This window comes from Ensifer adhaerens, assembly GCF_002007205.1.
Taxonomy (GTDB): Bacteria; Pseudomonadota; Alphaproteobacteria; order Rhizobiales; family Rhizobiaceae; genus Ensifer; species Ensifer adhaerens_D.
In genome coordinates this window covers 1455881-1678104 of record NZ_LAZS01000005.1, presented here as the reverse complement: position 1 = coordinate 1678104, position 222224 = coordinate 1455881, and the positions used below count along the sequence as shown (strand labels likewise).

The 222224-nt window shown below is 62.2% G+C and carries 242 protein-coding genes, 4 tRNA genes, 3 pseudogenes and 1 riboswitch (2 of these 250 running past the window's edge); of the genes and pseudogenes, 147 read left to right on the top strand and 102 right to left on the bottom strand.

The annotated features are described in order from the left end of the window. Positions 1-480: the start of an ABC-F family ATP-binding cassette domain-containing protein gene (locus XB14_RS12085; RefSeq protein WP_077961760.1), read on the bottom strand. 1410 nt of this gene lie to the left of the window's left edge; only the first 480 of its 1890 coding nucleotides appear in the window; its start codon is at positions 478-480; the stop codon falls past the left edge of the window. A gap of 312 nt (positions 481-792) precedes the next feature. On the opposite strand from XB14_RS12085, the gene XB14_RS12080 reads away from it, so the two are divergent. The 3 genes from XB14_RS12080 (at position 793) to XB14_RS12070 (ending at position 2053) form a co-directional block, all read left to right on the top strand. After that, positions 793-1080 (top strand): hypothetical protein, encoded by a 288-nt coding sequence (locus XB14_RS12080; RefSeq protein ID WP_077961759.1) that lies wholly within the window; start codon positions 793-795, stop codon positions 1078-1080. Positions 1081-1235: 155 nt separating this feature from the next. Continuing rightward, a complete protein-coding gene (locus tag XB14_RS12075) occupies positions 1236-1511 on the top strand; it encodes a hypothetical protein (RefSeq protein ID WP_077961758.1) in 276 nt (91 codons plus the stop codon). A gap of 89 nt (positions 1512-1600) precedes the next feature. Further along, entirely contained in the window at positions 1601-2053 is a 453-nt protein-coding gene (locus tag XB14_RS12070; RefSeq protein ID WP_077961757.1) for a MarR family winged helix-turn-helix transcriptional regulator, read from the top strand. Between the two features lie 10 nt (positions 2054-2063). On the opposite strand, the gene XB14_RS12065 is transcribed toward XB14_RS12070, so the two are convergent. Next, entirely contained in the window at positions 2064-3137 is a 1074-nt protein-coding gene (locus tag XB14_RS12065) for a GGDEF domain-containing protein (protein WP_077961756.1), read from the bottom strand. A gap of 276 nt (positions 3138-3413) precedes the next feature. Here XB14_RS12065 and XB14_RS12060 point away from each other — a divergent pair, with 276 nt between their 5' ends. Next, a complete protein-coding gene (locus tag XB14_RS12060) occupies positions 3414-6014 on the top strand; it encodes an AMP-binding protein (RefSeq protein WP_077961755.1) in 2601 nt (866 codons plus the stop codon). Here XB14_RS12060 and XB14_RS12055 read toward each other — a convergent pair. Further along, complete coding sequence (locus XB14_RS12055; protein ID WP_077961754.1) at positions 6000-6509, bottom strand: DinB family protein; 510 nt, start codon at positions 6507-6509, stop codon at positions 6000-6002. The two genes, XB14_RS12060 and XB14_RS12055, sit on opposite strands and share 15 nt — an antisense overlap. Positions 6510-6658: 149 nt before the next feature. Between XB14_RS12055 and XB14_RS12050 the strand changes: the two genes are divergently transcribed. Next, complete coding sequence (locus XB14_RS12050) at positions 6659-7348, top strand: glutathione S-transferase family protein (RefSeq protein WP_077961753.1); 690 nt, start codon at positions 6659-6661, stop codon at positions 7346-7348. Between the two features lie 102 nt (positions 7349-7450). Next, positions 7451-7873 carry a nucleoside-diphosphate kinase gene (ndk, locus tag XB14_RS12045; RefSeq protein WP_034803877.1) on the top strand — a complete coding sequence of 141 codons (423 nt, stop codon included), beginning with the start codon at positions 7451-7453 and terminating at the stop codon, positions 7871-7873. Positions 7874-7949: 76 nt separating this feature from the next. On the opposite strand, the gene XB14_RS12040 is transcribed toward ndk, so the two are convergent. Next, entirely contained in the window at positions 7950-8450 is a 501-nt protein-coding gene (locus XB14_RS12040) for a hypothetical protein (RefSeq protein ID WP_419178585.1), read from the bottom strand. A gap of 5 nt (positions 8451-8455) precedes the next feature. Beyond that, positions 8456-9016, bottom strand: a complete 561-nt coding sequence (locus tag XB14_RS12035) for a CGNR zinc finger domain-containing protein (RefSeq protein ID WP_077961751.1) — start codon at positions 9014-9016, stop codon at positions 8456-8458. Between the two features lie 67 nt (positions 9017-9083). On the opposite strand from XB14_RS12035, the gene XB14_RS12030 reads away from it, so the two are divergent. Next, positions 9084-9980, top strand: a complete 897-nt coding sequence (locus tag XB14_RS12030; RefSeq protein ID WP_077961750.1) for a branched-chain amino acid ABC transporter permease — start codon at positions 9084-9086, stop codon at positions 9978-9980. Positions 9981-10021: 41 nt separating this feature from the next. Here XB14_RS12030 and XB14_RS12025 read toward each other — a convergent pair whose 3' ends face one another. The 5 genes from XB14_RS12025 to XB14_RS12005 all read right to left on the bottom strand — a co-directional run bounded on the left by XB14_RS12025 (position 10022) and on the right by XB14_RS12005 (position 14252). Next, complete coding sequence (locus XB14_RS12025) at positions 10022-10489, bottom strand: molybdenum cofactor biosynthesis protein MoaE (RefSeq protein WP_077961749.1); 468 nt, start codon at positions 10487-10489, stop codon at positions 10022-10024. 4 nt (positions 10490-10493) lie between these two features. Further along, entirely contained in the window at positions 10494-10754 is a 261-nt protein-coding gene (gene moaD, locus XB14_RS12020; protein ID WP_034803865.1) for a molybdopterin converting factor subunit 1, read from the bottom strand. Further along, positions 10751-11338 carry a CDP-diacylglycerol--glycerol-3-phosphate 3-phosphatidyltransferase gene (gene pgsA / locus XB14_RS12015; RefSeq protein ID WP_077961748.1) on the bottom strand — a complete coding sequence of 196 codons (588 nt, stop codon included), beginning with the start codon at positions 11336-11338 and terminating at the stop codon, positions 10751-10753. Before pgsA ends, moaD begins: the two co-directional genes overlap by 4 nt. 128 nt (positions 11339-11466) lie before the next feature. Continuing rightward, positions 11467-13491: an excinuclease ABC subunit UvrC gene (gene uvrC / locus XB14_RS12010; protein WP_077961747.1), complete on the bottom strand. Its 2025-nt coding sequence runs from the start codon at positions 13489-13491 to the stop codon at positions 11467-11469. Further along, positions 13488-14252 (bottom strand): SDR family oxidoreductase, encoded by a 765-nt coding sequence (locus XB14_RS12005; RefSeq protein WP_077961746.1) that lies wholly within the window; start codon positions 14250-14252, stop codon positions 13488-13490. Before XB14_RS12005 ends, uvrC begins: the two co-directional genes overlap by 4 nt. Positions 14253-14620: 368 nt before the next feature. On the opposite strand from XB14_RS12005, the gene XB14_RS12000 reads away from it, so the two are divergent. Further along, positions 14621-15259: an outer membrane protein gene (locus tag XB14_RS12000; RefSeq protein ID WP_077961745.1), complete on the top strand. Its 639-nt coding sequence runs from the start codon at positions 14621-14623 to the stop codon at positions 15257-15259. Positions 15260-15319: 60 nt separating this feature from the next. On the opposite strand, the gene XB14_RS11995 is transcribed toward XB14_RS12000, so the two are convergent. Genes XB14_RS11995 through XB14_RS11980 form a run of 4 tightly spaced genes read right to left on the bottom strand, consistent with a single transcriptional unit; the run spans position 15320 to position 18050 of the window. Continuing rightward, complete coding sequence (locus XB14_RS11995; protein ID WP_077961744.1) at positions 15320-15910, bottom strand: glutathione S-transferase; 591 nt, start codon at positions 15908-15910, stop codon at positions 15320-15322. A 59-nt stretch (positions 15911-15969) separates the two neighbouring features. Then, positions 15970-16686 (bottom strand): ribonuclease T2 family protein, encoded by a 717-nt coding sequence (locus tag XB14_RS11990; protein ID WP_077961743.1) that lies wholly within the window; start codon positions 16684-16686, stop codon positions 15970-15972. A 2-nt stretch (positions 16687-16688) separates the two neighbouring features. Next, positions 16689-17129, bottom strand: coding sequence for a hypothetical protein (locus tag XB14_RS11985; RefSeq protein ID WP_077961742.1), 441 nt, complete (start codon positions 17127-17129; stop codon positions 16689-16691). 51 nt (positions 17130-17180) lie between these two features. Continuing rightward, complete coding sequence (locus XB14_RS11980) at positions 17181-18050, bottom strand: 23S rRNA (adenine(2030)-N(6))-methyltransferase RlmJ (RefSeq protein ID WP_077961741.1); 870 nt, start codon at positions 18048-18050, stop codon at positions 17181-17183. A 69-nt stretch (positions 18051-18119) separates the two neighbouring features. Between XB14_RS11980 and XB14_RS11975 the strand changes: the two genes are divergently transcribed. The 5 genes from XB14_RS11975 to XB14_RS11955 all read left to right on the top strand — a co-directional run bounded on the left by XB14_RS11975 (position 18120) and on the right by XB14_RS11955 (position 25916). After that, positions 18120-20255 (top strand): molybdopterin-containing oxidoreductase family protein, encoded by a 2136-nt coding sequence (locus XB14_RS11975; RefSeq protein WP_077961740.1) that lies wholly within the window; start codon positions 18120-18122, stop codon positions 20253-20255. A 32-nt stretch (positions 20256-20287) separates the two neighbouring features. Then, the gene (locus XB14_RS11970; RefSeq protein WP_077961739.1) at positions 20288-21181 is read left to right on the top strand and encodes a cation diffusion facilitator family transporter; all 894 of its coding nucleotides are present in this window, start codon (positions 20288-20290) and stop codon (positions 21179-21181) included. A 43-nt stretch (positions 21182-21224) separates the two neighbouring features. Next, positions 21225-21821, top strand: coding sequence for an NUDIX domain-containing protein (locus XB14_RS11965; protein ID WP_077961738.1), 597 nt, complete (start codon positions 21225-21227; stop codon positions 21819-21821). Between the two features lie 103 nt (positions 21822-21924). Then, on the top strand, positions 21925-24534 hold the full coding sequence (mprF, locus tag XB14_RS11960; protein ID WP_077961737.1) for a bifunctional lysylphosphatidylglycerol flippase/synthetase MprF: 2610 nt from the start codon (positions 21925-21927) through the stop codon (positions 24532-24534). Further along, positions 24531-25916 (top strand): virulence factor family protein, encoded by a 1386-nt coding sequence (locus XB14_RS11955; RefSeq protein ID WP_077961736.1) that lies wholly within the window; start codon positions 24531-24533, stop codon positions 25914-25916. The genes mprF and XB14_RS11955 overlap by 4 nt, the downstream gene beginning before the upstream one ends. Before the next feature lie 292 nt (positions 25917-26208). Here XB14_RS11955 and purN read toward each other — a convergent pair whose 3' ends face one another. Both purN and purM read right to left on the bottom strand, forming a co-directional pair. Next, positions 26209-26877: a phosphoribosylglycinamide formyltransferase gene (gene purN / locus XB14_RS11950; RefSeq protein ID WP_077961735.1), complete on the bottom strand. Its 669-nt coding sequence runs from the start codon at positions 26875-26877 to the stop codon at positions 26209-26211. Beyond that, positions 26874-27944, bottom strand: a complete 1071-nt coding sequence (gene purM / locus XB14_RS11945; RefSeq protein WP_077961734.1) for a phosphoribosylformylglycinamidine cyclo-ligase — start codon at positions 27942-27944, stop codon at positions 26874-26876. Before purM ends, purN begins: the two co-directional genes overlap by 4 nt. Before the next feature lie 370 nt (positions 27945-28314). Here purM and XB14_RS11940 point away from each other — a divergent pair, with 370 nt between their 5' ends. From XB14_RS11940 to ppx, 4 genes are all read left to right on the top strand, one after another. Continuing rightward, positions 28315-29436: an AI-2E family transporter gene (locus XB14_RS11940; RefSeq protein WP_077961733.1), complete on the top strand. Its 1122-nt coding sequence runs from the start codon at positions 28315-28317 to the stop codon at positions 29434-29436. A 26-nt stretch (positions 29437-29462) separates the two neighbouring features. Then, a complete protein-coding gene (gene hdaA, locus XB14_RS11935) occupies positions 29463-30152 on the top strand; it encodes a DnaA regulatory inactivator HdaA (RefSeq protein ID WP_077961732.1) in 690 nt (229 codons plus the stop codon). Between the two features lie 64 nt (positions 30153-30216). Further along, positions 30217-32403: an RNA degradosome polyphosphate kinase gene (locus tag XB14_RS11930; RefSeq protein WP_077961731.1), complete on the top strand. Its 2187-nt coding sequence runs from the start codon at positions 30217-30219 to the stop codon at positions 32401-32403. 11 nt (positions 32404-32414) lie between these two features. Next, positions 32415-33938 carry an exopolyphosphatase gene (gene ppx / locus XB14_RS11925; RefSeq protein ID WP_077961730.1) on the top strand — a complete coding sequence of 508 codons (1524 nt, stop codon included), beginning with the start codon at positions 32415-32417 and terminating at the stop codon, positions 33936-33938. 63 nt (positions 33939-34001) lie between these two features. Here the strand turns inward: ppx and XB14_RS11920 are convergent, their stop codons facing one another. Both XB14_RS11920 and XB14_RS11915 read right to left on the bottom strand, forming a co-directional pair. Next, positions 34002-35360, bottom strand: coding sequence for an esterase-like activity of phytase family protein (locus XB14_RS11920; protein ID WP_077961975.1), 1359 nt, complete (start codon positions 35358-35360; stop codon positions 34002-34004). 104 nt (positions 35361-35464) lie between these two features. Beyond that, the gene (locus XB14_RS11915; protein ID WP_077961729.1) at positions 35465-36361 is read right to left on the bottom strand and encodes an AraC family transcriptional regulator; all 897 of its coding nucleotides are present in this window, start codon (positions 36359-36361) and stop codon (positions 35465-35467) included. Between XB14_RS11915 and XB14_RS11910 the strand changes: the two genes are divergently transcribed. After that, positions 36360-36767: a DUF2000 family protein gene (locus XB14_RS11910; protein WP_077961728.1), complete on the top strand. Its 408-nt coding sequence runs from the start codon at positions 36360-36362 to the stop codon at positions 36765-36767. The two genes, XB14_RS11915 and XB14_RS11910, sit on opposite strands and share 2 nt — an antisense overlap. 21 nt (positions 36768-36788) lie before the next feature. Here the strand turns inward: XB14_RS11910 and XB14_RS11905 are convergent, their stop codons facing one another. From XB14_RS11905 to XB14_RS11890, 4 genes are all read right to left on the bottom strand, one after another. After that, positions 36789-37838, bottom strand: a complete 1050-nt coding sequence (locus XB14_RS11905) for an adenylate/guanylate cyclase domain-containing protein (RefSeq protein ID WP_077961727.1) — start codon at positions 37836-37838, stop codon at positions 36789-36791. 182 nt (positions 37839-38020) lie between these two features. Then, positions 38021-39172 (bottom strand): ribonuclease D, encoded by a 1152-nt coding sequence (rnd, locus tag XB14_RS11900; protein ID WP_077961726.1) that lies wholly within the window; start codon positions 39170-39172, stop codon positions 38021-38023. 78 nt (positions 39173-39250) lie between these two features. Continuing rightward, positions 39251-40651, bottom strand: a complete 1401-nt coding sequence (locus XB14_RS11895; protein ID WP_077961725.1) for a multicopper oxidase family protein — start codon at positions 40649-40651, stop codon at positions 39251-39253. A gap of 94 nt (positions 40652-40745) precedes the next feature. Continuing rightward, the gene (locus XB14_RS11890) at positions 40746-41987 is read right to left on the bottom strand and encodes an MFS transporter (protein ID WP_077961724.1); all 1242 of its coding nucleotides are present in this window, start codon (positions 41985-41987) and stop codon (positions 40746-40748) included. Between the two features lie 326 nt (positions 41988-42313). Between XB14_RS11890 and aspS the strand changes: the two genes are divergently transcribed. Then, entirely contained in the window at positions 42314-44101 is a 1788-nt protein-coding gene (gene aspS, locus XB14_RS11885; RefSeq protein ID WP_077961723.1) for an aspartate--tRNA ligase, read from the top strand. Positions 44102-44175: 74 nt separating this feature from the next. On the opposite strand, the gene XB14_RS11880 is transcribed toward aspS, so the two are convergent. After that, on the bottom strand, positions 44176-45342 hold the full coding sequence (locus XB14_RS11880) for a serine hydrolase domain-containing protein (RefSeq protein WP_210190018.1): 1167 nt from the start codon (positions 45340-45342) through the stop codon (positions 44176-44178). Between the two features lie 102 nt (positions 45343-45444). Between XB14_RS11880 and XB14_RS11875 the strand changes: the two genes are divergently transcribed. Beyond that, complete coding sequence (locus XB14_RS11875) at positions 45445-46095, top strand: TetR/AcrR family transcriptional regulator (protein ID WP_210190011.1); 651 nt, start codon at positions 45445-45447, stop codon at positions 46093-46095. A gap of 22 nt (positions 46096-46117) precedes the next feature. Here the strand turns inward: XB14_RS11875 and groL are convergent, their stop codons facing one another. From groL to XB14_RS11850, 5 genes are all read right to left on the bottom strand, one after another. Beyond that, entirely contained in the window at positions 46118-47743 is a 1626-nt protein-coding gene (gene groL / locus XB14_RS11870) for a chaperonin GroEL (protein ID WP_077961720.1), read from the bottom strand. Positions 47744-47842: 99 nt separating this feature from the next. Continuing rightward, complete coding sequence (locus XB14_RS11865) at positions 47843-48076, bottom strand: hypothetical protein (protein WP_077961719.1); 234 nt, start codon at positions 48074-48076, stop codon at positions 47843-47845. A 129-nt stretch (positions 48077-48205) separates the two neighbouring features. Beyond that, positions 48206-49213: a lysophospholipid acyltransferase family protein gene (locus XB14_RS11860; RefSeq protein WP_077961718.1), complete on the bottom strand. Its 1008-nt coding sequence runs from the start codon at positions 49211-49213 to the stop codon at positions 48206-48208. A gap of 1 nt (position 49214) precedes the next feature. Further along, positions 49215-50630 (bottom strand): cytochrome P450, encoded by a 1416-nt coding sequence (locus XB14_RS11855; protein WP_077961717.1) that lies wholly within the window; start codon positions 50628-50630, stop codon positions 49215-49217. Between the two features lie 438 nt (positions 50631-51068). After that, a complete protein-coding gene (locus XB14_RS11850) occupies positions 51069-52268 on the bottom strand; it encodes a hypothetical protein (RefSeq protein ID WP_077961716.1) in 1200 nt (399 codons plus the stop codon). Positions 52269-52714: 446 nt separating this feature from the next. Here XB14_RS11850 and parC point away from each other — a divergent pair, with 446 nt between their 5' ends. After that, positions 52715-54991: a DNA topoisomerase IV subunit A gene (gene parC, locus XB14_RS11845; protein WP_077961715.1), complete on the top strand. Its 2277-nt coding sequence runs from the start codon at positions 52715-52717 to the stop codon at positions 54989-54991. A gap of 164 nt (positions 54992-55155) precedes the next feature. Further along, positions 55156-55458, top strand: a pseudogene (locus tag XB14_RS11840) (transcriptional regulator); the annotation flags it as partial. 126 nt (positions 55459-55584) lie between these two features. Here XB14_RS11840 and XB14_RS11835 read toward each other — a convergent pair. The 4 genes from XB14_RS11835 to hemB form a co-directional block, all read right to left on the bottom strand. After that, positions 55585-56481, bottom strand: a complete 897-nt coding sequence (locus XB14_RS11835; protein WP_077961713.1) for a DMT family transporter — start codon at positions 56479-56481, stop codon at positions 55585-55587. A gap of 3 nt (positions 56482-56484) precedes the next feature. Further along, positions 56485-57273 (bottom strand): arginyltransferase, encoded by a 789-nt coding sequence (locus XB14_RS11830; RefSeq protein WP_077961712.1) that lies wholly within the window; start codon positions 57271-57273, stop codon positions 56485-56487. A gap of 190 nt (positions 57274-57463) precedes the next feature. Then, positions 57464-57928, bottom strand: coding sequence for an RDD family protein (locus tag XB14_RS11825; RefSeq protein WP_077961711.1), 465 nt, complete (start codon positions 57926-57928; stop codon positions 57464-57466). 89 nt (positions 57929-58017) lie between these two features. Continuing rightward, positions 58018-59034 carry a porphobilinogen synthase gene (gene hemB, locus XB14_RS11820; protein ID WP_077961710.1) on the bottom strand — a complete coding sequence of 339 codons (1017 nt, stop codon included), beginning with the start codon at positions 59032-59034 and terminating at the stop codon, positions 58018-58020. 183 nt (positions 59035-59217) lie between these two features. Between hemB and XB14_RS11810 the strand changes: the two genes are divergently transcribed. The 7 genes from XB14_RS11810 (at position 59218) to XB14_RS11780 (ending at position 65830) form a co-directional block, all read left to right on the top strand. Then, complete coding sequence (locus XB14_RS11810) at positions 59218-59655, top strand: DUF6163 family protein (protein WP_077961708.1); 438 nt, start codon at positions 59218-59220, stop codon at positions 59653-59655. A 130-nt stretch (positions 59656-59785) separates the two neighbouring features. Continuing rightward, complete coding sequence (ldtR, locus tag XB14_RS11805) at positions 59786-60298, top strand: transcriptional regulator LdtR (protein ID WP_077961707.1); 513 nt, start codon at positions 59786-59788, stop codon at positions 60296-60298. Between the two features lie 493 nt (positions 60299-60791). Beyond that, entirely contained in the window at positions 60792-62117 is a 1326-nt protein-coding gene (locus tag XB14_RS11800; protein ID WP_077961706.1) for a L,D-transpeptidase family protein, read from the top strand. Positions 62118-62301: 184 nt separating this feature from the next. Then, positions 62302-63597: a serine hydroxymethyltransferase gene (gene glyA, locus XB14_RS11795; protein WP_077961705.1), complete on the top strand. Its 1296-nt coding sequence runs from the start codon at positions 62302-62304 to the stop codon at positions 63595-63597. Positions 63598-63607: 10 nt separating this feature from the next. After that, positions 63608-64081 carry a transcriptional regulator NrdR gene (nrdR, locus tag XB14_RS11790; RefSeq protein ID WP_077961704.1) on the top strand — a complete coding sequence of 158 codons (474 nt, stop codon included), beginning with the start codon at positions 63608-63610 and terminating at the stop codon, positions 64079-64081. A gap of 19 nt (positions 64082-64100) precedes the next feature. Further along, complete coding sequence (ribD, locus tag XB14_RS11785) at positions 64101-65210, top strand: bifunctional diaminohydroxyphosphoribosylaminopyrimidine deaminase/5-amino-6-(5-phosphoribosylamino)uracil reductase RibD (RefSeq protein ID WP_077961703.1); 1110 nt, start codon at positions 64101-64103, stop codon at positions 65208-65210. Beyond that, entirely contained in the window at positions 65210-65830 is a 621-nt protein-coding gene (locus XB14_RS11780; protein WP_077961702.1) for a riboflavin synthase, read from the top strand. Before ribD ends, XB14_RS11780 begins: the two co-directional genes overlap by 1 nt. 74 nt (positions 65831-65904) lie before the next feature. Here the strand turns inward: XB14_RS11780 and XB14_RS11775 are convergent, their stop codons facing one another. The 4 genes from XB14_RS11775 to XB14_RS11760 all read right to left on the bottom strand — a co-directional run bounded on the left by XB14_RS11775 (position 65905) and on the right by XB14_RS11760 (position 68523). Further along, on the bottom strand, positions 65905-66255 hold the full coding sequence (locus tag XB14_RS11775) for a hypothetical protein (RefSeq protein WP_077961701.1): 351 nt from the start codon (positions 66253-66255) through the stop codon (positions 65905-65907). A 282-nt stretch (positions 66256-66537) separates the two neighbouring features. Continuing rightward, complete coding sequence (locus XB14_RS11770; protein ID WP_077961700.1) at positions 66538-67113, bottom strand: GNAT family N-acetyltransferase; 576 nt, start codon at positions 67111-67113, stop codon at positions 66538-66540. A 25-nt stretch (positions 67114-67138) separates the two neighbouring features. Next, entirely contained in the window at positions 67139-67639 is a 501-nt protein-coding gene (locus XB14_RS11765; RefSeq protein WP_034803747.1) for a cupin domain-containing protein, read from the bottom strand. Between the two features lie 191 nt (positions 67640-67830). After that, a complete protein-coding gene (locus tag XB14_RS11760) occupies positions 67831-68523 on the bottom strand; it encodes an HAD family hydrolase (RefSeq protein WP_077961699.1) in 693 nt (230 codons plus the stop codon). 231 nt (positions 68524-68754) lie between these two features. On the opposite strand from XB14_RS11760, the gene ribH reads away from it, so the two are divergent. The 4 genes from ribH (at position 68755) to XB14_RS11740 (ending at position 73263) form a co-directional block, all read left to right on the top strand. Next, complete coding sequence (ribH, locus tag XB14_RS11755) at positions 68755-69216, top strand: 6,7-dimethyl-8-ribityllumazine synthase (protein ID WP_034803742.1); 462 nt, start codon at positions 68755-68757, stop codon at positions 69214-69216. Beyond that, positions 69213-69695, top strand: coding sequence for a transcription antitermination factor NusB (nusB, locus tag XB14_RS11750; RefSeq protein ID WP_077961698.1), 483 nt, complete (start codon positions 69213-69215; stop codon positions 69693-69695). Before ribH ends, nusB begins: the two co-directional genes overlap by 4 nt. A gap of 5 nt (positions 69696-69700) precedes the next feature. After that, positions 69701-70930 (top strand): MFS transporter, encoded by a 1230-nt coding sequence (locus XB14_RS11745; protein ID WP_077961974.1) that lies wholly within the window; start codon positions 69701-69703, stop codon positions 70928-70930. A 197-nt stretch (positions 70931-71127) separates the two neighbouring features. Then, positions 71128-73263 (top strand): sodium-translocating pyrophosphatase, encoded by a 2136-nt coding sequence (locus tag XB14_RS11740; protein WP_077961697.1) that lies wholly within the window; start codon positions 71128-71130, stop codon positions 73261-73263. A gap of 71 nt (positions 73264-73334) precedes the next feature. Here XB14_RS11740 and XB14_RS11735 read toward each other — a convergent pair whose 3' ends face one another. After that, positions 73335-73841: an outer membrane protein assembly factor BamE gene (locus XB14_RS11735; RefSeq protein ID WP_077961973.1), complete on the bottom strand. Its 507-nt coding sequence runs from the start codon at positions 73839-73841 to the stop codon at positions 73335-73337. Positions 73842-73979: 138 nt separating this feature from the next. Between XB14_RS11735 and XB14_RS11730 the strand changes: the two genes are divergently transcribed. From XB14_RS11730 to XB14_RS11705, 6 genes are all read left to right on the top strand, one after another. Continuing rightward, positions 73980-74519, top strand: a complete 540-nt coding sequence (locus XB14_RS11730; protein ID WP_077961696.1) for a ubiquinol-cytochrome C chaperone family protein — start codon at positions 73980-73982, stop codon at positions 74517-74519. Positions 74520-74608: 89 nt separating this feature from the next. Beyond that, complete coding sequence (locus tag XB14_RS11725; RefSeq protein WP_077961695.1) at positions 74609-75160, top strand: YceD family protein; 552 nt, start codon at positions 74609-74611, stop codon at positions 75158-75160. A 202-nt stretch (positions 75161-75362) separates the two neighbouring features. Further along, positions 75363-76421 carry a phosphate acyltransferase PlsX gene (gene plsX / locus XB14_RS11720; RefSeq protein WP_077961694.1) on the top strand — a complete coding sequence of 353 codons (1059 nt, stop codon included), beginning with the start codon at positions 75363-75365 and terminating at the stop codon, positions 76419-76421. Between the two features lie 4 nt (positions 76422-76425). After that, positions 76426-77397, top strand: coding sequence for a beta-ketoacyl-ACP synthase III (locus XB14_RS11715; RefSeq protein WP_077961693.1), 972 nt, complete (start codon positions 76426-76428; stop codon positions 77395-77397). Positions 77398-77489: 92 nt separating this feature from the next. After that, positions 77490-77828, top strand: a complete 339-nt coding sequence (locus tag XB14_RS11710; RefSeq protein WP_034803721.1) for an integration host factor subunit alpha — start codon at positions 77490-77492, stop codon at positions 77826-77828. Between the two features lie 139 nt (positions 77829-77967). Then, entirely contained in the window at positions 77968-78504 is a 537-nt protein-coding gene (locus XB14_RS11705) for a MerR family transcriptional regulator (protein ID WP_077961692.1), read from the top strand. A 211-nt stretch (positions 78505-78715) separates the two neighbouring features. Here XB14_RS11705 and XB14_RS33200 read toward each other — a convergent pair whose 3' ends face one another. Continuing rightward, positions 78716-78880, bottom strand: coding sequence for a hypothetical protein (locus XB14_RS33200; RefSeq protein WP_179119574.1), 165 nt, complete (start codon positions 78878-78880; stop codon positions 78716-78718). Positions 78881-79261: 381 nt separating this feature from the next. Here XB14_RS33200 and XB14_RS11700 point away from each other — a divergent pair. Both XB14_RS11700 and XB14_RS11695 read left to right on the top strand, forming a co-directional pair. Beyond that, a tRNA-Pro gene (locus tag XB14_RS11700) sits at positions 79262-79338 on the top strand. 251 nt (positions 79339-79589) lie between these two features. After that, entirely contained in the window at positions 79590-79787 is a 198-nt protein-coding gene (locus XB14_RS11695; RefSeq protein ID WP_077961691.1) for a hypothetical protein, read from the top strand. 36 nt (positions 79788-79823) lie between these two features. Here XB14_RS11695 and XB14_RS11690 read toward each other — a convergent pair whose 3' ends face one another. The 21 genes from XB14_RS11690 to XB14_RS11595 all read right to left on the bottom strand — a co-directional run bounded on the left by XB14_RS11690 (position 79824) and on the right by XB14_RS11595 (position 88653). Further along, complete coding sequence (locus tag XB14_RS11690) at positions 79824-80906, bottom strand: tyrosine-type recombinase/integrase (protein WP_419178584.1); 1083 nt, start codon at positions 80904-80906, stop codon at positions 79824-79826. Further along, positions 80843-81145, bottom strand: a complete 303-nt coding sequence (locus tag XB14_RS33925) for a helix-turn-helix domain-containing protein (RefSeq protein WP_419178583.1) — start codon at positions 81143-81145, stop codon at positions 80843-80845. The genes XB14_RS11690 and XB14_RS33925 overlap by 64 nt, the downstream gene beginning before the upstream one ends. A gap of 8 nt (positions 81146-81153) precedes the next feature. Beyond that, complete coding sequence (locus XB14_RS11680) at positions 81154-81573, bottom strand: hypothetical protein (RefSeq protein ID WP_143348333.1); 420 nt, start codon at positions 81571-81573, stop codon at positions 81154-81156. Next, positions 81549-81764: a hypothetical protein gene (locus XB14_RS11675; RefSeq protein WP_077961687.1), complete on the bottom strand. Its 216-nt coding sequence runs from the start codon at positions 81762-81764 to the stop codon at positions 81549-81551. Before XB14_RS11675 ends, XB14_RS11680 begins: the two co-directional genes overlap by 25 nt. Further along, complete coding sequence (locus XB14_RS11670; RefSeq protein ID WP_077961686.1) at positions 81761-82420, bottom strand: hypothetical protein; 660 nt, start codon at positions 82418-82420, stop codon at positions 81761-81763. The genes XB14_RS11675 and XB14_RS11670 overlap by 4 nt, the downstream gene beginning before the upstream one ends. A 20-nt stretch (positions 82421-82440) precedes the next feature. After that, entirely contained in the window at positions 82441-82683 is a 243-nt protein-coding gene (locus tag XB14_RS11665; protein WP_077961685.1) for a hypothetical protein, read from the bottom strand. Further along, the gene (locus XB14_RS11660; protein ID WP_077961684.1) at positions 82680-83531 is read right to left on the bottom strand and encodes a hypothetical protein; all 852 of its coding nucleotides are present in this window, start codon (positions 83529-83531) and stop codon (positions 82680-82682) included. Before XB14_RS11660 ends, XB14_RS11665 begins: the two co-directional genes overlap by 4 nt. A gap of 10 nt (positions 83532-83541) precedes the next feature. Next, positions 83542-83787 (bottom strand): hypothetical protein, encoded by a 246-nt coding sequence (locus XB14_RS11655; RefSeq protein ID WP_077961683.1) that lies wholly within the window; start codon positions 83785-83787, stop codon positions 83542-83544. Beyond that, positions 83787-84077, bottom strand: a complete 291-nt coding sequence (locus XB14_RS11650; RefSeq protein ID WP_077961682.1) for a hypothetical protein — start codon at positions 84075-84077, stop codon at positions 83787-83789. Before XB14_RS11650 ends, XB14_RS11655 begins: the two co-directional genes overlap by 1 nt. Continuing rightward, positions 84074-84499 carry a DUF968 domain-containing protein gene (locus XB14_RS11645; RefSeq protein WP_077961681.1) on the bottom strand — a complete coding sequence of 142 codons (426 nt, stop codon included), beginning with the start codon at positions 84497-84499 and terminating at the stop codon, positions 84074-84076. The genes XB14_RS11650 and XB14_RS11645 overlap by 4 nt, the downstream gene beginning before the upstream one ends. Continuing rightward, positions 84499-84720, bottom strand: coding sequence for a hypothetical protein (locus XB14_RS11640; RefSeq protein ID WP_077961680.1), 222 nt, complete (start codon positions 84718-84720; stop codon positions 84499-84501). Before XB14_RS11640 ends, XB14_RS11645 begins: the two co-directional genes overlap by 1 nt. Further along, positions 84717-84851 carry a hypothetical protein gene (locus XB14_RS33775; protein WP_268802277.1) on the bottom strand — a complete coding sequence of 45 codons (135 nt, stop codon included), beginning with the start codon at positions 84849-84851 and terminating at the stop codon, positions 84717-84719. Before XB14_RS33775 ends, XB14_RS11640 begins: the two co-directional genes overlap by 4 nt. Further along, positions 84848-85048, bottom strand: a complete 201-nt coding sequence (locus tag XB14_RS11635; protein ID WP_077961679.1) for a hypothetical protein — start codon at positions 85046-85048, stop codon at positions 84848-84850. The genes XB14_RS33775 and XB14_RS11635 overlap by 4 nt, the downstream gene beginning before the upstream one ends. Then, positions 85045-85380 carry a hypothetical protein gene (locus XB14_RS11630; RefSeq protein WP_077961678.1) on the bottom strand — a complete coding sequence of 112 codons (336 nt, stop codon included), beginning with the start codon at positions 85378-85380 and terminating at the stop codon, positions 85045-85047. Before XB14_RS11630 ends, XB14_RS11635 begins: the two co-directional genes overlap by 4 nt. Then, positions 85377-85898 carry a hypothetical protein gene (locus tag XB14_RS11625; protein ID WP_077961677.1) on the bottom strand — a complete coding sequence of 174 codons (522 nt, stop codon included), beginning with the start codon at positions 85896-85898 and terminating at the stop codon, positions 85377-85379. The genes XB14_RS11630 and XB14_RS11625 overlap by 4 nt, the downstream gene beginning before the upstream one ends. A 2-nt stretch (positions 85899-85900) precedes the next feature. Continuing rightward, complete coding sequence (locus XB14_RS11620; protein ID WP_077961676.1) at positions 85901-86566, bottom strand: lambda exonuclease family protein; 666 nt, start codon at positions 86564-86566, stop codon at positions 85901-85903. Further along, positions 86559-87380 carry an ERF family protein gene (locus XB14_RS11615; RefSeq protein WP_077961675.1) on the bottom strand — a complete coding sequence of 274 codons (822 nt, stop codon included), beginning with the start codon at positions 87378-87380 and terminating at the stop codon, positions 86559-86561. Before XB14_RS11615 ends, XB14_RS11620 begins: the two co-directional genes overlap by 8 nt. 1 nt (position 87381) lies before the next feature. Beyond that, positions 87382-87618, bottom strand: coding sequence for a hypothetical protein (locus XB14_RS11610; protein WP_077961674.1), 237 nt, complete (start codon positions 87616-87618; stop codon positions 87382-87384). Further along, positions 87615-87884: a hypothetical protein gene (locus XB14_RS11605; protein ID WP_077961673.1), complete on the bottom strand. Its 270-nt coding sequence runs from the start codon at positions 87882-87884 to the stop codon at positions 87615-87617. Before XB14_RS11605 ends, XB14_RS11610 begins: the two co-directional genes overlap by 4 nt. Beyond that, positions 87881-88108: a hypothetical protein gene (locus XB14_RS11600; RefSeq protein WP_077961672.1), complete on the bottom strand. Its 228-nt coding sequence runs from the start codon at positions 88106-88108 to the stop codon at positions 87881-87883. Before XB14_RS11600 ends, XB14_RS11605 begins: the two co-directional genes overlap by 4 nt. A 173-nt stretch (positions 88109-88281) precedes the next feature. Beyond that, positions 88282-88653 carry a hypothetical protein gene (locus XB14_RS11595; protein WP_143348332.1) on the bottom strand — a complete coding sequence of 124 codons (372 nt, stop codon included), beginning with the start codon at positions 88651-88653 and terminating at the stop codon, positions 88282-88284. A 142-nt stretch (positions 88654-88795) separates the two neighbouring features. Between XB14_RS11595 and XB14_RS33195 the strand changes: the two genes are divergently transcribed. After that, on the top strand, positions 88796-89065 hold the full coding sequence (locus XB14_RS33195; RefSeq protein WP_179119573.1) for a hypothetical protein: 270 nt from the start codon (positions 88796-88798) through the stop codon (positions 89063-89065). On the opposite strand, the gene XB14_RS11585 is transcribed toward XB14_RS33195, so the two are convergent. Continuing rightward, entirely contained in the window at positions 89050-89844 is a 795-nt protein-coding gene (locus XB14_RS11585) for a S24 family peptidase (protein WP_234804022.1), read from the bottom strand. The genes XB14_RS33195 and XB14_RS11585 overlap by 16 nt on opposite strands. A 35-nt stretch (positions 89845-89879) precedes the next feature. On the opposite strand from XB14_RS11585, the gene XB14_RS11580 reads away from it, so the two are divergent. The 15 genes and pseudogenes from XB14_RS11580 (at position 89880) to nusG (ending at position 97219) form a co-directional block, all read left to right on the top strand. Then, entirely contained in the window at positions 89880-90122 is a 243-nt protein-coding gene (locus tag XB14_RS11580) for a hypothetical protein (RefSeq protein WP_077961669.1), read from the top strand. Then, positions 90119-90667 carry a hypothetical protein gene (locus tag XB14_RS11575; RefSeq protein WP_077961668.1) on the top strand — a complete coding sequence of 183 codons (549 nt, stop codon included), beginning with the start codon at positions 90119-90121 and terminating at the stop codon, positions 90665-90667. The genes XB14_RS11580 and XB14_RS11575 overlap by 4 nt, the downstream gene beginning before the upstream one ends. 9 nt (positions 90668-90676) lie before the next feature. After that, a pseudogene (locus tag XB14_RS11570) lies at positions 90677-90919 on the top strand (DUF2312 domain-containing protein); the annotation flags it as partial. A gap of 836 nt (positions 90920-91755) precedes the next feature. After that, positions 91756-91932, top strand: coding sequence for a hypothetical protein (locus XB14_RS33190; protein WP_179119572.1), 177 nt, complete (start codon positions 91756-91758; stop codon positions 91930-91932). Then, entirely contained in the window at positions 91929-92117 is a 189-nt protein-coding gene (locus XB14_RS11565; RefSeq protein ID WP_077961667.1) for a hypothetical protein, read from the top strand. Before XB14_RS33190 ends, XB14_RS11565 begins: the two co-directional genes overlap by 4 nt. Positions 92118-92441: 324 nt before the next feature. Next, positions 92442-92846, top strand: coding sequence for a hypothetical protein (locus XB14_RS11555; RefSeq protein ID WP_192493450.1), 405 nt, complete (start codon positions 92442-92444; stop codon positions 92844-92846). Between the two features lie 51 nt (positions 92847-92897). Next, complete coding sequence (locus XB14_RS11550) at positions 92898-93635, top strand: hypothetical protein (RefSeq protein ID WP_077961665.1); 738 nt, start codon at positions 92898-92900, stop codon at positions 93633-93635. Beyond that, entirely contained in the window at positions 93632-93910 is a 279-nt protein-coding gene (locus XB14_RS11545) for a hypothetical protein (RefSeq protein ID WP_077961664.1), read from the top strand. Before XB14_RS11550 ends, XB14_RS11545 begins: the two co-directional genes overlap by 4 nt. Further along, entirely contained in the window at positions 93907-94572 is a 666-nt protein-coding gene (locus XB14_RS11540) for an HNH endonuclease signature motif containing protein (RefSeq protein WP_077961663.1), read from the top strand. Before XB14_RS11545 ends, XB14_RS11540 begins: the two co-directional genes overlap by 4 nt. Then, positions 94569-94754, top strand: coding sequence for a hypothetical protein (locus XB14_RS11535; protein WP_077961662.1), 186 nt, complete (start codon positions 94569-94571; stop codon positions 94752-94754). Before XB14_RS11540 ends, XB14_RS11535 begins: the two co-directional genes overlap by 4 nt. Beyond that, positions 94751-95104 (top strand): RusA family crossover junction endodeoxyribonuclease, encoded by a 354-nt coding sequence (locus XB14_RS11530; protein ID WP_077961661.1) that lies wholly within the window; start codon positions 94751-94753, stop codon positions 95102-95104. The genes XB14_RS11535 and XB14_RS11530 overlap by 4 nt, the downstream gene beginning before the upstream one ends. Continuing rightward, positions 95101-95763 carry a hypothetical protein gene (locus tag XB14_RS11525; protein ID WP_143348330.1) on the top strand — a complete coding sequence of 221 codons (663 nt, stop codon included), beginning with the start codon at positions 95101-95103 and terminating at the stop codon, positions 95761-95763. Before XB14_RS11530 ends, XB14_RS11525 begins: the two co-directional genes overlap by 4 nt. Next, complete coding sequence (locus XB14_RS11520; protein ID WP_143348329.1) at positions 95705-96328, top strand: hypothetical protein; 624 nt, start codon at positions 95705-95707, stop codon at positions 96326-96328. The genes XB14_RS11525 and XB14_RS11520 overlap by 59 nt, the downstream gene beginning before the upstream one ends. Next, positions 96318-96632, top strand: coding sequence for a helix-turn-helix domain-containing protein (locus XB14_RS11515; RefSeq protein ID WP_077961658.1), 315 nt, complete (start codon positions 96318-96320; stop codon positions 96630-96632). Before XB14_RS11520 ends, XB14_RS11515 begins: the two co-directional genes overlap by 11 nt. Continuing rightward, positions 96629-97219, top strand: coding sequence for a transcription termination/antitermination protein NusG (gene nusG, locus XB14_RS11510; protein WP_077961657.1), 591 nt, complete (start codon positions 96629-96631; stop codon positions 97217-97219). The genes XB14_RS11515 and nusG overlap by 4 nt, the downstream gene beginning before the upstream one ends. A 233-nt stretch (positions 97220-97452) precedes the next feature. On the opposite strand, the gene XB14_RS11505 is transcribed toward nusG, so the two are convergent. Next, on the bottom strand, positions 97453-98073 hold the full coding sequence (locus XB14_RS11505; RefSeq protein ID WP_077961656.1) for a hypothetical protein: 621 nt from the start codon (positions 98071-98073) through the stop codon (positions 97453-97455). A gap of 32 nt (positions 98074-98105) precedes the next feature. Next, a complete protein-coding gene (locus XB14_RS11500) occupies positions 98106-98720 on the bottom strand; it encodes a hypothetical protein (protein ID WP_077961655.1) in 615 nt (204 codons plus the stop codon). A gap of 124 nt (positions 98721-98844) precedes the next feature. Here XB14_RS11500 and XB14_RS11495 point away from each other — a divergent pair, with 124 nt between their 5' ends. From XB14_RS11495 to XB14_RS11440, 14 genes and pseudogenes are all read left to right on the top strand, one after another. Next, on the top strand, positions 98845-99411 hold the full coding sequence (locus XB14_RS11495; protein WP_234804021.1) for a putative metallopeptidase: 567 nt from the start codon (positions 98845-98847) through the stop codon (positions 99409-99411). Positions 99412-99435: 24 nt separating this feature from the next. Beyond that, positions 99436-99900 (top strand): DUF2280 domain-containing protein, encoded by a 465-nt coding sequence (locus XB14_RS11490; RefSeq protein ID WP_077961654.1) that lies wholly within the window; start codon positions 99436-99438, stop codon positions 99898-99900. Further along, positions 99887-101287, top strand: coding sequence for a phage terminase large subunit (gene terL, locus XB14_RS11485; protein WP_077961653.1), 1401 nt, complete (start codon positions 99887-99889; stop codon positions 101285-101287). The genes XB14_RS11490 and terL overlap by 14 nt, the downstream gene beginning before the upstream one ends. A gap of 8 nt (positions 101288-101295) precedes the next feature. Next, a pseudogene (locus tag XB14_RS11480) lies at positions 101296-102642 on the top strand (DUF1073 domain-containing protein); the annotation flags it as partial. Continuing rightward, positions 102634-103149 carry a hypothetical protein gene (locus XB14_RS33920; protein WP_419178582.1) on the top strand — a complete coding sequence of 172 codons (516 nt, stop codon included), beginning with the start codon at positions 102634-102636 and terminating at the stop codon, positions 103147-103149. The pseudogene XB14_RS11480 and the gene XB14_RS33920, both read left to right, overlap by 9 nt. A 4-nt stretch (positions 103150-103153) precedes the next feature. Beyond that, positions 103154-104302, top strand: a complete 1149-nt coding sequence (locus tag XB14_RS11475) for a DUF2213 domain-containing protein (protein ID WP_077961651.1) — start codon at positions 103154-103156, stop codon at positions 104300-104302. Further along, entirely contained in the window at positions 104302-104739 is a 438-nt protein-coding gene (locus XB14_RS11470; protein ID WP_077961650.1) for a structural cement protein Gp24, read from the top strand. Before XB14_RS11475 ends, XB14_RS11470 begins: the two co-directional genes overlap by 1 nt. Positions 104740-104754: 15 nt before the next feature. Next, entirely contained in the window at positions 104755-105708 is a 954-nt protein-coding gene (locus tag XB14_RS11465) for a DUF2184 domain-containing protein (RefSeq protein WP_077961649.1), read from the top strand. 12 nt (positions 105709-105720) lie between these two features. Then, a complete protein-coding gene (locus XB14_RS11460; protein WP_077961648.1) occupies positions 105721-106182 on the top strand; it encodes a hypothetical protein in 462 nt (153 codons plus the stop codon). Positions 106183-106211: 29 nt separating this feature from the next. Further along, positions 106212-106706, top strand: coding sequence for a DnaT-like ssDNA-binding protein (locus XB14_RS11455; protein ID WP_077961647.1), 495 nt, complete (start codon positions 106212-106214; stop codon positions 106704-106706). After that, positions 106706-107071, top strand: a complete 366-nt coding sequence (locus tag XB14_RS11450; protein ID WP_077961646.1) for a hypothetical protein — start codon at positions 106706-106708, stop codon at positions 107069-107071. Before XB14_RS11455 ends, XB14_RS11450 begins: the two co-directional genes overlap by 1 nt. Next, positions 107068-107241, top strand: coding sequence for a hypothetical protein (locus XB14_RS33185; RefSeq protein WP_179119571.1), 174 nt, complete (start codon positions 107068-107070; stop codon positions 107239-107241). Before XB14_RS11450 ends, XB14_RS33185 begins: the two co-directional genes overlap by 4 nt. Continuing rightward, a complete protein-coding gene (locus XB14_RS11445; protein ID WP_179119570.1) occupies positions 107241-108293 on the top strand; it encodes a head morphogenesis protein in 1053 nt (350 codons plus the stop codon). Before XB14_RS33185 ends, XB14_RS11445 begins: the two co-directional genes overlap by 1 nt. After that, entirely contained in the window at positions 108293-108775 is a 483-nt protein-coding gene (locus tag XB14_RS11440) for a hypothetical protein (protein ID WP_077961645.1), read from the top strand. The genes XB14_RS11445 and XB14_RS11440 overlap by 1 nt, the downstream gene beginning before the upstream one ends. Here XB14_RS11440 and XB14_RS11435 read toward each other — a convergent pair. Then, entirely contained in the window at positions 108714-108929 is a 216-nt protein-coding gene (locus XB14_RS11435) for a hypothetical protein (RefSeq protein WP_077961644.1), read from the bottom strand. The genes XB14_RS11440 and XB14_RS11435 overlap by 62 nt on opposite strands. 18 nt (positions 108930-108947) lie before the next feature. Here XB14_RS11435 and XB14_RS11430 point away from each other — a divergent pair, with 18 nt between their 5' ends. The 4 genes from XB14_RS11430 to XB14_RS11415 are packed head-to-tail and all read left to right on the top strand — an operon-like array spanning position 108948 to position 110961. Continuing rightward, positions 108948-109379, top strand: a complete 432-nt coding sequence (locus XB14_RS11430; protein WP_077961643.1) for a phage tail terminator-like protein — start codon at positions 108948-108950, stop codon at positions 109377-109379. 57 nt (positions 109380-109436) lie between these two features. Continuing rightward, positions 109437-110174, top strand: a complete 738-nt coding sequence (locus XB14_RS11425; RefSeq protein WP_077961642.1) for a hypothetical protein — start codon at positions 109437-109439, stop codon at positions 110172-110174. Then, complete coding sequence (locus tag XB14_RS11420) at positions 110174-110632, top strand: hypothetical protein (RefSeq protein ID WP_077961641.1); 459 nt, start codon at positions 110174-110176, stop codon at positions 110630-110632. The genes XB14_RS11425 and XB14_RS11420 overlap by 1 nt, the downstream gene beginning before the upstream one ends. Beyond that, positions 110629-110961 carry a phage tail assembly chaperone gene (locus XB14_RS11415; RefSeq protein WP_419178581.1) on the top strand — a complete coding sequence of 111 codons (333 nt, stop codon included), beginning with the start codon at positions 110629-110631 and terminating at the stop codon, positions 110959-110961. Before XB14_RS11420 ends, XB14_RS11415 begins: the two co-directional genes overlap by 4 nt. 2 nt (positions 110962-110963) lie before the next feature. On the opposite strand, the gene XB14_RS11410 is transcribed toward XB14_RS11415, so the two are convergent. Further along, the gene (locus XB14_RS11410; RefSeq protein WP_077961639.1) at positions 110964-111185 is read right to left on the bottom strand and encodes a hypothetical protein; all 222 of its coding nucleotides are present in this window, start codon (positions 111183-111185) and stop codon (positions 110964-110966) included. A 36-nt stretch (positions 111186-111221) separates the two neighbouring features. Here XB14_RS11410 and XB14_RS11405 point away from each other — a divergent pair, with 36 nt between their 5' ends. From XB14_RS11405 to XB14_RS11370, 8 genes are all read left to right on the top strand, one after another. Then, a complete protein-coding gene (locus tag XB14_RS11405) occupies positions 111222-114044 on the top strand; it encodes a phage tail length tape measure family protein (protein ID WP_077961638.1) in 2823 nt (940 codons plus the stop codon). A 2-nt stretch (positions 114045-114046) separates the two neighbouring features. Beyond that, entirely contained in the window at positions 114047-114811 is a 765-nt protein-coding gene (locus XB14_RS11400; RefSeq protein WP_077961637.1) for a hypothetical protein, read from the top strand. Then, entirely contained in the window at positions 114811-115413 is a 603-nt protein-coding gene (locus XB14_RS11395; protein WP_077961636.1) for a hypothetical protein, read from the top strand. Before XB14_RS11400 ends, XB14_RS11395 begins: the two co-directional genes overlap by 1 nt. Positions 115414-115439: 26 nt before the next feature. Next, complete coding sequence (locus tag XB14_RS11390) at positions 115440-115835, top strand: DUF6950 family protein (RefSeq protein WP_327326103.1); 396 nt, start codon at positions 115440-115442, stop codon at positions 115833-115835. Then, positions 115832-118045 carry a hypothetical protein gene (locus tag XB14_RS11385; RefSeq protein ID WP_077961634.1) on the top strand — a complete coding sequence of 738 codons (2214 nt, stop codon included), beginning with the start codon at positions 115832-115834 and terminating at the stop codon, positions 118043-118045. Before XB14_RS11390 ends, XB14_RS11385 begins: the two co-directional genes overlap by 4 nt. A 62-nt stretch (positions 118046-118107) precedes the next feature. Beyond that, on the top strand, positions 118108-120216 hold the full coding sequence (locus XB14_RS33180) for a hypothetical protein (protein ID WP_179119569.1): 2109 nt from the start codon (positions 118108-118110) through the stop codon (positions 120214-120216). A 63-nt stretch (positions 120217-120279) separates the two neighbouring features. Beyond that, positions 120280-120519 (top strand): hypothetical protein, encoded by a 240-nt coding sequence (locus XB14_RS11375; protein ID WP_143348328.1) that lies wholly within the window; start codon positions 120280-120282, stop codon positions 120517-120519. 77 nt (positions 120520-120596) lie between these two features. Beyond that, complete coding sequence (locus XB14_RS11370; protein ID WP_077961632.1) at positions 120597-122186, top strand: class I SAM-dependent methyltransferase; 1590 nt, start codon at positions 120597-120599, stop codon at positions 122184-122186. Between the two features lie 33 nt (positions 122187-122219). On the opposite strand, the gene XB14_RS11365 is transcribed toward XB14_RS11370, so the two are convergent. From XB14_RS11365 to XB14_RS11355, 3 genes are all read right to left on the bottom strand, one after another. Further along, on the bottom strand, positions 122220-123197 hold the full coding sequence (locus XB14_RS11365) for a hypothetical protein (protein WP_077961631.1): 978 nt from the start codon (positions 123195-123197) through the stop codon (positions 122220-122222). A gap of 87 nt (positions 123198-123284) precedes the next feature. After that, positions 123285-123686 carry a type II toxin-antitoxin system HicB family antitoxin gene (locus XB14_RS11360; protein ID WP_077961970.1) on the bottom strand — a complete coding sequence of 134 codons (402 nt, stop codon included), beginning with the start codon at positions 123684-123686 and terminating at the stop codon, positions 123285-123287. Between the two features lie 5 nt (positions 123687-123691). Then, entirely contained in the window at positions 123692-123880 is a 189-nt protein-coding gene (locus XB14_RS11355; protein WP_077961630.1) for a type II toxin-antitoxin system HicA family toxin, read from the bottom strand. A 157-nt stretch (positions 123881-124037) separates the two neighbouring features. On the opposite strand from XB14_RS11355, the gene XB14_RS11350 reads away from it, so the two are divergent. Genes XB14_RS11350 through XB14_RS11335 form a run of 4 tightly spaced genes read left to right on the top strand, consistent with a single transcriptional unit; the run spans position 124038 to position 125752 of the window. Further along, positions 124038-125012, top strand: a complete 975-nt coding sequence (locus tag XB14_RS11350) for a peptidoglycan-binding protein (protein WP_077961629.1) — start codon at positions 124038-124040, stop codon at positions 125010-125012. Beyond that, positions 125012-125257, top strand: coding sequence for a hypothetical protein (locus XB14_RS11345; protein WP_143348327.1), 246 nt, complete (start codon positions 125012-125014; stop codon positions 125255-125257). Before XB14_RS11350 ends, XB14_RS11345 begins: the two co-directional genes overlap by 1 nt. Then, positions 125148-125381, top strand: a complete 234-nt coding sequence (locus tag XB14_RS33545) for a hypothetical protein (RefSeq protein ID WP_143348326.1) — start codon at positions 125148-125150, stop codon at positions 125379-125381. The genes XB14_RS11345 and XB14_RS33545 overlap by 110 nt, the downstream gene beginning before the upstream one ends. After that, positions 125381-125752 carry a DUF1515 family protein gene (locus tag XB14_RS11335; protein WP_077961627.1) on the top strand — a complete coding sequence of 124 codons (372 nt, stop codon included), beginning with the start codon at positions 125381-125383 and terminating at the stop codon, positions 125750-125752. The genes XB14_RS33545 and XB14_RS11335 overlap by 1 nt, the downstream gene beginning before the upstream one ends. Before the next feature lie 4 nt (positions 125753-125756). Here the strand turns inward: XB14_RS11335 and XB14_RS11330 are convergent, their stop codons facing one another. The 3 genes from XB14_RS11330 to XB14_RS11315 all read right to left on the bottom strand — a co-directional run bounded on the left by XB14_RS11330 (position 125757) and on the right by XB14_RS11315 (position 128314). Further along, on the bottom strand, positions 125757-127235 hold the full coding sequence (locus XB14_RS11330) for a polysaccharide pyruvyl transferase family protein (protein ID WP_077961626.1): 1479 nt from the start codon (positions 127233-127235) through the stop codon (positions 125757-125759). A 447-nt stretch (positions 127236-127682) separates the two neighbouring features. After that, positions 127683-127865, bottom strand: a complete 183-nt coding sequence (locus tag XB14_RS11320; RefSeq protein ID WP_077961624.1) for a hypothetical protein — start codon at positions 127863-127865, stop codon at positions 127683-127685. Positions 127866-128131: 266 nt separating this feature from the next. Further along, positions 128132-128314: a hypothetical protein gene (locus XB14_RS11315; protein ID WP_077961623.1), complete on the bottom strand. Its 183-nt coding sequence runs from the start codon at positions 128312-128314 to the stop codon at positions 128132-128134. Between the two features lie 183 nt (positions 128315-128497). Between XB14_RS11315 and XB14_RS11310 the strand changes: the two genes are divergently transcribed. From XB14_RS11310 to XB14_RS11295, 4 genes are all read left to right on the top strand, one after another. After that, complete coding sequence (locus tag XB14_RS11310; protein ID WP_077961622.1) at positions 128498-128794, top strand: hypothetical protein; 297 nt, start codon at positions 128498-128500, stop codon at positions 128792-128794. A gap of 202 nt (positions 128795-128996) precedes the next feature. Continuing rightward, positions 128997-130004, top strand: a complete 1008-nt coding sequence (ligD, locus tag XB14_RS11305) for a non-homologous end-joining DNA ligase (RefSeq protein ID WP_077961621.1) — start codon at positions 128997-128999, stop codon at positions 130002-130004. A gap of 302 nt (positions 130005-130306) precedes the next feature. Further along, positions 130307-131170 (top strand): glycosyltransferase family 8 protein, encoded by an 864-nt coding sequence (locus tag XB14_RS11300; RefSeq protein WP_077961620.1) that lies wholly within the window; start codon positions 130307-130309, stop codon positions 131168-131170. Positions 131171-131422: 252 nt separating this feature from the next. Then, a complete protein-coding gene (locus XB14_RS11295; protein ID WP_077961619.1) occupies positions 131423-131716 on the top strand; it encodes a hypothetical protein in 294 nt (97 codons plus the stop codon). Positions 131717-131810: 94 nt separating this feature from the next. Here the strand turns inward: XB14_RS11295 and XB14_RS11290 are convergent, their stop codons facing one another. From XB14_RS11290 to XB14_RS11270, 5 genes are read right to left on the bottom strand one after another with little or no spacing between them, the layout of a single operon-like run. Next, complete coding sequence (locus XB14_RS11290) at positions 131811-133004, bottom strand: glycosyltransferase (RefSeq protein WP_077961618.1); 1194 nt, start codon at positions 133002-133004, stop codon at positions 131811-131813. Between the two features lie 2 nt (positions 133005-133006). Beyond that, the gene (locus tag XB14_RS11285) at positions 133007-134251 is read right to left on the bottom strand and encodes an O-antigen ligase family protein (RefSeq protein ID WP_077961616.1); all 1245 of its coding nucleotides are present in this window, start codon (positions 134249-134251) and stop codon (positions 133007-133009) included. Next, a complete protein-coding gene (locus tag XB14_RS11280) occupies positions 134248-135810 on the bottom strand; it encodes an undecaprenyl-phosphate glucose phosphotransferase (RefSeq protein ID WP_077961615.1) in 1563 nt (520 codons plus the stop codon). Before XB14_RS11280 ends, XB14_RS11285 begins: the two co-directional genes overlap by 4 nt. A 59-nt stretch (positions 135811-135869) precedes the next feature. Next, on the bottom strand, positions 135870-137042 hold the full coding sequence (locus XB14_RS11275; protein ID WP_077961613.1) for a glycosyltransferase family 4 protein: 1173 nt from the start codon (positions 137040-137042) through the stop codon (positions 135870-135872). A 5-nt stretch (positions 137043-137047) separates the two neighbouring features. Then, positions 137048-137623 (bottom strand): polysaccharide biosynthesis/export family protein, encoded by a 576-nt coding sequence (locus tag XB14_RS11270; RefSeq protein ID WP_077961610.1) that lies wholly within the window; start codon positions 137621-137623, stop codon positions 137048-137050. A gap of 203 nt (positions 137624-137826) precedes the next feature. Here XB14_RS11270 and XB14_RS11265 point away from each other — a divergent pair, with 203 nt between their 5' ends. Beyond that, positions 137827-140007: a GumC family protein gene (locus tag XB14_RS11265; RefSeq protein WP_077961609.1), complete on the top strand. Its 2181-nt coding sequence runs from the start codon at positions 137827-137829 to the stop codon at positions 140005-140007. A 51-nt stretch (positions 140008-140058) separates the two neighbouring features. Here the strand turns inward: XB14_RS11265 and XB14_RS11260 are convergent, their stop codons facing one another. From XB14_RS11260 to XB14_RS11250, 3 genes are all read right to left on the bottom strand, one after another. Beyond that, on the bottom strand, positions 140059-141303 hold the full coding sequence (locus XB14_RS11260; protein WP_077961608.1) for a GNAT family N-acetyltransferase: 1245 nt from the start codon (positions 141301-141303) through the stop codon (positions 140059-140061). Between the two features lie 152 nt (positions 141304-141455). Next, complete coding sequence (locus XB14_RS11255; protein ID WP_077961607.1) at positions 141456-142196, bottom strand: metallophosphoesterase family protein; 741 nt, start codon at positions 142194-142196, stop codon at positions 141456-141458. 33 nt (positions 142197-142229) lie between these two features. After that, on the bottom strand, positions 142230-142442 hold the full coding sequence (locus tag XB14_RS11250) for a DUF2842 domain-containing protein (RefSeq protein ID WP_043611500.1): 213 nt from the start codon (positions 142440-142442) through the stop codon (positions 142230-142232). A gap of 172 nt (positions 142443-142614) precedes the next feature. Between XB14_RS11250 and XB14_RS11245 the strand changes: the two genes are divergently transcribed. Continuing rightward, complete coding sequence (locus tag XB14_RS11245; protein ID WP_077961606.1) at positions 142615-143718, top strand: COX15/CtaA family protein; 1104 nt, start codon at positions 142615-142617, stop codon at positions 143716-143718. A 77-nt stretch (positions 143719-143795) separates the two neighbouring features. Here the strand turns inward: XB14_RS11245 and argC are convergent, their stop codons facing one another. The 3 genes from argC to XB14_RS11230 form a co-directional block, all read right to left on the bottom strand. Further along, a complete protein-coding gene (gene argC / locus XB14_RS11240) occupies positions 143796-144728 on the bottom strand; it encodes an N-acetyl-gamma-glutamyl-phosphate reductase (RefSeq protein WP_077961605.1) in 933 nt (310 codons plus the stop codon). Positions 144729-144879: 151 nt separating this feature from the next. Continuing rightward, on the bottom strand, positions 144880-145842 hold the full coding sequence (gene speB / locus XB14_RS11235; RefSeq protein WP_077961604.1) for an agmatinase: 963 nt from the start codon (positions 145840-145842) through the stop codon (positions 144880-144882). A gap of 127 nt (positions 145843-145969) precedes the next feature. After that, positions 145970-146761, bottom strand: coding sequence for a phenylalanine 4-monooxygenase (locus tag XB14_RS11230; RefSeq protein ID WP_077961601.1), 792 nt, complete (start codon positions 146759-146761; stop codon positions 145970-145972). A 113-nt stretch (positions 146762-146874) separates the two neighbouring features. Between XB14_RS11230 and XB14_RS11225 the strand changes: the two genes are divergently transcribed. After that, complete coding sequence (locus XB14_RS11225) at positions 146875-147348, top strand: Lrp/AsnC family transcriptional regulator (RefSeq protein WP_077961600.1); 474 nt, start codon at positions 146875-146877, stop codon at positions 147346-147348. A 17-nt stretch (positions 147349-147365) separates the two neighbouring features. Here XB14_RS11225 and XB14_RS11220 read toward each other — a convergent pair whose 3' ends face one another. The 4 genes from XB14_RS11220 to XB14_RS11205 all read right to left on the bottom strand — a co-directional run bounded on the left by XB14_RS11220 (position 147366) and on the right by XB14_RS11205 (position 149402). Further along, positions 147366-147704, bottom strand: coding sequence for an antibiotic biosynthesis monooxygenase family protein (locus tag XB14_RS11220; RefSeq protein ID WP_077961599.1), 339 nt, complete (start codon positions 147702-147704; stop codon positions 147366-147368). 107 nt (positions 147705-147811) lie between these two features. Continuing rightward, complete coding sequence (gene rpsI / locus XB14_RS11215; protein ID WP_077961598.1) at positions 147812-148279, bottom strand: 30S ribosomal protein S9; 468 nt, start codon at positions 148277-148279, stop codon at positions 147812-147814. Positions 148280-148281: 2 nt separating this feature from the next. Further along, positions 148282-148746, bottom strand: coding sequence for a 50S ribosomal protein L13 (gene rplM, locus XB14_RS11210; protein ID WP_077961597.1), 465 nt, complete (start codon positions 148744-148746; stop codon positions 148282-148284). Between the two features lie 224 nt (positions 148747-148970). After that, a complete protein-coding gene (locus tag XB14_RS11205; RefSeq protein ID WP_077961596.1) occupies positions 148971-149402 on the bottom strand; it encodes a PaaI family thioesterase in 432 nt (143 codons plus the stop codon). Between the two features lie 165 nt (positions 149403-149567). On the opposite strand from XB14_RS11205, the gene XB14_RS11200 reads away from it, so the two are divergent. Then, on the top strand, positions 149568-150389 hold the full coding sequence (locus tag XB14_RS11200; protein ID WP_077961595.1) for an enoyl-CoA hydratase: 822 nt from the start codon (positions 149568-149570) through the stop codon (positions 150387-150389). A gap of 3 nt (positions 150390-150392) precedes the next feature. Here XB14_RS11200 and XB14_RS11195 read toward each other — a convergent pair whose 3' ends face one another. Beyond that, positions 150393-151229 (bottom strand): DMT family transporter, encoded by an 837-nt coding sequence (locus XB14_RS11195; protein ID WP_077961969.1) that lies wholly within the window; start codon positions 151227-151229, stop codon positions 150393-150395. A 186-nt stretch (positions 151230-151415) separates the two neighbouring features. Here XB14_RS11195 and XB14_RS11190 point away from each other — a divergent pair, with 186 nt between their 5' ends. From XB14_RS11190 to XB14_RS11140, 11 genes are all read left to right on the top strand, one after another. Next, the gene (locus XB14_RS11190) at positions 151416-151844 is read left to right on the top strand and encodes a CoA-binding protein (RefSeq protein ID WP_034803659.1); all 429 of its coding nucleotides are present in this window, start codon (positions 151416-151418) and stop codon (positions 151842-151844) included. A 199-nt stretch (positions 151845-152043) separates the two neighbouring features. Further along, positions 152044-153327: an O-acetylhomoserine aminocarboxypropyltransferase gene (locus XB14_RS11185; RefSeq protein WP_077961594.1), complete on the top strand. Its 1284-nt coding sequence runs from the start codon at positions 152044-152046 to the stop codon at positions 153325-153327. A gap of 193 nt (positions 153328-153520) precedes the next feature. After that, positions 153521-153874: an ArsR/SmtB family transcription factor gene (locus XB14_RS11180; RefSeq protein ID WP_077961593.1), complete on the top strand. Its 354-nt coding sequence runs from the start codon at positions 153521-153523 to the stop codon at positions 153872-153874. After that, positions 153871-154311: an arsenic resistance N-acetyltransferase ArsN2 gene (gene arsN2, locus XB14_RS11175; RefSeq protein WP_077961592.1), complete on the top strand. Its 441-nt coding sequence runs from the start codon at positions 153871-153873 to the stop codon at positions 154309-154311. Before XB14_RS11180 ends, arsN2 begins: the two co-directional genes overlap by 4 nt. Positions 154312-154326: 15 nt before the next feature. Continuing rightward, positions 154327-154854: an arsenate reductase ArsC gene (locus XB14_RS11170; RefSeq protein ID WP_077961591.1), complete on the top strand. Its 528-nt coding sequence runs from the start codon at positions 154327-154329 to the stop codon at positions 154852-154854. Beyond that, positions 154854-155912 (top strand): ACR3 family arsenite efflux transporter, encoded by a 1059-nt coding sequence (arsB, locus tag XB14_RS11165; RefSeq protein WP_077961590.1) that lies wholly within the window; start codon positions 154854-154856, stop codon positions 155910-155912. Before XB14_RS11170 ends, arsB begins: the two co-directional genes overlap by 1 nt. Positions 155913-155914: 2 nt before the next feature. Further along, positions 155915-156337, top strand: a complete 423-nt coding sequence (gene arsC, locus XB14_RS11160; RefSeq protein ID WP_179119568.1) for an arsenate reductase (glutaredoxin) — start codon at positions 155915-155917, stop codon at positions 156335-156337. Beyond that, positions 156312-157040, top strand: a complete 729-nt coding sequence (arsH, locus tag XB14_RS11155; protein ID WP_077961968.1) for an arsenical resistance protein ArsH — start codon at positions 156312-156314, stop codon at positions 157038-157040. Before arsC ends, arsH begins: the two co-directional genes overlap by 26 nt. Before the next feature lie 236 nt (positions 157041-157276). Further along, on the top strand, positions 157277-157504 hold the full coding sequence (locus tag XB14_RS33540; protein WP_077961967.1) for a GDCCVxC domain-containing (seleno)protein: 228 nt from the start codon (positions 157277-157279) through the stop codon (positions 157502-157504). 107 nt (positions 157505-157611) lie between these two features. Then, a complete protein-coding gene (locus XB14_RS11145; RefSeq protein WP_077961588.1) occupies positions 157612-157803 on the top strand; it encodes a DUF6494 family protein in 192 nt (63 codons plus the stop codon). A gap of 220 nt (positions 157804-158023) precedes the next feature. Further along, a complete protein-coding gene (locus tag XB14_RS11140; RefSeq protein WP_077961587.1) occupies positions 158024-158794 on the top strand; it encodes an SDR family NAD(P)-dependent oxidoreductase in 771 nt (256 codons plus the stop codon). A gap of 57 nt (positions 158795-158851) precedes the next feature. On the opposite strand, the gene XB14_RS11135 is transcribed toward XB14_RS11140, so the two are convergent. Genes XB14_RS11135 through XB14_RS11125 form a run of 3 tightly spaced genes read right to left on the bottom strand, consistent with a single transcriptional unit; the run spans position 158852 to position 161271 of the window. Then, the gene (locus XB14_RS11135) at positions 158852-159658 is read right to left on the bottom strand and encodes a sulfite exporter TauE/SafE family protein (protein WP_077961586.1); all 807 of its coding nucleotides are present in this window, start codon (positions 159656-159658) and stop codon (positions 158852-158854) included. 52 nt (positions 159659-159710) lie between these two features. After that, positions 159711-160910, bottom strand: coding sequence for an arsenite efflux MFS transporter ArsK (gene arsK, locus XB14_RS11130; RefSeq protein ID WP_077961585.1), 1200 nt, complete (start codon positions 160908-160910; stop codon positions 159711-159713). A 19-nt stretch (positions 160911-160929) separates the two neighbouring features. Continuing rightward, complete coding sequence (locus tag XB14_RS11125) at positions 160930-161271, bottom strand: ArsR/SmtB family transcription factor (protein WP_060520391.1); 342 nt, start codon at positions 161269-161271, stop codon at positions 160930-160932. Positions 161272-161314: 43 nt separating this feature from the next. Between XB14_RS11125 and XB14_RS11120 the strand changes: the two genes are divergently transcribed. Together XB14_RS11120 and XB14_RS11115 are read left to right on the top strand one after the other, a co-directional pair. Then, positions 161315-161836: a DUF6428 family protein gene (locus tag XB14_RS11120; RefSeq protein WP_077961584.1), complete on the top strand. Its 522-nt coding sequence runs from the start codon at positions 161315-161317 to the stop codon at positions 161834-161836. 319 nt (positions 161837-162155) lie between these two features. Further along, a complete protein-coding gene (locus XB14_RS11115; protein ID WP_077961583.1) occupies positions 162156-162500 on the top strand; it encodes a cupin domain-containing protein in 345 nt (114 codons plus the stop codon). Between the two features lie 38 nt (positions 162501-162538). On the opposite strand, the gene XB14_RS11110 is transcribed toward XB14_RS11115, so the two are convergent. Beyond that, positions 162539-163777, bottom strand: coding sequence for a cytochrome P450 (locus XB14_RS11110; protein WP_077961582.1), 1239 nt, complete (start codon positions 163775-163777; stop codon positions 162539-162541). Positions 163778-163982: 205 nt separating this feature from the next. Between XB14_RS11110 and XB14_RS11105 the strand changes: the two genes are divergently transcribed. The 9 genes from XB14_RS11105 (at position 163983) to XB14_RS11065 (ending at position 176548) form a co-directional block, all read left to right on the top strand. Then, complete coding sequence (locus XB14_RS11105; protein ID WP_077961581.1) at positions 163983-164630, top strand: VOC family protein; 648 nt, start codon at positions 163983-163985, stop codon at positions 164628-164630. Positions 164631-164789: 159 nt separating this feature from the next. Continuing rightward, a complete protein-coding gene (locus XB14_RS11100) occupies positions 164790-165647 on the top strand; it encodes an endonuclease/exonuclease/phosphatase family protein (protein WP_077961580.1) in 858 nt (285 codons plus the stop codon). Between the two features lie 19 nt (positions 165648-165666). Beyond that, the gene (locus XB14_RS11095; RefSeq protein WP_077961966.1) at positions 165667-167226 is read left to right on the top strand and encodes a phospholipase D family protein; all 1560 of its coding nucleotides are present in this window, start codon (positions 165667-165669) and stop codon (positions 167224-167226) included. A gap of 287 nt (positions 167227-167513) precedes the next feature. Further along, positions 167514-168146 (top strand): ATP-dependent Clp protease proteolytic subunit, encoded by a 633-nt coding sequence (locus XB14_RS11090; RefSeq protein ID WP_077961579.1) that lies wholly within the window; start codon positions 167514-167516, stop codon positions 168144-168146. 286 nt (positions 168147-168432) lie between these two features. Further along, positions 168433-169710 (top strand): ATP-dependent Clp protease ATP-binding subunit ClpX, encoded by a 1278-nt coding sequence (clpX, locus tag XB14_RS11085; protein WP_077961578.1) that lies wholly within the window; start codon positions 168433-168435, stop codon positions 169708-169710. A gap of 373 nt (positions 169711-170083) precedes the next feature. After that, entirely contained in the window at positions 170084-172504 is a 2421-nt protein-coding gene (gene lon, locus XB14_RS11080) for an endopeptidase La (protein ID WP_077961577.1), read from the top strand. Between the two features lie 220 nt (positions 172505-172724). After that, positions 172725-173000, top strand: a complete 276-nt coding sequence (hupB, locus tag XB14_RS11075; RefSeq protein ID WP_034803616.1) for a DNA-binding protein HupB — start codon at positions 172725-172727, stop codon at positions 172998-173000. Between the two features lie 123 nt (positions 173001-173123). Continuing rightward, a riboswitch (FMN riboswitch) is annotated at positions 173124-173272 on the top strand. 86 nt (positions 173273-173358) lie between these two features. Next, entirely contained in the window at positions 173359-174264 is a 906-nt protein-coding gene (locus tag XB14_RS11070) for a DMT family transporter (RefSeq protein ID WP_077961576.1), read from the top strand. Between the two features lie 76 nt (positions 174265-174340). Further along, positions 174341-176548, top strand: coding sequence for an esterase-like activity of phytase family protein (locus tag XB14_RS11065; protein ID WP_179119567.1), 2208 nt, complete (start codon positions 174341-174343; stop codon positions 176546-176548). 95 nt (positions 176549-176643) lie between these two features. Here the strand turns inward: XB14_RS11065 and XB14_RS11060 are convergent, their stop codons facing one another. Then, positions 176644-177120, bottom strand: coding sequence for a MarR family winged helix-turn-helix transcriptional regulator (locus XB14_RS11060; protein ID WP_077961575.1), 477 nt, complete (start codon positions 177118-177120; stop codon positions 176644-176646). Positions 177121-177348: 228 nt separating this feature from the next. Beyond that, positions 177349-179187 (bottom strand): methyl-accepting chemotaxis protein, encoded by a 1839-nt coding sequence (locus XB14_RS11055; RefSeq protein ID WP_077961574.1) that lies wholly within the window; start codon positions 179185-179187, stop codon positions 177349-177351. Between the two features lie 379 nt (positions 179188-179566). On the opposite strand from XB14_RS11055, the gene XB14_RS11050 reads away from it, so the two are divergent. From XB14_RS11050 to XB14_RS11040, 3 genes are all read left to right on the top strand, one after another. Continuing rightward, the gene (locus tag XB14_RS11050; RefSeq protein WP_077961573.1) at positions 179567-180847 is read left to right on the top strand and encodes a metallophosphoesterase family protein; all 1281 of its coding nucleotides are present in this window, start codon (positions 179567-179569) and stop codon (positions 180845-180847) included. Beyond that, complete coding sequence (locus XB14_RS11045; protein WP_077961572.1) at positions 180847-184302, top strand: ATP-binding protein; 3456 nt, start codon at positions 180847-180849, stop codon at positions 184300-184302. The genes XB14_RS11050 and XB14_RS11045 overlap by 1 nt, the downstream gene beginning before the upstream one ends. Positions 184303-184389: 87 nt before the next feature. Continuing rightward, a complete protein-coding gene (locus tag XB14_RS11040) occupies positions 184390-184788 on the top strand; it encodes a cupin domain-containing protein (protein WP_077961571.1) in 399 nt (132 codons plus the stop codon). A gap of 231 nt (positions 184789-185019) precedes the next feature. On the opposite strand, the gene XB14_RS11035 is transcribed toward XB14_RS11040, so the two are convergent. Continuing rightward, positions 185020-185095: transfer RNA gene (locus tag XB14_RS11035), tRNA-Val, on the bottom strand. Positions 185096-185544: 449 nt separating this feature from the next. Here XB14_RS11035 and XB14_RS11030 point away from each other — a divergent pair. The 24 genes from XB14_RS11030 to XB14_RS10915 all read left to right on the top strand — a co-directional run bounded on the left by XB14_RS11030 (position 185545) and on the right by XB14_RS10915 (position 208858). Next, positions 185545-185621: transfer RNA gene (locus XB14_RS11030), tRNA-Asp, on the top strand. A 76-nt stretch (positions 185622-185697) separates the two neighbouring features. Then, positions 185698-185774: transfer RNA gene (locus XB14_RS11025), tRNA-Asp, on the top strand. Positions 185775-186072: 298 nt separating this feature from the next. After that, a complete protein-coding gene (locus tag XB14_RS11020; protein WP_077961570.1) occupies positions 186073-186438 on the top strand; it encodes an NADH-quinone oxidoreductase subunit A in 366 nt (121 codons plus the stop codon). Beyond that, positions 186429-187007 carry a NuoB/complex I 20 kDa subunit family protein gene (locus tag XB14_RS11015; RefSeq protein ID WP_034803591.1) on the top strand — a complete coding sequence of 193 codons (579 nt, stop codon included), beginning with the start codon at positions 186429-186431 and terminating at the stop codon, positions 187005-187007. The genes XB14_RS11020 and XB14_RS11015 overlap by 10 nt, the downstream gene beginning before the upstream one ends. Before the next feature lie 17 nt (positions 187008-187024). Next, positions 187025-187630, top strand: a complete 606-nt coding sequence (locus XB14_RS11010; protein ID WP_077961569.1) for an NADH-quinone oxidoreductase subunit C — start codon at positions 187025-187027, stop codon at positions 187628-187630. A gap of 57 nt (positions 187631-187687) precedes the next feature. Beyond that, positions 187688-188878: an NADH-quinone oxidoreductase subunit D gene (locus tag XB14_RS11005; RefSeq protein WP_077961568.1), complete on the top strand. Its 1191-nt coding sequence runs from the start codon at positions 187688-187690 to the stop codon at positions 188876-188878. Then, positions 188878-189135 (top strand): hypothetical protein, encoded by a 258-nt coding sequence (locus XB14_RS11000; protein WP_077961567.1) that lies wholly within the window; start codon positions 188878-188880, stop codon positions 189133-189135. The genes XB14_RS11005 and XB14_RS11000 overlap by 1 nt, the downstream gene beginning before the upstream one ends. A gap of 16 nt (positions 189136-189151) precedes the next feature. Then, entirely contained in the window at positions 189152-190279 is a 1128-nt protein-coding gene (locus XB14_RS10995) for an NADH-quinone oxidoreductase subunit E (RefSeq protein WP_077961566.1), read from the top strand. Between the two features lie 11 nt (positions 190280-190290). After that, on the top strand, positions 190291-191595 hold the full coding sequence (gene nuoF, locus XB14_RS10990; RefSeq protein ID WP_077961565.1) for an NADH-quinone oxidoreductase subunit NuoF: 1305 nt from the start codon (positions 190291-190293) through the stop codon (positions 191593-191595). Between the two features lie 6 nt (positions 191596-191601). Continuing rightward, positions 191602-192252: a hypothetical protein gene (locus XB14_RS10985; RefSeq protein ID WP_077961564.1), complete on the top strand. Its 651-nt coding sequence runs from the start codon at positions 191602-191604 to the stop codon at positions 192250-192252. Between the two features lie 110 nt (positions 192253-192362). Next, positions 192363-194444 carry an NADH-quinone oxidoreductase subunit NuoG gene (gene nuoG, locus XB14_RS10980; RefSeq protein ID WP_077961563.1) on the top strand — a complete coding sequence of 694 codons (2082 nt, stop codon included), beginning with the start codon at positions 192363-192365 and terminating at the stop codon, positions 194442-194444. A 20-nt stretch (positions 194445-194464) separates the two neighbouring features. After that, positions 194465-195508, top strand: a complete 1044-nt coding sequence (gene nuoH / locus XB14_RS10975; RefSeq protein WP_034803570.1) for an NADH-quinone oxidoreductase subunit NuoH — start codon at positions 194465-194467, stop codon at positions 195506-195508. A gap of 64 nt (positions 195509-195572) precedes the next feature. After that, the gene (nuoI, locus tag XB14_RS10970; RefSeq protein ID WP_025426590.1) at positions 195573-196064 is read left to right on the top strand and encodes an NADH-quinone oxidoreductase subunit NuoI; all 492 of its coding nucleotides are present in this window, start codon (positions 195573-195575) and stop codon (positions 196062-196064) included. Between the two features lie 138 nt (positions 196065-196202). Continuing rightward, entirely contained in the window at positions 196203-196817 is a 615-nt protein-coding gene (locus XB14_RS10965) for an NADH-quinone oxidoreductase subunit J (RefSeq protein ID WP_077961964.1), read from the top strand. A 28-nt stretch (positions 196818-196845) separates the two neighbouring features. Beyond that, a complete protein-coding gene (nuoK, locus tag XB14_RS10960; protein ID WP_034803568.1) occupies positions 196846-197154 on the top strand; it encodes an NADH-quinone oxidoreductase subunit NuoK in 309 nt (102 codons plus the stop codon). Positions 197155-197161: 7 nt separating this feature from the next. After that, complete coding sequence (gene nuoL, locus XB14_RS10955) at positions 197162-199156, top strand: NADH-quinone oxidoreductase subunit L (RefSeq protein ID WP_077961562.1); 1995 nt, start codon at positions 197162-197164, stop codon at positions 199154-199156. After that, positions 199156-200667, top strand: coding sequence for an NADH-quinone oxidoreductase subunit M (locus XB14_RS10950; RefSeq protein WP_077961561.1), 1512 nt, complete (start codon positions 199156-199158; stop codon positions 200665-200667). The genes nuoL and XB14_RS10950 overlap by 1 nt, the downstream gene beginning before the upstream one ends. Before the next feature lie 19 nt (positions 200668-200686). Next, on the top strand, positions 200687-202129 hold the full coding sequence (gene nuoN, locus XB14_RS10945; RefSeq protein WP_077961560.1) for an NADH-quinone oxidoreductase subunit NuoN: 1443 nt from the start codon (positions 200687-200689) through the stop codon (positions 202127-202129). Further along, positions 202129-202893 (top strand): biotin--[acetyl-CoA-carboxylase] ligase, encoded by a 765-nt coding sequence (locus XB14_RS10940; RefSeq protein ID WP_077961963.1) that lies wholly within the window; start codon positions 202129-202131, stop codon positions 202891-202893. The genes nuoN and XB14_RS10940 overlap by 1 nt, the downstream gene beginning before the upstream one ends. 26 nt (positions 202894-202919) lie before the next feature. Beyond that, a complete protein-coding gene (locus tag XB14_RS10935) occupies positions 202920-204587 on the top strand; it encodes a ribonuclease J (protein WP_077961559.1) in 1668 nt (555 codons plus the stop codon). 58 nt (positions 204588-204645) lie between these two features. Then, complete coding sequence (gene mce, locus XB14_RS10930; RefSeq protein WP_077961558.1) at positions 204646-205050, top strand: methylmalonyl-CoA epimerase; 405 nt, start codon at positions 204646-204648, stop codon at positions 205048-205050. A gap of 130 nt (positions 205051-205180) precedes the next feature. Further along, positions 205181-205450 (top strand): DUF1467 family protein, encoded by a 270-nt coding sequence (locus tag XB14_RS10925; RefSeq protein ID WP_077961557.1) that lies wholly within the window; start codon positions 205181-205183, stop codon positions 205448-205450. Between the two features lie 749 nt (positions 205451-206199). Then, positions 206200-207528: a proline--tRNA ligase gene (gene proS / locus XB14_RS10920; RefSeq protein ID WP_077961556.1), complete on the top strand. Its 1329-nt coding sequence runs from the start codon at positions 206200-206202 to the stop codon at positions 207526-207528. A gap of 19 nt (positions 207529-207547) precedes the next feature. Continuing rightward, on the top strand, positions 207548-208858 hold the full coding sequence (locus tag XB14_RS10915) for a lipoprotein-releasing ABC transporter permease subunit (RefSeq protein ID WP_077961555.1): 1311 nt from the start codon (positions 207548-207550) through the stop codon (positions 208856-208858). Positions 208859-209009: 151 nt separating this feature from the next. Here XB14_RS10915 and XB14_RS10910 read toward each other — a convergent pair whose 3' ends face one another. Together XB14_RS10910 and XB14_RS10905 are read right to left on the bottom strand one after the other, a co-directional pair. Then, positions 209010-209471, bottom strand: coding sequence for a DUF5680 domain-containing protein (locus XB14_RS10910; RefSeq protein WP_077961554.1), 462 nt, complete (start codon positions 209469-209471; stop codon positions 209010-209012). Between the two features lie 79 nt (positions 209472-209550). Beyond that, positions 209551-210123 carry a hypothetical protein gene (locus XB14_RS10905; RefSeq protein WP_077961553.1) on the bottom strand — a complete coding sequence of 191 codons (573 nt, stop codon included), beginning with the start codon at positions 210121-210123 and terminating at the stop codon, positions 209551-209553. Between the two features lie 415 nt (positions 210124-210538). On the opposite strand from XB14_RS10905, the gene dnaE reads away from it, so the two are divergent. Continuing rightward, complete coding sequence (gene dnaE, locus XB14_RS10900) at positions 210539-214036, top strand: DNA polymerase III subunit alpha (protein WP_077961552.1); 3498 nt, start codon at positions 210539-210541, stop codon at positions 214034-214036. Between the two features lie 102 nt (positions 214037-214138). On the opposite strand, the gene XB14_RS10895 is transcribed toward dnaE, so the two are convergent. The 4 genes from XB14_RS10895 to XB14_RS10880 form a co-directional block, all read right to left on the bottom strand. Continuing rightward, complete coding sequence (locus tag XB14_RS10895) at positions 214139-215368, bottom strand: L,D-transpeptidase family protein (RefSeq protein ID WP_077961551.1); 1230 nt, start codon at positions 215366-215368, stop codon at positions 214139-214141. A 139-nt stretch (positions 215369-215507) separates the two neighbouring features. Beyond that, positions 215508-216800, bottom strand: a complete 1293-nt coding sequence (locus XB14_RS10890) for a DNA polymerase IV (RefSeq protein ID WP_077961550.1) — start codon at positions 216798-216800, stop codon at positions 215508-215510. A gap of 168 nt (positions 216801-216968) precedes the next feature. Continuing rightward, a complete protein-coding gene (locus tag XB14_RS10885) occupies positions 216969-217610 on the bottom strand; it encodes a hypothetical protein (protein ID WP_077961549.1) in 642 nt (213 codons plus the stop codon). Between the two features lie 2 nt (positions 217611-217612). Next, the gene (locus tag XB14_RS10880; RefSeq protein WP_077961548.1) at positions 217613-217882 is read right to left on the bottom strand and encodes a DUF3572 domain-containing protein; all 270 of its coding nucleotides are present in this window, start codon (positions 217880-217882) and stop codon (positions 217613-217615) included. 156 nt (positions 217883-218038) lie between these two features. Between XB14_RS10880 and XB14_RS10875 the strand changes: the two genes are divergently transcribed. Together XB14_RS10875 and XB14_RS10870 are read left to right on the top strand one after the other, a co-directional pair. Beyond that, on the top strand, positions 218039-218410 hold the full coding sequence (locus XB14_RS10875; protein WP_003537642.1) for a response regulator: 372 nt from the start codon (positions 218039-218041) through the stop codon (positions 218408-218410). A 17-nt stretch (positions 218411-218427) separates the two neighbouring features. Continuing rightward, the gene (locus XB14_RS10870; protein WP_077961547.1) at positions 218428-219795 is read left to right on the top strand and encodes a PleD family two-component system response regulator; all 1368 of its coding nucleotides are present in this window, start codon (positions 218428-218430) and stop codon (positions 219793-219795) included. Positions 219796-220473: 678 nt separating this feature from the next. On the opposite strand, the gene rpmG is transcribed toward XB14_RS10870, so the two are convergent. The 3 genes from rpmG to XB14_RS10855 all read right to left on the bottom strand — a co-directional run. Further along, positions 220474-220641, bottom strand: coding sequence for a 50S ribosomal protein L33 (rpmG, locus tag XB14_RS10865; protein WP_034795357.1), 168 nt, complete (start codon positions 220639-220641; stop codon positions 220474-220476). Between the two features lie 93 nt (positions 220642-220734). Then, a complete protein-coding gene (locus tag XB14_RS10860) occupies positions 220735-221919 on the bottom strand; it encodes an MFS transporter (protein WP_077961546.1) in 1185 nt (394 codons plus the stop codon). Between the two features lie 13 nt (positions 221920-221932). Next, on the bottom strand, positions 221933-222224 hold the 3' end of the coding sequence (locus XB14_RS10855) for an NUDIX hydrolase (RefSeq protein ID WP_077961545.1). It continues 413 nt past the right edge of the window; only the last 292 of its 705 coding nucleotides appear in the window; its start codon lies beyond the right edge, outside the window; its stop codon occupies positions 221933-221935.

Here is a 222224-nt window from a genome sequence, read left to right as displayed (position 1 = left end):
CACGCCCGCAAGCGCCACGCGCATGCGCCAGCCACCGGAAAACGAGGAGGCGGGACGCAGCTGGGCTTCGTGGTCGAAGCCGAGGCCGGCGAGAATGCTTGCAGCACGCGCCTCTGCAGAGTGGGCACCGATGTCGGCAAGCCGTGTCTGGATCTCGGCGATCCTGTGCGGATCGGTCGCTGTTTCGGCTTCGGCGACCAGCGCAGTGCGCTCCTTGTCCGCCTTGAGCACGATCTCGATCAGCGGCTCCTCGGTGCTGGGCGCCTCCTGCGCGACCTGACCGATGCGCGCGTTCTTCGGTAGCGCGATCGTGCCTGCTTCCGACGCGAATTCGCCGGTGATGATGCGAAACAGCGTCGACTTTCCGGCACCGTTTCGGCCAACGAGCCCCGCCTTCGTGCCCGCCGGAAGCGTCACGGATGCATTTTCGATGAGGAGACGTCCCGCGATGCGGGCGGAAAGGCCGGAAATCTGGATCATTGCGGCCTTTTGCCCGGACTTGGCCGGGAAGGCAAGAGGCGCGGGCGTGCAGTTGCCACCGCTGTGACGGTCCGGGAATTCAAGAGGTCATTGTTATCGATTTTTGAACAAGGCGTTCCGACAATCGATACTACACATCCTCATCGTGAGGGACCATCTCAATAACGGAAGGGCGGGGAACGCTCTTCTGACCGCCTCGATCGACCGAACGCCATTGGCAAAGGCCCCGCGTTCCGACGGACGACCGATCCGGCCAAGGACATTTTAGATGAAACCTCGTTCAGCCGAACGAGCCTCCCAGGAGTGAAGACCATGAAAACTGCAATCCAGACCGCTCTTTCCGCCGCTCTCGTCGCAACCGCTATCCTCGGTGGCGCTTCCGCCGCCTTCGCCGGCGGCAGCTACTATGAAGGCGTCAGCCCGACGCCGCTCTATACCGAGCGCACGCCTGCCGTCACGGGCAAGTCGTCCTTCACCATCGGCAATTCCGAAGCCGGCTACGTCGATCGTACCAACACCGGCTCGATCGCAAACTACGGTGTTGCGCCGAAGAGCGTGATCGGCGGCGAAGGCGAATACTACCAGGGCATTTCGCGCTAATCGCGCTAAAGGCGATGAAAGAAGGGGCGCGGGTTTTGGCCCGCACCCCATTTCAAGGGATTTGATCGACCACCGTCGTGATCCTATGAGGCGACCCCAAGCGCCTGCTCGGCCCTAGTCCTCGACCTCCCACCTCTCCACCAAGGAACTGACCTATGAAGAAGTCCTTTGCCGCAATCCTCGTTGCGGCCGCCATGCTCGGCGGTGCGTCTGCCGCTGTCGCCGGCGGCAGCTACTACGAGGGTGTGAGCTCCACGCCGCTCTTTACCGGCCGCGCCGAGGCTTCCGCCGGCACCGGCGTGTCCGCGACCGCAAGCCGCGGTGACTACTATGCGGGCATTGAAGACAAGTCCGTCGACACGACGGCAACCGGCGCGATCGCCAATGGCGGCGCCAAGGCTTTCGGCCAGGCCGACGCAAACAAGCAGTAAGTCACGCCAGACGGTTGACCGAACAGCCCGGTCCCGCCACGCGGGGCCGGGTTGTTTCGTTTTGGCGTTGCCAAATGAGGTACATTGCCATGACAGAAAAAGTCGAAGTCGCCGAGCGGCTCTTCGATCTCTACCATTGCGTTCATCGCCTGGTGAACGCGTCGATGTCGGAGGAAGGCGTTTCGCTCGCGCGCAGCAAATTCCTGTTCTATCTGGACACGCTCGGCCCGTGCCGCTGCGCGGATATCGCTTCGGCGCTCGGCTTTGCGGCCAGAACCGTGACCGAAGCAATCGACGGCCTGGAGCGGGACGGCATGGTCCTGCGCGAACCGGATCCGGAAGACCGCCGCGCGAAGATCATCTCGATCACCGACCGCGGCCGGCTGGCGCTGGAGGCGGCACTGCAGCCACGCCATCGCACAATCGATGAGCTGTTCTCGGCGCTGGACGATTGCGAACGCACCGAACTCTTTCGCTTGCTTGGCTGTCTGCGCGAGAAGGCGTCGGAAATCGACGAAAACCGTCACCCGGTCGCCGCCTGATTCGCAAGCGTCAAGCGGCGCTCTGGCCGTAGCCCCTGCCGCGGCCGAGGGCCGCCGAGTAACAAAGGATGCCGGCGCCATCGCGTGCGCCGGCGAGGGCCTGTTCCGCCTGGCTCAACAGATCGACGCTCGTCGATGCCGGCTGTGCGATCGTGATGCCGGCCGCAAGCGAAAGCGTCTCGGCGGTGTGCGCCCGTCCGGGGAGGGTGACCGTCAGTTCCGTCACGGACTGCCGCAGGCGCCGGGCAATGGCCTCGGCGTTTTCGGCGCTGACGTCCCTGCACACGAAGGCAAAGTCCTGCTGGCCCACACGCGCGACGAAATCGTTCTTCTTGATCGACTTGCGAAACAGCGCCGACAGTTTGGCAAGCGCCTTGGCCGCAACCGTGCCGCCGTGATGCTCGGCCATCTCGCGAAGCCCTTCCACCGAGGCAAGGAGCAGGGCGACCGGCTGGTCGGTCCGCTCCGTTTCGAGAATCGAGTCGAGTTTCGCCGTCAGCGCCAGCCGGTTCGGCAGGCCCGTGGCGGGATCGCGGGTCAAGGATCGGCGGCTTTCGGAGAGATCGCCTTCGAGTTCGGCAAGACGTCGCGCGCTCGTTTCGATGGCATGCTGGAGAGCGCTCTCTTCATTCGTCAGTCGACCTGCCGCGTCCCGCAGGCGCGCAGCGTCGTCGGCGAATTCGGACAGGCCTGCGACGGGGTCCGCGGCCAGTCGGCCGGCGAAATGATCGAGCTCGTCCTTGAAGGCTTGCTTCTGCAGCAAGGCGAGCCTGAGCTTTCCGGCGATCTCGGCAAGGGTTTCCTGGCCTGCGGCTCTCGCCCGGTCCGCGGCAAGCGCCGCGTGCGAGACAAGGTGATGCTTGAGGCCCAGGGCATCCAGCGCATCCTGCTGCGGGTTGCTCCCGAGGGCGGCGAGCTCCCGGGAAAGCTGCGGCAGGCGGCCGGAGAGCGCCTCGTAGAATAGCTCGTAATTGCGGGGCAGGGCCGCGATCCCGTGCGACGCCATTGCATGCGTCACCTTCAGAATGATCGCCGCCTGCCGCGCCTGCGATCGGCTGGCATCCGCTGGAACTTGCCTGTTCATTCTGTCGTGGTCCCCGATGACGTCTGGATGGCTCGATACGAGGCCACTATGGGAAGGCTGCGTTTAAGGGAGTCTGAAGATATCGGGGCGCTGGCGAATCCCGCCCGGTATGGTTGCTGAATTCCATCCGTCCCCGGTTGATCGCAACCGCATGTCGCAGGGCAGCGGACGCCCGGCCGCGGCGGCCATCTTTTATACTTGACGCCATTAGTCACCAATTATATTCGGCGCTGCTAAATCGGGCGTGGGAGCCCGGGAAAACAGCGACGGTCAAGCATGTCCCTCTCGTTCATTGCGGATCTGGCGAAATGGCGCGACCGTCCGGCGCTGGTGTTTTGCGGGCAGCGGACCGTCACCTATCGCGAACTCGGCGAGCGCGTTGCCCGCCAGGCGCTCGCGTTTCGCGGTCCGCGCGGTTTGGTGACGATCGAGGCCGAGCTTTGCGAACACGCGATCATCGCCTATCTCGCGGCGCTCCAGGCCGGGCATGCCGTCGCCATGCAGGCCCCGAGGAACGGATCTGCCGGATCCTGGGTCGATGTCTTTGCTCCCGATCAGGCCTTTCGCCGGATCGATGGCCGCTGGCGCACGGAACATCTGCGGCAGGACGGCAGGGCGCCCCATGACGAACTCGCTGTCATGCTCTCGACCTCGGGCAGCACCGGTTGTGGCAAGGCCGTGCGCCTGTCGCGGGAGAACATTTCGGCAAACGCCGCCTCCATCGCCGGCTATCTCGGCCTGACGGCGGAAGACCGCGGCTGTCATATCCTGCCGCTGCATTACTCCTATGGCCTCTCAGTACTGAATTCCCACCTGGCAGTCGGCGCCAGCCTCTATATTCCCGGTGGATCGATCCTCGATCCCGGCTTTCTCGACGGCCTGGCCGAAAGCGGCAGCACGAACCTTGCGGGCGTTCCCTATTCCTACGAGTTGCTGGAGAAGGTGGGCTTCCGCGAGCGACGGTTCGCGAACCTGCGCTTCATGACCGTCGCCGGCGGCCGGCTGAGCCCGGAGGTCATCCGTCTCTACAGCGATCACCTTACCGCCCAGGGCGCCGACTTCTTCGCCATGTACGGCCAGACCGAAGCCACGGCACGCATCGCCTATGTGCCGCCGGCTCTGCTTGCCGGCAACGAGGACAGGATCGGCGTCGCGATCCCCGGCGGACGCCTTCTGATAGAAAACGAGAGCGGAGCGCCGATCGAAGGCGATGGTGTCCCCGGTGAACTCGTCTATCGCGGCCCGAACGTGATGATGGGTTATGCCACCTCGCGTGATGATCTCTGCCGCGGTGCAGAGCTCAAAGAACTGCGTACCGGCGACCTCGCCATGCGCCATGCCGACGGTCTGTTCCAGATCGTCGGCCGCATGAAGCGGATTTCCAAGATCGCCGGTCTCAGGATCGCACACGACGGGCTGGAAGCGGCGCTCGAGCGGCGCGGCATCGCTGCTGCGGTTGTCGGTGACGATGCCGGCCTTCACGCCTTTTTTGCGGGCGGCCGGGACGCCGAGGAAATCAGGCGGTTTCTGGCGCAGGCGAGCGGGCTGACGCTGGCCCATCTGAAGGCGACGCCCCTTGCCGAGATGCCACGGCTCGCGACCGGGAAGATCGATTACAACGCGCTCAACATGGCGGCCCGCCAGGCGGCGGCCAACGGCGACGACGGCAATGGCGGCATAGAAGACCTCTTTGCGCAGGTTTTCTATCCGAAAAGAGTGAAGCGCTCCGACAGTTTCCTGTCGCTGGGCGGTGATTCGCTGCGCTTCGTTCAGCTCTCGATCGGTCTGGAAAAGGCGCTGGGGCAGGTTCCTGATGCCTGGGAGACCTTGTCGATCACCGAGTTGTCGGCTCAGGAGCGCCGCGAAACTGGCACGCGGCGGATCGGGACGGACCTGCTGATCCGTGCCTTGGCCATTCTGCTCGTCGTCCTGCACCACGAGGTCCTGTGGCCGATCCCCGGCGGATCCGCGGCCATGGTCGTTCTTGCCGGCTTCAGCCTCGCCCGCTTCCAGATGGGACCGCTTCTTGCGGGGGATGCCCGGGCGATCCTGCGGCCGCTCGTGCAGATCCTCGTGCCCTACTACATGATCGTCGCGGCCTATGCGGCTGCCTGGGGTGAGGTGCCCTGGGCCTCGGTCTTTCTCGTCGGCAATTTCGGACTGGCGTTGCCGGAGACGCACGACATGGTCCCGTATCTCTATTGGTTCATCGAAGCCTATTGGCAGATGATGCTCGTCTTCGTCGGGCTTTTCGCCATCCCCCAGTTCCGGCGGTTCGTGTCGGCCAAACCCTTCGCCGCCGGCATGGCCTTGCTTGTGGCCGCGCTTGCCGCGCGGCTCGCCCTGCCGCTCGTCTGGCCGATCGGCAATCGCCAGATCTTTACCCTGCCATGGATTTTCTATCTCGCCGTCATCGGCTGGTGCGCCGCTGTCGCCGAAACCACCAGACAGCGGTTGCTTTTGATGCTCTCCGGGACGGGGGCCTTCCTGTTCTTCGGCCTCTACGAGGGCGTCTGGATCGGGACGAAGATCAAGTATCTGCTGCAGATCGCCGTGCTGGCAGCGTTGCTCTACCTCCCGCGCGTGAGCATGCCGCGCTGGGCGGCTCAATTCATCCTGCCCCTGTCTGCGGCGGGCTTCCACATCTACATCCTGCATCGTTTCGTGCCGGAACTGCTGATATTGCCGCTGCAGCCGATATTGCCACCGGCGGCCTTTTCGCTTCTGTCGATTTTCGGCGGCGTGGCAGTTGGCCTGGTCGCCTGGCTCGGCCAGCGTCAGCTCCTGAAGACGCTCGCCGCGTGGCGCGCGCGTGAGACCCGGCCACTGCGGTTGTTCGGCTCGGCGGTGCTGCGATCTCCGCTACGCCCACTGTGACCCTTGGGTCCTCAGAAAATGCGCCAGGTCCAGTATCAGGGACGGGCGCCCGAGCGCGGTGAGCGTCGCATGCGCCTGGCCGCGATGGTGGGTCTGGTGGTTGAAGAAGTGCCCGAGAGTCGGGGCCAGCTTCTGCGTGATATCAGTCTGGTTGGTGAGTGTCGTGTAGGTGAGGACGGCGCTGAGGCGTTCGTCACTCAGGCTGCCGATCCAGGCAATGATGCGCTCGTCTTCGGCAGTCCGGGCGGTGGCGAGAGCGGCAAGGTCGTCATGGAGGATCGCATCGAGTGAAGCCGGGGTGTCGCCCTGGCCTGTGAAGCGCTTCATCCAGATGCGATCGGCAACGAGGACATGGTTGAGGGTCGAAAGCAGCGAACCGAAGAACGCGCCACGGCTTTCCCACAATTCGCCATCGGTCAGATCCGCAGCGGCGGCATAGACGAGGCGGTTCGCCCAGCGGTTATAGTCGGCGAACATGCGAAAGTGATCGAGCATCGGTTACCTTCCTGATGGCTGCGGTTCGAGGCTGGCGACGCTAACCCGGAACTGCATTTCTGTGGCTGATATCACTCATGAAATTTACTGATTTGATGACGGCGCGGATATGTCGTTCAAGGGGATAACAATCGTCCCGGAGAGTTTGCATGACGAGAAAGCTCTATTCGCTGTGTGGGTCCGACAGGGCGCGTCCGTTCTCGCCGCATGTGTGGAAGACGGCGATGTCGCTCGCCCACAAGGGGCTCGACTTCGACACGGTTCCGACCGGCTTTACCGAGATTCCCGCGGTCGAGGACGGGGCGACGAAGCTGGTGCCGCTGCTCAGGGACGGCGAACGGCTGGTCAAGGACAGCTTCGAGATCGCCCAGTATCTCGAGCGGAACTATCCGGATCGCCCGACGCTCTTTGCCGGCGAGGGGGCAATGGCAATCGCCCGTTTCGTCGAGGGCTGGTCGCAGACGACCCTGCACCCGGCCATCACCCGGATCATCATCAGGGATATTCACGATCGCCTGGACCCCGTCGATCAGGCCTACTTCCGCGAGAGCCGCGAAAAGCGTTTCAGCACATCGCTGGAAGCGGTGGCAGAAAGCGGCGCGGCGTCGCTGGAGACGTTCGCCGAAAAGCTCGAGCCGCTGCGCCACATGCTGAAGTTTCAGGATTTCCTGGGCGGTGCGGCGCCGCTCTTTGCAGACTATATCGTCTTCGGCGCATTTCAGTGGGCGCGCATCGTCTCGCCGCAGCGCCTGCTTCAGCCCGGCGATCCGGTGGCCGGCTGGTTCGAACGTTGCCTCGATCTGCATGGCGGGCTCGGACGCAGTGTGACGGCCGCGTGAAACCCGCCTGGACCAAGCCGAAACATCGGTGAACCCCCTTGTTTTGCGCGGAATTGGCGGCTAATGAACCGCCACTTCTCAAGAAACAAGGGATTTGAGCCAATGGCTATTGAACGTACCTTCTCGATGATCAAGCCGGACGCGACCAAGCGCAACCTGACCGGCGCCATCACCAAGATGCTCGAAGATGCCGGCCTGCGCGTCGTCGCTTCCAAGCGCGTCTGGATGAGCCGTCGCGAAGCCGAAGGTTTCTACGCCGTTCACAAGGAACGTCCGTTCTTCGGCGAACTGGTCGAGTTCATGTCCTCCGGCCCGACCATCGTTCAGGTTCTCGAAGGCGAAAACGCCATCGCCAAGAACCGCGAAGTCATGGGCGCAACCAACCCGGCAAACGCTGACGAAGGCACGATCCGCAAGGTTCACGCCCTGTCGATCGGCGAAAACTCGGTTCACGGTTCGGATGCTCCGGAAACCGCTGCCGAAGAAATCGCCTACTGGTTCTCGGGCACCGAGATCGTCGGCTGATTCACGATCTCCATTTCGAGCTGTAATTGCTTGAAATGACTTGGACTTGAACCGGAGCGGAAACGCTCCGGTTTTTTCATATCGGGCACGTCGCCGTCTCAAAACGTTCGGGCGCCTTGCCGCCCCTGAAAACCTCGGGGTTCTTGTCGTAGGCCGGCCCTTCGACCAGCGGCTTCGCCGGCAGGATATCCTGGTCGATATCAGAGACTACCGTGGTCTCCAGTTTCTGCAGCGTTTCGCCGGCAGGCCCTTTCACCTCAATCGTCACCGCATAGGGTCTATCCTTTTTCACGCAGGTCAGATCGGGGCTTTCCAGCACCACTCGGTCGAGTTTTGGAAAGAGCTTGCGCGTTAGCGTGAACGGCTTGCCGCCCACCGGGTTCTCGAAGGTGGCGAGAACGACGCTGCCTTCGGGCACGGGCTCTGTTTTCTGAAGGGTGATCGTGTAGACCGCATAGGCGAGGCGGTAGTTGAAGACGAACATCTTGCCCGTCAGCTTCAACGGATCAGGGCCGGTCTCGCGCTGGCAGCCGGCGACGGCAAGTGCAATCGTCACTGCGGCCAATAGCCCAATCATCTTCGTCATCGCACCACATCCTCCTTGTTGCGATGGTAGTAGAGTCTCGCCTTGTTGCGGTTGCCGCAGACGGCCATGTCGCACCAGGTCCGGCTGCGATTGCGGCTGCGGTCGAGAAACAGCCAGCCGCAATTCGGGCAAATCTTCAGCCGGTCGGGCTCTGGGTTGGCGGCAAGCGTGAGTGCCGATTGCGCCGTCGCCGTGTCGAGCGGAAGCAGGCCGGCTCCGTGCTTCGGTCCGCGCAGGACGCCGGCGATCGCTTCGAGCAGGTCCGCCAGAAATTCAGGCCGTCCCGTGTCCGATATCTCGGCGCGAAAATGCCGGTCGGTTGCTTCGCGCAGCCGCAGCAGCCCCGCGCGGCGCTCCGGTGAAACAGGCGCCAGCGCGCCGAAGCGCGCACTTTCCGCACCGAAGCGGTTGGCCGCTTCCGCAAAAGTGTCGATCGCGGCACCGTCGGCAAAGCGGTCGATCCGGCGTTCGGGGTCGAAGCGCAGGATGATCGAATTGGCGACATCCAGCGCCAGGGCGCCGCCGGCAAATCGATGGGCTGTCCAGGTGAAGGTCATGCGAAAATCCTAACTGGCAAAATTGATTTTACCAGTTATATTGATCTTGTCACGCTCCGGATGCGCCATGCTCTATTTTCTGCAGCAGCTCGCCAACGCCGTTCCCGTCGCAGCGCTCTACGCGGCGCTCGCCTTTGGCTATGCCATCGCCTTTGCCGTGACGCGCCGCGCCGATCTTACCTATGGCGCACTCTTTGCGTTTGCCGGCCAGACCTTCGTGCTGTTTGCGGATTTCGGCTGGAACCGGCTGTGGCTGGTCATGCCGGCTGCCCTTGGCCTCGGCGCTGCCGCGGCCCTGAGCTTCGGCCTTGGCGCCGGGCTCGTGGCGGGACGATATGTCATGCGCCCGCTTGCCTTTTCCTCGGCCAATACCGTCGTCGTCGCCTCGCTCGGCTGCCTGCTGGTTCTGATGGAAACGGCGCGCCTGGCGTCGGAGACGCGCAGCCTTTGGCTGCCGCCTTTTCTCAATGCCAATGTCGTCTTCTGGGATGATCCGAGCTTCCCGGTGACCCTGACCGTGATCCAGCTCGGAAACACGGCGCTGATGGCGGCACTGGTTGCGGCCGGGCACTGGTTCCTGACGCATTCGCGGGCAGGGCGGTTCTGGCGGGCGGTGTCGGAAGACCGAGGCGCGGCGGCGCTCTGCGGGGTCGATGCCGCGACCGTCTACATCGTCGCCTATGGCGCTGCATCCTTGATCGCCGCCCTCTGCGGCATTCTCGCTGCGTCCTATTACGGCAATATGGATTTCGGCACGGGGCTGACCTTCGGCGTCAAGGTGCTCTTCATCGCCGCAATAGGCGGCCAGGCCTCGCCCCTCTACGCTGCCTTAGGCGCTGCCGGGATCGGCCTGCTCGAAACGCTGTGGAGCGCCTACGGGCCGATCCTCTGGCGCGATTTCGTGATCTTCGGCTTTCTGGTGATCGTGCTTGCGGTGACGCGCAAGGAGAAGGTCATTCCCTGACGAGGGGCAACGCGAATGTGAGCTTCCGCCCACAAGCCGCGCTACTTCGGCGACCAGCGGTCCCGTGCCGTATCGTCGGCATCCTTGGCACTGACCCAGCCACCGGTGGTGCCGTCGCCCAGGTGTTCCTTCTTCCAGAAGGGAGCGGACGTCTTCAGGAAATCCATGATGAAGTTGGCGCCGTCGAAGGCGGCCTGCCGGTGGCGCGACGCGGTGACGACGAGCACGATGTTTTCGCCCGGCATGATCTTGCCGTAACGATGAATGGCCGTTGCAGCCTGGAGCGAAAAGCGTTCGACCGCTTCGCGGCAGATGCGCTCGATCTCCGCCTCGGCCATGCCAGGATAATGCTCGAGTTCGAGCGCCGCCAATGTGCCCGCTTCGTCGCGGCAGAGCCCGGAAAAGGTGGCGACGGCGCCGATGTCGGCGCGTCCTGACGAAAGCTTCGCCACTTCGCTGTTGAGGTCGAAGTCTTCGCGCTGGACGCGCACGATGACCGGCGCGCTCATGGCCTCAGCCGCCCGTCATCGGCGGAAACAGGGCAATCTCCCGGGCGCCGGCGATCGGCTCCTTGTGGTCGACATGTTCCTGGTTGATGGCCGCCCGGATGACGTTTTCATGTTCGAGCGCCGCCTCGTATTCCTCACCGAGCGTCTTCAGGTGCTGAAGCAGATCGGCAATGGTGACGACGCCGGCGGGAAGGTCGAGCGTTTCCTCACCCTTGCCGATGCGTTCGCGCACCCAGGAGAAATAGACGAGGTTGACGGTGCTCATTCGTTGACCACGTGCTTGAGGCCGGCGCGGAAATAATCATAGCCCGTATAGAGCGTGATCGCGGCGGCGATCCAGAGCAGCACGATACCAGCCTCGGTCGTGTAGGGCAAAATCTTGTCGCCGGCGGGGCCGGCCAGCAGGAAGACGATCGCCACCATCTGGATCGTCGTCTTCCATTTGGCGATGCGGGTGACGGGCACGCTGACCTTCAGCGCCGCGAGGTATTCGCGGAGACCCGAGACCAGGATTTCGCGGCAGAGAATGATGATCGCCGCCCAGATCGACCAGCCGGCAATCGTGCCGTCGGCAGCGACCAGCAGCAGGATCGAGGCGACCAGCAGCTTGTCGGCGATCGGATCGAGCATCTTGCCGATGTTCGACGTCTGCTTCCAGATGCGCGCGAGGTAGCCGTCGAAGAAGTCGGTGATCGACGCGATGGCAAAGAGCGTGACCGCCGTCCAGCGCGCGAAGTCCGAACTGTGCAGCCGTCCTTCGACGAAGAAGCAAAGGACGATCAGCGGCACGATCAGGATTCGGAAGTAGGTGAGCAGGTTCGGGATGCTGTAGGCGACGGGCGTGGGCATGGATTCGTGTTCTCTGGTTCGTCAGGTACAGAATGACTTTGCTGGCCTGAGGTCAACAGGTCATCGTCGGCAACTGTCATATTTGCCCTATTGCATGTGAACGCCCGGTGAATTGTGACGCCCGGTTGTCATTTCGCTGCATCGTCGTGGAAATGTTCGTAGACCAGCCGCGCCACCGTTTCGGAAATGCCGGCGACGGCCATGAGGTCGTTGATGCCGGCGCGCGAGACGGCTTTCGCGGTGCCGAAATGCGTGAGCAGCGCCCGCTTGCGCGTCGGTCCGATGCCGGCGATCTCGTCGAGCGGGTTCTTGACCATCTCTTTCTTGCGGCGGGCCCGATGCGAGCCGATCGCGAAACGGTGCGCCTCGTCGCGCAGCCGTTGGATGAAGTAGAGCACCGGATCGCGCGGAGGCAGCGTGAAGCTGTCGCGGCCGAGCGCGAAGAAGCGCTCGCGCCCGGCATCGCGGTCGACGCCCTTGGCGACACCGATCGCGGTGACGCAGTCTTCCACGTCCAATTCCTTGAGAATGGCGCGCACCGCAGTCATCTGCCCCTGGCCGCCGTCGATCAGGATGACATCGGGCCAGGCGGGGAAGGCGGCATCTTCTGCCGCTTCGGCGCTCCGGTCTGGCTTGCCCTCTTCCTTCAGCAGTCGCGAGAACCGCCGCGTCATCACCTCCCGCATCATGCCGAAGTCGTCGCCGGGCGTGATGTCCGTCGATTTGATGTTGAACTTGCGGTACTGGCCTTTGACGAAACCTTCCGGCCCCGCCACCACCATGCCGCCGACGGCATTGGTCCCCATGATGTGGGAGTTGTCGTAGATCTCGATGCGGCGCGGCGTGCGCTCCAGCTTGAACGTTTCCGAGAAACCTTCGAGCAGACGCGACTGCGACGCGGTTTCCGCCAGCTTGCGGCCGTGGGCTTCGCGCGCATTGGCAAGCGCATGGTCGACGAGATCCTTCTTCTCGCCGCGCTGCGGCACCTGGATCGCGACCTTGTAGCCGGATTTTTCGCTCAGCGCCTGGCCGAGCAGTTCCTGCTCTTCCACCGCCTCGCAAAGCAGGATCTGCCGGGGACAGGGCTTGTCGTCATAGAACTGGGCGAGGAATTGCGAAAGCACTTCGGCTGTCGGCAGCGACGGATCGGCCTTCGGGAAATAGGCGCGGTTGCCCCAGTTCTGCCCGGTGCGGAAGAAGAACACCTGGATGCAGGAAATGCCACCCTCGTGATGGATCGCGAAGACATCCGCTTCCTCGACACCAGAGGGGTTGATGCCCTGGTGGCTCTGGACGTGGCTCAGCGCGGCCAGGCGGTCGCGGTAGAGCGCCGCCCTTTCGAAGTCGAGGTTCTCGGCTGCCTCGCCCATGGCGGCGGCGATCGTCGCTTTTACCGCCTGGCTCTTGCCTGAAAGGAAGTCCTTGGCCTCCTGTACCAGCTCCGCATAACCCTGATCGCTGATTTCGCCAGTGCACGGGGCGGAACAGCGCTTGATTTGGTAGAGCAGACAGGGCCGCGTGCGGGTCTCAAAGACGCTGTCGGTGCAGGTCCGGAGCAAAAAAGCGCGCTGCAGGGAATTGATCGTGCGGCCGACCGCGCCTGCCGACGCGAAGGGACCGAAAAAGTCGCCCTTGCGGCTGCGCGCGCCGCGATGCTTGTAGAGCGCCGGCGCCCGGCTGTCGCCCGTCACCAGGATGTAAGGAAACGACTTGTCGTCGCGTAGAAGCACGTTGAATCGCGGCCGAAGCCGTTTGATCAGGTTCGCTTCGAGCAGCAGCGCCTCGATCTCGGTGCGCGTCGTCACGAACTCCATGTTCGCCGTTTCGCGCACCATGCGCGCGATGCGGTTGGAGTGGCCGCGTCCCTGGGCATAGTTGCTCACGCGCTTCCTCAGGCTGCGCGCCTTGCCGACATAGAGGACGTCGCCGGCCTCGTTGAACATGCGGTAGACGCCGGGGCCGTTCGGCAGCAGCTTGACGAAAGCCTGGATCAACTCCGCGCCTTTCAGACCCTCTGTCTCCGAATGGTTCTCGTTCCATTCGACGGCGGGCGTCGCGCTTTCGCTTTCCGGCACCTCGATCAGGTCGTCATCGTCTTCCGCTTCGCTGCCGTCATACAGGATGCCGCCGTCGTTCGGCACGCGTCCATTCATTCCACTATCTCCCTGATGTCGGGCGTTTCCCAAGCGAGGTGCTGGCCCCCGTCGAGCGCGATCATCTGTCCGGTTATCGACGGCGTGTCGAACAGGAAGCGGATCGTCCGTCCGAATTCGTCGAGCGTCGGTCCGCGCTTCAAGATCAGCGCATCGACCTGCGCCTCAAAATCCTTGAGGTCCTGCCGTTCGTTCGGCAAGGTCGGTCCGGGGCCGATGCCGTTGACGCGGATCCGCGGGGCGAGCGCCTGTGCCATCGTCCGGGTTGCCGTCCAAAGCGCCGACTTGGACAACATATAGGAATAAAAGCGCGGATTGGGAGCCCAGACGCGCTGGTCGATCACATTGATGACGAGTCCGTTGGCGTCGGCCGGAAGCTGCGTGGCGAAATCGCGCGCGAGTAGGGACGGGGCCTTCACATGCAGGGCGAAATGCTGGTCCCAGATTTGTTCGTCGAAGGCATCGAGGCTGTCCTTCTTGAACAAGGATGCATTGTTGACGAGCAGGTCGATCGGTCCCAGCGCCGCGGTCGCGCGTCCGATCAGTGCCGATGTCGCGCCCGTATCCGTGAGGTCGGCGCGAATCGCGACGGCATTCTTGCCTGCTTTCACCAGAGCTTCGGCCAGGGCCTGTGCTTCGTCAAATGAGGCGTCGGCGTGAATGGCGACGGCAAAGCCATGGGCGGCGAGGTCCTCCACTATAGCTTTGCCGATCCGCTTGGCGCCCCCGGTTACGAGTGCCGCCTTCAGTGCTTTCTTCAACGTTTCATCCCGCTTTTTCGAATCTTCGCGTCAGAGGACGAAGATATAGGCAAGAAACGCGGGGCTGAAACACTCCCTGACGATTCCTTGCCCAAAAATTAATGGAATTGGCGTAAATTGTATTATTTTGCGTGCTTATAGTATAACTTTCGTTAATCTTGAATTATGGTTAACAATTCTCCTGTGGCGCCAAAGCAACATCAAACTTTGGGCGCGTTTGTGCCACCAAAATTTCACATTTTGGCTCTTGTGAATCCGCATTTGCTGGCCAATTTCAGCACAACCGGGCGGGTTAGTTAAAAGTTGCCCGATGTTTCACTGCGGGACCCCAAGCCCGCGGCACATCGGGACGATAAAGGAGAATGTTAATGCGTACGCTCACCACCACCCTCATGGCTTCGGCTATGACCCTCATCGCCTTCCAGGCCGCCCAGGCTGCAGACGCGATCGACGAAGTTCCGGCAGCTCCGCAGGCCGAATACACCGAGCCGGCAGCCAAGAACTGGTCGGGCGCCTACGTCGGTGGTACCGCCGATTGGAAGCATGGCCAGCACGATGCGACCGGCAGCAACACCGCAGCCGGCTTCGGCGGCGGCCTCTATGGCGGCTACAACGTTCAGGACGGCCAGATGGTATACGGCGGCGAAGCCGACATCGGCTACTCCGGCCAGGATTCGACCAAGGGCAACCTGCGCATGAAGCAGGGCGTCAACGGCTCGCTCCGCGGCCGCGTCGGTGTCGATCTGAACCCGGTCCTCGTCTACGGTACCGCAGGTCTCGCCGTCGGCCAGACCAAGGGCACCGTCGGCGGCGCTTCCGACAAGAACACCATGGTCGGCTGGACAGCAGGCGTCGGTGCTGAAACCTTCGTCACCGACAACATCACCGCACGCGTCGAGTACCGTTACACGGACTACGGCTCGAAGGACTTCCGCATGGGCAGCACCAAGGTCTCGTCCGGCTACGACGAGCACGCTGTCAAAGTCGGTATGGGCGTGAAGTTCTGATCGGCTTCTGCCGGATCAAAGAAAAGGCCGGGGAGACCCGGCCTTTTTTGTGTCTGCACGTTAGGCCTTGAACTTGGGGTAATCCGGGAAGTGTTTTTCGAACTTCGCCGGCCAGTTCTTCAGCTTGGCGCGGCCCTTCTGCCATTCGCCGGCAAACCGCAGTTCGATGTAGCGCAGCATCGCCGCCAGCGCGAAATGACCGGCGTGCAGCTTGGCCCCGGTCTTCGGGAGGTTGTCGTTCAAGTAGTCGAGGCTGCGCTCGACCTTTTCCCATTGCCGATCGATCCAGGGCTGATGCACCTTTTCCGGCGGATGCGAGCGCTTCTCGTAAACGATCGCCAGCAGGCTATCGCAGACACCGTCGCAGAGCGCTTCGAGCAGTTCGACATCGGTGCGCTTTTCGGCATTCCTCGGATAGAGCCTGCCCTTGGTTTCCCGGTCGATGAAATGCATGATCGTACGGCTGTCGTAGAGTGCCCGTCCGTCGCCAAGGATCAGCGTCGGGATCTTGCCGAGCGGGTTGTTGTCGATCAGTTCCGCAGGGTTGGCGTTGGTGTCGGTCAGCACGCTTTCAGCTTTGTAGTCCGCGTAATGCGCCGCCATGCGAACCTTGTTCGAATAGGGCGAGGCGGGCGAGTACAAGATCTTCATCGAACGTCTTCTTTCCAGGATTGTTTCTGAGCCAGCATATTCAGGTCCCTATCGGTCGGCTAGGGCGCCGGGGGCAACGACACGGTGTCCTTTCGGCACGCCTGGCGATCGACCGCCGGGCAGGCGCGGAAGTTCAGCGACTTGTCGAAACAGACCCGGATCTCTTCGAGCCGATTGCCTTCGCAGGTCACGGCGACCGCATCCTTCGTCATTCCAGGGTTTTGGGCGACGAGCGCATCTTCCATGGCGGCGACACGCAGACCTCTCTCCTGCCGGGATGGTGCGAGTTCCGCCGGCAGCGTGAGCCGCTCCCGGGCCGCACGTGTCACGGCGAAGTAATCCTCCTGGCTGAGGCCGGAACAGGTCCCGTGCTTGCGCCATTGATGGCCAATCAGGCCGATGGAGGGGATGAGATCGAGATATTGCTTGCCGAGCGACGACGGCACGCGATCGGATTGTCGCGTCGGGCAGAAGTCCGGGTAACCCTTTTCGTTCTGCGGCCAGAGGCCATGCACGATCAGACCGCGGTTGCCGCCGATTTCGCACTGGCTCGATTTTCCCTTGGGGTCATTGTCGCCGCACCAGGTCGGCGACCAGGAGAGCGAGAGCACGTAGAAATCGAAACCGCTGCCGACCGGCACCGTAACGGCCGCCTTCGTGGCTTGCGTTCCCGTCGCCGCCGGCGCCTTTTCAGTGTTCTGATCGCTGCAGCCAACGAGGGCTGCGGCAACGAAAAGCGCCGGCAGAAGCCGGCGCGTTTTCCGGAATGATCTCATGATTAACGGAGCGAGGCGCAGTAGGCGCCGTAGACATACCAGGGATCGAGGCCGCCGACGCAGAACTCGATGCTTCTGCCGACGCCGGCAAAGCCCCAGGGGCGTTCGATGAGGTAATAGAGTGCCCGCTGTTCGCCGTCGGTCATGACGGCGGTTGCGTAGCAGTATTCGCGCTCGACGAGATGCGTCTCGTCGCGGAACTCCTGCCGGCTCTGTCCCATGTTGCGGATTTCGGCGATCGAGAGATTGGCATGCAGGTAATTTGCATCCCGATACTCGAACCGGGAGGTGATGAAGCCGAGAACCGAAGCCTCGCCGCAGACCCCGGCATTGTAAGTTCGTGCCTGGCCATTGCCGATATAGTCGGCAGCAATGGCGCCCGGCGCGGTGGCGCCGGCGAGGGAAAGCGAAATGAGAAGCGTGGCGGCGAGCGTGCGAGTCATGGGCGTCTCCCTATGTCGTCACACGAGATTGCGGTGCGTCGCGCCCGTCCGTCAAGCCCCTCGGTCTGTCTGTTCTTCTCCGCGCAGCCAGAAGCAGCGGCTGGACGCGAAACGATCCTGGCCCAGCCGGGTTTTCAAGAACGGCAAGAGCGCGTCGAGCTCGCTCTTCAGCGTGAAGGGCGGATTGACGATGATGAGACCGGAGCCGGAAAGCCCGGTGGTTTCCCGGTCGCTTCGGACCGAGAGTTCGGCGCAGAGCATCTTCGGAATGGCGAGCGCCTTCAGCGCCTCATGGAAGGCCTTGATCGGCGCGCCCTGCTTCAAGGGATACCACAGGCAATAGACGCCACCGGCAAAGCGGCGATAGCCGCGCGCGAGACCATCGGCGAGGCGGTCGTATTCACCCTCCTTCTCGAAGGGCGGGTCGACGAGGATGAGTCCCCGCTTTTCCTTCGGCGGCAGATGCGCACCGAGCGCCAGCCAGCCGTCGAGCTCGGTGACCCGGCTCTGGAAATCGCCGTCGAAAAGCCGGTGCAGCGTTTCGTAGTCGTCCGGATGCAGCTCCATTGCCGAAAGCCGGTCCTGCGGACGGAAGAGCATGCGCGCGAGCTTAGGCGAGCCGGGATAGAGCGTCAGCTCGGAGCCGGCGTTCAGCGCGCGGATGGAGGAGAGGTAGGGGGCGAGGATCGCCGCGATCTCCGGCGGCAATTCGCTGTCGAGCAACCGGCCGACGCCGTCACGCCATTCGCCGGTCTTCTGCGCCTCTTCGCTGGAGAGGTCGTAGAGCCCGATGCCCGCATGGGTATCGAGAACGCGGAACGCCTTCTCCTTCTGCTGAAGATAGGTGACGAGCCGTGCCAGCACCGCGTGCTTCAGGACGTCGGCAAAATTGCCCGCGTGGTAGATGTGCCGATAGTTCATGAGCGCCGCCGATGGCTGTGATCAATAGTTGCGATGGGTGGGCGATTGGCTCTTTGAGCCGAATTGCCGATGCCATATAGAAAAGCCATGAACGTTGCGACCCCCATCAAGATAGAAAAAACGATCGGCCACTCGGTCTGTCCGCATGACTGTCCCTCGGCCTGCGCCCTGGAAGTGGACCTTACCGCCGAAGGGCGGATCGGTCGCGTGCGCGGCGCCTCCACCAATACCTACACCGCCGGCGTGATTTGCGCCAAGGTGGCGCGCTATTCCGAGCGCATCTACCATCCGGACCGGCTGATGGTGCCGAAGCGCCGCAAGGGCGCCAAGGGCGAGGGCGGCTGGCAGGAGGTGGGCTGGGAAGCGGCGCTCGACGAGATCGCCGACCAGTTCGTCCGCGCCGAGCAGAAATACGGCGCAGAGACCGTGTGGCCATACTTCTACGCGGGCACCATGGGCCAGGTTCAGCGCGATTCTATCGAGCGGCTGCGTCACGCCAAGCGCTATTCCGGCTTCTTCGGCTCGATCTGCACCAACATGGCCTGGACCGGCTTCACCATGGCGACCGGCGCGTTGCGCGGCCCGGACCCGCGCGAGATGGCCAAGTCCGATTGCGTGGTGATCTGGGGCACGAACGCGGTTGCGACCCAGGTCAACGTGATGACCCATGCGGTGAAAGCCCGCAAGGACCGCGGCGCCAAGATCGTCGTCATCGACATCTACGACAATCCGACGGTCAAACAGGCCGACATGGGGCTGGTGCTGAAGCCGGGCACCGATGCGGCGCTTGCCTGTGCCGTGATGCATATCGCCTTTCGCGACGGCTATGCCGACCGCGCCTATATGGCGGACTTCGCCGACGATCCGGTCGGGCTTGAAGCGCATCTGAAGTCACGCGGCCCGGAATGGGCGTCCGCCATTACAGGACTTTCGGTCGAGGAGATCGAAGCCTTCGCCAGGCTCGTCGGCACGACGCCGCGCACCTACTTTCGCCTCGGATACGGTTTTACCCGCCAGCGCAACGGCTCGGTCGCGATCCATGCTGCCGCTTCCGTCGCGACCGTGCTCGGCTCGTGGAAACACGAGGGCGGCGGCGCCTTTCATTCCAACAACGATATCTTCAAGCTCGACAAGCGCGAACTCATCGGCTCGGCCTTCCATGATCCGGATGTGCGTATGCTCGACCAATCGCAGATCGGCCGGGTGCTGACGGGCGACGCCGAGGCGCTGCGCCATCGCGGGCCGGTGACGGCGATGCTGATCCAGAACACCAATCCGGTGAACGTCGCGCCGGAGCAGCGCCTGGTGAAGCGTGGCTTCCTGCGTGACGACCTGTTCGTTGCCGTGCACGAGCAGTTCATGACGGACACGGCTGCGGTTGCCGACATCGTGCTGCCGGCCACCATGTTCCTCGAACATGACGATCTCTATCGCGGCGGCGGCCACCAGCACATCCTCATCGGTCCCAAGGTCGTGGAGCCGCCCTCGACCGTGCGCACCAATCTCTTCGTGATCGAGGAGCTCGCCAGGCGCCTGGGCGTTGCCGACCATGCCGGTTTCGGCCTGACGGAGCGTGAGCACATCGACCGACTGCTCGCCAACTACGGAATCGGCTACGAGGAGATGAAGGGCCAGAAGTGGCTCGACTGTCAGCCCGCCTTCGAGGAGGCGCACTATCTCAACGGTTTCGGCCATCCGGACGGCAAATTCCGCTTCAAACCGGACTGGACCGGCACGCCGGCAGCGAACCGGCCGCCGCGCTCTATGGGCATGCAAGGACCGTACGCAGCACTGCCGGAGTTTCCTGACCATGTCGACCTCATCGAGGTGGCGGACGCCAAGCATCCGTTCCGGCTCGCGACTTCCCCGGCTCGATCCTTCCTCAACTCGACCTTTGCCGAGACGCCATCCTCGATCCAGAAGGAAGTGCGCCCGGAAGTCATGGTTCATGCGGAGGATGCCGCAGCGCTTGGCATAGCTGACGGCGACATCGTCCAGCTCGGCAACGAACGCGGCGAAGTGCGTCTGCATGCGAAGATCGGCAGCGGCGCGCGGCGCGGCGTGGTCATTGCCGAGGGCCTGTGGCCAAATGGCGCCCATCTCGACGGGGAGGGCATCAACGTGCTCACCGGTGCCGATGCGGTTGCGCCCTATGGCGGCGCTGCCTTCCACGACAACAGGGTCTGGGTAAGGTTGGCGCGCTAAGTCAGGTTGTAGAACGGCAGACGGAACCTTCCATGAGCGGCGACCACCACCATGCAGATGTGAGCAGCACGCCGGTTTCGCGGCTCTGGGCCTCGCTTGGCCTGACCGGCGGTTTCATGCTGGCCGAGGTCATAGGCGGCATCCTGACCGGCAGCCTGGCGCTGATCTCCGATGCCATGCACATGCTGACCGATACGGCAGCCCTTGCGATCGCGCTCGTCGCCATTCATGTCGGGCGCCGCCCGTCGGACCTCTTGCGCACCTATGGCTACGCGCGCTTCGAGATCCTGGCCGCCGCCTTCAACGCGCTGCTCTTGCTCGGTGTCGCCTTCTACATCCTCTATGAGGCCTGGAAGCGGCTGTCCGAGCCGCAGGAGATCCAGTCCGGCGGCATGCTGGTGATCGCCGTCATCGGCCTGCTCGTCAACCTCGCCTCGATGCGGCTGCTCACCAGCCGCAAGGACGAGAGCCTCAACGTCAAGGGCGCCTATCTCGAAGTCTGGTCGGACATGCTGGGCTCGCTCGCCGTCATCGTCGGCGCGGTGGTCATCTGGCTGACCGGTTGGCAATGGGTGGATTCGCTGCTCGCCGTCGGCATCGGCTTCATGGTCTTTCCGCGCACCTGGGTGCTGCTCAAGGAATGCGTCAACATCCTGCTTGAAGGCGTGCCGCCGGGCATGCGTCTTGCCGATGTGCACGCGACGATTGCCGCCGTTCCCGGCGTCGCCTCCGTACACGACCTACACCTCTGGGCGATCACCCAGAGCCAGCCGTCCTTGACCGCCCATGCGGTGCTTGCCGATGGCGCCGATGCCGAAGCCGTGCGCCGGGCGATCGAAGAACGGTTGCGCGAGAGTTTCGACCTGCATCACACGACGCTGCAGATGGAGCGTGAAGACCGCGCGGCAACGGAACATATCCACTGATGGCTGAAATGGCGGGATCGCACTCGCCGGAGAAGGAAGCTGCATGAGCACCCACCATGACCCACGCGTCAGGATCGTCGGCCGCCGCACGCTGTGGAAGGGCTTCGCGCACCTGGAGGAGGTGACGTTCGAACAGCAGATGTCCGATGGCGCGACCGTGACGCTGAAGCGGGAGGTCCACGATCATGGCAATGCGGCGACCATCCTGCTCGTCGATGCCAGGCGGCAAAGCGTCATCCTGGTGCGGCAGTTCCGCCTTCCCGTGCTGCTTCAGGGCGACCCGGCCTATCTGATCGAGGCGGCCGCGGGGCTCCTCGACGGCGATACCCCGGAAGAAGCGATTTGCCGCGAGGCGCTGGAGGAAACCGGCTACCACGTCCAGGACGTCATCCACCTCTTCGATATCTATATGAGCCCGGGCGCGCTGACCGAGCGCACGAGCTTCTTTGCCGGCCATATCGACGCCACCGAGAAGCGCGGCGACGGCGGGGGGCTTGCGCATGAGGGCGAGGACATCGAAGTTCTGGAAATCCCCTTCGACGAAGCCGTTGCAATGATCGCGACCGGCGAGATCTGCGATGCCAAGACGGTCATGCTCTTGCAGTGGGCGCAGCTCAACCGGCAGCAACTGTTTGCCTAAGGGCTTGTTTTATAAGAGTATAATTTATTACCGATATTTCACTTTTTGATCCGTATCGGGTAAGCTAAAGCGCTGATGTCCTCATTACCGACATGGGCGCTTCATGACATCCTCCCTACCGGAACGTGCAACCGACGACGAGCAGCAGGTGGAGGGAGGCTGGTTCTCCTTCCTGCGTCGCAATCGCCGTTATCTATCGGCTGCCGGTACGCTCTTCGTAATCGCGCTTTTCGGCTTTGCGATCTTTCACCTGACGTCCGAAGTCCAGTACGACGAGGTCGTCCAGGCATTGGCGGATACCAGTTGGATCTCCGTCGCGGCGGCGGTGTTCTTCACTGCGTTGAGCTTCCTCGCGCTCACCTTCTATGACGTCAGCGCGCTTGATTACGTCAAGCGAAAGCTGCCCTATGCCGACGTGGCGCTGACGGCGGCCTCGGCCTATGCGGTCGGCAACACCGCGGGGTTCGGGGCGCTCAGTGGCGGCGCCATCCGCTACCGTTCCTATTCGCGCCTCGGCATCGAGCCTGAAAACATCGCCCGCATCATCGCTTTCGTGACGCTCGCCTTTGGGCTCGGGCTTTTGACGGTGACCTGCCTCAGCCTGCTTGCCGTCGGCGAGTATGTGGCGCCGATGACCGGGATGGATCCCCTGGTATTGCGCGTGATCGCGGCCGTGATCCTCGGCGGTCTGTTCACCATGTTCTTTCTTGCCCGTAACGGGCGCGAGGTCAGCATCGGGCGTCTGACGCTTCGGCTGCCGGATTCTCGCACCGTTTCGCGCCAGTTCCTGGTGACGGCGCTCGATCTCGCCGCCTCGGCGACGGTCCTCTATGTCCTTCTGCCCGCGGGCACGATCGGCTGGCCGGCCTTCCTAGCGGTCTATTCGTTGGCCGTCGGCGTCGGTGTCTTGAGCCACGTTCCGGCCGGCCTCGGCGTCTTCGAGACGATCATCATCGCGACGCTCGGCCACAACGCCGATGTCGACACGATTCTCGGCGCGCTGGTGCTCTACCGCGTGATCTATCACGTGCTGCCGCTGGTCATCGCGATCGCCGTCGTCATGGGTATCGAGCTCCGCCAGCTGTCGGGCCATCCGGTCGCATCGAGCGTACGCCGTATCGGCGGCCGCATGACGCCGCTGCTGCTGGCGACGCTCGGCATCGTGCTTGCGATCATGCTCGTCCTTTCGAGCGTTACCCCGACGCCCGACGAAAATCTTGCCTTCCTCGAAGGCCTGCTGCCGCTGCCCATCGTCGAAGGCGCACACTTCCTTGCCAGTCTGCTCGGCCTCGCGCTCGTCGTCGTCTCGCGCGGATTGGCGCTGAGACTCGACGGAGCCTGGTGGGCCTCGATCGTGATCGCGGTCGCCGCACTCCTGCTGTCGCTGATCAAGGCGATCGCCGTCGTGGAGGCGGGTATGCTCGCCTTCTTCCTCGTCGGGCTCCTCGTCAGCCGTCGCCTGTTCGTGCGCCCGGCCTCGCTCTTCGGGCAGGCGTTGACGGTGCCGTGGCTGACGGCGCTCGGGGTCATCTGCCTGGGCGCACTGGTCGTGCTGCTCTTCGTCTACCGCGATGTCGAATACAGCCACGAGCTCTGGTGGCAGTTCGAATTCTCCGCAGAGGCGCCCCGAGGCCTGCGTGCGCTTCTCGGCGTCACGATTGGGGCGAGCATGCTCGCGATCTGGAGCTTGATGCGCCCGGCAACAGGAACCGCCGAGCCCGCGTCCGAGGATGCGATGGAGCGGGCGCTTTCGATCGTCGAGGCACAGGACATGTCCGACGCCAACCTGGTGCGCATGGGCGACAAGAGCCTGCTGTTTTCCGCCGACGGCCGTGCCTTCATCATGTATGGCCAGCGGGCCCGTTCCTGGATCGCCCTTTTTGATCCTGTCGGCCCGATCGATGCCTGGCCGGAACTCATCTGGCACTTCATCGAGAAGGCGCGCGCGGCCGGCTGCCGGGCTGTCTTCTACCAGGTCTCGCCCCAAGGGCTTGCCTACTATGCCGATGCCGGGCTGCGGGCCTTCAGGCTCGGTGAACTCGCGCGCGTCGATCTTGCTCGCTTCGAAATGAAGGGGGGCAAATGGGCGAACCTGCGTCAGCAGGTGAGCCGCGCCCAGCGCGACGGGCTCGAATTCCGTGTCGTGCCGCCCGGAAATGTTTCCGACGTCATGGACGATCTGACGGCGGTGTCCGATGCTTGGCTCGCGCACCACAATGCTAAGGAGAAGGGTTTCTCGCTTGGTGCCTTCGATCCCGAATATCTTCGCGAGCAGCCGGTGGCGATCCTCACCTGGAACGGGCGCACGGTCGCCTTCGCCAACATTTTGGTGACGGCGACCAAGGAGGAGGGGACCGTCGATCTCATGCGCTTCTCGCCGGATGCGCCAAAGGGGGCCATGGATTTTCTCTTCGCCCAGGTGATGGAGTATCTGAAGGGGGAAGGGTACCGCGCTTTCAATCTCGGCATGGCGCCGCTGTCCGGCATGTCCACGCGCCAGATCGCGCCGGTGTGGGACCGGGCCGGCCGCACCTTCTTCGAACACGGCGAGCGCTTCTACAACTTCAAAGGTCTTCGCGCCTTCAAGTCGAAGTTTCATCCGCAATGGCAACCGCGCTACCTTGTCGCCAGCGGCGGCATCAATCCGATCCTCGCCCTGATGGATGCGACATTCCTGATCGGCGGCGGTCTCAAGGGAGTGGTGAAGAAATGATCCGTGTCGCGAACGTCTGGAAATACCTCGCCTCGGCGGTACTGCTGCTGTCAGCCTCCACGCACCCAGCGTCCGCAGAAGACGCGCCGAAGGCCTATGACACCGGGATGATCCCGTCGCCGCGCATCATGGCTCCGAAGGAGAAGGCGGCGGCACTCGTCGTGCTGCTGTCGGACGCCGCCGGCTGGACGAACAAGGAGCAGGCGATCGCCGATACGCTCACCGGTGACAGGACCGTCGTCATCGGCATCGACCTGAAGGCCTATCTGGCCTCGCTCGCCAAGGATGACGGCGACTGCATTTACATGGTCTCGGACATCGAATCGCTCAGCCAGCAGGTGCAGCGTGCGGTCGGCACGGACGCCTACCAGCTGCCGGTCGTCGCGGGCGTCGGTGCCGGGGGCGCACTGGCGCTGGCCATCGCCGCCCAGACGCCGCCGGCAACCATCGGCCAAACACTTGCGATTGATCCGGAGGAGGGGATCGCGCTTGAGAAACAGCTCTGCACCCCGGCCGAAAAGGGGAAAAAGAGCGGCCGCATGGTCTATGGCCTGACCGACGGGCCGTTGCCGGACCCGGTCTCCGTCGTCTTTTCGCCAGCCGCGTCTGCGGACGGGCGCGCCCATGTGGCGGCGCTCGTCGCCAAACATGCGGACATCGAGCAGGAGGACAGCGAAGACGACGCCTACTCGGCGCTGTCCGACCACCTCTCGGATATCATCGACAGCGAGCGCGACGCCGGCAATCCGTTCGGCCTGCCCTTGACCATCCTTGAGGCAAAACCAACCCGTGACACGATGGCGGTGATCTATTCCGGTGACGGTGGCTGGCGCGACATCGACAAGGAAGTCGGCGACGTGCTGCAGCGCGAGGGTGTCCCGGTCGTCGGCTTCGATTCCCTGCATTACTTCTGGTCGGAGCGCGATCCGCAGGTGACGGCGGACGACCTTGCCAAGGTGATGAGCTACTACCGCAAGCACTGGAACGTGCGAAACGTGCTCCTTATCGGCTATTCCTTCGGTGCCGATGTCCTGCCGCGAACCTTCAACCTGCTGCCCGCAGGCGAAAAGGCCCATGTTCGCCAGGTGACGCTGATGGCCCTGTCGCACATGGTCGACTACAAGGTCTCGGTGCTGGGCTGGCTGGGGGCTGCGGGCGACGGCAAGGGCGGCGATCCGCTCGACGACATCAAGCGCATCGATCCGGCGCTGGTGCAATGCATCTACGGCACCGACGAAGAGGACGATGCCTGCCCTGAACTGAAGGGCACCGGCGTCGACGTCATCGGGATCGACGGCGGCCACCACTTCGACGAGGATTATCCGGCGCTGACGCGGCGCGTGCTCGAGGCGCTCGACCGGCGGCTGGCGTCTGCGAAGTGAGTGTTCAGTGTGACGCCACCCCCCTCTGCCCTGCCGGGCATCTCCCCCACACGGGGGGAGATCGGCTGGGGCGCGGTCTTCGCCGATGAGCAATCGTTGAAGGTGAGCAATCGGTGGGGGGATCTGCCGGCCAGAGATGTGTCGGCTGCTCGCTGCGATTTTCGTGATATGCCGCTGAGGATCAGCGGGGCTGTGCCGGTGCCACTTGCCGATCTCCCCCCTTGTGGGGGAGATGCCCGGCAGGGCAGAGGGGGGTGACGAAACCCACCCCGAACATTGTCAGGCGGAAAAATCAGAAAGCTGGCGAAACCAGCGTACCCGTCGCTTCGCCCGCTCCGATGCTTACGGCGCGGCTGCCTTCCATGCGCACTTTGCCTTCCGCCATCAGGCGCAACGCCATCGGATAGGTCCGGTGCTCGACGGTGAGAACCCGTGCTGCAAGGCTGTCGGCCGTATCGCCTGGAACCACCGGAACGACCGCCTGGGCGACGATCGGACCTTCGTCCATGCCTTCGGTGACGAAATGCACCGTGCAGCCCGCGACCTTCATGCCGGCCTCGATCGCCCGCTGGTGGGTGTGGAGACCGGGGAAGAGCGGCAGCAGCGACGGATGGATGTTGAGGATACGTCCCTCGTGGCGCTGGATGAAGGTAGCTGACAGCAGCCGCATGTAACCGGCAAGGCAGATGATGTCCGGCGACAGCCGGTCGAGCTCGGCGAGGATCGCCGCCTCGTGGGCGTCCTTGCCGTCGAAGTCCTTGCGCAGGAAAGCGCGGGTGGGGATGCCGAGCGCTGCCGCTTTGGCGAGGCCGCCGGCATCCGCCTTGTCGGCGATAACGGCGACGATCTCGGCTGGGAAATCCGGCTCGGCCGCCGCTTTCGCCAAGGCCAGCATGTTGGAGCCGCCGCCCGAAATGAAGACGACGACCCGCTTCCTGCCCGTCGGAACGCCAGTCGTCATAGGGCGAGGTTGCCCTTGTAGATCGTGCCGGCAGCACCTTCGGCGCGGGCGACCATCCGGCCGAGCGTGAAGACGGTCTCGCCTTCGCCGGTGAGCACGGCGGAAACCTCTGCGGCCTTGTCGGCCGGAACGACGGCGATCATGCCGACGCCGCAGTTGAAGGTGCGCAGCATTTCGTTGGCGGCAACGCCGCCCGTCTGGGCGAGCCACGAGAACACCTTCGGCGCCTTGATCGCGTCGAGGTCGATCTCGGCGGCGAGGTGCTTCGGCAGCACGCGCGGAATGTTTTCGGGGAAGCCGCCGCCGGTGATGTGGGCGAGTGCCTTGATCGCGCCGGTCTGGCGGATCGCCTTCAGAAGCGGCTTCACATAGATGCGCGTCGGCGTCATCAGGAGGTCGGCGAGCGTGCCTTCACCGAACGGAGCAGGGGCATCCCAGGCAAGGCCCGAAAGCGCGACGATCTTGCGCACCAGCGAATAGCCGTTGGAGTGAACGCCTGACGAAGCAAGGCCGAGGATGACGTCGCCTTCGTTGAGATCACCGGCCGGCAGCAGTTGGCCACGCTCGGCCGCGCCGACGGCGAAGCCCGCGAGATCGTAGTCGCCGCCCGAATACATGCCGGGCATTTCGGCGGTCTCGCCGCCAATCAGCGCGCAGCCGGATTCGCGGCAGCCGGCCGCGATGCCGGCGACGATCGCAGCACCCTGATCCGGGTCGAGCTTGCCGGTCGCGAAATAGTCGAGGAAGAAGAGGGGCTCGGCGCCCTGGACGACGAGGTCGTTGACGCACATGGCGACGAGGTCGATGCCGACGGTGTCGTGCTTGTTGGCGTCGATGGCGATCTTCAGCTTGGTGCCGACGCCGTCATTGGCGGCAACCAGAACCGGGTCGGTGAAGCCCGCAGCCTTGAGATCGAAGAGACCGCCGAAACCGCCGATTTCGCCGTCGGCGCCGGGGCGCCGGGTCGAGCGCACATGCGGCTTGATCTTCTCGACCATGAGATTACCGGCGTCGATATCAACGCCCGCGTCGCTATAGGTGAGACCGTTCTTTCCCGACTGGCTCATGCTCGTTCTCCAAGGCTCGTCGTGCGACAGGTATTTTGCGGATGCGATTGGCACGGCAGGCAAGGGAGTGCAAGCCGAGAGCAGGCCTTGGCGGCGTTTTTTCACCATTTTGCCCATATCCCACGGTAGAAGCGGGAGAGCTTGGCTCCAAACCGTGCGGCCCCGCCCGGTTGGACTTGACCGGCGCCCGCGCCGCCCCCTATCTCCTCTAAAGAGTTGTGATACGCGATCGGCGCGAGCGGCGCGCTAGAGCGGGATGAGGAAAGTGTGCGGTTTCCGCCCGCATCCGGCTCTCGCTTGTAGGAAACGATCACGTTCCATGATCCCAGGTCGATCCGACCTGAGATCATCGTGATCCAAAGGGAGTGTCATGGATATCAAGGTCAGCGGTTCCGGATTGCAGCGCCAGGTCATCTTCTGGCTGCTGGTGCTTGCCGCCTTCATTGCCTTCCTCATGGTCTTCAGCTCGATCCTGCTGCCGTTCCTGGCCGGCATGGCGCTTGCCTACTTCCTCGATCCGGTCGCCGATCGCCTCGAGCGCCTCGGCCTCAGCCGGTTGATGGCGACCGTCGTCATCCTGGTCGGCTTCGTTGTCGTCTTCGTGCTGGCCCTCATGGTCATCATTCCTGTCGTCGTCAGCCAGGCGGCCGATTTCATCGCGAACATCCCCGGCTATGCCGCCAAGCTGCAGGTGCTCGTCAACGAAGCGCAGACGCGGCTGATCCCCGATTGGCTGGCGAGCCAGATGCCGTCGCTCAAGCAGAGCTCCGGCAAGCTGCTCGAACAGGGCGCCGCCTTCGTCGGCACGCTCTTCCAGCAGATCTGGAACTCCGGCGTGGCGTTGCTCGATGTCATCTCGCTGCTGGTCGTCACACCCGTCGTCGCCTTCTACATCCTGCTCGATTGGGATCGGATGGTCGAGAAGGTCGACAGCTGGGTGCCGCGCGACTACGTCTCGGACGTGCGCCAGATCGCCCGCGACATGAACGCGACGATCGCCGGCTTCGTGCGCGGGCAGGGCTCGCTCTGCCTCATCCTTGGTCTTTATTACGGCATCGGCCTGTCTCTGGTCGGTCTCAATTTCGGCCTGCTGATCGGCCTCTTCGCCGGCATGATCAGTTTCATTCCCTATGTCGGATCCCTGGTCGGTCTGGTGCTCGCCATCGGCGTGGCGCTGGTGCAGTTCTGGCCGGACTATCTCTGGATCGGCCTCGTGCTTGCCGTCTTCTTCAGCGGCCAGTTCATGGAGGGCAACATCCTCCAGCCCAAGCTGGTGGGCAAAAGCGTCGGCCTGCATCCGGTCTGGCTGATGTTCGCGCTCCTTGCCTTCGGCGCACTGTTCGGCTTCGTCGGCCTGCTGGTGGCGGTGCCGGCGGCGGCGGCCATCGGCGTGCTTGTCCGCTTCGGCATCCAGCGGTACCTTGATAGCGATCTCTATCACGGGCACGGCAAAGCCGTGGAAAAGAAGGCGAAGAGCGACAAGGCCGCCTGATTTCCGACGATTGTCCCGAGTACAGCATGACAAAACGCCCATTTGAACAAATCCCCCTGGCCTTCGGCCACGACCCGGCGACGGGTCGTGAAGATCTGCTCGTCTCCGACAGGCTGAGCGCGGCCATCGCCATCGTCGACCACTGGCCGGACTGGCCGGCGCCGGTTGTCATCATCGCCGGACCGGTCGGTTCGGGAAAATCGCACCTTGCCAGCATCTGGAAGGAGCGGGCGGGGGCGGAAGTGATCCACCCGCTCGCCGGCTCCGATGCAGCGGTGATCGCGGCCGAAAGACCCGTGCTGTTCGAGGATGCCGACCGCAGCGGCTTCGACGATACGACGCTGTTCCACGTCATCAACAACGTGCGCCAGCACGGCACCGGCCTGTTGATGACGACGCGGCTCTGGCCGATGTCCTGGCCGGTGACGTTGCCGGATCTGCGTTCGCGCCTGAAGGCGGCGACCGTCGTGGAAATCGGCGAGCCGGACGACGAACTCTTGACGCAGGTGCTGATCAAGCTCTTTGCCGATCGCCAGCTCTTCGTCGACGAGCGCCTGGTCGGCTACATCGTCCAGCGCATGGAGCGCTCGCTCGAAGCCGCTCAATCGATCGTCGAGCGCATCGACCATCTGGCGCTTGCCCGCGGCACGAAACTGACACGTGTACTCGCCTCCGAAGTTCTCGAAGAACTGGGAAATCAGCGCCGGTCCGATTGACTGTCACAGAACCGTCGTCAAACTGGGATAGCCGGTGCAGCCGGAGCAATGGGATCTGAAAAGCATGGATAACGCGCTATCTGCGGTGAACGAAAACCAGGCAGCAGTGGAGGGCGTCGACCTGCTGACCAGTCCGCAGCGCTTCATCAACCGCGAGTTTTCCTGGCTGCAGTTCAATCGCCGCGTGCTTGAGGAAACGCTGAACACGGCGCATCCGCTGTTGGAGCGTGTTCGCTTCCTGTCGATTTCGGCCGCCAACCTCGACGAGTTCTTCATGGTGCGCGTCGCCGGCCTCGAAGGCCAGGTGCGCCAGGGCCTCTCGATGCGCTCGCCCGACGGCAAGACGCCGGTCGAACAGCTCGAAGACATCCTGAAGGAAATCGACAACCTGCAGATGGAGCAGCAGGCCTCGCTTGCCGTGCTGCAGCAGTATCTCGCCAAGGAAGATATCCTGATCGTGCGCCCGGCGGCGCTGTCGGCGCAGGACAGGAGCTGGCTTGCCAACGAATTCGACCAGTCGATCTTCCCGGTGCTGACGCCGCTGTCGATCGATCCGGCCCACCCGTTCCCGTTCATTCCGAATCTCGGCTTCTCGATGGGGCTGCAGCTCGTCAGCAAGACCGGCCGCGAGCCGATGACGGCGCTTCTGCGCCTGCCGGTCGCACTCGATCGCTTCATCCGGCTGCCGGACGTCAAGAACGTTATCCGCTACATCACGCTCGAGGACATGGTCAGCCAGTTCATAGACCGGCTGTTCCCCGGCTACGAGGTCAAGGGTTCCGGTACCTTCCGCATCATCCGCGACAGCGATATCGAAGTGGAGGAAGAGGCCGAAGACCTGGTGCGCTTCTTCGAGACCGCGCTGAAGCGTCGCCGGCGCGGTTCGGTGATCCGCATCGAGACCGATTCGGAGATGCCCGCGTCGCTCCGCCAGTTCGTCGTGCAGGAACTGGGCGTCCCGGAAAACCGGATCGCCGTCCTGCCGGGGCTGCTTGCGCTCAACACTTTGTCCGAAATCACCAAGGCTCCGCGCGACGATCTGCGCTTCGAGCCGTACAATCCGCGTTTTCCCGAACGCGTGCGCGAGCACGCCGGCGACTGCCTGGCGGCGATCCGCGAGAAGGACATGGTGGTCCACCACCCCTATGAATCCTTCGATGTCGTCGTGCAGTTCCTGCTGCAGGCCGCGCGCGATCCCGAAGTCGTCGCCATCAAGCAGACGCTCTACCGCACCTCGAACGACAGCCCGATCGTGCGCGCGTTGATCGACGCGGCCGAGGCCGGCAAGTCGGTGACGGCGCTGGTCGAGCTCAAGGCCCGATTCGACGAGGAAGCCAATATCCGCTGGGCGCGCGACCTCGAACGCGCCGGCGTGCAGGTCGTCTTCGGCTTTATCGAACTGAAAACCCACGCCAAGATGTCGATGGTGGTGCGGCGCGAGGAGGGCAGGCTCAGGACCTATTGCCACCTCGGCACCGGCAACTATCACCCGGTGACGGCGAAGATCTACACCGACCTGTCGTTCTTCACCTGCAACCCCGTCATCGCCCACGACATGGCGAACATCTTCAACTTCATCACCGGCTACGGCGAGCCGGAAGCGGGCATGAAGCTGGCTGTCTCGCCGCACACGCTGCGCCCGCGCATCCTCAAGCATATCGAGGAGGAGATCGAGCACGCCAAGGCCGGGCGCCCGGCGGCGATCTGGATGAAGATGAACTCGCTTGTCGATCCGGAGATCATCGACGCACTCTATAAGGCGAGCCGCGCAGGCGCCGAGATCGACCTCGTGGTACGCGGCATCTGCTGCCTGCGCCCGCAGGTCCCGGGTCTTTCGGACAATATCCGTGTCAAGTCCATCGTCGGCCGTTTCCTTGAACATTCCCGCATATTCTGCTTCGGCAACGGCCACGGGCTTCCATCGGAGAATGCGCTTGTCTATATCGGCTCGGCGGATATGATGCCGCGCAATCTGGACCGGCGGGTCGAGACGCTCGTGCCTCTCATCAACCGGACTGTGCACGAACAGGTTCTGTCGCAGATCATGCTGGGCAATCTCATCGACAACCAGCAGAGCTACGAAATTCTTCCCGATGGCACCTCTCGCCGGATGGAAGTCGGCAAGGACGCCGAGCCTTTCAACGCACAGCACTATTTCATGACCAATCCCAGCCTCTCCGGCCGGGGCGAGGCCCTGAAGTCCAGCGCACCGAAGCTCATAGCCGGCTGGAAGAGCGGCTGGCACAAATAAACTGGAATTGCATGGTCGAATCTGAAGCGCAGGGGCGTTTGCCCGGCATCCGCCCGGTTTCCGTTATCGATATCGGTTCGAACTCCATCCGCCTTGTCGTCTACGAAGGCCTGAGCCGCTCACCGGCCATGCTGTTCAACGAAAAGGTGATGTGCGGTCTCGGCAAAGGCATCGACGCCACCGGACGCATGGATGAAGACAGCGTCGAGCGCGCGCTGAGGGCGCTGCATCGCTTTCACGCGCTCTCCAAGCAGGCGCGGGCGACGTCGATGTACGTGCTGGCCACGGCAGCGGCTCGCGAGGCGAGCAACGGCCCGGCCTTCATCGAGAAGGCCGAGGCGATCCTCGGTCACAAGGTCCGCATCCTCACCGGCGAGGAAGAAGCCTATTATTCGGCAATGGGCATTGTCAGCGGCTATCACGATCCCGACGGCGTCGTCGGCGACCTTGGCGGTGGCTCACTCGAACTCGTCGACGTCTCCGGCACGAAGATCGGCAGGGGCATCACCTTGCCGCTCGGCGGTATCCGCCTGTTCGAGCACAGCAACGGCTCGCTGACGAAGGCGCAGACCTGGGTGCGCAAGTTCATGAAGAACTCGGCCATCCTGAGGGCGGGGACCGGACGCACTTTCTACGCGGTCGGCGGCACCTGGCGTTCGATCGCCAAGCTGCACATGGAAATCCGAGACTATCCGCTGCACATGATGCAGGGCTACGAGATTTCCTACGATGAGGCGATGGCGTTGCTGCCGGAGGTGATAGAGCCGAAAAACATCAAGCCGTCGGCCTATGCGACGATCTCCAAGAGCCGCCGCAGCCTGCTGCCCTTCGGCGCGATCGCCATGCAGGAGGCGCTTTCGATCATGAGGCCGGAGCGGATTTCCTTCTCGGCGCTCGGCGTGCGTGAAGGCTATCTGTTCTCGCTCTTGAAGGACGAGGAGCGCGCCCAGGATCCGCTGCTGACGGCGGCGAACGAAATCGCCATCCTGCGTGCCCGCTCGCCGGAACACGCCCGCGAGCTTGCCGACTGGACGGGGCGCATGGTGCCGTTCTTCGGTATCGAGGAAACGGAAGAGGAAAGCCGCTACCGTCAGGCTGCCTGCCTGCTCGCCGACATCAGCTGGCGCGCGCATCCGGACTACCGCGGCCTGCAGGCGCTGAACATCATCGCCCACTCGACCTTCTCCGGCATTACCCATGCCGGCCGGGCCTATATCGCGCTCTCCAACTACTATCGCTTCGAGGGCTTGAACGACGACGGCGCCACGAACGCGCTTGCCGGCATCACCACGCCGCGCCTGCTGGAGCTTGCAAAGCTGCTCGGCGGCTTGCTGCGCGTCGCCTATCTCTTCTCGGCATCGATGCCGGGAATCGCGCGGAACCTGACGTTCCGCAAGTCGTCCCAGCCGGACGTGGATCTCGAGATCATCGTTCCGGCCGCCTATTCGGAGTTCGCCGGCGAGCGGCTGGATGGTCGCCTGCAGCAGCTCGGCAAGCTGACCGGCAAGAGGCTCGCATTCCACTTCGAAAGCTGAGCTCTGCGAAATCCGGGTTCAAGTCAAAAGGCGCGCGAACCTTGGTTCGCGCGCCCTTTTTGATTATTCGGCCTTCAGGAAGTCGCCGACTTCGAGCAGCACGAACTCGTTGTCGTCGGCCTTGTCGAGCGAGCGGCCGGCCGAGAACGGCAGGTTGTTGTCGTTGCCGACGATGATGTGGGTCTCATCGACGCGGTCGACGTTCTCGATGGTGACGAAGGGCATGTCGTAGAAGCCTTCGCCGCCGCCTTGGCGCTTCTTGTTCTCGGGATCGGCGATCTTCAGGAGATCGATGTAACCGATCTTGCGCGCGGCCTTGCCGACATTGCTGTCGTCGAAGGCGATCTTGTAGATCCGCTTGACCTTGGAACCGGTGGCGAAGCAGTCGGGCTTCGGGTCCTTCGGATCGGCGCAGGCCTTATCGACCGTGCCGGCGCCATTGTCGCGCTCGATCACCAGCGCTGTTCTGTCATCGAGCATGTTGAAGTCGCCGATCGCCTCGCCGCCTTCGGCCAGCGGGTAGAGCCAGTTGCGGCCAGTCCAAGCCTTGGTTGCGACATCGAGCTCGATGATGCGCAGCGCCGGGCGGCCTTCTGCCTGCTCGACCGTTTCGCTGTCGGTCCAGAGCGGGCCTTCGAGCAGGCCATAGAGCTTGCTGCCATCCTTGGAAAGCGCCATACCCTCGTAGCCGCCGGAGCGCTTCAGGTTGAAGGCGGGCGTCTTCTTCGACGGGTCGGCCTGCAGCGTCAGCGTCGGATTATCGGGCGAAAGCACCGGCTTGCCGTCGACCGTCGTCGCAATGACGTCGGCCAGCTTGCCGTCGAGATCGAACTTCAGAATGTAGGGGCCGAATTCCTCGCCAACCCAGAAGCCGTCGGCAACAGGCTGAATCGATTCGACGTCAAAGTCGGCGCCGGTGAGATAACGCTTGTCGGAACCTTCCATGACGATCGGGAAGGGGGCCTTCTTGTCCGGGTCGGTGAGGAACAGCGTCTTCAGCGCCTCGACCTTGCCGGCATCCCAGTCCATCTTCACATGGTGCAGCATCAGCATGGCGTCGGTCGAGTTCAGCTTGTTGCCGAAGCCGTTGTCCGAAAGGCTCCAGAAGGTACCGTCGTCCATCGCCTTGATGCCGGAGAAGCCCTGCATCGGCTGACCGTCGAAGGGCAGCGACAGGCCCGTCAGGCGAACGCCATCCTTGCCGGGCACGGTGCCGAGCGCGTCCGCGCGCTTGCGGTCCGGCGTGGTGAACTTGCCGGAGGTCTTCAGGTACTCGGGCGCGTCGGACGGGGCCGCAATGATCGTGTTTGCCGGCAGGATAGCGTGACCCTTCAGCGTCGCGTTGAAGGACTTTTCCTCGGCCGAGGCGGCCATCGTCATCAAAAGGGTGAGCGCCGCGGTGGCGAGAAGCGTTTTCGTCATGAAAGTCACCATGGGTTGGAGCTAAAGCCTGCAACCCGATAGGCGGCTATGATGACGGTTGGGTGATGCTTGCCTTACAGCCCGATGAAGCTTTGGTGACAGTGTTAGCTGGCGACAACGAGGCCCGCCCATCGTCCGGGCGTGATGCCATAGGCGCGCTTGAAATGACGGGTGAAATGCGCCTGATCGGCAAAGCCGGTTTCGAGCGCTGCACCGGCAAGGCTTTCGCCCCGGGCGATCATCTGGCGGGCGCGCTCCAGCCGGCGCATGAGGAGGTAGCGATGCGGGCTGGTGCCGAGGACCTTGCGGAACTGCCGCGCCAGCGTGAAGCGATCAAGCCCGCTCACCGCCTCGAGTTCCTGCGAGCCGACGGGCCGCTCGAGATTGGCGCGAAGGAAGTCGCTCGCCTGAAGAACGGCGTTTTTATCGGCCTTTCCGGGCTTGATGTCCTTGGCGCCGGCATGGCGGTACAGGCCCTCGGCTATGCGCACGAGAATGTCGTCCAGCGCCAGCTCGTCGATGCCGTTGTCGAGATCGACGAGGGCTTCCCCGACCGCCTGCCGCAGGGCCTCATCGCCCACGACAGGTGCTGCGACGAAGGGCAGGGAGGGGCCTGTTTCGTCGAGTGCCGCGAGCAACCGCTCCGGCTGCAGGTACATCATCCGGTAGCGCAGGCCGATTTCCGTTCCCGCGCCGCCGTCGTGGATCTCGTCCGGGTGGAGGATGATGATGCTTCCCGGATTGCTGAAACGACTTTCGCCCCGGTATTGGAAGGTCTGCACGCCGCCGAGCGTCACGCCGATCGCATAGGTGTCGTGGCGGTGCGGCTCGAAGAATTTTCCATGCAGCCGCGCTTCGATGCGCTCGATGCCGTCGACGGCAGGCGCGACCTGGATGCCGTCGCCGGGCACGCCGCACAATCGTTCAAGATCGATCGCGGCATCCTCCGATAATGCGTCTTCCGGCACGCCCTGTCGGGCTGAAATGGAGATGGCCGTCATGTTCGATACCAAATTTGCAATCGTCTTGCGCGAGGACCTGGCTACCTGGCAGAAGCTGAACGTCACCGCGTTCCTCGCCACCGGTATTGCCGCGCAGAAGCCCGACATCATTGGTGAAGACTATCGCGACGGCGCCGGCAACGTCTACAACGCCTTGAGTGTGCAGCCGATCATCGTGCTTGCCGCAGATGGGACGACGCTCGGCAACATTCAACGGCGCGCGATCGAAAGAGAGATTAAAGCTTCGATCTATGTCGACGGCATGTTTGCCACCGGTCACGACCACGCCAACCGTGCGGTTTTCGCCGAGACCAGCCCCGATGATGCCGCGGTCGCCGGCATCGCCATCCACGCGGACAAGAAGCTGGTCGACAAGATCACCAAGGGCGCGAAACTGCACGCGTGAGGCGATCGTCGTTCGACCCAACTACTCGGCCGGACTGGGGACGAGAGCCGGCGCCGCGCTGCCAGCGCGCAACGCCAGCACGCCGAGCTTCTGCCCGCGCCCCCTGATGGCGTGCTCGCCGAGATCTTCGACCCGGACATAATGCGGCAGGCGCATCTTGCGGGCGAGCTCGGTGGAGATCAGCACCTGGTGGCCAAGCGTCTTGCAGAAGCCTTCAAGCCGGGCGGTGGTGTTCACCGTGTCGCCGAAATAGGTGATCTTGTGCCGGTCGAGACCGATTTCGGCAGCGACGATGGTGCCGCCGTGAAGGGCCGCGCGCAGGCGTGGAACCTCGCCGAACTCCTTCTGCCAACGCTGCGCATCCGCATCGATCATTTCCAGAATGTCGAAGACGCAATGAATGCAGGCGGCATTGTTGGTCGCGCGATCGAAGGGCCAGGTAATGACGGCGGCATCGCCGATGTAGTCGTCGATGGAGCCGCGATAGCGCATGACCGGGTCGGCGATCGTCGCGAACAGTTTGCCGAGATACTCCTGCATCCTGAGATCGCCGTGTTTCTCGGCGTAGGAGGTCGAGCCGGCAAGATCGATGAAGAGGAAGACGCGCTCTTCCTCGATCGGCCTGCGGTAGCGCCCGGTGAGCAGGCTCAGGAAGACGTCACGTCCGAGCAGTTCGCGAACCCTGAGGATGAAGACGAGCGATCCCGAAACGCCGAGCGCAAAGATGAGGACCGTCTTTGACGGCATCATCGCGTCCATCCAGTGGTCCTCCATGACGCCACCCGACTGCATGATCAGGCCGGCGGCGGCATAGCCGATGTCGAGAAGCACGAAGTAGATGACCAGCGACGCGACGAAGAAGACGGGCGTTGAAAAGGCGTGGATCCGTCGATGGAGGCGCCGGAAAATGACGCGCCTCTCAAACGCGATGATCGGCAGGCACATGAAGAGCGCGTAGGTCGCGCCGATCAGGGCGCCTTTGCCGTAGAAGACCCATGCGTAGACTGCCCCGGCGCCGGCGATGACCAGCAGCAAGAGTAGTCCTTCGAAAGTCGAAAAGCGCCAACGCATGCAGAAAGCTCCGGTACCGGAAGAGGCGGCATCCGTGTCGGTCGGCGTTGCCCAACGCGCCGACTCACGTCACCTCGTTTGATACGATGGTGATTCTATTCCGCCCGGCCCTTCGCTAGAGCTGGATTCGGGCGGAAACTTGTCTCCGCCCGTTACCTTTTTCAAGCTGATGCGGACGTGATTTAGACGCCGATTTCCACCGCTTCGATCTTCTTGTCGACGAAGCGCAGGGCGACGTCGCCGTTGATCAGCTTCAGTGCCGTTTCGCCGAAGAGTTCGCGCCGCCAGCCCTTGAGCGCGGCGACGTCCGCCTTCTCGCCCTCGGCTGCTATTCTGTCGAGATCCTCGCTGTTGGCGATGATCTTCGCAGCGACGCCCTGCTTTTCGGCGATGAGCTTCAAGAGCACCTTCAGCATTTCGCCGGCGGCCGCAGCACCTTCTGGCGCATGGCTCTGGCGCGGAAGCTTCGGCAGATCGGTCTTCGGGATCGCCAGCGCTTCATTGACGGCCTCGACGACCGCTGTTCCGGCGCTGGAGCGTTCCCAGCCCTTGGGAATGGTCCTGAGTCGCGCAAGCGCCTCCGCATCCTTCGGCTGCTGCTGGGCGATTTCGTAGATGGCGTCGTCCTTGAGGATGCGGCCGCGCGGAACGTTGCGGGCGCGCGCCTCGCGCTCGCGCCAGGCGGCGACGGTCTTTAGTACGGCGAGCTCGATCGGCTTCTTCACCCGCATCTTCAGGCGCTGCCAGGCATCATCAGGATGCAGGTCGTAGGTGTCGCGGGCTTCGAGGATGGCCATCTCCTCGGTGAGCCAGAGCGAACGGCCCTCGCGCTCGAGCTCCGCGGCCAGGTACTTGTAGATGTCGCGCAGATGCGTGACGTCGGCCAGCGCATAGTCGAGCTGCTTTTCAGTCAGCGGACGGCGGCTCCAGTCGGTGAAGCGCGAGGACTTGTCGATCTGCGTGCCGGTGACGCGGTTGACCAGCTGGTCGTAGGAAACGCTGTCGCCGAAACCGCAAACCATCGCCGCGACCTGTGTGTCGAAGATCGGGTGCGGAATGAGCTCGCCGAGATGGAAGATGATCTCGATGTCCTGACGCGCGGCATGGAACACCTTGATGACTTCAGGGTTGGCCATGAGCGCGAAGAAGGGCGCAAGGTCGATCCCCTTGGCCATCGGGTCGACGATGACGGCAAGATCCGGGCTCGCCATCTGGATCAGGCAGAGCTCTGGCCAGAAGGTCGTTTCCCGCAGGAATTCAGTATCAATTGTAATATAATTTGAGCGGGCCAGCTGTTCGCAGGCGGCCTCAAGGTCTGCTGTTGTTTCAATCATCAGATTTAAATCACTGTGGCAAAAATGCGGCTTGGATTTTCGTGTAACTCTTCGCGGCATTTGTCACAATCGAAAATCTCAGACGATCTTGAAATAACCCGTCATCCCCGTCTTCTGGTGCTCGATGATGTGGCAATGGATGACCCAATCGCCCAAATTGTCCGCCACAAGCGCCACTTCCGCCTGTTCGTCGGGCAAAAGCAGGATCGTATCGGTCGGCGGCGGCAGGAAGGTCCGCTTGTTGGACGTAAGAATACGGAAGCTCAGGCCGTGCAGATGGATCGGGTGCGCATGCGGCGTCCGGTTGGCGACCTCGAGCACGTAGCTCTTGCCAAGTTTCATTTCCTCGATCGGCGCGATCGGGTCGGGCGTGTCGCCCGGCCACGGCACCTTGTTGATCGCCCAGAAGGTATAGCCGAGCGAACCGCAGATCGAAGGCGTCGCATTGTGCTCTGCCGTCGCCGTCAGTTCGATCGGCACGCGGACCGCCGTGGAGAGATCCGCCTCGGCAATCGGATTGGCGGGCAGGGGCGCGACATCCCTGAGGTCGCGTTTCAGCGAGGTGCCGGTCGCCTTGAACCGCGCGATGGTCCAGGGGTGCGACCCGCGGAAGTTTCCGAGCGCGACCGTCTGGCCCTCGCTTTCGGGCATGCGCACGACAAGATCGACGCGCTGGCCGGGGCCGAAATCGTAGCGGTCGAGTGCAAAGGGCTTGTCGACCGGGTTGCCGTCGAGCGCGACCACCATCGCCTCGGCGCCATCGAGGCCGATCGTATAGATGCGCGTGACGTCGGTTGCGGCGATCCGCACCCGAACCAGCCCGCCGGCCGGGGCATCATAGGTCGGCTCCTGCTGCCAGTTGGCGGTGCGCACCGTGCCGTAGGTGCCGCCGCGGGCCGCATCCCGCGGCTTGAATGCGTCGATGAAGGCGCCGCCGGTGCCGAGCCGCCAGTCGCGCAGGTTGAGCACGATCTCGGCGTCGAACGTCGGATCGTCAGGGTTTTCGACGACGATCACGCCGGTCAACCCGGCGCCCATCTGGGTCAGCGTGTTGCAGTGCGGATGGTACCAGAAGGTGCCGGCATCCGGTGGGGTGAACACGTAGTCGAACGGATCGCCCGGATAGACATAGGGTTGCGTCAGCTCGGGCACGCCGTCCATGGCGTTTGCGATGCGAAGACCGTGCCAGTGCACTGTCGTCGGTTCGTCGAGCCGGTTGAGGAGACGGGCCGCATAGGGCTCGCCCTTGCGCATGCGCAGGACGGGCGGCATGCCGCTGCTTGGAGCCTCACCCAAGCCGTAGGTCATGATCTTGGGCGTAAGCGCATCCTTGGCGATCCGTGCTTCGGTCAGTTGCGCCGTCAGGATCTGCGGATCGGGTGCAGCGCCGGCGCGGGCCGCCACGCCAGCGCCGAGCGCGAAGGCGCCTCCCAAAGCAGCGGAGCCTTGGAGGAAGGTGCGGCGGCTGATGATGGGCATTTCGGCAATCTCGGCAAATGGTTGAGGTGCTGCCGGTTCTAAACCTGATTATTGCGTTCAGCAATTATCCTGGTCGCGCGCATCTTGCCGCAGGTCAGCGGTCCTTGCGCTTGTGGTTGTTGCCGGCGGCGAGCTTGTTGAAGAAGGACGAGGTGCGCAGGAGATTGCGGAACGGCATGGCGCGCTCGCCGGCGGGCACCGGACCACGCGCCGTCATGCGTTGCAGCGTGTAGAGCATGAACAGGAAAAGGATCGCTGCCGTATAGATGAACAGCGCCTGCGGCCCGAAGATTTCGAGCAGGAAGGACGCAAACAGCGGGCCGATGATCGCGCCGAGCGACCAGAAGAAAAGCATGCCGGCGGAAACCAGCGCATGTTGTCCCTCGGCGGCGTGGTCGTTGGCATGGGCCGAACAGAGCGAATAGAGCGGCATGGCAAAGGCGCCGAAGAGGAAGATGCCGGCAAAGTTCAGCCACTCGTCGTTGCCGGCGCCGAAGGCGAGGAACAGGCCGGCGAGCAGCGAGCCGAAGGTGGCGATCAGGATGATCAGGCGGCGGTCGATACGGTCGGAATAGTGGCCGAGCGGATATTGCAGCACCACGCCGCCGATGATGCCGGCGCTCATGAAGGTGGCGATCGCCGTCACCGACAGGCCAATCCCCTGCGCATAGATCGGCCCGAGCGAGCGGAAGGCAGCGTTGGTGAGGCCGACGACGATGCAGCCGACGGTCGCAAGCGGCGAGATGTTCCAGAGTGCCTTCACGTCGAAGCGGATCGCTTCCGGGGCGACGGGGCTTGAGCGGTCGGCAAAGGAAATCGGCACCAGCGACAGCGTCAGCGCCATGGAGATGATGGCGAAGAGCTCGAAGCCCTCAAGGCCGATGCCGGGGATGACATATTGCGCCGCAGTCACCGAGCCGAGATCGACGAGGCGGTAGACAGACAGCGTGCGCGCCCTATTGGCATTGGTGACGCTGGCGTTCAGCCAGCTTTCGACCGTCGCAAACAGGCAGGCGAAACAGATCCCGGCCAGAAGCCGCATCAAAAACCACATCAGCGGGTTGATCACGAGCACCATGGAGATCGCCGCAGCCGAGGCGATTGCCGCCATCGCCGAGAAGGTGCGGATGTGGCCGATGGCACGCAGCATACGGGTGACATAGACGCAGCCGATCGCGAAACCGATATTGTATCCCGCACCGACGATACCGATCACCGATGTCGAGAAACCTTCTTCGAGTGCACGCAGCGAGATGAAGGTGCCCTGCAGCCCGTTACCGCCGATGAGGATGCCTGCGGTAACGAGGAGGGGAATAAGCGGGCGAATCTGAGACATGGGGCAGGCGACATCCGGGAAAGCGGCCGCGACTCGGGCGGGATCACTGTGGGCCATGCAATGTGTAGCCCCGCATTCTGCCGCCGGACAGCCCCGAATTGTGACGATTGCCGTCCTTTTCGCGGCATTTCGGCCCGCTCTTGTCACGAGCGCCCTTGGACTGGCCCTTTCCTTCGTTTACAACGCACCTCCATCGGGGGCGGACAGCGGCCGCGCGGCTTGACAAAGGCTGCGCGTCATGCGCTTTTCCGCCCGATTTTGACCATGTCGCCGCGCGCCGTGTCTTTCGAGCCTGCGCGGCTCTTTCGCAATTCCGGGATAAGACGATGCATCGTTACCGCAGCCACACCTGTGCCGCCCTCCGCAAGTCGGACGTCGGCTCCACCGTTCGCCTCTCCGGCTGGGTCCACCGCGTCCGCGACCATGGCGGCGTTCTCTTCATCGACCTGCGTGACCATTATGGCTTGACCCAGGTCGTCGCCGACCCGGACAGCCCGGCGTTCAAGGTTGCCGAAACCGTGCGCGGCGAATGGGTGATCCGCATCGACGGTCTCGTCAAGGCGCGCACCGACGATACCGTCAACAAGGGCATGCCGACCGGCGAGATCGAGCTTTACGCCCAGGAGATCGAGGTCCTCTCGGCCGCCAAGGAACTGCCGCTGCCGGTGTTCGGAGAGCCGGACTATCCGGAAGACGTGCGCCTCAAGTACCGCTTCCTCGACCTGCGCCGCGACACACTGCACAAGAACATCGTCAAGCGCACCCAGATCATCTCGTCGATGCGCCGCCACATGGGTGACGTCGGCTTTACCGAATACACGACGCCGATCCTGACGGCCTCGTCGCCGGAAGGCGCGCGCGACTTCCTCGTGCCGTCGCGTATCCACCCCGGCAATTTCTATGCCCTGCCGCAGGCGCCGCAGCAGTACAAGCAGCTCTTGATGGTGGCCGGCTTCGACCGCTACTTCCAGATCGCGCCGTGCTTCCGTGACGAAGACCCGCGCGCTGACCGCCTGCCGGGCGAGTTCTACCAGCTCGACCTGGAAATGAGCTTCGTCGAGCAGGAAGACGTCTGGTCGACCATGGAGCCGGTCATCCGCGACATCTTCGTCGAGTTTGCCGATGGCAAGCCGGTGACGGAGAAGTTCCCGCGCATTCCCTATGACACGGCGATCCGCAAATACGGCTCCGACAAGCCGGACCTGCGCAACCCGATCGAGATGCAGGCGGTCACCGAGCACTTCGCCGGCTCCGGCTTCAAGGTCTTCGCCAACATGATCGCGTCGAACCCGAAGGTCGAGGTCTGGGCGATCCCGGCCAGGACCGGCGGCTCGCGCGCCTTCTGCGATCGCATGAACGCCTGGGCCCAGAGCCAGGGTCAGCCGGGTCTCGGCTACATCTTCTGGCGCAAGGAAGGCGAAAAGCTCGAAGGTGCCGGTCCGCTCGCCAAGAACATCGGCGAGGAGCGCACCGATGCGATCCGCACGCAGCTCGGTCTCGATGACGGCGACGCCTGCTTCTTCGTCGCGGGCGACCCCTCGAAGTTCTACAAGTTTGCCGGCGAAGCCCGCACCCGCGCCGGCGAGGAGCTGAACCTCGTCGACCGCGACCGCTACGAATTCTGCTGGATCGTCGACTTCCCGTTCTACGAATGGCTGGAAGACGAAAAGAAGATCGATTTCGCCCACAACCCGTTCTCGATGCCGCAGGGCGGTCTGGAAGCCCTGAACGGCGAAGATCCGCTGTCGATCAAGGCCTACCAGTACGACATGGTCTGCAACGGCTTCGAAATCGCCTCGGGCTCGATCCGTAACCAGCTGCCGGAAGTCATGGTCAAGGCGTTCGAGCTGACCGGCAAGTCGCAGCAGGAGGTCGAAGATCAGTTCGGCGGCCTCTACCGCGCCTTCCAGTACGGCGCACCGCCGCATGGCGGCATGGCCTTCGGCATCGACCGCATCGTCATGCTGCTCGTCGGCGCCCGGAACCTGCGCGAGATCTCGATCTTCCCGATGAACCAGCAGGCCGTCGACCTGCTGATGGGCGCGCCGTCCGAAGCGACGCCGGCGCAGCTGCGTGAACTGGCGATCCGCCCGATCCCGCAGAAAAAGGACTAAGGTCGAACGGACCTGAAAAAAGAAAGGCCCGGCGGGTGACCGCCGGGCCTTTTCATTTTCAAAAGTCAGACGTCTCAGTGCCTGCCATAGACGGCGTCGCGAACATCGCGCGTGAACTGGCCCCACATGCCCTCGAAGGTCGTGTTCGTCATGGCGACGACGGTGAGCTTCTGGGCGGGGTCGACGAACCAGATGTGGCCGTAGGCGCCGCCCCATTGGATCGTGCCCTGCGATTGCGGCGTGGCGCCGGCCTTGGGATCGACGAGCACAGCCCAGCCATAACCGAAGCCCCAGCCTGGCCCCTGGGTTTGCGCCTCGGCTCCCGTCTGGTCCTGCATCATCGTCTTCACCGTCTCTTCCGACAGGATCGGGCCTCCGCCCTTGCGGATGGTTTCGAGGAAGGTCAGTACGTCCTTCGCCGTGCCCGCCATGCCGGCGCCGCCGGAGGGGAATTGCTTGGCATCGAGGATCCGGTCCGGCGAGAACGTCAGCTCGCCTTCGCCGATCGGCACCGCGACGCTTTTCTCCATGCGCTTGGGCTCTGGCGAACCGTCGAAATAGGCGGCCGTCAGCCTGTCCGATGGCTTTGTCGAGAAGCCTGCGTCAGCGAGGGACAAGGGGGAGATGACCAGTTCGTCGACCGCCCTGTCGAGCGACTTGCCGGTTGCCTTCTCGATGACACCGCCAAGCACGTCGATAGCCAGCGAATAGCGAAAGGTCTTGCCCGGTTCTGATACGAGCGGAACGCCGGCGATGCGCTTCAGGTTCTCGTCGAGCGTAATGTTCGTGAGATCGAGACCGTCGGAGATCCCGGCCTTGGCATAGGCGCCTCCGGGCGGTTGGAAGAAGCCGTATTCGAGCCCCGCCGTATGGTTCAGCAGGTGCCGCACCAGGATCGTCGCCGGCTTGCCGTCGAAGGTCGGCTTGAAGTCCGGAAGCCATTTGCTGACCGGATCGTCCAGCGTGATCCGCCCGTCTTCGACAAGGCGCATGGCCGCCGCCGTCACGAACGGTTTGGTGACGGACGCAAAGCGGAAGATGTCGTCCTGCTTCATCGCGCGACCGGCCTCCCGGTCGGCGAGCCCGGCGGCACGGGCATAGACGACTTCGCCGTCGCGGGCGACGAGGATCACCGTGCCGACGATGCGCTTGTCGGCGATCGCACGATCGATCACCGGGTCGAGCCGTGCGCTCAGTGGTGCGTTCTGGTTGTCGGCCAATGCAGGCGAGGCGAGCAGCATGGCAAGCAGTGCTGCACCTTTCAGGTGGAGACTCATCGGGCAAATCCCTCTATAATCACAATGACCATTCCTGAATACGTCAGGATCCGAGAGAATTCTAGAGTGACCATTGTGGAAAATAATGAGTCTTTAGTCTCGCCTTCGCGCCGCCGCGGGCGGCCGCGTGCTTTCGATCGCGAAGTGGCTCTGGCCGCCGCCGGAGAAACCTTCTGGCGGCTCGGCTACGAGGGCGCATCGATCGCCGATCTCACCGCCGCCATGGGCATCACGCCGCAAAGCCTCTACGCCGCGTTCGCCTCGAAGGCAGATCTCTACCGCGAGGCGCTCGAACAGTATCGCCGCGAGGAGGGGGCAGCGGCCGGCCGCAACCTTGCCGGTGAAGGCCACGTGGTCGAGGTGATCGGCAGGATGCTGCGCGCCTCCGCCCACGAGTTTACACGCCCCGGCCGACCGAAGGGCTGCATGATCTCGACTGCGGTCCTGACCTGCGCCGTCGAGAATCAGGCGATTGCAAGCCACGTATCCGCCCTGCGCAGCGAGACGCTGGCGTTGCTCGCGGATCGCTTCAGGCAGGCCATGGTCGACGGAGAGCTGCGCGGCGATACGGACGTGGCCGGGCTTGCGCGCTTTGTCGGCGCCATCCTTCAGGGCATGACGGTACAGGCGCAGGACGGCGCCAGCGAGGCGGAACTCCTGCCGATCGCCGAACTCGCCATCGCCGAGGTCGCGCGCCACCGGCAACCGTCTGCCTAGGCGAGCCGGTTGCCTGCGCCCGTCAGAAATCCATGCCTGGACCGGATTGCGGCGTGGGGCCGTCCTTCTTCTGCTTTTCGGCGACCATGGCTTCGGTCGTCACAAGCAGGCCGGCGACGGACGCTGCATCCTGCAGCGCTGCCCGCACGACTTTCGCCGGGTCGATGACGCCCATGCGGTAGAGATCGCCGTACTCACCGGTCTGCGCGTTCCAGCCGTGGGCGAAGTCGCTCATTTCCCGAAGTTTCCCGACGATGACCGAGCCTTCGGCGCCGGCATTTTCGGCGATCTGTCGTGCGGGCGCCTCCAGCGCCCGCCGCACGATCTCGACGCCGACGCGTTGATCGTCGTTGTCCGGCTTGAGCCCATCGAGCGCATGAACGATCCTCAGCAGCGCAACGCCGCCGCCGGGCAGGATGCCTTCCTCCACTGCGGCCCGCGTCGCATGCAGTGCATCGTCGACCCGGTCCTTCTTTTCCTTAACTTCCACTTCCGTCGAGCCGCCGACCCGGATCACCGCGACGCCGCCGGCAAGCTTGGCCAGCCGCTCCTGCAGCTTCTCGCGATCATAGTCGGAGGTCGTTTCCTCGATCTGCGCCCGGATCTGGCTGACGCGTCCGGCGATATCCGCCTTCGCGCCGGCGCCATCGACGATCGTCGTGTCTTCCTTTTCGACCATCACCCGCTTGGCGCGACCGAGCGAATCGAGCGTCACATTCTCAAGCTTGATGCCGAGGTCCTCGGAAATGACCGATCCGCCCGTCAGGATGGCGATGTCCTCAAGCATAGCCTTGCGCCGGTCGCCGAAGCCCGGCGCCTTGACGGCGGCGATCTTCAGCCCGCCACGCAGCTTGTTGACGACCAGCGTGGCGAGCGCTTCCCCCTCCACATCCTCGGCGATGATCAGCAACGGCCGGCTCGCCTGGATCACCGCTTCGAGTATCGGGATCATCGCCTGCAGGTTGGAAAGCTTTTTTTCGTGAATGAGGATATAGGGGTCCTCGAACTCGACCCGCATCTTCTCCTGGTCGGTGACGAAATAGGGGGAGAGGTAGCCGCGGTCGAACTGCATGCCCTCGACGATCTCCAGTTCGATCTCGGCGGTCTTGGCCTCCTCGACGGTGATGACGCCTTCGTTGCCGACACGCTCCATCGCCTTTGCCAGATAGTTCCCGATTTCCGCGTCGCCGTTCGCCGAGATCGTGCCGACCTGCGCGATCTCCTCGTTGTTGGAAATCTTGCGCGCATGGGTCTTCAGTTTCGCGACGATCGCCTCGACGGCGAGATCGATGCCGCGCTTCAGATCCATCGGGTTCATGCCCGAGGCGATCGCCTTGATGCCTTCCTTGACGATGGCCTGTGCAAGCACGGTGGCCGTCGTCGTACCGTCGCCTGCCACGTCGCTCGTGCGCGACGCGACCTCCCTCAGCATCTGCGCGCCCATGTTTTCGAACTTGTCGTCGAGTTCGATCTCCTTGGCGACCGATACGCCGTCCTTGGTGATGCGCGGCGCGCCGAAGGCGCGCTCAATGACGACGTTGCGTCCCTTAGGGCCGAGCGTGACCTTGACCGCATCGGCGAGAATGTCGACGCCGCGCAGCAACCGATCGCGGGCATCGCTACTGAACCTGACTTCCTTGGCAGCCATCATTGATCTCCCTCAACACGAACCTATGGCCTCACGCGCCTGCCGCCCGGCAGGCGGGCGGCTTGCAATCGGTCGTCCCCGGCAAGCAGCCGTCTTCGACTACAGTTCGAAGTTCCGCTCTTCTTCGTTGTCCGGGGTCAGGATGTCGATCAGCGCCGCAACGCGGCCGGCCGGCAGATGGCGGCCTTCTCCGATCAGCGCCTCATCGTTGTTGACCCAGGCGATCGCCTCTGCAAGCTCGCCGGCCGTCGCGCCGGTCGCAAGCAGTTCCGCCATCAGCGTCTCATCGACCGGGCCAAGAATGGCTGTAATGTCCGCGTGCTTCAGTCCCATGGGCTCCTCCTTCCCTTTTATCGGTCAGGAACAGGGATTTCGGTCCTAGCGGAGATAAATAGGCCAGACCCGGCCGGCATCAAGCGCAGATCGCAAACCGCATTTACGCGCGCAAATGCGCAAGCAAGCTCACTGCGGCCGAAGCGCATTGTCGAGGAAATACCATTGGTCGAGATGGGCGCGGACGATCGGCTCGATCGCGTCGTTCAGCAAAAGCATGTCGTCCAGCAGCCGGGCATTCGGACGCGCGTCCACAGGCAGTCTTATCGGTGGCAGGGCCATGCATTCGAAGCGGAAGCCGTCGGTGCGAAGGCCGTACCACGGGCAGATCGTGGCTCCGGTCATGCGCGCCAGGCGAACGGCGATCGCAATGTTGCCTTCCTGATGCGGCCTGCGGCCGAAGAACGGACCGCGGATCATGCCGCCAAAACCTTCGTCGCAGAAGATGCTGACGACGCCGCCGTTCTTGAGAACCTTCAGCGCCGGTCGGATCCCTTCCATGCCCGGAGGCAGAAACCGCAAGCCGGCCTTGCTGCGCACCCGCTCGGCGATCCACGCCTTGGCCCGGCCCTTGGGCGGCACGTAAAACGCATGTGGCTCAAGGCCGAGCTTGCGGAACGCGATCGTGCCCACTTCCCAGTTGCCGAGATGCAGGCCGACGAGAATGACCGGGCCATGGTTCGCGGCCTCGCGGATGGCCGCCAGCCCGTCGGTCTTCAGCCGCTCCGGCCGGCGCTGCAATCTGTTGACGACGGAGAATTCCGTCATCAGCCGTCCCTGCGCCCGACAATTTTCGAGAAACAGTGCTTCCCGCTGCGCGGCGTCGAGATTCGGTCGCAACTGTTCGATGGTTTCGCGCGCGCGCCGCGTCGCCACCTTGTGGAAGCGCGGGACCATGAACAGGCCAAGCGCTGCACCGAGCCGGGAGCAGGCGTCCATCGGCAGCAGTTTCATGCCGAAATGGGCGGCGATGTTGGCGATGTTTTGGATGTTGTCGGCGATCCAATAGCGCCGGAAGGCCCGTGCCCGCTCGCCGCCCGCCAGCGCATCGGCGAGCCGGGGGGCGCTATCTTCGGCAAAGATCCAGGCCCTGCGCTTGCCGATCGGTTGGGCCGAGCGCGGTTCGTCCGGCACCATGTCAGGCGGCCTCCCGCCTGTGCAGGGTGACCGGCAGCCCCCCTTTGGGCCTCAACGTCAGGCGGCAGATCGGCTCCACCGCATGGCTCTGGCGCAGGCGAACACGGTAGCGCTGGGCGATGATCGCCAGGCACAGGATCGCTTCGGTCAGGCCGAAATGCAGGCCGGGGCAAACGCGCGGCCCGCTGGCAAAGGGAATGAAGCTGTAGGGCGTCGGGCGCCGTCCCTCGGTAAACCGCTCCGGATGGAAATGGTGCGGATCTTCGAACAGGCTCGCGGTCCGGTGCAGGAGCCAGGGCACCATCAGCACGAGCGAGCCCGGCTCGGCGGCAACGTCGCCGATCATGTCCGCCTCGCGGGTCTGCCGCGCAAGGATCGGGACCGGCGGATAAAGGCGAAGCGTCTCCTCGATCACGGCCCGGCACCATTCCAGTTGCGGCACGTCGGCAATCGTCGGCGTCCGCTCGCCGCAGACCCTGGCGATCTCGTCGTGCACGGCCTTCTCGACCCAGCCAGCCTTCGAAAGCAGATACCAGGTCCAGGTCAGCGTCGCCGCCGTCGTCTCGTGACCGGCCATGAAGATGGTCGCGGCCTCGTTGCGCAGGGCGACGAGATCGAGCTTCAGTTCCGGGTTTCGTTGCTGACGGCGAATGAGCAGCTCGACCATCGAGTTGTGGTCGCCGCGCCCGGCAAGGTGATCCTCCACCACCTTGTCGATGGTTCGGTGGATGCGCTTGACCGAGCGGCGCAGGCTCGGGGTGCGAAACACCGGCAGTCCGTCGTCAAAGCCGAGGAAGTAGCCGATGTTGATGGAATCGACCAGCGACTGGTAGCTGGTGAACCCCTCAGTCACGGCCGCCGCGCTGTCGTCGCCGAGCTGGTTGCCGAAGACGCTGCGCGCGATGATCTCGGCGGTCAGCCCCGCCATTTCGTGCAGTGCGTTGACCTCCGCCCCGTCGGGCATGCGGTTCCAGCGCTCGACCAGTTCCCTGGTCGTGTTTTCCATGACGGGCCCGAAGGAGGGGACGCGCTTGGCGTGGACGATGTCTGCCACCAGCGGCCGGCGTTGCTTCCAGGTGTCGCCGTCGGAAATGAACAGCCCGTCGCCGAGCAGGAATTCGAGTGCCCGGCGCATCTGCGGGCTCTTGCGCTCGAAGTTCTCATGGCGCTTGACGACGACCTGCCGGATCATGTCGGGCGAGTTGACGACGATGATCTGCCGCCCGAGAATTCGGGTCTGCGAAACCTTTTCGGTATAGTCGCTGGACCGCCAGATCGACAGGAAATCCGTCCGCGCCTGGAGCAGCAGTCGCAGCGGCTTATCCGGGCCCGTATAATAGTCGGCTCGGACAGGAGCGAACTTCCCCTCCAGCAATTCTTCCCTGAAATTTACAGACTGCTGGAGCCAGGCGAGCATTTACGTCCGATCTGCCGTAACGTGAAGATTATATTCAGGCGGGTACTTAGGCGAAGCTCGAGACTTCCTCGCCGAGGCTTGGATAGACTCAAGGACGTTGGAAGTCGGATTCTGAGGCTGCGTGTGGCATGCACGATTTCGATGAAAAACGCCATCGCCTTACGGTGAAATTTCCGGGTGCAAGGAATAGCGGCCCGAATGTAAAAGCCTTTCAATCCATGCGTGCTTCGCCGAGAAGTACCGCGTAGCCGATCGCGCGGGCGCAAGCAAAACCATCATTCTTCTGTCAAGATCCGATGGGCGGGAAGCGCAGATTTGCCGGAGCGTTCGATGAGGCTTCCCGCGGGGCGCAGCCATAAAAATTGCGCGCCCGTTTGGCGCGCAAAGCATGCAGCATCGCTCCCGGGATTGGTCAAAACCGGGAGCAAGCCGCAAGGATCAGTCGTTGGCCGTGACCTTGACACCGAGCACCGACGGGATGGTGTTCGGCGCGCCCATGGCGGCACCCATGATCATCGGGAACGGAACCGGCTTTTCCGGTGCCGCGCTGATCGTCAGGCTCTTCGGGCCGTCGAGATAGGTGTTGACTGCGGCCGACACCTGGTTCTGCAGTTCCGGCACGTTGAGCTGCGCCAACATGATCGGCACCAGGCCCTTCAGCGACTGCGCCATCTGCTCGCCGGAGACACCCTGTTGCGAGCCGGCATAGTCGAGCGCTTTCTTGGTGATCGAGGCGTCGTCGAAGCGGATTTCGGCGCTGTTGAAGGTCAACTGCTGCATCAGGCCCATCATGGCGAGGCCCATGGCCTGGTTGGCCTCTTCCTTGTTCGGATTGGCTTCGGCCGCCTTCATTGCTTCCTGCATCGATTTGACGAAGGCGAGCGTGTAGCCGGAGATGTCGAGCGCGAAGTTCAGCCGGCCGACATTCTTGAAGTCGAGGGCATATTCTTCGAGTGCCACATTGCCGCTTTCGACTTCCCAGCTGCCCTTCATCGTCAGGGCGCCGTCGATCGTGGTTAGGCCGAGCTTTTCGATCGCTTCCTTGGTCTTGGCGTCCTCGACGCTCGACAGGTCCGCCTTGATGCCGGAAGCGGTCGCGTCGAAGTCGAAGCCGGCGTCATTCTCCTGGCGCGCGAGGTTGGCTTCGGTGCTTTCGAGCGAGAACACGTCCTTGCCCTTGGAGCTGACCGCGATCGGGCCGGTGCTGGCGCTTTCATAAAGAAGGATATCGTTGATCGTTCCGCCGGTCGCATTGGCAGGGATCGTCAGGCCGGAGAGCAGGATGTCCTTGACCGAAATGCTTCCCTCGTCCTGGCTGACATTGACGTCGGGGAAGGAAACGGTCTCGGCGTAGTAGCCGCCGCCTTCGGTCTCTTCGACGCCTTCGAAGGTCAGGTCCCCGATTTTCAGGTCCACAGCTTCGCCCGGCTGGCTTGCGACCTTGAGCTTGACGCCGGTCACCGTCACCTTGTCGCCGTCGACGTCGGCCTTGTCATAGGTGATCGAGGTGCCGTTCGCGTTCGTCGCTGCGTCGAGCTTCTTCATCAGATCGGCGCCATCGAGCGCGAAGGCCGGGCCGGTCAGCGTGAGGAGCGCGGCGCTCGCCATCATCAGGCGGATCTTGCGCGTGTGCTTCATTTCGAGTTCCTTCGTGAAAATCTCTGATTGTGTAGCTGTTTAAGAAGATAGGGCGTCGCTAATCTGGTTTTCCTTGGCAGTGGGCGTCAATTGGGCGCGTGGCAGAAACCGTCTTTGTCGGCGGCTCGCTGCCGCCATTTTCCGTCTGCCAATGCGCGTCCTGCGATCCCCCTTGCAAATCGTCCAAATCAACTCCAGCCGAAGCTATTACGAAACAGGGCGAAATTATATTCGCTTGGGCGAACCGCACATGTTCGTGCTCGGGCATGCTTTCCGGGACGTTACCTGTCGGTCGCCTCCGACGCATAGCGGCGCGACCGTTGCACGAACATTGCGCCGGGGCAAGCGGATCGGTGTGCGGGCCGGTTTTCGAGGCGAGGGGGTTCTCCACAAGCGCAGGCCCTGAAAACCTTGATGTTCCGGGTTTGTTGCGCTAGCAAGGGTCTATGGGACAAAGCCTCAATCCCCCGTCAGGCGGGGACGATCACATTCAGCCGGTTGACCTCAAGGCGGCGCTGGAAGAGCGCTATCTCGCCTATGCCTTGTCGACCATCATGCACCGCGCGTTGCCGGACGTTCGCGACGGACTGAAGCCCGTGCATCGGCGCATCGTGCACGCGATGAGCGAGATGGGGCTGAGGCCCACGTCGTCGTTCAAGAAATGCGCGCGTATCGTCGGCGACGTCATGGGTAAATTCCACCCGCACGGCGACGCCTCGATCTATGACGCGCTGGTGCGCCTGTCGCAGGAATTTGCGATCCGTTACCCGCTGGTCGACGGCCAGGGCAACTTCGGCAACATCGACGGCGATAACGCCGCGGCGATGCGCTACACCGAAGCGAAGATGACCGACGTCTGCTCGCTGCTTCTCGAAGGCATCGACCAGGACGCAGTGGACTTCCGTCCCACCTACAACGAGGAAGACCAGGAGCCGACCGTGCTTCCGGGCGCCTTCCCGAACCTGCTGGCAAACGGCGCGACCGGCATCGCCGTCGGCATGGCGACCTCGATTCCGCCGCACAACGCGCATGAACTCTGCGACGCGGCGCTGCATCTCATCCGTCATCCCGAGGCGACCGTCGAGGACCTGCTCTACGATCCGGCCAATCCGCAGAAGGGCGGGATCGAAGGACCCGACTTCCCGACCGGTGGCGTGATCGTCGAGAGCCGGGAAAGCATGGCCGAGTCCTACCGCACCGGCCGTGGCGGTTTCCGCGTCCGCGCCCGCTGGGCGCAGGAGGAACTTGGGCGCGGCGGTTACCAGATCGTCGTCACCGAAATCCCCTATCAGGTGCAGAAGTCGCGCCTGATCGAAAAGATCGCCGAGCTCCTGGTCGCCCGCAAGCTGCCTTTGCTCGAAGACATCCGCGACGAATCGGCTGAAGACATCCGCATCGTTCTCGTGCCGAAGAGCCGTTCGGTCGATGCCGGCATCCTGATGGAATCGCTGTTCAAGCTGACCGAGCTCGAAAGCCGCATCCCGCTCAACATGAACGTTCTGTCGCTCGGACGCGTGCCGCGGGTCATGGCGCTCAACGAGGTGCTGACGGAATGGCTGGCGCATCGCCGCGAGGTGCTGCAGCGTCGTTCGCGTCATCGCCTGGCAGCGATCGACCGGCGGCTCGAAATCCTCGGCGGCTATCTCGTCGCCTATCTCAACATCGACGAAGTCATTCGCATCATCCGCGAAGAGGACGAGCCGAAGACGGTGATGATGGAGCGCTTTTCGCTCACCGATCTTCAGGCCGAGTCGATCCTCAACATGCGCCTGCGCTCCTTGCGCAAGCTCGAGGAATTCGAGATCCGCACCGAGTTCGATGCGCTCTCGAAGGAAAAAGCCGAGATCGAGGCGTTGCTCGCCTCCGACGAGAAGCAATGGCAGACCGTCGCCTGGGAAATCGGCGAGGTCAAAAAGAAGTTTGCCAAGGTGACCGACATCGGCAAGCGCCGCAGCACCTTTGCCGATGCCCCGGAAGCCGACGTGGAAGCCATCCAGCAGGCGATGATCGAGAAGGAACCGATCACCGTCGTCATCTCGGAAAAGGGCTGGATCCGTGCGCTGAAGGGCCACATCTCCGATACGTCGTCGCTCCAGTTCAAGGAGGGTGATGCGCTGAAGGTGGCGTTCCCGGCGCAGACGACCGACAAGATCCTTGTCTTTACGACCGGCGGCAAGGTCTACACGCTCGGCGGCGACAAGCTGCCCGGCGGCCGCGGCCACGGCGAGCCGCTGCGCATCATCGTCGACATGGAGAACGACCAGGACGTCCTGACGGCGTTCGTCCATGATCCGGCGCGCAAGCTGATCGTCTCGTCGGCGGCCGGCAATGGTTTCGTCGTGACCGAAAGCGATATCGTCGCCAACACCCGCAAGGGCAAGCAGGTGATGAACGTTTCCATGCCGGACGAAACCAAGCTCGTCGTGCCGGTCAAGGGCGATCACGTGGCCGTCGTTGGCGAAAACCGCAAGATGGTTGTGTTCCCGCTCGTCCAGATCCCGGAGATGGCGCGCGGCAAGGGCGTGCGGCTGCAGCGCTACAAGGATGGCGGTATCTCCGACATTCGCTGCTTCACGCTCGCAGAAGGGCTCGTCTGGGAAGACAGCGCTGGCCGCGTCTTTACCAAGACCAAGGACGAACTGATCGAATGGCAGGGCGACCGCGCCTCTGCCGGCCGCGTCGTTCCGAAGGGTTTCCCGCGCAGCGGGAAGTTCAGCGGCTGATTGAAGAAAAGGGAGCCATTCGGCCTGCCGGCCGCATGGCTCCTGTTCCGTTTTAAGGCAGTCTGCCGCAACCTCTTAAGTCATTGGAAATCCAAACGAGACACAGGCGCAACTGGCGCTTGTACGCCGGGAGGCTATAGTGGATCACTGCGCATCCAACAGGGATGACAGCGATGCCGAATGCCAATGCCCTTGATGACGTCCTGCTGGCGCTTGCCCACCCGGTCCGCCGCCGCGTCTTCGAGATCCTTTTTGCCGGAGAAGCGCGCGTTGCCGACATTGCCGTGGCCGTCGCGGTACCCGGCGAGGAGCTGGAGACGCATATCGCGCTTCTGGAGGCTGCCGGCCTCGTCACCCGCCTCAGGCGGCGTGACGGCGACGCGTTGAGCGGCAATCCGGCGCCATTGAGCGTGGCTGCGACCTGGATCAACACCAACCGCGAACTCTGGGTCATGCGCGTGGAGATGCCCGGCGTCCGCCCGGCTTCGCTGGGTCAGCCGAAGGAACCGCTGCCGGTGCGCGATCGCAACATCGAGCAGAAACCGCGTCGTCCGCGGCCGAGCGGCCAGCGCGACGACAAATCGTGATGAGCGCTATTCGGCGCAGGCAACGGCCGCTCTCAGCGACCGACTGCGCATCTGCCAGAGCGAATGGCCGATGAGCGCGAAGACCAGGATCGAGCCGCCGATCAGCGTCTGCGTCGTCGGCGTCTCGGCAAAGACCATCCAGACCCAGATCGGCGCGAGGATCGTCTCGAGCAGATAGAACATGCCCACTTCCGGCGCTGAGAGATAGCGCGGCCCTGTTGCAAGGCAGAAGAAGGCGAGCGGGATCATCACGAGACCGTTGAACAGGATGTAGCCGGGGGCCGCGATCGTAAAGCCACCGACCGGCAGCATCAGAAGGGCAACGGCCGCCGGAAAGATCGCGGTCACCAGCGGCACCAGCGCCATGTCGCGCCTGCTCGCACGGCTGATCGTGATCGCGCTTGCGAGCAGAAAAGCGGAAGATGCCGCCATGGCGTCGCCAAAGAGGTGGCCGCTTTCCAGCCCGTCCTGGACGATCAGCCCGACGCCGAGCACCATTACCAGCATGGTCGCGAGCGTCGCGTTCGATGGTCGCTCCTTCAGGAAGATCCAGGAGAGGATGGCGGCAAACATCGAGGTGAAGGCGAGGATGAAGACCACGTTCGCCGTCGACGTATTGAAGACGGCGAGCAGGAAGGTGCAGGAATTGATCCCATAGAAAATGCCGACCAAAAGGCCGGTCTTGCCGGGCAGCAGCGAGATCTTCCGGCCAAGCACGCGGTTGAGCACGAACCATGCGCCAAGCGCGACGACGAAGGTCGACAGGCTGCGCACGGCGAGCAGCGACCACACGTCGCCGCCGGCGGACCGGATGAGCGGGATGTCGAAGGAAAGGGCAAGGCCGCCGAGGCCGGTGATGGCAAGGCCGCGCCGGTGCATCGCGGCATCGGAAGATGAACTCAAGATCTAACCCGTTTTCGTAGGAGCGGCTTCCAGGGTGGTGTCTCCGCCTTCATAGCGTTCCCAGCCACGGGCCATGAGGTGTTCTTGCGGCAGAAACTTTGTCTTGTACCCCATCTTGCGCGAGCCCTTGACCCAGTAGCCGAGATAGACGTGGGGAAGGCCGCGTTCCCGGGCGCGACGAATGTGATCGAGAATCATGAAGGTGCCGAGCGAGCGATCTTCCCGCGCAGGATCGAAGAAGGAGTAGACCATCGAGAGCCCGTCGCCCATGCGATCGGTCAACGCCGCGGCGATCAACGGCCCGCGCGCCTTCTCGCTGATGCCGTCACCTTCGACCCTGAGGCGATATTCGATGATCTTGGTGTGCACATGCGTGTCCTCGACCATCATCGCGTAATCGAGCACCGACATGTCCGACATGCCGCCTTTCTGGTGCCGTCGGTCGAGGTATCGGCGGAAGAGATTGTACTGCTCGCTTGACGGCTCGGCCGGATATTCCGCCGAGATCACATCGTCATTGGTTGCAAGCACCCGGCGCATGGAACGCGTGGGCTTGAACTCGTTGGCGAGGATGCGCACGGAGATGCAGGCGCGGCAGGTTTCGCAGGCCGGGCGGTAGGCGATGTTCTGCGAGCGGCGGAAGCCGCCCTGGGTCAGGAGATCGTTGAGCTCGGGCGCGCGCTCGCCCACCATGTGGGTGAAGACTTTCCGCTCCATCTCGTTCGGCAGATAAGGGCAGGCTGCCGGCGCAGTCAGGTAAAATTGCGGAGACGGTGCGGTCTGTGTGTTCATCGAGTGCGGAGGTCACGCTTCGCGCTGTGGTTCATGACATTAGCATGGCGGAAGAATGGAAAACGTCAACTCACTCGTTTGCCGCTTCCGCCCGCGCATGCCCGATATTTTAGTAGTGACCACAATAGGTGGCGCCGGTAAGGCGGAAAACACCGCCTCGCGCAAGTAAGCTTCGTTGGCTGCGCCGGTTTCAATACATGTCGCGGCGGACCGTGACGGTGCCGATCAGCAGATCGTGCAGCAGGCGGCTGCGGTCGGTGAAGAGACCGATCAGCAGGATCAGCGGTGTCAGAAGCGCGTTGGCGATCCAGAAGATCACGAGGTGAACCACTGCCGTCAGGAAGTCCATCGGACGTCCATCGGTACGGGCAATCGCCAGGCCCATCATGCGCATGCCGGGGGAGGCCTGTTCGCGGCCGCCGACCGTCAGGCCGAAATAGAGCATGGCGACGATCGCAAAGAGCGCCGGGTAGAGCATGAAGCCGAGGCCGAGCGTCAGGATGCCGAGGAAAAAAACGACGACCGCCGCGGGGATCCAGAGCAGCGCGATGATCGCGTAGTCGAGCAGAAAGGCGAAGATGCGCCGCGACAGCACGCCCTGATAGGCGCGCCAGTCATTGCTCGGCAGCCTCAGTTCTTCGTTGTGCATGCTCATCGGTCAAAAGCCTCGTTTGGTTGCAGGAAGGATATGGGATGGCATTCCCTGCAAAACAAGGATCGTCGCCGGCTTCAAGCGGTTGTGTCTCAGCGGCCCTTGGCGAGGATACGGGCCACTTCGACGGCGAAGTAGCTGAGGATGCCGTCGCAGCCGGCGCGCTTGAAGGCGAGCAGCGTTTCGAGCATCACCTTCTCGCCGTCGATCCAGCCATTGGCGGCAGCGGCCTTCACCTGCGAATACTCACCCGAAACCTGGTAGGCAAAGACCGGAAGGCCGAAGGCCTCTTTCATCCGCCAGCAGATATCGAGGTAGGGGAGGCCCGGTTTCACCATGAGCATGTCGGCGCCTTCCTCGACGTCGAGTGCGGCGTCGCGGATCGCCTCGGTGCCGTTGGCCGGGTCGATGTAATAGGTCTTCTTGTCGCCCTTGAGCAGGCCGCCGGTGCCGATCGCCTCGCGATAGGGGCCGTAGAAGCCGGAGGCGAACTTCGTTGCGTAGGACATGATGCCGACATTCTGGTGGCCGCTAGCGTCGAGCGCCTGGCGGATGGCGCCGATGCGGCCGTCCATCATGTCGGAGGGGGCGATGATGTCGGATCCGGCGTCGGCCTGGGCGACGGCTGCCTTTGCGATCGTCTCGACGGTTTCGTCGTTGACGATCTCGCCGTTGCGCAGGATGCCGTCATGGCCGTGGCTGGTGAAGGGATCGAGCGCGACGTCGGTGATGATACCGATTTCCGGCACGGCCTTCTTGAAGGCGCGAGTCGCCTGGTTGATCAGGTTGTCGGCAGCAAGGCTGTTGGAGCCGGTCTCGTCTCGCAGCGACAGGTCGATGTTGGGGAAGGTGGCAATGGCCGGGATGCCGAGATCGGCCGCTTCCCTGACTGCTTCGACCGCCTTGTCGATGCTCATGCGGTTGACGCCGGGCATCGCATCGATCGGCTGGACGATATTGTTGCCCGGCACGATGAAGATCGGCCAGATCAGATCGTCGACGGTCAGGCGGTTCTCCTGCACCAGCCGGCGCGTCCAGTCGGCCTTGCGGTTGCGGCGCATGCGGCGGTGGCCCGTAACCCTGTCCACAAGATTTGTCCTGTCGTTCATAGCGCCGCGCCTTTCCCGTGAAAATCGTCGATGGCCAAGCGCTTTATCATGGGGCGGCGGCCATTGGGAACCGCGTGCCCGGAAAAGGAGCTGCGGCATTTCTTCTCTTCAATAACGACGATGGGGGAGGGGAGGCCGTGATGCCGCTGGCGGATAGGAAAGACCCGCCCTATCTTGCCCGCCATGCTTCATGATTCTGCCCATGTGCCGAAACCGTCGCTGACCGAGATCCTGTTCGGTCTCTTCCTACGTCTGGTCTCCGCCTCATGCATCTGGTTCGCGCTGAACTACTGGGCCATGCTGATCGGCTTTTCCCATGGCGGCGCCGGGCGCTTCGATCTCCTGTCGCCTGAATGGCGGGCGGCCGCAACGGCACTGGCCGTCATCTATCCGGTTGCCGCCCTTGGCCTGTGGCTGCTCGTTTCCTGGGGGCCGGTCGTCTGGGTGGTTGCGGCAGCCATAGAGATCGCCATGTACGAGTTCTATCCGGCCAGCTTCGGCACCCGTCCGCTGCTGGTCGTGCTGCATGCCGCGGTCGCCGTCACCTTCGTTCTCTTCCGCGCGGCGATCTTCTATCAGCGCTGGCGGCTGGCCAGGCAGGTAAGGGTTGATTCACCCTGAGACAGGGTCGCCAAATGGCAAGCTCTTGTTAAGGCTGCGGTTTAAGTAGAATTTTAGACGTATTCGATAGGGTCTCACTCAAGGCGGGAAGACAAACAGACACCGCCAAACAAAACAGTGAGGCAGTCAAATGAACACCAAGATGAAGCCGCAGGTCGCTGCGTCCCGAGACCCCCAGGAAGAAACCATCCGCGGTCTCTATATGGAATCCCTCCACCTCGTCGAGCGTCTGCACCGCCGTCTGCTCGACGTCATCAAGGACGAGTTCGACCGCGAAGGTCGCAGCGACGTCAACGCCGTCCAGGCCCTGTTGCTCTTCAACATCGGCAACTCGGAACTGACCGCCGGCGAGCTTCGCTCCCGCGGCTACTACCTCGGCTCGAACGTTTCCTACAACGTCAAGAAGCTCGTCGACCTCGGTCTGATCAACCACCAGCGCTCCCGCGTCGACCGTCGCTCGGTCCGCATCAGCCTGACGGAAGACGGTCAGGAAATCGCCGAAACCGTCGCCAAGCTCTACGAGCGCCACATCGGCTCGATCCAGAAGGTCGGCGGCATCGGTTCGGACGAGTTCACCCAGATGAACAAGCTCCTGCAGCGCCTCGATCGCTTCTGGAACGACTCGATCATGTACCGCCTCTGATCAAGGCAAAACCTCCAGTTCAAGGGTCGGGCGCAATCCCTGCGTGTCCGACCTTTGCCATTTGCGACCTCTTGTTCTGTTGCCGAAAGGCTTCACTGCGGATGCGCGCCATTCCCGATCCAGCGCGATTTTCCAGACGAAAAATATTAGTAAATCAAAATGTTGGCCTTCGCGGGTCGCCTGCCGCCTCGTCGCCTGCGGCGAAAAGCAAAAGGCATGCCATCTTCCTGCGGGGCCTGGCCGAGACACGAATTGGCCATATTGCTGTGACAGCGACGACGACATGCGGTAGGTGCGGCCACGTGTGCTGTAAGGCGTGGATTCGTTTTTGTTTCGCCTGCCGAATGAGGGCCCTTGCTTCGCGATATCGTGAAATCATGTGAGGGCAGGGTGGCTCGTCGGTTGACCTTTGTTAACCACGATCGTGTTAGGGCTGCGGCAACGTACGTGTCAGCGCATAGGGCGCGTACCGACGCATTGGGATGGTAGGAATATGTCGAAAAAGAATGGAATTGATGCATTCTCGCGCCGCGCCTTTCTGCGCTCGGCCGCAACCTTCGGCGCCGTGGCAGTCGCCGGCGCAGCAAGTGCGCAGGACGCCCTGAACGAGATCATCAATTCGCCGCGTCGTGGCTCGTGGGACGATCAGTACGATGCGAAGGCCTCGCGCACCGCAACGGCCGTCGTCTCCAACACCCCGGTCTTCGGGACCGAGACGATTGCCCACGTGCAGCAGGCGATCTTCGACTACCAGAACATCGTTTCGCAGGGCGGCTGGCCGCTGGTTCAGACCAGCGCCAAGCTCGAACTCGGCGTCACCGATCCTTCGGTGCAGCAACTGCGCCAGCGCCTGATGGTTTCCGGCGACCTGCCGCGCTCCGCCGGCGTCTCCTCGTCGTTCGACAGCTACGTCGAAGGTGCGGTCAAGCGCTTCCAGGCGCGCCACGGCCTGCCGGCAGACGGCGTCATCGGCGAGTACACGCTGAAGGCGATCAATGTCGATGCCAACACCCGTCTCGGCCAGCTCCAGACCAACCTGGTTCGCCTGCAGTCGATGTCGGGCGACCTCGGCCGTCGCTACGTCATGGTCAACATTCCGGCCGCCTATATCGAGGCCGTCGAAAATGGCCGCGTCGCGCTGCGCCACACGGCGATCGTCGGCAAGATCGACCGCCAGTCGCCGATCCTCAACTCGAAGATCTACGAGGTCATCCTCAACCCCTACTGGACCGCGCCGCGCTCGATCATTCAGAAGGACATCATGCCGCTGATGCGCAAGGATCCGACCTATCTGGCGCGCAACTCGATCCGCCTGTTCGACGGCAGCGGCGGCGAAGTGTCGCCAGAAACGGTCGACTGGAACGCCGAGAAGGCGCCGAACCTGATGTTCCGCCAGGACCCGGGCAAGATCAACGCGATGTCCTCGACGAAGATCAACTTCCACAACGAGCATCAGGTCTACATGCACGATACGCCGCAGCAGGGCCTGTTCAACAAGCTGATGCGCTTCGAATCGTCCGGTTGCGTGCGCGTGCAGAACGTGCGTGACCTCTCGACCTGGCTCCTGAAGGAAACCCCCGGCTGGTCGCGCCAGCAGATCGAGGCGACGATCAAGACCGGTGTCAACACGCCGATCACGCTCGCCGAGGAAGTACCCGTGTACTTTACCTATATCTCCGCCTGGTCCGCCAAGGATGGCGTGGTGCAGTTCCGCGACGATATCTATCAGCGCGACGGTGCCACCGAACTGGCGCTTCAGACCCCCTATGGCGTCGAGCAGTCGCCCGGCTCGGTCGACCAGGACGCGTTGCCGCAATAAGCGAATTTGCGACACGGAATGCTTCGAGCCGCGTTTCCCTTGGGAGCGCGGCTTTTTCATGGGCTGAGCCCCGCGATATTTCGGCGCGGCAGATGGGGGAAATGACGCAAACCGCACAGCGGATATTGCTCTCGCCGTGCGAGGAAGCTAAAGAACTGCCACCCTTGAGAGGAGCCTCGCGCCAATGCCTGAACAGACCAATGACGCCTTCTTCACCCGCTCTCTGGCCGATAGCGATCCGGACATCTTTGGTGCGATCGAGAAGGAGCTGGGTCGTCAGCGCCACGAGATCGAGCTGATCGCCTCGGAAAACATCGTTTCGCGCGCCGTGCTCGAAGCCCAGGGCTCGATCATGACCAACAAATATGCCGAGGGCTACCCGGGCAAGCGCTACTACGGCGGCTGCCAGTTCGTCGACATCGCCGAGGAACTGGCGATCGAGCGCGCCAAGAAGCTCTTCGGCGTCAACTTCGCCAACGTTCAGCCGAACTCCGGTTCGCAGATGAACCAGGCGGTGTTCCTGGCGCTGCTGCAGCCGGGCGACACGTTCATGGGCCTCGACCTCAACTCGGGCGGTCACCTGACGCACGGTTCGCCGGTCAACATGTCCGGCAAGTGGTTCAACGTCGTTTCCTACGGAGTGCGTGAAGACGATCACCTGCTCGACATGGACAACGTCGCCGAGCAGGCGCGCAAGCACAAGCCGAAGCTCATCATCGCCGGCGGCACCGCTTACTCGCGCATCTGGGACTGGAAGCGCTTCCGCGAGATCGCTGACGAAGTCGGCGCCTGGCTGATGGTCGACATGGCCCACATCGCCGGCCTCGTTGCCGGTGGCCAGCATCCGTCGCCGTTCCCGCATTGCCACGTTGCCACGACCACGACGCACAAGTCGCTTCGCGGCCCGCGCGGCGGCATGGTTCTCACCAACGACGAAGATATCGCCAAGAAGATCAACTCGGCCGTCTTCCCGGGTCTCCAGGGCGGCCCGCTGATGCACGTCATCGCCGCCAAGGCGGTTGCACTTGGCGAAGCGCTGCACCCGTCCTTCAAGGACTATGCTGCCCAGATCGTCAAGAACGCCCGCACGCTCGCCGAGACGCTCAAGGCCAACGGCCTCGACATCGTCTCGGGCGGTACCGACAACCACCTGATGCTGGTCGACCTGCGCAAGAAGAACGCAACCGGCAAGCGCGCTGAAGCCGCCCTTGGCCGCGCCTTCATCACCTGCAACAAGAACGGCATTCCGTTCGATCCTGAAAAGCCCTTCGTCACCTCGGGCGTCCGCCTCGGCACCCCGGCCGGCACGACCCGCGGCTTCAAGGAAGCCGAGTTCAAGGAAATCGGCGAGCTGATCGTCGAGGTACTGGATGGTCTGAAGGTTGCCAACTCCGACGAGGGCAATGCCGCCGTCGAAGCGAGCGTTCGCGAAAAGGTCGTCAAGCTGACCGACCGCTTCCCGATGTACGGCTACATGTGATCGGTCGCCCATGCGCTGCCCCTATTGCGGTTCTGAAGACAGCCAGGTGAAGGACAGCCGTCCGGCAGAGGACGGGAATGCCATTCGCCGTCGCCGGATTTGTCCGGATTGCGGAGGTCGTTTCACGACCTTCGAACGGGTGCAGTTGCGTGAGCTTATGATCATCAAGAAGACCGGTCGGAAGGTTCCTTTCGACCGGGACAAGCTTTTGCGTTCGTTCGAGATCGCACTGAGAAAGCGCCCGGTCGATCGCGACCGCATCGAGCGGGCGGTTTCGGGCATCGTCCGGCGCCTGGAAAGCTCCGGCGAGACCGAGATCCCTTCGGAAGAGATCGGCCTGCAGGTGCTCGAAGCGCTGAAGGGCCTCGATGACGTGGCGTTCGTACGCTACGCCTCGGTCTATCGCGATTTCTCTCACGCCGAGGATTTCGAGAAGGTCATCACCGAGATCAGCGCGAAGATCGCGCGCGATCCGGGCGAATAGCCGGGGGCCAGACAGAGCCATGGCAGGACCCACCCGCGAGGACGAGAGGTTCATGGCCGCGGCGCTGAGGCTCGCCCGCCATCATCTCGGCCAGACATCCACCAACCCTTCCGTTGCCTGCCTGATCGTCAAGGATGGCGTGATCGTCGGCCGGGCCGTGACCGCGCGCAGCGGCCGCCCGCATGCAGAAACCCAGGCGCTCGCCGAGGCCGGCGAGAAGGCGAGGGGTGCCACCGCCTACGTGACGCTGGAACCCTGCTCGCATCACGGCAAGACTCCGCCTTGCGCCGACGCCCTTGTCGCGTCCGGCGTTGCCCGCGTGGTGATTTCGATCCTCGATCCGGACGAGCGCGTTGCCGGGCGTGGGGTTGTGCGCCTGCGGGACGCCGGCATCACCGTCGATATCGGCGTCCTCGCCGAAGAGGGACAGCACGCGCTCGAGGCCTACCTCATGCGCCAGGTCAGCAAGCGACCCTATGTGACTCTCAAGCTTGCCGTTTCGGTCGACGGCAAGATCGGCCGCAAGGGCGAAGGACAGGTGCGCATCACTGGCCCGATTTCGCGCGGCCAGGTGCAGATGCTGCGAGCAGACACCGATGCGATCCTGGTCGGGATCGGTACGGCGACCGCCGACGACCCGGAGCTGACGGTGCGGTTGCCGGGGCTTGAGCACCGCTCGCCGCTGCGCATCGTTCTCGACCGCCGGCTCGACTTGCCGCCTTCCTCCAAGCTGGTGTTAACGGCGCGGGAGGTCCCCGTTATCGTGGTCGCCAGCGACGGTTCCGGCGATGCGGATGCGGACGTCGATGACGGCCGAGCAGCACGCAAGGCGGCCCTGGAGGCCGCCGGTGTCGAGGTGCTCGAAGCCGGCTCGATCGCCGACCTTCTTGCGGCACTCGCTTCCCGCGGTATCTCCTCGCTGATGGTCGAAGGCGGTGCTGTGGCTGCACGGGCCTTTCTCGATGCTGATCTGGTCGACCGTATCCAGCTCTACACCGGACCGGGGACCATTGGCGAAAACGGCATTGCATCCCCATTTGACCGTAAATCCGTGCCGGCAGGCTTCCGGCGCGTCGCTGAGGCACGGTATGGCGACGATCTGTTCGAGGAATACGAAAGAGAGAACTGATGTTCACAGGCATTGTTACCGATATCGGCACCGTCGATGCCGTCACCCCGCTGAAAGAAGGCATCAAGCTGCGTGTCGCCACGAGCTACGACCCGAAGACGATCGACATGGGCGCCTCCATTGCCCATTCCGGCGTGTGCCTGACGGTGACGGCCCTGCCTGAAGCCGGCAGCAACGAGCGCTGGTTCGAGGTCGAAGCCTGGGAAGAGGCGTTGCGGCTGACGACGATCGCCGGTTGGGCGAAAGGCACGCGCATCAATCTCGAACGGTCCTTGAAGATCGGTGACGAGCTCGGCGGCCATCTGGTCTCCGGCCATGTCGACGACAAGGCAGAGATCATATCGGTGGAACCCGAAGGCGATGCCGTGCGCTTTCGCCTGCGGGCGCCCGAGCATCTGGCGAAGTTCGTGGCGCCGAAGGGATCCGTCGCACTGGACGGCACGTCGCTCACGGTCAACAAGGTGGACGGCGCCGAATTCGACGTGCTTTTGATCCGCCATTCGCTGGAGGTTACGACCTGGGGCGAGCGCAAGGCCGGCGATTTCGTCAACTTCGAGGTCGATACCATGGCCCGCTACGCGGCGCGCCTCGCAGAATTCCCGGCGCCGAAGCCGGCGTAAGCGTTCTTTTCCGATGCCCGAATGCAAACCGCCCCCGTTCGGGGGCGGCTCGTGTTTTAAGAGGTGCTGAACATTCAGCGCAGGTAGAAGGTCAGGCTGCCGTCAGCCGCCTGTTCGGCGCCGGCGATATTGTTCATTTCGACGTTCTGGGCCTTCAGCTTGGCCGCCAGCGGCTTGTTGGCGTTTACTGCAGCGTGCAGCGACGAAAGCTGTTGCGGCGTCGCTTCGTCGATCCACATGCGCGTCTGGCTCGATTCCTTGAGCGTATCCACATCAACGACCGTGAAGTGATCGCCCTTGAAGTCGCGAACGGTGTGGTCGATTTCGGCCGGCCAGTTCATGGCCGCGCTCGCAGCGTAGGAGACACCGCCGAAGGAGAGGGCGGAGAGAGCAGCGATGACGGAAAGCTTGGCTATGCGGTTCATGGTCATGCTCCTTTGTTTGCCTGCAAACGGGGCGCAAGCCGGCCGGTTACGCGACGCGGAACCTTGCGGGTTTCCGGACCGTTGAGATCGCCCCTTTGCGGCGGCCAGCAGGGTTCGTTTGCGGGCGTGCTCACCCGCAAGCAAAGGCGCTGGACTGTTTCGACTGATTGGTCGGCGTTTGCTCCCTTCTTGGGGAGGGCGCGTCGTGCCAACGACTAGGAAACTGGGCCGGAATGTGGCCCTTTCCAAGGCATTGGCATCGGGAAAACAATTAAAAATTGTTCATGTTTCGGCGTGCGCGCGCGGCCTTCGATCGCTCGTCGGGGCTGCCGCTTTCTGGTGGCGCTCGAACATGATCACGTGGTTGCCGTGATAGGTCGTTCGCCAGAATTCCTTGAAGCCCTGCTTCTCCGCGACCCGGATCGAAGCGCGGTTTCCGACGTCGATGATGCAGGTCTTGCGCAGCTTCGGAAACTGGTGATCGGCCCATTTGAGCGCCGCACTGACGGCTTCCGTCGCCAGCCCCTTGCCGTGCGCTTTCGGTGACAATGCCCATCCGGTTTCCATCGTCCCTTCGAGCGAAGGCGTGATGGCGCGGTGCACGTCGTGGAAGCCGGCCTCGCCGAGAAAGCCCCCGGTCTCCCGGTCCTGAATGGCAAAGAAGCCGAAGCCGAAATAGTGCCACATGCCGACCTGGCGCAGGAAACGCGTCCAGGACTGTTCGCGGGTAAACGGCACCCCGCCGACATAGCGGATCACCTCGGTATCGCCGAACAGCGCGGAATAGGCTGGGAAATCGTCACGGCGGTAGGGGCGCAGGATGAGGCGGTCGGTCTCGATAATGGGAACGCTATGCATATTCCGATCCTAAGCTGTGATGAAATCAGGCGCCGGGCTCGCCGTCCCAGTAGTCGACATCGCTTTCCGGACGGCCGGTGAAAAGGAAGCGTCTTTGGCCATCGGAACCGCGCGTCCTGGCAAGGAATTTGCCGGAGTCCGGATACTCGCAGATCTCCGTGGCCGCCTTGGTCGAGATGGAAAGGTACTTGAGCGGCACCGAGCCGGTGTTGATCAGGTGGTGGGCCGTTTCCGGTCCACCCGCAGGGGCGCCCAGGATGTCGCCGGGGCCGACCGGATATCGCTCGCTGCCGAAGCGGTATGTGCCTTCGCCTTCGATGATGATGAAAAGCTCTTCTTCGACGTGGTGATTGTGGAACGGGCAGCCGGACTTGCCCGGCGGTACTTCGCCGTAGCCGATGCCGAGATCCTTGAGGCCGAGTAGCGCGCCGAAGGCTGCGTCACGGGATTCGAAAAAGGTGCCTTGCGTCCAGTGGTCGAGTTCTAAATTTTTGGGATTAACGATCGGCTTTTTCGTATCGGTCACATGTTCCTCCCTCGCGTACCGTTGTCGCGGCAACGCTAATACGTTCTATCCGTGTCGCGCGTTCGTTCCGTCGTCAACCTGCGATCGCTAAAATTAGCGACGATGGTTACAGGAATACATCCTAGTGTTGCAATCCATTGGTGAAAGCATCTGGGCGCTATCGCGCGTTGGTTTAACGCCGAACTGCGCGCTCACGTCCGTATGTCGCTCAGCGCCGCGGCGACCTCGTGAAGACACCTGGCAATCCCTACGCAAAGGGTTTCCATTTCTTCTGTCGGTGGCAGGAGGTCGGGCACCATGACCGTCATCATGCCGGCAGACGAAGCCGAACGCACGCCGTTGTGGCTGTCTTCGAGAGCGAGGCAATACTGCGGCGCGATACCGAGCCGACTTGCAGCCGTCAGGAACGGGGCCGGGTGCGGCTTGCCGTTGTCGTAGTCGCCATAGGCAACGACCGTCGGGAAGCGGTCGCGCAATCCGTGCCCGTCGAGATTGCGCTGGACGTCGTGATGTTGTGACGAGGTGGCAATCGCAAACGGCAGGCCCACGCCGTCAAGCAGGTCGAGGAAATCGACGACGCCAGGCTTCAGCCGCAGCTCGGTCGTCGCCATTGTCGCAAATAGCGCCGAGGCACGCTCCCAGAACTGAGCGAGGTCGAAGGCATCGCCGAAGCGACCCCGAAGCAACATGCGTGTCGCCTCGGCCGAAAGCCCGATCGTATCGAGGTAAAGGGAGACAGGCATGTCATGACCGAGCGTTGCTGCTGTCTGGATCATCGCGTCGCGGTAGAGCGCTTCGGTGTCGAAGAGCAATCCGTCCATGTCGAAGACGACGCCAAGAGGTTTCACGGGCAGGACGATGTTGGTCGAACCGATTTCGGGCATACGAAAACTCCAGCTTGATCTCGACGGCTTCGAACTTGGAGCCAACAACGCGGCCGCACAAGAGCCACGGCACTGGCATTTTTGCGGCGGCAACATCAGCACGTTACGGCACTGTAAACGCGGCAAAAGGCCGTCTGCGGCGGAATTTGCTTGCCATTCGGCGCCGGGCGTGGTTTTACCGCCGCCTCAGCCGGTCGCATCCGGCGCGGAACTCTCAAAGACAGGTGATCCATGGCAGAGACCACGGCAGCCCACATCCTGATTGTGGAAGCGCGTTTCTATGACGATATGGCCGATGCATTGCTCGACGGCGCCAAGCATGCGCTGGACGCAGCCGGGGCCACCTATGATATCGTGACGGTTCCGGGAGCGCTCGAGATCCCGCCGGCGATCGCCATGGCGCTCGACGGCGCCGACGAGGGCGGCACCGAATATGATGGTTTCGTGGCCCTTGGCATGGTCATTCGCGGCGAAACCTACCATTTCGACATCGTCGCGAACGAGTCTTCGCGCGCGATCATGGACCTCGCCGTCAGCGAGAGCCTTGCGATCGGCAATGGTATCTTGACGGTAGAGAACGACGACCAGGCCTGGGCGCGCGCCCGCCGGTCGGAAGGCGACAAGGGTGGCTTTGCTGCGCGTGCGGCACTGACCATGATTGAACTTAAGAAGAAATTGGGCACGGAAAAGTGACGAAAACCCCCTCGGATCAACCGCTGAAGCAGGTCAACCAGCGCGGTGCAGCACGCCTCGCCGCGGTGCAGGCGCTCTATCAGATGGATATTGGTGGCACCGGTGTCCTGGAAGTGGTTGCTGAATACGAAGCGCATCGCCTCGGACAGGACGTCGATGGCGACACCTACCTGAAGGCTGACGCCTCCTGGTTCCGGTCGATTGTCGCCGGTGTCGTGCGCGACCAGCGCAAGCTTGATCCGCTGATCGGCTCGGCCCTCCAGGACGACTGGGCTCTGTCGCGCCTCGATTCCACCGTGCGTGCCATCCTGCGCGCGGGCACCTTCGAGATGCTCGAGCGCAAGGACGTGCCGGTTCCGGTGATCGTCACGGAATATGTCGAGATCGCCAAGGCTTTCTTCTCGGAGGATGAGCCCAAGCTGGTCAATGCCGTTCTCGACCGCATTGCCAGGCAGGTCCGCGGCGAACCGAGGAAATAAGATTGATGGTTGCGGCTGCTGCTGATGACATGGGGGCGACCCTTCGCGAGACGCGCCGCAACGTTTACCTCCTGACCGCCGCACAGGCCGTGCTCGGCGTCGTCGGCCCGATCTGTTTCTCGGTCGGCGGTGTCGCCGGCTACCAGATGCTGGCGGAGGACAAGTCGCTGGCCACTGCGCCGCTCACCGCGTTTAATGTCGGCATGGCGCTCGGCGTCGTGCTGGTTGCGGTGTTGTCGCGTGTGATCGGCCGGCGCTTCGCCTTCATGAGCGGGACTGCAATTGCGGCCGCCGGGGCAGCACTCGCCGCCGTCGCGCTCTTTCGCGAAAATTTCTGGCTCTTCGCCTTCGCTCTTGCGATGCTCGGCTCGTCGAACGGCTTTACGCAGAAACTGCGTTTCGCCGCCGCCGATGCTTCGCCGTCGTTCTACAAGCCCAAGGCGATCTCGCTGATCCTTGGCGGCGGTATCGTTTCGGCCGTTCTCGGTCCCCAGATCGTCATCTTCGCCGGCGACCTGTTTGCGCCCGTCGCCTTTGCTGGCGCCTTTGCCGTGCTCTTGCCCGTCTGCCTGCTCGCCGCGTTCTTCTTCGCGCCGCTGCGGCTGCCCGAGCCGGGGGCGATGGCGAGCGGCCACCACGACCAGACCGTCCGTCCCCTTGGCGCGATCGTCCGCAGCCAGCGTTTCGCCACCGGCATGATCTGCGGCATTTCCAGCTACGCGCTCATGACCTTCATGATGACCGGCGCGCCGGTTGCCATGGTGATCGGCTGCGGTTTTTCGACGGAACTCGCGACGCTTGGCATCCAGTGGCACGTGCTGGCGATGTTCGCGCCAAGCTTCGTCACGGGCATGCTTATAAGCCGCTTCGGCGCCGAGCGCATCGTCGGCTGCGGCCTGCTTCTCCTGATGGCCTGCGCGGCGGTTGCGCACATGGGCATCGAGCTGTGGAACTTCTGGGGCGCACTCGTGCTGCTCGGCCTTGGCTGGAACTTCGGCTTTATCGGCTCGACGGCGGTCGTCGCCAGCAGCTACCGTCCGCAGGAAGCCGACAAGGTTCAGGCCTTCCACGACATCATCCTCTTCACCACGGTGGCCCTGTCGTCGTTTGCGTCGGGCAAGGTCCTCACCGCCTATGGCTGGGATATGCTGAACGCGGTCGTGTGGCCGGTGACGATCGTCTGCCTGATCCTCCTGCTGCTCTTGAAGCGGGCGCCGCGCAAGGCCACTGCCTAACGCTTCATTCCTCTGAAAATCGAAGCGATCGGAACGCCTTTCACGGGGCGTTTTCCGGGGCTTGACGATCTCCCGTTGCAACCGCACTCTGGCCGCGCCGTGAGGGGTGCTGCTTGAGGAGGTGGTGCGTGATTCGCGGTTTTGAGGGGCCTGCGGCCGGGAGTGAGTCCGCGGGTTGTAACGGAGGGTAATGCGAAATGACCATATTGTTGGGCGTTATCGCATGCGGGTTGCTCGCGGTGGCTTACGCCATCTGGGCAACACAGTCGGTGCTGGCCGCCGACCAGGGGAACGCCCGCATGCAAGAAATCGCAGGCTACATTCGTGAAGGGGCGCAGGCCTATCTCACGCGTCAATACAAGACCATTGCCATCGTCGGCGTCGTCGTATTCATCGCCGCTTGGGTTCTTCTTTCCCCCGCCGCCGCTTTCGGCTTTCTCGTCGGTGCGATCCTTTCGGGTGCTGCGGGTTTCATCGGCATGCATGTTTCGGTTCGGGCCAACGTCCGCACTGCCCAGGCGGCGTCCGTGAGCCTCGCCTCCGGCCTCGACATTGCTTTCAAGTCCGGCGCGATCACCGGCCTTTTGGTGGCCGGCCTGGCGCTTCTTGGTGTCTCCGTCTACTACGTCGTCCTCACGGCCGGCCTCGGGCACGAGCCCGCCTCGCGCGAAGTCATCGATGCGCTGGTATCGCTCGGCTTCGGCGCCTCCCTGATTTCGATCTTTGCCCGTCTCGGCGGCGGTATCTTCACCAAGGGTGCCGACGTCGGCGGCGACCTCGTCGGCAAGGTTGAAGCCGGCATTCCCGAGGACGATCCCCGCAACCCGGCGACCATTGCCGACAACGTCGGCGACAATGTCGGCGATTGCGCCGGCATGGCGGCCGACCTGTTCGAGACCTACGCGGTGTCGGTCGTGGCAACCATGGTTCTGGCGGCGATCTTCTTTGCCGGCACGCCGGTACTTGCGACCGTCATGGTCTATCCGCTGGCGATCTGCGCGGCCTGCATCATCACCTCGATCATCGGCACCTTCTTCGTCAAGCTCGGGTCCAACAACTCGATCATGGGCGCGCTCTACAGGGGTCTGATCGTGACCGGTGTCCTGTCGATCTTCGGTCTCGGCGCCGCCACGTCCTTTACCATCGGCTGGGGTTCGATCGGCACTGTTGCCGGCAAGGACATCACCGGCTGGAACCTGTTCATCTGCGGCATTCTCGGTCTTGTGGTCACGGCCCTGATCGTGGTGATCACCGAGTATTATACCGGCACCAACAAGCGGCCGGTGAACTCGATCGCGCAGGCGTCGGTCACCGGCCACGGCACCAACGTCATCCAGGGACTAGCGGTCTCGCTGGAATCGACGGCTCTGCCTGCGATCGTCATCGTCGGCGGCATCATCTCCACCTACCAGCTCGCCGGCCTCTTCGGCACCGGCATTGCCGTCACCGCCATGCTCGGCCTTGCCGGCATGATCGTGGCGCTCGATGCCTTCGGGCCGGTCACCGACAATGCCGGCGGCATCGCGGAAATGTCGCATCTGCCGCCGGAAGTGCGTAAATCCACCGACGCGCTCGACGCCGTCGGCAACACCACCAAGGCCGTCACCAAGGGCTACGCGATCGGCTCGGCCGGTCTCGGCGCGCTGGTGCTCTTCGCCGCCTACTCGAACGACCTCAGCTACTTTGCCGCCAACGGCGACAAGTATCCGTACTTCGCCGATGTCGGGCAGATCTCCTTTGATCTCTCCAATCCTTACGTGGTTGCGGGTCTGATCTTCGGCGGCCTCATTCCCTACCTCTTCGGCGGCATTGCGATGACGGCCGTCGGCCGTGCGGCCGGCTCGATCGTGGAAGAGGTTCGCCGCCAGTTTCGCGAAAAGCCCGGCATCATGGCAGGCACGGAACGGCCGGACTATGGCCGCGCCGTCGACCTTCTGACGAAGGCGGCGATCCGCGAAATGGTCATTCCTTCGCTGCTCCCGGTGCTGGCGCCGATTGTCGTCTACTTTGGCGTGCTGCTGCTCTCGGGCTCGAAGGCTTCGGCTTTCGCGGCTCTCGGAGCATCTCTGCTCGGCGTCATCGTCAACGGCCTCTTCGTGGCGATCTCGATGACCTCAGGCGGCGGCGCCTGGGACAATGCCAAGAAGAGCTTTGAGGACGGCTTCGTCGACAAGAACGGCGAACGCCATCTGAAGGGCTCCGACGCCCACAAGGCGTCGGTAACAGGCGACACCGTCGGCGACCCCTATAAGGACACGGCCGGGCCGGCCGTGAACCCGGCGATCAAGATCACCAACATCGTGGCGCTCTTGCTTCTGGCCGTCCTCGCCTGATCGCATCGCTGAGCAAACAAAAAGGCCCGCGGGACATTGTTCCGCGGGCCTTTTCCTTGAAATGGGGAGGCTTAGTTGCCGAAGTCCTTGAACAGGCTTTTTGCGGCCGCCTGACCGGCGCCGGGACCCGTCAGCAGCTGGCCGAGGAAGCTCGTTTCCTTGCCGCCCGTCGGCGTCGTGCGTGTCAGCATGTCGAAGACCTTGCCGTCCTTCAGCGTATAGTGAGCCAGCTGGCTGACGGTGCCTTCCTTGTCGAAATAGACCGCCAGGATCGACTGGTCGATCAGCTTGGGCTTCATGAAGGCGACAGGGCGCTTGCGCGTCTGCGAAATGTAGTAGAACACTTCGTTGTCGAAGGTCGCGGTCGTCGACGGCGTGCCGAGCGAAAGCAGCACCTGCTCGCGGCTGGAGCCGACCGGAACGAGGTTTAGCGTTTCCTGGTCAACCACATAGCCCTGATGGAGAACTTCACCGACATTGGCAGACTGGCAGGCGGAAAGGGTAAAACCGGCGATGGTGGCTACGACCGCCACGCGGCCGAGGGTCTTAAAATTTTTTCTCAAATACCGCTTCGTCAACGACAGCTCCCCTTGGAGAAACGATGGCAGATCCGCCATTGCAATTCGTGCCTGCTTCGGTAAACCAGCTTCGGCCGTCATGCAACAACGGGATGGGCGCTTGCGCGCATTTCGAGAAAGCCAAGCCCGAGCTTTGTGATGATTTTTGGACTGTTTAAAAGAAAAAGCGGCAATACCGCGATTGTCGAGCGGCAATATGCATTGCTGACGGCCGCGGCGCGCCAGCCCTACCTTTACACCGACCTCGACGTGCCGGACACGGTCATGGGGCGGTTCGAGATGCTGTCGGCAACGCTGATCCTCTATTTCCGACGCACGCGCGGCTCGGCAAGACCCGGCCAGGAAATCGCCCAGGAGATCATCGACGCCTTCTTCGAGGACGTCGATCACTCGATCCGCGAACTCGGTGTCGGTGATGCCGGCGTGCCGAAGAAGATGAAGAAGCTGGCCAGCATGTATTATGGCCGCCTCGAATCCTATGCGGCGGCGCTGGAAGCGAAGGACGCCGAGGCCCTGGCGGTGGCGCTCCGGCGCAACTTCCACCCGGACGGCGGCGACGCCACACCTTCGATGGTGCCGCTCGCCGGTTATCTGCTGGCGGTCGAGGCACAGCTCGTCGATGTCGCGGAAGAGGCCGTCGAGACCGGGCAGTTGCACATTCCGCCGGCTGGGGCGTAATAGAGAACAAGAGCGTCGCCACCGGCAGCCGGTCGGCGGCTGCATTCGCGAGAGGCGCCTGGAAAGCCCGCGCGAGGAAGGATCCAATCATGAAAGACGAAAGTCAGTCGGCCTTCTCTTACCCGGTGAAGGTGGGACACATTTCGGCGAACGCGGTCAGCGTGCATCTCTCCGCCAACGAGCGCGAAAGGAAGGCGCTTGCCGAGCTGTGGAACATCAACGAGGTTCTGTCGCTCGAAGCTGACCTGCAGATCGCGCGCTGGAAGAAGGATGGCGTGAAGATCAAGGGCGACGTCAAGGCCCGCATCGTGCAGAGCTGTGTCGTGACGCTCGAGCCGGTCGAAGCCGATATCGACGAACTGGTCGAGGCGATCTTGGTGCCCGAGGGGTCGCGGCTTGCCCGCCAGGCGAGCAATGACGGCGGCGAGATGATTCTCGACCCTGACGGCCCGGATATTCCCGATACTTTTACCGGCGACACCATCGACGCCGGCGTCGTCGTCAGCGAGCAGGTGGCACTTGCGATCGACCCCTATCCACGTAAGTCCGGCGCTACGTTCGGCGAGCGCATCGAGAGCACATCTGCCGATGACAAGAAGCCGAACCCCTTTGCGGTCCTGAAGGATTGGAAAAAGGACTGAGGTCGCGAAAGCGTCATCTACAATTCGGTTGTCACGCAAAGGAAAAGCAGTATTTTGGCCCCAAACCGGCCAGAAGAGCCGCCAAAGCGATCTGCCGCGTGCTTGGCTCAAGCGTCAGAAGCAATATGTTTCGTCAATGCGTTTCCGTTGAGTGCGCCGCGGCGGCACGTGTTGTGTGGCAGAAATAAAGGATAAGACACGCGTGGTCAGAATTTCACTTGACGTGATGGGGGGCGACTATGGTCCTGAAGTCGTCATCCCCGGCGCCGCAAGAGCGCTTGAACGTCATCCGGACATCAAGTTCGTTTTGTTCGGCATCGAAGCGCAGTGCGCGGGCCTCCTTGAAAAATATCCGAAGCTGAAGGCCAACAGCACCTTTTACGACTGCGAGATTGCAGTCGCCATGGACGAGAAGCCAAGCCAGGCGCTTCGCCGCGGCCGTGGCAAATCGAGCATGTGGAAAGCGATCGACGCGATCAACGCCGGCGAGGCCGACGTCGTGGTTTCCGCCGGCAACACCGGCGCGCTGATGGCCATGTCGGTCTTCTGTCTGCGCACCATGCAGGGCATCCAGCGTCCGGCGATCGCTGCCATCTGGCCGACGCTGAAAGGCGAAAGCATCGTGCTCGACGTCGGCGCGACGATCGGCGCGGACGCGCAGCAGCTCATGGATTTTGCTCTGATGGGCGGCGCCATGGCGCGGGCGCTGTTCGAGATCGAGCGGCCGATGGTCGGGCTGCTGAATGTCGGCGTCGAGGAAATCAAGGGACAGGAAGAGGTCAAGGAAGCCGGCCGCCTGATCCGTGAAGCCAACATCGATGGCTTCGACTATTACGGCTTCGTCGAGGGTGACGACATCGGTCGCGGAACCGTCGACGTCGTCGTGACCGAAGGTTTTTCCGGCAACATTGCGCTGAAGGCTGCCGAAGGCACTGCGCGCCAGATCGCCGAATATCTGCGCGCAGCGATGTCGCGCACCCTGCTTGCCAAGATCGGCTATATCCTGGCCAAGGGCGCATTCGACCGCCTGCGCGAGAAGATGGATCCGCGCAAGGTCAATGGTGGCGTGTTCCTCGGCCTCAATGGCGTCGTGATCAAGAGCCATGGTGGTGCGGATGCCGAGGGCTTTGCAGCGGCGATCGATGTCGGCTACGACATGGTGAAGAATGGCCTGAAGTCGAAGATCGAGCTCGATCTGGCGAAGTACCACGGTGGCGAACCGCCGCAGGCCCTTTCCGCCGGCATGAATGATGAGGTTTGAATAGATGATCCGTTCCGTCGTTCGCGGCTTCGGCGCAGCTTTGCCGAAGCGCGTGGTCACCAATCAGGAGCTGGAATCCAAGGTCGATACGTCCGATGAGTGGATCGTGCAGCGCACCGGAATCCGGCAGCGATACATCGCCGGCGAGGGCGAAACCACTGCGTCGCTCGGCGAAGGTGCCGCGCGCGCAGCCCTTGCCAATGCCGGGCTAACCCCAGACGATCTCGACCTGATCATCCTGGCGACGTCGACCCCGGACAACACGTTCCCGGCGACGGCCGTCAACATCCAGGACCGGCTCGGCATGCGCCATGGCGCCGCCTTTGACATGCAGGCCGTCTGTTCCGGCTTCGTCTATGCGGTGACGACCGCCGACGCCTATATCCGCGGCGGTCTTGCCAAGCGCGTGCTGGTGATCGGCTCGGAGACGTTCTCCCGTATCCTCGACTGGAATGACCGGACGACCTGCGTGCTTTTCGGCGACGGCGCCGGCGCCATTATCCTGGAAGCCCAGGAAGGCGAGGGCACCAATGCCGATCGCGGCGTGCTGACGGCGAAGCTTCGCTCCGACGGTGCGCACCGCGACAAGCTCTATGTCGACGGCGGCCCCTCGACGACCGGTACGGTCGGTCATCTGAAGATGGAAGGCCGCGAAGTCTTCAAGCATGCCGTCGGCATGATCACCGACGTGATCGAGGCGGCGTTCGAGGCGACCGGGACGACGGCCGAGGAACTCGACTGGCTGGTGCCGCACCAGGCCAACCGTCGCATCATCGACGGCTCCGCCAAGAAGCTTGGCATCCCTCTCGACAAGGTTGTGGTCACGGTCGACCTTCATGGCAACACCTCCGCAGCCTCCATTCCGCTGGCGTTGAACGCGGCGGCGGGCGACGGCCGGATCAAGAAGGGCGACCTCGTCCTGCTCGAGGCCATGGGCGGTGGCTTCACCTGGGGCTCCGTGCTCCTCCGCTGGTAAAGAAATTGCTTAAGCAACAGACGCTTGACCGCAAAAGGCAAGGGCAATAGTCTTCGGACGCTGATCGGCGTACCAGACGTTGGTGGGGGAAGATGAGCGGAAAAACAGTAACACGGGCGGACTTGGCTGAATCGGTTTTTCGCAAGGTGGGTCTGTCGCGGACAGAGTCTGCCGAGCTGGTGGAAACCGTCATTGACGAAATATGCAACGCAATCGTGCGTGGCGAGAGCGTGAAGCTGTCCTCTTTCGCGACCTTCCAGGTGCGCGACAAGAACGAGCGCATCGGGCGAAACCCGAAGACCGGCGAGGAAGTGCCGATCTCGCCCCGGCGTGTCATGACCTTCAAGGCGTCGAATGTCTTGAAGCAGCGCGTCCTGAAGGCGCATCTGGGCCGAAGGGCCAAGCAGAAACCGGTGTCTCCCGTTTCGTGAACGCCTGACGACAGCCACAAATGTGGTTGAAAACCCATCCATAAGCCGTTGAAATGGAGCCGATTCGTGCCATCATTGGCGCGGTATCGGCTCGTTATGGCTTTCAAGCCTGAGTCGCACGGCATGGATTGGGAACGATATGGAAAAGAGCCCGGACGCTTTTCGCACCATCAGCGAGGTCGCTGACGATCTCGATCTGCCGCAGCATGTCCTGCGTTTCTGGGAAACCCGCTTTCAGCAGATCAAGCCGATGAAGCGCGGCGGCGGCCGGCGGTACTATCGGCCGGAGGATGTCGATCTTCTGAAAGGTATCCGGCATCTGCTCTACGATCACGGCTATACGATCAAGGGCGTACAGAAGCTCCTGAAGACCAACGGCAACAAGTTCGTCGCGGCCATTGCCAGCGGCGATCTCGCGACCGTCGAGGCCCTGGCCGCCTCCAGCAATGAGGAGCCGGCGCCGCCGAAGGCCGGTCTTTCCGAGGAGGACCAGATCGTCGGCCGCGCCAAGGCGCCGGCAAGTCGCCGCTTTTTCTCCTTCGGCGGCGGCGCCGACGACGTACCGGAAATCTCGCTCGGCAAATCCTCATCCGTGGGCAAGGAAGATCGCGCCCTGCTGCAGGAGGCGCTCTATGACCTCCTGGAATGCAAGCGACTGCTTGATCAGGTACGCTGAGGGCCGCTCAGGCGGCTGGACGTGGACAACTCCTGCACCGCTTTGCCCGCCGCGCGCGACCAATTGGTCTTTGCCTGAGCGCTAGGTGCGTCTTTTGCAGGATTGAACGGATGGTGTCGGCGTCGTGGCCCCGACGCCTGGGTGTGTACCGCGCATCCGTCATCGCTTGCAGGTCGCGGCGGAGCTATTTCCTCAATAGTGCTTGAGAGCGTCAGTAGGAAATTCTGAAGCCGCCGGGGCTTGCTGCGGAGACGTCAGGCTCCGGATAGGGGCCGGTCCATTGCGCATAGGTCGTGTTGGTCGAGCCGGACGTCGCGCAGCCGGAAAGCGTGAGAAGCGCAATCGCGGTGAGGGCCATAAGAGACTTAAGAGGCATGGTTTTCTCCTAGAAGGGGAGACGCTCCAGGCCTCAAGGGCCAGAATCAAACTGTCCCTCAAATCATCCATGATGGCAAGCTCACGTCGCGTTAGGCAGCAAGTTTCGAGCGACGGGATCTTGTTTTGGTGAAGGCTCCATTGCCGCAGGTAGAGGCGCAACGGCAACGCCTCGCAAGCCGCGTTGGAGGAGGGGCGTCGGAGGGGAAGGACCCCGTGTCATTCGTCTTCGCGGAGGAGGATCCGTCGCGGCATCTCGTAGGACTTCCGTGGGACTTTCGGTCCCACGCATGCTTTTCCACGCCGTTTGTTCCTTTTTCGATCCACGCCGCATTTTCCCGCTTGCGCTCTAAGCGTTGGTTATATAGGGATTTCCTCGGTTCGGAGCGTAGCGCAGCCCGGTAGCGCACTTGACTGGGGGTCAAGGGGTCGTGGGTTCGAATCCCGCCGCTCCGACCATTTTCTCCTTTATTTTCAATGATGTTGGCCCGCTACCGCCAATCGGCGAGAGGCGAGAACCGGAACATATCGCGCTCAAAACGCGGGTTCGGGAACGCGTAGTCCCGAAAAAGTCCCGAAGCGTTCTCTCGGATCGTTCTGTTTTCGTACCCATGAACGGCCGATTCGCGTCTGCTAAAATTCCTGTAGGATTCAACAACTGGCGGTCACCTTGGAGCTCGGCCTAGTCTGCGAGCCGAAAGGAGATCGACATGGATGATGATCTGAGCCTAACAGAGATGGATGACAAAGACCTCCGCGAGCTATGCGTCACCGCGGTTTTTTGGTGCGCCGAGGCCAGTTGGCTAGCAGGAAACAACAACGCGATCTGGTTTGAACTCGCCGAAGAAGTGCATCGCCGCGGGTGGACCGATACGCGCATATCGTTTGAGCAATACCCGCTCAACTGAGCACTGCACCGGGGCGATGCCGACTCGCTCGCCCGATCACTTCGCCTTTCTTTGCGCCTTCCTCTTCTTCGAAAGCGATTCGAGAGCGCCCGCGACTTCCTCGTCGAGCACGTGCGCATAGCGTGTCGTCGTCTTTATATCGCGGTGGCTGAGTGCCTTTTGCACCGTCTTCAGGTTCCCGGTCTCCCGCAAGAGCTTGGTCGCCAGGTCGTGCCGGAAGTCATGGAATCGGAAGTCTTCGACGCCGGCCTTGCCGCGGATCCGCTTCCACTGGGTCTTCAGTCCGCTATAGGTGATCGGATACCGGTCGCCCTTCTTCCTTCCTTCCCCATCTCCCTTGTATGAAGCCTCGCCAGTGCGCGTGCGCGCCGCCTGATACGTGAAGACGAATTCAGGATGGTGGCCGCGCAGCGGGAGCAGGATCTCCCGCACCTCGGACGTGATCGCGGTTCTCACCGGTCGATCGTTCTTCCCCAGCTTCGTGATCCATCCCGTCTGCCAGTCCACCTCCGACCATTTCAGAATGCACTCTTGCAGGCGCAGGCCTGTGGCGCGCACGAAATCGAAAACCGGCTGGTAGTCGTTCCGGGTCGCGAGGTAGAGCGACGAGCTTTCCGTCTGCTTCAGTTCGCGGACGCGCTCGACGGGCTCCTTAAGCCAATGGTCGCGCCAGTTCGGCTCGAGCGGGAAGTCGTAGCGCCAGGTGCGCTTCGCCCGGGTGAAAATCTTCTTGATGACGAGCGTTGTCGATCGGTTCACGGTCGCGGCCGACACGAGCCGCATCGGCTCGCCGTCCTTCGTTTCCGCCTTGCCCCATGCCGTCTGTGCTCGCCGCCACTGGACGAGCTTGGCGATATCGTCGTCGCCGATCGCCGACATGAGCTTCGCCGCGCCGAAATAGCCGACAAGGCGGTTGATGTCGGTCCATGTCGTTTCGCTGTTGGCGTGGTGCTGGCCGATCTCGGTCCAGTAGCGCGCCGCTGCGATGTCGATCGTGAGCGGACCACCCTTGGCATTCTTCGAGGCCTTAAGCTCTGCCTTGGCCTTTTCCTTCTCTACCTTTTCCCTTGCTTCTGCTTCTCGGCGGTTCGCTGTTTCTGTAGAGCCGTGAAACCTAATACCACCGACTTGGAAGTCGAAGTGGTAATACGGGGTGTTCTTTGGCTTGTAGACGGACACTCGCGGGTTCTCCGGCTCTTTATGAATTCGTTGATGTCGTCCATGGTGAAGCCGAGGCGCGGTTTCGACCTGCCGGCGCCGAGCGGCACGTAGGCTATATCGCCAGCCTTCACAAATTCGCGCAAGGTCCGGGTGGAAACGTTGAGGAGTTCGGCAGCTTGCTCGCTGTCGAGTAGCATGGGTGACGTCATGGTCGTGTCTCCTCGGCTTTGGCGCGGATCGCAGCTGCAATCGCTCTGCCGGCAACTATGCCGAGCCTGTAGTCGCGAACGGCGTCAGGACCGGTATCCCAAGGCTCGATGTCCCTTTTGCCGAAGGCTGACCAATCAGCGTCGAGTTCGGCGATGGCCGCCGCCTCTATAAAAGCGGCCTTCCGCGCTTCGTCGATGAGCGGCTGGCAAGCGATATCTCCGCGCAGGTAGTTGATGCGGATGGCAGCCGGGTCTTTGAGGAGTGCTGCCAAGTCCGCAATCTCCCGCCGCAGCCGCTCGATTTCCTCTGCGGCATCCAGCAAAAGATTGAACGGCTTTGGCATCGGCCGCTTGTCATTGGCTCGGTGTCGCAGGCGTTCGACAAGATCAGTCATGCGCCTTCCTCCATCCAGCAATCCAAGGCGCCGGTAAGACCTTCAAGAGCGGCGTTGTAGCCTTCTCGGTAGCCTGCCAGTTTCGTGTCGAAGAGGTTATCGTTTCGGGCTTCCAACTCGGTTACCGTCCACTCCTTCGCGCACCACTCGCAGAACTCCTGCAGCTTGGCGCGGAACAGTTCCGTCACATCTCGTTCGAGATTGATCGTCATGGCTTGCCTCCAATGGCAGGAGGAGCGGGAAGCGGCTGCCAATGCGACGGGCCGTGAAAGTTGATCTCGCTGATCGGGCCGCCGTGATAGTCGCCGTGGTCGGTATTCGCCCACCACCAATCGCCGTCTTCGTAATGCTCTGGATCGAAATACGCCTCGCCGACGATGTGGCCGTCATAGTCCTTCGTCGGAACGGCAATGATGATTGAGGTCGTGTCGCGTGGCGCCGTATCGATCGGCTGCCAGCCATCGGGCGCGGAAGGGGCGGCGGCAAGCATGGCCTCCCACGACGATGGTCCGTCGTAGCCGCCGGCGATGTTCATGCGGGCCAGCCTGCCGGCATCGATCATTTCCGGCGTCGGATCTACCGGCACGAGCTTCCAGCCTTCCGGCTCCCCCACTACCGCCGCGGAGAGGGCAGCGGCATTGCGAAGAACACGATCCATGGCAACATATTGGTTGTGGCTCCACTCGTCATCTTCGCCGTACCAATCGCGCAGAGCCCGGTAGATATCGTCAGGGGTAGGTTCTCTTGCCCCAACGTCTACTGCCAATCCGGCGTCAAGAGCGGCCTTCGCGATTTCACGGTGGATCATGTCGGCCGGCACGAGGTCGTAGGAGAGTTCATCGATGGCTCGCTCGGCCGCATCGATCATCTCGGGTGTCGGTGTTGGCTTCATTGGCGGGGCTCCTCGGCAGTGTAGGGAAGGCCCATGAGAGCCTTATCGATTTCGCTGTGCTCGGTCGGTCGCCAGAATTGCCACCACTTCTCGCGCAACATTGGCGGGGAATACTCGCCATCGCGGTAAGCACGCTGGTAGACATTCAAGCGTGCCGCGAATGGGGAAGACATGCCGGAGACGGAATAGGTCGCTGACCCGAAAGACTGCGTGCATCCGAAAGAGATATCCTTGCTCATCTTTCCCCCTCCCTGCTGGTGGACTGGGAAGAGGAGAGGGCGGCCCGGGGACGAGCGACCATGTCGGCAGCCTTATGCCGGTCCGATGCGAAATGGTGGATCGCGAGATAGTCCGACAGTTCCTTCACGATCTCGACCAGCGCCGTACTGGCGGGCTGGGTGTCGGTGGGTAGTGAGGCTAGCACAGCGTTGAGCCCCGCCTTGGTGGCGCGGGATGATATCTCTTTGTCAGAGACATTCAGTTGGTCGTTAAGCCATCGGTCGAAGACATCGCGAAATGCAGTCTTGTAGGCGGCCACCATCTCGTCAGTCGCTTCATGTCTCTCTGGACGGGCGTAGAGAAGCGATCCGGAGTGGATTGCGCTATCATTGAGCCATTCGACTTCATGCCCGTATTCCGAAACTCGGGTTACCTTTGCGACCGCCTCCACCTCCTGCCCGCCGTCCTTGCCGGGGGAGGAGATCAGAGCAGAGAGGATGCGGGTCTCGTAGTCAGACTGCGCGAATGTCTTTGCGGCTTCCATGCTCGGCGCTGAGACCGCGTAATCTTCGTAGTCGGCCTGGCCGGCAAACCAAACGAGGTAGATAGACCCTCCAGTGATCGTGTATGTGCCGAGGATGGTTTCGGCGATCTCATCGCCTTCTCTCATCACGACCCACTCAAGCTGTTTGACCTTCCCCTCTACTGCAATGGGGAGGGTGGATAGCCTGCGGTGAACGAAATACGCCTTGATGAAGTCGTCCGCCTTGGCGAAGGACAGATCGACTGTCATATCGCCGTTGTCATTGAAGACCGCATCGGCGAACGGCTGAAGGGCCTCGATTGCTTCTTTCGTGATCTGGGTCATGTCAGCGTCCTCAAAGCCATGTGCCGCGCTTGCGGAGTTGGCGGGCTCTGTCGATGAAAATTGCGTGGTCTCTCGGAATGTGCCGGTGTGCAGCCGCGTGGCGCAGAACGTTGGCAATCGCGGCTCTGGTGTGGACGTGGCCCTTCTCGTGGAGGCGAGTGAACCCGGTGCGTCCTTGTTCGTCTTTGCTGATGAGGAAGCCATCCAGCCGGAAACGGCGGTTGGCGCGCGCCCTTCTGTGCAAGTCGCCGGCCATCACTCCCCTCCTGCGTTCACGGGGCGGGAGGGGGACGCCTTGGCGATAGCAGCGCGAGCAACATCCCAGGCTTCCCCATCAAGAAGGTGCATGACGCCGTTGAGCGCTGCCAAGAGATCAGGTGCCGCGGCGATCAGACGTGCATTTGCTTCATGCTGCGCCGGCACGCTCTCGCATTTCGTGATAGCGAGCCACGGGCGCATTCCATCCTTGCCTTCGCCGAAGATCTGGTAGTTGTCGCGGCGATCGTCGTAGCGGGCCATCCAAGGACCCGGCGTGTGCTTGCTCATCGAATGACTTCTCCCGTTCTGCGGTCGCTCGGGGTGGTGCCGGCGATGACAAGTTTGCAGTAGCTTTCAGCCTCTTCGCCCATGTCCGAAAACAGGCCCCAGAAGACGAGAGCGAGAATGTGCGGGTTGATGCCGGTCGAGGCCCAATAGGCTCGCTCGTTGCCGGCGTGCTGCTTGGCGTGCTCGTCTGGATGCAGCGGGATAACCCACCGGTCCGATGCCTTCCGTCCCTTGGCGCGCCCCAGGTGCCCGTATTCGAGAGCCGCAAAAGAGAGGTGTGCCGCCTCAACCGGTGACTTGCCAGTCACGACGCAGGGCAGGGAGTGGATGAACGACAGGTAGTCCTTGCGCTTCTTCGGGGCCGAAGACTTGCTGACGATCGACGAGCGCACGGCTTGGGGTGCGATACGGAAACCGGCCATCACTCTTCACCGCCTTGCGGACGCTGGTTGTCGCACCCTCTGGCACGGCAAGCCTCGAGCTCTTCTTCCGAAAGCCAGCTTTCCTCGTGGGCCTCAAGCTCGGCGAGCCATTCGTCGTCGTCGAGATCCCACGGTCCATGATCCTCGCCGGTCATCTCACGGAGATATTCGCCGTCTGCTTCGAGAGCCTTTTGCATTTCCTTGTCGAAGATCGTGCTCACTTCTCTGCCCCTTTCGATCTCTGCAGCTTCCTGATCAGTGCCTTGAGGACTTCACCCGGCTTGTCCTCGGGGAGGATGCGGCGGGACTGCTCGTCGCAGATCTGGTCAAGGGTTTTCGGGGTGGTGGTCATGGGCGCTGGCCCTCGCGAAGCAGACGCAGCATGTCGTCGCGCTGGGCGTCCAGAAGCGGTTTCGTCTTCCGGTGCGCCTTGCGGGCTGCCGCGATCGCCTGGCGCCGCTTCTTCAGTTCCGGGTGGGCCCGGTCGAAACGGCGGTCGATGGTGCGAAGGAACCACCAAGTGCAGATTGCTCGGATAATTCGGGTCATGCTGCCAACTCCTTCGCGCTGTCGACGAAGTGCTCGCGGTACGTGCGGTCAAAGACAGCTTGGAATTGAGCGACAACCTCGTCTGCCCGGTCGCCGTCGACGAAGTATGCGGCGAAGCTCGCATGCATCTGCATCATGTATGCGGCCATGCCGATCAGGATGTCGTCAGCGCTTGCTGTCTGACGCTTGATCTCGGCATTCAGGAAATCAACCAGTGCCGTGTGTGCTTTGGAAACCGACAGGCGCGCGATCAGGGCGGTGATAGGATCATCGCATGTCAGCGCGTCCACTTCTGACATGCTGCCGGGCAATAGGCGTGCTTCGTTGCTCATGCGGCGCTCCCTGCGTTTCGGTGCGTGGTGCCGCGCTCAACCCCGATCAGGTCGTCGAGGAAGTCGAGAACGGCCACCTTGCTCTGTTGGAATTCCTGCTTGTCCATCGCCTTCATGGACTGGCTTTTCGCGACGTACCGGGTGACGGTCGCCTCTTTGACGTCGACGATGGAAAAGCCGTCGATCGGGCGGATGAATGCGGCCATACGCGATGCCTCGGCCTTGCTCGAGCAGACGATTGTATGCGCGTCGCAATAGCCGGTGCGGATCAGTGCGTAGGCGCGCAGATGCTCCGCGGATTCGGTGAAGGGCAGGCCGGAGAAATGCTCCGGCAGGTTCTTCCAGGCCTCGGCGACCGACGCGAAATAGTGCCGGTGCGTGTTCATGCTGCGATCGTTGTGCTCGGCGAGCGTATAGAACTCGCCGACCACAAAGCGCTTGTCGCACTGGCTGGCCCAATGCCGGTTCGCCGGCTGGAAGGCCTCGCCGTTCCATTGGAGAAGGACCGGGCCGCCCATGATCAACCAGCCATCAGCAGTCCGCCGGCGGCGTCGGGCTCCGGCTGCTCATAGAGCCGGCGAAGTTCGACCACCTTGCCGCGGACTTCGTTGAGGAAGGCGACAACCTCCACTTCCAGCCCGGCGATCATCGCATCGTCGCGGTGGACGCGCTGGCAGAAGAACCGCATGGATTCGGGCAGGCGCGGGTCATAGGAAACGAAGTCGCACCATCCCCGACCAGTGCAGGCCATCTGCCATTGCATCTGCGTGATGTACTTCGATGCCACCTCCTTGTTGAGGAGGGTTTCGATGTGGGTTGCCGTGTTCGGGCATTTGATCTCAACGAGGCCGTCTGGACCGACGAGACCGTCAGGGGACGCGCCAGCTTCGCCGATCGTCGGGTGACCAACGAACGGAACCTGGACGACATCTTCCGCGCGGAAGAACTCGTAAGCGGATCTCGCCTCGGGCTCCATCTCGGTGCCCCACTGCATCGCGGCGTTCGTGAAGCCTTCAGTCGGCAGACCGGTGAGGCGTTCGGTGATCAGCTGGGCGGCATAGTTGGCGCGCGAGGCGCCATAGCCTTTCTGCGTTCTGGCGATGACATCGGCTACTCGCGAAGCGGTGACCTTGCCCAGCCGGAGCTTGTGCCACTCGGCGGTGCCTTGGACGATTTCATCAAGCATTGGCCTTCTCCTCGATGGACTTGATGCGGGCGCGCAGCGAGCGAACGACGTCGTTGAATTTCGCGCCGGGAATGTCGGGGATGGCTTCGATCTTCCAGTGCATGCAGAACCGGTCGATTTCCAGTTCAGCCTTGCCTATCAACTCGCGGATGACCGATGCCTGCGCCTCGGTGATCGGCTCGCCATCGCCAACGGTTTCGTCTGCCGGAGGCGAGTTGCCGTCCCGGTCGTCGCCAGTGCTGATGTTGAACAGCATGCAGAGCAGATAGCGTCGGCCATAGGTGGTGGTGCTGCCGAAAGCCTGCGTGCCGGTCTTATTCACGCCACCCTTTGCGCCGGCGCCGTCGACCGGGATCGCGCCGATACCGTTGCGGACGTAGCCGCCGGAGTGCGAAATCTCCCACTTGATCAGCAGTTCGCCGATATCGTTGTAGCCGTCGGGCTGGAACGAGACGCCGAAACCGTGGTCGTAGATGATCGGCATGGCCTGTTCTTCGATCGCGGCCAGGTCGGCATAGTTCGACTTGGTGTGGGTGTTGCGGCGGTTCTTGGTGACGACCGGAAGCTCTTTCTGGCATGCGGACATCGCCGAGAAATAGGCGGTCTTCGCCTCATACTCGCGGTCCTCGCGCAGTTGGTCGCGGGCCCGGTCTTCCATCCGTTCCTTCATGGCGAGCATCTGTTCAAGCCGCTCGATCGGAATGGACGGGTCCATGGCGATACGCTCGATCATGGCGACCATAGGCGCGTCGTTGGCGGGGACGAGGCGTGCGTCCTGCTGAACTGCGATTTCCTGCTTTGCGATGGCGTTCATCTCAGACGGTCCTTGCTTTGATGATGTCGGTGTGGACCCGTTCCGTCTGCCAAGCGCCGATCGCGTAGAACGCGATGAGGCCAGCCAGCAGGATCAGGAGGGTGGAGAGGGCGAAGGTCGGACGGTTCAGCGTCACGAGATCGTCCAGGTCGATGTTGCGGGCCGGCGGCAGAGCGCAATGTCCGCACTCGCAGTAGCGGGCTGCCGGGTCGCACGCGTATTGGATAGGGCGGGTCATGACAGGGAGGATCCGACCGACGGCGCGAACTCGCGGGCAGCGAGTTGCTGGGTGGAGCGGAAGCCGAGGCGATCGTTGATCAGGTCGGCAAGCTTCTCGCGACGATCATCGGGCAGCTTGATGACGAACACGTCGAAGTCGTTGTTGAAACGCTTCCAGCGGTCATTGTCGCCTTCGTTGATGATGCCAGCCTCGACGAGTTCCGACATGTCGGTGTTGGCGAGGAAGTAGGCGAGACGCTTCAGAATGTTGGCGTCGAAGGTCATGCGGCGGCCCTCTCGTGGTTCGAGGTTGCAACGGTGAAATCGGAATGGGTGGCGACGCGCTGGTACGTCTCGACCGTGCAGCCACGGCATTCGGGGTTCGTGGCCAACTCTTCGATGGCCTCGTCTTCGTCCCGGAACTCGACGTCGTCGTAAGAGAAGAAGCCGTCGATCGTCAGGAACCGGCCAACCTCGTCTTGGATGCTGTATAGGGTGACCATCGCCATTTGCTTCGTCCTCTTCGTCAGCGCCTTGCTGATGAGGAGATATTCGCGACAATCGCAAAATAAGTCAACAGGGAATTTTGCGACAGACGCAAAATCGCGAAATGGCGAAATTGTGCGCAACAAAAAACCCGCCTGACGAGGGCGGGTTCTTCAAGCGGTCTTTGGCGGTCTGGTTAGGCGCAGGCCTTCACTCCGGCCCTGATTGAGTCGGTGATACTGGGCAGCATGGCCTGCCCCTTGTAGATCGAGATCGTCGACCCGGCACCAGCCGCCTTGACGTTGACGGTGTAGATGTAGTGACCGTTGACGAAGCCGTCGGTCGGAACGACGTCATATTCGCTGCCTGGTGCGATCGTCTGGGCAACGAAGCGCTGCTGAGAGATAGCCTTGTAGTGCTCGGCGAGGGAAGGGATCAAGCACGTCACCGCGGCGTCTGCCGACTTCGACGACTTGTAGCTCTCCATCGGTGGCTTACTTCTCACCGACGCGTCAGACTGGCAGCCGGCGACAATTGCCAGCAAGGCGAGGGCATAGCGAGCTTTCATTTTCACCTCACATCTAGCGCCGCCGACAGGTTGATTTGCTACCTGTTGTGGCAAGCGAATTATTTCTGAAAATCGACTCGACTCTCGGCTGCATTCCTGCTGTTTTGATGAGAACAAAAACGGAACATTGCAGGAGAGAAAAATGATGCGTAACGCTCCCGTGGATCACCCCGACGCCTTGCGGCTCGTCGTTGAACTAGCGAGCGTATACGTTGCCTGCGATGATTGCGGGCACTCGCGCATCCTTCGTCTCGATAACCTGACGAAGGTCGCGGAGCTTGGCGTTCACAACTACATGCAGCTCTGCCGGAAGATCCGCTGCAGTGAATGCCCGAAGAAGCCGCCGGCGTTCCGAAACCTGACCATTCGCCCGACTTGGCGGTGTGATGAGGTGCTTCAGAGCATCGCATGAAACACGACTTTGTGGACGCTGAAGACTTTGTCCGCGGGGAACTCGAGTTCGTGCTGCTCGCCTTCGCCGGGGTTGTACTGGTAAAGGCGCACGAGGTCGGCAGAGCGTGACTCGTAGCGCTTGAGGTAGCTGTAAACCTCGTCGTCTTCGACCACCTGCACAACCACATCGTCGCCTTGCCGCACCTTGAGATGCGGGTTCACCCAGGCCGTTTCACCGTGGAAGAAGCGGGGCTCGCCGGAGCGGCCATCCACCTGCACCGCATAGGCGCCTTCGACGCCTTCCAGTCCGGGCGGACAAAACACCTGGGCGATGTCCTGTCCGTTCATGATGAAGCGACCATTCTTGCCGGCCGAGATATGGCCTCGCAGCGGTATCGAGGTATCGCCGGGGAACGACTGCCAGCGCGGCGGGAAGCTCGCGTTCGGCTTCGGCATAGGCCGCGCAGCTGGCGCCATGGGCGAGGAGCCTTGAAGCCAGTTCGTCATCTGCTCGAAGCCAGGCGGTAGCTCGCCGAAGAACTTCGCCATTGCCTCGATCTCCTGCAGGGAGATCTGGCGGCGCTTCTTCGGGTCGTCGCTATGCAGTTCCTTCGATCGCGTGATCTTATCGTTGGACATGCCGGTAGCTTCGGCGAGCTTTGACGCTACGCCGCGAGCCGCGACTTTCTCCGCAAGCCATTGTTTCAGTTCATATTGTGGGTCACTCATGCGGCGATCCTCGCGGATTCCGCGAAAAACTCCATCGCGAATATCGCAAAATAATTGTCGCGACCCCATTGACAATTTGTCGCGACAATCGCAAATTTCGCGACATGAGCGAAAAACATCTCGACCCCGCAAAATCCATCATCGGAAAGATTGGCATCGAAAAGGTGGCCGAGGTCACCGGTAAGCACGTCTCCCGGGTGTACCGCTGGATGTACCCGAAAGAGAAGGGTGGCACCGGCGGACTGATCCCCCAGACCGACGCGCCCGCGATCCTGGCATACGCCAAGTCGAAGCGGATCCCGCTCAAGGAAAAAGACTTCTTCCCGGTGAGGGAGGGCGCCCAATGAGCGCCGAAGGTCAGACCATCCCCGACGACATCCGAGATATCGCCAAGGCAACTGCCGAGGCTCTGATCGGTCGCATGTGCACGACGATGGACCACTCTTTCGGTCTTCAGAATGAACAGCAGCAGCGTGGCCTCAAGACCTCGATGTCGCAGCTCGTCGAGCACGATATCGCACCGGCCATGGCGAAGGCCCTCCATGAGGAGAGGCAGCGCTGCGCTTCCGTCGCCAGAGACGCAACGATGATGACCGGCGCTCCCATCCAGGAGATGGGCGACGAGGTCGCGGCTGCGGTCCTGTCCCAGCCAAAAGCCGTCAAGTTTTGGATGGTCTACGGGCTCGGCCAGCGCGGATCGACCTATCAGCACCCATCCAAATCCTCGGCACGGAAAGAGGCGAAGCGCCTCGCCAGCCTTCACCCCGACATTCCGTTCGTCGTCCTGGCCGCTGTCGATGCCTACCGCACCGACGCGCCGGTCATGCAGCGCATCAAGATCACCAAGCCCGATCCCGCCGACACGTTCGGTGATGACGGCATTCCATTCTGAGGACCGACCATGTCTGACGCACACGGCGTAGCCCGCGACCAACTCCGCAGTTTTATCGAGCGCATCGAGCGGCTTGAAGCCGAAAAGCAGACTATCGCCGACGACATCAAGGACGTCTACGGCGAAGCCAAGTCCACCGGCTTCGATGCCAAGATCCTGCGCAAAGTCATTGCCATCCGCAAGCAGGATGCCGACGAGCGCGCCGAGCAGGAGGCAATCCTCGACAGCTATCTCCATGCCCTCGGCATGATCCAGATGGACATGTTCGAGGAGCCCGAGACGAGCCCCAAGCTCGTGGCCACGGTCGCGACCGCTATGCAGACGCAAGCGGGCAGGGCGGCGCTGCTGACCGCAGTCGACATCATGATTGAGCGCGAAGAGCGCATCGATCCAACGACCGGCGAAATCCTCGACGATCAAGCTTCGGACGGCACGGCTCCTGTCGCTGGAACCTCGCTGGCAGCGCGCGGGGCCGAGGAAAGCGCTGTACCCAATTCCGAAATCGCTTCGGCCTCTCAAGGTGAAGCCGAAGACCACAGCGACCAGTGCGAGACCGACCGCATTGAAGCGGCGGCAACTGGCGTCGGCGCCAACGAAGGAGGCGAAAATGTAGACAGCAGCGCGAAGCGCGCAGGTCTCGAAGGAGGCCCCGTCAACCTTGAACCCACTGGCCCGGTGGCTGAATGGGCAACCGATCTTGCAGACGACGGCATCCGCTATGAGGCGTCCCCGCCCAGGCCGATGAAGTCTCTGCCATATGCAGCCTGCTTCCCGGAACTGTCGCACGCTCACTATCAGCAGCTGAGCGACAGCATAGCCAACAACGGCGTTCGGGAGCCGATTGTCCGGATGGGCGACGTCATCGTCGATGGATGGTCCCGATACAACATCAGCCGATCGCTCGGCATCGAGTACCCGGTCGTTTCCTACCTCGGCAACGACGTGCTCCTCGACGTGATCGCATGGCAGCGCGAGGCGCGCCAGTTCACCCGATCCCAGGAACGGCAGATCGCTGCACGGCTGGCTAAGGAAGTGCCTCATCGGGCCTCCGAAATCATGCGCGCCTTCCAGATCGAGGAGGAGCTCGCATGAACCTCCACGCCGTCGAGCATCAGCACGACATCGAGACGAGCAGGGCAGAGGTCTACGCGGTCGAGATCGCGACAGGCGTCCCGCTTCCAGAAGAGCAGTTCGACCGAGCCGTGATGCTCGACGTCGAGCGCCGGCCACCCCGCGTGAATTTCACCAGAAGGAGAGACGCATGATCGCCGTTCAATTCCTGTTCGCCGCGACATTGGCCTTTGCCTTTCCGATGCTTGCTGGCGTCGCCTGGTTCGCTGAAGCGCAGTTCCGCCGGGAGACGGCACAGAAGAATTTCCACGCCATGACCGACGACGAAATAGCGACGGCGATCCTCTCCGATCACCGCCGCTCGGTCATCACGGATTGATCGCGGTTTTCCTCCTCCCTCTCGCGATCAACGAAGGTCCCGGTCTTCCTCCCGACTGGGACCTTCAACCCTCAACCGGATCCGCTTGTTCGCCAGTCTCATGACGACGGCTTGAACAGCAGATCCCAAAGGAATGGCCGGCGACGACAGGGGATCGCCGCCGGCAGCAAGACCATCGAGTGCGGCGGAGGTCTTGCGGAACTGAATGACCTGGGAGGGACCGGCTGCCGTTGGCGCGGCGCCGTCCTCTCCATCGGATGAAATGCCTGTGTGCATCTCGGTTCTCCATCAACGGGACCAGTGATCTCACAGGAGAACGACAAGGTGTTGGGAACCGACAACAAGGGCTTGGGGTCTCGCCCCAAGGAAAAAATTCTCAATGAAGGCGGCGACATGAGCGCGGACGTTTTAGAGGCACGAGACTTACTGAGAGGGGCTTTCCCCCTCGGCCGTTACGGCAAGCTGGACAACGTCTTTTTCGAAGCCAGCAAGTTCATCAATCGCTTTGTCCAGAAAGAGTTCACCCAGCGAAGGGCACGCTCGATCTGGGAGGGCACCGCACGGCGGATCGACGCCGAAGAAATGGATGCGCTGCGGGCAGCAGCAATCGAGGAGAGCAAGCGTGAACAAAGAGAACTGCGTGCCCGTCTGGCTGCGCTGGATGCGAAGCTTGCCCGCGTCAATGCGGCTCCGGCTCGCTCGTCGGTGGCAGCGGATCGCCGGCCGTAGGCTCGATTGGGCCGAGTACCTAGCACCAGAACTGAAGGACGAGGCGGACTGATGCAGCAGCTTTCCATGTTCGATCTGATGATGCCGCCAGCACCGCCGCCGGTCGTCGACGTCGTGCGCCAAGCGGTGCTGAACTCTGGGCTGGTGCCGAACGACTTCATTCTGGACCTCAATGGCGGCATCACGAACAACCGGTCTACCAGTCTTCCGTCACGGCTATTCCGGTTTCCGGTTTCAGTAGTGAAGGACCAGGGCGGACAGAGCCACGTCCTGCTGAGGCACCCCCGTCTCAGGGAGAGCGCTGACGTTGCAGGGTTCCTTGACGAGATCGAAGAGAAAGCGGGCATTCGTCCGGAGTGGCGGCAGGAGTTCGCCAACCAGCATTACATGACGATCGGCGCGTGGTGGCACGCCGTTGATCTGTGCACCAACAAACACTGGCAAGATCTGCTCGCTACCTCGCAGTTCACTGATCACGGCGCAATCCTCAAAGCGTCGCAGCTTCATGTCGAGTGGGGTTCCTTATCAATCAAGAACGCCCGGACGATCCTCAACGGATTCGGTTGTGTCGAGCCGGAAGACAGAAGCAGGGCCTCGCTCCTCGGGGACGGCATCTGGCCTGGTCGCACAAGCGGCGGGATAGCGCCCAACATCAAGTACCAGGCCGAGGCAGGCGTGTGGGTTGCAATCCACGGCATCGAAGACGGCTGGTTCAAGCGCAGGGGGCAACACCTCTCTGTCACCGAAGAAACGATGAAGCTACGCGACGAAGCGAGGAACGCAGCATGAAAAACCGTCTTATCGACCTCAACAACCACCTGTTTTCCCAGCTCGAGCGTTTGAGCGACGAAAGCATGACCGCCGAGCAGATCGAAAACGAGGTGAAGCGCACCGACGCAATCGTTGCAGTCAGCGAGCAGCTTATCCGCAACTCCGACCTGTCTCTCAAAGCCGCGACCTTGGTTGCGAACCACGGCGACCGCTTCAAGCCCATGCTCCCGACGATCTTCCGCCAGCCCGAAACCCTCGACGGCAAAGCCATCACGGACGGTACCGAGAAATGAAGGGCAAGTGGATCAGATACAGCGCCGCCGAGATGGAATGGCTTGAGGCAAACCGCACTCTGCCAATCGGCGACTATCACCGCGAGTTCTCGTCGACCTTCCAGCGCGATGACGTTTCCGCGGTAAACCTTCACGCGCTTCGCAAGCGCAAGGGCTGGAAGACAGGCCGCACCGGTTGCTTCGTGAAGGGCCAGGTGCCCGTCAACAAGGGCGTGCCGTGCGAACCTGGAAAGGGTGGCCGTCACCCGAACGCGCGACGAACCCAGTTCAAGGCCGGCGGTCTACCGCACAACACCAAATTCCTCGGCCATGAGCGCGTTAGCAAGGACGGTTACGTCGAGATCAGCATCGACGAGCAGAACCCGCACACCGGGTACGAGCGCCGCTATGTCCTGAAGCATGTCTACCTCTGGGAACAGGCCAACGGACCGATCCCGGACGGAATGTGCCTGAAGAGCGTTGACGGCAACCGGCTGAATACCGACCCGGCGAACTGGCTGCTGATTCCGCGTGGAGTCTTGCCGCGATTGAACGGCGGCCGCGCGACCCGCGTCATGGCCTACGACACCGCTCCGGATGAACTGAAGCCGGTGCTGATGACGCTCGCTCGCATCGATCAGAAGTCAGCCGAGCTCCGGCGTAATCGTCAGGAGCCAAAATGAGCGATGTCGACCTCCTCCGCGAAGAGATCAAAGAACTCGACGAGCAGATCTTCCGTATCAGGAACAGCATGAACCGGGGCGACAATGGCGTGAAACTTAAGAAGCTCGCGGTCATCACCCGTCTGCGCGATCGGTGCAATCGGTCTCTGTCTCGGCTGCAAGAGCAGGGAGGTGAGGCGTGATTAAACTCCACCTACCATACCCGCCGTCAGGCTGGGACCTTTACGACGGCTGGGGCGCGAAGCGCCGGCTGTCGCCGACCTACAAGAAATGGCGGACTGACGCCGGCTACTTCATCAAGGCGCCGTCGGCGCCGATCGACAAGCCGTTCGCGCTCTATGTAGCGCTGCGCCGTCAGAGCATGCGCCAGGACCTCGACAACCGGTCCAAGGCAATCCTCGACTGCCTTCAGCACTACGGCGTCATCAAGAACGACAATCTCTGCGAGCGCCTCACCATGTGCTGGGACAGCGAGCTTCCGGCTGAGTGCGTCGTCATCGTCCAGGTTTGCGAAGAGGGGATGGCAGCTTGATCCCGACTTCGGTGCTCATGAGGATGGCGGTACTTGGCCTCACTGCAGAGCAGGCGGCCGAGGTTGCCGACATGCTCGCGGCCGTTGAGACGGCAACGAAGGAAGAGGCAGGGGCGTCGATCGAGGCTCGGCGCAGGTCCGACCGTGAGCGCAAGCAGCGTCAACGTCACGGGATGTCACGTGACGTCGCGGGACAGGACGTGACCGAACGGGACAACCCCACCCCTGATAAAGAAAAGTCCCCCACACCCCCTAAAGAAATTAACCCCACCCCATCCTCGCTTCGCTCGGAAAACAAGCGCGGGACGCGTTTGCCGGCTGGCTGGGCTCTCCCGGCAGCATGGGGCCAGTGGGCTATCGATCAGGGCCACTCCGAAGCAACGATCCGTTTCGAGGCCGACAAGTTCCGCGATTTCTGGGTCGGCAAGAGCGGCAAGGACGCCGCAAAGCTCGATTGGGAGGCCACATGGCGCAACTGGATGCGCAACGTCGCCAAGCCACGGGCTCAAGCCCAGGCTCCGCCTCGGCCGATGAGCCCTCACATGCAGCGCCAACACGACATCCACCAGAAACTGAAACGAGACCTCTACGGTGAGCCAGATGACAAATTTGCCGACCAGACTGTCGACCTTGGAGCAGGGGATTTCCGCTCTCACTGAAAAGCTTTCGCCGTGCGGCGTCGACGAGGTCGGCAAGTGTATCGCCTCGCTGATGGACGCCGGGCTGATGATCCCGGGGTCAATCCAGTCCGAGGATCCGATCGAGGAATATCGGATCGCGCTCAAGGGCGTGCCGCTCCATGGCCTACGCACAGTTTTCGTCCGCCTGAAGCGTGGCGAATACGACTTGCCGAACCGGTCCTTCCTGCCGATCCCGTCCGAAATGGCGGCGATGGCCAACCTCGAATGCCGAAGCCTTCGCGAAGAGCGCATGCGCGCCTGGGAGATGATCAAGGCTGGCCGCGAAAACGCTGCGCTCGGCGGCCCTCGCATGTCGCGCTACGGGCTCAAGGACCTGCGGATCACCCAGGAGGAGAGGGCGCGCGAGCTCGCCGCTCAGGGCTTCGTCTTCGTCGCCGAATGCCAATCTCACGACGAGTTTGCCAACGGCTGCAAGAAGCGGCGGTGGCCCCTCGGCGCAACGCATCTTTGGGCGATCAATCAGGTGTGGGCGCCCGCCCTCGTTAAGCCGTCCGCGCCGGAGGTGCAGGCCGATGCTGCGTAAGCTCCGTCCCCGTCCAGACGCGAACGACCACGTCATCGCATTCCGCGTTCACCAGCTACGCACCCTCGGTCACCTGACGCCAACCGACTATGTCCGGCTTCGGAGCCTCGAACTGCGGATCCCGTCAAAGGTCATGCTCGGACTGTCTCAGCGCCGCGCCATCACCAGACACCGCCACCGGATCATGTGGGAGCTCCGCGAGCAGAGGCGGATGTCGCTGCACGCCATTGCCCGGGTTTTCTCACGGGACCACACGACCGTCGCTTACGCCTTGAACAAGATCGACATGGAGAATGCCCAATGAGCTGGTACGCGATCAAGACCCGTCCCGGAACCCAGCGCCCCGCAACGCCGCGGATCGGCGCACCCGAGGAACGCAAGGGCGAGTTCATCATCGAGCGGAATCTTCGTGACGCCGACATCGAAATCTACATGCCGTCGTTCCGGAAGGACATCAAACACCACCGGACCAAGGAGCTGATCGAGCGCCGCTTCGCTATGATCGTCGGCTATTCGTTCGTGTACCTGCCGACGTCCGATTTCTACCGGCTGTCGCGCGTCGACGGCGTCATCTCGATCCTCGGTGTGGCTGGCTATCCGACCCGGATCTCCAATTTCGACGTCGAGAGTATCCGGGACGCGGAGGCTATCGCCGGCGCCTCTCTGCAGCGCGAGCGCGACGCCCGCAAAAAGCGCACCCGCAAGCAGCTTCAGGAAGAATTCCCGAAGGACGTCACCGTCCGGATCGCGCCCGAACACCGCCTGGTCGGCGGCATGCTGGCCACGGTCCTCGATGTCACCGGCCGCAACACGGTGAAAGCTGTGGTCGAAATGCTCGGGGGGCTCGTCCACGTCGATCTTCCGCTTGAATTGATCGATAAAGTCGCTTAATGTCGCTGCAATCATTGGTGATTTGCAGGCTGTTCTGATCGCGGACCTCGATTAGAGGGAACACTCGCCGGGCCTTAGGGAGGACGTCACCGCCTCCCGCCTTTGACGCATATTGCCAAAATTCCGAATACCTGAGGGGAAGCCGCTGCGCCCCGACCTTTCACAGCGCTGGATATGCAACCAAGCGCCAGCGGCCAGCCGGGAGGGTAGCCCGGCAAGCAATACAGCATGCGTCAAAAGAGCTTTTGCCCGTCCTTGTAGCGCAATTGTTCGATCTCTTTCATGCGGATCTTTGACAGGCGCTCCAATCGTTCCGCGCGCTGTTTTAGCTTCCTGTACTGGAAAACGCGAGGTTTAAGCGTTGTGGACTTGTCAGCGAGAAAATCGTTCAGTTGCGATTGCGACTGCATAAATCTGCGGGCTTCGTCAGCGACATATTTGATGCAGTGGGCTTCGATGTAAGCAACCGTCTCCGGATCCATCGCCGTGAGATTATTTAGGATCATCAGGTGATCCTCCTCTGCTAGGCCTTGAATCTCGTCTAATTCAACTCCCTTGGCTGCGCGAAAGGCATCGTAAAGGCCGTAGAGCTCGGGTTCGAGTTGGCGGTAAATGTTCTCTTTGTGCTGCCTCTCCGATTGTCGAAGCTGATGCACCACACCGTAGAGAGTGAGAAGCGCGATGCCGCCGGCGATGAGCGTTTGGTAGCGGTTCAGCCAAAACTCAACGCGGCCAAATGGGGCAGATTGTTCAACCCCAACCGACCATACGGCTGCTCCATGAGTTATTCCCAGCACAAATGAAAAGAGCCCAAGGGCAATCATAAAGACAATGTTCGACCAGTCTATTCTCAATTTGGATTTCCTTGGGCATAGAGGTTGGAACATCAGCCCACAGGGACCGTCTTCACCAACGGCGCCGTGCCCTGCGGCGGAGTGTCAAGGAACGCCTCGTACGTCCACCATGCGCCCAAGCCGAAGCAAGCGAATGAGCCGATCCCGAATAGGATCACGAGAATGTTGACGGCGAAGCCTGCGGTCTCAACCTTTTTCGATCCGCCAGCATAAAGCCATTGCGATAGATAGGTACCGCCAGAGATGAGTCCCCCGAGCAGGGTTCCCGCGGCGAAAGGAAGCAAGCAAGCTGCATACACGGGGATGAAGGGGGAGCGGATTGCTGCCATATGCCCCAGGAAAGCAAGCATGGCCACCGAAGCGCCGCCGTTGATACCGACGATGGTTCGGATGGCGTTCTGTCCCGCTAAAATGACCGACTTAAACATCTCCAACTGGGTGTTGTAGTTGTGTTTCGTCGCTTCGATATGGGCAGTCAGATCTGCTTTGTAATGTTCGATCTCTGCTGCCGAGGGCTCGGCAGATGGCGAGTCTTCGACATTTGAAAGATAGGTGATCAAGTTTTCGACATCGATCGCAGGGACGCCCTGGTTCTTGATTGCCTCGATCTCCGTCCGCAACTGGGCGGCAAACTCCTTAGCGTTCATGCTAGCTCCCGGGCAGTTTCACTCATTGTGAGATGGGACCAGCGTAACGCAAATGGCAAGTGGTGAATTGATGCGACCGCAACCACCGTTGGGACTTTTCGAAGATTTCAGTGGATGCGCCTTCATGGCCGCGCCCGAACTCGAAGCCTGGGCCCGCGATACCTTCATCGACCCGGAGAGCGATATGTTCAACCCGGATCACGCTCACCTCATCCCGGCATCGATCGGCATGCTGTGGACCACAGTGAGCAGCTCGAAGAAGGGCCGCACCGTCATCGGTCAAGCCGAGATGGGACAGCCTGCCGGCATGATGGGCAAGTGGGCCAGAGCAAGGGCAGAGGCGCAGGTCCTCGGTTGGTTCGGTTCGGTCCCCGACTTCATCATCACGATCGATGCCAACTTCTGGGTATCGGCCAGTGATGCGCAAGCCTGCGCTCTGATCGAGCATGAGCTTTCACACTGCGCCCAGGAGCTCGACGACTTCGGCACCCCGAAGTTCCGCAAGAGCACAGGGCTCCCGGTCTACACGATGCGCTCCCATGATGTGGAAGCCTTCATCGGGGTAGCCGCTCGGTATGGTGCGATAGAGACGGGCGTAAAGGAATTGGTCGAGGCGCTGTCAAAGCCGCCGTTGATGACCGCAGACCTAATAGGCTGTGCATGCGGGACCTGCCAGGCTCGCGCCGCCTGATCTTGATGGTGTCCTGATAAAGCTATGGCCGAGCGAAAACTCACACACGAGCAGCAGACCTATGTCGTCCAGTCGCTGGCTTGCTTCGATAGCCCGTCGGTCGTCGCCGCTGCACTCAAGAAGGATTACGCGGTCACGCTGACGCCTCAGGCGATCGAGGCTTACGACCCGAACAAGAAGGCTGGCGCGCGTCTCGCCGCGAAATGGAAGATGCTCTTCGAGGAGACCCGCAAGACCTTCCTTGAGGACACCGCCACGATCGCGATCAGCCATCGCGCCGTTCGTCTCCGCGCTCTTCAGCGCATGGCAGACAAGGCAGAGACCCAGGGCAACATGGTGCTGGCATCATCGTTGCTGAAGCAGGCGGCGGAAGAAGTCGGCGGCGCCTATACGAACCGACGCGAGATCACGGGCAAGGACGGCAAGGATCTTCCGACGCCGGTCTCTCCGGTGACGATCTTCCAGTTGCCCGATAATGGCAGGGGTTGAGCAAGGGCAGGGCGCCCAGACAATCATCCGGCCACAGGCTGGCCCGCAGACACAGTTCCTTGGCTCGCCGGCGGACATCGCCATCTATGGCGGGTCGGCAGGGGGCGGCAAGACGTGGGCGCTCCTCATGGAGCCGCTGCGCCATGTTGCTAACCCGCAGTTCGGCGCCGTGTTCTTCCGGCGCACGCTGGTGCAGGTCCGAAACGAGGGTGGCCTCTGGGACGAGAGCGAAAAACTCTATCCCAGCCTGAACGCAAAGCCGAAGGTGGCGCCGGATCTGTCGTGGACGTTCCCATCTGGGGCGTCCGTCAGCTTCGCCCACCTTGAGCACGACAAGACGGTATCGAACTGGCAGGGCTCGCAGATCCCGCTGATCTGCTTCGACGAGCTCACGCACTTCAGTGCGAAGCAGTTCTGGTACCTGCTGTCTCGTAACCGATCGATGTGCGGCGTCAGACCGTATGTCAGGGCAACCTGCAACCCGGATGCGGACAGCTGGGTCGCCGAGTTCATTTCGTGGTGGATCAACCAGGATACTGGTCTGCCGATACCGGAACGGGCTGGCGTCCTTCGCTACTTCGTCCGCATCGGTGATTCCATCATCTGGGCCGATCATCCGTCGGAACTCGCCGAGTACACGGCGCCGGACGAGAACGGCAACCCGAAGCCGATCGAGCCGAAGTCTGTGACCTTCGTCCCGGCGAAGCTGACGGACAACAAGGCGCTGATGGCAGCCGACCCCGGCTATCTCGCCAACCTTATGGCTCTGCCGACGGTCGAGCGAGAACGCCTCCTCGGCGGTAACTGGAAAATTCGGCCGGCTGCCGGGCTCCTGTTCCAGCGGGGCTGGTGTGAGATCGTCGATGCGATCCCGGCCGGCGTCGTCAAATGGATGCGTGGTTGGGACATGGCGGCAACGCCGAAGACAGAGGGCACCGACCCGGACGCCACGGCAGGCACCAAGATCGGCAAGCTGTCAGACGGGCGCTACATCGTTGCGCACCACTGCAACGACTTCCTGTCACCGTCAGGCGTCGAGCGGTTGATCAGGAACACGGCGGAAGCCGACGGCAAGGACGTGCAGATATCGCTGCCGCAGGACCCAGGGCAGGCCGGCAAATCGCAGGTCACCAACCTGACGAAGCTGCTGGCAGGCTTCACAGTGCGGGCCACCCCCGAATCCGGTGACAAGGTTACTCGGTTCAGCCCGTTCTCTGCCCAGGCGGAAGCGGGCAACGTGCTGGTGCTTCGCGCGCCATGGAATGCAGCATGGTTTTCGTCGCTCGAAGGCTTTCCTGAAGCGACGCACGATGACGACGCCGACAGTACGAGCCGAGCATTCAACGCGCTTCTCAGCGCAAGCACGTACACGCTGGCGAACGTTTAGGAGCGGACATGGGAAACATTATCGCTTTCGTCCGCGACAGCCTGACGAACATGGTTGCGAACATCGGCACAAGCCGGGACAAGGCAGCCTCGACCTTCTACTCGATGCCGATGCTTTCGGACGAGGAGTTGCTCAACGCCTACCGTGGCGCATGGTTGCCGCGGAAGATCGTCGATATCCCGGCGTTTGATAGCGTGCGTGCCTGGCGCGACTGGCAGGCGAAGAAGCAGCAGATCGAGCTTATCGAGGCAGAAGAGAAGCGCCTGAACGTCAAGGGCAAGATCCTCGAAGCCAAGATCAAGGCTCGGCTCTGGGGCGGTGCCGCCGTTGTCATCGGTACCGGCGACCAGAACCTCACCGAGCCGCTCGACGTCGATCGCGTTGGCAAGGGTGGTCTGAAGTATCTGACGGTTATCTCTCGTCGCAACCTTACGGCAGGCGAGATCGATCGCGACCCGGCCTCCGAATGGTACGGCAAGCCGAAGGTCTACCAGATCAAGTCGACGGACGGCGTGCAGGTCGACATTCATCCGTCGCGCCTGGTCGTCTTCAACGGCGCCGCCCAGCCCGACGAGGAGATCGTCACCACGACCTATGCCGGCTGGGGCGACAGCGTTCTCCTGTCGGTCGTCGACGCGATTAAGCAGGCTGACGGAACCGCGGCGAACATTGCCAGCCTCGTCTTCGAGGCCAAGGTCAATGTCATCCGCATCCCCGACTTCATGCAGAATGTCGGCGATGAGCGGTATCGCGCCAAGATCCTGGAGCGTTACACGCTCGCGGCCACGGCCAAGGGCATCAACGGCGACCTTCTCCTCGACAAGGAAGAGGAGTTCGAACAGAAGACGGCGAGCTTCGCCACGCTGCCAGACGTGCTCATGTCGTTCATGCAGCTGGTATCCGGCGCGGCCGACATTCCGGCAACGCGTCTCCTCGGGCAGTCGCCGGCCGGCATGAACGCCACTGGCGAAAGCGACCTGCGCAACTACTACGACCGCCTGCAGGCCATGCAGTCGGTAGAGATGACGCCGGCCATGGGCCGCCTCGACGAGTGCATTATCCGCAGCGCCCTCGGTTCCCGCGATCCGGATATCTATTACGAGTGGGCGCCGCTCTGGGGCATGTCGGAGAAGGAAAAGGCTGACGTCTTCAAGACGAAGGCGGATGCAGCCCGGGCGCTCGCCGGCACGTCTACATCACCGCCGCTGGTGCCGATCGACGCCTTGTCGGATGCCTTGGTCAACACGTTCGTCGAAGACGGATCGTTGCCTGGCCTCGACGCTGCGATCGAGGAGCATGGCACGCTCAGCGAGCAGGAGCCGGACGAGGACGAACAGCGCGCCGCAGTGGGCGAGGAGGCGAAGGAAAGGGCCAAGCCGATTACCGGGGACGCTGCACCGCGCACGCTCTATGTCCGTCGCGACGTTCTGAACGCAGCAGAAATCACGGCATGGGCCCAGGCTCAGGGCTTCGAGACTGTCCAGGATGGTCTGCACGTCACCATCATCCACACCCGCACGCCGCTGGACTGGATCCAGGTCGGGCAGGCAGGCGAGTGGTCCTCTGATGAGGATGGCGAAATGACCATTGCGCCCGGCGGGCCGCGCCTCATGGAGCGCTTCGGAGAGGCCGTCGTGCTGCAGTTCGCCTCATCGCGCCTGACATGGCGTCATGAGGACATCAAGCGCCTCGGCGCCGAGACGGACTACCCGGACTATCAGCCCCACGTGACCATCACGTGGAAGCTGCCGGCGGGCATGGACCTGTCGAAGGTCGATCCGTACCGCGGCAAGATCCGGCTTGGTCCGGAGCAGTTCGAGGAAGTCAACGACGACTGGCGCGCCAGCATCCGCGAGGAATAGGCCCATGCAATTCATTGATGCCGCACCGATCGCGGGCACGCGACGGACCGCCGACGGCTACCTTGTTGCGGACGTAAAGACCGCCCGCACCGGCATCCAGCTTTACTCCGGCCGCGAGGTCGGCAAGCCGGAAATGCCGTCTGTGAAGGTCTATCGCTCCGCCGACCAGGTCTTCGACAAGGCCAGTCTCGGCAGCTACGCCCACAAGCCGGTGACGAACGATCACCCGACCGAAGCCGTCACCGCCGACACATGGAAGGCCGTATCGGTCGGCCAGATCGGCGATGAAGTGGCACGCGACGGCGAATTCGTCCGTATTCCGCTCGTCGTCATGGATGCAGCGGCAATCAAGGCGATCGACGAGGGCAAGCGCGAGCTTTCCGCCGGCTACACCTGCGATCTCGCGTGGGAGCCAGGCACCACGCCCGAGGGCGAGAAGTACGACGCCATCCAGAAAGATATCCGGATCAACCACGTTGCCATCGTCGAGCGTGGCCGCGCCGGATCAAAAGCTCGCATCGGCGACGGTGTGGGACAGTGGGGCGCTGCCCCGTTCACCAGTGATCAGAAACCGCAAGAGGAAAAGATCATGACCCTGAAGACGGTTACCGTCGATGGCATCCCGGTTGAAGTAACCGATCAGGGTGCCACGGTGATCGGCACGCTGCAGCAGCGCCTTGCCGACGCCATTTCCAAGCTCACCGCCACCGAAACGGCACATCAGACGGCTCTGGCTGCCAAGGATGCCGAACTGGCGAAGAAGGATGCCGAGATCGACGCGACGAAGGCCAAGGTGCTTTCCGACGCCGACCTCGACAAGCGCGTGCAGGCTCGCGCCGATCTGGTCGCCAAGGCCAAGGTCCTGGCGAAGGACGTCAAGACCGAAGGTCTGTCCGATGCCGCCATTCGCAAGGCTGTCGTCGTCGCCAAGATCGGCGATGCCGCCGTTGCCGACAAGTCGGACGCCTACATCGATGCCCGCTTCGACATGCTCGTCGAGGACGCAGGCAAGACCGTCGGCGGCGTCGATCCGTTCCGCGTGGCTGTTCAGAACGGTCTCTCCCAGACCAATGACGCCAACGCATCCGCAACCGCCCACAAGGCCATGGTTTCCGATCTCGAATCGGCCTGGCAGACGAAGGGAGCCAAGTGATGCCTGCAGTTCAGACCACTTACAGCGCCACCCACGCCCGCTGGGTCGAGGGCATGAACCTCAACATGGAGCCTTCCGTTGTCGTCACCCGCCTCGCGGAAGACGCTGAGGGCATCGGTTTCGGCAAGGTCGGCGTGCAGGGCACCGCCGACAACCAGGTCGTCGATTCCGAAGCGACCGTGAAGTTCGTGGGCATCGCTGTCCTCGACCCCACCCAGCCGACGGGCAAGTACGAGCAGTACTCCAACGTCGCGCTGATGAAGAAGGGCGTGATCGTGGTCCAGGCCTCGGTCGCCGTCGCCGTTGGCGATCCGGTCTATTACGTCCCGGCAACGGGCGTTCTGACCAACGTCTCGACCAGCAACACCCAGATCGTTGGCGCGCAGTGGGATACCAGCACCTCGGGTGCCGGTCTCGCCGCTCTCCGCCTCGGCTAACAGGAGCGTTCCGATATGAACATGCTTATCACCCAGGACGCTCAGCAGGTCGCGATGAGCTTCCTTATCCGTCAGGCCTCGTTGATCGAGCCGACGGTCTACGCGATCAAGTACCAGGAGATCCAGTATTCCCAACTGATCCCCGTCGACACCTCGGCGCCGGAATGGATTCAGTCGGTCACCTACTTCTCCATGGACTCGGTCGGCCAGGCCCAGTGGTTCAACGGCCTCGCGCACGACGTGCCGAAGGTCGAGCAGACCCGCGAGAAGTTCGAGACCGGCGTCTCCATGGCGGCGATCGGCTACGGCTACACGCTGGAGGAGCTTGGGACCGCCCAACTGCTCGGCATGAGCCTCACCGCGGACAAGGCAAGCTCGGCCCGTCGTGTCGCCGAAGAGAAGATCGACCAGGTGGCCTTCGTCGGTGATACCGGCAAGGGCTACTCCGGTTTGGTCAACTCCTCGACGCCCACTGCCACCACGGCCCCGGCCGATGGTACCGGCTCGGCGACGACCTTCGCCAGCAAGACGCCGGATCAGATCCTCCGCGATATCAACGGCCAGCTTACCGGCATCTTCACCGGCACGCTCGGCGCGGAGATCGCGGATACTCTGCTCCTGCCGTACTCGGTCCTGTTGGACCTCTCGACCCGTCGTATCGATGCCGTCAACCAGACGACCATCCTCGAATGGATCGAGCGGAACAACATCTACACCCGGACCACCGGCCAGCCGCTCACCATCCGTGGTGTCTTCGGCTACCTCGATACGGCAGGCGCCGGCGGTACCAAGCGCATGGTTGCCTACCGTCGCTCGCCGGAAGTGCTGAAAATGCACATTCCGATGCCGTTCCGGTTCCTGCCGGCATGGCAGACGGGCCCGATGAAGTTCGATGTCCCCGGCATCTTCCGTGTCGGCGGCGTCGACATTCGTCGGCCGAAGGCCATCCGCTACCTCGACGGCATTTAAGGGGAGGCGACAATGAAGGTCACCAACACCCAGAAGGGCCCCCGCGGCATCAACACCGTGAATGGCCCGGTTCTCATCGAGCCGGGCGAAACGGTCGAGGTCGATATCTTCGCCCGCGAGCAGGCTCATATCGAGGCTTCGGCGTGGTTCGAGATCGACGGCGACTATTCCGACGACCCGGTCGTTGTCGCAGGCGCACCGGCTCTCAAACAGGCAGCCGATAATACCGGCTCCGAACTTGAGCGCCTTCAGGCTCTGCTTGCAGACCGCGACGCCGAACTGGCGAAGCTCAAGGCACAGCAGGACGAGCCGCCGAAGACAGCCGCCGAAGTCCTGGAAATGGCCAAGGATCCGGCCGTGCAGTTCATGTCCTTCAAGGCAGCAGCAGCCAAGCTGCTCGGCGACAAGACGCCGGCCAAGAAGGACGAGATCATCGCGGCCCTCGAAGACCTGGCAACCAAGCCCGGCGCATAAGCGCCGGGTTCTACCCACCGGAGAATGACATGGCTGGATACGGCGATAACGACGGCTTCACGGCTTACGCGACGGCGGCCGGCTATGTCTTCCCCGATGGTACGACCGATGCCCAGAAGACCGCAGCGCGCCAGCGCGGTTCTCTGGTGATCGATCGGTACGAACCTCGGTTCAATGGCCGTCGCACCGGCGGCTATGCCCAGGAGCGGGCATGGCCGCGCACCGGTGCGTCGACCTATTACGGCGAGGCGATCCCATCGGGTGAGGTGCCAGCCCCCATCATCAACGCATCCTATGAGGCGGCTTTCCTCGAATTGACGAATCCGGGCAGCCTTTCGCCAGTCGTCACCGGCACCTCAACCGTCAAACGTGAGAAGGTCGGGCAGATTGAAGTCGAATACGCGACATCGTCGTCGACCGATATCGACGATGTGGTTGCGCTGGCAACGCCGGTCGTCACCGCAATCGAAGGGCTGCTCTGGCCGTTCCTGACGCCGATCTGGCCCGGGGCGCTGGTAGTCTGATGGTCAAGCCGCTTTACGCACGCCTGCAAGCCACGGCCCAGCGCCTCATTGCCAAGTTCGGCCAGGTCGGCGTCGTCACCCGCCTCACGCCACCCGACCCAGTCATCGGCGGGGAGCCGGTAGCCACGCCATACCCGGCAACGCTCGTCCCGATGGCCTACGAGGACCGCTACATCGACGGCACAACGATCAAAACCGGAGATATGCAGATCTACATCTCGTCCGTCGGGCTGGCGATCGAGCCGACCGTCGGCGACTTCGTCACCGCCAACGGTACCGACTACGCCATCGTGAATGGCGACCCGAACAAATACGACGGTGTGACCGCTGTCATCTTCATCGTCCAAGGAAGGATCGCAGCATGAAAATCCGCTTCGTGAAGGCCTACACGCATTTCGAGGTTGGTAAGGTCGTCGACGAGTTCGAAGTCGGCGGCGCCACCATGGCCAAGGGGCTGATCAATCTCGGGCTCGCCGAACCGATGCCCGAGGAGAAGCCGGCGAGGAAGAGCGAAAAGGCCGGCGCCGCCGACTGATGGCCAGCCTTCGCCAGCAACTCGAAGCGCTGATCGACGGGCTTTCCCCGAACATGGAGAAGGCATTCCGAGAGGCGATCGACGACATCAAGTCTGAGATCGTGCTCAAGGAAGTTGTCGAGCGCTTGGAGCGCCAGGACATCGAGGGCGCCATCGCCGCGCTCCACATCGACCCGGCAGCCTTCCGGCCTCTGTCGGAGGCGATCCGCGAGGCTTTCAGCGCCGGTGGCTTGCTGGTCACCCAGAACATGCCGCGCCTCTCCAACCCGGCCGGCGCCCGCGTCGTCGTCCGTTGGGACGTCAGCAACCAGCGCGCCGAGCAGATCATTCGAGAGCAGTCGTCGAAGCTGATCACGCACATCACGGAAGACACGAAGCAGATGGCCCGCGAGGCGATCCACGTCGGCTATGCTCAAGGGCAGGGGCCGCGCACGATCGCGCTTGACCTCGCCGGGCGCGTCAATCGGGTGACCGGTCGCCGTGAAGGTGGCTTGGTCGGCCTGACATCGCAACTGGCCCGCACCGTCGAGAATGCACGCGCTGCGCTGCTGTCGGGCGACATCGAAGGCATGAAGCACTACCTGACGCTGACGCGCCGGGATAAGCGGTTCGATCGGCAGGTTGCCAAGGCGATCCGCGAGGGCAAGCCGCTTCCGGCCGACGTCGTCGCGAAGATTACCGGGCGCCTGGCTGATCGCTACGTCCAGTTCCGTGGCGCGACCATCGCGCGGACGGAAACGCAGTCTTCGGTCCATGCTGCCAAGCACGAGGCCTATCAGCAGGGGCTCGACCGGTCGGGCAGGGATGCCACGCTGGTCACCCGCCGCTGGCGCTCTGTCGGCGATCGCCACGTTCGCCACACGCACCAGGTCCTGAATGCGCAGGAAGTGACCGGCATGGATGTGCCGTTTCAGTCGCCGTCGGGCGCCCTGATGCGCTTTCCGGGAGATACCAGCCTCGGCGCTGGCCCGGGCGAGATTATCTCCTGCCGCTGCCATGCCGAATACATCTTCGATTTCGCCGAAGAATACGCCCGCTCACGAGGTCGTTGATGGCCGCCGAGAACCTTTCATTTGCCGCTCAGGTCTCCGAATGGGTGAAGCAGGAGCAGGCCCGCGAGGCGGCAGTCTTGCGCACCGCCGCGCAGATGGTCGCCAATGACGTTCGGATCACAACTGCGCAAGGCGGCCGGATGCCGTTCGACACCGGCAACCTGAAGAACTCGCTGATGGCATCAACCACGGCCATGCCGACGGTCGACCAGGGCGAGAAGCAGTATCCGGACAACACCGGAACGATCGAGCTCATGATCGCCGACCTATCGATCGGCGAGACGCTGTACCTCGGATTTCAAGCCGCCTACGGCCCACGCATGGAGTACGGATTCGTCGGGGCTGACAGCCTCGGTCGCGTCTACAATCAACAGGGTTTCGGTTTCGTCGAGGCCGCCGCCCAGGACTGGCCGCAGACGGTCAAGCGGGCGGAGGAGCAGGTTCGCGGTCGTTTTGAAGCGGGTCTCGGCCCTCGGACATGATCAGCAGGGCCTTTTGCAGGATGTCTAGGTCGCGGATCGCGGCGCCGAGCACCTGCCGGCCGTTCTCAGTTCGCACCGTTTTGTTGAGCAGCAGCGATTGCGCCTCGTGCAGCAGGTCGTGAACCTCGATGTCGCTGAGCGCTTTTTCGGCCATGGGCCACAGAGGTAACAGATGGCCGACACGGTGGAAATGAAAATCTATCAAGCGCTCGCGCAGCGTGCGCAGGCGTTTGTCCCGCCTGCGGGCGTCACGGTCGTACTGCCGGGCGTCACTTTCGCCCCGACCGCGACAAGCAAGTTTGTAGTCTGCGAGTTCCATTTCAACCGCTCGATCGAGACCGACCTTTCCATGGTCATGGACCCAATTCGGCAAGGCTTCTTCCGAACCAACGTCATGTGGCCGAAGAGCCTAGCAATCGTGAACGGCTACGACCTCGCCGGCCAGCTTCGCGAGCACTTCCGCCGCGGCACAAAACTCTTCCGGACCGACACTCAGGTCCGCATCGACGAGGATCCGGAAATCGGCGTCCTTGTCACTGGTGACACCCACCACACCATCCCCGTCACCACCCGGTGGCGTTGCTACCCGCAAGTTCCGGCCTGATTGGCCCGCCGTCTCCCGCCCCTTCGGCAAGGGCCCCACTGAAAAGAGGAAACGACCATGGGTCAGCTCTATCCGGTCGCCGGCGCCAAAATCTATATGGGACCAGCCGTCACCACCGTGCCCGATGACGCAGACATCAACGAGGCTCTGTTTTCGTCCACCGTCTTCACCGAGATCAAAGGCTGGCAGACTATGGGCGCAATCGGTGACGCAGCCGCGCTCATTACCGAATCCATCATCTCTTCCGGTCGCGATTGGAAGGGCAAAGGCACCCGCAACGCCGGCTCGATGCAGAACAACTTCGTTATCTTGCCGGAAGACCTCGGCCAGATCGCGCTGATCGCCGCCGAAAAGACCGACTACAACTACCCCTTCAAACTCGCGTTCGATGACGCGCCGCCGGCGAAGACCGCCACCGTCACCATGACCATCGCGGCGCCGGGCGTCATCTCCTGGAATGCTCACGGCCTCGCTGCCGGCGTCGGCGTCAAGTTCACCACGACCGGTGCGCTACCGACGGGCCTTGTCGCTGGCACCACCTATTATGTGGTCAACCCGAGCGCCAACGACTTCCAGGTCGCAGCGACGAAGGGCGGCTCTGCCATCACCACGACCGGCACCCAGAACGGCGTTCACACCGCGACCTCTGTCCCGACCGGTACCTTCAAGTACTTCTATGCGATCGTCATGACCGCGCAGGAGAACGGCGGCGGCGCCAACACGGCACGCCTGCTTCAGGGCAATGTCGAGGTCAACAGCGCCGTTCTCACGGTCAATCCGGTTGGTGGTGCATAATGGCTGGTGCTGAGTTCGTAGACCTTTCCGGCCTCGAAGCCCTCCTTCAGTCTCAGGAGGAGGGGATCGATATTGATCTTCTCAATGAGAAAGATGAGCCAATTGGCCTCAGGGTCCGGATCGTTGGTCCGGATAGCGACCGGATGCAGAACGGCATGCGAGATGTCGCCGCCGATTTCGCTAAGGCTGCGGCCGAGCGCGAGATGGCAGCTACAGCCGCTGGGCTGCCGGTTTCGCATCCTGTCGACGAGGCTGATGCGCGCATGATAGCCATCCTCGCAAAGGCGACGATAAGCTGGTCGCCTAACCCCAAGGTCGGTGGCAGCGTCATCCCTTTCTCCGAAGAGAACGTCCGCAATCTCTATTCGAAATTCCGGCTCATTCGTGAGCAGGTCGAGGTGAGGGCGGTCCGGCGCCGGTCTTTTACCAAGAGCTCACAGGCCGCCTCTGCCGACTGATCGAGGATCAGCACAACGGCAAGAAGATCACCGTGCCGGCGGCCGGTGAGCAAGTTTGGCTTTGGTTCCGTGAGTTGGATAGCCAGCGCACCGGCAACGGCTACGGGCCCAATGCCCTCGGCTTTGTCGCAATCGCAGAATGGGCGAGGCTTCGCGGCCTCGTTCTGAAACAATGGCAACTCGACGCGATCCTCGCTCTCGACATCAAGCGCCGTGAGATCATGGCTGCGAAGACGGAAGAGCAGGCAGAGCCAGAGAAGCCGCAAGTCTCCGAGCGACCGCTCACGGCGCGTCTATTCGATGCGCTTTTCCCGAACATGCGGAAATAGACCTACTGGCCTGCCTTCTTGGCGCGCTCGTAGGCTCGCTCAATGTCGGTCGCGTTGATGTAGCCGTTGATGGCGCATTGCTGAAGGACCGGAGTGTCGTCGGCGCTCATCTGGGCGTTGGCGATGGTCTCAAGCCTCTCTTGGCAGTCACGCATCGTCACCGCCTCGGCGGCCTGGGCCTGGACACCTGCCAGCAGGGCCGCCGTCAAAATCGCATATCGCATGAATCGCCTCGCCATTTCTAATTTGGGTGCCAACGAATGACCGAAGCGACCCTTGGTTTCAAGATCGACAGCACGCCGGCATCTTCCGCCGCGGCTGATCTCGACAAGCTGACGGCGTCGGCGGCACGTACCACGCAGGCCGTCGACAAGCTCGAGGCGGAAGCCGCCGGCCTCGGTGCAGCACTTGGCAAGGCCGGCGACGACGCACGCAAGGCATTGCCGGCAGTCGATGGCCTCGGCCGCTCGTTCGGCTCGCAGGACGATCACGTCCGGGCCTTTCGGATGGAGGTCGAGCGTCTAACGCTCAAATTCCGCCCGCTTGCGCAGGCAACGCAGCAGTATGAGGCGACCGTCGGCGAGATCCAGCGGGCACACAAGCTCGGGGCGATCACCGCACAGGAGATGACGGTTGCTCTCGATCGAGAGCGCCAAGCATTCGAACGGTTGAAGACGTCGGCCACTGCCGCCGGCTCTGCCGTGAAGGCTGCCAACAGCAACCGTGGCGGCGCACAGAGCTTCAACTCGGCGAATGCCGCCTTCCAGTTCCAGGACATTGCCGTCACCGCGGCCATGGGCATGAACCCGCTCATGATCGGTCTACAGCAGGGCACGCAGCTTGCGTCGGTTGTCGGATCGATGGAGCGCCCTGTTTCTGGCTTGGCTGCTGCTTTCACGTCGCTCCTCAGCCCGGTATCGCTGATCACGATCGGCTTGACCGCCGGTACCGCCGCGCTGATCCAGTATTTCACGACCGCCGAGAGCGGGACCGAGAAGACGAGCAAGCTGTTCGAGGAACAGAACGACGTCATCCGCCGCGCCGCCACGCTATGGGGCGACGCGGTACCGCAGCTTCGCGCCTACGTCGACGAGCTCGATCGTGCCGATAAGATCACTCAGGGCAAGGAAGCGTCTGAGATCCTCGCCGGACGCGAGCTTGATGGCCTCGGCGAGAAGCTCCAGGGCATCAACCGTCAGTTCGCGGAAGCGGTTCGCGCGCTGCGTGGGGCCGACGCCGACCCGGCGTTTGTCCGCGACTTCTCGCAGGCGTTCGGTGACCTTCGTGAGCGGCTCGATGATGGCACGGCCTCGGTCGCCGACTACAACCGCGCCCAGATGGCGCTGTCCGAGGCTGTCGACCAGTACGGCGTGAAATCGGTTCTGGGATTCCGCGACGCCTTCGACCTTATCACGCAGTCGATACGGAAGAGCATTGAGGCCTCGCGCGAGGCGCGCCTCGCATGGATCGCCGGCATCGCAGGTGGGACCAACGTCCAGGACATCGTCGGCGGTTCCACCTTCACAGAAGGCGGCAAGACGTTCCGTTCTGCCGACTTCGTGCCGTTCAACGCTCCAACGCCGGGCCGTCGCCCGAACATCGAACTTAGCGGCGACCCGGATCCGGATCGCATCCTGAATTCCGATGGCCGCCTGACGGATATCCCGGTACCGGGCCGCCGGCCCAACTTCTTCGAGCTCGAAGAGCAGAAAGAGAAGATCGACGACGTCACCAAGGCCTATCGCCAGGCGCAGGACGCCAAGGCCGACTTCTGGCTCGACATGTCGTTTCAGGAGCGTCAGGGCGAACGCAGTGCGATGGACCGACAGGTCGCGAGCACCCTCAACCGCTACGGTTTCGACGAGAACCTGAACTCGCCTGAGGCCAATGCTATCCGTGGCCAGCTGCGGCGCGAGCAGAACAAGGAGATGATCGGTGGCTTCATCACCGACCTCCGCGACGGCCTGCTTTCGAGCGGCGGCGATATCGGGAAGGCATTGGGCGATGCGATCAAGAATGCGATCATCAACGCCCTCGCGAAGGCCAGCGACCAGGCGATCGAGCGCATGACGAATTCGCTTGTCAATGCACTGTTCGGCGGCACGTCCCTGTCTTCGTCGGCGGGGTTCGCCACTTCCGGCGTTTCCGGCGCCACGACCACGCTCGGGTCGCTTCTCGGCTACAGCGGCGCTGCGAACGACAATCGCTCTGCCGGCGGTATCTCCGCCTATGCGAAGGCGATCCAGTCGATCGAGAGCAGCGGCAACTATGGCGCTCTCGGTCCCATCACTCGCAACGGCGACCGTGCCTATGGCGCGTATCAGGTCATGGGCAACAACATCGGGCCGTGGTCGCAAGCGGCACTCGGCCGCACGATGTCCGCTTCGGAGTTCCTGACCGACAAAGGCGCGCAGGATGCGATCTTTGCGCACCGGTTCGGTGGCTATGTCGACAAGTACGGTGCCTCCGGAGCCGCGCAAGCCTGGTTCGGCGGACCGGGCTCGGTCGGCAAGGGTGGGATGGGTGCGGATGTTCTCGGCACGACCGGCAACGCGTACGTCAACAAGTTCAACGGCGCCCTTGAGAAGGCGAGCGGCAACCTCGGCCAGTTCGGCACCGGGCTGGGTCAGTTGGGCAGCACATTGGCGGCCGGCGCGTCCGGCGGCGGAGGCGGGCTGCTGTCGGCACTGTCTGGTATCGGTCGAAGCATTTTCGCATCGTCCGGCCAGTTCGCTAGCGCGTGGCTCGGCGGAGGCATCGGCCTCTACGCCAACGGCACGAACAACGCGCCCGGCGGTCTCTCGATCGTCGGCGAGCGCGGCCCTGAACTACTGAACCTGCCGCAAGGGTCTGGCGTCATGAGCAACCACAAGCTCATGCAGGCCATAAACGACAACAACGGCCAGCGGGCCAATGCCGGCACGCCTAACCTGAATGTCAACATCCAGGGAGCCAACGGCGACGATCACGTCCGCAAGCTGGTGCAGCAGGGCGTCGGCGAGGCGATGCGGGAATACAACGAGCAGCAGCGCCGCGGCGGCTTCGGCCAGACGCAGACCCGGTACACATCGCAGAAGGGCTGAGCATGGCGAGGTCATACATCAATCAGCCCGCCGTCCCGATCCAGTATCTCCGACCGACCCGGGCAAGTTTCGACGTCCCCGGGTCGGGCATCGATGGGGGCGTCAACGGCAACGGCGAATCCATCGCGATCGAGATGAGCGGCGGCGGCAGGGTGATTGCGACATACGAGCGTTGCGTCTTGCAGGGCGACGACATGGAGCGCCACGAGGTCGTGAACTGGCTCGGCGCGCGGGGAAACGGAAGTTTCCGGTTTTTCAACGTGCCGATCATCAACGACGGTATCGGGCCATTCCCGGTCATCAACGGCAAGCGCCGCCCGATCATCAGCGGTATTCCGCACTCGGACGGCGCGCTGTTTTCTGATCTGTCCGGTTACTCACAGGCGACCGTCTGGGGTAAACTGACGGCTCCGGCCACCGTCGGCGCCGGCCAGCTTTCGATGCGCGTCTACGAGGCGGCCAGGCCGCTGCGCTGGTCGGATTGGTTCTCGATCTACCACCCGACGAAAGGTTGGCGCGCCTACCGATATTGGGAGAGCCACAAGGCGGCTGAGGGCGTCGAAAACATCGGCGGCGTCAATCTCAGCTATGTCGACTACCAACTCGGCATTGCTCCGGCGCTTCGCGAGGCCGCGGTGATCGATACTCGCGTCGAGTTGGCGCGACCGACATGCGTCATGCAGTTCCCCAAGGGCTTCAGCTTGCCGTGGGACTATGAGGCTTTCTACTCGTCGCGCCCGACACTCTCGTTTGCCGAGGCGTTCTGATGGGGTGGGTTCCTGATGACGTCATCGAGGAGATGCGCGGCAGTCATCAGCTGGGCATCTTCTTGCGCATTGCCACCAACCCCGCGCTTCACATGTGGTTCGGCGTCCACGACATCCAGACCGGTTTCGACAGCATCGACCCGGAGGGCACCGTCTACCTCGGCGGCGGCGTGCTCCAGGGCGTCCCGACGCTCGAGGTGTTGGTCAATGGGACCGCCGACAGCGTCGAGTTTTCGGTTTCCGGCATCGACCCGGCCACAGGCGGCAAGATGCTCGACAGCCTGCCGCCCCTACGTGGCGCGGCGGTCCAGCTGGGGCTGACCACGCTGGATCAGTACTACCAGCCGATGAGCAAGATCATACCGATCTGGACGGGGACGTCATCACACGTTTCGGAATCGAGCCCGATGGTCCAAGCGGACGACAGCCCGAGCCTGACACTCGCCCTATCGGTCGTGTCTGGGGAAACGACGCGATCGAGAGCGTCTCGGTCGCTTTGGTCCGCGCCGCATCAGAAGGCGATATCGCCGACCGACCTGTTTTGTGATGGCACCGCGCGCCTGTCGCGCGGCGTCCAGCCGGTTTGGCCTCACTACACCTGAGGGTGCCCATGAACATTCATGAGTTCTTGAAGCTGCCGCATCGGTTCCGATGGGGCGGCCTCGGCGGTGACGATTGCATCATGTTCTGCGCCTCTTGGGTTGCGGAGCAGACCGGAACGGACCCGGCAGAGCAGGTGAGGGGCACGTATCGGGATGAGGACGGTGCTCTCGCTTTCGTCGCCCGAGCCGGCGGCCTGATCCCGATGATCGACAACGGTGTGAAGCCGCTCGGCTACTCGCGCACCGAGGCGCCGGTCACCGGCGACATCGGCATCATTTTGGCGCCATCCGACATTGATGGGGCCGTCAAGGAAATTGGCGCGATCCGCTTCGGTCCTCTCTGGGCGGTCCTCGCACCTGCCGGCGTCAGGGCGAAGCGATGCGATTTTATTGCGGCTTGGAGCCGGGGAGATAAGGCTTGAGCCTCAAGGTCCTTTATGAGAGCGCGCCGTCGGAAGAAATCATCCACCGCGTGCGGGTCGACTTGCGCGCGTGCTCCTCGCATTACAGCCGCGTCCTCTTCGATCCTATCTTCACGCCGATTTTCACTGCGCTGTTCACGCCGATCTTTGGCGCAGGTACTGCGCTGACGACGTTTGCTGTTGGCGCCGCGACTGCGATCGCGACCACGGCCTTGACCGTCGGCCTGCAATTGCTCCTCGCCCCCAGCGTCAGAACGCCGAAGCCGGAAGACGGCAAGGTACCGAAGACGCAATCGATCCCATATCGCTGGTGGGGCGTCGGGCGGACGCGTGTCGCTGGCGCCTATATGCTCTGGGAAGCGAAGGGCAAGCGCCTGTTCGCGGTTCAGGGACTCGTCGGGCACCGGATCAAAGCCATCAACCGCTACTTTCTGCACGACGACGAGGTCACGATCGGAAGCGGGAACATCGTGAACGGCCTCGCCGACGGCCGATATGGCAACGGCACTGTGCAGCTGTTCTCGCGCCTCGGGGACAACCCAGAAACGGCATATGCCGAGGTCGTCGCCGGCATCCCGGAATCCTGGACAAATGCCCATCGTGGCGACGGGCAGGCGTCTGTCGCGATGATCTGCAGCACGCCGAAGCAGAAGGATTTCAGCAAGCGCTTCCCGTACAACGCGCCATCGGTCTCCGTCGAGGCTGATCTCGCCTACTGCTGGGATTTCCGCGATCCTGCCCAGAACCCGGCAAACCCGGCCACCTGGGCGTGGACGCAAAACTGCGCTGTCATTCTCGCGTGGCACCTCTGCTTCAATGAGTTCGGGGAAAGGCTCGACTACACCAAGGCGATCTTGCCTGTGCTCGACATATGGATCGAGGAGGCGAACATCTGCGACGAGGACGTTCCTCTCGCCGGCGGCGGAACAGAGAAGCGCTACCAGTGCAACGGGTTCGACACGACCGAGAATGGGCCAAAGGCCGCCACGAACGCGATCCTCGCCGCCTGCGACGGGCACCTGGTCAGCCGCGGCGATGGTGCCCGCATCCTGACCGTCGGGAAGTTCAGGGAAAGCCGGTGCGGTGTTCTGACGGACGCCGACATCGTTGGACACAACATCCAGTACGACGTGCTCTTTGAAGACGAGATCAACCGCCTCATCCCGAAGTTCACCTATCCGGCGATCGACTATGCGACCGCCGATACCGACTATTTCGAAGACACGGCGGCCCAACTCGAAGCTGGGCGCGTCCTCGCTCAGGAGGCGGAATATACTTGGGTTCATCAATGGCGGCAGGCCCGCCGCCTCGCGAAACGCGAATGGCTGCGCATCCGTGAGAAGGTCCGAGGCTCGATCGATGTCCGGCTCTCCGGCATCAATGCGGTCTATTGCCGTTGGAACCGGCTGGAAACACCGAACCGGCTACCGCGCCTGAACAACAAGATCATCGAAAACCGTCGGGCGCTGCTCTCAATCACGCGCGGCGGCTTCTCGATGGACATCGTTCAGCACCCGGGCAACATCGACGCTTGGACCCCTGCGACGGACGAAGGGCAGCAGCCACCCGTGCCGCCGGCCCCGAACGCCGCGGGCTTGGCAACGCCGGTAATCAACCTGGTCCAAGCGAAACCCAGCAGCGGCAGCGTCTACATACGGGTGGTGGTTATTGATCCCAATGACGACAGCCTGACGCCTGTTGTGCGGTACCGTGTGGCGAATGCTGACGGACTTGGTAATCCCGGAGCTTGGATCGAACAGCGGTTCCCAGACGCTGCCCCGGCCGGAGGCTACGTCGATCTCGCAACGACCACTGTCCCGGCCAACAAACTGCTCGACATCCAAGCCGCGTTCATAGCGTCAAGCGGTCAATACTCCGACTGGTCAGTCACGGCGAACATCACTTCGACCATTGATTCGACCGCACCAGGCACGCCAACAAACCTGACAGCGCCGAACTCGGTCGCAACGGTTCCGGTCAGCGCAAAGGCCGCGAACGACAACACCCGCTTCCTCATCTTCAAGCGCGGGACGACCGGTCAGAGCTTCGCGGCTGCGACGACGATCGGCACCTACTCGGTCACCGCTAACCAGACGATCTCGTTCAACGATTCGCCTGGCGTCGGAACCTGGAAATACTGGTGCGGCGCCGAGAACATCTCGGGCGTGCCCTCGGCCACGCAGGCGTCGGTAACCACCATCGTCACCTAATCATAACCGATCCCCCTTCATTGCTCTGGCCGCGAGCCGGAGCCCTTTCTCATGAGGCAATCATGGTCGAACTAGCGACGACGATCTGGGCCGACGGCCCTTCTTCCAACCCTTATGAACCGAGCAAGGCGCAGATCCGCGAATGGGGGACCTGGGTTGAAGGGGTCATAGGTGCGTTCATCGCAAACGGTGGCCTCATCTACACCAGCAAGGCTTCACTCGACGCTGACCTAGCCCATGCCGCGCACTCCTCCGCTTGGGTTATCGGTGACGCTACCGCCGGCAACAACGGGGTCTACATGAAGGTAGGAGCTTCCGGTGCTGGCTCGTGGACCCGCGTCGCAGACCTCCCGTTCTCTTTCATCATCGCTGCCGATATCGGGACCGGTACCCCGAACGCGATCCAGGCGACGACGAGCATTCCGGTCTCCGGCTCGGCGCTCGTCTGGACGAACATCTTCGAGGCTAACACGGCGAGCCCCGTCACCATCAGCTTCAACGGCGGCGCGCCTCTGACGGTCAAAACGAATTCCGGCAACAATATCGCGGCCGGTGGTCTGGTCGCAGGCATGATCGTCATGGGCATTGCTTCCGGAACCACGTTCCGGCTGATCAGTGATCAGGCGTCCGCGGCGGTCGTAGCGGCGGCGGAAGCCGCGCTCGCTGAGTTCCAAAAATACTATCTCGGCGCGTATGCGGCGGACCCGACGACTGATCCGAACGGAAATCCGCTCGTTGCTGGCGCTTGGTACTTCAATACGACCAGCAACACGTCTCGGATCTACAACGGGTCGGTGTTCTCGCCCGTTCCCGGCATGGACCCCTACGCGAGCGACGCTGAAGCCACTGCTGCCACCGCAACGAACCGCATTATGTCGCCGGCGCGCGTGAAGAAGGCGATCGAGACCGTCAGCCTGACGCTTGATCTCATGAACAACGCTGAGGCTCTTGCCGCCATCATCAATCGCACTGGCCTCACGCCTCAGATGCTCGGAGCACAGGCGGGGGATACCAATCACCGATCTTTCATCCAGGCCGCCTACGACCGTCTCAAGGCAAATGGCGGCGGCACGCTCTGGCTTCCTTCGACCTTCACGTGGAAACTTGGCAGTGGGTTGACGTTCAACAACGGTGCCACCCTTGATCAGAAGATCAACGTGCGCGGGCTTGGCCCTTCGACGCGCGTTGAGTATTCGCCGACCACAGGCACCGCAATCGCGATCGGCGACGGAACGAACCCCGTTGGTTACCTGAGCGTCGAAGATCTCTACATCGTTTCGACCGGCACACGCACCGCCGGCTGGGATATCGAGATCAAGAAGGGCAGCAAGGTGCGGGTGCGCGGGATCCGCACGGATGGGTCATTTGCCGGCATCAACTGCGAATACGTCAATGCAATCGAGCTGGTGGACACGACCATCAATTCTCTTCTCAGTGGCGGCTCCGGCTACCGGTTCTACGCGAACCCGTCAGTTGGTCGCTGCGACGAGATGTATGTCGAGAACATCACCGTCCAAGGGCGCAATAAGGGCATTCAGGGCTTCGTCATCTATGGCGCCGTCAATGTCCTGAAGGGGGATCGCGTCTATCTGCTTGGGGTCGATCGTGGCCTCGACATGGATAGCGATGCCTCTGGGACCGTTCCGTTCAACATCCGTCTTCGGCAGTTTGAGGTCGATCGCGCGATCTCGAATGCCGTTGTGCTGACGAAGGGCAAGGATATCACCTTCGACGAGCCCGACATCGCGAACACGTCGGGGGCCGCCGCTGAACCTCCTGGAGCGGCGCAGGGCGGCAACGATGGCGACGTGTTTACCGCTGGTAATGGCGTGTCGATGCTGCGTGTGAAAAACGGTCGACTGGGCAACGGTCGCCAGCGTGGCATGAACATTGGTGCATCCGACGTGATGGTGGAGAACATGAAGTTCCACGATTTGTCGAAGCAAACGGGTGCGCCTGGGCCGCATCCGATGATCTACCTCGACGCGAACGCTCGCCGAGTCGACATCATTCGAAATCGCTTCTTCGGGTTTTCCCGCTCTACGTATTGTTTTCAGGGCGAGAGCGCTGCCGTCGGCACGGTTGATGGCAACTACTACACCGGCATGGTGAACGGGTTCTCCTCCTATGGAGGGTCATCCATCGTCTTCAACAACAACCGGAGTTTCTAAGCTAGACTTGCGTTCGCAGCCCACTCGGTATTATCACGGTGAGCGAACGCAAGGATCTATGCCATGAACCGCCGTCCAATGAAGATCAGCGCCGACCGGAACTCTCCATATTGGTTCCACGGTATCACGCAGTTCACGCCGTACCTTAACGGCGAGCGCCTGAATGATGTTCTCTTCGCGGATGAAGAGGAAGGCTTTGTGGACGTCCAGGTCCTGCGGAACGGGGAACTGGTTTCCGAACGGCGACACGGTCACGTTGAGATTCGGCCTGCTGCACGCCTGAATTTAGTACACAGCCGGTAGTTTTGCGGCTGGTGCTGCCTTGCAAAGTGATTGTCAGTTGGTCTAAGCCTCTGGCGTCGAATTTGCGAGGAGCCTGAATGCGCGAGCCTGCTGACTATGCGTTTCTTGGTAACGGTGTCGGTATTACGCGCACCCACCGCGGCCACCGATTTTTCGTTTCCACTGACGACCTAGGAATTACTCCCCACATCATCATGGATGGGGTTTGGGAGCAGGCAATCGAATCTTCAATCAGGTCGCTTCTCAGCGAGGGAGATACGGTTGTCGAGGTCGGCTGCAACATGGGTTACCACACCCTGGCCATGTGCGACAAAATCGGTCGCTCCGGTAAGCTGTATGGGTTCGAAGCGAACCCGAAGGTTTTCGATCTTTTGGCGTTGACGGTCGACTACAACAGCTTCAAGCCGATCACAGAGTTGCACAACATAGCCGTCACTGATCGTGAAGGTGAGGCTCGTTTCGGTTTTCGGCCAAAGCTCATTGGAACTGGCAGTCTCGTGCCAACAAAAAGCATGGAGACCGCACCTGAGTTCATTACCGTACCCACGCGTCGCTTGGACGACGTTCTCAGGGATCTGCCCAAGATCGACCTTTTGCGAATGGATGCAGAAGGATCTGAGCCCCTGATTATCCGTGGTGCCCGCGACTTGCTCGGGCGATCGCCCAATGTTCGCATTGTGCTCGAATGGTCACCAGGCATGATGTCCGCCGCGGTGAATGTCGCAGAGTTTGTTGGCGAACTCGAGGCGATGGGGCTTAAGGCTTGGCGTATCGACGGCGAAGCGGTGTTTACTCCGCTGCAGCTGTCAGAGCTTGAAAACCTAACCCACTGTGAACTGGCTTTTTGCCGCAATGATATTCTTCAGTCCCAGGGGAGGGTGGTTGACACCGCTGCCCCGGCTGCAATTGGAGCTCCACAGCATATGATGAATCTGCCCCCGCGCCGCGATGACATGAAGTGCAAGCTGTGTGGCTCGCATGCGACGTACAAGTTCGGGTTGCCGTACAACAAGCGCGCCAACCATCCGATCCCCGATGAACCGGACGATTGCTGGTACTACCAGTGCGACAACTGCAATTTCCTCTTCACGGATTGCATCGACCACAACAAAGACCATACCGAGATCTACGACGAGACCTATTGGCATAACCAGGACCCGGACTGGTACGGCCGTGTCACTGAGACATTCCGCCTCGTTGCCCTTGCGAACGAACTGCTAAAAACGCGGCTCGACCAAGCTGAGATTCTTGATTTCGGATCTGGCATCGGCGGCTTTATCGAGATGGGGCGCCGGTCGCTGAATCTCAACGTGTGGGGCACCGACATCATCCCTCCAAAGGTCGGCAAGGATTACTTCCTGCCGGATCTTGGCGACCGGAAGTTCGACATCATCACGGCCTGTGAGGTCATCGAGCATATCCCGAATCCGCGCGAAATTTTCGACTACATCCGTAAGCACCTTAAGTCGCCGGGCGTCTTCGCCTTCCAGACGGCTCAGTGGGATCCAGAGGCGCTTGATCGCAACTGGTGGTATCTCGGCCCGCACAATGGGCACATCTCGCTGTACAGCCGCGAAGGCTTTACGCATGTCTTCAAGGAAATGGGCGGCGTCGAACGGCGTCTCTGGAATGACTATCCGGGCGTTCAGGCCTGGCTCTTCAAGTAAGTTAAATCGAGGCGCCGTTATCGGCGCCTCTTTTTATGCCGGATCCAGGGTCACGCCGCGAAAAATTAGTTTCGTGTAGAGCGGTCTTCCGGTCGTCCAAACCCGGAACTCAACTGGTGCATCCTTCTTAACGTGGTCGAACTGCAACTGAGCGACGTTCATTCCCTGATCGCGCAATGTTGACACGCCAAACGTGGTCTGTTGGACCACGTCTCCATTTACCGTTACGTCAATTTTGACTTCCGGCCCCCACGTCGAGCCTTCCGCTTGGATCTGCAAGTGGAAGTAGGCGATGTAGCTGCCAGCACCGACCTTTTGATATGGGCCGAATATGATGCACATGTTCGTGTTGGAGAAGTCAGACGAGATGACGCCAACCCCACGAGTTTTGAGCGGTGTGTGGAAAGCCTCGGCAGGAATCTGCCACGCTTGATCGCTGAAAGTGGGCGGGGCGGAAGTGCTTGCGACTTCGGCCATTCGACCGGCGTAAACGCTGGCAATGTGTCCGACGCCAGCCTTCAGGTTCTCTCTAATCGCCTCGTGCAGATCTTTCTCGCCGCGGTCAGAGTCTCTATCAAGCCAAACTGTGGCGCCCGTCTCTTTGGGAAATGCCTCGACGATCTCTCGAACCATCGCATTGAGTGCGTCGCGCTGCGCCTCGTTGATCTTTTTGTCCGCGTAGAGATCATCAAGCTTGTCGTGCCAGCGCGAGGCAGCACGAAGTGCGCCCATCAGGTAGGCGTGCCTCCGGTCATCAGCTTCGAGCAGGATCTCTTTAGCTCCGATTAGGTTCGGAGGTACGAAGCCGACGAAAGGCAAATAGGATTTAGGCGACCCAGGCTCGGGCATCTCCATGAAGTCTGTAATCTTGATTGCGGCCACTCTTGGGGTTGCCGGCTCCGCCTCTTTTGGGCGGGGCAAGTCTTCGCGCACGTCAGCCTTTTCTGTCTTGCGCTTGAAAAAATCAAACAACGGACGCGCCTCATTCTCTGGTTTCTGGCTCTCCGCCAACCTCTACCGGCTATCCCTCCATTCAGCAATCTTGTGGCGCGCGCGCTAGGCAAAGAAAAACCCGAGGGAAGCCTCGGGTTTGTGATGTCACGCCGCCTCGAGTTCCATTTCTCGTTTAGCGGCCTTTGCCAGGAAACCCGATCGGGTCAGTCCGTGAGCCTCGGCAAAGGCGTCGATCTGCTGAAGGACATCTTCAGGCAAAGTGACGTTTACGCGGACCGATTTTTTCGCCTCAGTCTTGAGTGCTACTAGTATGGCAACGCCCTCTTTATTCTCAGGATCGGCCATCACGGCATCCAAAGATGAAGGTTCGGGAATTGCCTCACCATCAGCGACTAGGCCGTCGATATGCAGCGCCAAAGCTTCTTCAGCCATAGCGCGCGCATCGTCGAGGCTGGTGCCGGCGGTTACAACACCTGGAAAGTCAGGAAAGGACACACCGAAATCGCTGTCGGCGTCCTTATGGATCAGCCCGATATAATTGCGCATGGTCATTACCTCAGTTTCAGTCCGGATTGCTTTTCTATGCTCTTCAGCGTCCCGATTGGGATATCTCGCTTAGGGTGTGGGACGGTTACACGACCTGGCTTTGTAGGGTGTTTGAATTGGACATGGCTGCCTCTTCGATCAACCTCAAACCATCCATCGGCCATTAATTCGGAAATGATGTCGCCACTCTTCATGGGTGCTCTTATACACACTGGTGTGTATTGCAGTCAACAAAATGTTGAGTTTCGTTTGTACACGCATTGCATTCCATTAGCGTTTTTCCGGCGTTTCGCTTCGTATTAGCGCCGGTTGACGCGCATTAGAACCTCTCCCAACAATCAGGAGTAACCGATGAGCGCCATCACCGCTCAGCAGGTTCGCGATGCCTCGAAGGGCAAAGTGAACGAGAGCAACCTCGCGTCCGTGCTCATGGCGCTGGACAAATACGGCAGCAAGTTTGGCATGGATCGGCCGCACCGGCTCGCCCAGTACTTCGCCCAGCTGATGCATGAGAGCGGGGACTTCAAGTACGATCGCGAGATATGGGGCCCGACGTCGGCGCAGCAGCGCTACGACACCCGTACCGATCTCGGCAACACGCCGGAGAAGGACGGCGACGGCTACCTCTACCGCGGCCGTACCGGCATGCAGTTGACCGGCAAGGAAAACTATCGCCAGTTCCGGGATTGGTGCCGCGCCGCCGGCCTCGATTGCCCTGACTTCGTCAAGGATCCGGATGCGGTCAACACCGATCCTTGGGAAGGGCTCGTGCCCCTGTTCTATTGGGACACTCGTGGCCTCAATCGGTGGGCGGACGAGGGCGACGCCGAGACCATCACGAAGAAGATCAACGGCGGCAAGAACGGCTTGGCCGATCGCTTTGACCGCCTGGCGCGGGTCTCGCTCGTTCTCCTCGGATATCGGGCCGACAATGTCCGGCAGTTCCAAGCTGAACAACGCCTCGACGTGGACGGCGACGTCGGCCCGAAGACGCGTTCCGCCATGCATAAGGCTCTGGTCGCACTCACCCCGGGCGAGGCTGCCAGGCCTGAGGTCAAGGCGGCGCCGGTCACCGAGGAGAAGCCGGTACCGGTTCCAGTCCCGGTGACGCCGCCAAGCCTCGATGCGCCGTGGTGGAAGTCGAAAGAGGTCATCGTCCCGGCCGTCAGCGGCGGCGGCGCGTCGATCCTCACTGCGATCGGCGGCATACCATGGCAGAACCTGTTGATCCTACTCCTCGCGCTCGGCGCCATCGCCGGCTTCCTCTACTGGCGGAAGAACGCCGACCGGAAGGCCGTGGCGAAGCAGGTCGAGAGGATGGCGTGATGCTGATCCCCTGGTCGAAACTCATCGGCGGCGTGCTCGTGCTCGCCGCTATCACCTGGCTCGTCGTAGAGATCCGCCGGGATGCAACCGAAGACTACAAATCCTCGATCGAAAGGCAGAACAATGCGAGCGGTGATGCGGCGAGCGATGCTCGCAGTGACTTTGACCTATGCCTCGATCGGGGCGGCGTGTGGGACTACGGCGCCGGCAAGTGTCGACGGTCTGCGGCGGGTCGTCGGAACTGACCTCATCGGCGCGCGAGGGGCGACGCCGGAAGATCAGCGGAAAATTGACCGGACCGCCGTGGGCATCTGCGCTGCAGCGATCTGGACAAAGGCGGAATGCCAGAGGCATGGGGAACGGGGATAATGGCACCATCTGAAGATGCGGCAGTGCATCGCCAGCTCGGCGAGTTGGTGGCGGGAATGAGGAGCCTGCAAGAATCGATCCGGCGGCTAGAAGAAGGTTCGATGCGGGCAGAAGATAAGGCGGCGACGAGCCGTGCCGCCGTGCATCAACGCATGGATCAGCTCGTCGACCGTGTCGGGCACGTCGAGGCGTCAGTCGCCACGATCGGTGAGGATGTTTCGGAGATGAAGCCAGTCACCGACGACGTGAAACGGTGGAAGCTGATGGGCATCGGCGCACTTGGCGTCACCGGCATCGCCGCGATGGCGCTCGGCGTGAGCTTCGCCGAGGCCATCAGGCGGGTCGTGTTCGTGATTATTGGGAAGGGGTGAAAGTTTACAGAGCTCTCAGCCTCACCCCTGAAAAGGCAACGTTGAGTTGGCCAGAATGGCCGAAGCCCTCAATACGGAACTCGATGTCGTGCTTGTCGCGTTCGTGATCGAACTCTATCCGCACAATCCGGCGATTGGTCAGGAGGTCGCTGAGCCGAATGCGGTCCGCGGCGAGCACCTCCCCGGATACAGCAACATCAAACGTCATTTCCGAATCGAGAGAGCCGGCCCGTCCCCAATACTCAAGGTCGAATACCACCTCGTATCTTCCCCGCGGCAGGCGCTTGTAAGGCCCGAAAACCACATGCTTTCCGATGCCCTCAAGCGGAAAAACGATCCGCTCGTCCTTGTTGCTCCCCGCATTTGCCCTGAAATGTTCTGCGGTCAGAAAAATGACGTCACCGGCCGCCATCCTCGCGATATGGCCTGGGTTGACAATGACATTGCCAGGCGAAGGTTGTCTCTTCGCAATGCGCTTGAGCGATGTGGCCAGACGGTCCACCGTCGCGGACCTGAAACGATCAACGATCGGGCGTGGATCGATGTGCGTACCTTTTTCGACCAGCGCTTGCGCAGCGTCCAAAATCTCATCCTGCGAATGCCAGAACAGGTTCAACTTGGTCAGGCCGCACGTCATCAACGGCGTCAGAAGATCGGAGCGTCCGTCGATCGCAAGATGAAGGGTCGGCACGTTGCGCAAGACGGCGCACACCGTCGCGTGCACTCTTGTGGAGATCAGCGTCCCTACGCTTCCGCAAGCCTCGTAAAACTCAGAGACCGTTCGCGGCAATACGAGGTTGGTTATGCCCAAGGCTTTCGCCCATTCGACGTCGACGGGCTCCTGGCAGATCACCAGAGCATCTGGGTACTTGGCCAATAGAGATTGATAAAGCTCGCCGAGCTCGAACTGAAGGCGTGACTTTTGCGCCTGGTCGAATTTGGTTTCCGGGTGGGCGAGCGATACGCCAATTCGATACTTCTTGCTGGCGGGCGGAGCTACTGCGAAATGCGAGGGGCAAAGGCCCAGCGTTGCATCAAGGCCCAGGAGGTCAAGGAAGTGCCAGCTTAGCGGATCGCGCGTGACATAAGTTACGTCCGACTGCGCCGCGTAGTACCAGTTGTTGTAATACTCCGACGCCATGTTTGCCGCGACGGACAACCTATTCACATGCAACGCATAGCCTGTCCCGCACCCAACGTTGATGGCCCGAGTTGAGGGGAAGCGGTGTCTGAGCATTGCCCACGCCTGATCGTCCATCGAGGCGCGATCCGTTGCAGCAAACTGAGGCATGCCGGCATAGACCAGCAAATCCGCACGCTCACTGGGATCGGGCAAGCCGAACTGCTTTCTGTTGACGTAAGTGCGCGTGAACTGGCCCAGATGGTCAACAATCGTGTCAACGCCGGCGTGGATTAGGTGATCCCCGACATTCCAATTGTAGCCATCAAAAGGCTCTTCCCGCAGAACGAATGCTTTTTTCATGTGCCGGCGACTCCTTCGATCGGCGACACAATAGGTTTCAAAGGATGCGGGTCAAGCCTGACCACATCTCCGTTCACCGGTTCGCCCAGCTTTGGCGCCTACGATTTCAGCCACGTCTGCAGAGCCAGTTTGACGTCGAAAAAGGACGGTCCCCAGTATATAACGGCGAAAACGCAAAGGATTAAGAGCGGTATCCTTATCACGGCATATCGCGCGACCAGATTATATAAGTCACGCAGAATATTAAACGGCAGAATGACGGCTGTAAGAAGCGACATTGAGACAATAAATAAGGGATAGCTCAAATATCTTGCAATCATGAACCCTCGTCCAAAAGTTATTCGAATCAGCGTCCTTTTAGGTTCGCAAGATTGCGCAAATAAGACGAAATTTTGCACCGCAAGATATGTGGGGGTTTGGTCGTCCCTGCGGACCATGCTGGACAGTTCAATGCATTGCGACTGTATCCGTCTTCGTCCACCCGCGGCGGTAAGCCTCATCGGCAATCTCCGACCATAGCGGGTCCTCGTTCCGATCAATCCAGGAGATGCAGATGGCGACGGCTGCCAGGCAGAGCGTGCGCAGTTCTTCATCGGTCATTTTGGTGACATCTGGACGTCTGATTTCCATGACATGTCCTCCGTTGTAGATCGGAGGAGGCTATGACGAGACCCGCCGCGGCCGTAAGGGACAAAAGTGTTCACGCGAAAACCTAAAGGGTCCCGAAAAGGAATGGCCTCGTCCGGGGCTTGACGAGGCCATAAGCGCCTATCGAGAAGACTTCACTTCCGGAGGGATTGTGAAGGTGTCACCCTGATCGGGGGTTCAGGGTCTCCACAAAGCTAAAAACGCTCACGTCGTGTTTGGGTTCCGGGAATCAGCGTAAAAAAACGCTCCTACGTCGCCACCCCAGTTACGGGGTTCACCTCGGGTTTTTCGCTCGTGTCCTTGGCGCCAGGAGGCTGAACGGTTGGCGGGGCGATCGACTCCTCGTCGCGGTGCTTCTCGCGGCCGGCGGGTTGATGGATGTCTTTCGGCTTCGCCTGCTCAGGCGTTGCATTGGTGTCCTTGGTTGCCATTGCGACACTCCTTCCGCAAAGAAAAAAGATGGCCCCGAAAGGCGACTGACGAGGCCACAAGGTTCCGGTATCAAACATAGGTCCGGAGGGGATTGGCAACCAGACCCGGTCCATAAACCACCGCCGGCGAAATGGGTTCCTTGGACCGCTTGATTTTCTAGCGCGTCTTATCACACTGAGAATATGACCGAGCCCTACCAGCCCCGCTACCAGTGGCGGCGCACCGAACTGGACGCCAACGACCCGCCGACCGACTTTGACTGGCTCGGCTTCGACGGCATCGGTTACATAGGCCGCATCCGGAAAGAGGCCGGCGGCCCGACGGCTGGTCGCTGGAACTGGGCCGGGTCTGTCCCCCGGACCTTTAAAGGATCGCCACCCACGCCGAACCAGGGCTATTGCGACACCGCGCGCGAGGCGACGGAGATGGTCGAGACCTATTGGGATTGGTGCCTGGCAAGGATGTGTCCCCGGAAATGACCCTGCCATTCACGACAGGGCCATCCGAGCGCGCGTGCTATAAGCCATCGAGCCCCAGCTAAACCGCCAGAGCCCGCCCATAATCCTGCAGCCAGCAGGTTACAGGCCGGTTCAGAACCTACGCGTTCGGCAGATGTTCCGGAGCGCCTCAAATCTACGGCTGGCGATTGCAGCGTTTTGCGCGTTCGTGCGTTAATGCGTGATGGCTAAAACAGCGAAGAAAGCACGTCCACCAGCGCCGCCCGCCGATCCGATGCCGCGGCGGGTCGAGCCATGTGTCGCGACCCTCGTCGACAAGCCGCCGAAAGGCCCGGAGTGGGCCTTTGAGGTGAAGTGGGACGGGTATCGTTTGGCCCTCTACATACAGGGAGGAAACGTCCGCGCCATTACCCGCGGCGGGTATGACTGGACAAAGAAATTTCCGGCGATCGTCGCCGGCGCGCGGGAGCTCGCTGTCAAGTCGGCCATCATTGACGGGGAGGCTGTTGTACTCGACGACCAGGGCCGTTCGGACTTCGGTTTGTTGCAAAGGTCACTTGGGCGCAAGCCGACGACGGTCAACGGAGACGCGATAAGCTTCTACGCGTTCGATCTTCTGTATCTCAACGGCCAAGATCTCCGGCGACTTCTTCAAAGCGAGCGGCGCGGAATGCTTGAGGGGATCGTATCGGACGCTGGCGCAATATGGTTGTCGCAGGAGGTTGATGCAGACGGCGAAGATTTCTTCCGTGCCGCTTGCGAGCTCGGGCTCGAAGGCATCATCGCGAAGCGTCGGGACAAGCCCTATCACTCCGGACGCCGGCCGGAATGGCTCAAGATCAAATGCGCACGCCGCGACACCTTCGTGATCGTCGGCTATGAGCCATCGACGATGCCAGGCGCAATCGGCCGCCTTCTGCTGGCAGCGCGGAAGGGCGACGGACTCGTCTACGTCGGCGGGTGCGGAACGGGATGGAGCAACAAGGAATCGGCGCAGCTTCGTGAACTGCTCGACGCGATCCCGGCAAGCCGGCCGCCGGTGGCGCTGAAGCGGAAGGGCGCAATCTTCGCGCAGCCGCTACTCGTCGCCACCGTCGAGTATCGCGCGTGGACGCAAGATGGTAAGCTTCGGCATCCTTCGTTCAAGGGGATTCAGCAGCGAGACGACGGCAAGCTTCCGCTTTTTAGCATTGATGCGGATGCAAGCTCGGGACACAGAGTCCCGAAATAATTCCCGAAGTAAGCCTATTGACGAGGCACAAACGCCTGCGCTACATGCGGTTGCAGAGAGTAGACAACTCTCCTGGGGGTCAAGGGGTCGTGGGTTCGAATCCCGCCGCTCCGACCATTTTTCTTTTGGGGTTTTGAAGCCAACAGCCCCAAGGATCCAAGCCTATTGCCCCCAAGGATCCGTGGAATTTCGTTCTCCCTTCATCTTTTCGATTAGCGCCTGAGCGTTTTGGCGGCCTTCCCCTGAGGGATGGGCGGGTAGCGGGCCATCGTCTTGATAGCCTTGTGAGAGTGGGGGGCTTCATGCTTGCAGAAACTGACGTGCCGACTTTGTCTTTGAGCGAGTGTTTTGTCGTCACTTCCATCGACCGCAGGTTTGTCGAGTTTGCTGGAGTGATGTTGCATACCCTGGCCCTGAACGGCGACGTCGATGATGCCAACGTCGTCGTCTTCTGTGATGGATTGACCTCCAAGGATAAATCGCATCTGAGAATGTGCGGCGGGCAGCTCCGCTTGACGCTGTTCGAGTTGTCGGAAAAGACGCTTCGACAATTTGACGGGCTGAAGACCAACAGCAACTGGAGCCGGTCGATTTATACCCGGCTTATCTTGCCGGACCTCCTTGGCTGCAAGGAGGGGCGGCTAATCTATCTCGACGCCGATACGATCGTGGTCGACAGTCTGCGTCCGTTGATGACGCTGGAAATGGCCGGCATGCCGGTGGCTGCAGTGGGCGGCGTTTCCAAGCGGGACACTTCGCGTCTGAAGCTTCCGGACGGAACGAAAACTATGAATTCCGGCGTTCTGCTGATTAATGTCCGGGAATGGTTGAGCAGGGGTCTGTCGAAGCGCTGCCTTGAGATCGTTCGCTCACAGGCCGCAAGGCTGAAATTTTTTGATCAGGACGCATTGAACATCGCGCTCGTCGGGCAATTTGCTTCCCTCGATCGCCGCTGGAATGTGATTTTGCATTCGCACGCCGATGATCCCGCAATCATTCATTTCACGCACGACAAGCCCAACTCCGTTCGTTGCCAGCACCCCGCCCAGCCCCTGTATTTGCAGTACCGGCAAGCGACGCCTTGGGCGAAAAAGCCTCTCAAGTCGCGCTGGCACAAGAGGATCAGTCGATTGGCGAACTCTGTTCGAAGACTCTTCGGCCGCTGAAGCTGCGGATTAGAGTCCCGGAAAAATCCCGAACAGCCAGTTGATTGGTTTCCCTCGGCGTGCGCCTGCCTGCTTCGAGATTGATGCAGTCCACGCCTCGTTGCTTGCGCCGCGGAAAAAACATCGCTCATCGGAAATCGCTAAAATGCCTCGTTCCGGTGCGATGGTCCACGCGGCTGGGGCCATCGCCGTCCTCGCGAAAGTGATGGAATGGCCTGTGGCGGGCGTCTGCCTGCCAAAGGAGGAAATGCAATGAAGACGCTTTCGAAACTGTTTGCCGCGTCGTTGCTCGGTCTGACGGCCCTGACGACGATGCCGGTCATTTCGACGTCCGACAATGCCCGTGCGGACGATGCCGTTGTTCTCGTGCCGGGTCAGCCGACCGGCTCGTCGGGCGATACCGGCGCAGCAAGTTCCAACCCGGACACCGGCACTCCGAGCTCCAACCCCGATACCGGCACGCCTAATTCTAACGGTGATACCGGTGCGCCGAGTTCGAATCCCGACACCGGCGGCGGGGTGAATGAGGAGGGATCGACGCCTTAAGCGATCTTTCGGAGCAGCAAAAGAGGCCCTTCAGCAGGGCCTCTTTTTTGTCTCCGGCGCTTGCTGCGCGGCGATGGCGCGGTCTGCTTCCGCATTACCTGACTGGTTTGATCAGCTCGGCGGTCTGCCGCTTCGATGCCGCTTTCCGGTAGAGCGCCTCGGTGCGATCGAGCATGACGGCGAGCGTAAAGCGGTCCTTCAGGCTTTCGGCCGTGGCCGAGAGCACCTTGAGGGTCTCGGGCTCAGCCGCCCGGATCATGGTCTTGGCGAGTGCGGACGTGTCGTCGCTGTTGGGCAGGATGTAGCCGTTCCGCCCGTCCTCGATCACCGTGCGCGCGCCACCGATATCGGTGGCAATGATCGCCTTGCCGGCCGCCGCTCCTTCGAGCATCACATAGGACATGGCTTCGTAGCGGCTCGGCATCACCAGGAGGTCGAAGGCGGGAACGGCCTGCGGGCCGGTAAAGGCGGAAGTCAGGTGCATGCGGTTCTGCAGCCCGCTTTCGGCGATCGCCTTGCGCAGGCTGCCTTCGAGCTCACCGCTGCCAACCATCACGAGATGGCTGTTTCTGACCGACGCTGCGACGTTTCTGAACGCCGCGATCAGCCGTTCCGGTGCTTTCTGGGCGGAAAGTCGCCCAACGAAGCCGAAGACGAAAGCGTCCGGCGCGATTCCAAAACTGGCCCGCAGCGTCTGCGCCATTTCGCAAGAGGGCGGTGCCACGCCGTTGACGATCACCGACATGCGCTTCTCGGGCATATGCAGCGAGAGCGCATGGTGGAACTCGTCGTCGGAAACGCAGATCAGGTGATCGGTAAAGAAATGGGCCAGCGCCCATTCGATCGTGCCGTAGATCAACCGTCCACCACGGCCGAGCGTCGGGTCCAGTGTGCGAAAGGCGTGGGGCGTGTAGATCCGCGGAACATGAGAACCAGGCAGCCGCAGGCGTGTCAGCGCACCGGCCTTGGAACTGTGGCCATGGATGATGTCGAAACTGTTGGCCCGCATGATGCGGCGGAGTTCGAGAAAGCAGCCGACGTCAGACGGTCCGGGTGCGCGCTTCATGTTGACGGCGTGTACGGCAGGCAGGCCGATTGCCTTCAGTTCACGAACGAAACCTTCCTCCGCGCGCACCGGCGAATAGACGGCCTCGACGTGATGCCCGCGCTTGTGCATGCCGCGGCACAGATCGAGAAAGTGCCGGCCCGAGCCGCCGCCACTCGGCTCCAGCACCTGCAGGAGCTTGAGGGGAGGGGCCGGCGACCGGCGCGGAACCACATGTTCCATGGTCAGGAGCTCCGGCCGGCGCGCGCCTGCCGGCGATGGCGATATTCAAGGGCGGCGCATCCCCAGATGATTCCGATGAGCAGATAGAAGTGGCGCCAATGGTCCGTGTCGATGACATTGCCGACCCCGACGTGGCCGAGGACGGCGACCCAGGCAATCATCAGATAGGTCTGCCAAGGGCGGTTGAGCAGCAGAAAGCGAAAGCCGAGCGAGAGCGTCCAGACGATCAGCGTCACGTAACTGACAAAGCCGAGCCAGCCGTAGGACGTCAGCGACTTCAGCCAGACGTTGTGCTCATCCTCCGGGAAGATCGTGCTGAAGACCATCGGGCCGATGCCGAGCGGCTTTTCCATCGACATCAGGAAGCCGAGGCGATGGCGATCGAAGCGGCCGAGGTGGCCGCCGTCATAATCCTGCACCAGCTGCGAGCGGCTGGAAAAGAGTGTTGCGACCTGCTCGGACTGCAGCGCGACGAGGAGGGCGCCGACGATCATGATCCCGCCGACGAGAGCCAACACCAGAATCCGCAGGCGGAAGAGGCCGTTTCGCTCCTTGAGCAGCATGACGAAGACGAAGGCGACGACACAGAAGAGGTTGAGGGCCCAGGCTGCGCGGGAGAACGAAAGAAAGACGCCAAGCGCCAGCACCATCAGCGCGGCGATCTTCGGAGGGGCTTTCTGGATGGGCTGCGTGAGGATGCCGTGGATGAGGTACATGGCCGGCACCGAGAGGAACGGGCCAAAGACGTTCGGATCCTGGAACGCGCCCTTGGCGCGGCCATAGAGCGTGAAGCTTTCCGCGCCCGGCACGGCGCCGAAATAGCCGAGGATGCCGAGCAGGGCGGTGATGATGGCCGCCGCCGTCCAGGCATTGAAGATCAGCCGCAGCCGCTCATGGCGATCCTCGATGATGGCGGCAAAGAAGACCGACGACAGTGCAAGGAAGCCGGAGACTGCCATGTACATCGGGCCTTTGGTCAGGTCGACCATGACGGTCAGCGACAGGATGCCGCCGACCATGAACAGCGTCAGAAGGGTAAGCAGAGGGGCGACGCTGCGCGATATCTTAAGCCCGAACAGTGCCCAGAGGCCGATAAGCGCCACGAGGAACAGCTCGTAGGGCGCCGGCTCGAAGATGACGAAGCCGGAGAGAAACACGGCAAACGCCACCAGCCCGGAGGCAAACAGCGAAAGCGCCGCAAGCTGGGGACGAGCGATCAAGAGCCGGCCTGTGTCGACGGTGCTCAATAGGCGTTCTCGGTGTTGAGAAGCCGGAACGGCGTCAGGAACAGGATCTTGAGGTCGAAGAGCAGCGACCAGTTTTCGATATAGTGGAGGTCGAAGGCGGTGCGCAGGCGGATCTTGTCGTCATTGTCGATCTCGCCGCGCCAGCCGTTGATCTGCGCCCAGCCGGTGACGCCGGGCTTGACGCGGTGGCGGGCGAAATAGCCTTCGACGACGTCGGAGTAGGTCCGGTTCTGGGTCTGGGCGAGCACGGCGTGCGGCCGCGGCCCAACGAGCGACAGCTCGCCCTTCAGCACGTTGAAGATCTGCGGCAGTTCGTCGATCGAGGACTTGCGGATGAAACGGCCGACGGGGGTAACGCGCGGGTCGCGCTTGGTCACGGCGTTGCGGGCCGTCGGGTCGCTCATATGCGTATACATCGAGCGGAACTTGTAGACCTCGATGGTCTCGTTGTTGAAGCCGTGCCGCTTCTGCTTGAAGATGATCGGGCCCGGGGACGTCGCTTTGACGGCGATCGCCGCGCCGAGCATGATCGGCCACAGAAGCACGAGGGCGACCAGGCTGAAGAAGATGTCGAAGCCGCGCTTGGCGACCGAGTCCCAATCGGCGATCGGCTTGTCGAAGATGTCGAGCATGGGGACATCGCCGACATGGGAGTAGCTGCGCGGGCGGAACCGCAGGTTGTTGGCGTGGGCGGCGAGCCGGATGTCGACCGGCAGGATCCAGAGCTTCTTCAGAAGCTGGAGAATGCGCTTCTCCGCCGTCAGCGGCAGCGAGATGATCAGCATGTCGATGCGCGCCAAGCGGGCGAATTCCACCAGTTCGTCGACCGTCCCGAGCTTCGGGTAGCCAGCGATCACATTGGGCGAGCGGCGCTCGTCGCGGTCGTCGAAAATACCGCAGATGCGGATGTCGTTGTCGGGCTGGTCCTCGAGCGTGCGGATGAGGTCTTTGGCCGGCTGGCCGCCGCCGACGACGACGGCACGCCGCTCCATGGTGCCGTTGCGGGCCCAATGGCGGATGGAATAGGCGATGAAGGCGCGCTCGGCGATCAGGAAGATCGCGCCGCCGATGAACCAGCCGCCGAACCAGACACGCGAATACTGGTGACCGGATTTCAGAAAGAACAGCGCGACGGCGATGCCGCCGAAGGCGACTGCCCAGGAAGCGAGGATACGCGGCATGAACCGCAGCCAGGCGCGCAGTGCCGGGATCTGATAGGTGTCGGCGATCTGCATGGCGGCGACCGCAAGCGCCGATCCGCCGACGAGGATCGCTAGATAGAGCGGCAGTTGATCGAAGCCCGGCTGGACGTAGAGCGCGTTGATGGCATAGCCGATCGCAAAGAGTGCGCTGAACTCGAACAGGCGCATCAGCCCCATGATCATCGCCGGCGAATAGGTATCGGCGCTGAACTGCTCGGCGATCTGCCGCGCCAGCGGATTGAGATCCTTGCTCGTCTTTTCGCCGGGCATTTCGCCAGGCGCACGGGCACGGATTTCCGAAATCTTCTTGCGAAGCGCTTCGGGATCGAACGAACCCGGGCGGTCAAACTTGTTCATGGCTGTCTTCCGGCGCTGAAGTCCCTCAGCCGGGATAGCAGAAAGCCACTAAGAAACGCTTACGTTGTGGGCAACACGCTATCGGCGGACGGCTGGTAACGGCACAATTCCCGATAGAGCCTTAGCATATTCGCCGACATTACCGAAGCTGCAAATTGCGACTTGAACGTGCTCGGATCGGGCATCACACGCGCCGCCCAGTCATGCTCGGTGATCGCGCGCGCCATGATGGCGGCGAGCGACCGGGCATTGGCGGGCTCGGCAAGCGCGGTGCTGTTGCGCCCCAGAATTTCCGGGATGCCGCCGACGCGGCTGGCGATGACAGGCTTTCGTGCCGCCAGCGCCTCGAGCACGATGTAGGGCATGGATTCGGCGCGCGAGGGAACGACGATGTTGCGTGTCAGCGCGAAAGCCTCCCGCGTCTTCATCGCCGGTTGCATTCGGATGCGGCGGCCGAGACCCTGCTGCTGCACCAGGTCGCTATATTCCTTCTGCTGCGGACCATCGCCGATCATCAGCGCCGACAACGGTCTGCCGACAAGCCTTTCCGTTTGCGCGAAAGCTTCCACAAAAAGATCGGGACCCTTCAGGTCCCGCATCATGCCGATATAGAGAAAATCGACCGCATTCGGTCGGGGCGGGACGATCTCGAACTCCCGGTCGTCGATACCGTTGTAGATCAGCTCGTTGCGTTCGCGCGGCGTGCCGACCTTTGCGAAATAGGTTTGCCGCTCGAAATCGCAGACGAAGACGAGGGCGTCCGTTATCCGCTGCTGGACGCGTTCTGCCGGGAAGATCAACCGCCCGGTCAGGGAGCCGGGGCGGTAGTGCAGGCTGCCGCCATGCGGCGAATAGAGGCGGGCTACGCGATACCTGTTGACCCGCAAGGCTGAACCGATGAGCCGGGCAATGACGCCACCTTTGGCGCCGTGCCCATGCAACACATCCGGTCGCAAACTTCTAATTTCCTTGTAGCCGCGCCAGAGCGCGGCAAAATCCTGAGGCCCGACCGAGCGATGGATCGGCATCCGTATGAGGCCGAGCGCCAGATGGGAGCGGATTTCGTCGAACAGCCGATCCTCGTGGCTGCCGCCTGTCGTGCTGTCGCAGAGGATGCCGACTTCATGGCCGGCCTTGGCATGCGCCTCGGCCAGGTCGCGAACATGGCGGAATATCCCGCCTACAGGCGACCTGAAGCAGTGGATGATGCGCAGCGGCCGCTCTTGTTGCATCGAGGTTAGAACAGCCGTTCGCGAACATAGATCGTGTCGCCGGCAAGGACCGCGTCGGTGATCGGCACCCGGCCGGTGATGATGCGGCCATTGATCTTGCGCGTGATGTCGGCGTTCGACTGGTTGGCGCGCGGAGAGAAGCCGCCGGCGACCGCGATCGCATTCTGCACGGTCATGCCGGGCACATAGGCGTATTGGCCGGCCTGGCCGACTTCGCCCATGATGAAGACGGAACGGTAGCGATCGACCTCGATCGTGACGTCAGGGTCGCGCAGGTAGCCTTGCTTCAGCTTGGCGGCGATCATGCCCTCGAGCTCGGGCAGGGTCCTGCCGCGCGAAGCGACGGTGCCGATCAAGGGGAAGGCGACGTAGCCGGCCTGATCGACCGTATAGGTACCGCTGAGGCCGGCCTGCTCGAAGACGTTAATGCGCAGGCGATCGCCGCTGTCGAGCCGATAGGGCTGGATCGTGGCTTCGCTGAAAGCCTTGGGTGCGGGCTGGTAGCTCGTGCAGCCGCCGAGCAAAATCGACAGCGCTGCCGCCGTGATCGCGAGACTCGTCTTGATAGCTGCGGTGGACATACGGTTCATTGGCTCCGGAAACGACCAGCTTTTGTGACGTTATCGATCCGTTAGGGTTAATAGCCGGTAAACTCGCGGTAGAATTTTCGCGGAAGCGTGGCGCCCTCACCCGGCCTTCATCGTCCACAAGTTGATTGCATTAACCCTTGCGTTACCATGTTCCTTTACGGTCCGGCGAGATTTGACGGTTCGGAGCCAGGAGCATGTCCGGAAACGGCAGCGCACAGCAGGATGTGGATATCGACCTAGGCGGCCTGTTTCGCGCCGTCTGGGATCGGCGCGTCAAGGTTTTGCTCGCCACCGTCGGCGTTGCGGCACTTGCCTTTGGCGCCGCGAAGATGATCGCGCCGGATTATCAGAGCGAAACCCGCGTGCTGATCGAATCGCGCGAGCCGGAGTTCAGCGGCCCCAACCAGGCTTCCCAGGCGGGCGCCGACCGTGTCTTCGACGAATCCGGGATCCTCAGCCAGGTGCAGGTGCTCAAGTCGGCCGACCTCATCAAGCAGGTCGCCCGCAACATGAAGCTCTACGAGCTCAAGGAATTTGATCCGTCGTCGGCGCCCTCGGCGCTTTCGGATCTTCTCGTGATGCTCGGGCTGAAGAAGAACCCGCTGGAGATGCCGCCCGAGGAGAGGGTGCTCAAGGAATTCTCCGACAAGCTCCAGGTCTACCAGGTGGAAAAGTCGCGGGTGATCGCGATCGGCTTCACTTCCAAGGACCGCCAGCTTGCGGCCGCCGTGCCCAACGAAATGGCGAAGGTCTTCCTGGCGCTTCAGAGCGGCGCAAAGCTCGACACCAATTCCGAGGCGACGCGCTGGCTCGAGCCGGAGATCGCCAATCTGCGCGAGAAGGTGCGCGATGCCGAAGCAAAGGTGGCGGCCTATCGCGCCTCGTCCGACCTGTTGCCGACCGGCGAGACCACGAACTTCGCAACACGGCAACTGACGGATATTTCGACGGAGCTGACCCGGGTGCGCGGCGAGCGCGCCAATGCGGAAGCGCGTGCCGCCGGCGTGCGTTCAGCGCTTGCAAGCGGCCGCGCGCCGGACACCATTGCCGACGTCGTCGGTTCCCAGATGATCCAGCGTCTGAAGGAGACCGAGGCCAACCTTCAGGCGCAGGTCGCCGACCTGTCGACGACCCTGCTCGACGGTCATCCGCGCCTGAAGGCGCTGAAGTCGCAGCTCGAGGGCATCCGCGGCCAGATCAGCACAGAGACCCGCAAGATCCTGACGAGCCTTGAAAACGAGGCGAAGGTCGGTGAGCTACGCGAACAGAAGCTCACCCAGCAGTTGAATGCGCTGAAGGCGCAGTCGGCCCAGGCGGGTGAGGAAGAGGTGGGGCTGCGCGCGCTCGAGCGCGAAGCGACCGCACAGCGGCAATTGCTGGAGACCTATCTCGCGCGTTATCGCGAGGCGACATCGCGCACGGTGGAGAATGCGACGCCCGCCGACGCGCGCGTCATTTCAACTGCCGTGGTTCCAACCGGCGCGAGCTTTCCGAAGGTGCTGCCGATCACGATTGTTGCGGCGCTCGCCACGTTCCTCTTGAGCTGTGTCGCCATCATGCTTGGAGAGCTTTTCAGCGGGCGGGCATTGCGGCCGGTCTCGGCAACGGGCGAGCGGGCACCGGTCCGCCCAAGGCCGGCGCTCGCTGCGAGCGTTGCCGATTTGCCGCCGGTCGAGCTGGCTAAGGCCTCGCCTGTGGCTTCGCCCGCCGCCGATGATGCGGTCGAGTTGCTACCTGCGGCGGACGCATCGCTTGCGCAGGACACGGAAGAGGTCGCCGAACCGGATTTCTCGATCGAGGCCGTTGCCGAGCATCTGCGCGCCACCAACGTGCGCGTTGCGATTTCGGTGTCGCCCGGCGGAGACGAAGGCTCTACCGCCACTGTGATGCTGGCGCGATTGCTGGCCGAAGAGGAATTGAAGGTCGTCCTGATCGACCTCACGGGCTCTGCCTGCCCGACACGCCTGATGGCGCGCTCGCAGCAGCTTCCGGGGATCACCAACCTCTTGGCGGGGGAGGTGCCGTTCACGGACACGATCCACGCGGATCGTTTTTCCGACGCGCATATCATTCCCCAGGGTGATGCCGATCCGCGCCAGGCGATGCGCGGCATCGAACGGCTGAAGATGATCATCGACGCCTTGATCAACGCCTATGATCTCGTCCTGCTCGAGTGCGGCCCGGCCGACGAAATGGCCGTCGAGAAGATCGCCGGCCGCGATGGCGCGGAAATCATCCTGTCGGCGCCGTCGGTCAGCGACGAACGCATCGTCGAGGTGCTGACCAGTTTTGGCGCTGCCGGCTATCGCGACATCGTGCTGATGACGGGCCAGGTGCAATCGGATCCCGACTACCCGGACCGCGACGCCGCATAAGGCGGCGCCGGTCATCGGCCACTCCGCGCCGAGGTCTTTGGAGTCTGGTGATTAGTCGGCGCTGCCGACGAAGGCCTTGCCCTGCCTGCGCCGCCGTGTGCGCTGGATCCGGTGGTATATGGCCCTGTTCGCCTTGATCGCCCTTTTTGCCCTCACGACGAGATGATGCCGCAGGCTTGCGAGCCGGCCGGCGAGCGTCACCGGCAACACGATATCGCGCAGCGGCGTTTCGATCGTGCACCAGGAACGCTTGTAGGGCTGGTCGCCGACGCCGAAATCGAACAGGCGTACGCCTTCGCCCGACAGACGTTCGATCATGCGGTAGAACAGCAGTTCACCCGGACTGGCGTCGCCGGCCAGCGCTTCGTCGATCGATCCGAACTGGCAGATCACGTGATCGGCCTTGCGAGAAAGTCCGGCGACGGCGACGATCCGGCCGTCATGCTCGCCCCGGAGGCGAATGGCATTGAGTTCCATGAGATGCAGGTCATCGTCTGTACGGGCGGCGAGCGCGTGGAAAAATGCCTGTGTTTCCGGGTCCTGGAAGACATCGGGAAGGCCGAGCGTCTGAAAGCGCGTCGCCTTCTGCCGAAAGAAGGTATCGAGCAGCGCGTGGGCCTCGTCGCTGGTGCGGGCGATCACGTAGTCGTAGCCACCCATTTCCGCCAGCCGGCGCTCGGAAATGCGCATCTTCTTGCGTCGGCGTTTGGCGTTGATCTGCGCCAGCGTGGGCTGAATGCCGCCGAGAAGCGGAAGCTGAAACGACGGGTTGGGATTTGCAACGCCGGGGAGCAGGGCGAGGGGGCTGGGGTCGCCGCGCCAGTCGCTCGGCAGACGGTCGAGCATGACGATGTCGGCAAGGCCGCTGAGCGCGCCGCAAATCGCCCGGGCGAGCGCGTCGGCGCGCGCAGGTGTGGTAAGGGCGGCTGAAGCGTTGCGGGCGAAGAGGCCCGTGTTGAGGTTGCTGTGCCCGGTTCCGATGAGGCGGGCCGTTCGAAACAGGCGCCCCTGCGCCACCTCGAGCGGCAGGATGAGGAAGAGTTCGCCATCGACCGTTACCCGCAACAGGGCGAGGTCGCTTGCGTGAGTCTCAGCCCAGGTGCGGCACCATTGATAGGCATGATGCAGCGAGTTCCCGGAAAGGTTGTCGAGCATGTGCCATTCGGCTTCGAGCGGTTCCATGCTGCGGTGGAGCGAGACTTCGAAACGGCCTGCGGCCTCGCTCGGACCTGCACGCAAGGACGCATGCGCGCGGCGATCGCCGGAGCCGTCCATGGTGATTTCCGAGTTCGTCATCGCGGGTGTCTTCCGGTCCTTGTTGCGGAGTGATTGAACCTCATGCCTGCTACGATCGCTTTAATTCGGGAATACTTATGAAGCCGATTGGGGACAACCGGCGAACGCGGTTAGCAAAGCGTGAAGCGAGGCATGTGAAGCGCGCGCAAATTTCAATCGAGAAAGCCGGTGGCCAACGCCTTTGCCCATTCCATGCGGTTGCGGCTGGCCGCAAGCCGGGACATTGCCATCCAGTCATAGGGGACATTGCGGAAGATGACGTGCCACCCCGAGGCCGATTTCTCGATGATCGCGTAGCGAGCGTCCGGGGAGCCGGCCTCGACCTTGTGCGGCACCGGTTGGTCATCGTCATAGCCGGGGCAGCCCACGCTGCCGGGATTGACGACGAGGCGGCCATCGGAAAGCCGCACGGCGCGCTGGATATGGGTGTGGCCGCAAAGGATCACCGGATAGTCGACGCCGGCTGCTTTCGCCTCGATCGCCGAACGCTGCGCCATGTGGACGGTGCCGTCGGCCGTCAGAGCCTCCAGCCAGTAGGTCTCATCATCGGTCGGCGTCGCATGGCACAGGAAGAACGTTTCCTTGTGGACGTGCGCGACGGGTAGGGTGCCCAGCCATTCGCGGTGCTGCGGCTGCAATTGATCATAGGCTGCACGATCGGACAGCCCCATTTCATGCGGATCGATCGTCAGGAGATAACGATCGTGATTGCCTCGGATCGAAAGGATCGTCCGCTCGATAAGGATGTCGGCGGTGCGCGCCGCATTGAGCGGACCGCTCAGGTGATCACCGAGATTGACGATGTCGGTGATGCCGAGCGCATCGATGTCCGCGAGCACGGCTTCGAGGGCGAGATCGTTGCCATGGATATCAGCGATGACCGCAAGTTTCACGGGCGTCTCCTCGAATGGCTGCCGCGCCTAAGCTCAGCGGTCGCGCGCCGGCTTTTCCATCCATTTGATAATCAGCATCGCCGGCAAGATCCAGAGCAGGCCGGTGAAGAAGAAGTAGGCCAGATGCACGTACCAGGGGGCGGCGCCGAGCAGCAGCGAGGCAAAGGTGACGGCGGCCAGTGCATAGACGACGACGAGGATGATGATCAGGATCGTGCCGATCAGCTTTCTGAGGCGTACGGGCATTTCATATCTTTCACAGGGACAAATGGACGCGGACGGCCGCGACCGCATGCCGCAAAGGTTTCGGCCTTGTTTTGCATGCCGCTCTGGTGCAAATCAACGGCTTTCCTGAAGGTGCGACCGTTGATCCGTCCGGTTGCGCCGCCGACAACCCTGCGACACCAGAGGGAACATGATGGCCGGCGTCGAATTGGCGACTGAACAAATGCTTCGAAATGAGATCGGCAAGACCGACCGCAACCGCCGGCAGATCCGCGGCTGGCTGGCCGTCGTGCTCTTTACGCTCTTTGCGCTGGTGCTCGTCGGCGGTGCGACGCGGCTGACGGAATCGGGCCTGTCGATCACCGAATGGAAGCCGATCCACGGCGTCATCCCGCCGCTTTCAGCCGCAGAGTGGGAAGAGGAGTTCCAGCTCTACCAGCGCATTCCGCAATACCAGCAGATGAACAGCGGCATGACGGTGGAACAATTCAAGACGATCTTCTGGTGGGAATGGGCACACCGTTTGCTTGCCCGCACCATCGGTTTGATCTTCGCGCTGCCGCTCGCTTTCTTCTGGTTCACCGGAAAGGTAGAGCGCAAGCTCCGTATGCCGCTGCTCGGCATTCTCGCGCTGGGCGGCTTTCAGGGCTTCATCGGCTGGTGGATGGTTTCCTCCGGCCTCGTCGAGCGCACGGAGGTCAGCCAGTACCGGCTTGCGACGCACCTCGTCATCGCCTGTCTGATCTTTGCCGCCTGTATGTGGATCTTCCGCGGGCTGAGCTCCCATTCCAACGACACGGCGCCGACCGATCGTTCGCGCAAGATGGCGGCGATCATCGCTATTTTCAGCCTGTTCCAGATCTATCTCGGCGCGCTCGTTGCCGGTCTCGATGCCGGTTTCAGCTACAATACCTGGCCGCTGATGGATGGCGCGATCATCCCGCAGGACCTGTTCCTGCAGCAGCCCTGGTGGATCAATCTCTTTGAAAATCCGAAGACGGTGCAGTTCGTCCACCGGATCGGCGCCTATGTGCTCTTCGCCTTCGCGCTGATGCACATGATCGCCTCGCTCAGGGCAGCGCCCGAAACCACTCATGCGCGGCGCTCGGTGCTCCTGTTCCTGCTGATCAGCGCCCAAGCGGTGATCGGCATCATGACGCTGGTGCTGCAGGTGCCGATCGGTTGGGGCGTGGCGCATCAGGGCGGCGCGCTCGTCGTGCTCGGTTTCGCCATTGCCCACTGGCGCGGTTTCTATGGCGAATATCCGCGGCCGACAGCGATCGAGTACCGCGACTGATGCATCAGCGGATGCGATGAAAAAGACCCCGGCGAGTGGGCTCGCCGGGGTCTTTTGTTTTGCAACTGATTTGCCGATCAGGCGGACAGCATCAGGTCCATGTTCTGGACCGCAGCACCCGATGCGCCCTTGCCGAGATTGTCGAGCAGGGCGACGAGGTTGACATGATTGCCGCCACTGGTGCCGAAGGCGAAGAGCTTCATCGTGTCCTTGCCGGCAAGCTCCGTGGCGTCGATGCGAGCGAGCGTCTCGCTTGTCGCAAGTGGCACGACCTCGACGATCGACTGGCCGGCATAGTGCTCAACGAGTGCGGCATGGATCGTCTCCAGCGTGGCGCCGGCGGCGAGGTCTTCGAGATAGAGCGGCACCTGGACGATCATGCCTTGCGCAAACTTGCCGACGGATGGGGCAAAGACCGGCGCCCGGTCGAGCAGGCCGTGCATCTTCATCTCCGGCACGTGCTTGTGCTTGAGTGTCAGGCCATAGAGGAAGTGCGGCGCGCTGATGTGATCCGCATTGGTCTCGTCCTCCATCTGCGCGATCATCTGCTTGCCGCCGCCGGTGTAGCCGGAAACCGCATTGACCGTTACCGGATAGCCGTCCGGCAGGATGCCGGCCTGGCGCAGCGGCCGGATGACGCCGATCGCGCCCGTCGGATAGCAGCCGGGGTTGGCGACGCAACGGGCACTGCGGATCTTCTCCGGTTGCGCATTGTCCATTTCGGCAAAGCCATAGGCCCAGTCGGGCGCAATGCGGTGCGCGGTCGAGGTGTCGATGATGCGCACCTTGTTGTTGCCGGAGACCATCGAAACAGCCTCGCGCGAAGCGTCGTCAGGCAGGCACAGGATGGCGATGTCCGCGTCGTTCAGAAGATCTTCGCGCATCGCGGCGTTGCGTCGTTCCGCTTCCGGAATGGAAAGCAGTTCGAGATCGCTACGGCCGGCCATGCGCGTGCGGATCTGCAGGCCCGTGGTGCCGTGTTCGCCATCGATGAAGATCTTCGGTTTCATGATTTTCCCGTTCTGCCAGTAGGTTAGGGGTCGTTCCGGAATCATTCTGGCATAGAATTGAATCAATTTCTCAACAGGCGGGCGGACCGCCGCCAGCCCCGTCTGTTTCTATACAAGCAGGCGCCCTTGGTCGCAACGGTGACGCTTGTCTTCAGCGAAGCGGCGCACGCTCGGCAAGCTTCTCCGCATGCAAGCCCAGCATGTACATCGCGACCGTCGCTCCGGCGATCGCGGTGACGTCCGCGTGGTCGTAGGCAGGGGCCACTTCGACCACATCGCTGCCGACGACCGTGAGCGCGCCGAGCTTGCGCAGCACCGACAGGATCTTGGCGCTCGACGGGCCGCCGGCAACAGGCGTGCCGGTGCCGGGCGCATAGGCAGGATCGAGGCCGTCGATGTCGAAAGTGAGATAGGCCTTGCGCTCGCCGACCTGCCTTATGATCGTCTCGGCGATCTCGGCAGCGTTCATCTCTTCGACGTCGTAGCCATAGAGAATGCGGATGCCGCAATCCTCCGGCGCGTGGGTGCGAATGCCGATCTGGATCGATGCGTCGGTATCGATCAGGCCCTCGCGCGCCGCACGGCCGACGAAGGAGCCGTGATCGATCCGCCCGCGCTCGTCCGGCCAGGTATCCTGATGCGCGTCGAACTGCACGAGGGCGAGGGGGCCGTGGATGGCTGCCTGCGCTTTCAGGATCGGGTAGGTGACAAAGTGATCGCCGCCGAGTGCCTGCAGATAGGCGCCGCTCCGGATGATCTTGGCGGCCTCGCGTTCGATCGTTGACGGCGTCTTCGAATGATTGCCGTAGTCGAGCAGGCAATCGCCATAGTCGATCGTCGCCATTTCCGAGAAGAGATCGCGCTCGAACGGATATTGCGGATCGTTGTCGAAGATCGCCGAGGCGCGGCGGATCGCCTGCGGTCCGAAGCGGGCGCCGGGCCGGTTCGAGGTGGCGGCATCGAAGGGAATGCCCCAGACGACGGCATCGACGCCCTTCAGCTGCTTGGAATACTTGCGGCGCATGAAGGAGAGAATGCCGGCATGAGTCGGATCGGATGCCGCCGAGGTGAGTGAGCGCGCCGTCAGCGCGTGATCGATTGTCCTGTTCGCCATATCCCGCCTCTGCCTCGGAGCCGGAAAGGGCGCATCCTCTGCGCGCATCCCGCTCAAACCTGTGGTGGCGGAAGGTTGGACAATCGTAGCCGGCAAGGCAAGGCCCTGCCGGCCAATTCTTCGGCAATTACGAGGCCTTGGCCTCGTAGGTGGGGGCGAAGTCGCCGAGCGCCTTCGCTTCGGTGATGCGCGCGGTGATATCCTCTTCGATGATCATTTCGAGCTGGGCAAAGCTGTCGATCACATAGTAGATCGGCTGGACGATATCGATGCGGTAGGGCGTTCTGAGCACGGTCATCAGGTCGAACGGGCGGAATTCGACGCCGGGGGTTTCCATCGCATTTCGTGTCTCGTTCGGCGAAGACACGATGCCGGCGCCATAGGCGCGGCGGCCCTTCGGCGTGTTGATGAGGCCGAACTCGACGGTGAACCAAAAGATCCGGAACATGTGCCACGAATAGCCCTTGCCGAGCGACACGGCTTTCTCGCCGAAGCGACGGACGAAATGGGCATAGCTCTGGTTGGTCAGAAGCGGGCAGTGGCCGAAGACTTCGTGGAAGATGTCGGGCTCTTCGATGTAATCGATGTGCTCGCGGCGGCGGATGAAGGTCGCCAGTGGAAATTTGCCCTGGGACAGAAGCTCATAGAAGCGAGATGGCGGAATGAGCGCCGGCACGCCTTCGACGCCGAAGCCCGTGGTATCGGCGAGGCGCCGGTTGACGTCCTTCAACTGCGGTACATGGTCAGGGCCGAGGTTGAGTGTCTTGGCGCCTTCGAGGTATTCGTCGCACGCCTTGTCTGCCAGAAGCTTCATCTGCCGCTCGTACAACTCGCCCCAGATCGCATCCTCTTCCGGGGTATAAAGATAGGTGCCGTCAGGCTCCGGTAGCTTGGCGGTGTATGTGCTTTCCTTGGTCATGACGTCTCCTCATTCGCCAGAACACTTCTCCTGTTGCAATTGTATCGCGGATGGAGCGAGTATTTGTTCCACAGTTGCCAGGTGGAGGCCTGATGGCGGGAGGAAAATTCGAAATGCCGTCCGATGTGAAAGAAAATCTTCAGCCAATCCGGAAGTTGCTGCGGCTGATTCAGGCCGATAGTGGCCAATCGCTCTCCGACCTCGCCGAGAAAGCCGGCATGTCGCAAAGCTCGGCCTGGCGGCGGCTGCAGGAACTGGAGACGGAGGGCGTCATCCGCAAGCGAGTGGCGCTGCTCGATCCGGCAAAGCTCGACCTCAAACTCTGCATCATCGCGCATGTCACGCTTGAGGATCACCACGACGAGGCAATAGCTGCGTTCTCTGCTGTCGTGCACGACCGGCCGGAAATCATGGAGTGCTACGCTCTTTCCGGCACATTCGACTACATGCTGAAGATCCGCGCCAACGACGTCGAAAGCTACGACACCTTCATGACGCGCTATCTGATGCGCAATCCGCATGTACGCACGGTCGTGTCGAGCTTCGTCCTGCGTGAGCTCAAGTCGACGACGGAACTGCCGATTTAGATCGGTCGCCGGGTCAACTAAGGACGTTCAAAGCCATATTGGCGTTCGATCTTGCCGACGCGCACCTGATAGTCCTTGTACCAGCGCTCGCGTCCGAGCCGCTGCGCGGACAGGTGCCGCACGTTGCTCTTCCACGCCGCGATGCTCTCTTCGTCCGCCCAATAGGAATTGGTAATGCCGAAGCCGTCGGCGCCGCGCACGCTTTCAAGACCGAGAAAACCCGGCTGCTCGCGCGCAAGGCGCTCCATTTCTTCTCCCATGTTGTCGTAGCCGTGATCGCCGGTCGTGCGTCGCGACGCGAAGGTGACGATGTAGTAGGGCGGCTCTGGGGTCTTGGTGACGGGAGAGTCTGTCATGCGATGCCTCGGAAGGTCTCAGTTGCGACGCGGTCGATTCGTGTGGGCACAATAACAAAAAAAGGCGGAGCAAAGCCCCGCCTTTCCAAGTGTCGCAGTTGAAGCGATTAACGCTTCGAGAACTGGAACGAACGACGTGCCTTCGCACGGCCGTACTTCTTACGCTCGACCACGCGGCTGTCGCGGGTGAGGAAGCCACCGCGCTTCAGAACGGAGCGCAGGCCCGGTTCGAAGTAGGTGAGTGCCTTGGAGATGCCGTGACGAACGGCACCGGCCTGGCCGGAAAGACCACCGCCAGCAACGGTCGCGTCGATGTCGAACTGGCCGTCACGGGCAGCAGCGACGATCGGCTGCTGCAGGATCATCTGCAGAACCGGACGGGCGAAGTAGTCCGAGTAGGGCTTGCCGTTGATGGTGATCTTGCCGGAACCCGGCTTGACCCATACGCGGGCGACAGCGTCCTTACGCTTGCCGGTCGCGTAGGAGCGACCCTGGGCGTCGACCTTCTTGACGTGAACCGGAGCAGCCGGTTCCGCGGTCGTGGCGATGTCCTTGAGAGCGGAAAGGTCAGCCATTATCAGGCGCTCCTTGTGTTCTTGCTGTTCAGCTTGGCGACGTCGAGGACGGTCGGCTGCTGTGCTTCATGCGGGTGGTTGGCGCCTGCGTAAACGCGCAGGTTCTTCATCTGGCGACGGCCGAGCGGACCGCGCGGAACCATGCGCTCGACGGCCTTCTCGATGACGCGCTCCGGGAAGCGGCCTTCGATGATCTGGCGCGCGGTGCGCTCCTTGATGCCGCCGGGGTAGCCGGTGTGCCAGTAGTACTTCTTGTCGGTGTACTTCTTGCCCGTCAGAACTGCCTTCTCGGCGTTGATGACGATGACGTTGTCGCCGTCGTCAACATGCGGGGTGAAGGTAGCTTTGTGCTTGCCGCGCAGGCGGTTTGCGATGAGGGAAGCGAGGCGACCAACAACGAGGCCTTCGGCGTCGATGATGATCCACTTCTTCTCCACCTCTGCAGGCTTCTGAACGAAGGTTGCCATATCAAAACTCTTTCTTTGGACCCGAGCGGCGAACCGCTGGGCGTTTCTTGTTGCTTGGTTTTGCCCGGTTTTCCGGACAAAAGAGAAAGCGGCCCGTAAGGACCGCGATCTGCGGCAGCTTATACGCAACTGCGAAACAAGCGTCAATAACGCGAAATTCGCGCGGTGGAAATAAAGATAAATAAAAACAATATGTTAGTTATGTGGTATTTTGATACCACAAATTAGCGTGGTGGAATCGAATAGGTCGCCGTTGCATGGGCGATGAGATCATCATCGCCAACCCTGACGATCGATGCGTCGAGAACGGCGAGCCTCTTGCCGAGTTTGAGGATGCGGCAGGTGCATTCGAGCGGTTCAGGCTCGGGCTTGCGCAGGAAGTTGATGTTGAGATTGGTGGTGACCGCAAGCGCTACCGGCCCGATATGGGCGATCAATGCGACGTAGGCGGAAACGTCGGCGAGCGCAAAGAGGGTAGGGCCGGAAACCGTGCCGCCCGGGCGAATGTGCCGTTCGTTCGGATCGAGTCGCATCGTGGCAAAGCCAGGGCCCACTGCCGTGACGTGAAATACCTTGCCGTCGGTGTGGACCTGCGGAAAATCCGTGTCGAGAAACCGGTTGAGGTCGTCGACGGTCATGATCGGCTCGATGGTCATGCGATGCATCCTTCAAATGGCTGGCCGTCACCTGAAACCGGCTGACGGTCGGACGCAAGGCGGAAAAAGGTCTTAGACGCAACGGCCGACGGGTTTCTCCGGTCACCTTGCGCCGCACGCGCGCCCGGCGTACCACCAAGCCAGTTCAAGTTTCAGGAGAAGACCATGGCCGACGTCGTATCGTTCAAGAAGGAAGAGCCGAACGGCCTGCTGCTGCGGGAACGGTCCGGACCAGTCTTGCGGCTGACGCTCAATAACCCGCCGGCCAATGTGTTGTCGATCGCCATGATGGAGACCCTGCACGCCGAGTTCGATTCGGTCGCCGCTTCGAAGGACATCAAGGTCGTCGTGCTCTCGGCGACGGGCCAACTGTTTTCCGCCGGCCACGATCTCAAGGAAATGACTGCGCACCGCGACGACGAGGACCGGGGCAGGGCCTTCTTCGAGCAAACGATCCGCATGGCCGCCGAGCTGATGCTGAAGATCAATCGGCTGCCGCAGGCCGTCATCGCCGAGATCGACGGGCTCGCAACGGCGGCCGGCTGCCAACTTGTGGCGAGCTGCGACCTCGCGATCTGCACTGACAGCTCCACCTTCTGCACGCCCGGCGTCAATATCGGCCTCTTCTGCTCGACGCCGATGGTCGCACTCACGCGTGCGGCGCATCGCAAGCAGGCGATGGAGATGCTTTTGACCGGCGAGACCGTCGATGCCTCGACCGCCAAGGACTTCGGCCTCGTCAACCGCATCGTGCCGCAGCAGTATCTGCGCCAGGTCGTCGACAAATATGCCGCCGTGATCGCCTCGAAATCGCCGCAGGCGCTGAAGATCGGCAAGGAGGCTTTCTATCGTCAGGCGGAGATGGACCTGCCTGAGGCCTACGACTATGCCGTCGGCGTCATGGTCGAAAACATGCTCGCCCGTGATGCCGAGGATGGCATCGGTGCGTTCCTCGGCAAGCGCATGCCGGAATGGAAGGACGACTGACGGTCAGGCGAGCTTCAGGAGCAGCGCGCCGAGCGCAATGACGCAGGCAGCCGCGATGCGCCAGACGCTGACCGGTTCTTTCAGGAACACGACCGAGATCACCACCGCAAAGAGGATCGAGGTTTCGCGAAGGGCAGCGACGGTGGCCACCGGCGCTTTGGTCATCGCCCAGAGCGCCAGGCCATAGGCGCCGATCGAGCCCGCGCCGCCGATCAGGCCCCGCCACCAGTTCTTGTAGACGTGGCGGGCGACCGGCTTGATGCCACGCCGGGCAAACGCCCAGGCAAAAAGCAGCACCGGCGGCAGCAGCGCCATCCACAGCGTATAGGAGATCGCATTGCCCGAGACGCGTGCGCCGATGCCATCGACAAAGGTGTAGCTGGCGATGACGCAGGCATTGAGCAGCGCCAGAATGATCGCGTGTTTGCCGCCTTTTCGCGATTCGAAGGCAAGGGTCAGCACGCCGGCCGAAATCGTCAGGATGCCGATCATCGTTCCGAAGGTGAGCTTTTCGCCGATCAATGCCCCACTGGTCATCGCGACGATCAACGGTGCCGCTCCGCGCATCAGCGGATAGACAAGGCCGATGTCGCCGGCGCGATAGGATGCGGCGACGAGCTGGAAATAGGCGAACTGGAACAGTGCCGAAACCAGGATGTATGGCCACGCTTCCGGTTTGGGCAACGGCATGAACGGCAGGAAGGGGATGGCGACGGCTGCGGCCCCGAGCGCGATCATCGCAGCGTCGAGCGACTTTTCCGTTCCCGCCTTGACCAACGCATTCCAGGTCGCGTGCAACAACGCCCCGAACAGGACGAGCGCAATGACATCAAGCGGCAAGATTGAAACCTCGGAAACGGTGTAGCGGGCGTTGAGACGCTTGTCGCGCCGCACGGGCGCAAAAGCAACCGGAAAGTCTTGCGGAAGCGGCAATCTTTGGCGGGGGACGAGCGGGCCGTACGGTTGACTTGGCCGGCCTCGCCATCATTATACGACCGTTTAACACGAACGGATCCGAAGCTGCAGATGAACCACGACGCTTACCCGGACTATTATCTCGCAGACATTCTGCGCGAGACCAAGACGATCGCCCTTGTCGGCGCTTCGCCCAATCCTGAGCGTCCGAGCCATCGGGTCATGGCGTTTCTGCTGCGCAAGGGCTATCGGGTGATCCCGATCAATCCCGGGCATGTCGGCAAGAGCATCCAGGGCCAGGCCGTGGTCGGCCGGCTCGCCGATATCAAGGAGCCGATCGATATGGTCGACGTGTTCCGCGCTGCCGACGCCCTGCCGGCGCTCGTCGACGAGATCCTCGCGTTGGAGACACTGCCGAAGGCGATCTGGGGCCAGCTCTCCGTGCGCCATGACGGCGCTGCGGCGAAAGCGGAAGCCGCCGGCATCAAGGTGGTCATGGACCGCTGTCCGGCGATCGAGTATCCGCGTCTGATCGGCTGACCCGGCCGAAATCTGCGGGCACCTCCGCAACCGCCAGTTTCGCAAAAACCTCTTTGACCGCGCGCCAAGGCTCTGGAATAGTGCCGCGGCTTCCGCCCGGAGCGGCGGAAGCTCGATCGCGGATAACGCGCAGATTCAAGGTGATAGAACGTTTCTGGCGCGCCACCAGGTCGCCGCGTTTCGATCACGGGAGGGGTAGATGACGAAAGACAATCCAGGTTTCAACACGCTCGCAATCCATGCGGGGGCACAGCCCGACCCGACCACGGGCGCGCGCGCGACGCCGATCTACCAGACGACGAGCTTCGTCTTCAACGACACCGATCACGCCGCGGCACTCTTCGGGCTGCAGCAGTTCGGCAACATCTACACCCGCATCATGAACCCGACGCAGGCGGTGCTCGAAGAGCGCATTGCAGCACTCGAAGGCGGCACCGCGGCGCTCGCCGTCGCCTCCGGCCACGCTGCGCAATTGCTCGTCTTCCACACGATCATGAGCCCCGGCGATAACTTCATTGCCGCCAACCGTCTCTATGGCGGCTCGGTCAACCAGTTCGGCCACGCCTTCAAGTCCTTCGACTGGCAGGTCCGCTGGGCCGACCCTGCCGATCCGGCTTCCTTCGAGGCGAAAATCGACCGGCGCACCAAGGCAATCTTCATCGAAAGCCTCGCCAACCCCGGCGGCACCTTCGTCGACATTGCCGCAATCGCCGAGGTCGCCCGCAAGCACGAGCTGCCGCTGATCGTCGATAACACGATGGCGACGCCCTACCTGCTGCGGCCCCTGGAGCACGGCGCCGATATCGTCGTGCACTCGCTGACGAAGTTCATCGGCGGTCACGGCAATTCCATGGGCGGCGTCATCGTCGACGGCGGCACCTTCGATTGGTCGAAGTCGGGCAAGTATCCGCTTCTGTCGGAGCCGCGCCCGGAATATGCCGGCGTCGTGCTGCACCAGACCTTCGGCAACATCGCTTTTGCGATCGCCGCGCGTGTCCTGGGTCTGCGTGACTTCGGCCCGGCGATCTCGCCCTTCAACGCCTTCATGCTGGTAACCGGCTCCGAGACCCTGCCGCTGCGCATGCAGCGCCATTGTGACAACGCACTTGCAGTCGCCAAGTGGCTGAAGACGCACGACAAGATCTCGTGGGTCAACTATGCGGGCTTGGAGGACGACCCCAACCACGCCCTGCAGCAGCGCTATTCGCCGAAGGGCGCTGGCGCCGTCTTCACCTTCGGCCTGAAGGGCGGCTACGAGGCCGGCAAGCGCTTCGTCGAGGGGCTGGAAATGTTCTCGCACCTCGCCAACATCGGCGACACGCGCTCGCTCGTCATCCACCCGGCCTCCACCACGCACCGGCAGCTGACGTCCGAGCAGCAGGTGGCTGCCGGCGCCGGTCCTGACGTCGTGCGCCTCTCGGTCGGCATCGAGGATGTGTCCGACATCATCGCCGATCTCGAACAGTCGCTGGCAAAGCTCTGAGGCAATTCGCCAACTACCCTGTATTTGAGACCACATACCTCGGCATTTCAGCCCTCTGACGCAATCTGAAATTTTAGCCTCCTTGCCCCGACAAGTGCCGCCTTGTCGGGCATTTTTGTTGTCACCAAGATTTCCGAGGTCTTGTAAAAGATGACGGGATTGACACCGATAATGTATCCGTTATTCTGGATATATGGATAACAATACGGCAATCGCGGCGCTTGCCGCACTGGCTCAAGCCACCAGACTGGAAACGTTCCGGCTTCTCGTCCGGCAAGAACCCGATGGCGTACCCGCCGGCGAACTCGCCCGCCTTCTCGATGTCCCGCAGAACACCATGTCCGCGCACCTTGCGACGCTCTCGCGTGCGGGCCTCGTGACAAGCGAGCGGCAGAGCCGTTCGATCATTTATCGGGCGGACCTTCAGGGGCTGCGCGACCTGACCCTCTTCCTGTTGAAAGATTGCTGCGGCGGCTCCACCGAGCTCTGTGCACCGCTGATCGCCGAACTGACACCCTGCTGTGTTGCCGAGGTGAAGCCGTCATGAGCGACATCAGGTTGGAGCCAGTCCCGGGAAGCGATCCGGAACTGAAGCTGGCGCTGTCGGCTTCCGGTCTTCCAACCGAAGACCTCGAAGACGCTGGGCGCTCGTTTTTCAGGGCGGTTTCCTCCGATGGCGGCACGGTTGGCTATGCTGGCATCGAGGCATGCGGCGATGCGGTCCTCCTCCGGTCGATGGTCATCTTGCCCGAGCATCGTGGCAAGGCGCTTGGAAAATCGCTGACCAGGGAAACGCTGAAGGCCGTCAATGTCAGCTCGGCAGTCTTCCTGGCGACGACCTCCGCCGCACCGTTCTTCGAAAGCCTTGGCTTCGCCGTGATCGAGCGGGCTGATGTGCCGCCCGCCGTTCTCGCGACCCGTCAGTTGTCGGGCATCTGCCCTGCATCGGCAACGATCATGCAATTCAACAGAGCTCCGACCTAACCACGGAAAACGACCATGACCGACAAGACCTACAACGTGCTCTTCTTGTGCACGGGCAACTCCGCACGTTCTATTCTCGCCGAATCCATCCTCAACAAGGAAGGCGGCGGGCGCTTCCGGGCGTTTTCCGCAGGCAGCCAGCCCAAGGGCGAAGTCAATCCACATGCCCTGAAGGAACTGGACGCGCTCGGGTATCCGGCGACTGGCTTCTCGTCGAAGAGCTGGGATGTCTTTGCCGCACCCGGCGCGCCTGAAATGGATTTCATCTTCACCGTCTGCGACAGCGCGCATGGCGAGGCCTGCCCGGTATGGATCGGTCATCCGATGACCGCGCATTGGGGTGTCGAAGACCCGGCTGCGGTTGTCGGTTCCGAAACCGAAATCCAGCGCGCCTTCGCGACGGCGGCCCGTTTCCTGAAAAACCGCATCACGGCTTTCGTCAGTCTTCCGCTGGCATCGATCGACCGCCTGGCGCTCGAAACGAAGCTCAGCCAGATCGGTGCGATGGAAGGCTCGACGGGAACTCAGGGGAAGACGGCCTGATGTCTACGTTCGAACGCTACCTCACAATCTGGGTCTTCCTTTGTATCGTCGTCGGGGTCGCCCTCGGCCATCTGATGCCCGGCGTTTTCCAGGTCACCGGCGCGGCGGAGGTCGCGAAGGTGAACCTGCCCGTCGCCATCCTGATCTGGCTGATGATCATCCCGATGCTCATCAAGATCGACTTCCGCTCGCTGGCGCAGGTCAGCACGTATTGGCGTGGCATCGGCGTGACCCTGTTCATCAACTGGGCCATCAAACCGTTCTCCATGGCGCTGCTCGGATGGCTGTTCGTGGGCTGGCTGTTCCGTCCTTATCTGCCGGCCGACCAGATCGACTCCTACATCGCAGGCCTGATCATCCTTGCGGCTGCACCCTGTACCGCGATGGTCTTCGTCTGGAGCAACCTGACGCGCGGCGAGCCGCTGTTCACGCTGTCCCAGGTGGCACTCAACGATGCGATCATGGTCGTCGCCTTCGCCCCGATCGTCGGACTGCTTCTCGGACTGTCGGCGATCACCGTACCGTGGGACACGCTCGTTCTGTCAGTCGTCCTCTACATCGTCGTCCCCGTCATTATCGCTCAAGTCCTGAGAGGGCGTCTGACCGCCGATGGTACGACGAAGGCGCTGGACGCAACGCTCGCGAAGCTGCAGCCGCTTTCGCTTGTCGCCTTGCTCGCGACGCTCGTTCTCCTCTTCGGTTTCCAGGGTGAGCAGATCATCGCGCAGCCGACGATCATTGCGCTGCTTGCCGTCCCCATCCTGATCCAGGTCTATTTCAACTCGGGGCTGGCCTATCTCCTGAACCGCATGTCGGGCGAGCGCCATTGCATCGCCGGACCTTCTGCACTGATCGGAGCCAGCAACTTCTTCGAACTCGCGGTTGCCGCGGCCATCAGCCTGTTCGGCTTCCAGTCAGGTGCTGCGCTGGCAACCGTCGTCGGCGTGCTCATCGAAGTTCCCGTGATGCTCACGGTCGTCTGGGCCGTGAACCGCACCAAAGGCTGGTACGAGGCAGCTCCCGCTGTCTCTCGGGACCCCATTACCGAAAGGACATGACAATGGACGCCACCATCTATCACAACCCCGCCTGCGGCACGTCCCGCAACACGCTGGAGATGATCCGCGCAGCCGGGATCGAACCTGATGTCATCGAGTATCTCAAATCCCCGCCGTCGCGCGACGAGTTGGCAAGGATGATCTCCGATGCCGGATTGACCGTCCGACAGGCGATCCGCGAGAAGGGCACGCCTTACGCGGAACTGGGTCTCGATGATCCGAAGCTGACGGACGACCAGTTGCTCGACGCCATGCTGAAAAACCCGATCCTCATCAACCGTCCGTTCGTCGTCACGCCGCTCGGTACCAGGCTGGCACGGCCGTCCGAGGTCGTGCTCGACATCCTGCCGGATGCCTTCAAGGGAGCCTTCTTCAAGGAAGACGGCGAACAGGTCCTCGATCAGGAGGGAAAGCGCATTGTCTGAGACCTTCCCCGCCTTGCAGGAGCGGCATCTTCGTCAGCCTGACCTCGACGCGTCGCATCCAGCGTTTTCGACGCACAAGCCGCGCATCCTGATCCTCTACGGCTCGCTTCGGGAGGTGTCCTATAGCCGGCTGCTCGCGCACGAAGCCAGACGTCTGCTCGAGCGGTTGGGGTGCGAGGTGCGGATGTTCGATCCGAGGGGGCTGCCGCTTCCCGACGAGGCTCCGGTCAGCCATCCGAAAGTGCAGGAGCTGCGCGAACTGTCGCAATGGTCGGAAGGCCAGGTCTGGGTCAGCCCCGAGCGCCACGGTGCGATGACGGGCATCATGAAGGCCCAGATCGACTGGATTCCTCTGTCGCTCGGATCGATCCGGCCGACGCAAGGCAAGACGCTGGCGATCATGGAAGTCTCCGGCGGCAGCCAGTCCTTCAACGCCCTGAACCAGATGCGCGTGCTCGGCCGCTGGATGCGGATGATCACGATCCCCAACCAGTCGTCGGTCGCCAAGGCCTACCAGGAGTTCAACGCCGACGGCCGGATGAAGCCGTCGTCCTACTACGACCGCGTCGTGGACGTCTGCGAGGAGCTGGTGAAGTTCACGCTGCTGACACGGGACGCCTCGGCCCACCTTACAGACCGCTACAGCGAGCGGAAGGAGCACGCGGCCGAGTTGGAGAAGCGGGTGTCAATGAGATCGATTTAGTCAAAGGCCATCGGCAATGTTCCGATAGCGGCCATCTTGCAATCGCAATGGCCGCTCTTTGGCCAAAGCGAACCAACGCCTTGTCCGCTTATGGCGGCCCATTGCAGCCTTTCGAAAGACTGACCTAGCGCTCATGACGCAAAACTATGCACGAGGCGATATTTCCAATAGGCTATTCAGCAATGGATGACGGGCGTCATCTGAAAGCACTCGTTGCCGAGGCACATAGTGTGACCATACAGCTTCGATCAACCCTCACCTGTCCCAATTGCGGCCAGCGGGCTACGGAAACGATGCCCACCGACGCCTGTCAGTTTTTCTATGATTGCAATGGATGCGGTATGATGCTCCGGCCAAAATCCGGGGACTGCTGTGTGTTCTGTTCCTTTGGCGACGTGCCTTGCCCGCCAATCCAGGAGGCCAAACATAACAACGGAGCCGCAAGTTGTTGCGTCGGTTCCTAACGTGGGATGAGAGGCAAGGCTGACATCCGTATTCGACTGTGCCGGCGCATTCCGGGCGATAGACAAGCGCCCACGCTGCGCCCTCACGGACGCCGAGGAGTTCCACGATGAGCGAAGACGCCTTCAACATGTCGATCCGCAAGTTCCTGAAAGAAGTCGGTGTCACCTCGCAGCATAAGATCGAAGAGGCGGTGCGCGAGGGGCAGTTCGGCGGCGAGAAGCTGAAGGTGCGCATGACGCTGACGGCGGAGGGCACCGGTCTCAACCACGTGGTGAACGGTGAGATCGAACTCCCATAGGTCTAATGAGACCAAGATCGGTCAGGTATCGCGCCCGCATTGGGCCGGAAGCTTCAATCTCCCCACTGAGCCAAGCCTACAGCCCGCGCACCACTGCCCCAAGGTCGTTCTCGACGAGCGTGATGTTGGTCGGACGGACTTCGCGTGCGCGACAAGAGCAGAACAACTGGCATCCGCACGCCGACGCTGCAATAAATGAGCTTCATCGAGGGAGGCAATGATGCGGAAGAGTGCGCCGGATTTCAGCCTTGAGGGCAAGGTGACTTTGGTGACGGGCGCGAGGCGTGGCATTGGACGTGCTTGCGCACTTGCCTGTGCTGCAGCAGGCTCAGATATTGTCTTGGGGGTCCGCGATGTCGCAGCGTCAGCGGGCCTGATCGCCGAACTCGAGGGCGCGGGACGAAAGGTACTCCCCGTTGAACTGGACATTCCCAAGAAGGCCCATATCGCACAAGCCGTCGACGCGGCGGTTTCCGCATTCGGTCGGATCGACGTCCTCGTCAACAATGTCGGCGTGGCCCCGGGCAATCTCGCGGAACTCGTTGAGGAGAAGGACCTTGACGAGATACTCGATGTCAACATCAAGGGCACCTTCCTGATGACACAGGCAGTGGGCCGTCACATGATCGCGCGAAATGGTGGCCGGATCATCAGTATCAGCTCACAGGCCGGTACGGTTGCACTGCGCGGAGAGGCAATCTATTGCATGAGCAAGGCGGCAATTAATCACCTCACGCGCTGCCTTGCAGCCGAATGGGCACGCTATAATGTCACCGTAAACACCGTATCGCCGACGTTCATCCACACGGATGGTACAGCACCGTTTCTATCCGATGCCGAAAATCGCAGAGCGACGGTCGATCACATTCCACTCGGCCGGATCGGGGAAACCGATGATGTGGTGGGTGCCGTAGTCTTCCTTGCATCGCCGGCTGCGAGCCTGATCACCGGCGCGAATCTGCTGGTGGACGGCGGATGGTCCGTCGCCTGAGGCCACGCGACCGATCTCGAAGCGTTCACCTCAAATTGATCCAGGGAAGAAATGCTGTCAGCCGTGCCGCCAGACCTTCACGGCTGACAGCAACAAGATCACGGCGAGTGCGGGAAGGAGGATCGAATTCGGGACAATGCCGAGGAGCAGGCCGCCGACAAACGTCCCCAGGACCGATCCCGCGGCCATGATGAGGACGAACACCCTGTTGCGACCCAGAACCGAAAAGCCCTGGTCGCGGCTGTAGCGAGTAAAGCCCACGAGCATTGTGGGAAGGCTCACCGCCAGTGAGAGGCTACCGGCGAGCTTGATGTCCGCGCCGAAGAGCAGAACCAACGTCGGAATGAGCAACTCGCCCCCGGCGACGCCCAGCAGCGACGCAACGATGCCGATCACGAAGCCGGCGGATACTCCGGCGACAACCTGCCAGTTTCCGGTTAGAAGCGGTTGACCCGCCGAGGTGCCGTGGCCAAGCACCAGCACGACGGCGATTGCGCCGAGAAGAACGGATATCACCCTGTAAAGGGTCTCCGATTTCAACCGTGTGGCCCATCCTGCGCCGAACCAGGCACCGATCAGGCTTCCTGCAAGAAGGTTCAGTACGATCGGCCAATTCGATGCGATCTGACTGAAAGGGATCGTGCCGGCTCGAAACGGCAGGGCGGAAGACACGACGACAAGGCTCATTGCCTTGTTCAGGATCACCGCCTCGAGGGCCGCGAAATTGAATGCGCCGATCAGCAGCGGCAGACGGAATTCTGCCCCTCCAAGCCCTATCAACCCGCCGAGTGCGCCGATGATGGCTCCGCCGCCGAAAGCGGCCGGATGACTGGGTGACGTCGAGGATTTGATCGGAGTGTTCACGGAGGCTTGGCTTTCATGGCGATGATCGAGGAGTCTGTACGTTCTTCCGTCATCAGGCAACGCGGTCGCGACGCACCGATGAGGCGACAGCGACGAACGCCAGGATTCCGAGCGCTCCCAGCGCGGCGATCACGAAAAGCGAGATGGTTGTCCCGAAGTGGTTCATAGCGGCCGCGAACGCAAACGGGGCGGCCGCGCCAGTCGCCAACCTTGCCGCAGCCATCTTGCCCGTGATCGCGCCGTAGCCAGCGGACCCGAAGAGATAGAGCGGCAGGCTCCCCTGAGCGATGCTGTTGATCCCTGACCCGAGGCCAAGACAGATGGCGAAAGCCACGGCACCGGGCAGCCAATTGCCCGACACCCCAAGTATCACCGCACCGACGACCATCAGCGCCGCGGAGACAATTGCAAGCGCCGGCGGCGACAGGCTCTTTCCGAAGACCATGTTGATAAGGCGGCTCATGACTTGTGCCGGACCGAACAAGGAGCCGATCACGACCGCCGCACTGCCAAGTCCGATCGCGCCGAGCATCGGCACCATGTGGGCAAGGATCGCGGCGAGGGTGAAGCCCGAAAGAGAGAAGGCGAAGGAGACCAACAGCATGCCGCGGCGGCGGGCCTGCGGCTCAAGAGCGCCGACGACGACCTCGCGGGTTCTTGTCTCGTCCGTTTTGGAACTCAGCCTTCCGGCACGCATGATCCAGTAGTGCAGGGGCATGCAGACGAGAAGGTTCAGGACGGCGAACACCAGATAGATTTCGCGCCAGGTCAGATATCCGGTCAGTGTCGCGGCGATCGGCCAGAAGATGGTGGAGGCAAAGCCGCCGATGAGCGTGAGGTAAGTGATGCTACGGGACGCCGTGCGAGGTTCGCTTTCGACCAGTGTGGCGAAGGCTGCCTGATACTGGACCATCCCGGAGGACACCTCGAGCAGGACAATTGCAAGGGCGAAGAGCGATACGGACGGTGACCATGCGCAGAGTGCCAAGGTGAACGCCGCAAGGGCCGACCCCAGCGTCATCACCGTCGCCGCGCCGATCCTGTCCATGTGCCTGCCGATGAACGGAGCAGACAGGCCGCCGATGAACAGCGAGACCGAGAAGACGGCGAAGACCCGCTCCAGGCTGATGCCGAGGTCGTTGGCCATTCCGGGGGCAAGGATGCTGAAGGAGTAGTAGAGAGTGCCGTAGCCGATGATCTGCGTGACACCGAGAGCGGAGACGATGCCCGCCGGAACCTTGGTCGTATGCAATGACGTATTCCTTGACGGGCTATGCTTCGCTTGAACAGCAACTGGCGGATCGCTCGACGGACCCGCGGATGCCGGGATGCCCCGCGCAGCAGTCTTCCATCAGGAAAGTCACCAGATCGGCCAGCGTGTCGTAACTTGCGTTATAGACGATCGAGCGCGACTCCCGGCGTTGGGAGATGAGGCCTGATCGTTCGAGTTCCTTGAGGTGGAACGAGACGTTTGATGGAGAGACGCCCATGCGTTCGGCAATCGCGCCGGCGGCCAGACCTTCAGGGCCGGCGATGACCAGGGTCCTCACGATGGAAAGTCGGGTTTCCTGTGAAAGCGCGGCGAAGGAGGAGAGGGCTTGACGATCATCCATATTTCAATAATCCTTGAATCATTGAAATTGAGGATAGCCACAAATGAGCGCGATCGACAATAGCCAATCCGACAAAACCGATATCTCGCTTGGGGAGTTGCTCGGCAGAGCCGCAGAGACACCGGACCTGCCCTTGGTCTTCCTGTATGACGGAAAGCCCGTGAAGCCCGGCTATCACGTGACCGAGGTCAAGGCTGGCCAGTTCTCCGCGCTTGATTGCGGGGCAAATCCGGAAGCCTGGTCGGAGATTTTCGTGCAGCTGTGGGATATCGAGGAGGGCGAGCGGACCTATATGACAGCCGGGAAGTTCTCGGCCATCGTCCGCAAGGTTTCCGAACACCTCCGTCTCGACGGCTCCGCCAAGCTGACCTTCGAAGTCAGCGATGGCGTCCGCCCGATGCAGTTGTTTTGTGCGAATACCCCTGTCGCGGAGGACGGCACTCTCCAAGTCGCTTTGACGCCGCGTCCGGCGAGTTGCAAGCCTCGGGACCGTTGGCTGGCCGAGCAGAACGAGAAGGCTTCGCCATGCTGCGCCCCGTCCGCCCGTTCCAACTGTTGCAGCTAGTGGGTCGAGGTTCGCTAGTCCTCAAAAGAGCGACTGTCGACGGACTTTATGTAGCGGAGAATGGTCGTCACACTGTCAAAGATAAACCCCGTTTCATCGGCATCGATGGGGATTATGGTTGAGGTTTCGTTCCGCCCCAGGAACTTCACGTATCGGCCAACGCGGGAGCGAATGTGTCGACAGGGTCAGGCATGTCCGCCGGCGCTTGTCGAATCGTGCAATGAAATCAATACTGCCCTAGACAGATGAACTAGGCGAATTACATCTGAAACACGAGCCACGAGGGGCGCTTCAGCGCGCCCTTCGCAAGGGTGCCGCCATGATGAACATGCAGAAGTTCGACTTGTCCTCCATCGAACCGGAAACCGGCACTCCGGCCGCCGAACGGCTGATTTCAGGCGCGCCGCAGTTCAAGACCTGGAACCTCGAAGAGGCCGAAGGTGGCCTCTATGCCGGGGTCTGGGAATCGACGCCCGGCAAATGGCGGATCGTCTATGAGGAGTGGGAGTATTTCCACATCATCTCCGGCTACTCGATCGTCACGCAGGATGGCGGCGAGGCGGCGCATCTGCGCGCCGGCGACAGCATGATCCTGCGGCCCGGTTTCGAAGGCACCTGGGAGGTCGTGGAGACGACCCGCAAGGACTACGTCATCCGCCTGTGACCATTCAGGCACCGGAGACCGGACGGTCTTCGGTGCTGTCACCAGACGAGGTCGAGGCGCTCCAGGCCGTGGAAATGGAACGCGTCCTTCACCTCGGGTTCGTTCTTCAACCGCATCTTCGGCAAGCGCTCGAACAAGATCGGCAGCGACAGGTTGAGCTCAAGGCGGGCGAGCGGCGCGCCGATGCAGAAATGCAGGCCGGCGCCGAAGGAGACGTTGGCGCCTTCGTCGCGTGTCGGCCGGAAAATCAGTGGGTCGGTGAACTTCTTCGGATCCACGTTCGCCGCCCCGAGCAACAGGCCGATCTTGTCGCCCTTTCGCAGTGTGATGCCCTCATCGAGATCGATGTCCGACAGGGCGTAGCGCTGGAAAATGTGCAGAGGTGCTGCAACGCGCAGGCATTCTTCCACCGCAAGCTCCGTCGCCTTTGGATTGGCGAACATCGCCGTGGCCGGTAGCCCGGATCGCAGAACTGTCCTGACCGCATTGCCGATCTGGTGCACCGTTGCCTCGTGCCCGGCGTTGAGGAGCAGAGCAGTGGTCGAGACCAGCTCCGCTTCCGAGAGCCGCTCGCCATCCTTTTCCGAAGTGATCATATGCGTCAGCAGATCGTCGGCGGGCTTGCGGCGTTTCTCGGCAACAATTCCCCTGAGGTAGCTGGCAAAGTCGGCGCAGGCCTGGTTGGCGTCGAGTTCGGTCTCGTAGCTCGGATTGAAGACATACATCCGGACGATGCGGTGCGACCAGTCGAGGAGGTCGGGCGCCGCCTCGACGGGGATGCCGAGCATGCGGGCGATGATCGTCACGGGAAGCGTTTCGGCAAAAGTCTTCAGCAGTTCGACCTCGCCGTCCTCGACGAAGCCGTCGATCAGGGCGTGCGACAGGCGCTCGATATCGGGTCGCAGTTGCTCGATCTGCCGCGAGACGAAAGCCCGGTTGACCAGCGTGCGCAGCCGCGTGTGGGCCGGCGGCTCAAGTTCGAGCAGCGAGTACTCTTCGAGCGCATCGAAATCCTTCAGATGCGGCTTCGGCGCCGGCAGACCGAGGTCTTCGCGCGTGGCCACATGCAGGATCTGCCGGCCGAAGCGTCGGTCGCGCAAAAGCGCGTTCACCTGGTCGTAGCCCGCGAAATACCATTGCTGCCGCTCGTCCCAGAAGAACGCGGGGCACTGCGCATGGATCTCGACATAGGCTGCGAGCGGATCACGGTAGAAGGCTGGATCGCGCGCATCGATGGAAACGCGCCTCAGCGTGCGGTCGATGGAAATGGCAGGCATGGCAGCGGCTCTTCGCGGACTTCAATGGTCCCTATGTCTAAGGGAACCGCGGTTCGGCCGGCAAGGGCGGATATCGGCACCCGCGGCCATCAGGGCGTTGACAGCACGTGCCATGGCGGCCAATCTCCACTGGCTGCGTAGGGCGCATCGGCAGAGGGCTGAAAGGGCAACGCCCGCCTACGGAACACAGACCGTAGTTGCGCCCATGCCAAACCTTGAAAACCTGAAGAAGCAGGCGAAGCAATACCTCAGATGGCATCGCGACCGATACTATCCGGTCGCCGCCGAGATCAGGGCTGCCTTGCCGCGCTTCCGCGATCTTGACGACGAGACCATTCTCAAGTCGGAGTTCAAGCTCGCCGACGCGCAGGAACTGCTCGCGCGTCAATCGGGGTTCGACAGTTGGCAGGCGCTCAAATCAGGAGCCCTGACAATGAGCATGCAATCCAAACCCGCCACACCGCAGCCGGTGCTGCAATCGACAGCCGCACAGTTGTTCGTTGCCGATATCAGGGCCGCGTGCGACTTCTTCAGCGAGAAGCTCGGCTTTGCGGTTGATTTCGTCTACGGCGATCCGCCCTTCTATGGGCAGGTGATCCGGGACAATGCTCGGCTCGCTCTGCGTCTCGTCTGCGAACCCGTCTTCGTCGGCGACATCCGGCAGCGCGAGCACCTGCTTTCCGCCTCCATCGCCCTCGATACCGTCAATGACATCAAGCAATTGTTCCTGAGCTACCAGTCGGCCGGGGTCTCTTTTCACCAAACGTTGCGCACGGAACCCTGGGGCGCACGTACGTTTATCGTGCTCGATCCCGATGGAAATCTGATCCTGTTTGCGGGGCCGGCAGATTGAACGAAAGAGCGGGAAGGGACGCCGGCGACGTGCGTTCGCCGCCGGCGCCCGCATCTCCCGGTGCGCTATCCACGGGGAACAAACTTCCGTTTTCCTCCCTTTTTCTGTGGCACCAGGCGACCTATTTGCGCATGATGCGGCCAGCAAGCAGGGAGCGGCATGGGAAAAAACCAGTCCAGTCTATCGGCGGGGATCGTCGCTGCGATCCGCAAGAGACGCCCCACCGTCGTTCATCGCGAAGCCGCGGTCAGCCGTGGCGATATCGTCATCGCCTCCTACAACATCCACAAATGCGTCGGCACCGACGGCCGTTTCGATCCCGGTCGCACCGCTAATGTCATCAGTGAATTGGGCGCGGATATTGTCGCGCTTCAGGAGGCGGACCAGCGGTTCGGTGAACGTGCCGGTTTGCTCGATCTTGAGCACCTGCGCCGCGAGAGCCACCTCGTTTCGGTGCCGATTTCGGGCTTTTCGACCAAGGGACATGGCTGGCACGGCAATGTCCTGCTGCTGCGCGAAGGCGCCGTTTCCGACGTGCGGCAGTTGAAACTGCCCGGAGTCGAGCCGCGCGGCGCGCTCGTCGTCGATCTCGACCTGAAGGTGGGGCCGCTGCGCATCATCGCCGCTCATCTCGGTCTTCTGCGGCACTCGCGCGCCCAGCAGGCAGAAGCGATCCTTGGGGCAGCGGCCGACGCCAACGGACGTCCGACGCTCCTGATCGGCGATCTCAACGAATGGCGGATGGGCCGGCGCTCGTCCTTGTCATTCCTGAGCCCCGTCTTCGACCCGTCCCATGCGACCGTCGCCAGTTTCCCTTCGCGTTTCCCGCTGCTGCCGCTCGATCGCGTGCTCGGCAACCCGCACAGTCTGGTGACGTCGGTCGCCGTGCACGACTCGCCGCTTGCGCGGATCGCTTCGGATCATCTGCCGGTGAAGGCCTCGATCGACCTGAAGGCGGTTCATCTGGATCACAGAGATGGAAAGCGGGTCGAGGCCGGTCGCGCGGGGTCGGTCTGACGGCGCGGGCGAGCTTTCGATGTTGTCCTTTGTCCTGTTCACCGTTGCCGCCATCCTCGGCCTGGTCGTTGCGACGCTCCTCTATGTCTACGGCCGATTCGGCCGCCGCCCGCATGGACCGCCGTCAACGGCACTTCCGCTGGCCGACGACGGCACCGAGCTCGACCGGCATCTGGCGCCGCTTCTAGCCAGCCACGCGGGTGCCAATGGGGTGGCGCTGGTTTCCGACAACATCGAGGCCCTGGTGGTGCGCGCGCATGCGGCGCGGCGCGCCGGCCGCAGCCTCGATCTCCAGTATTACTACTGGAAGGACGACCTGACCGGCCTTCTGCTTGCCCGTGAGATCCTGGCCGCCGCCGACCGCGGCGTGCGCGTCCGGCTGCTGCTCGATGACATCAATGCGGGCATTCACGATCGCATGTGCATTGCGCTGGACGCCCATCCCCATATCGACGTGCGGCTCTTCAATCCCAGCCGGGCGCGCACCGATCGCTTTCGCCGCGGCTTCGAAATGGCGATCCGTGCCTTCAGCGCCACCCGTCGCATGCACAACAAACTCTGGGTAGCCGATGGCCGCGTGGCGATCGCCGGCGGCCGCAACATCGGCGACGCCTATTTTGACGCCGCGGAACTCTCCAATTTCCGCGATCTTGACGTCTGGATGGTGGGGCCGGTGCTGGAACAGGCGTCGGCCATGTTCGACCGCTACTGGAACAGCGCATCCGTGCTTCCGATCGCGGCGCTGCGTACGCCGCGCAAGCAGTATTTGCCGGCGCTGCGCGAGGCCGTCGACGGGTTGGCCCGCACGCCGGCGGGCCGGTTCTATCTGGAGCGCGTCGACCGGGCGGCGGAGCAGGACGAGGTCTATCACGGCACGCGGCGGCTTCACTGGAGTTCCGAGATCCGGCTGGCATCCGATCCGCCGGAAAAGGCCCTGATGCAGCGTCGCCAGAACTGGCTGCTGCGCGAGCTCTTCCCGCTGATCGAGGCAGCCACGCGGGACCTGAGGATCATCTCGCCCTATTTCATCCCCGGCGTTGCCGGCACGCGAGAGCTTGCAGCCATCGCTGCGCGGGGAGCGCAGGTTGCCGTGCTCACGAACTCTCTCGCCGCGACCGATGTTGCGGCGGTGCACGGCGGTTACGTCAAATACCGCCGCAGGCTGGTCCAGGCCGGCATCGCGCTCTTTGAGTTGAAGGAGCAGGGGGAAGTGGTCGACGGACACCGCATGACGTTGTTCGGACGCCGCAATGCGAGCCTGCACAGCAAGGCTTTCGTGGTCGATGGCCTGAACGGCTTCGTCGGCTCGATGAATTTCGACCCGCGCTCCGCCTCGCTCAACACGGAGATGGGCGTCGTCTTTGAGGATGCAGCGCTGGCCGGCGAGCTGGCTGCCATGTTCGAGGAGGAGACCTCGCCGTCGATCAGCTATAGGGTTGGGATCGAGGGATCACGCCTTGTCTGGCGAGATCGCGCCAACGGCTCCGAGCGGCTGGTTCGTCACGAGCCGGACGCGAGCCTTGCAAGGCGCATGATTGCGGGGCTGATCCGCATCCTGCCGATCGAATCTCAGCTTTAAACAGGTGCCCCGGTTCACGGATTTGTGCTTCGTTTACCGATATCGCCGAAGCCTGCGTGCAGAGTTTGCATCCTTGGCCTCAACCGAGGATATCCGTGGAAAAATGTTCTATCGCCAACCATGTGTGGAGGGCAGCCGAACTTCAAGGCGAAGCAGGCCTTCGATTAAGGTTATCGAAGCTTCGCGACTTGAAACGAAGGGTGTTGACACTCTATGTAGGAACAGAAGGCAATCCCGTGATTCCCGGTTCGCAAAGGTTTTGCGAACCCGATTGATGAAGGTTCGATATGAGAAATCCCGTTGATACCGCCCTGGCACTGGTGCCGATGGTTGTTGAACAGACCAACCGCGGTGAACGTTCCTACGATATCTTTTCGCGCCTTCTGAAGGAGCGCATCATCTTCGTGACCGGCCCGGTCGAAGATCAGATGGCGACGCTCGTCTGCGCCCAGCTTCTTTTCCTCGAAGCCGAAAACCCGAAGAAGGAAATCGCCCTCTACATCAATTCGCCGGGCGGTGTCGTGACTTCCGGCATGGCGATCTACGACACGATGCAGTTCATCAAGCCGGCCGTTTCGACGCTCTGCGTCGGCCAGGCGGCGTCGATGGGTTCGCTGCTTCTCGCAGCCGGCCACAAGGACATGCGCTTTGCCACGCCGAACGCGCGCATCATGGTTCACCAGCCCTCCGGCGGGTTCCAGGGCCAGGCCTCCGATATCGAGCGCCACGCCAAGGATATCCTGAAGATGAAGCGCCGCCTCAATGAGGTTTACGTCAAGCATTGCGGCCGGACCTATGAGGAAGTCGAGCAGACGCTCGATCGAGACCATTTCATGAGCGCGGACGAAGCTCTTTCCTGGGGTATCGTCGACAAGGTACTGACGTCGCGCGAAGAGATCGAAGGCGGCGAGCAGGCGTGATAACGCGCATTTGTGTCGGGATAGATGTAATTGTGACACAATTGTAATGGCTCAAGGGCTTTATCGACAGGGTAAAGCCGGTAATATGGCCCATTAATGCTATGTTGGATTCTGACCGCGTAGTGTTGTTGGGTTGGAGTTGGGAGAGTCGTTGCGGCTGCGTCGGGCGTGTTCGCCTGAAGCGGTGAGTACTCCCGGAAGCCCTGTTTGAGGTTGAGGCTCAGGGCAATTTGAGTGGTCCGCGATACTTTGTCTGAAGTGTCCGGCGTGCTGGAAGGAAGTGGAAATGAGCAAGGTCAGCGGAAGCAACGGCGGTGACTCGAAGAATACACTTTATTGTTCGTTCTGCGGCAAGAGCCAGCACGAAGTCCGCAAGCTGATTGCCGGACCGACCGTGTTCATCTGCGATGAATGCGTCGAACTGTGCATGGACATCATTCGCGAAGAGAACAAGACCTCGATGGTCAAGTCGCGCGACGGTGTTCCGACCCCTCAGGAAATCATCAAGGTCCTCGACGAATACGTCATCGGCCAGCAGCAGGCCAAGCGCATCTTGTCGGTGGCCGTGCACAACCACTACAAGCGCCTGGCGCACGCCGCCAAGGGCAGCGACGTCGAGCTTGCGAAGTCGAACATCATGCTCGTCGGCCCGACCGGCTGCGGCAAGACCTATCTCGCCCAGACGCTCGCGCGCATCATCGACGTGCCGTTCACCATGGCCGACGCCACGACGCTGACCGAAGCCGGTTATGTCGGTGAAGACGTCGAGAACATCATCCTGAAGCTGCTTCAGGCCGCCGACTACAATGTCGAGCGCGCGCAGCGCGGCATCGTCTACATCGACGAAGTCGACAAGATTTCGCGCAAGTCCGATAATCCGTCGATCACTCGCGACGTATCGGGCGAGGGCGTGCAGCAGGCGCTTTTGAAGATCATGGAAGGCACGGTTGCCTCGGTACCGCCGCAGGGTGGCCGCAAGCATCCGCAGCAGGAATTCCTGCAGGTCGACACGACCAACATCCTCTTCATCTGCGGCGGCGCATTTGCTGGTCTCGACAAGATCATCTCCGCCCGCGGCGAGAAGACCTCGATCGGCTTCGGCGCGACGGTGCGTGCACCGGAAGATCGCCGTGTCGGCGAAGTTCTGCGCGAGCTGGAGCCGGAAGATCTCGTCAAGTTCGGCCTGATCCCGGAATTCATCGGCCGTCTCCCGGTTCTGGCGACGCTGGAAGACCTCGACGAGGACGCCCTGATCCAGATCCTGTCCGAGCCGAAGAATGCGCTGGTCAAGCAGTATCAGCGCCTGTTCGAGATGGAAGACGTGGAATTGACCTTCCACGAGGACGCGCTGCGCGAGATTGCCCGCCGGGCGATCGTGCGCAAGACCGGCGCCCGTGGCCTGCGCTCGATCATGGAGAAGATCCTGCTCGACACCATGTTCGAGCTGCCGACGCTCGAAGGCGTGCGCGAAGTGGTCATCTCGGACGAGGTGGTCAAGGGTGCTGCCCGCCCGCTCTACATCTACTCCGAGCGGTCGGACGAAAAGACCAACGTTTCGGCCTGACCGCTCTGAATTATCGATTGAGAAGCCCGCCTCGTGCGGGCTTTTTCATGTCCGCGCACTTAGCTGTTGAGACACACGCGCCGGGGCGCAGATTTCACAATTCGATTGTTGCTAAAGTGCCGCAAACAACGCAATGATGTGACGATTCAATGAAGGACCTTCATGGTTGCGGTCCATGAGCTTGTAGTCCGTCGCAAGGTCCGCAACAGCATTGATGCGTAGTCAGAGGGACCCGGCCACGGTTTGTGGATGTCCGCGTCGAGCCTTGAAATGGACGCGGTCGCACTCCACTTTCATGTGGAAAATATGACAGCCGGGAGTGCCTGAAGGGCTCCCGGAAACGGGCCCGAAATCGGGACGGAAAGGAAATGACATGACGAACAAAACGTCACCGGCGACTGAAAGCGCGACCTACCCGGTCCTGCCGCTCCGCGACATCGTTGTCTTCCCGCATATGATCGTGCCGCTTTTCGTTGGCCGCGAAAAGTCGATCCGTGCGCTTGAGGAAGTCATGGGCACTGACAAGCAGATCATGCTTGCCACCCAGATCAACGCCACCGACGACGATCCGGAACCGTCCGCGATCTACGAAGTCGGCACCATCGCCAACGTTCTGCAGCTGCTGAAGCTGCCCGACGGCACCGTCAAGGTGCTGGTCGAAGGGCGCGCGCGCGCCAAGATCGGCGGCTACACGCCGCGCGAGGAATTCTATGAGGCTTCGGCCCATACGCTGAGCGAACCGACCGAAGACCCGGTCGAGATCGAAGCGCTCAGCCGCTCGGTCGTCTCCGAATTCGAAAGCTATGTGAAGCTCAACAAGAAGATCTCTCCCGAGGTCGTCGGCGTTGCCAGCCAGATCGAAGATTACTCGAAGCTGGCCGACACGGTCGCGTCGCACCTGTCGATCAAGATCGTCGAAAAGCAGGAAATGCTGGAGACCACCAGCGTGAAGATGCGCCTGGAAAAGGCGCTCGGCTTCATGGAAGGCGAGATCTCCGTCCTGCAGGTGGAAAAGCGCATCCGCTCGCGCGTCAAGCGCCAGATGGAGAAGACCCAGCGCGAGTACTACCTCAACGAACAGATGAAGGCGATCCAGAAGGAGCTCGGCGACGGCGAGGACGGCCGCGACGAGATGGCCGAGATCGAGGAGCGTATCGCCAAGACGAAGCTTTCCAAGGAAGCGCGCGAGAAGGCTGACGCGGAGCTGAAGAAGCTGCGCCAGATGAGCCCGATGTCGGCGGAAGCGACCGTCGTTCGCAACTACCTGGATTGGCTGCTCGGCCTGCCTTGGGGCAAGAAGTCGAAGATCAAGACCGACCTCAACCACGCCGAAGAGGTGCTCAACACGGATCACTTCGGCCTCGACAAGGTCAAGGAGCGCATCGTCGAGTATCTCGCCGTGCAGGCGCGTTCGGCGAAGATCAAGGGTCCGATTCTGTGCCTCGTCGGCCCTCCGGGCGTCGGCAAGACCTCGCTCGCCAAGTCGATCGCCAAGGCGACCGGCCGTGAATACGTGCGCATGGCGCTCGGCGGCGTTCGTGACGAAGCCGAAATCCGTGGCCATCGCCGCACCTATATCGGCTCTATGCCGGGCAAGGTCGTGCAGTCGATGAAGAAGGCCAAGCGGTCCAACCCGCTCTTCCTGCTCGACGAAATCGACAAGATGGGCCAGGACTTCCGCGGCGACCCGTCGTCGGCGCTGCTCGAGGTGCTGGATCCGGAACAGAACTCGACCTTCATGGACCACTACCTGGAAGTCGAATACGACCTGTCCAACGTGATGTTCATCACCACGGCCAACACGCTGAACATTCCGGCGCCGTTGATGGACCGCATGGAAGTGATCCGCATTGCCGGCTACACCGAAGAGGAAAAGCTGGAGATCGCCAAGCGGCACCTGCTGCCGAAGGCGATCCGTGATCACGCGCTGCAGCCGAAGGAGTTCTCGGTCACCGACGGCGCGCTGATGGCGGTCATCCAGACCTACACCCGCGAAGCCGGTGTGCGTAACTTCGAGCGCGAACTGATGAAGCTCGCCCGTAAGGCCGTGACTGAGATTATCAAGGGCAAGACCAAGAAGGTCGAGGTTACCGCTGCCAACATCAACGACTATCTGGGCGTCCCGCGCTTCCGCCACGGCGAAGCCGAACGCGACGATCAGATCGGTGTTGTCACCGGGCTTGCCTGGACCGAGGTCGGCGGCGAACTGCTGACGATCGAAGGCGTCATGATGCCCGGCAAGGGCCGCATGACCGTCACCGGCAACCTGCGCGACGTGATGAAGGAATCGATTTCGGCGGCGGCCTCCTATGTCCGCTCGCGCGCGATCGACTTCGGCATCGAACCGCCGCTGTTCGACAAGCGTGACATCCACGTGCACGTGCCGGAAGGTGCGACGCCGAAGGATGGTCCGTCAGCCGGCGTCGCCATGGCAACCGCGATCGTATCGATCATGACCGGTATCCCGATCTCCAAGGATGTCGCCATGACCGGTGAGATCACGCTGCGTGGCCGCGTGCTGCCGATCGGCGGTCTCAAGGAGAAGCTCCTGGCGGCGCTCCGAGGCGGCATCAAGAAGGTGCTGATCCCGGAAGAGAACGCCAAGGATCTCGCCGAGATCCCGGACAACGTGAAGAACGCGCTCGAAATCATTCCGGTTTCGCGGGTGGGCGAGGTGCTCGAACACGCTCTGGTGCGCATGCCGGAACCGATCGAATGGGACCCGGCAAACGAGCCAGCAACCGTTGCACCGGTTGATTCGCAGGACGAAGCGGGCTCTTCCGTCGCCCACTGACGGGCGCTTGAAAATGGGCGCAGCCGGCTCGAGCGGCGCTCATTTTGCAGAAAAATTGGGAAGACCGGCCATTGGCCGGTCTTTTTTGTTGTAAAAGCACCCTGCAAGCCTTGCATTCCAAGGGATTAGGCGCAATTGGGAAAGGCAAGACGCGGGCAAAGCGCAAGCCGCCGCGCCTTAAAACACAGTCGTTTCGAACCAATCTGAAAGGGGTGGAAACATGAACAAAAATGAGCTCGTGTCTGCCGTTGCTGAGAAGGCCGGACTTTCCAAGACCGACGCATCTTCTGCAGTTGATGCAGTTTTCGAGACCATCCAGGCTGAGCTGAAGAACGGCGGCGACATTCGCCTGGTCGGCTTCGGCAACTTCTCGGTTTCGCGCCGCGAAGCCTCGAAGGGCCGTAACCCGTCTACGGGTGCGGAAGTTGACATCCCGGCACGCAACGTGCCGAAGTTCACGGCCGGCAAGGGCCTGAAGGATGCCGTCAACGGCTGATAAGTTTTGCTTGGCGGCCGGACACGAGGCCGGCAGTCCAGGTATTCGGGGGTTCGGCGCAAGCCGGACCCCTTTCGCATTTTCGGTGGCTCTTGCAGACGTCGGCCATTTGTTCTACGCCTCGGCCATTCTCAGGGCGGGGTGAAAGTCCCCACCGGCGGTAAGGGCGCAAGCCCAAGCCCGCGAGCGCCTTCCTCCATCAGGAGGAGGGGTCAGCAGATCCGGTGCAACTCCGGAGCCGACGGTCATAGTCCGGATGAAAGAGAATGGTCGTCGGCACGAAGGGCAGGGCTGCCCGGCGTCGTGCCGTGCGCTCATGCGTCCTGATTTGTGTTTGTCCGTTTTCAGGGTGCATGACATGGATCAGACTTCCCTCGGCTTCTCCTCTTCCCGCGCCATGGCGGGCGCGGCCTTCATGGTGCTGGCCGGAATTGCCTTCGCCGGCCTTAATGTCGTCACCCAGTGGCTGACGATGACGCTCGGCTTTCCCGCGACCTCCATGGCGTTCTGGCAATATGCCTTTGCGTTTCTGTTCTCGCTGCCGTTCCTCAGGCGTGCCGGGTTGTCGGCCATGCGCACCGACTACCCGTGGCGCCACGTCGTGCGCGTGGTGCTTGCCGCCTTCGGTGTCGGTGCCTGGGTCTCCGGTCTTGCGCACGTGCCGATCTGGCAGGCGATCGCGCTGGTCATGACCTCGCCGTTCTTCATCATCCTCGGCGCCCGCCTGTTTCTCGGCGAACGCGTCGGCGCGGCGCGCTGGGCGGCAACCGCCGTCGGTTTCCTCGGCGCGATGATCATTCTCGAGCCCTGGTCGGACAGCTTCAGCTGGGCAGCCCTGTTGCCAATTCTCTCGGCGCTGCTCTGGGGCGCCTCGTCGCTGATCACCAAAAGCCTCACCAGTCTCGAACGCCCCGAAACGATCACCGTCTGGCTGCTTGTGCTCCTGACGCCGATCAACGGCGCCATCGCGTTTTCGGCCGGTTTCGCAATGCCCGACGGAGCGGCACTCGGCTTTCTGCTGCTCGCCGGGATCCTCACCGTCGTCGCGCAATATCTGCTGACGCTTGCCTATACGGTTGCCGACGCCGCCTATGTGCAGCCCTTTGACGACCTGAAGCTGCCGCTCAATGTCTTTGCGGGCTGGCTGGTCTTCGGTTACGCGCCGACAGGGTATCTCTGGATCGGCGCGGCGCTGATCCTTGCGGCGTCGCTGTTCATCATGCGCAACGAGATACGGCGCGAGCGCGTCGCTTCTGCAACCTGAACGGTGTAAAACCCGGCCGTTGTCATTCGGCTGTCATCGCCATCGCGCAGAACCCCCATGTTTTCAGTGTTCGCACATGGGGGATTTCATGACCATCACTTCGCGCGTGACCGCGCTTGCGGCCGTTCTTCTTGCCTCCGCTGCATTTCCCGCGGCGGCCGAGCCCGTATTCAACCGTATTGCGTCCTTTGCCGTTGCCGACAACCTGCCGGAAGGCGATGCGCGCAAGGCGCCGACATCAGCCGAGATCATCACCGCCAGCGAAGACGGCAACCTGCTTGTCTACTCCGACAGCCCGGGCAAGCGCGTCGGCCTGATCGACATCACCGACGCCAAGGCGCCGAAGGCTGCCGGCACGGTCTCCTTTGACGGCGAGCCGACCTCGGTCACCATCGCCGGTGCAAAGGCACTCGTCGCGGTCAACACGCGCGAAAGCTTCGTCAAGCCTTCGGGGCTTCTTGCGATCGTCGATCTGGCCTCGAAGAAAGTCGATGCGACCTGCGATCTCGGCGGCCAGCCGGATTCGGTCGCCGTCAACAAGGACCGCACCCTGGCGGCCATCGCCATCGAGAACGAGCGCGACGAGGAAGTGAACGACGGCAAGATCCCGCAGATGCCGGCCGGCGATCTGGTGATCCTGTCCTTGAAGGACGGTGTGGCCGATTGCGGCTCGCTGAAGCGCGTGGCGCTGACCGGTCTTGCGGAAATCGCCGGCGAGGATCCGGAGCCGGAATTTGTTTCCTTCAACGGCAAGGACGAGATCGCCCTGACGCTGCAGGAAAACAACCACATCGTCATCATCGACGGCAAGACGGGAACGGTGAAGACGCATTTCTTCGCCGGCACCGTCGATCTCAAGAACATCGACGCCAAGCGCAACGGCGCGATTGCCTTCAAGGACGAACAGCCGGGCCGCAAGCGCGAGCCGGACGCCGTGAAGTGGCTCGACGACAACCGCATCGTCGTTGCCAACGAAGGTGACTATGAGGGCGGTTCGCGCGGCTTTACGATCTTCGACACCACCGGCAAGGTTCTCTTCGAATCGGGCGCGAGCTTCGAGCACGCGATTGCCGCCATCGGCCACTATCCGGAGAAGCGCTCTTCGGCCAAGGGTGTCGAGCCCGAGGGCCTGGAAGCCGCGAAATTCGGCGAAGACAACCTGTTCTTCGTCCTGTCAGAACGCGCTTCGATCGTCGGCGTCTACAAGGACACCGGTGCCGAGCCTGAGCTTCTGCAGCTCCTGCCGTCGGGCATTTCGCCGGAAGGCGCCGTGGCGATCCCGTCGCGTAACCTCTTTGCAACCGCGAACGAAGTCGACCTCGGCGAGGACGGCGGCGCGCGCTCGCATGTAATGATCTATGAGCGCAGCGAGGGCGAAGCTGCCTATCCGCAGATCCGCTCCGCCGAGAAGGATGGCCTGCCGATCGGCTTCGGCGCGCTCTCGGGCCTCGCTGCCGTTGCCGACAAGCCCGGCTTCCTGCGCGCCGTCAACGATTCGGTCTACTCGTCGCAGCCGACGATCTTCACCATCGACGCCACCCAGAAGCCGGCGCTGATCACCGAAGCGCTCGCCATCACCCGCGATGGCGCCCCGGCGCAGAAGCTCGACATCGAAGGCATCGCCAATGACGGGGAAGGGGGCTTCTGGCTCGCGTCGGAAGGCAATTCCGACAAGCTCTACAGCCACGCGATCTTCCACGTGAACAAGAAGGGCGAGATCAAGAAGGAAATCGCCCTTCCGGAAGCGCTGCGCGCCGGCGAAACCCGCTTCGGCTTCGAAGGCATCACCGTTGTCGGCGAAGGGGACGACCAGACACTGTGGACGGCGGTTCAGCGCGAATGGAAGGATGACGAGAAGGGCTTCGTCAAGCTCGTCGCCTACAACTTGAAAAGCGAGGAGTGGGGCGCCGTGCGCTACCCGCTGGAGAAGGCCGGTGACGGCTGGGTCGGCCTGTCGGAAATCTCCGTTCACGGCAACTACGCCTACATCATCGAGCGCGACAACCTGATCGGCCAGGCAGCCAAGCTGAAGAAGATCTACCGCGTTGCTCTCTCGGAACTGAAGCCGGCCGCCCTCGGTGGCGAACTGCCTGTCGTCAAGAAGGAAGAGGTCCGAGACCTCATTCCGGATCTGAAGGCGCTGAACGGCTATGTCGTCGACAAGGTCGAGGGCTTCACCGTCGACGCCGCCGGCAACGGCTATGTCATCACCGACAATGACGGCGTCGACGATTCCTCGGGCGAAACCCTGTTCTTCTCCATTGGCGCCATCAACGCGATGTAAGCGTTACCGCCCGGAGAAAACGGGAGAGGCCGGGACATGATGTCCCGGCCTCTTTCTGTTTCGGTGCTTGTGATTTGCGACGAGCGGAACCGCGGCTAGCGGGCGATCGCGACCTGTGCTGCCTCTTCGGCCTCATCCTTGCGCTTGCGGATCTCGTCCGTGCGATCGACCAGCTTGCCGACGATATCAAAGAGCGCGTCAAGCTCTTCGTCGTCGAGGGCGGAGAAGATCTCCTCGAGCAGCTGCTTGCGCGGATGCTCTGCGGCTTCCAGTACGACGCGGCCCGTTTCGGTGATCGAGACGATCTTGGCGCGCCGGTCTTCAGGATCGGGCTTGCGCATGACCAAGCGGTCACGCTCCAGGCCGTCGATCGCTTCGGTGACCGTGCGCGGTGCGAAGTTCAGCGCACAGGCGATGTCGGTCGAGCGACAGGGACCGAGCTTGCTGAGGAAGAAGAGGAACTTGCTGCGTGCCAGCGACACGCCTTCCTCGGTCATCGATTCGTTCACCAGCCGGTGAACCCGGTGGTAAAGCTCGAACAGTCTATCGGAAACTTCAAATGTCTTCTTCATGATCGTCGCTGGAATTTCATGAGGTGCCATGTGAAATGGCAGTAACATTAGTGATAGTTACAATTGCCGCCTTTGTCGACACAAACCTCCGGCGTTTCACGGTAACTCCGTCGACGACAAAGAAACGGCCGCCATTTCTGACGGCCGTTTCACTTGGAGCGGCAAGAAATTCTCGCGACAGGCGACCGTTTGCGCGCCGCACGACGTGGCGTCGCCGCAGACCCGCGATCAGGCGGCCCAGCGCGACCCGTTGGTCGATTGGGCGTATCCGTGACCGCCAGCCTCGGCGAGCGAGAAGCGCGCGATCAGCTCGCGCAGACGGCCGGCTTCCTGGGCGAGCGTCGCGCTTGCCGCATTGGCTTCCTCGACCATTGCCGCGTTCTGCTGGGTGACCTGGTCCATCTGGTTGACGGCCATGTTGACCTCAGAGAGCCCGGCGGACTGTTCCTGCGCCGAGACGGCGATCGCGTCCATGTGCTGGTTGATCGTGACGATGAAGCCCTCGATCGTGCGCAGAGCCTCGCCGGTTTCGCGCACGAGACGGACGCCGCTTTCCACTTCGATGGCGGAGTTGCGGATCAGGTCCTTGATCTCCTTGGCCGCGTTGGCCGAGCGCTGGGCAAGCTCGCGCACTTCCTGGGCAACGACGGCGAAGCCCTTGCCGGCGTCACCGGCGCGCGCTGCTTCGACGCCGGCGTTGAGCGCCAGCAGGTTCGTCTGGAACGCAATCTCGTCGATCACGCCGATGATGTTGGAGATCTGGCTCGACGAATGTTCGATGCGGCCCATGGCGTCGACCGCGCCCGAGACGATCGCGCCGGACTTGCGGGCGCTTTCGTTGGCCTGGCCGGCAACGGTGCGAGCCTCGTTGGTGCGCTTCGACGAATTGCCGACATTGACGGTGATCTGGTCGAGTGCAGCAGCGGTCTCTTCCAGCGAGGCCGCCTGCTGCTCGGTCCGGCGCGACAGGTCGTCGGCGCTCTGGCTGACCTCGCGAGCGCCGCTGTCGATGCTACCCGAGGCTGCCGAGACGGCGGCAAGCGTATAGGCAAGCTGGGCGACGGCCTGGTTCAGGTCGTGGCGAAGCTGCTCGAAGTCGGGCGCGAAGGGTTCGTTGAGCTGGAAGGCGAGATCGCCCGAGGCGAGGCGGCGCAGGCCGCTCGCAAGACCGGCGGTCGCTTCCTGAAGGCGGCGCTGGGCTGCTGCTTCTGCTTCCTCGGTGACGCGAACGCGCTCGGCTTCCGCCTTGGCGCGCTGTTCCTGGGCATCGGCCTCGAGGTGCTGATTGGTGATCGCGGCCTGGCGGAAGACCTCGACCGCACGGGCCATCTCGCCGATTTCGTCCTTGCGGGCGCCATAGGGGATGCTGCTGTCGGTGTCGCCTTCGGCAAGGCGCGCCATGGAGCGGGTGATGATCTGGATCGGGCGGGCGATGCCGCGCACGGCATAGAGGATGGCGCCGAGCACGATGACGGCGGCAAGGGCGATGACGGCGATCTCGATCATGCGGATCTGGTCATGCGTCGCCGAGCTTGCGGCAACGGCGGCATCCGCGCCGGCGAGGTTCAGCGCGCGCATTTCCTTGATCGCCTCGTCGACCTTGCCTTCGGTCTCGCGCATCTCGACCTTGAAGACGCTCTGCGCCTTCATGTTCTCGAGGTTGTTGGAGAGCTTGACCATGCCTTCGGCGACGGAGAGATAGGCCTGGTAGGCTGCCCGCACATTGTCGAGCGCTGCCTTGTCGGCATCGGTGACCATCAGGCTCGAATATTCGTCGGCGAGCTTGTTGAAGCCTTCGACGGTCTGGCCGATGACCTTTTCCGCTGCCTTCTTTTCAAACGGCGTCAGGGAAATCAGGTGGCGGGCAAACGCCATGCGCGTATCGGAAAGCTGGGTTTCGAGCGCGCGGGAAAGCGAGACGCGCGGCAGCCAGGTGGTGGCGATCTCGTTGTTGCGCTCGTTCATCATCTTGATGCCGCCGAGAGATGAAACGGCAAGCGCCGTGACGATAACGGCGACCACGAGGAAAAGGGCAATAAGCGTGTGGGAAATCTTGAGCCGTGACATGGTACCCCCGGAAGGACGGCCGTCCGTAAAACTGTACTTGAATTAAGTCATTCCGGCTCTTGATCGTCATGACGGAGCGGATAGCCGAAGCAGGAATCATTCCGGTGCCTGGATGCGCTTGAAACGCAGCCGGCGCAAACCTATCGAACAAGATGTTACAAAAGCCCTAATCGATTAAAGTGAGTATAATCTGATATTTGCAGGTAGCAGCGGGCTGTCGCGGGCGGACGATGTTAACAATTGCAGCCGGCGGCATTTGTATTAGCTTTGCCTTTACTTTCGTGATCTGAAATATGCTTGCGCTGAGGCGGCGCATCTCCCAAGTGGATGACGCGTGGCCGCTGATTGACGGGCGGTGGCGGGACGGCCATGGTCGGCCATGCCCTTCCGCTTTGTCCATACCGCAGACCTGCATCTCGATTCGCCCCTCCGAAGCCTCGCCCTTAGAAACGCCGACCTTGCCGAGATCGTGCGCGGGGCGTCGCGGCAGGCTATGGTCAAGATCGTCGATCTCTGCATCGCGGAAGAGGTCGATGCCCTTCTGATTGCCGGCGACCTCTACGACGGCAGCCAGACATCGATGAACACGGCCCTGTTTCTCGGCCGGGAACTGCGCCGGCTGGATGAACACGGTATCCGCGTCTTCATCATCCGCGGTAATCACGACGCCCAGTCGCAGGTCACCAATGAACTGACCCTGCCGCCATCGGCCCATGTCTTCAAGGGCAGGGCAAAGGCGGTCGTCGCCAAGACGCTGGCAAGCGGTCGCGACGTCTGCGTGCACGGCGTAAGCTTCGCCAGCCCCCATGCGCCCGAAAGTCTGCTTCCGGCATTCCAGCCGCCGGTGCCCGGCGCGGTGAACATCGGCATGCTGCACACCAGCCTCGCAGGGGCCGCAGGTCACGATCTCTATGCGCCCTGCAGCGTCGCCGACCTTGCGGCCCACGGCTTCGATTACTGGGCCCTTGGCCATATTCATCAGCGGCAGGTCCATGCGACAGGCCCCTTCGTCGTGATGGCGGGCATGCCGCAGGGGCGCGACATCAACGAAGTCGGCGTAAAGAGCGTGTCGCTGGTCACGATCGACGACGACGGCCACGTCAGTCTTGCCGAGCGGCCGATCGGCATTGCCAGCTTCGAACGCCTTCGCGTCGACCTGACGGGCCTCACGGAGTGGCGCGACATGCTTGATGCCGTCAGGCAGGCTCTTTCGCGCACATGTGGCGAGATATCGGCACAGAACGTCATCCTGCGACTGATGCTGGCCGGCACGACGCCCCTGGCCTGGCGCCTTCGCCGCGACGCGGACCTGCTGCGGGCGGAGATCGACAACATCGCCGCCGGGATCGCCGGCTGCTGGATCGAGAAGGTCGAGCTGACTTGCGGCAACGTCCGGGCGGAAAAGCCGGGCGCCATGCTCGATCCCGTCGAAGAGTTGGCAACGCTCGTCGAAACCGATGTCTTGCCGGCGCACGGGTTTCGCCAGGACGTGCTGGCAGCCGTGGAGGACATGTTGCAACAGCTTCCGCCCGAGCTTCGCCAATCGCTTGCGCCGGATGAAGAGGCGGTCCAGCGGCTGGCCTTCGAGGCCGGTCGGTCGGGAACGGCCGAGGTGCTTGCCCATCTTCATGGCGGCGGCGCCGGCGAGGGGGCCAACTGATGCGGCTCAACGCACTCGATCTCGTCCGCTACGGCAAGTTCACCGATCGCCGCCTCGACTTCGGTCGCGGGGTGCCCGGCATACCAGACCTGCACATCGTCTACGGCCCGAACGAAGCCGGCAAATCGACCCTTTTCTCCGGTTTCCTGGATCTGCTCTTCGGTATCGAACATTCGAGCCCCTATGGCTTCCTGCATCCATACCCGACGATGCGCGTCGGCGGCACGATCGAAGCCGCCGGCCGCACCGACCGCGCCTTCCGGATCAAGCGAAAGACGAATTCGCTGGTCGGTGCCGACGAGCAGCCCTTGCCCGACAACTTGTTTTCAGGCGTGCTCGGCGCCATCGATCGCGACACCTACCAGATGATGTTCTCGCTCGATGACGAGAGCATCGAGAATGGCGGCGAAGCGATCCTGAAAAGCGAGGGCGAGCTCGGATCGCTGCTGTTTTCCGCAAGCTCGGGCCTGCCGGACAGCACGGCTATACTCACCGCCCTGCGGGCGCAGGCCGACGGCTTCTACCGCCCGCAGGCGCGCAAGCATCAGCTGGCGGAACTCAAAGGCGAGCTCGAGGCCCTGAGGACCGAACGCAACGCGCTCGATATCAATGCGCGCGAATATGCGGCGCTGCGCAAGACGCTGACGCAGGCGCGCGAACGGCACGACGAAGCGATCACGCGTCGGGCCGAGTTGCGGTTGGCGCGGGCTCGCCTGAAAGCCGAGATCGAGGCGCTACCGCATTTCGGCCGGCTGCTTGTCCTCCGCGCGGAACTGGCGAGCGCGCCGCCGCTGCCGGTCCCGCCGGCGGAGTGGGTCAGCGGACTGCCGGCGCTACGACGGCAGGAAGCTGAGATCGAGATCAGGCTGCGGCAAAGCGACAGCGAAATCCAGCATCGCCGCGACGCTCTCGACGAAATGCCGTTCGATAAGGAAGGTCTCTGCCTGATCGAGCGGCTGACTGCGCTTCAGGACACAGCACTTGACGCGCGCTATGTGACAGCGGCGCGCGACATGCCGTCTCGACTGGAGGATCTGGCACGGACCGCGGCGGAAATTCTCGGCTGCCTGTTGCGGCTCGGCGAGCCGGCGGACCGCGACCCAGGGGCGCTCTTATTGCCGGCCGGGACCGCTGCGCAGCTTCAGGATCTCGCCCGCCGGCACTCGGCTCTCGTCGAGCGTCTGGCTTCGGCGCGCCAGGAGCTGCAAAGTTCCGTCGAATCGGATCGGGACGCCGAATGCGAACTGGCCCGGCTCGAAGAGCAGGGTGCCGCGGACGTTACCAGCCTCGCCGAGCGGCTGTCGCTGATGCGGCGCAGTGACTGCGTCCTGCGGAAGCAAGCGGCGCAGCAGGCCATCGACCGGCTGGATGCGGAACTCGCCGACAAGCTCGTGCTGCTGAAGCCCTTTGCCGGGACGGCCGACGATCTGCTCGCGCGCGACGTGCCGTCGCCGGCAACGCTCGAGGCGTGGCGCAAGGCGGCTGCCAGCCAGGAGGAGCGGCATCTGCGTGTTGTCGACCGAATCGCCGCCGAGCAGGAACTGCTGGCGGGTGAGGAGGCGCGGCTGGCTGGGCTGTCCGCTGTCGGTGGCACTATGGACGATGCGTCGGCCATGGCGCTCCGTAAGCGTCGGGACGAAGCGTGGCGCCAGCACAAGGCTGAGCTTGCATGCCAAACGGCCATCGCCTTCGAGCGGGTCATGGGCGAAGACGACGAGCTTACCGCGCGGCGCCTTGCCGAAACGACGCGGCTTGCCGACATGCGCGGCCTGTCGCTGTCGATCGTCGAGCGACGTGCCCGCATCAAGGCGCTGCGCGAACAGGAGCAGCAATCTCTGGCTGATGCGGCAGGGCAGGCGCAGGAGTTGGCAACAGGCGCTTTGGCCTGCGGCTTACCTAACGTCAAAAGCCTGACGCAACTGGAAGCGTGGTTGACCATCCGGCTTGCGGCACTGGAACTGCGCGCGCACTTGCGCGCCGCGCGCCAGGATTTCGATCGCGCACATGTCGAGGAGACCGAAGCGATTGCCGGCCTGCGCGAGGAGCTTGCGGCCATAGACATGGGCGGACGCCTGCCGGAACGGCTCGACAGTCTTCTCCCTGCCGCCGAGCAGGCGGTATCGCAGGCACGCGCCATGGACGGCGCCCGCAGCGCGGCTCGCGAAGCGGCGAAACGGGCGCGAACGGTTCTCGAGAGCCGGCGATCGGCTCTCGACGTTGCGGAAGGCGCCATGGCCGCCTGGAAAGAGCAATGGACGGAGCTTCTTGCGAAAAGCTGGCTGTCCGCGCGCAGCGAGCCTCCGACGCCCGAGCAGATCGGTCCGATGCTTGCGATCCTGCAGGAGCTCGACAAGCTCACGCAGCGCAAGGCCGACCTCGATTATCGCATCGCCGGCATGCGCAAGGACCAGATCGAATTTGACCGCGCTATTGCCGAGCTTGCCTGCGGGGCGACCGCAGATGACACGCTGACGACCTATATGACGCTGAAAGCGCGCGCGGCCGAGGCGCAACGGCTTTCGGATCGCCGTGCAACCTTCCTCGCGGAACTTGCGCGCCTGGAGGACGAGCGGCGTGTCGCTTGCTCCGAACGGGAGCTGCATGCGGCGCGCAGGCGGCTGGTCCTTGAATTCTTCGGTTGCGAAACGCTCGACGAAGCGGCGCAGCTTTTCGAGGCCGGCCGCGAGCAGCAGCGCCTGCGCGAGCGCATCGCCGAATCGGAGGCGGATCTTGCCTCCCGCCTCGGTGTCGCCGAGAGCGAACAGGCTGAGACGTTGCTCGCGGAACTCGATGACACGAAGGTCAGGCTGGAACTGGCGCGGCTGGACGCGGCGCTCGAAGAAAGCGACCGCGACGTCAGCGAACTGCATACGGAGATGCGCGAGAGGGAAAAGGCGCTCGCCGCTGTCGAGGGGGGCGATACGGTCGCCGAGCTCGAACAGAAACGCAGAACGCTGCTGCTCGACATCGAGGGCAAGGCGCTTGCCTATCTGCGGCTCCGCGCAGGCGTCATCGCCGCCGAGACCGCGCTTCGGCTCTTTCGCGAGCGGCATCGCAGCGCGATGATGCGCCGCGCTTCCGAAACCTTCAGCCGGATTAGCGGCGGAGAATATTCCGGCCTGTCGGCGCAATCCGACAAGGGGCAGGAGTTCCTGATCGCCAATGCCTCGGCCGGCGGATCGAAACTTGCCAAGGATCTTTCCAAGGGCACCCGATTCCAACTCTATCTGGCGCTCAGAATCGCCGGCTATCACGAAATCGCTGCGGCGCGCGAATCGCTGCCCTTCATTGCCGACGACATCATGGAGACCTTCGACGACGGGCGTGCCGGCCGCGCGTTCGAGCAGATGGCCGAAATGGCGCGTGTCGGCCAGGTGATCTATCTGACGCACCACGAACATCTTTGCGAGATTGCCCGTGAGGCCTGCCCGACTGTGACAATCCACAGGTTATGATAGGCTCGCGGGCGAGCGAGTGCCCGTTGGCCGTGACGCACTTTCGCGGGGCAGAAGCGACGCAAACGAAAACCGGAGGAACGAGAGATGGACATCATACCCGGTGGATCGAGACCTTCGATGCGCGCTCCGGCGGAGTACTTCACCGGCACGGTGCGGCAGGACCCGGTGATCGAGGCCGCAGACCCGGCGCGCGTCCGCGCCGTCAGCGTCACCTTCGAGCCGGGTGCCCGCACCGCCTGGCACACCCATCCGCTCGGCCAGACCTTGGTCGTGACCGCCGGCCGCGGCCTGGCGCAGACCTGGGGCGGCCCGATCCGTGAGATTCGCGTGGGCGACGTCGTCTGGTTCCCGCCGGGTGAAAAACACTGGCACGGTGCCGCAGCCGATACCGCGATGGTTCACCTCGCCATCCAGGAGGCGCTCGACGGCAAGGCTGTGGATTGGCTGGAGCATGTCAGCGACGAGCAGTACCGCGGGGCATAGGGCGGGTGCGATAGAATTAACTGGCGGACGGTGCGGGCGGCCCGGTTGCTCGTGGGGAGGGGCAGGCGCTGGTCCGGATGGCCGCTGTCCGCACGCAAACAGTCACTCCGCCTGCCAGGCCGTATTCTCGGTTTATGAACAATTCTCGGTTTATGACGGGCACGGCCGCGACGAGGTTCCAGCGCTGCAGGATCGCCGTCTTAATCGAAAATTTGGGAAGAGAAGGAAAAATGGTGGGCGATGAGAGACTCGAACTCCCGACATCCTCGGTGTAAACGAGGCGCTCTACCAACTGAGCTAATCGCCCTTCCGCGTTTGGACCGGTTCAGTCCGCCGCGTCGGTGGCCGTGATCTAGGCGTAACCGAAAAAAACCGCAAGAGCATTTGTATCGTTTTTATGATTTTTTTTGCGAGCGCGAGCGCGATGTCCCAAATTGCCGGGGTTTCTGGCTGTGGACAAGAAAGCGTCTCTTCGGCTGTCGCCGTGGCAGGGAAGGGCGCGGAATGGAATCGCCGAGCGAGATCGCCGCGCGTCATAGGAAGGGACAATCGGATTGGAGATGCGGCTGCGTCCCGTGAATGAACCGGGCCTGCCGGACTTTGTCGTCTTGCTGCCCTGTGGATCAATTTTCATTCCGTCACGGATTTGTCTTCAAACACGCTTGACACCCCAAGGCGAACCGCTTAGTTAGCCGCTCATCGAACGGCGCTGCTGCTCGATGCGGGGCGGAAACGTCCCAACCAAGTCAAGATGATGCGGGTGTAGCTCAGTCGGTTAGAGTGCCGGCCTGTCACGCCGGAGGTCGCGGGTTCGAGCCCCGTCACTCGCGCCACTCTTGATCTGGTCCTGCCTAGGCATTCTCAGGAAGCGCCGATGGTGGTAATAATGATCGTTCACGGTCATAGTGCGCGGGTGTAGCTCAGTCGGTTAGAGTGCCGGCCTGTCACGCCGGAGGTCGCGGGTTCGAGCCCCGTCACTCGCGCCATTTCTTCTCTCCGATACCAGTTTTTGCGTTTCGCGCGGGGGCGCCAATTGTGCGCTGCGGCAATCTGTCTCGCGCCCGTTTGTTTTACGGTAAAGTGCATGCCGGCCCGCAATTCCGCGCTTTGTCACGCCCGCCTGTTTGTTCCTGTGTCGCGAACCGGTTTAAATGGCCCCTCAAGGCTTGCGCGAGGGCGCGGGCTGCGCTAACCACTCCGGCGTTGCAACATATTTTTCGGCCTGCGAGATTTGTTGATCTGGCGCTCTCCCATGCGCCCTCCCGCAGGCAGGGACGGATAACAATGACTGAACTTCTCGGTTCCTACGTTCCGATCGCGATTTTCATTGGAATCGCATTGGTGATCGGCTTGGCGCTTCTGATTGCTCCCTTCGCCGTCGCCTTCAAGGCTCCTGATTCGGAAAAGCTGTCGGCCTACGAGTGCGGCTTCAATGCGTTCGACGACGCCCGCATGAAGTTCGACATCCGCTTCTACCTCGTGTCGATCCTCTTCATCATCTTCGACCTCGAAGTTGCCTTCCTCTTCCCCTGGGCGGTCTCGTTCCATGAGTTGGGCTGGTTCGGTTTCTGGTCGATGATGGTCTTCCTCGGCGTGCTGACGATCGGCTTTATCTATGAATGGAAGAAGGGAGCGCTGGAATGGAACTGACCTCCGGCACCACGCTCGTTGCGCCCAAGCCGAAGGGGATCATCGATCCCTCGACCGGCAAGCCGATCGGCAGCAATGACGCATTCTTCGGCGAGATCAACAATGAACTCGCCGACAAGGGCTTTCTCGTCACCTCGACCGACGAGCTCATCAACTGGGCCCGTACCGGCTCGCTGATGTGGATGACCTTCGGTCTCGCCTGCTGCGCGGTCGAGATGATGCAGATGTCCATGCCGCGTTACGACGCCGAGCGCTTCGGCTTCGCGCCCCGCGCCTCGCCGCGCCAGTCCGACGTCATGATTGTCGCCGGCACGCTGACCAACAAGATGGCGCCCGCGCTCCGCAAGGTCTATGACCAGATGCCGGAACCGCGTTACGTCATTTCGATGGGCTCCTGCGCCAACGGTGGCGGCTACTACCACTATTCCTATTCCGTCGTTCGCGGCTGCGACCGCGTCGTTCCCGTCGACATCTACGTGCCAGGCTGTCCTCCCACGGCAGAAGCGCTGCTTTACGGCGTGCTCCTGCTGCAGAAGAAGATCCGCCGGACCGGCACGATCGAGCGCTAAGGGCAGGGGGTTTTGATATGAGTGAAGCCCTGAACGAGCTTGCGTCCTACCTGCGCGAAACGCGCGGTGCGCTGATCTCCGACGCGTCGCTGGCCTATGGCGAGCTGACGCTGACGACGACGTCTGCCAACCTCATCGCGCTGCTGACTTTCCTGCGCGACGACGTGCAATGCGCCTTCGTCAACTTCGTCGACGTCTGCGGCGTCGACTGGCCGCAGCGGCCGGACCGTTTCGACGTCGTCTACCACCTCTTGTCGCCGCGCCAGAACCTGCGCGTGCGCGTCAAGGTTTCGACCGGCGAGAACGAGCCGGTGCCGTCGGCAACGCCGGTCTATCCTGGCGCCGATTGGTTCGAGCGCGAAGCCTACGACATGTACGGCATCCTGTTTACCGGCCATCCGGACCTGCGCCGCATCCTGACGGACTACGGTTTTGAAGGACATCCGCTGCGCAAGGACTTCCCGGTCACCGGTTTTGTCGAAGTGCGTTACGACGACGAAGCCAAGCGCGTCGTCTACGAACCCGTCGAGCTGAAGCAGGAATTCCGCAACTTCGACTTCCTCTCTCCCTGGGAAGGCACGGATTACGTGTTGCCCGGCGACGAGAAGGCGAAAGCACGGTGAGACTAAGTGGTCCGCGGTAGCCGCCAAGCGGCTGCCGTCCGGCCTGGAGCAATCGGTATGACCGAACACAACGTCCGCAACTTCAACATCAACTTTGGTCCGCAGCATCCGGCGGCGCACGGCGTTCTTCGTCTGGTGCTCGAGCTTGATGGCGAAATCGTCGAGCGCGTCGATCCGCATATCGGCCTGCTGCATCGCGGCACCGAAAAGCTGATCGAGACCAAGACCTACCTGCAGGCCGTGCCCTATTTCGACCGCCTCGACTACGTGGCGCCCATGAACCAAGAGCACGCTTTCGCGCTTGCGGTCGAAAAGCTGACGGGCACCGAGGTGCCGATCCGCGGCCAGTTGATCCGCGTTCTCTATTCGGAAATCGGCCGCATCCTCTCGCACCTTCTGAACGTCACGACGCAGGCCATGGACGTCGGCGCGCTTACGCCCCCGCTCTGGGGCTTCGAAGAGCGCGAAAAGCTGATGGTATTCTATGAGCGCGCCTGCGGCGCGCGCATGCACTCGGCCTATTTCCGTCCGGGCGGCGTCCACCAGGACCTGCCGCACGAACTGGTCGAAGACATCGGCAAGTGGATCGATCCGTTCCTGAAGACCGTCGACGATATCGACGAACTTCTGACCGGCAACCGTATCTTCAAGCAGCGCAACGTCGATATCGGCGTCGTCAAGCTCGACGACGCCTGGGCTTGGGGCTTCTCGGGCGTGATGGTGCGCGGCTCGGGCGCTGCCTGGGACCTACGTCGCTCGCAGCCCTACGAGTGCTACTCGGATATGGAATTCGACATCCCGATCGGCAAGAACGGCGACTGCTTCGACCGCTATCTGATCCGCATGATCGAAATGCGCCAGTCGGCGCGCATCATGCGCCAGTGCGTCGATCGCCTGCTCGGCGACGCGAAGGTCGGCCCGGTTTCGTCGCTCGACGGCAAGATCGTTCCGCCCAAGCGCGGCGAGATGAAGCGTTCGATGGAAGCGCTGATCCACCACTTCAAGCTCTACACCGAAGGCTATCACGTGCCGGCCGGCGAAGTTTACACCGCCGTCGAAGCGCCGAAGGGCGAGTTCGGCGTCTATCTCGTCTCCGACGGCACCAACAAGCCCTATCGCTGCAAGATCCGTGCCCCGGGTTACGCGCATCTCCAGGCGATGGATTTCCTCTGTCGGGGACACCAGCTTGCCGACGTTTCGGCCGTGCTGGGCTCCCTCGATATCGTGTTCGGTGAGGTGGACCGCTGATGCGTCTCGCGCCCCTGGCCACGCTCGCTCTTCTCGCGCTCGCATCGGCCGCTCCCGCACAGGAGCAGGTCGATACCGGCACGACGTCGGGCGGCATGCGCGGGGGCTCGATGGCAGATCTCGTTGCCAAGGGCTACGAGATCAAGGCCGCGGTCGCCAATGGCACGCGCTACATCGTATTTTTGCAGAAAGACCAGTCAGCCTATGCCTGTGAATTCGTCTCGGTGACGAAATCGCGGTGCGGTTCGATTAACTGATAAGGTGTCCACTAGAATGTCCGTTCGTCGACTAGCCGAAGACACCGTCCAGCCAGCGAGCTTTGCCTTCAGCAAGGAGAACGCCGCCTGGGCGAAGGAAACGATCAATAAGTACCCCAAGGGTCGTGAGCAGTCTGCCGTCATCCCGTTGTTGATGCGCGCTCAGGACCAGGACGGCTGGGTCACGAAGGCCGCCATCGAGTCAATCGCTGACATGCTTGGCATGCCGTACATCCGCGCGCTCGAAGTTGCGACCTTCTATACCCAGTTCCAGTTGAAGCCGGTCGGCACGCGTGCCCACATTCAGGTCTGCGGCACGACGCCCTGCATGCTGCGCGGCGCCGAAGACCTGATCAAGGTCTGCAAGAGCAAGATCGCGCATGACCCCTTCACCCTCAACGAGAGCGGTACGCTCTCCTGGGAAGAAGTCGAATGTCAGGGCGCCTGCGTCAACGCGCCGATGGTCATGATCTTCAAGGACACCTTCGAAGACCTGACGCCCGAGCAGCTCGAGCAGATCATCGACCGTTTCGAAGCAGGCAAGGGTGCTGAAGTCACCCCCGGTCCGCAGATCGATCGCATCTATTCGGCTCCGGAAGGCGGCCCGACGACCCTGATGCTGGTGGATGCGGCTCCGGCAAAGACGACCGCGACGCCAAAGAAGGCGAGCGCCGAGCCGGCGGTTTCTGTTCCGCCGTCGAATGCCGGCCGTGCCAAGACCGCTGCGACCGAGACCAATGCGTCTCTGAAGACGCCGGCGACGGCAAAGGCGGAAGCTGCTGCCAATGCCAAGATCGAAGGCGACACCGTCGACAAGTCGAAGCCTGCCAAGACGGCCGCCGTGTCCGGCAAGCCGTCGCTTGAGGACAAGAACCGTCCGGCCGGCATCGAAAAGCCGGCGGCAGTCGACGACCTCAAGCTGATCTCGGGCGTCGGTCCGAAGATCGAGGGCACGCTGAACGAACTGGGTATCTACACCTACGCGCAAGTTGCTTCGTGGAAGAAGGCGGAGCGCGAGTGGGTTGACGGATACCTGAATTTCAAGGGCCGCATCGAACGCGACGACTGGGTCAAGCAGGCCAAGGCGCTCGCCAAGGGCGGCGAAGCCGAATACATCAAGGTCTTCGGCAAGAAGCCGCGGTAAAGAGGTGAATTATGCTCAGAGATGAAGACCGCATCTTTACCAACATCTACGGCCTCAAGGACAAGTCCCTGAAGGGCGCCATGGCGCGCGGCCACTGGGACGGTACCAAGCAGCTGCTCGAAAAGGGCCGAGACTGGATCGTCAACGAAGTGAAGGCCTCCGGCCTTCGCGGCCGTGGCGGCGCCGGCTTCCCGACGGGCCTCAAGTGGTCCTTCATGCCGAAGGAAAGCGACGGCCGTCCGCACTATCTCGTCGTCAACGCCGACGAGTCCGAGCCCGGCACCTGCAAGGACCGTGACATCATGCGTCACGATCCGCACACGCTGATCGAAGGCTGCGTCGTTGCCAGCTTCGCCATGGGCGCCCATGTCGCCTATATCTACGTCCGCGGTGAATTCGTCCGCGAGCGTGAGGCGCTGCAGGCGGCAATCGACGAGTGCTACGAATACGGCCTGCTCGGCAAGAACAACAAGCTCGGCTACGACATCGACATCTACGTGCACCATGGTGCCGGCGCCTATATCTGTGGCGAAGAGACGGCGCTGCTCGAAAGCCTGGAAGGCAAGAAGGGCCAGCCGCGCCTGAAGCCGCCCTTCCCGGCGAACATGGGCCTCTACGGTTGCCCGACGACCGTCAACAACGTCGAGTCGATCGCGGTCACCCCGACGATCCTGCGTCGCGGCGCCGGCTGGTACACGAGCTTCGGTCGCCCGAACAACCACGGCACCAAGCTCTATTCGGTCTCCGGTCACGTCAATCGCCCGTGCACGGTCGAAGACGCGATGTCGATCCCGTTCCATGAGCTGATCGAAAAGCACTGTGGCGGTATCCGCGGCGGCTGGGACAACCTGCTCGCCGTCATTCCAGGCGGTTCGTCCGTTCCCTGCGTGCCCGGCGCGCAGATGAAGGACGCCATCATGGACTTCGACGGTCTGCGCGAGGTCGGTTCCAGCCTTGGAACCGCCGCCGTCATCGTGATGGACAGGTCAACGGACATCATCAAGGCGATCTGGCGCCTCTCGGCCTTCTACAAGCATGAGAGCTGCGGCCAGTGCACGCCGTGCCGCGAAGGCACCGGCTGGATGATGCGCGTGATGGAACGCATGGTTCAGGGCCGCGCCCAGAAGCGCGAGATCGACATGCTGTTCGACGTCACCAAGCAGGTGGAAGGCCACACGATCTGCGCGCTCGGCGACGCGGCCGCCTGGCCGATCCAGGGCCTGATCAAGCATTTCCGTCCGGAAATGGAAAAGCGCATCGACGAATATACGCGCAATGCGTCGTCGCATGGCGCGGTTCTGGAAGCGGCGGAGTAAGGCACGATGGCCGGCGCACGCGAAGAGGGACAGATGAAGGGACAGGCCGAAGCAGGCATTCCGTTCGCACGTCCGCTTGGCGGCGATCCGGCCGATCCGTTCGGCATGGCGGAATGGATGAAGAACCTGCCGCGGATGCCGCTGCATCCGCTGATGGTTCACCCGGCGGCCGTGGTTGCCGCCGCAACCGCGATCGGCTTCGGCCTCACGACCCAGATTGCCGGTGCCATGATCGGCGCGATGCAGAGTGCGGTCGAGGCGGCTCAGAAGCGGGCGGAGCCCGAAGCTTCTGGTGTTGCGGCGGCAGTTGTCGCCACGACGATGCCAGCCGAAGCAAAACTGGAACCTGTGGCTAAGCCGTCAGCGCCTGCCAAGGGGGCTGCAGCAAAGCCGGTGGTTGAGAAAGTTGCCGCCGAAAAGGTGGTCAAGGTTCGCGCGCCGCGCGCCAAGGCGAAAGCCGCCGACGACCTCAAGCGGATCTCCGGCATCGGCCCGAAGCTCGAGCAGGTGCTGAACGTGAAGGGCATCAGCGGTTTTGCCGACATCGCCGGCTGGAGCGAGGCGGACGTTGCCCGCTTCGACGACGAACTCGGCTTCGGTGGGCGGATCAAGCGGGACGATTGGGTTGGACAGGCCAAGGCGCTGAAAGGCGCTTGAGAGAATGGGGGCGGGGACCGGAGACGGCCATCGCCCGCAAGCAGCAAGGCTGTGTTGGAATTGTCCGTCGCCGGAAGGCCGACGGACGGAAGACAGGATTGAGTACGAAGATGGCAAAGCTGAAAGTCGACGGAAAAGAGATCGAGGTACCGGATCATTTCACGCTGCTTCAGGCGTGCGAAGAGGCCGGAGCCGAAGTTCCGCGCTTCTGTTTCCACGAGCGGCTTTCGGTCGCCGGTAACTGCCGCATGTGTCTGGTCGAGGTGAAGGGAGGGCCACCCAAGCCCGCCGCTTCCTGCGCCATGGGCGTGCGCGACCTTCGTCCGGGCCCGAACGGCGAAGCGCCGGAAGTCTTCACGACCACGCCGATGGTCAAGAAGGCACGCGAAGGCGTGATGGAATTCCTGCTGATCAACCATCCGCTCGACTGCCCGATCTGTGACCAGGGCGGCGAATGCGACCTGCAGGACCAGGCGATGGCCTTCGGCATCGACAGTTCGCGCTACCAGGAAAACAAGCGCGCCGTTGAAGACAAGTATATCGGCCCGCTCGTCAAGACCGTGATGAACCGCTGCATTCACTGCACGCGCTGCGTCCGCTTCACGACCGAAGTCGCCGGCATTGCCGAGCTTGGCCTGATCGGCCGCGGTGAAGACGCCGAAATCACCACCTATCTCGAACAGGCGATGACCTCGGAACTGCAGGGCAACGTCGTTGACCTCTGCCCGGTCGGCGCGTTGACCTCGAAGCCGTTTGCCTTCACCGCCCGTCCGTGGGAACTGAACAAGACCGAATCCATCGACGTGATGGACGCGCTCGGTTCGGCGATCCGCGTCGATACCCGCGGCCGCGAAGTCATGCGCATCATGCCGCGCGTCAATGAGGACATCAACGAAGAGTGGATCTCCGACAAGAGCCGCTTCATCTGGGATGGCCTGAAGACGCAGCGCCTCGATCGCCCTTACGTCAAGAAGGACGGCCGACTGCAGCCGGCGACCTGGGGCGAAGCCTTCCAGGCGGTCAAGGCGGCCGTTGCTGCCACCTCCGGCGACAAGATCGGCGCCATTGCCGGTGACCTCGCTTCGGTCGAAGAAATGTACGCGCTGAAGAGCCTGATCGCAGCGCTCGGCTCCGAAAGCGTCGACTGCCGCCAGGACGGTGCAGCACTCGATCCTTCGCTCGGTCGCGCCAGCTACCTGTTCAACCCGACCATCGCCGGCATCGAAAGCGCTGACGCGCTGCTGATCATCGGTTCCAACCCGCGCTTCGAGGCTTCCGTCCTCAACGCCCGTATCCGCAAGCGCTACCGCATGGGCAACTTCCCGATTGCCGTGATCGGCGAGCCGGGCGAACTGCGCTACGAATACGAATATCTCGGCGCCGGCACCGAAACGCTTGCCGAACTCGTCTCCGGCAAGGGCAAGTTTGCAGCGACCTTGAAGAAGGCGCAGCGCCCGATGATCCTCATTGGTCAGGGTGCGATCGCAGGGGAGGGCGGTTCGGCCGTTCTCGCCGCCGCTGCCAAGCTCGCAGGCACCGTCGGTGCGGCCACCGCTGAGTGGAACGGTTTTGCCGTTCTGCACACGGCCGCTTCCCGCGTCGGTGGTCTGGACCTCGGCTTCGTTCCGGGTGCGAACGGCAAGTCGGCGGCTGAAATGGTTTCCGCTTCTGACGTTCTCTTCCTGCTTGGTGCCGACGAGATCGATCTCGCAGCACGCAAGTCCGGCTTCACGGTCTATATCGGCTCGCACGGCGACAACGGCGCGCATGCCGCCGACGTCATCCTGCCGGGCGCGACCTATACGGAAAAGTCCGGTACCTGGGTCAACACCGAAGGCCGCGTTCAGGTCGGCAACCGCGCCGGCTTCGCACCGGGCGACGCACGCGAGGACTGGGCGATCATCCGCGCGCTCTCCGACGTTCTCGGTAAGAAGCTGCCCTTTGATTCGCTTGGCGAATTGCGTTCGAAGCTCTATGCGGCCCACCCGCATTTCGCCGATATCGACGCGATCGCGGCCGGCAACGGCGACGAAATTGCCGCACTTGGCCAAAAAGCCGGTGAGATGGGCAAATCCGTGTTTGCGTCTCCGGTCAAAGACTTCTATTTGACGAACCCGATAGCGCGCGCATCCGCCGTCATGGCCGAATGCTCGGCTTTGGCACGCAACAATTTCAAAGCTGCGGCGGAATGAGCGCGAGGGAATAGAGTATCATGGACGCTTTCGTTTCGACCTATGTCTGGCCCGCGATCATCATGGTCGCCCAGTCGCTGCTGCTCCTGGTCGCGCTGCTGCTTTTCATCGCCTACATCCTGCTCGCCGACCGTAAGATCTGGGCTGCAGTTCAGCTCCGCCGTGGTCCGAATGTGGTGGGCCCCTGGGGACTTTTCCAGTCCTTCGCCGACCTTTTGAAGTTCGTCTTCAAGGAGCCGGTTATCCCGGCTGGCGCCAACAAGGCAATCTTCCTGCTTGCCCCGCTCGTCTCCGTGACACTGGCGCTCGCCGCCTGGGCGGTGATCCCGCTCAACGCCGGATGGGTGATCGCGAACATCAACGTCGGCATCCTCTTCGTGTTCGCCATATCTTCTCTTGAAGTTTATGGCATCATCATGGGCGGCTGGGCGTCGAACTCCAAATATCCCTTCCTCGGCGCGCTTCGCTCCGCAGCACAGATGGTCTCCTACGAAGTCTCGATCGGCTTCGTCATCGTCACCGTTCTGCTCTGCGTCGGCTCGCTGAACCTGACGGACATCGTCAACGCGCAGTCGAGCGGCATCGGCACCAACCTCGGCCTGCCGGCGTCGTTCCTCGACTGGCACTGGCTGGCGCTGTTCCCGATGTTCATCGTGTTCTTCATTTCGGCGCTGGCCGAAACGAACCGCCCGCCTTTCGATCTGCCCGAAGCGGAATCCGAACTCGTCGCCGGCTTCATGGTCGAGTACGGCTCCACGCCCTACATGATGTTCATGCTCGGCGAATATGCCGCCATCTGCCTGATGTGCGCGCTGACGACGATCCTGTTCCTCGGCGGCTGGCTGCCTCCGGTCGACGTCTGGTTCCTCAACTGGGTCCCCGGCATCATCTGGTTCGTTCTCAAGGCCTCCTTCGTGTTCTTCATGTTCGCGATGGTGAAGGCTTTCGTGCCGCGTTACCGCTACGACCAGCTGATGCGTCTCGGCTGGAAGGTCTTCCTGCCGATCTCCCTCGCAATGGTCGTGATCACTGCATTCGTTCTCAAGCTGACGGGAGCCGCATGACGATGGCTCACGTTTGGCAGCATACCGCCGGTCGCTCCCAGGCCGGCAACTCTGGAGGTAAATGATGGCCGGTCTTTCGCAAGCCGTCAGCTCGCTGTTCCTGAAGGAATTCGTCGGCGCTTTCTTTCTGTCGATGCGCTATTTCTTCAAACCGAAGGCGACGTTGAACTACCCCTTCGAAAAGGGGCCGGTCAGCCCGCGCTTCCGTGGCGAACATGCCCTGCGCCGTTATCCGAACGGCGAAGAGCGCTGCATTGCCTGCAAGCTGTGCGAGGCAATCTGTCCTGCACAGGCCATCACCATCGAAGCCGGCCCGCGCCGCAACGACGGCACCCGCCGTACGGTGCGCTACGACATCGACATGGTGAAGTGCATCTATTGCGGTTTCTGCCAGGAAGCCTGTCCGGTCGATGCCATCGTCGAGGGCCCGAACTTCGAATTCGCCACCGAGACGCGCGAAGAGCTTTACTACGACAAGGACAAGCTCCTCGCCAACGGCGACCGTTGGGAACGGGAAATCGCACGCAACATCGCAATGGACTCGCCCTATCGCTGAGGCCAGAGCGTAGCGCCGCCCCGGGGAGGGCGGTGCATGTGACATAGGTTTGGGCAACGGCCGGACGCGTGTCCGGCTTTGCCTGTGGAGTGGGGCCAGAAGCGCCTCACGCCGTGCAAGACGAAGAAGGCACCGATCATGGGTCTGCAGGTTCTTTTTTTCTATCTCTTTGCCTTCATCGCGGTGGCGTCGGCATTCATGGTCATTGCGGCCAGGAACCCGGTTTATTCGGTTCTGTTCCTGATCCTGACCTTCTTTAACTCGGCAGGCCTGTTCCTGCTGACCGGCGCCGAATTCCTCGCGATGATCCTGCTGGTCGTTTATGTCGGCGCGGTCGCGGTGCTCTTCCTGTTCGTGGTCATGATGCTCGACATCGACTTCGCGGAACTGCGCGCCGGCGTGCTCGAATATGCCCCGATTGGCGCGCTGATCGGCCTGATCCTCGCAGCCGAGCTCATCATCGTGGTTGGCGGCGCGACGTTCTCGCCGGAAATCGCCAAGGCGGTATCGATGCCGATCCCGGCCGTCACCGAACGGACGAACACGGCAGCCCTCGGCGACGTGCTCTATACCCACTACGTCTACTTCTTCCAGATCGCCGGCCTGGTCCTGCTCGTCGCCATGATCGGCGCTATCGTGCTGACGCTGCGCCATCGCGAAAACATCAAGCGCCAGAACATCCCGCAGCAGGTTGCCCGCACGCCCGAGACCGCCGTCGAGGTGGTCACGGTCAAGCCCGGCCAGGGCATCTAAGTCGGACGCGAGATCGAGGAACAATAAAATGGAAATCGGAATTTCCCACTATCTCACCGTCAGCGCCATCCTGTTCACGCTGGGCGTCTTCGGCATCTTCCTGAACCGGAAGAACGTCATCGTCATCCTGATGTCGGTCGAACTCATTCTTCTCGCGGTCAACATCAACATGGTCGCCTTCTCGGCGTTCCTGAACGATATCACGGGCCAGGTGTTTGCCCTGTTCATCCTGACCGTCGCGGCTGCGGAAGCGGCCATCGGACTTGCAATTCTCGTCGTCTTCTACCGCAACCGCGGCTCGATCGCTGTTGAAGACGTCAACATGATGAAGGGCTGATTGGGCTATGGATACCATCATCAAGGCTATCGTCTTCCTGCCTTTGATCGGCTTTCTGATTGCCGGCCTCTTCGGTAGTTCGATCGGCGCCAAGGCATCGGAATATGTCACTAGCGGTCTGATGATCATCGCCGCTGCGCTCTCCTGGTACGTCTTCTTCGACGTCGCCATGGGCCACCAGGAAATGATCAAGGTTTCGGTGCTGCGCTGGATCCAGTCCGGCACCTTCGATGTCGAATGGGCGTTCCGCGTCGATACGCTGACATCGGTCATGTTCGTCGTCGTCAATACGGTGTCGACGCTCGTGCATGTCTATTCGATCGGATACATGCACCATGATCCGCATCGTCCGCGCTTCTTCGCCTACCTGTCGCTCTTCACCTTCGCGATGTTGATGCTGATCACGTCGGATAACCTCGTGCAGATGTTCTTCGGCTGGGAAGGCGTGGGTCTCGCGTCCTACCTGCTCATCGGCTTCTGGTACAAGAAGCCGTCGGCCAACGCCGCTGCGATGAAGGCCTTCATCGTCAACCGCGTCGGCGACTTCGGCTTCGCGCTCGGCATCTTCCTCGTCTTCGTGCTTTTCGGCTCGGTCAACCTGGAAACGATCTTCGCTGCAGCCAAGACCTATCTGCCGGCAGAAGGTGCCGCAGCAGGGGAGGCGGTCGTCACGCTGTTCGGCATGCACCTCGACAAGGCTGATGCCATCACCGCCGCATCGCTGCTGCTCTTCATGGGCGCGATGGGCAAGTCGGCGCAGTTCCTGCTGCACACCTGGCTTCCGGACGCGATGGAAGGCCCGACCCCGGTCTCGGCCCTGATCCATGCGGCAACCATGGTCACCGCCGGCGTCTTCCTCGTCGCCCGCATGTCGCCGGTCTTCGAACTGTCGCCGGACGCGCTGACCGTCGTTACGATCATCGGTGCGATCACCGCCTTCTTCGCCGCGACCGTCGGTCTCGTCCAGAACGACATCAAGCGCGTCATCGCCTATTCGACCTGCTCGCAGCTCGGCTACATGTTCGTCGCACTCGGCGTCGGCGCCTATGGCGCGGCCATCTTCCACCTGTTCACGCACGCCTTCTTCAAGGCCCTGCTGTTCTTGGGTGCCGGTTCGGTCATCCACGCCGTCGATGGCGAGCAGGACATGCGTTACATGGGCGGCCTCAGGAAGCACATTCCTGTCACCTACTGGATGATGTTCATCGGCACGATCGCTCTGACGGGCGTCGGCATTCCGGGCACGATCATCGGTACCGCGGGCTTCTTCTCGAAGGACGCAATCATCGAATCCGCCTATGCCGCGCATAGCTCGGTTTCCGGCTTCGCCTATGCACTGCTCGTTGTCGCCGCGCTGTTCACGAGCTTCTATTCGTGGCGCCTGACCTTCATGACCTTCCATGGCAAGCCCCGCGCGTCCTCGGATGTCATGCATCACGTCCATGAATCGCCGCAGGTCATGCTGGTGCCGCTCTATATCCTCGGCGTCGGCGCACTGGTCGCGGGCTTCATCTTCCACGATTACTTCTTCGGCCATCACTATGCCGAGTTCTGGAAGGGTGCGCTGTTCACCTCGGCGGAAAACGAAGTTCTCGAGACCTATCACGACGTTCCGAAGTGGGTTAAGTGGAGCCCGTTCTGCGCCATGGCGCTTGGCCTCTTCACCGCCTGGTACATGTATATCCGCCGGCCGGAGCTGCCGAAGTATCTGGCAGAGCAGCACCGTGGCCTCTACCAGTTCCTGCTCAATAAGTGGTACTTCGACGAGCTCTACGACGTCCTGTTCGTACGCTCGGCCAAGTGGCTCGGCACCTTCCTGTGGAAGGAAGGCGACGGTCGCGTGATCGACGGCTACGGCCCGAACGGCATTGCCGCGCGCGTGCTCAACGTCACTGACCGCGTTGTCCGCCTGCAGACTGGTTACCTCTATCACTACGCGTTCGCGATGCTGATCGGCATTGCCGCGCTTGTTACTTGGATGATGTTCAGGAGTTCCTTCTGATGACCGATTGGCCCGTACTTTCCGCGGTCACCTTCATGCCGCTCGTCGGCGTCCTGCTTCTCTTGCTCACAAGGGAAGACAGCGCCTACGGCCGCCGGAACATCCTGAACGTTTCGCTGCTGACGACGATCTTGACCTTCGCCGTGTCGGTCTACATCTGGTACCAGTTCGATTCCTCGAACCCGGGCTTCCAGATGATCGAGAAGCACGAGTGGCTCGGCACCGGCATTTCCTACCATCTCGGTATCGATGGCATCTCGATGCTGTTCGTGGTGCTCTCGGCCTTCCTCATGCCGTTCTGCGTGCTGGCGAGTTGGCTGTCGATCGAGAAGCGGCTGAAGGCCTACATGATCGCGTTCCTGGTTCTGGAAACGTTCATGATCGGCGTCTTCGTGTCGCTCGATATCGTGCTCTTCTACGTTTTCTTCGAAGCCGGCCTCATCCCGATGTTCCTCATCATCGGTGTCTGGGGCGGCAAGGACCGCGTCTACGCCAGCTACAAGTTCTTCCTTTACACGCTGCTCGGCTCAGTGCTGATGCTGCTCGCGATCATGGCAATGTACTGGCAGGCCGGTACGACCGACATCACGCAACTGCTGGCCTATAACTTCCCGCGCCAGATGCAGACCTGGCTGTGGCTCGCCTTCTTCGCCTCCTTTGCGGTGAAGATGCCGATGTGGCCGGTCCATACCTGGCTTCCGGACGCGCACGTTCAGGCGCCGACGGCGGGCTCGGTCATTCTGGCCGGCGTTCTCCTGAAGCTCGGCGGCTACGGCTTCCTGCGCTTCTCGCTGCCGATGTTCCCACTGGCATCCGATTACTTCGCGCCGTTCGTCTTCACGCTTTCGGTCGTCGCCATCATCTACACCTCGCTGGTGGCACTGATGCAGACCGACATCAAGAAGCTGATCGCCTATTCGTCCGTTGCGCACATGGGCTACGTGACGATGGGTATCTTTGCCGCCAACGTTCAGGGCGTGCAGGGTGCGATCTTCCAGATGCTGTCGCACGGCATCGTCTCGGGCGCGCTCTTCCTTTGCGTCGGCGTTGTCTACGACCGCCTGCACACCCGCGAAATCGCGGCCTATGGCGGCCTCGTCAACAACATGCCGAAATATGCCGTCGCCTTCATGGTGTTCACCATGGCGAACGTCGGCCTGCCGGGCACGTCCAGCTTCGTTGGTGAAGTGCTGACCCTGGTCGGCGCGTTCCGCGCCAACACCTGGGTTGCGCTCTTTGCGACCTCCGGCGTGATCCTGTCGGCAGCCTACGCGCTCTGGCTCTACCGCCGGGTCGTATTCGGCGCGCTGGAAAAGGAAAGCCTGAAGACGCTGCTCGACCTGTCGCCGCGCGAAAAGGCCATCCTTTATCCGCTGGTGATCCTGACGATCTTCTTCGGCGTCTACCCGGCACCGATCTTCGATGCGACCGCGGCCTCCGTGGATCTGCTCGTCAACAACTACTCCGCAGCCCTGCAGGCAGCGCAAAACGTTGCGCTTTCGGTGCAATGACCACAGGACGTGATTGGACATGACTGCTGAAACCCTCCTTGCAAGCCTGCAACTCTCGATCCCCGAGCTGATCCTCGCGGTCGGCGCGATGGCCTTGCTGATGATTGGCGTGTTTTCCGGCGAGAAGTCGGCGTCGACGGTCACCGGTCTTGCGGTTGCCGTCCTGATCATCGCCGGCCTCTGGCTCGTTCTGAAAACCGGCGAAGGCGAAGCCTATGGCGGCGCCTTCCTGTCGGATCCCTTCGCCAAGTTCATGAAGGTTCTGGCCCTGATCGGCTCCATCACCGCCCTGGTGATGACGGTCGGCCATGCGCGCTCCGCCCAGATCGACCGTTTCGAGTTCCCGGTGCTGCTGGTGCTGGCGACGCTCGGCATGCTCTTGATGATCTCCGCCAACGACATGATCTCGCTTTATCTGTCGCTGGAACTGCAGTCGCTCGCTCTCTATGTCGTCGCTGCGATCAACCGCGACAGCGTCCGCTCGACGGAAGCCGGCCTCAAGTACTTCGTCCTCGGTGCGCTTTCTTCGGGCATGCTGCTTTATGGCATGTCGCTGATCTACGGTTTCACCGGCCACACCGGCTTCACCCAGATCGCCGCTGCGCTGACGGCTGAAGGCCGCTCGCTCGGCCTGATCTTCGGTCTCGTCTTCGTGCTTGCCGGCCTTGCCTTCAAGATCTCCGCCGTTCCGTTCCACATGTGGACACCGGACGTTTACGAAGGCGCGCCGACGCCGGTCACCGCCTTCTTCGCGGCAGCACCGAAGGTCGCCGCCATGGCGATCCTCGTTCGCATCGTCATCAATGCCTTCGAGCCGGTCGTTGCCGACTGGCAGCAGATCATCGTCTTCATCTCGATCGCCTCGATGCTGCTCGGTGCCTTCGCAGCCATCGGCCAGAAGAACATCAAGCGCCTGATGGCCTATTCCTCGATCAGCCACATGGGCTACGCGCTGGTCGGCCTTGCCGCCGGCTCCATGGCGGGCGTTCGCGGCGTGCTGCTCTACATGCTCATCTACATGGTCATGACGCTTGGCACCTTCGCCTGCATCCTGGCGATGCGGCGCAAGGAAGGCGAAAACGTCGAGAACGTCGACGATCTCGCCGGTCTCTCGCAGACCAACCCCTTCATGGCGACGGTGCTGACCGTCCTGATGTTCTCGCTCGCCGGCATCCCGCCGATGGCAGGCTTCTTCGGGAAGTACTTCGTCTTCATGGCGGCCATCGAAGCCCAGCTCTATGCGCTCGCCATCATCGGCGTTCTCGCATCGGTCGTCGGCGCCTACTACTATCTGCGCGTCATCAAGGTGATGTGGTTCGACGATGCCAAGGGCGAATTCGCCCGCACCGCCGGCGAACTGCGGCTGGTGTTCGGTCTCTCGGGCCTGTTCGTTCTCGGATACGTGCTCATCGGCGGACCGCTCGGAAACGCCGCTGAAGTCGCGGCGCGGACCTTCTTTTGATCGCCTTTGAAGGCGGCGGCCGGATTTCGCTCGACGATTTCCGGCACGTCGCTCTCGATGCGGTCGGGTCGACCAACAGCGAATGCCTGGCGCGTGCGCGCCAGGGTGACCCGGGCAATCTCTGGGTCACGGCTATCAGGCAGACCGGCGGGCGCGGACGTCGCGGCCGGGCGTGGTTCTCCGAACCTGGCAATCTCTACGCTTCGCTTCTCCTCATCGAACCGGCACCTGTCGAGCACCTGCATTCGCTGCCGCTTGCTGTCGCTGTCGCCGTGCACCGGGCAATCCGCCAGGTTATGCCGCCGGGCTCGGCTCCGGTGGAGATCAAGTGGCCGAACGACATCCTGATCGACGGCAAGAAGACCTGCGGTATCCTGCTTGAGGGCGAGGTTCTCCCGGATGGGCGCCAGGCACTGGTGATTGGCTGCGGTATCAACATTGCCGTCCAGCCGGACGATGCGCTCTATCCCGTAACGTCGCTCAAGAAGGAAGGCGCGTCGGTTTCGCCGGACGAGTTGTTTGCCCGGCTGTTCCTGACGATGGCGGAAACCCTGTCGGTCTGGAACCGTGGGGCGGGTATTGCCAATACAATCGACCAATGGCGTGCGGCGGCGCGCGGTATCGGCGAGACGATCACGGTAAACCTGCCGGACCGATCGCTTTCCGGACGCTTTGCCGGTATTGATGGCGCCGGGCGTTTGATGCTCGATACCGGCTCGGGCACGATGCAGACGATCGCCGCCGGCGACGTATTTTTCGGATAATTCCTAGAACAAGGGCGCAACACGATATGGCGCAAGAAGAAGAATTGGTGTTCTTGCCGCTCGGCGGCGTCGGCGAAATCGGCATGAATCTTGGCCTTTACGGCTACGGACGGCCGGGAAGCCGCCAGTGGATCATGGTCGATTGCGGCGTCACATTTCCAGGTCCGGACCTTCCGGGCGTGGATCTGGTTCTCGCAGACATCAGCTTCCTGGCGGAGGAGCGCCGCAATCTCAAGGGCATCATCATCACCCACGCCCATGAGGACCACTATGGCGGTCTGAACGACCTGTGGCCCGGTCTCAATGTTCCGGTCTACGCCTCGCCGTTTACGGCAGGCATGCTGGAGGCCAAGCGCGATTTCGAGAAGAGCCGCGGTGAAATCCCGGTCACGATCTTCAAGCAGGGCGACCGCATCAACGTCGGTCCGTTCGAGATCGAAGCGGTCGGCGTCAACCATTCGATCCCCGAGCCGATGTCGCTGATCATTCGCACGCCGGTCGGCACGGTGGTTCATACCGGCGACTGGAAGATCGATCTTCACCCGTCGCTCGGACCTTTGACCGACGAAGCACGCTTCCGCCAGATCGGCGATGAAGGTGTGCTTGCGCTCGTCTGCGATTCCACCAATGCGATGCGCGACGGCGTTTCGCCGTCAGAGCAGGAAGTCTCCGAAAGCCTGACGAAGATCATCGCCAACGCTGAAGGGCGAGTGGCGATCACGACGTTCTCCTCGAATGTCGGGCGCATCCGGTCGATCGCCGAAGCGGCCGAAGAGGCGGGCAGAGATGTGCTGCTGCTCGGCAGTTCGATGAAGCGGGTCGTCGCCGTCGCTTCTGATCTCGGACTGATGGAAGGCATCAAGCCATTCCTTGCTGAAGACGAGTTCGGCTATGTGCCGCGTGACAAGGTCGTGGTCATCCTGACCGGCAGCCAGGGCGAGCCGCGGGCAGCCCTTGCCAAGATCGCCCGCGACGAGATGCGCAATGTTGCCTTCTCGGCTGGTGATACGGTCGTGTTTTCTTCACGCACAATCCCCGGCAACGAAAAGGCGATCAACGACATCAAGAACGGCCTGGTCGAACAGGGCATCCATATCATCACCGACAGCGAGGCGCTGGTGCACGTATCCGGCCACCCGCGTCGCACCGAGTTGCAGCAGATGTACCAATGGCTGCGGCCGCAGATCCTCGTGCCCGTTCATGGTGAGGCGGCGCATCTGACGGCGCATGGCGAACTGGGCCGGCAATCCGGCATCGCCAGTGTTCCGCGTCTCAGGAACGGCGAAATGCTGCGCCTTGCGCCGGGGCCTGCCGAAGTGATCGACGAAGCCCCGCATGGCCGCATCTACAAGGACGGCAGCCTTATCGGCGATTTCGAGGAGATGGGCATCGGCGAACGCCGCAAGCTCTCCTTTGCCGGCCATGTCGCAGTCAACGTCGTTCTCGACAGCCGATACGACTTCCTCGGAGATCCAGACATCGTTGCGATCGGCCTGCCCGAGTTCGACGATGAGGGCGAGGACATGGAGGACACGCTCTATGACGCCGTCCTTGGCGCCGTCGAGAGCATTCCGCGCGCCAAGCGCAAGGATCTGGCGATGCTGCAGGAGGCGGTCCGCCGCGCCGTTCGTAGCACCGCCAATCAGATCTGGGGCAAGAAGCCGATCGTCACGGTGTTTGTCACCAAAGTCTGATCGGCGCGCTCTCTGCGACCATGTAAGCGGAACCGGAAGTCAAAGCGGGAGGATCGCAATGCTCGGAAGAGTGAACCACATCGCCATCGCCGTGCCGGATCTTCACGCCGCCGCCGAAAGCTATCGCTCGACCCTCGGTGCCTCCGTCACCGAACCGCAGGCCTTGCCCGAGCACGGCGTCACCGTCGTGTTCGTGGCACTTGCCAACACCAAGGTCGAACTGCTGGAACCGCTCGGCGAGGGCTCGCCGATCGCGGCCTTCCTGGCAAAGAACCCCTCGGGCGGAATGCATCACATCTGCTACGAGGTGGAGAACATCCTGTCGGCGCGCGACGCGCTGCGTGCCGCCGGTGCACGGGTGCTGGGCGATGGCGAGCCGAAGATCGGGGCGCACGGCAAGCCCGTGCTCTTCCTGCATCCCAAGGATTTCCAGGGCACGCTGATCGAACTCGAAGAGGTGTGACAGTTGATCGCGCGATCGCGGTTTGTGCGATCGGGCCGGCGGCGCTATAAGGCGGACGGAATGTCGCGGAAGTCGCGGCGAAACGCGGGTTGCTCGCCGTCTTGCCGATCGCCTTCACCGGGAGCTTGAAATGCCGCTTTTTTCGACCTTTGCCATCTACTTCATCATCTGGTGGATTACGCTCTTTGCCGTGCTGCCACTGGGCGTGCGCACCCAGGCCGAAGAAAACAGCGTCGTTCCCGGCAGTGTCGAGAGCGCGCCGGCAAGGTTCAACGCGAAACGCGTCGTGCTTTTGACGACGGTAATTGCGGCCGTCATTCAGCTGGCCTGGTACATCGTTTCCGTGAGGCTCGGCTACGGCATCGATTCCATTCCGCGTTTCTACCCAAAATTTGATTGATTAGTTAGCGCGGCCGCCGCACGGGCCGGTCGCCCGGATGCGACAAGTTCTCTGCAATTTGATGGGCGCATCCACGCCTTGACACGGCCATGCACATGCCTGCGGACAAAACCCGAGCAATTGCAGGATTGACCGCCGTGAAATTGACATAGTTCAATTTTGTAACGTGCTTCGCGCTGATGTCGCTTGCTGAAAAGCAAAAAAAAACAAGGCTGAAAGCCTTGTTTTTCAAGTTTCGCGTGATCTTTAATCCGTTTCCGGCGGCAGCGACTAGGCGCGCCTAAGATCTTATCCTCCCAAGACTTGACCGCGAAAGTCGGCAAGAATTTAGTCTTCATGCCTGTTTTGTGAGCCGAAACTAGCCCAAACATTGGGCGCTGTCATCCTGTTTTTTTGCATTTTTGCTACAGTCGAGTAAAATATTCCCGTTGACAGTTCCTGTCGTAATATTGTTACTAGCGTGCTCTTTTGACGCAGGATCAGCCTCGCGTTTCCCCTCAAAATCCGTGGATGCTTTCTCTGCCCGTGAGAACAGAGAGCAGGGTTTTCTTCCGCCTGCGAAGCAGCTATGAACGCAAGGCTCATAAAGGTTCCCTGCCGGCTCCACCGGTGATGGAAAACGAAAGAGCCCCGACCCGAGAAGCAGCGGTCGCCTTTACCAATCAAAAGGTGAAGCCGGCATCTAAGCTCAACGTCATTTCGCCCGAATCCGCCGATAGTGCGACGTTCATCAAGTTCTGGAACCCGTCATGCGCCTGTCCCGCTTTTTCATGCCCATCCTCAAGGAAAATCCTAAGGAAGCGGAAATCGTTTCCCACCGCCTCATGCTCCGTACGGGCATGATCCGGCAGCAATCCTCGGGCATCTATACCTGGCTGCCACTGGGCAAGCGGGTTCTCGACAAGGTCAATGCGATCATCCGCGAGGAGCAGAACCGTTCAGGCGCTGTTGAACTCCTGATGCCGACGCTCCAGTCCGCCGAGCTGTGGCAGGAGAGCGGCCGCTACGACGCCTATGGCAAGGAGATGCTGCGCATCAAGGACCGCCAGGACCGGCCGATGCTCTACGGTCCGACGAACGAGGAAATGATCACGGATGTCTTCCGCTCCTATGTGAAGTCCTACCGCGATCTGCCGCTCAACCTCTATCATATCCAGCTGAAGTTCCGCGACGAGATCCGTCCGCGCTTCGGCACCATGCGCTCGCGCGAATTCCTGATGAAGGATGCCTACTCCTTCGATCTCGACCGGGAAGGGGCCGAACACGCCTATAACCGCATGTTCGCCGCGTATCTGCGCACCTTCGCGCGCATGGGGCTTCGCGCCATTCCGATGCGCGCCGACACCGGCCCGATCGGCGGCAACCTCAGCCACGAATTCATCATCCTCGCCGACACCGGCGAATCCGAAGTCTTCTGCCACAAGGACTTCCTCGGCTTCGACATTCCGGGCGAAGAAACCAACTTCGATGACGTCGCCGGCCTGAAGGCGATCTTCGACAAGTGGACCTCGCGTTACGCGGCGACGTCGGAAATGCACGACGAAGCAGCCTTCAACGCGGTGGCCGAAGGCGACCGCCTGTCGGCCCGCGGCATCGAAGTCGGCCATATCTTCTATTTCGGCACCAAGTATTCCGAAGCCATGGGCGCCAAGGTTCTCGGCCCCGACGGCAAGGAGCATGCGGTCCATATGGGCTCCTACGGCATCGGTCCGACCCGCCTCGTGCCGGCGATCATCGAAGCCTCGCACGACGACAACGGCATTATCTGGCCGAAGTCGATCGCCCCGTTCGATGCCGTGATCATCAATATGAAAGCGGGCGATGCGGCTTGCGACGGCGCCTGCGAAACCATCTACTCGAAGCTCGGCAATGCCGGATTCGACGTGCTTCTCGACGACCGCGACGACCGTGCCGGTGCGAAGTTCGCAACCGCCGATCTCATTGGCGTTCCCGTGCAGGTGATCGTCGGTCCGCGCTCGATCGCCAATGGCGAAGTCGAGCTCAAGGATCGCAAGACCGGCGAGCGCGAAACGATGACCGTCGAAGCGGCGATCAACAAGCTGATCGCAACGAAGTGATGAGGCGAGGGAAGGCAGGATGACCGCCGTGACTGAAAATCAGGTGCAGGCCGCAGCGCAGCCTGAAAAGTCCTCCAGCCGACCCTTTTCCGCCTTCGAGCGCATGGTGGCCTGGCGCTACCTGCGCTCGAGACGCAAGGAAGCCTTCATCTCTGTCATCGCCGGCTTCTCGTTCATCGGCATCATGCTCGGCGTGGCGACGCTGATCATCGTCATGGCCGTCATGAACGGTTTCCGTACCGAGCTGATTTCCCGCATTCTCGGCATCAACGGCCACATGATCGTCCAGCCGATCGACGGGCCGCTCGACAACTATGCGGATCTGGCGACGAAGTTCTCGGGCGTCAAGGGCGTCACCATGGCGATCCCGATGGTCGAGGGCCAGGTGCTGGCGCAAGGGATCGGCGACAGTTCCACGGGCGCGCTGGTGCGCGGCATCCGTGCCGATGACCTCAGCAAGATGAAGTCGGTTTCCGACCATATCCAGTCCGGCGATCTCGTCGGCTTTGCTTCCGGCTCAGGTGTGGCGATCGGTTCGCGCATGGCCGAGCAGCTCGGCATTCAGGTCGGCGGCACGATCACACTGACCTCACCCAACGGCGACGTGACGCCGCTTGGCATGAACCCGCGGGTGAAGGCCTATACCGTCTCGGCGATCTACGAGATCGGCATGTCGGAGTATGACGCGACGATCCTCTTCATGCCGCTTGAGGAAGCGCAGCTTTTCTTCAACGCCGAAGGACTGGTCCAGTCGATCGAGATCTTCGTCGAGCATCCCGATGTCGTCGAGGAACTGCGCCAGCCGATCGAGGACGCGGCCGGACGGCAGATCTTCATCACCGACTGGCGCGACCGCAACAAGACCTTCTTCTCCACGCTCGAGGTCCAGAGCAACGTAATGTTCATGATCCTGTCGCTGATCGTGCTGGTCGCGGCGCTCAACATCATCTCCGGCCTGATCATGCTGGTGAAGGACAAGGGCAGCGATATCGCGATCCTGCGGACGATGGGCGCGACCTCGGGCTCGGTGATGCGCATCTTCTTCATGACGGGGGCTGCGATCGGTGTTGCCGGAACGGTCGCCGGCGTGGCGCTCGGCGTCGTCGTCTGCCTCAACATCGAGTCCATCCGCCAGTTCTTCTCGTGGATCTCGGGAACGACGCTGTTCAGCCCGGAGCTTTATTTCCTCAACCAGCTCCCGGCCGACATGAACGCCGACGAGACCGTGCTCGTCGTCGTCATGGCGCTCACCCTTTCCTTCCTCTCCACGATCTTCCCGGCCTGGCGCGCCTCGCGCCTCGATCCGGTGCAGGCCCTGCGTTACGAATGACAAGGACGGTGATTTCGACGCGCTGGAGGCAAGACCGCCGCGTGACGATCGCGGACGCCAAGGCCGTCGAGAGGAAGTAACCGCGGCCGCGGCCTCAACGACTTGCCCGTCCTCACCGGTCGTCCGTCGCACCTGGCGCCGGGTGTTGACGTCATGGCTTGATCATTCCGCCGCGATAATCCAACTCGTAGGCCTCCTCGCCATCGACGAAGATGACCTCGTGCCCGGAAAAATGTGCGGTGTCGCCACGGCTGTTGTCGATGTAGTAGCCATGGGCGTGCCGGAACTCGGTGCCACCGAGGAAATGCCGCTTCTCCCGATACATCGCCTGAAGTGCTGCCTTGATGACGAGGCCTGCCTTTTCCCCGTCGATGAGTTCAGGACGGATGATCCGACCGAAATAGTTCATCGCCCAGTGTGGCTTGTCGTCGTGCCAAACGGTCTCCTGTCCGGCGAAATCGGTCCCGCCGAAATAGCTGTCGAGGTAGCGCCAGCGATCCCGCTCGTAGCCGTGGGAGCCCGGGCGTGACGACGAGCGTCGCCCGCCGCCGCCGACATAGGTGTTTGATTTGGCTTCGACGATGAAGTCTCGGAGTGGTTCGAGCGCGGCCATGATTGTTCCTCATACGTTCGCGGAGAAGGATGTCGCGATCCGTCGAGGTTGTAAAGAACAAATAGAGAACAGTACCCGATTATTGCAGGCCGCAGGCCTTCTGGCCACGATCGTCGGACCAGTCCTTGAGAAGCACGAGCTCGCCCTTGGTTGCCACCGGCTTGTCGTTGGATTTGCCCTTGCCCGTCAGCACGTTGAGGTCGCATTGCGACGTGTTGTCCGGATCGAGCGTGTCGTAGGACGAATAGGTGTAGCCGGCGACCACGAACTCGAAATTGCGATAGGCGACCGTCAGTTTCTGTTCCCAGCGATCCCGTCCGACGGCATCGTTGTGGCTGGTGATGAGCAGCGAGCCGCTCGGCAGCGCCGCGATCGACGGTGACTGTCCGGCGAGTTCGAACTGACCCCAGACCTTGTTCGTAATCGATGATTTCAACGTGAGCGCACCATCGTCGCCAGCAAGGTAGAGATAGACGCCGTTGTCATCATCGCTGCCTTCGGTGGGCCGCACGATGAGCGCGAGATCCTGGCTGCCGTCCTTGTTCCAATCTCCGATGGCGGCGGAGACGATGCGGGCAGGGTCGATCACCTCCGTCGCGGAAGCGGCCGTCGAAAACAGAAACAGCAAGGGCAGGATCAGGCGTGCATGCATGTCGAAACGCTCCGCTCGGTTGTTCCTCTTGATAGGCGGACGCAGCGTTTTGCTCAAGCCCGCGGTTGCGGGTGAACCTGCACTCGCTTGCCCTGTTAACCATCGTGAAGAGAGTGGCGTCGCTCGGCTTGACGCGTGAACAAAAATGGAACAAAGTAAAAACATAACGGAAAAGGAGCCATGTTATGACTGATTTTGTTCGTGACCTCGCCGCCTTCACTTCGATGAGCCTGTTCATCGCAAGTATCTCATTCATCGCGCTCGGCCTCTGAGGGCGCGGATATCTCCTCTCAAGCACCCTCCGTAAAAGCGCCTCTTACCGATTGAATAAGGGGGACGACATGTCAGGGGAAACTGGACATGGCGGGCGATAAACGGGATATCCTTCCGACTGGACAGGAATCAGGGTGCGACGATGGCAGACGACAGCAAGGCAGCATCGAGTGAGGCGCTCGGCACGGATCCGCAATTCGTGCATCTGCGGGTCCACTCCGCCTTCTCCTTGCTCGAAGGCGCTTTGCCGCTGAAGAAGGTCATCGGCAAGGCGGTCGCCGATAACCAGCCGGCGATCGGGATCGCCGACACCAACAACCTCTTTGCTGCCCTCGAATTCTCGCAGAAAGCGGCCGGCGACGGACTGCAACCGATCACGGGCTGCCAGCTGTCGATCGACATGGAAGACGAGACCGAGGGAGATCGGCGCGGCCATGGGCATCAGCTCGCCAAACTGCCGTCGATCGTGCTCATCGCCGCCACCGATGACGGCTATACGCGCCTCGTCGATCTCGTCAGTCGCGCCTATCTCAGCGGCGAGGGCAGCCAGGCGACACGCATCACCCGCTCCTGGCTAACCGAATGCGGCACCGAGGGCTTGATCGCGCTGACCGGCGCATCCGGCGGCCCGGTGGATATCGCCATGAAGGCGGGTTCGACGGCGCTCGCCGAGGCGCGCCTTGAAGCCTTGCATGATCTCTTCGGTGATAGGCTCTATATCGAACTGCAGCGCCACGGCGGCTACGACCGCCGGCACGAGAGCCGGATGATCGAGCTTGCCTACAAGTTCGACATTCCGCTCGTCGCCACCAACGAAGCCTTCTTCCCGTCGCCCTCCGACTACGACGCACATGACGCGCTGATGGCGGTCGCGCACAACGCCATGGTTTCGGATGACAGCCGTTTCCGTCTGACGCCCGACCACTATCTCAAGAGCCGCAAGGAAATGGCGGCGCTTTTTGCCGATCTGCCCGAGGCGCTGGAAAACACGCTCGAGATCGCCCGGCGCTGCTCCTTCATGCTGAAGACCCGCGGTCCGATCCTGCCGCGTTTCACCGGCGCGACCGCAGACCCGGAGGAGGCCGAACGCGCCGAGGCCGACGAACTGCGTCGCCAGGCGGAGGAGGGCCTCGAAGACCGTCTCGCCAGGCTCGGCATGGCGCCCGGCTATAGCGAAGAGGAGTATCGCGAGCGCCTGGCCTTCGAACTCAGCGTCATCGAGCGCATGAAGTTCCCCGGCTACTTCCTGATCGTTGCCGACTTCATCAAATGGGCCAAGCAGCACGATATCCCGGTCGGACCGGGTCGCGGCTCGGGCGCAGGCTCGCTCGTCGCCTATGCGCTGACGATCACCGACGTCGATCCGATGCGCTTCTCGCTGCTGTTCGAACGCTTCCTCAATCCCGAACGCGTCTCGATGCCCGACTTCGACATCGACTTCTGCCAGGACCGGCGTGAAGAGGTGATCCGCTACGTGCAGCGCAAGTACGGCCGCGAGCAGGTGGCCCAGATCATCACCTTCGGATCGCTGCAGGCACGCGCGGCATTGCGCGACGTCGGCCGCGTGCTGGAAATGCCCTATGGCCAGGTCGACAAGATCTGCAAGCTGGTGCCGAACAACCCGGCCAACCCGACACCGCTCTCAAAAGCCATCGAGGAAGAGCCGCGCCTGCAGGAGGAGGCCGAGAAGGAGCCGGTCGTCGCCCGCCTTCTCGATATCGCCCAGAAGATCGAAGGCCTTTACCGCCACGCCTCGACCCATGCCGCCGGCATCGTGATCGGCGACCGGCCGCTGTCGCAGCTGGTGCCGATGTATCGCGATCCGCGCTCCGACATGCCGGTCACCCAGTTCAACATGAAGTGGGTCGAGCAGGCCGGGCTCGTCAAGTTCGACTTCCTCGGCCTGAAGACGCTGACGGTGCTGAAGGTCGCGGTCGACTTCGTCAAGCAGCGCGGCATTGAAGTCGATCTCGCAAGCATTCCGCTCGACGATCCGAAGACCTACGAGATGCTGTCGCGCGGCGAAACGGTCGGCGTGTTCCAGGTTGAAAGTGCCGGCATGCGCAAGGCGCTGATCGGCATGCGGCCCGACTGCATCGAGGATATCATCGCTCTCGTGGCGCTCTACCGCCCGGGCCCGATGGAGAACATTCCGGTCTATAACGCCCGCAAGCATGGTGAGGAGGAGGTCGAGTCGATCCACCCGAAGATCGACCATCTGCTCAAGGAAACCCAGGGCGTTATCGTCTACCAGGAGCAGGTGATGCAGATCGCCCAGGTGCTCTCTGGGTACTCGCTCGGCGAGGCCGATCTTTTGCGCCGCGCCATGGGTAAGAAGATCAAGGAGGAGATGGACAAGCAGCGTGCCCGTTTCGTCGACGGCGCCGTCAAGAACGAGGTCTCGAAGCCTCAGGCCGACCTCATTTTCGACCTGCTCGCCAAGTTCGCCAACTACGGCTTCAACAAGTCGCACGCGGCCGCCTACGCCATCGTGTCCTACCAGACCGCCTATATGAAGGCGCACTATCCGGTCGAGTTCCTGGCGGCGTCGATGACGCTCGACATGTCCAACACCGAAAAGGTCAACGACTTCCGCCAGGACGCCAAACGCCTGGGCATCGAGGTCATCGCCCCGTCGGTACAGACCTCGTTCCGGCATTTCCAGACGGGCGAAAGCCGCATCTATTACTCGCTTGCAGCGATCAAGGGCGTCGGAGAATCGGCCGTCGAACACATTGTCGAGGTTCGAGGCGACAAGAGCTTTGCAAGCCTTGAGGACTTCTGCCTCCGGATCGACCCCAAGCTGCTCAACCGCCGTGTCTTTGAAAGCCTGATTGCGGCCGGCGCGTTCGATTGCTTCGGCTATGACCGGGCGGAGCTTGTCGGGGGGCTCGATCGTATTCTCGGATTTGCCCAGCGGGCCCAGGAAAACAAGACGAGCGGCCAAAGCGACATGTTCGGCGCAGGTGCCGCCACCGGGCCGGAGCGTATCGCGCTTCCGACCTACACGCCGTGGCTCGCTTCGGAAAAGCTGCACCGCGAGTTCCAGGTTCTGGGCTTCTATCTCTCCGCCCATCCGCTCGACACTTACAATGCGCTGCTCGCCAAGATGCGTGTGCAGACCTTCGGCGATTTTGCCGGCGCGGTGAAGAAGGGGGCGACCGCCGGAAGGCTCGCCGGAACGGTAACCTCGAAGCAGGAGCGCAAGACGCGCACCGGCAACAAGATGGGTATCATTGCCTTCTCCGATTCGTCCGGCCAGTTCGAAGCGGTTCTGTTCTCCGAGATGCTGCACCAGTATCGTGATCTGCTCGAGCCCGGAAAATCGCTCGTCATGACGGTCGCTGCCGAAGAGCGGCCGGAGGGTATCGGCCTGCGCATCCAGACGCTGCGCTCGCTCGAAGAAGAGTCGCTGCAATTGCAGAAGGCGCTGCGCGTCTATGTGCGCGATTCCGGACCGCTGAAGTCGATCGCCTCGCACTTGAACACGAAGGGCGACGGCCTCGTCTCCTTCGTCGTCATCAAGGACAATGGCCAGCGCGAGATCGAGGTGGAGCTGAACGAGAAATTCCGGATTTCGCCGGAGATCGCAGCAGCACTGCGCTCGGCGCCGGGCGTCATCGACGTCGAGCTTGTATGATCCTGGACCGTTCTTCGCCTGACCGAAGCGGAGTTGCGGCCGACAAGGTTTGAAGGCTGGTGACCGGCGGCGGGCCGGGTGCTGGTCTGCGGTCTCGCTGGATCAGCCGCCGGGACGCGTCCGGGTAATGGTGATGAAATCGGTGCCCTGGCCGGTCTCCAGCCCGCTCTCCATATCGGCGATCGAGAGCGATGAGCCCTCGGCGAGCAACGCTTCCACGCGCTTGCGGACATCGTCGGCTATCGTCATGCGCGCGAGCGTGCGCTGTATGCCATTATAGGCGAAGGGATCGGCCTCCATGGAGATGCCGAGCCGCTTCTTCGTCGGGGCGGACAAGTGGTTTTCGAGCGAGACACCGAACCACTTGCCTTCGGCACCTTCCTCTTCATTGTGCCGGAACTGGAGGAAATGCGTTCCGAGCGCTTCTTCCGGCTTGTCGATCGTGAGCCCCGCCTCGAAGAGCGGCTTGAACCCTTGCCGCACGAGGATCTTGCCGTTCTGCGGCGGGGTGCGTCCGGCCTTGCGCAGGAGCCTGTCGGTCAATTCCGGCGTCAGCTTGCCGTCACTATCGAGGCCTTCGCTCGTTTGAAAGTCGCGCAGCGCCGCGATCGTCGCCGGCCCGGCATGGCCGTCGATCTCCCCGGGCGCGTAGCCGAGGAAATCCAGGGACGCCTGAACCTCGCGCATGGTGTCGCGCGCGTCGCTCCGGGTGATCAGGATACGGATCGGCTCTTCCGTGGATCTGGCCGAATTGGCGCCGCCGGGCGGCTCCCGCATCGCCACTTCCACCGGCGTGTCTCCGGCCTGGCTGATTCCCGGTCTCAGCGGCACGTCGGAAAGCGGCGGCTGGATATCGATCGGAGCCGGGCGGAAGAGCAGGGCGCTCTTGACCTCCAAGGGCGTTATCTGCCGGTCCGAGATCAGCACGTGCACGCCGCGCTCGGTCATCTTGTAGAGCGAGGCAGCAAAGTCGCTCGGCAACCGCACGCAGCCATGCGAGGCCGGATAGTCCGGCACGTGGTTGGAGCCGTGCAGCGCAATGCCCGACCAGGTGAGCCGCTGCATGAACGGCATCGGCGCGTTCGAATAGATGTTCGACTTGTGATGGCGCCGCTTTTCCAGGATCGAAAAGATGCCCGATGGCGTCGTATGACCTGCCTTTCCGGTCGAGACCGGCGACGTCGCAATGACAGCGTCGCCGTCATAGACGACAAGCGACTGCTGGTCTTTCGAGACGATGATCTGCAGCGGCCCGCGACTGCCTGCAAAACCGGTGGCCGGCGATAGAAGCAGTGCGACGACGCTGGCGGTGAGAGCGAAACGCGATACCATACACTCAACCCAACACGTGACTTGGCGAACAAGCCTAGTCTTCAATCTTTAAGGAATTCATCCTGGTGTGTGTGGGGTCGATCAAGGTTGCGTGATTGCCTTGCGAGCGCGTGCTTGTCGGGCAAGCGCGCCTGCGGTTTCACGGATCGCGTTTTCGGGTGCCGAAGGTGTAGCCGGTCTCGACGCTGGCCTTGCCGAATTTGTCGCGCAGCCTGTTCATCGCGTCCTCGGCGGCGGCGCGCCGGGTGGCCGCGGGGTCGACGAGGTCGGGCGGGTCGGCGAGATCCGGGGCGGAGAGATCGCTGACGCCGATGCCGATCAGCCGGTACTTGGTTCCGTCCGCCTCTTTTTCGAGAAGCTGCAGACCGGTGCGGAAAATACGGTCGGCAAGGCGGGTGGGGCTGTCCAGGCGGCGGTTGCGGGTGCGGATCTTGAAGTCGGCAGTCTTGAGCTTGAGAACGACCGTCTGGCCGGCGAGCTCGGACTTCCGCAGCCGGTGGGCCACCTGCTCGCTGAGGCGCCTCAGATGCGTGACCAGGTCGTCGTAACGCGCGATATCGTCGTTGAACGTCGTCTCTGCGGAAACGCTCTTGGCTTCTCCGTCGATTTCGACCGCCCTCTCGTCGAGCCCGCGCGACAGGCGGAAGAGCCGCTGCCCCATCGTGCCGTAGCGGCGCATGAGGTCGCCTTCCTCCATCGTCTGCAATTGCCCGATCGTGCGCACGCCGTCGCGCTCCAGCGTTGCGGCAAAGGCCTTGCCGACGCCCCAGATCAGGGTCACCGGCTTTTCCCGCAGGAACTCCAGCGCCTCGGCCTGGCCGATGACGGAAAAGCCGCGCGGCTTTTGCAGGTCGGACGCCACCTTGGCGAGGAACTTGCAATAGGAAAGCCCGACCGAGACAGTAATGCCGATCTCCTGCTCGATGCGTCTGGCGAGCCGAGCAAGCGTGCGCGCCGGCGGATCGTGATGCAGCCGTTCCGTGCCGCTGAGTTCCAGAAAGGCCTCGTCGATCGACAGCGGCTGCACCAGCGGCGTCAGTTCCTGCATCAACGTGCGAACCTCGCGGCCGACACGCGCGTATTTTTCCATGTTGGGCTTGATCACCACTGCCTGGGGACAGGCTTCCAGCGCCTTGAACATCGGCATCGCCGAGCGCACGCCATGGATGCGGGCGACGTAACAGGCGGTGGAGACCACACCGCGCTTGCCGCCGCCGATGATAACAGGCTTGTCGGCAAGCTCCGGGTTGTCGCGCTTCTCGATCGAGGCATAGAAGGCGTCGCAGTCGATATGGGCCAGCGTCAGATCGTAGAGTTCCGAATGCTGCAGAATGCGCGGACTGCCGCAGGCAAGGCAGCGCCGCACCGACGCTGCCTGTTCCTTGAGGCAGTCGCGGCAGAAGCCTGGGGAGTGAGCAGCGCTGTCGGGCATATCGGGAACAAATATTGAACATTGCGACCTTAAGCTCTACTCTAGCGAGTCTCAAGGGAGGCGCGATTGGAAACCACAGTGCAATTGTCGCCATCGATGGGTGTCGCCGAGCGAGGCTCGCGTGGCGCCGGCGCGGCCGAATTTGCGCCGATGGACAGCCGATCTGGGCTAGCCGCGGAAGTGCGCGCGAATGGCCGCGGCTGCCTCCGGCCAGTCGGCAACGGCACGAATGTCGGCGTCGAGCTCAGGCGCAAGCGCCTTGAACTCCGACTCGACCATGAGGTTGATCGGCAGGCAGGACGGCGCGTGATCCTTCACCGACCGCAGGTTGCGAAGCATGTCGTCGATGAAGACCAGCGGGACGGTGCGGCTGCCGTGCAGCTTTTGCACGATCGGGCCTTTCGGCTCCTCGGTTGCCAGCAGCGGATAGGGCAGGCCAAGCTGGTCGAGAAGCGCGCGGCGAACCGCAGCATGCTGCGGCGGCATCGCGGTCAGAAAGACGATATCGGCTTCTCCCGACAGTGCGGCCAGCGTCTCGACGACGCCAGCGGCCGGCGTCTGCCAACGATCCTGCGAGCCGTAGAAGGCGTCGAGCAGGATCTTGACCTCCGCCTGTGCGACCGGCTGCTCGTCCGCTTGCGTGATGATGTTGCCGGTCAGGCGGAACGACCGGGGCACAAGGACGTGGCCGCAGCTCTCAAGGAACGCCTTGAACGGGTTGACGAATTCGAGCACGACATCATCGATGTCGCTGACGATCAGCGGGCGGTTTCCAAGCGCGATGCCCTGAACGGTCGGCGCGTTCGTCACTTTCAATCCTCGAAGCCTGCATGGCCGGAAAGCATCGTATGGGCGCGGACCACATCCTCGGGTGCCGTACCGGTCGCCTCGCAGAATGCCATCAGGGTCGGCTCATGGTCCATCAGAAAGGCGACGAGCCCGCCCATGAAGCCGGGTTCAGTGATCGCGTTGCGCAGCGCTGTCGGATCCGTGCCGGTCAGGGCCAGGAAACGGGACAGGAGCTCCGGCTCGCCGGCAAGCCAGGAGAGAATGTCGATGGCGATTTCGTCGGCGCTCTTCAATGGTTCGTCCCCGTATGGTTTTTACGTGCGCAGTTACCTATTTTTCAACCAAATAGGCCTATCTCTGACGTTGAGGAAATGGGTCGAGTCGTCGGCTCCTCACGTTAAATGTCCTGAGGGGACTTGCAAGGTGACGATGGACAGCAAGGGATCGACATGCCCAAACAGGTAATGATTGTTGAGGACAACGAGCTGAACATGAAGCTGTTCCGCGACCTGATTGAGGCCTCCGGCTACGCGACGATCCAGACGCGCAACGGCATGGAGGCGCTCGAGCTCGCGCGCAAGCATCGGCCCGATCTCATTCTCATGGACATTCAGTTGCCGGAGGTTTCCGGTCTGGAAGTGACGAAGTGGCTGAAGGAAGACGACGAGCTGCACGTCATTCCGGTCATCGCTGTTACCGCCTTTGCCATGAAGGGAGACGAGGAGCGGATCCGCCAGGGCGGATGCGAAGCCTATGTCTCCAAACCGATCTCCGTACCAAAGTTCATCGAGACGATCAAAACCTACCTGGGCGATGCCTGAGCGGCGGGAAAATTGATATGACTGCGCGTATTCTTGTTGTCGACGATGTACCGGCCAATGTGAAGTTGCTCGAAGCCCGGTTGCTTGCCGAGTACTTCGACGTGCTGACGGCCAACGATGGCTACGCCGCACTGGCGCTGTGCGAAAAGACGCCCATCGACCTGGTGCTGCTCGATATCATGATGCCCGGTCTCGACGGCTTCGAGGTCTGCGAGCGGCTGAAGGCGAACCCGAAGACGGCGCATATCCCTGTTGTCATGGTGACCGCGCTCGACCAGCCTTCGGACCGCGTTCGCGGCCTGAAGGCCGGTGCCGATGATTTCCTGACGAAGCCCGTCAACGATCTGCAGCTGATGTCGCGGGTGAAGAGCCTGGTGCGGTTGAAGAATGTCAGCGACGAACTGCGCCTGCGCGCCCAGACGGCGCAGACGATCGGGCTTGAAGATGTTGGCCGGGCCGATCGGCCTGACGAGCCCGGCAATGTCCTGCTCGTCGACGGCCGCGGCTCGTCACAGGAGCGGCTGCAGCGTGCGCTGAAGCCGATTGCCGATGTTTCGGTCATCTCCGATCCCCAGGCGGCCCTGTTCGAGGCAGCCGAGAACAATTTCGACCTCGTTATCGTCAACGCGAATTTCGACGATTACGATCCGCTGCGGCTATGCTCGCAGTTGCGCTCGCTGGAGCGCACCCGTTTCATCCCGATCCTGCTGATCGCGGAGCAGGGCAGTGACGAACTGGTTGTGCGCGCGCTCGATCTCGGCGTGACGGACTACCTGATGCGGCCGGTCGACCCCAACGAACTGATCGCCCGGTCGATGACCCAGATCCGGCGCAAGCACTGCAACGACAGGCTGCGGTCGAGCGTGCAGCAGACCATCGAGCTCGCCGTCACCGACGGCCTCACCGGATTGCACAATCGGCGCTATTTCGACACCCACCTGAAGCTGCTCATGGATCGGGCCGCAGCGCGCGGCCGGCCGCTGTCCGTCTGCATGACCGACATCGATCGCTTCAAGCAGGTCAACGACACCTATGGTCATGACGTGGGCGACGAGGTCCTGCGTGAATTTGCAAATCGCATCCGCGCGACCGTGCGCGGAGCCGATCTTGCTTGTCGTTTCGGTGGCGAGGAGTTCATTGTGGTGATGCCAGATACGTCGGCCGAAATGGCGGCCGGCGTTGCCGAGCGTCTGCGCACCATTATCGAAAGCCTGCCATTCCCGATACCGCAGGCCGACGGCCCCCTGAAGATCACCGCATCCATGGGAATTGCGAGCCTCAGGCTCGGTAGCGATACGGCCGAAGCGCTGCTGAAGCGCGCCGACACGGCGCTCTATCAAGCAAAGCACGAGGGCCGCAACCGCGTGGTAGCGGCTGCCGCCTGAGCCGCAGCCGCCAGGCTTTCCAGCGCCAGCAGCCCTCAGGAATTTCTGTGGCCGCCTCTTGCAGGCTGCATTCAAAGTTGTATTCTCGCGTCGCCTGTTGCTACCGGGGAGTTTGGGTGGCGGCAGGGATCATGCAGCGTGCCTGTCCTGGTCTGAGACAGAATTAACCATGCGCCAAGCGGCACCGCTTCGCGCATTAAGAATTCGTTGATTTTTTTTCATTTTCAGGTGATGCTCATGAACGAGGGGGCGTCAGCCTTCTGCGATATTCGTTACCCCATGATGCTCAGGTCCGCCGCATCTCCTGGGTCGTGGGGTCGGTCGGTTGGCTTTTGGCGTCCGCGGAATCCTCGTGCCGCAGTCAGAGGCCAGCCGACCCCCTTTCCGACGCGCCGTCCCGCCTTTGGGACGGCGTTTTGATTCCCGGGGAGGGGCAGCGAGGGGCCACGCATTCCACCGTCTCTTCCCGCGCGGCCTTGGCCGATGACGGCGCCTGGAGCATCCTGCTTCAAGTGGAGTCACTTACGGGCGGAAAGATGCTTTAGAATTAGAGTGCTAGAGCGTCCTTTGTGCGTTCGTATGAACGCACGGCGCTCTAGCGATCATTTCGATGCGCCAAAAGAAAAAGGCGCCGGACCATGCGGTCGGCGCCCTTCCTAACTTCGGAAACGGTCGATCTTACTTGATCTTCGTTTCCTTGAACTCGACATGCTTCTTGACGACCGGGTCATACTTGGTCTTCGTCATCTTTTCCGTCATCGTACGGCTGTTCTTGGTCGTGACGTAGAAGAAACCCGTGTCGGCTGTCGAAAGCAGCTTGATCTTGATGGTGGTGGCTTTTGCCATGGTCGTCCTGCCTTTGTAACAATGAAAGCCGTGGACAACCGGTTGCGGGCCACGGGCAAGGTTGGCGCGAAACTACAAATCGCGGCCGAAAAGTCAAGGCCGTTTTGGTTTCAAAACGATCCTGACCACCGAAAGCGCGACATAGAGACCGAAAAAGCCGGCGATCGCCCAGGCAAAACCGTTGTTGCCGGTGGCATCCATCGCGGCGCCGATGGCTTGCGGCCCGGCAACAGTGCCGACGGCATAGGAAAACACGAAGGCGGCGTTGGCGGCAGCGAGGTCCGCGCCCTGCAGTCGCGAACCTAGGTGACTGAGGCCGACCGTGTAGAGGCCGGAAACACAGCCGCCCCAGAACAGCAACACGATCGCCATCAGGAACCAGCTCTCGACCAGGAGCGGCAGGAACAGTGCGCCGACAAGGCCGATCAGCGTCATGGCAGAGAGCAGGGTGCGCCGGTCTTTGACGCGGTCGGAAAGCATGCCGACCGGGATCTGGAAGATGAAATTGCCGACTCCCATGACCGTCAGCAGCAGGGCGGCTTGCGATTCGCTGAAACCCGATCTCGTCCCGAAGATGAGGAATAGCGAGAGACCGCCTGATTCGACGGCGCCGAAAATGAACACGGCGGCCGTTGCCGTGGGCACGAGGAAGACGTAGCGCAGGAAATGCCGCTCGGGCTTCTCGTCGATAACAGGGCTCTCGTCGCGCGCAAGGAAGATCGGTACGGACGCCAGGAGGATGACGCCGGCGCCGACAAGAAAGGGCAGGATGCCTTCGCTGCCGAGGATCGAAAACAGCAGCGGTCCGGTGAGGAAGCCGAGAGACAGGAACGTACCGTAGATGCCGAGCACGAAGCCGCGCTTTGCCGGCGGCGCCGTAGCGTTGATCCAGAACTCGGAGAGAATGAAGAGGACGGTGATTGCCCCGTGGAAGACGATTCGGAGCGGGAACCAGAGCCAGAAGTTGGTGATGTAGTAGAAGCCGAGCGCACTCATCGCTGCGATCAGCACGGCCCACAGCATCGTCGGGGCAACGCCATGCCGATGGGCGAACTTGGTCGTGAAGGGGGCGGCCACCATCGACGCCAGCCCCGCCATGGCTGAGTTCAAGCCGATCAGCGTCGAGGAGATACCGCGCTTCTCCATGATGATCGATAGCAGCGGCAGGCCGAGGCCGATCGCGATGCCGACCGCGCTGATCGCGGCAACGGCGGCGATCAGTGACCGCCAGTGAATTTCCTCAACCGGTGCAGCCGTACCGGGCGATGGCTGTGACATCTGACGTGGGTCCTTAGAGCAATGTGCGCACGAAGCGCCCATGGCGCGAGGTGTAGAGCGGAACGGGTCGTTCGCAGGGCAGCGAAGGATCGGCGTCCAGTCCGTTCCTGAGGTCCGCGAGGATGACCGCGGTGATGTCAGGTATCCGTAGCGACGGCGTAGCGTTCACATCGATCCACTGCAAATCCTGAAGCTCCCGACTGTCCAGGAACCGCGTGGGATCGATTTCGGCCTCGTCGGCGAAAACGGCGAAGAAGCGCGTATCGAACCGCCTCGTGTTGCCTGGAGGGGTGATGGCCCGAGCC

Coding starts and splice junctions, on each gene's coding strand:
- XB14_RS12080 (WP_077961759.1), top strand. CDS start 793: ATGAAAACTGCAATCCAGACCGCTCTTTCCGCCGCTCTCGTCGCAACC.
- XB14_RS12075 (WP_077961758.1), top strand. CDS start 1,236: ATGAAGAAGTCCTTTGCCGCAATCCTCGTTGCGGCCGCCATGCTCGGC.
- XB14_RS12070 (WP_077961757.1), top strand. CDS start 1,601: ATGACAGAAAAAGTCGAAGTCGCCGAGCGGCTCTTCGATCTCTACCAT.
- XB14_RS12065 (WP_077961756.1), bottom strand. CDS start 3,137: ATGAACAGGCAAGTTCCAGCGGATGCCAGCCGATCGCAGGCGCGGCAG.
- XB14_RS12060 (WP_077961755.1), top strand. CDS start 3,414: ATGTCCCTCTCGTTCATTGCGGATCTGGCGAAATGGCGCGACCGTCCG.
- XB14_RS12055 (WP_077961754.1), bottom strand. CDS start 6,509: ATGCTCGATCACTTTCGCATGTTCGCCGACTATAACCGCTGGGCGAAC.
- XB14_RS12050 (WP_077961753.1), top strand. CDS start 6,659: ATGACGAGAAAGCTCTATTCGCTGTGTGGGTCCGACAGGGCGCGTCCG.
- ndk (WP_034803877.1), top strand. CDS start 7,451: ATGGCTATTGAACGTACCTTCTCGATGATCAAGCCGGACGCGACCAAG.
- XB14_RS12040 (WP_419178585.1), bottom strand. CDS start 8,450: ATGATTGGGCTATTGGCCGCAGTGACGATTGCACTTGCCGTCGCCGGC.
- XB14_RS12035 (WP_077961751.1), bottom strand. CDS start 9,016: ATGACCTTCACCTGGACAGCCCATCGATTTGCCGGCGGCGCCCTGGCG.
- XB14_RS12030 (WP_077961750.1), top strand. CDS start 9,084: ATGCTCTATTTTCTGCAGCAGCTCGCCAACGCCGTTCCCGTCGCAGCG.
- XB14_RS12025 (WP_077961749.1), bottom strand. CDS start 10,489: ATGAGCGCGCCGGTCATCGTGCGCGTCCAGCGCGAAGACTTCGACCTC.
- moaD (WP_034803865.1), bottom strand. CDS start 10,754: ATGAGCACCGTCAACCTCGTCTATTTCTCCTGGGTGCGCGAACGCATC.
- pgsA (WP_077961748.1), bottom strand. CDS start 11,338: ATGCCCACGCCCGTCGCCTACAGCATCCCGAACCTGCTCACCTACTTC.
- uvrC (WP_077961747.1), bottom strand. CDS start 13,491: ATGAATGGACGCGTGCCGAACGACGGCGGCATCCTGTATGACGGCAGC.
- XB14_RS12000 (WP_077961745.1), top strand. CDS start 14,621: ATGCGTACGCTCACCACCACCCTCATGGCTTCGGCTATGACCCTCATC.
- XB14_RS11995 (WP_077961744.1), bottom strand. CDS start 15,910: ATGAAGATCTTGTACTCGCCCGCCTCGCCCTATTCGAACAAGGTTCGC.
- XB14_RS11990 (WP_077961743.1), bottom strand. CDS start 16,686: ATGAGATCATTCCGGAAAACGCGCCGGCTTCTGCCGGCGCTTTTCGTT.
- XB14_RS11985 (WP_077961742.1), bottom strand. CDS start 17,129: ATGACTCGCACGCTCGCCGCCACGCTTCTCATTTCGCTTTCCCTCGCC.
- XB14_RS11980 (WP_077961741.1), bottom strand. CDS start 18,050: ATGAACTATCGGCACATCTACCACGCGGGCAATTTTGCCGACGTCCTG.
- XB14_RS11975 (WP_077961740.1), top strand. CDS start 18,120: ATGCCATATAGAAAAGCCATGAACGTTGCGACCCCCATCAAGATAGAA.
- XB14_RS11970 (WP_077961739.1), top strand. CDS start 20,288: ATGAGCGGCGACCACCACCATGCAGATGTGAGCAGCACGCCGGTTTCG.
- XB14_RS11965 (WP_077961738.1), top strand. CDS start 21,225: ATGAGCACCCACCATGACCCACGCGTCAGGATCGTCGGCCGCCGCACG.
- mprF (WP_077961737.1), top strand. CDS start 21,925: ATGACATCCTCCCTACCGGAACGTGCAACCGACGACGAGCAGCAGGTG.
- XB14_RS11955 (WP_077961736.1), top strand. CDS start 24,531: ATGATCCGTGTCGCGAACGTCTGGAAATACCTCGCCTCGGCGGTACTG.
- purN (WP_077961735.1), bottom strand. CDS start 26,877: ATGACGACTGGCGTTCCGACGGGCAGGAAGCGGGTCGTCGTCTTCATT.
- purM (WP_077961734.1), bottom strand. CDS start 27,944: ATGAGCCAGTCGGGAAAGAACGGTCTCACCTATAGCGACGCGGGCGTT.
- XB14_RS11940 (WP_077961733.1), top strand. CDS start 28,315: ATGGATATCAAGGTCAGCGGTTCCGGATTGCAGCGCCAGGTCATCTTC.
- hdaA (WP_077961732.1), top strand. CDS start 29,463: ATGACAAAACGCCCATTTGAACAAATCCCCCTGGCCTTCGGCCACGAC.
- XB14_RS11930 (WP_077961731.1), top strand. CDS start 30,217: ATGGATAACGCGCTATCTGCGGTGAACGAAAACCAGGCAGCAGTGGAG.
- ppx (WP_077961730.1), top strand. CDS start 32,415: ATGGTCGAATCTGAAGCGCAGGGGCGTTTGCCCGGCATCCGCCCGGTT.
- XB14_RS11920 (WP_077961975.1), bottom strand. CDS start 35,360: ATGACGAAAACGCTTCTCGCCACCGCGGCGCTCACCCTTTTGATGACG.
- XB14_RS11910 (WP_077961728.1), top strand. CDS start 36,360: ATGTTCGATACCAAATTTGCAATCGTCTTGCGCGAGGACCTGGCTACC.
- XB14_RS11915 (WP_077961729.1), bottom strand. CDS start 36,361: ATGACGGCCATCTCCATTTCAGCCCGACAGGGCGTGCCGGAAGACGCA.
- XB14_RS11905 (WP_077961727.1), bottom strand. CDS start 37,838: ATGCGTTGGCGCTTTTCGACTTTCGAAGGACTACTCTTGCTGCTGGTC.
- rnd (WP_077961726.1), bottom strand. CDS start 39,172: ATGATTGAAACAACAGCAGACCTTGAGGCCGCCTGCGAACAGCTGGCC.
- XB14_RS11895 (WP_077961725.1), bottom strand. CDS start 40,651: ATGCCCATCATCAGCCGCCGCACCTTCCTCCAAGGCTCCGCTGCTTTG.
- XB14_RS11890 (WP_077961724.1), bottom strand. CDS start 41,987: ATGTCTCAGATTCGCCCGCTTATTCCCCTCCTCGTTACCGCAGGCATC.
- aspS (WP_077961723.1), top strand. CDS start 42,314: ATGCATCGTTACCGCAGCCACACCTGTGCCGCCCTCCGCAAGTCGGAC.
- XB14_RS11880 (WP_210190018.1), bottom strand. CDS start 45,342: ATGCTGCTCGCCTCGCCTGCATTGGCCGACAACCAGAACGCACCACTG.
- groL (WP_077961720.1), bottom strand. CDS start 47,743: ATGGCTGCCAAGGAAGTCAGGTTCAGTAGCGATGCCCGCGATCGGTTG.
- XB14_RS11865 (WP_077961719.1), bottom strand. CDS start 48,076: ATGGGACTGAAGCACGCGGACATTACAGCCATTCTTGGCCCGGTCGAT.
- XB14_RS11860 (WP_077961718.1), bottom strand. CDS start 49,213: ATGGTGCCGGACGAACCGCGCTCGGCCCAACCGATCGGCAAGCGCAGG.
- XB14_RS11855 (WP_077961717.1), bottom strand. CDS start 50,630: ATGCTCGCCTGGCTCCAGCAGTCTGTAAATTTCAGGGAAGAATTGCTG.
- XB14_RS11850 (WP_077961716.1), bottom strand. CDS start 52,268: ATGAAGCACACGCGCAAGATCCGCCTGATGATGGCGAGCGCCGCGCTC.
- parC (WP_077961715.1), top strand. CDS start 52,715: ATGGGACAAAGCCTCAATCCCCCGTCAGGCGGGGACGATCACATTCAG.
- XB14_RS11830 (WP_077961712.1), bottom strand. CDS start 57,273: ATGAACACACAGACCGCACCGTCTCCGCAATTTTACCTGACTGCGCCG.
- XB14_RS11825 (WP_077961711.1), bottom strand. CDS start 57,928: ATGAGCATGCACAACGAAGAACTGAGGCTGCCGAGCAATGACTGGCGC.
- hemB (WP_077961710.1), bottom strand. CDS start 59,034: ATGAACGACAGGACAAATCTTGTGGACAGGGTTACGGGCCACCGCCGC.
- XB14_RS11810 (WP_077961708.1), top strand. CDS start 59,218: ATGCTTCATGATTCTGCCCATGTGCCGAAACCGTCGCTGACCGAGATC.
- ldtR (WP_077961707.1), top strand. CDS start 59,786: ATGAACACCAAGATGAAGCCGCAGGTCGCTGCGTCCCGAGACCCCCAG.
- XB14_RS11800 (WP_077961706.1), top strand. CDS start 60,792: ATGTCGAAAAAGAATGGAATTGATGCATTCTCGCGCCGCGCCTTTCTG.
- glyA (WP_077961705.1), top strand. CDS start 62,302: ATGCCTGAACAGACCAATGACGCCTTCTTCACCCGCTCTCTGGCCGAT.
- nrdR (WP_077961704.1), top strand. CDS start 63,608: ATGCGCTGCCCCTATTGCGGTTCTGAAGACAGCCAGGTGAAGGACAGC.
- ribD (WP_077961703.1), top strand. CDS start 64,101: ATGGCAGGACCCACCCGCGAGGACGAGAGGTTCATGGCCGCGGCGCTG.
- XB14_RS11780 (WP_077961702.1), top strand. CDS start 65,210: ATGTTCACAGGCATTGTTACCGATATCGGCACCGTCGATGCCGTCACC.
- XB14_RS11775 (WP_077961701.1), bottom strand. CDS start 66,255: ATGAACCGCATAGCCAAGCTTTCCGTCATCGCTGCTCTCTCCGCCCTC.
- XB14_RS11770 (WP_077961700.1), bottom strand. CDS start 67,113: ATGCATAGCGTTCCCATTATCGAGACCGACCGCCTCATCCTGCGCCCC.
- XB14_RS11760 (WP_077961699.1), bottom strand. CDS start 68,523: ATGCCCGAAATCGGTTCGACCAACATCGTCCTGCCCGTGAAACCTCTT.
- ribH (WP_034803742.1), top strand. CDS start 68,755: ATGGCAGAGACCACGGCAGCCCACATCCTGATTGTGGAAGCGCGTTTC.
- XB14_RS11745 (WP_077961974.1), top strand. CDS start 69,701: ATGGTTGCGGCTGCTGCTGATGACATGGGGGCGACCCTTCGCGAGACG.
- XB14_RS11740 (WP_077961697.1), top strand. CDS start 71,128: ATGACCATATTGTTGGGCGTTATCGCATGCGGGTTGCTCGCGGTGGCT.
- XB14_RS11730 (WP_077961696.1), top strand. CDS start 73,980: ATGATTTTTGGACTGTTTAAAAGAAAAAGCGGCAATACCGCGATTGTC.
- XB14_RS11725 (WP_077961695.1), top strand. CDS start 74,609: ATGAAAGACGAAAGTCAGTCGGCCTTCTCTTACCCGGTGAAGGTGGGA.
- XB14_RS11715 (WP_077961693.1), top strand. CDS start 76,426: ATGATCCGTTCCGTCGTTCGCGGCTTCGGCGCAGCTTTGCCGAAGCGC.
- XB14_RS11710 (WP_034803721.1), top strand. CDS start 77,490: ATGAGCGGAAAAACAGTAACACGGGCGGACTTGGCTGAATCGGTTTTT.
- XB14_RS11705 (WP_077961692.1), top strand. CDS start 77,968: ATGGAAAAGAGCCCGGACGCTTTTCGCACCATCAGCGAGGTCGCTGAC.
- XB14_RS33200 (WP_179119574.1), bottom strand. CDS start 78,880: ATGCCTCTTAAGTCTCTTATGGCCCTCACCGCGATTGCGCTTCTCACG.
- XB14_RS11695 (WP_077961691.1), top strand. CDS start 79,590: ATGGATGATGATCTGAGCCTAACAGAGATGGATGACAAAGACCTCCGC.
- XB14_RS33925 (WP_419178583.1), bottom strand. CDS start 81,145: ATGCTACTCGACAGCGAGCAAGCTGCCGAACTCCTCAACGTTTCCACC.
- XB14_RS11675 (WP_077961687.1), bottom strand. CDS start 81,764: ATGACGATCAATCTCGAACGAGATGTGACGGAACTGTTCCGCGCCAAG.
- XB14_RS11670 (WP_077961686.1), bottom strand. CDS start 82,420: ATGATCGATGCGGCCGAGCGAGCCATCGATGAACTCTCCTACGACCTC.
- XB14_RS11665 (WP_077961685.1), bottom strand. CDS start 82,683: ATGAGCAAGGATATCTCTTTCGGATGCACGCAGTCTTTCGGGTCAGCG.
- XB14_RS11660 (WP_077961684.1), bottom strand. CDS start 83,531: ATGACCCAGATCACGAAAGAAGCAATCGAGGCCCTTCAGCCGTTCGCC.
- XB14_RS11655 (WP_077961683.1), bottom strand. CDS start 83,787: ATGGCCGGCGACTTGCACAGAAGGGCGCGCGCCAACCGCCGTTTCCGG.
- XB14_RS11650 (WP_077961682.1), bottom strand. CDS start 84,077: ATGAGCAAGCACACGCCGGGTCCTTGGATGGCCCGCTACGACGATCGC.
- XB14_RS11645 (WP_077961681.1), bottom strand. CDS start 84,499: ATGGCCGGTTTCCGTATCGCACCCCAAGCCGTGCGCTCGTCGATCGTC.
- XB14_RS33775 (WP_268802277.1), bottom strand. CDS start 84,851: ATGACCACCACCCCGAAAACCCTTGACCAGATCTGCGACGAGCAGTCC.
- XB14_RS11635 (WP_077961679.1), bottom strand. CDS start 85,048: ATGACCCGAATTATCCGAGCAATCTGCACTTGGTGGTTCCTTCGCACC.
- XB14_RS11630 (WP_077961678.1), bottom strand. CDS start 85,380: ATGAGCAACGAAGCACGCCTATTGCCCGGCAGCATGTCAGAAGTGGAC.
- XB14_RS11625 (WP_077961677.1), bottom strand. CDS start 85,898: ATGGGCGGCCCGGTCCTTCTCCAATGGAACGGCGAGGCCTTCCAGCCG.
- XB14_RS11620 (WP_077961676.1), bottom strand. CDS start 86,566: ATGCTTGATGAAATCGTCCAAGGCACCGCCGAGTGGCACAAGCTCCGG.
- XB14_RS11615 (WP_077961675.1), bottom strand. CDS start 87,380: ATGAACGCCATCGCAAAGCAGGAAATCGCAGTTCAGCAGGACGCACGC.
- XB14_RS11610 (WP_077961674.1), bottom strand. CDS start 87,618: ATGACCCGCCCTATCCAATACGCGTGCGACCCGGCAGCCCGCTACTGC.
- XB14_RS11605 (WP_077961673.1), bottom strand. CDS start 87,884: ATGACCTTCGACGCCAACATTCTGAAGCGTCTCGCCTACTTCCTCGCC.
- XB14_RS11600 (WP_077961672.1), bottom strand. CDS start 88,108: ATGGCGATGGTCACCCTATACAGCATCCAAGACGAGGTTGGCCGGTTC.
- XB14_RS11595 (WP_143348332.1), bottom strand. CDS start 88,653: ATGAAAGCTCGCTATGCCCTCGCCTTGCTGGCAATTGTCGCCGGCTGC.
- XB14_RS33195 (WP_179119573.1), top strand. CDS start 88,796: ATGATGCGTAACGCTCCCGTGGATCACCCCGACGCCTTGCGGCTCGTC.
- XB14_RS11585 (WP_234804022.1), bottom strand. CDS start 89,844: ATGGGGTCGCGACAATTATTTTGCGATATTCGCGATGGAGTTTTTCGC.
- XB14_RS11580 (WP_077961669.1), top strand. CDS start 89,880: ATGAGCGAAAAACATCTCGACCCCGCAAAATCCATCATCGGAAAGATT.
- XB14_RS11575 (WP_077961668.1), top strand. CDS start 90,119: ATGAGCGCCGAAGGTCAGACCATCCCCGACGACATCCGAGATATCGCC.
- XB14_RS33190 (WP_179119572.1), top strand. CDS start 91,756: ATGAACCTCCACGCCGTCGAGCATCAGCACGACATCGAGACGAGCAGG.
- XB14_RS11565 (WP_077961667.1), top strand. CDS start 91,929: ATGATCGCCGTTCAATTCCTGTTCGCCGCGACATTGGCCTTTGCCTTT.
- XB14_RS11550 (WP_077961665.1), top strand. CDS start 92,898: ATGCAGCAGCTTTCCATGTTCGATCTGATGATGCCGCCAGCACCGCCG.
- XB14_RS11545 (WP_077961664.1), top strand. CDS start 93,632: ATGAAAAACCGTCTTATCGACCTCAACAACCACCTGTTTTCCCAGCTC.
- XB14_RS11540 (WP_077961663.1), top strand. CDS start 93,907: ATGAAGGGCAAGTGGATCAGATACAGCGCCGCCGAGATGGAATGGCTT.
- XB14_RS11535 (WP_077961662.1), top strand. CDS start 94,569: ATGAGCGATGTCGACCTCCTCCGCGAAGAGATCAAAGAACTCGACGAG.
- XB14_RS11520 (WP_143348329.1), top strand. CDS start 95,705: ATGACAAATTTGCCGACCAGACTGTCGACCTTGGAGCAGGGGATTTCC.
- XB14_RS11515 (WP_077961658.1), top strand. CDS start 96,318: ATGCTGCGTAAGCTCCGTCCCCGTCCAGACGCGAACGACCACGTCATC.
- nusG (WP_077961657.1), top strand. CDS start 96,629: ATGAGCTGGTACGCGATCAAGACCCGTCCCGGAACCCAGCGCCCCGCA.
- XB14_RS11500 (WP_077961655.1), bottom strand. CDS start 98,720: ATGAACGCTAAGGAGTTTGCCGCCCAGTTGCGGACGGAGATCGAGGCA.
- XB14_RS11495 (WP_234804021.1), top strand. CDS start 98,845: ATGGCCGCGCCCGAACTCGAAGCCTGGGCCCGCGATACCTTCATCGAC.
- XB14_RS11490 (WP_077961654.1), top strand. CDS start 99,436: ATGGCCGAGCGAAAACTCACACACGAGCAGCAGACCTATGTCGTCCAG.
- terL (WP_077961653.1), top strand. CDS start 99,887: ATGGCAGGGGTTGAGCAAGGGCAGGGCGCCCAGACAATCATCCGGCCA.
- XB14_RS11475 (WP_077961651.1), top strand. CDS start 103,154: ATGCAATTCATTGATGCCGCACCGATCGCGGGCACGCGACGGACCGCC.
- XB14_RS11470 (WP_077961650.1), top strand. CDS start 104,302: ATGCCTGCAGTTCAGACCACTTACAGCGCCACCCACGCCCGCTGGGTC.
- XB14_RS11465 (WP_077961649.1), top strand. CDS start 104,755: ATGAACATGCTTATCACCCAGGACGCTCAGCAGGTCGCGATGAGCTTC.
- XB14_RS11460 (WP_077961648.1), top strand. CDS start 105,721: ATGAAGGTCACCAACACCCAGAAGGGCCCCCGCGGCATCAACACCGTG.
- XB14_RS11455 (WP_077961647.1), top strand. CDS start 106,212: ATGGCTGGATACGGCGATAACGACGGCTTCACGGCTTACGCGACGGCG.
- XB14_RS11450 (WP_077961646.1), top strand. CDS start 106,706: ATGGTCAAGCCGCTTTACGCACGCCTGCAAGCCACGGCCCAGCGCCTC.
- XB14_RS33185 (WP_179119571.1), top strand. CDS start 107,068: ATGAAAATCCGCTTCGTGAAGGCCTACACGCATTTCGAGGTTGGTAAG.
- XB14_RS11445 (WP_179119570.1), top strand. CDS start 107,241: ATGGCCAGCCTTCGCCAGCAACTCGAAGCGCTGATCGACGGGCTTTCC.
- XB14_RS11440 (WP_077961645.1), top strand. CDS start 108,293: ATGGCCGCCGAGAACCTTTCATTTGCCGCTCAGGTCTCCGAATGGGTG.
- XB14_RS11435 (WP_077961644.1), bottom strand. CDS start 108,929: ATGGCCGAAAAAGCGCTCAGCGACATCGAGGTTCACGACCTGCTGCAC.
- XB14_RS11430 (WP_077961643.1), top strand. CDS start 108,948: ATGGCCGACACGGTGGAAATGAAAATCTATCAAGCGCTCGCGCAGCGT.
- XB14_RS11425 (WP_077961642.1), top strand. CDS start 109,437: ATGGGTCAGCTCTATCCGGTCGCCGGCGCCAAAATCTATATGGGACCA.
- XB14_RS11420 (WP_077961641.1), top strand. CDS start 110,174: ATGGCTGGTGCTGAGTTCGTAGACCTTTCCGGCCTCGAAGCCCTCCTT.
- XB14_RS11410 (WP_077961639.1), bottom strand. CDS start 111,185: ATGCGATATGCGATTTTGACGGCGGCCCTGCTGGCAGGTGTCCAGGCC.
- XB14_RS11405 (WP_077961638.1), top strand. CDS start 111,222: ATGACCGAAGCGACCCTTGGTTTCAAGATCGACAGCACGCCGGCATCT.
- XB14_RS11400 (WP_077961637.1), top strand. CDS start 114,047: ATGGCGAGGTCATACATCAATCAGCCCGCCGTCCCGATCCAGTATCTC.
- XB14_RS11395 (WP_077961636.1), top strand. CDS start 114,811: ATGGGGTGGGTTCCTGATGACGTCATCGAGGAGATGCGCGGCAGTCAT.
- XB14_RS33180 (WP_179119569.1), top strand. CDS start 118,108: ATGGTCGAACTAGCGACGACGATCTGGGCCGACGGCCCTTCTTCCAAC.
- XB14_RS11375 (WP_143348328.1), top strand. CDS start 120,280: ATGAACCGCCGTCCAATGAAGATCAGCGCCGACCGGAACTCTCCATAT.
- XB14_RS11370 (WP_077961632.1), top strand. CDS start 120,597: ATGCGCGAGCCTGCTGACTATGCGTTTCTTGGTAACGGTGTCGGTATT.
- XB14_RS11360 (WP_077961970.1), bottom strand. CDS start 123,686: ATGCGCAATTATATCGGGCTGATCCATAAGGACGCCGACAGCGATTTC.
- XB14_RS11355 (WP_077961630.1), bottom strand. CDS start 123,880: ATGAAGAGTGGCGACATCATTTCCGAATTAATGGCCGATGGATGGTTT.
- XB14_RS11350 (WP_077961629.1), top strand. CDS start 124,038: ATGAGCGCCATCACCGCTCAGCAGGTTCGCGATGCCTCGAAGGGCAAA.
- XB14_RS11345 (WP_143348327.1), top strand. CDS start 125,012: ATGCTGATCCCCTGGTCGAAACTCATCGGCGGCGTGCTCGTGCTCGCC.
- XB14_RS33545 (WP_143348326.1), top strand. CDS start 125,148: ATGCGGCGAGCGATGCTCGCAGTGACTTTGACCTATGCCTCGATCGGG.
- XB14_RS11335 (WP_077961627.1), top strand. CDS start 125,381: ATGGCACCATCTGAAGATGCGGCAGTGCATCGCCAGCTCGGCGAGTTG.
- XB14_RS11330 (WP_077961626.1), bottom strand. CDS start 127,235: ATGAAAAAAGCATTCGTTCTGCGGGAAGAGCCTTTTGATGGCTACAAT.
- XB14_RS11320 (WP_077961624.1), bottom strand. CDS start 127,865: ATGGAAATCAGACGTCCAGATGTCACCAAAATGACCGATGAAGAACTG.
- XB14_RS11315 (WP_077961623.1), bottom strand. CDS start 128,314: ATGGCAACCAAGGACACCAATGCAACGCCTGAGCAGGCGAAGCCGAAA.
- XB14_RS11310 (WP_077961622.1), top strand. CDS start 128,498: ATGACCGAGCCCTACCAGCCCCGCTACCAGTGGCGGCGCACCGAACTG.
- ligD (WP_077961621.1), top strand. CDS start 128,997: ATGGCTAAAACAGCGAAGAAAGCACGTCCACCAGCGCCGCCCGCCGAT.
- XB14_RS11300 (WP_077961620.1), top strand. CDS start 130,307: ATGCTTGCAGAAACTGACGTGCCGACTTTGTCTTTGAGCGAGTGTTTT.
- XB14_RS11295 (WP_077961619.1), top strand. CDS start 131,423: ATGAAGACGCTTTCGAAACTGTTTGCCGCGTCGTTGCTCGGTCTGACG.
- XB14_RS11290 (WP_077961618.1), bottom strand. CDS start 133,004: ATGGAACATGTGGTTCCGCGCCGGTCGCCGGCCCCTCCCCTCAAGCTC.
- XB14_RS11280 (WP_077961615.1), bottom strand. CDS start 135,810: ATGAACAAGTTTGACCGCCCGGGTTCGTTCGATCCCGAAGCGCTTCGC.
- XB14_RS11275 (WP_077961613.1), bottom strand. CDS start 137,042: ATGCAACAAGAGCGGCCGCTGCGCATCATCCACTGCTTCAGGTCGCCT.
- XB14_RS11270 (WP_077961610.1), bottom strand. CDS start 137,623: ATGTCCACCGCAGCTATCAAGACGAGTCTCGCGATCACGGCGGCAGCG.
- XB14_RS11265 (WP_077961609.1), top strand. CDS start 137,827: ATGTCCGGAAACGGCAGCGCACAGCAGGATGTGGATATCGACCTAGGC.
- XB14_RS11260 (WP_077961608.1), bottom strand. CDS start 141,303: ATGACGAACTCGGAAATCACCATGGACGGCTCCGGCGATCGCCGCGCG.
- XB14_RS11250 (WP_043611500.1), bottom strand. CDS start 142,442: ATGCCCGTACGCCTCAGAAAGCTGATCGGCACGATCCTGATCATCATC.
- XB14_RS11245 (WP_077961606.1), top strand. CDS start 142,615: ATGGCCGGCGTCGAATTGGCGACTGAACAAATGCTTCGAAATGAGATC.
- argC (WP_077961605.1), bottom strand. CDS start 144,728: ATGAAACCGAAGATCTTCATCGATGGCGAACACGGCACCACGGGCCTG.
- speB (WP_077961604.1), bottom strand. CDS start 145,842: ATGGCGAACAGGACAATCGATCACGCGCTGACGGCGCGCTCACTCACC.
- XB14_RS11230 (WP_077961601.1), bottom strand. CDS start 146,761: ATGACCAAGGAAAGCACATACACCGCCAAGCTACCGGAGCCTGACGGC.
- XB14_RS11225 (WP_077961600.1), top strand. CDS start 146,875: ATGCCGTCCGATGTGAAAGAAAATCTTCAGCCAATCCGGAAGTTGCTG.
- XB14_RS11220 (WP_077961599.1), bottom strand. CDS start 147,704: ATGACAGACTCTCCCGTCACCAAGACCCCAGAGCCGCCCTACTACATC.
- rpsI (WP_077961598.1), bottom strand. CDS start 148,279: ATGGCTGACCTTTCCGCTCTCAAGGACATCGCCACGACCGCGGAACCG.
- rplM (WP_077961597.1), bottom strand. CDS start 148,746: ATGGCAACCTTCGTTCAGAAGCCTGCAGAGGTGGAGAAGAAGTGGATC.
- XB14_RS11205 (WP_077961596.1), bottom strand. CDS start 149,402: ATGACCATCGAGCCGATCATGACCGTCGACGACCTCAACCGGTTTCTC.
- XB14_RS11200 (WP_077961595.1), top strand. CDS start 149,568: ATGGCCGACGTCGTATCGTTCAAGAAGGAAGAGCCGAACGGCCTGCTG.
- XB14_RS11190 (WP_034803659.1), top strand. CDS start 151,416: ATGAACCACGACGCTTACCCGGACTATTATCTCGCAGACATTCTGCGC.
- XB14_RS11185 (WP_077961594.1), top strand. CDS start 152,044: ATGACGAAAGACAATCCAGGTTTCAACACGCTCGCAATCCATGCGGGG.
- XB14_RS11180 (WP_077961593.1), top strand. CDS start 153,521: ATGGATAACAATACGGCAATCGCGGCGCTTGCCGCACTGGCTCAAGCC.
- arsN2 (WP_077961592.1), top strand. CDS start 153,871: ATGAGCGACATCAGGTTGGAGCCAGTCCCGGGAAGCGATCCGGAACTG.
- XB14_RS11170 (WP_077961591.1), top strand. CDS start 154,327: ATGACCGACAAGACCTACAACGTGCTCTTCTTGTGCACGGGCAACTCC.
- arsB (WP_077961590.1), top strand. CDS start 154,854: ATGTCTACGTTCGAACGCTACCTCACAATCTGGGTCTTCCTTTGTATC.
- arsC (WP_179119568.1), top strand. CDS start 155,915: ATGGACGCCACCATCTATCACAACCCCGCCTGCGGCACGTCCCGCAAC.
- XB14_RS11145 (WP_077961588.1), top strand. CDS start 157,612: ATGAGCGAAGACGCCTTCAACATGTCGATCCGCAAGTTCCTGAAAGAA.
- XB14_RS11140 (WP_077961587.1), top strand. CDS start 158,024: ATGCGGAAGAGTGCGCCGGATTTCAGCCTTGAGGGCAAGGTGACTTTG.
- XB14_RS11125 (WP_060520391.1), bottom strand. CDS start 161,271: ATGGATGATCGTCAAGCCCTCTCCTCCTTCGCCGCGCTTTCACAGGAA.
- XB14_RS11120 (WP_077961584.1), top strand. CDS start 161,315: ATGAGCGCGATCGACAATAGCCAATCCGACAAAACCGATATCTCGCTT.
- XB14_RS11115 (WP_077961583.1), top strand. CDS start 162,156: ATGATGAACATGCAGAAGTTCGACTTGTCCTCCATCGAACCGGAAACC.
- XB14_RS11110 (WP_077961582.1), bottom strand. CDS start 163,777: ATGCCTGCCATTTCCATCGACCGCACGCTGAGGCGCGTTTCCATCGAT.
- XB14_RS11105 (WP_077961581.1), top strand. CDS start 163,983: ATGCCAAACCTTGAAAACCTGAAGAAGCAGGCGAAGCAATACCTCAGA.
- XB14_RS11100 (WP_077961580.1), top strand. CDS start 164,790: ATGGGAAAAAACCAGTCCAGTCTATCGGCGGGGATCGTCGCTGCGATC.
- XB14_RS11095 (WP_077961966.1), top strand. CDS start 165,667: ATGTTGTCCTTTGTCCTGTTCACCGTTGCCGCCATCCTCGGCCTGGTC.
- XB14_RS11090 (WP_077961579.1), top strand. CDS start 167,514: ATGAGAAATCCCGTTGATACCGCCCTGGCACTGGTGCCGATGGTTGTT.
- clpX (WP_077961578.1), top strand. CDS start 168,433: ATGAGCAAGGTCAGCGGAAGCAACGGCGGTGACTCGAAGAATACACTT.
- lon (WP_077961577.1), top strand. CDS start 170,084: ATGACGAACAAAACGTCACCGGCGACTGAAAGCGCGACCTACCCGGTC.
- hupB (WP_034803616.1), top strand. CDS start 172,725: ATGAACAAAAATGAGCTCGTGTCTGCCGTTGCTGAGAAGGCCGGACTT.
- XB14_RS11070 (WP_077961576.1), top strand. CDS start 173,359: ATGGATCAGACTTCCCTCGGCTTCTCCTCTTCCCGCGCCATGGCGGGC.
- XB14_RS11065 (WP_179119567.1), top strand. CDS start 174,341: ATGGGGGATTTCATGACCATCACTTCGCGCGTGACCGCGCTTGCGGCC.
- XB14_RS11060 (WP_077961575.1), bottom strand. CDS start 177,120: ATGAAGAAGACATTTGAAGTTTCCGATAGACTGTTCGAGCTTTACCAC.
- XB14_RS11055 (WP_077961574.1), bottom strand. CDS start 179,187: ATGTCACGGCTCAAGATTTCCCACACGCTTATTGCCCTTTTCCTCGTG.
- XB14_RS11050 (WP_077961573.1), top strand. CDS start 179,567: ATGCCCTTCCGCTTTGTCCATACCGCAGACCTGCATCTCGATTCGCCC.
- XB14_RS11045 (WP_077961572.1), top strand. CDS start 180,847: ATGCGGCTCAACGCACTCGATCTCGTCCGCTACGGCAAGTTCACCGAT.
- XB14_RS11040 (WP_077961571.1), top strand. CDS start 184,390: ATGGACATCATACCCGGTGGATCGAGACCTTCGATGCGCGCTCCGGCG.
- XB14_RS11020 (WP_077961570.1), top strand. CDS start 186,073: ATGACTGAACTTCTCGGTTCCTACGTTCCGATCGCGATTTTCATTGGA.
- XB14_RS11015 (WP_034803591.1), top strand. CDS start 186,429: ATGGAACTGACCTCCGGCACCACGCTCGTTGCGCCCAAGCCGAAGGGG.
- XB14_RS11010 (WP_077961569.1), top strand. CDS start 187,025: ATGAGTGAAGCCCTGAACGAGCTTGCGTCCTACCTGCGCGAAACGCGC.
- XB14_RS11005 (WP_077961568.1), top strand. CDS start 187,688: ATGACCGAACACAACGTCCGCAACTTCAACATCAACTTTGGTCCGCAG.
- XB14_RS11000 (WP_077961567.1), top strand. CDS start 188,878: ATGCGTCTCGCGCCCCTGGCCACGCTCGCTCTTCTCGCGCTCGCATCG.
- XB14_RS10995 (WP_077961566.1), top strand. CDS start 189,152: ATGTCCGTTCGTCGACTAGCCGAAGACACCGTCCAGCCAGCGAGCTTT.
- nuoF (WP_077961565.1), top strand. CDS start 190,291: ATGCTCAGAGATGAAGACCGCATCTTTACCAACATCTACGGCCTCAAG.
- XB14_RS10985 (WP_077961564.1), top strand. CDS start 191,602: ATGGCCGGCGCACGCGAAGAGGGACAGATGAAGGGACAGGCCGAAGCA.
- nuoG (WP_077961563.1), top strand. CDS start 192,363: ATGGCAAAGCTGAAAGTCGACGGAAAAGAGATCGAGGTACCGGATCAT.
- nuoH (WP_034803570.1), top strand. CDS start 194,465: ATGGACGCTTTCGTTTCGACCTATGTCTGGCCCGCGATCATCATGGTC.
- nuoI (WP_025426590.1), top strand. CDS start 195,573: ATGGCCGGTCTTTCGCAAGCCGTCAGCTCGCTGTTCCTGAAGGAATTC.
- XB14_RS10965 (WP_077961964.1), top strand. CDS start 196,203: ATGGGTCTGCAGGTTCTTTTTTTCTATCTCTTTGCCTTCATCGCGGTG.
- nuoK (WP_034803568.1), top strand. CDS start 196,846: ATGGAAATCGGAATTTCCCACTATCTCACCGTCAGCGCCATCCTGTTC.
- nuoL (WP_077961562.1), top strand. CDS start 197,162: ATGGATACCATCATCAAGGCTATCGTCTTCCTGCCTTTGATCGGCTTT.
- XB14_RS10950 (WP_077961561.1), top strand. CDS start 199,156: ATGACCGATTGGCCCGTACTTTCCGCGGTCACCTTCATGCCGCTCGTC.
- nuoN (WP_077961560.1), top strand. CDS start 200,687: ATGACTGCTGAAACCCTCCTTGCAAGCCTGCAACTCTCGATCCCCGAG.
- XB14_RS10935 (WP_077961559.1), top strand. CDS start 202,920: ATGGCGCAAGAAGAAGAATTGGTGTTCTTGCCGCTCGGCGGCGTCGGC.
- mce (WP_077961558.1), top strand. CDS start 204,646: ATGCTCGGAAGAGTGAACCACATCGCCATCGCCGTGCCGGATCTTCAC.
- XB14_RS10925 (WP_077961557.1), top strand. CDS start 205,181: ATGCCGCTTTTTTCGACCTTTGCCATCTACTTCATCATCTGGTGGATT.
- proS (WP_077961556.1), top strand. CDS start 206,200: ATGCGCCTGTCCCGCTTTTTCATGCCCATCCTCAAGGAAAATCCTAAG.
- XB14_RS10915 (WP_077961555.1), top strand. CDS start 207,548: ATGACCGCCGTGACTGAAAATCAGGTGCAGGCCGCAGCGCAGCCTGAA.
- XB14_RS10910 (WP_077961554.1), bottom strand. CDS start 209,471: ATGGCCGCGCTCGAACCACTCCGAGACTTCATCGTCGAAGCCAAATCA.
- XB14_RS10905 (WP_077961553.1), bottom strand. CDS start 210,123: ATGCATGCACGCCTGATCCTGCCCTTGCTGTTTCTGTTTTCGACGGCC.
- dnaE (WP_077961552.1), top strand. CDS start 210,539: ATGGCAGACGACAGCAAGGCAGCATCGAGTGAGGCGCTCGGCACGGAT.
- XB14_RS10895 (WP_077961551.1), bottom strand. CDS start 215,368: ATGGTATCGCGTTTCGCTCTCACCGCCAGCGTCGTCGCACTGCTTCTA.
- XB14_RS10890 (WP_077961550.1), bottom strand. CDS start 216,800: ATGCCCGACAGCGCTGCTCACTCCCCAGGCTTCTGCCGCGACTGCCTC.
- XB14_RS10875 (WP_003537642.1), top strand. CDS start 218,039: ATGCCCAAACAGGTAATGATTGTTGAGGACAACGAGCTGAACATGAAG.
- XB14_RS10870 (WP_077961547.1), top strand. CDS start 218,428: ATGACTGCGCGTATTCTTGTTGTCGACGATGTACCGGCCAATGTGAAG.
- rpmG (WP_034795357.1), bottom strand. CDS start 220,641: ATGGCAAAAGCCACCACCATCAAGATCAAGCTGCTTTCGACAGCCGAC.
- XB14_RS10860 (WP_077961546.1), bottom strand. CDS start 221,919: ATGTCACAGCCATCGCCCGGTACGGCTGCACCGGTTGAGGAAATTCAC.